At 62.2% G+C, this 221,152-nt stretch carries 216 protein-coding genes, 5 tRNA genes, 8 pseudogenes and 1 riboswitch (2 of these 230 cut by a window edge); of the genes and pseudogenes, 108 read left to right on the forward strand and 121 right to left on the reverse strand.

The features are described from left to right. On the reverse strand, positions 1–38 hold the beginning of the coding sequence (locus ACS4RS_RS04545) for a patatin-like phospholipase family protein (protein WP_439008537.1). 1,006 nt of this gene lie to the left of the window's left edge; 38 of the gene's 1,044 nt are visible here — the first part of the coding sequence; its start codon is at positions 36–38; the stop codon falls past the left edge of the window. Positions 39–97: 59 nt separating this feature from the next. Further along, on the reverse strand, positions 98–928 hold the full coding sequence (locus ACS4RS_RS04550; protein WP_310806915.1) for a 3-hydroxybutyrate dehydrogenase: 831 nt from the start codon (positions 926–928) through the stop codon (positions 98–100). A gap of 182 nt (positions 929–1,110) precedes the next feature. Here ACS4RS_RS04550 and ACS4RS_RS04555 point away from each other — a divergent pair, with 182 nt between their 5' ends. The 4 genes from ACS4RS_RS04555 to ACS4RS_RS04570 all read left to right on the forward strand — a co-directional run bounded on the left by ACS4RS_RS04555 (position 1,111) and on the right by ACS4RS_RS04570 (position 4,563). Beyond that, complete coding sequence (locus ACS4RS_RS04555; protein ID WP_183852692.1) at positions 1,111–2,007, forward strand: LysR family transcriptional regulator; 897 nt, start codon at positions 1,111–1,113, stop codon at positions 2,005–2,007. Between the two features lie 231 nt (positions 2,008–2,238). After that, entirely contained in the window at positions 2,239–2,700 is a 462-nt protein-coding gene (locus ACS4RS_RS04560) for a cupin domain-containing protein (RefSeq protein WP_439011754.1), read from the forward strand. Positions 2,701–2,790: 90 nt separating this feature from the next. Continuing rightward, complete coding sequence (locus ACS4RS_RS04565; RefSeq protein ID WP_439008536.1) at positions 2,791–3,993, forward strand: MFS transporter; 1,203 nt, start codon at positions 2,791–2,793, stop codon at positions 3,991–3,993. A gap of 24 nt (positions 3,994–4,017) precedes the next feature. Continuing rightward, positions 4,018–4,563, forward strand: coding sequence for a DUF302 domain-containing protein (locus ACS4RS_RS04570; protein WP_439008535.1), 546 nt, complete (start codon positions 4,018–4,020; stop codon positions 4,561–4,563). Between the two features lie 454 nt (positions 4,564–5,017). On the opposite strand, the gene ACS4RS_RS04575 is transcribed toward ACS4RS_RS04570, so the two are convergent. The 10 genes from ACS4RS_RS04575 to ACS4RS_RS04620 all read right to left on the reverse strand — a co-directional run bounded on the left by ACS4RS_RS04575 (position 5,018) and on the right by ACS4RS_RS04620 (position 10,985). Further along, positions 5,018–5,093, reverse strand: a tRNA-Phe gene (locus ACS4RS_RS04575). 181 nt (positions 5,094–5,274) lie between these two features. Then, positions 5,275–5,487, reverse strand: a complete 213-nt coding sequence (gene yacG, locus ACS4RS_RS04580; RefSeq protein WP_439008534.1) for a DNA gyrase inhibitor YacG — start codon at positions 5,485–5,487, stop codon at positions 5,275–5,277. 38 nt (positions 5,488–5,525) lie between these two features. Beyond that, positions 5,526–6,146 (reverse strand): Maf-like protein, encoded by a 621-nt coding sequence (locus ACS4RS_RS04585; protein WP_003570453.1) that lies wholly within the window; start codon positions 6,144–6,146, stop codon positions 5,526–5,528. A 56-nt stretch (positions 6,147–6,202) separates the two neighbouring features. After that, complete coding sequence (gene infA / locus ACS4RS_RS04590; protein ID WP_003545338.1) at positions 6,203–6,421, reverse strand: translation initiation factor IF-1; 219 nt, start codon at positions 6,419–6,421, stop codon at positions 6,203–6,205. Between the two features lie 123 nt (positions 6,422–6,544). Further along, positions 6,545–7,030: an arsenate reductase/protein-tyrosine-phosphatase family protein gene (locus ACS4RS_RS04595; RefSeq protein WP_439008533.1), complete on the reverse strand. Its 486-nt coding sequence runs from the start codon at positions 7,028–7,030 to the stop codon at positions 6,545–6,547. Next, a complete protein-coding gene (locus ACS4RS_RS04600) occupies positions 7,027–7,500 on the reverse strand; it encodes a UPF0262 family protein (protein WP_439008532.1) in 474 nt (157 codons plus the stop codon). The genes ACS4RS_RS04595 and ACS4RS_RS04600 overlap by 4 nt, the downstream gene beginning before the upstream one ends. A 4-nt stretch (positions 7,501–7,504) precedes the next feature. Further along, on the reverse strand, positions 7,505–8,803 hold the full coding sequence (hisD, locus tag ACS4RS_RS04605; protein ID WP_439008531.1) for a histidinol dehydrogenase: 1,299 nt from the start codon (positions 8,801–8,803) through the stop codon (positions 7,505–7,507). Positions 8,804–8,866: 63 nt separating this feature from the next. After that, positions 8,867–9,298: a DUF2948 family protein gene (locus tag ACS4RS_RS04610; protein ID WP_439008530.1), complete on the reverse strand. Its 432-nt coding sequence runs from the start codon at positions 9,296–9,298 to the stop codon at positions 8,867–8,869. A 93-nt stretch (positions 9,299–9,391) separates the two neighbouring features. Next, the gene (gene murA, locus ACS4RS_RS04615) at positions 9,392–10,684 is read right to left on the reverse strand and encodes a UDP-N-acetylglucosamine 1-carboxyvinyltransferase (RefSeq protein WP_439008529.1); all 1,293 of its coding nucleotides are present in this window, start codon (positions 10,682–10,684) and stop codon (positions 9,392–9,394) included. A gap of 106 nt (positions 10,685–10,790) precedes the next feature. Then, the gene (locus ACS4RS_RS04620; protein ID WP_449313900.1) at positions 10,791–10,985 is read right to left on the reverse strand and encodes a hypothetical protein; all 195 of its coding nucleotides are present in this window, start codon (positions 10,983–10,985) and stop codon (positions 10,791–10,793) included. A gap of 156 nt (positions 10,986–11,141) precedes the next feature. Here ACS4RS_RS04620 and ACS4RS_RS04625 point away from each other — a divergent pair. Next, positions 11,142–11,216: transfer RNA gene (locus ACS4RS_RS04625), tRNA-Thr, on the forward strand. Positions 11,217–11,265: 49 nt separating this feature from the next. Here ACS4RS_RS04625 and ACS4RS_RS04630 read toward each other — a convergent pair. Next, entirely contained in the window at positions 11,266–11,658 is a 393-nt protein-coding gene (locus tag ACS4RS_RS04630; RefSeq protein ID WP_439008528.1) for a hypothetical protein, read from the reverse strand. Positions 11,659–11,916: 258 nt separating this feature from the next. Between ACS4RS_RS04630 and ACS4RS_RS04635 the strand changes: the two genes are divergently transcribed. Further along, positions 11,917–12,159: a DUF982 domain-containing protein gene (locus ACS4RS_RS04635; RefSeq protein ID WP_003588688.1), complete on the forward strand. Its 243-nt coding sequence runs from the start codon at positions 11,917–11,919 to the stop codon at positions 12,157–12,159. A gap of 268 nt (positions 12,160–12,427) precedes the next feature. Here ACS4RS_RS04635 and ACS4RS_RS04640 read toward each other — a convergent pair whose 3' ends face one another. Both ACS4RS_RS04640 and ACS4RS_RS04645 read right to left on the reverse strand, forming a co-directional pair. Next, entirely contained in the window at positions 12,428–12,688 is a 261-nt protein-coding gene (locus tag ACS4RS_RS04640; protein ID WP_439008527.1) for a hypothetical protein, read from the reverse strand. A gap of 58 nt (positions 12,689–12,746) precedes the next feature. Next, positions 12,747–13,007, reverse strand: a complete 261-nt coding sequence (locus ACS4RS_RS04645; RefSeq protein WP_439008526.1) for a BON domain-containing protein — start codon at positions 13,005–13,007, stop codon at positions 12,747–12,749. 174 nt (positions 13,008–13,181) lie between these two features. Between ACS4RS_RS04645 and ACS4RS_RS04650 the strand changes: the two genes are divergently transcribed. Further along, entirely contained in the window at positions 13,182–13,463 is a 282-nt protein-coding gene (locus tag ACS4RS_RS04650) for a hypothetical protein (RefSeq protein WP_439011753.1), read from the forward strand. A 104-nt stretch (positions 13,464–13,567) separates the two neighbouring features. Next, on the forward strand, positions 13,568–15,628 hold the full coding sequence (locus ACS4RS_RS04655; protein WP_439008525.1) for a UvrD-helicase domain-containing protein: 2,061 nt from the start codon (positions 13,568–13,570) through the stop codon (positions 15,626–15,628). Positions 15,629–15,638: 10 nt separating this feature from the next. Here ACS4RS_RS04655 and ACS4RS_RS04660 read toward each other — a convergent pair whose 3' ends face one another. The 5 genes and pseudogenes from ACS4RS_RS04660 to mscL form a co-directional block, all read right to left on the reverse strand. Beyond that, positions 15,639–16,682 (reverse strand): enoyl-CoA hydratase/isomerase family protein, encoded by a 1,044-nt coding sequence (locus ACS4RS_RS04660; RefSeq protein ID WP_439008524.1) that lies wholly within the window; start codon positions 16,680–16,682, stop codon positions 15,639–15,641. A 128-nt stretch (positions 16,683–16,810) separates the two neighbouring features. Beyond that, positions 16,811–18,772 (reverse strand): EAL domain-containing protein, encoded by a 1,962-nt coding sequence (locus tag ACS4RS_RS04665; RefSeq protein WP_439008523.1) that lies wholly within the window; start codon positions 18,770–18,772, stop codon positions 16,811–16,813. Positions 18,773–18,873: 101 nt separating this feature from the next. Then, a pseudogene (gene galE / locus ACS4RS_RS04670) lies at positions 18,874–19,908 on the reverse strand (UDP-glucose 4-epimerase GalE). 192 nt (positions 19,909–20,100) lie between these two features. Continuing rightward, entirely contained in the window at positions 20,101–21,267 is a 1,167-nt protein-coding gene (locus ACS4RS_RS04675) for a pyridoxal phosphate-dependent aminotransferase (protein ID WP_439008522.1), read from the reverse strand. Positions 21,268–21,387: 120 nt separating this feature from the next. Further along, complete coding sequence (gene mscL, locus ACS4RS_RS04680) at positions 21,388–21,825, reverse strand: large conductance mechanosensitive channel protein MscL (RefSeq protein ID WP_439008521.1); 438 nt, start codon at positions 21,823–21,825, stop codon at positions 21,388–21,390. A gap of 221 nt (positions 21,826–22,046) precedes the next feature. On the opposite strand from mscL, the gene ACS4RS_RS04685 reads away from it, so the two are divergent. Beyond that, a complete protein-coding gene (locus tag ACS4RS_RS04685; protein ID WP_439008520.1) occupies positions 22,047–25,550 on the forward strand; it encodes a PAS-domain containing protein in 3,504 nt (1,167 codons plus the stop codon). A gap of 9 nt (positions 25,551–25,559) precedes the next feature. On the opposite strand, the gene ACS4RS_RS04690 is transcribed toward ACS4RS_RS04685, so the two are convergent. Beyond that, positions 25,560–26,159, reverse strand: a complete 600-nt coding sequence (locus tag ACS4RS_RS04690) for a TetR/AcrR family transcriptional regulator C-terminal ligand-binding domain-containing protein (RefSeq protein WP_439008519.1) — start codon at positions 26,157–26,159, stop codon at positions 25,560–25,562. A 119-nt stretch (positions 26,160–26,278) separates the two neighbouring features. Here ACS4RS_RS04690 and ACS4RS_RS04695 point away from each other — a divergent pair, with 119 nt between their 5' ends. Continuing rightward, positions 26,279–27,481, forward strand: coding sequence for an MFS transporter (locus ACS4RS_RS04695; protein WP_439008518.1), 1,203 nt, complete (start codon positions 26,279–26,281; stop codon positions 27,479–27,481). 14 nt (positions 27,482–27,495) lie between these two features. On the opposite strand, the gene ACS4RS_RS04700 is transcribed toward ACS4RS_RS04695, so the two are convergent. Next, positions 27,496–27,939: a YybH family protein gene (locus ACS4RS_RS04700; RefSeq protein ID WP_439008517.1), complete on the reverse strand. Its 444-nt coding sequence runs from the start codon at positions 27,937–27,939 to the stop codon at positions 27,496–27,498. A gap of 120 nt (positions 27,940–28,059) precedes the next feature. Beyond that, the gene (locus ACS4RS_RS04705) at positions 28,060–28,464 is read right to left on the reverse strand and encodes a GFA family protein (RefSeq protein ID WP_439008516.1); all 405 of its coding nucleotides are present in this window, start codon (positions 28,462–28,464) and stop codon (positions 28,060–28,062) included. Positions 28,465–28,518: 54 nt separating this feature from the next. On the opposite strand from ACS4RS_RS04705, the gene ACS4RS_RS04710 reads away from it, so the two are divergent. Continuing rightward, on the forward strand, positions 28,519–29,019 hold the full coding sequence (locus tag ACS4RS_RS04710; protein ID WP_439008515.1) for a MarR family transcriptional regulator: 501 nt from the start codon (positions 28,519–28,521) through the stop codon (positions 29,017–29,019). A 225-nt stretch (positions 29,020–29,244) separates the two neighbouring features. Here ACS4RS_RS04710 and ACS4RS_RS04715 read toward each other — a convergent pair whose 3' ends face one another. The 5 genes from ACS4RS_RS04715 to ACS4RS_RS04735 all read right to left on the reverse strand — a co-directional run bounded on the left by ACS4RS_RS04715 (position 29,245) and on the right by ACS4RS_RS04735 (position 35,619). Further along, entirely contained in the window at positions 29,245–29,454 is a 210-nt protein-coding gene (locus tag ACS4RS_RS04715) for a cold-shock protein (protein ID WP_003545273.1), read from the reverse strand. A 285-nt stretch (positions 29,455–29,739) separates the two neighbouring features. Then, the gene (locus tag ACS4RS_RS04720; protein ID WP_439008514.1) at positions 29,740–31,953 is read right to left on the reverse strand and encodes a 3-hydroxyacyl-CoA dehydrogenase NAD-binding domain-containing protein; all 2,214 of its coding nucleotides are present in this window, start codon (positions 31,951–31,953) and stop codon (positions 29,740–29,742) included. A 16-nt stretch (positions 31,954–31,969) separates the two neighbouring features. After that, positions 31,970–32,353: a cupin domain-containing protein gene (locus ACS4RS_RS04725; protein ID WP_439008513.1), complete on the reverse strand. Its 384-nt coding sequence runs from the start codon at positions 32,351–32,353 to the stop codon at positions 31,970–31,972. A gap of 2 nt (positions 32,354–32,355) precedes the next feature. Continuing rightward, positions 32,356–33,564, reverse strand: coding sequence for an acetyl-CoA C-acetyltransferase (locus ACS4RS_RS04730; protein WP_439008512.1), 1,209 nt, complete (start codon positions 33,562–33,564; stop codon positions 32,356–32,358). A gap of 258 nt (positions 33,565–33,822) precedes the next feature. Continuing rightward, the gene (locus tag ACS4RS_RS04735; protein WP_439008511.1) at positions 33,823–35,619 is read right to left on the reverse strand and encodes an acyl-CoA dehydrogenase C-terminal domain-containing protein; all 1,797 of its coding nucleotides are present in this window, start codon (positions 35,617–35,619) and stop codon (positions 33,823–33,825) included. 238 nt (positions 35,620–35,857) lie between these two features. Here ACS4RS_RS04735 and ACS4RS_RS04740 point away from each other — a divergent pair, with 238 nt between their 5' ends. The 9 genes and pseudogenes from ACS4RS_RS04740 to ACS4RS_RS04780 all read left to right on the forward strand — a co-directional run bounded on the left by ACS4RS_RS04740 (position 35,858) and on the right by ACS4RS_RS04780 (position 46,247). Further along, positions 35,858–36,547 carry a DNA-3-methyladenine glycosylase I gene (locus tag ACS4RS_RS04740; protein ID WP_439008510.1) on the forward strand — a complete coding sequence of 230 codons (690 nt, stop codon included), beginning with the start codon at positions 35,858–35,860 and terminating at the stop codon, positions 36,545–36,547. A gap of 75 nt (positions 36,548–36,622) precedes the next feature. After that, positions 36,623–37,324, forward strand: a complete 702-nt coding sequence (locus tag ACS4RS_RS04745; RefSeq protein ID WP_439008509.1) for an SDR family NAD(P)-dependent oxidoreductase — start codon at positions 36,623–36,625, stop codon at positions 37,322–37,324. A gap of 84 nt (positions 37,325–37,408) precedes the next feature. Further along, complete coding sequence (locus ACS4RS_RS04750) at positions 37,409–37,774, forward strand: VOC family protein (RefSeq protein WP_439008508.1); 366 nt, start codon at positions 37,409–37,411, stop codon at positions 37,772–37,774. A gap of 328 nt (positions 37,775–38,102) precedes the next feature. Further along, positions 38,103–41,886, forward strand: a pseudogene (locus tag ACS4RS_RS04755) (peptidoglycan-binding protein). Between the two features lie 346 nt (positions 41,887–42,232). Beyond that, complete coding sequence (locus tag ACS4RS_RS04760) at positions 42,233–43,156, forward strand: TSUP family transporter (protein ID WP_439008506.1); 924 nt, start codon at positions 42,233–42,235, stop codon at positions 43,154–43,156. Beyond that, the gene (locus ACS4RS_RS04765) at positions 43,156–43,956 is read left to right on the forward strand and encodes a TIGR02186 family protein (RefSeq protein WP_439008505.1); all 801 of its coding nucleotides are present in this window, start codon (positions 43,156–43,158) and stop codon (positions 43,954–43,956) included. The genes ACS4RS_RS04760 and ACS4RS_RS04765 overlap by 1 nt, the downstream gene beginning before the upstream one ends. A 196-nt stretch (positions 43,957–44,152) precedes the next feature. Continuing rightward, positions 44,153–44,543, forward strand: a pseudogene (locus ACS4RS_RS04770) (dihydrofolate reductase family protein); the annotation flags it as partial. 107 nt (positions 44,544–44,650) lie between these two features. Beyond that, on the forward strand, positions 44,651–45,589 hold the full coding sequence (locus ACS4RS_RS04775) for an alpha/beta hydrolase family protein (protein ID WP_439008504.1): 939 nt from the start codon (positions 44,651–44,653) through the stop codon (positions 45,587–45,589). 76 nt (positions 45,590–45,665) lie between these two features. Beyond that, positions 45,666–46,247, forward strand: coding sequence for a transglycosylase SLT domain-containing protein (locus tag ACS4RS_RS04780; RefSeq protein WP_003588729.1), 582 nt, complete (start codon positions 45,666–45,668; stop codon positions 46,245–46,247). Between the two features lie 44 nt (positions 46,248–46,291). On the opposite strand, the gene pdeM is transcribed toward ACS4RS_RS04780, so the two are convergent. From pdeM to ACS4RS_RS04795, 3 genes are read right to left on the reverse strand one after another with little or no spacing between them, the layout of a single operon-like run. Further along, positions 46,292–47,017, reverse strand: a complete 726-nt coding sequence (gene pdeM, locus ACS4RS_RS04785; RefSeq protein ID WP_439008503.1) for a ligase-associated DNA damage response endonuclease PdeM — start codon at positions 47,015–47,017, stop codon at positions 46,292–46,294. A gap of 39 nt (positions 47,018–47,056) precedes the next feature. Next, positions 47,057–49,582 carry a ligase-associated DNA damage response DEXH box helicase gene (locus ACS4RS_RS04790; RefSeq protein ID WP_439008502.1) on the reverse strand — a complete coding sequence of 842 codons (2,526 nt, stop codon included), beginning with the start codon at positions 49,580–49,582 and terminating at the stop codon, positions 47,057–47,059. A 48-nt stretch (positions 49,583–49,630) separates the two neighbouring features. Further along, positions 49,631–50,263: a YitT family protein gene (locus tag ACS4RS_RS04795; RefSeq protein ID WP_439008501.1), complete on the reverse strand. Its 633-nt coding sequence runs from the start codon at positions 50,261–50,263 to the stop codon at positions 49,631–49,633. Positions 50,264–50,392: 129 nt separating this feature from the next. On the opposite strand from ACS4RS_RS04795, the gene ACS4RS_RS04800 reads away from it, so the two are divergent. From ACS4RS_RS04800 to ACS4RS_RS04810, 3 genes are all read left to right on the forward strand, one after another. Continuing rightward, positions 50,393–50,893 carry an RrF2 family transcriptional regulator gene (locus ACS4RS_RS04800; RefSeq protein WP_012556521.1) on the forward strand — a complete coding sequence of 167 codons (501 nt, stop codon included), beginning with the start codon at positions 50,393–50,395 and terminating at the stop codon, positions 50,891–50,893. 21 nt (positions 50,894–50,914) lie between these two features. Continuing rightward, positions 50,915–51,376 (forward strand): carboxymuconolactone decarboxylase family protein, encoded by a 462-nt coding sequence (locus tag ACS4RS_RS04805; RefSeq protein WP_439008500.1) that lies wholly within the window; start codon positions 50,915–50,917, stop codon positions 51,374–51,376. Positions 51,377–51,442: 66 nt separating this feature from the next. Beyond that, on the forward strand, positions 51,443–51,847 hold the full coding sequence (locus ACS4RS_RS04810) for a hypothetical protein (protein ID WP_439011884.1): 405 nt from the start codon (positions 51,443–51,445) through the stop codon (positions 51,845–51,847). Positions 51,848–51,964: 117 nt separating this feature from the next. Here the strand turns inward: ACS4RS_RS04810 and ACS4RS_RS04815 are convergent, their stop codons facing one another. Next, positions 51,965–52,600 (reverse strand): YitT family protein, encoded by a 636-nt coding sequence (locus ACS4RS_RS04815; protein ID WP_439008498.1) that lies wholly within the window; start codon positions 52,598–52,600, stop codon positions 51,965–51,967. A 208-nt stretch (positions 52,601–52,808) separates the two neighbouring features. Beyond that, positions 52,809–53,741 (reverse strand): methyltransferase, encoded by a 933-nt coding sequence (locus ACS4RS_RS04820; protein WP_449313991.1) that lies wholly within the window; start codon positions 53,739–53,741, stop codon positions 52,809–52,811. Between the two features lie 174 nt (positions 53,742–53,915). Between ACS4RS_RS04820 and ACS4RS_RS04825 the strand changes: the two genes are divergently transcribed. The 3 genes from ACS4RS_RS04825 to ACS4RS_RS04835 are packed head-to-tail and all read left to right on the forward strand — an operon-like array spanning position 53,916 to position 56,051. Further along, positions 53,916–54,182 (forward strand): DUF6460 domain-containing protein, encoded by a 267-nt coding sequence (locus tag ACS4RS_RS04825; RefSeq protein WP_449313901.1) that lies wholly within the window; start codon positions 53,916–53,918, stop codon positions 54,180–54,182. Between the two features lies 1 nt (position 54,183). Further along, positions 54,184–54,681 carry a CAP domain-containing protein gene (locus ACS4RS_RS04830; RefSeq protein ID WP_439008497.1) on the forward strand — a complete coding sequence of 166 codons (498 nt, stop codon included), beginning with the start codon at positions 54,184–54,186 and terminating at the stop codon, positions 54,679–54,681. 29 nt (positions 54,682–54,710) lie between these two features. Then, the gene (locus tag ACS4RS_RS04835) at positions 54,711–56,051 is read left to right on the forward strand and encodes an MATE family efflux transporter (RefSeq protein WP_439008496.1); all 1,341 of its coding nucleotides are present in this window, start codon (positions 54,711–54,713) and stop codon (positions 56,049–56,051) included. On the opposite strand, the gene ACS4RS_RS04840 is transcribed toward ACS4RS_RS04835, so the two are convergent. Beyond that, complete coding sequence (locus ACS4RS_RS04840; protein ID WP_439008495.1) at positions 56,027–57,115, reverse strand: quinone-dependent dihydroorotate dehydrogenase; 1,089 nt, start codon at positions 57,113–57,115, stop codon at positions 56,027–56,029. The genes ACS4RS_RS04835 and ACS4RS_RS04840 overlap by 25 nt on opposite strands. Beyond that, positions 57,112–57,465, reverse strand: a complete 354-nt coding sequence (locus ACS4RS_RS04845; RefSeq protein WP_439008494.1) for a DUF952 domain-containing protein — start codon at positions 57,463–57,465, stop codon at positions 57,112–57,114. Before ACS4RS_RS04845 ends, ACS4RS_RS04840 begins: the two co-directional genes overlap by 4 nt. 123 nt (positions 57,466–57,588) lie before the next feature. Here ACS4RS_RS04845 and ACS4RS_RS04850 point away from each other — a divergent pair, with 123 nt between their 5' ends. From ACS4RS_RS04850 to ACS4RS_RS04870, 5 genes are all read left to right on the forward strand, one after another. Then, entirely contained in the window at positions 57,589–57,987 is a 399-nt protein-coding gene (locus tag ACS4RS_RS04850; RefSeq protein ID WP_439008493.1) for a hypothetical protein, read from the forward strand. Positions 57,988–58,080: 93 nt separating this feature from the next. After that, positions 58,081–58,728, forward strand: a complete 648-nt coding sequence (locus ACS4RS_RS04855) for a response regulator (protein ID WP_184693219.1) — start codon at positions 58,081–58,083, stop codon at positions 58,726–58,728. A gap of 102 nt (positions 58,729–58,830) precedes the next feature. Beyond that, positions 58,831–59,520, forward strand: a complete 690-nt coding sequence (locus tag ACS4RS_RS04860; protein WP_439008491.1) for a S24 family peptidase — start codon at positions 58,831–58,833, stop codon at positions 59,518–59,520. 11 nt (positions 59,521–59,531) lie between these two features. Next, on the forward strand, positions 59,532–60,251 hold the full coding sequence (locus ACS4RS_RS04865) for a thermonuclease family protein (RefSeq protein WP_439008490.1): 720 nt from the start codon (positions 59,532–59,534) through the stop codon (positions 60,249–60,251). An 82-nt stretch (positions 60,252–60,333) separates the two neighbouring features. After that, entirely contained in the window at positions 60,334–60,747 is a 414-nt protein-coding gene (locus ACS4RS_RS04870) for a tellurite resistance TerB family protein (protein ID WP_003570543.1), read from the forward strand. 10 nt (positions 60,748–60,757) lie between these two features. On the opposite strand, the gene ACS4RS_RS04875 is transcribed toward ACS4RS_RS04870, so the two are convergent. Further along, entirely contained in the window at positions 60,758–61,633 is an 876-nt protein-coding gene (locus tag ACS4RS_RS04875; protein ID WP_439008488.1) for a transporter substrate-binding domain-containing protein, read from the reverse strand. Between the two features lie 355 nt (positions 61,634–61,988). On the opposite strand from ACS4RS_RS04875, the gene ACS4RS_RS04880 reads away from it, so the two are divergent. Further along, a complete protein-coding gene (locus tag ACS4RS_RS04880; RefSeq protein WP_439008487.1) occupies positions 61,989–63,998 on the forward strand; it encodes a methyl-accepting chemotaxis protein in 2,010 nt (669 codons plus the stop codon). A gap of 218 nt (positions 63,999–64,216) precedes the next feature. Here ACS4RS_RS04880 and ACS4RS_RS04885 read toward each other — a convergent pair whose 3' ends face one another. Next, positions 64,217–64,597 (reverse strand): VOC family protein, encoded by a 381-nt coding sequence (locus ACS4RS_RS04885; RefSeq protein ID WP_439008486.1) that lies wholly within the window; start codon positions 64,595–64,597, stop codon positions 64,217–64,219. 366 nt (positions 64,598–64,963) lie between these two features. On the opposite strand from ACS4RS_RS04885, the gene ACS4RS_RS04890 reads away from it, so the two are divergent. Further along, a complete protein-coding gene (locus ACS4RS_RS04890; RefSeq protein ID WP_439011751.1) occupies positions 64,964–65,242 on the forward strand; it encodes a hypothetical protein in 279 nt (92 codons plus the stop codon). 24 nt (positions 65,243–65,266) lie between these two features. On the opposite strand, the gene ACS4RS_RS04895 is transcribed toward ACS4RS_RS04890, so the two are convergent. Continuing rightward, positions 65,267–65,340, reverse strand: a tRNA-Gly gene (locus tag ACS4RS_RS04895). Between the two features lie 56 nt (positions 65,341–65,396). Next, positions 65,397–66,491: a 2'-deoxycytidine 5'-triphosphate deaminase gene (locus ACS4RS_RS04900; protein WP_439008484.1), complete on the reverse strand. Its 1,095-nt coding sequence runs from the start codon at positions 66,489–66,491 to the stop codon at positions 65,397–65,399. A gap of 73 nt (positions 66,492–66,564) precedes the next feature. Continuing rightward, a riboswitch (SAM riboswitch) is annotated at positions 66,565–66,643 on the forward strand. A 42-nt stretch (positions 66,644–66,685) separates the two neighbouring features. On the opposite strand from ACS4RS_RS04900, the gene ACS4RS_RS04905 reads away from it, so the two are divergent. Next, positions 66,686–67,870, forward strand: coding sequence for an O-succinylhomoserine sulfhydrylase (locus ACS4RS_RS04905; RefSeq protein WP_439008483.1), 1,185 nt, complete (start codon positions 66,686–66,688; stop codon positions 67,868–67,870). A 252-nt stretch (positions 67,871–68,122) separates the two neighbouring features. After that, entirely contained in the window at positions 68,123–68,515 is a 393-nt protein-coding gene (gene apaG, locus ACS4RS_RS04910) for a Co2+/Mg2+ efflux protein ApaG (RefSeq protein WP_003588769.1), read from the forward strand. 86 nt (positions 68,516–68,601) lie between these two features. On the opposite strand, the gene ACS4RS_RS04915 is transcribed toward apaG, so the two are convergent. The 4 genes from ACS4RS_RS04915 to ACS4RS_RS04930 all read right to left on the reverse strand — a co-directional run bounded on the left by ACS4RS_RS04915 (position 68,602) and on the right by ACS4RS_RS04930 (position 72,537). Continuing rightward, complete coding sequence (locus ACS4RS_RS04915; protein WP_439008482.1) at positions 68,602–69,189, reverse strand: hypothetical protein; 588 nt, start codon at positions 69,187–69,189, stop codon at positions 68,602–68,604. A gap of 116 nt (positions 69,190–69,305) precedes the next feature. After that, on the reverse strand, positions 69,306–70,298 hold the full coding sequence (locus ACS4RS_RS04920) for an Hsp33 family molecular chaperone (protein WP_439008481.1): 993 nt from the start codon (positions 70,296–70,298) through the stop codon (positions 69,306–69,308). 87 nt (positions 70,299–70,385) lie between these two features. Further along, complete coding sequence (gene argF / locus ACS4RS_RS04925; protein ID WP_439008480.1) at positions 70,386–71,300, reverse strand: ornithine carbamoyltransferase; 915 nt, start codon at positions 71,298–71,300, stop codon at positions 70,386–70,388. A 37-nt stretch (positions 71,301–71,337) separates the two neighbouring features. Beyond that, positions 71,338–72,537 carry an aspartate aminotransferase family protein gene (locus ACS4RS_RS04930; protein WP_439011750.1) on the reverse strand — a complete coding sequence of 400 codons (1,200 nt, stop codon included), beginning with the start codon at positions 72,535–72,537 and terminating at the stop codon, positions 71,338–71,340. A 425-nt stretch (positions 72,538–72,962) separates the two neighbouring features. Between ACS4RS_RS04930 and ACS4RS_RS04935 the strand changes: the two genes are divergently transcribed. Next, complete coding sequence (locus ACS4RS_RS04935; protein WP_439008479.1) at positions 72,963–73,496, forward strand: GcrA family cell cycle regulator; 534 nt, start codon at positions 72,963–72,965, stop codon at positions 73,494–73,496. A gap of 241 nt (positions 73,497–73,737) precedes the next feature. Here the strand turns inward: ACS4RS_RS04935 and phoB are convergent, their stop codons facing one another. The 8 genes from phoB to phoR all read right to left on the reverse strand — a co-directional run bounded on the left by phoB (position 73,738) and on the right by phoR (position 82,334). Beyond that, a complete protein-coding gene (phoB, locus tag ACS4RS_RS04940; protein ID WP_003570612.1) occupies positions 73,738–74,421 on the reverse strand; it encodes a phosphate regulon transcriptional regulator PhoB in 684 nt (227 codons plus the stop codon). A 142-nt stretch (positions 74,422–74,563) separates the two neighbouring features. Further along, positions 74,564–75,277 carry a phosphate signaling complex protein PhoU gene (gene phoU / locus ACS4RS_RS04945; RefSeq protein ID WP_003584042.1) on the reverse strand — a complete coding sequence of 238 codons (714 nt, stop codon included), beginning with the start codon at positions 75,275–75,277 and terminating at the stop codon, positions 74,564–74,566. A 44-nt stretch (positions 75,278–75,321) separates the two neighbouring features. After that, positions 75,322–76,137, reverse strand: coding sequence for a phosphate ABC transporter ATP-binding protein PstB (pstB, locus tag ACS4RS_RS04950; RefSeq protein WP_439008478.1), 816 nt, complete (start codon positions 76,135–76,137; stop codon positions 75,322–75,324). A gap of 15 nt (positions 76,138–76,152) precedes the next feature. Next, the gene (gene pstA, locus ACS4RS_RS04955) at positions 76,153–77,475 is read right to left on the reverse strand and encodes a phosphate ABC transporter permease PstA (RefSeq protein WP_439008477.1); all 1,323 of its coding nucleotides are present in this window, start codon (positions 77,473–77,475) and stop codon (positions 76,153–76,155) included. Beyond that, the gene (gene pstC, locus ACS4RS_RS04960; protein ID WP_439008476.1) at positions 77,472–78,953 is read right to left on the reverse strand and encodes a phosphate ABC transporter permease subunit PstC; all 1,482 of its coding nucleotides are present in this window, start codon (positions 78,951–78,953) and stop codon (positions 77,472–77,474) included. The genes pstA and pstC overlap by 4 nt, the downstream gene beginning before the upstream one ends. Positions 78,954–79,121: 168 nt before the next feature. Then, the gene (locus ACS4RS_RS04965) at positions 79,122–80,156 is read right to left on the reverse strand and encodes a substrate-binding domain-containing protein (RefSeq protein WP_439008475.1); all 1,035 of its coding nucleotides are present in this window, start codon (positions 80,154–80,156) and stop codon (positions 79,122–79,124) included. Positions 80,157–80,628: 472 nt separating this feature from the next. Continuing rightward, positions 80,629–81,030, reverse strand: a complete 402-nt coding sequence (locus ACS4RS_RS04970) for a DUF559 domain-containing protein (RefSeq protein WP_439008474.1) — start codon at positions 81,028–81,030, stop codon at positions 80,629–80,631. A gap of 80 nt (positions 81,031–81,110) precedes the next feature. After that, complete coding sequence (gene phoR, locus ACS4RS_RS04975; protein WP_439008473.1) at positions 81,111–82,334, reverse strand: phosphate regulon sensor histidine kinase PhoR; 1,224 nt, start codon at positions 82,332–82,334, stop codon at positions 81,111–81,113. A 242-nt stretch (positions 82,335–82,576) separates the two neighbouring features. Between phoR and ppk2 the strand changes: the two genes are divergently transcribed. Continuing rightward, a complete protein-coding gene (ppk2, locus tag ACS4RS_RS04980) occupies positions 82,577–83,458 on the forward strand; it encodes a polyphosphate kinase 2 (RefSeq protein WP_439008472.1) in 882 nt (293 codons plus the stop codon). Positions 83,459–83,564: 106 nt separating this feature from the next. Here the strand turns inward: ppk2 and ACS4RS_RS04985 are convergent, their stop codons facing one another. Then, positions 83,565–84,764 (reverse strand): regulator, encoded by a 1,200-nt coding sequence (locus tag ACS4RS_RS04985; protein WP_449313902.1) that lies wholly within the window; start codon positions 84,762–84,764, stop codon positions 83,565–83,567. Between the two features lie 286 nt (positions 84,765–85,050). On the opposite strand from ACS4RS_RS04985, the gene ACS4RS_RS04990 reads away from it, so the two are divergent. The 3 genes from ACS4RS_RS04990 (at position 85,051) to ACS4RS_RS05000 (ending at position 86,884) form a co-directional block, all read left to right on the forward strand. Beyond that, entirely contained in the window at positions 85,051–86,010 is a 960-nt protein-coding gene (locus ACS4RS_RS04990) for a nitronate monooxygenase (RefSeq protein ID WP_439008470.1), read from the forward strand. A gap of 121 nt (positions 86,011–86,131) precedes the next feature. Further along, a tRNA-Thr gene (locus tag ACS4RS_RS04995) sits at positions 86,132–86,207 on the forward strand. A gap of 203 nt (positions 86,208–86,410) precedes the next feature. Beyond that, entirely contained in the window at positions 86,411–86,884 is a 474-nt protein-coding gene (locus tag ACS4RS_RS05000) for a hypothetical protein (protein ID WP_439008469.1), read from the forward strand. A 22-nt stretch (positions 86,885–86,906) separates the two neighbouring features. Here the strand turns inward: ACS4RS_RS05000 and ACS4RS_RS05005 are convergent, their stop codons facing one another. Then, positions 86,907–87,059, reverse strand: a complete 153-nt coding sequence (locus tag ACS4RS_RS05005) for a hypothetical protein (protein ID WP_439008468.1) — start codon at positions 87,057–87,059, stop codon at positions 86,907–86,909. Between the two features lie 58 nt (positions 87,060–87,117). Here ACS4RS_RS05005 and ACS4RS_RS05010 point away from each other — a divergent pair, with 58 nt between their 5' ends. The 3 genes from ACS4RS_RS05010 (at position 87,118) to ACS4RS_RS05020 (ending at position 89,685) form a co-directional block, all read left to right on the forward strand. Then, positions 87,118–87,483 (forward strand): hypothetical protein, encoded by a 366-nt coding sequence (locus ACS4RS_RS05010; RefSeq protein ID WP_439008467.1) that lies wholly within the window; start codon positions 87,118–87,120, stop codon positions 87,481–87,483. 225 nt (positions 87,484–87,708) lie between these two features. Beyond that, entirely contained in the window at positions 87,709–89,196 is a 1,488-nt protein-coding gene (locus ACS4RS_RS05015) for an MFS transporter (RefSeq protein ID WP_449313903.1), read from the forward strand. A gap of 108 nt (positions 89,197–89,304) precedes the next feature. Then, positions 89,305–89,685, forward strand: a complete 381-nt coding sequence (locus ACS4RS_RS05020; RefSeq protein WP_439008465.1) for a GFA family protein — start codon at positions 89,305–89,307, stop codon at positions 89,683–89,685. A gap of 49 nt (positions 89,686–89,734) precedes the next feature. Here ACS4RS_RS05020 and ACS4RS_RS05025 read toward each other — a convergent pair whose 3' ends face one another. From ACS4RS_RS05025 to ACS4RS_RS05035, 3 genes are all read right to left on the reverse strand, one after another. Further along, the gene (locus ACS4RS_RS05025) at positions 89,735–91,744 is read right to left on the reverse strand and encodes an ATP-binding cassette domain-containing protein (protein WP_439011749.1); all 2,010 of its coding nucleotides are present in this window, start codon (positions 91,742–91,744) and stop codon (positions 89,735–89,737) included. 258 nt (positions 91,745–92,002) lie between these two features. After that, a complete protein-coding gene (locus ACS4RS_RS05030; RefSeq protein ID WP_439008464.1) occupies positions 92,003–93,277 on the reverse strand; it encodes an IS4 family transposase in 1,275 nt (424 codons plus the stop codon). 204 nt (positions 93,278–93,481) lie between these two features. Then, on the reverse strand, positions 93,482–94,381 hold the full coding sequence (locus tag ACS4RS_RS05035; RefSeq protein WP_449313904.1) for a GntR family transcriptional regulator: 900 nt from the start codon (positions 94,379–94,381) through the stop codon (positions 93,482–93,484). Between the two features lie 289 nt (positions 94,382–94,670). Here ACS4RS_RS05035 and ACS4RS_RS05040 point away from each other — a divergent pair, with 289 nt between their 5' ends. The 7 genes from ACS4RS_RS05040 to ACS4RS_RS05070 all read left to right on the forward strand — a co-directional run bounded on the left by ACS4RS_RS05040 (position 94,671) and on the right by ACS4RS_RS05070 (position 102,776). Further along, positions 94,671–96,173 (forward strand): UxaA family hydrolase, encoded by a 1,503-nt coding sequence (locus ACS4RS_RS05040; protein ID WP_439008463.1) that lies wholly within the window; start codon positions 94,671–94,673, stop codon positions 96,171–96,173. An 87-nt stretch (positions 96,174–96,260) separates the two neighbouring features. Then, complete coding sequence (locus tag ACS4RS_RS05045) at positions 96,261–97,280, forward strand: aldo/keto reductase (RefSeq protein WP_439008462.1); 1,020 nt, start codon at positions 96,261–96,263, stop codon at positions 97,278–97,280. A gap of 9 nt (positions 97,281–97,289) precedes the next feature. After that, entirely contained in the window at positions 97,290–97,736 is a 447-nt protein-coding gene (locus tag ACS4RS_RS05050) for an RbsD/FucU family protein (RefSeq protein ID WP_439008461.1), read from the forward strand. Positions 97,737–97,944: 208 nt separating this feature from the next. Further along, the gene (locus tag ACS4RS_RS05055; RefSeq protein WP_439008460.1) at positions 97,945–98,934 is read left to right on the forward strand and encodes an ABC transporter substrate-binding protein; all 990 of its coding nucleotides are present in this window, start codon (positions 97,945–97,947) and stop codon (positions 98,932–98,934) included. A gap of 108 nt (positions 98,935–99,042) precedes the next feature. After that, complete coding sequence (locus tag ACS4RS_RS05060) at positions 99,043–100,596, forward strand: ATP-binding cassette domain-containing protein (protein ID WP_439008459.1); 1,554 nt, start codon at positions 99,043–99,045, stop codon at positions 100,594–100,596. Positions 100,597–100,718: 122 nt separating this feature from the next. After that, a complete protein-coding gene (locus ACS4RS_RS05065; protein WP_439008458.1) occupies positions 100,719–101,693 on the forward strand; it encodes an ABC transporter permease subunit in 975 nt (324 codons plus the stop codon). Between the two features lie 63 nt (positions 101,694–101,756). Then, the gene (locus ACS4RS_RS05070) at positions 101,757–102,776 is read left to right on the forward strand and encodes a zinc-binding alcohol dehydrogenase family protein (RefSeq protein ID WP_439008457.1); all 1,020 of its coding nucleotides are present in this window, start codon (positions 101,757–101,759) and stop codon (positions 102,774–102,776) included. A gap of 332 nt (positions 102,777–103,108) precedes the next feature. Here ACS4RS_RS05070 and ACS4RS_RS05075 read toward each other — a convergent pair whose 3' ends face one another. Next, a complete protein-coding gene (locus ACS4RS_RS05075; protein ID WP_439008456.1) occupies positions 103,109–103,837 on the reverse strand; it encodes a copper homeostasis protein CutC in 729 nt (242 codons plus the stop codon). Then, positions 103,834–105,066, reverse strand: coding sequence for a LysR family transcriptional regulator (locus tag ACS4RS_RS05080; protein ID WP_439008455.1), 1,233 nt, complete (start codon positions 105,064–105,066; stop codon positions 103,834–103,836). The genes ACS4RS_RS05075 and ACS4RS_RS05080 overlap by 4 nt, the downstream gene beginning before the upstream one ends. Here ACS4RS_RS05080 and ACS4RS_RS05085 point away from each other — a divergent pair. The 7 genes from ACS4RS_RS05085 (at position 105,034) to ACS4RS_RS05115 (ending at position 112,386) form a co-directional block, all read left to right on the forward strand. Continuing rightward, the gene (locus tag ACS4RS_RS05085; protein ID WP_439008454.1) at positions 105,034–105,303 is read left to right on the forward strand and encodes a hypothetical protein; all 270 of its coding nucleotides are present in this window, start codon (positions 105,034–105,036) and stop codon (positions 105,301–105,303) included. The two genes, ACS4RS_RS05080 and ACS4RS_RS05085, sit on opposite strands and share 33 nt — an antisense overlap. A gap of 207 nt (positions 105,304–105,510) precedes the next feature. Next, on the forward strand, positions 105,511–106,419 hold the full coding sequence (gene osmF / locus ACS4RS_RS05090) for a glycine betaine ABC transporter substrate-binding protein OsmF (protein WP_003588811.1): 909 nt from the start codon (positions 105,511–105,513) through the stop codon (positions 106,417–106,419). An 87-nt stretch (positions 106,420–106,506) separates the two neighbouring features. Further along, the gene (locus tag ACS4RS_RS05095) at positions 106,507–107,673 is read left to right on the forward strand and encodes an ABC transporter permease subunit (protein WP_439008453.1); all 1,167 of its coding nucleotides are present in this window, start codon (positions 106,507–106,509) and stop codon (positions 107,671–107,673) included. After that, positions 107,670–108,614 (forward strand): ATP-binding cassette domain-containing protein, encoded by a 945-nt coding sequence (locus tag ACS4RS_RS05100; protein WP_439008452.1) that lies wholly within the window; start codon positions 107,670–107,672, stop codon positions 108,612–108,614. The genes ACS4RS_RS05095 and ACS4RS_RS05100 overlap by 4 nt, the downstream gene beginning before the upstream one ends. Further along, on the forward strand, positions 108,611–109,360 hold the full coding sequence (locus ACS4RS_RS05105; RefSeq protein ID WP_184376800.1) for an ABC transporter permease: 750 nt from the start codon (positions 108,611–108,613) through the stop codon (positions 109,358–109,360). The genes ACS4RS_RS05100 and ACS4RS_RS05105 overlap by 4 nt, the downstream gene beginning before the upstream one ends. An 86-nt stretch (positions 109,361–109,446) precedes the next feature. Further along, complete coding sequence (locus tag ACS4RS_RS05110; protein WP_439008451.1) at positions 109,447–109,842, forward strand: VOC family protein; 396 nt, start codon at positions 109,447–109,449, stop codon at positions 109,840–109,842. Positions 109,843–109,929: 87 nt separating this feature from the next. Continuing rightward, positions 109,930–112,386, forward strand: a complete 2,457-nt coding sequence (locus tag ACS4RS_RS05115) for a glycosyl hydrolase 2 galactose-binding domain-containing protein (RefSeq protein ID WP_439008450.1) — start codon at positions 109,930–109,932, stop codon at positions 112,384–112,386. A gap of 79 nt (positions 112,387–112,465) precedes the next feature. Here ACS4RS_RS05115 and ACS4RS_RS05120 read toward each other — a convergent pair whose 3' ends face one another. Beyond that, complete coding sequence (locus ACS4RS_RS05120; RefSeq protein ID WP_439008449.1) at positions 112,466–112,858, reverse strand: PRC-barrel domain-containing protein; 393 nt, start codon at positions 112,856–112,858, stop codon at positions 112,466–112,468. Positions 112,859–113,105: 247 nt separating this feature from the next. Here ACS4RS_RS05120 and ACS4RS_RS05125 point away from each other — a divergent pair, with 247 nt between their 5' ends. The 3 genes from ACS4RS_RS05125 to otsA all read left to right on the forward strand — a co-directional run bounded on the left by ACS4RS_RS05125 (position 113,106) and on the right by otsA (position 118,417). Further along, positions 113,106–114,806, forward strand: a complete 1,701-nt coding sequence (locus ACS4RS_RS05125) for a long-chain-fatty-acid--CoA ligase (protein ID WP_449313905.1) — start codon at positions 113,106–113,108, stop codon at positions 114,804–114,806. A gap of 137 nt (positions 114,807–114,943) precedes the next feature. After that, positions 114,944–116,569 (forward strand): glucose-6-phosphate isomerase, encoded by a 1,626-nt coding sequence (gene pgi, locus ACS4RS_RS05130; RefSeq protein WP_439008447.1) that lies wholly within the window; start codon positions 114,944–114,946, stop codon positions 116,567–116,569. Positions 116,570–117,007: 438 nt separating this feature from the next. Continuing rightward, positions 117,008–118,417: an alpha,alpha-trehalose-phosphate synthase (UDP-forming) gene (gene otsA, locus ACS4RS_RS05135; protein ID WP_439008446.1), complete on the forward strand. Its 1,410-nt coding sequence runs from the start codon at positions 117,008–117,010 to the stop codon at positions 118,415–118,417. Between the two features lie 288 nt (positions 118,418–118,705). Here otsA and ACS4RS_RS05140 read toward each other — a convergent pair whose 3' ends face one another. The 3 genes from ACS4RS_RS05140 to ACS4RS_RS05150 all read right to left on the reverse strand — a co-directional run bounded on the left by ACS4RS_RS05140 (position 118,706) and on the right by ACS4RS_RS05150 (position 121,111). Then, positions 118,706–119,632 carry a PfkB family carbohydrate kinase gene (locus tag ACS4RS_RS05140; protein WP_439008445.1) on the reverse strand — a complete coding sequence of 309 codons (927 nt, stop codon included), beginning with the start codon at positions 119,630–119,632 and terminating at the stop codon, positions 118,706–118,708. 62 nt (positions 119,633–119,694) lie between these two features. Continuing rightward, on the reverse strand, positions 119,695–120,384 hold the full coding sequence (locus tag ACS4RS_RS05145) for an orotate phosphoribosyltransferase (RefSeq protein WP_439008444.1): 690 nt from the start codon (positions 120,382–120,384) through the stop codon (positions 119,695–119,697). Between the two features lie 70 nt (positions 120,385–120,454). Beyond that, positions 120,455–121,111, reverse strand: coding sequence for a TetR family transcriptional regulator (locus ACS4RS_RS05150; protein WP_439008443.1), 657 nt, complete (start codon positions 121,109–121,111; stop codon positions 120,455–120,457). 100 nt (positions 121,112–121,211) lie between these two features. On the opposite strand from ACS4RS_RS05150, the gene ACS4RS_RS05155 reads away from it, so the two are divergent. Next, positions 121,212–121,694, forward strand: coding sequence for an anthrone oxygenase family protein (locus ACS4RS_RS05155; RefSeq protein ID WP_439008442.1), 483 nt, complete (start codon positions 121,212–121,214; stop codon positions 121,692–121,694). Positions 121,695–122,084: 390 nt separating this feature from the next. On the opposite strand, the gene ACS4RS_RS05160 is transcribed toward ACS4RS_RS05155, so the two are convergent. From ACS4RS_RS05160 to ACS4RS_RS05190, 7 genes are all read right to left on the reverse strand, one after another. After that, positions 122,085–122,621 (reverse strand): glyoxalase superfamily protein, encoded by a 537-nt coding sequence (locus ACS4RS_RS05160; protein WP_439008441.1) that lies wholly within the window; start codon positions 122,619–122,621, stop codon positions 122,085–122,087. Positions 122,622–122,808: 187 nt separating this feature from the next. Further along, entirely contained in the window at positions 122,809–123,987 is a 1,179-nt protein-coding gene (locus ACS4RS_RS05165; protein ID WP_439008440.1) for a diguanylate cyclase, read from the reverse strand. Between the two features lie 180 nt (positions 123,988–124,167). Further along, positions 124,168–125,208, reverse strand: coding sequence for a dihydroorotase (gene pyrC, locus ACS4RS_RS05170; RefSeq protein WP_439008439.1), 1,041 nt, complete (start codon positions 125,206–125,208; stop codon positions 124,168–124,170). 73 nt (positions 125,209–125,281) lie between these two features. Further along, positions 125,282–125,914: a nucleoside triphosphate hydrolase gene (locus tag ACS4RS_RS05175; RefSeq protein ID WP_439008438.1), complete on the reverse strand. Its 633-nt coding sequence runs from the start codon at positions 125,912–125,914 to the stop codon at positions 125,282–125,284. Then, on the reverse strand, positions 125,911–126,693 hold the full coding sequence (locus ACS4RS_RS05180) for an ATP-binding cassette domain-containing protein (RefSeq protein ID WP_064836252.1): 783 nt from the start codon (positions 126,691–126,693) through the stop codon (positions 125,911–125,913). The genes ACS4RS_RS05175 and ACS4RS_RS05180 overlap by 4 nt, the downstream gene beginning before the upstream one ends. A 2-nt stretch (positions 126,694–126,695) precedes the next feature. Beyond that, positions 126,696–127,760, reverse strand: a complete 1,065-nt coding sequence (locus ACS4RS_RS05185) for an ABC transporter permease (protein ID WP_116404690.1) — start codon at positions 127,758–127,760, stop codon at positions 126,696–126,698. A 156-nt stretch (positions 127,761–127,916) separates the two neighbouring features. After that, entirely contained in the window at positions 127,917–128,936 is a 1,020-nt protein-coding gene (locus ACS4RS_RS05190) for a sugar ABC transporter substrate-binding protein (RefSeq protein WP_439008437.1), read from the reverse strand. Positions 128,937–129,163: 227 nt separating this feature from the next. On the opposite strand from ACS4RS_RS05190, the gene ACS4RS_RS05195 reads away from it, so the two are divergent. Both ACS4RS_RS05195 and ACS4RS_RS05200 read left to right on the forward strand, forming a co-directional pair. After that, positions 129,164–130,411, forward strand: coding sequence for an ROK family protein (locus tag ACS4RS_RS05195; RefSeq protein ID WP_439008436.1), 1,248 nt, complete (start codon positions 129,164–129,166; stop codon positions 130,409–130,411). After that, positions 130,395–130,871 carry an RbsD/FucU family protein gene (locus ACS4RS_RS05200; RefSeq protein ID WP_439008435.1) on the forward strand — a complete coding sequence of 159 codons (477 nt, stop codon included), beginning with the start codon at positions 130,395–130,397 and terminating at the stop codon, positions 130,869–130,871. Before ACS4RS_RS05195 ends, ACS4RS_RS05200 begins: the two co-directional genes overlap by 17 nt. A 14-nt stretch (positions 130,872–130,885) precedes the next feature. On the opposite strand, the gene ACS4RS_RS05205 is transcribed toward ACS4RS_RS05200, so the two are convergent. From ACS4RS_RS05205 to ACS4RS_RS05230, 6 genes are all read right to left on the reverse strand, one after another. Continuing rightward, positions 130,886–132,109 carry an FAD-dependent oxidoreductase gene (locus ACS4RS_RS05205; protein WP_439008434.1) on the reverse strand — a complete coding sequence of 408 codons (1,224 nt, stop codon included), beginning with the start codon at positions 132,107–132,109 and terminating at the stop codon, positions 130,886–130,888. Between the two features lies 1 nt (position 132,110). Continuing rightward, a complete protein-coding gene (locus ACS4RS_RS05210) occupies positions 132,111–133,334 on the reverse strand; it encodes an Atu1372/SO_1960 family protein (RefSeq protein WP_439008433.1) in 1,224 nt (407 codons plus the stop codon). A gap of 20 nt (positions 133,335–133,354) precedes the next feature. After that, the gene (locus tag ACS4RS_RS05215) at positions 133,355–134,014 is read right to left on the reverse strand and encodes an ABC transporter permease subunit (protein WP_439008432.1); all 660 of its coding nucleotides are present in this window, start codon (positions 134,012–134,014) and stop codon (positions 133,355–133,357) included. Beyond that, positions 134,011–134,670 carry an ABC transporter permease subunit gene (locus tag ACS4RS_RS05220; protein ID WP_439008431.1) on the reverse strand — a complete coding sequence of 220 codons (660 nt, stop codon included), beginning with the start codon at positions 134,668–134,670 and terminating at the stop codon, positions 134,011–134,013. Before ACS4RS_RS05220 ends, ACS4RS_RS05215 begins: the two co-directional genes overlap by 4 nt. 5 nt (positions 134,671–134,675) lie before the next feature. Then, the gene (locus tag ACS4RS_RS05225) at positions 134,676–135,428 is read right to left on the reverse strand and encodes an ATP-binding cassette domain-containing protein (RefSeq protein ID WP_439008430.1); all 753 of its coding nucleotides are present in this window, start codon (positions 135,426–135,428) and stop codon (positions 134,676–134,678) included. Between the two features lie 80 nt (positions 135,429–135,508). After that, positions 135,509–136,387 (reverse strand): transporter substrate-binding domain-containing protein, encoded by an 879-nt coding sequence (locus tag ACS4RS_RS05230; RefSeq protein WP_439008429.1) that lies wholly within the window; start codon positions 136,385–136,387, stop codon positions 135,509–135,511. Between the two features lie 162 nt (positions 136,388–136,549). On the opposite strand from ACS4RS_RS05230, the gene ACS4RS_RS05235 reads away from it, so the two are divergent. Further along, complete coding sequence (locus ACS4RS_RS05235) at positions 136,550–137,605, forward strand: helix-turn-helix domain-containing protein (RefSeq protein ID WP_439008428.1); 1,056 nt, start codon at positions 136,550–136,552, stop codon at positions 137,603–137,605. Positions 137,606–137,647: 42 nt separating this feature from the next. After that, positions 137,648–137,851: pseudogene (locus tag ACS4RS_RS05240) on the forward strand (transporter); the annotation flags it as partial. A gap of 24 nt (positions 137,852–137,875) precedes the next feature. Here ACS4RS_RS05240 and ACS4RS_RS05245 read toward each other — a convergent pair. Next, a complete protein-coding gene (locus ACS4RS_RS05245) occupies positions 137,876–138,772 on the reverse strand; it encodes an alpha/beta fold hydrolase (protein WP_439008427.1) in 897 nt (298 codons plus the stop codon). 228 nt (positions 138,773–139,000) lie between these two features. On the opposite strand from ACS4RS_RS05245, the gene ACS4RS_RS05250 reads away from it, so the two are divergent. Next, positions 139,001–139,594: a TetR family transcriptional regulator gene (locus tag ACS4RS_RS05250; RefSeq protein ID WP_439008426.1), complete on the forward strand. Its 594-nt coding sequence runs from the start codon at positions 139,001–139,003 to the stop codon at positions 139,592–139,594. A 14-nt stretch (positions 139,595–139,608) separates the two neighbouring features. On the opposite strand, the gene ACS4RS_RS05255 is transcribed toward ACS4RS_RS05250, so the two are convergent. The 3 genes from ACS4RS_RS05255 to ACS4RS_RS05265 form a co-directional block, all read right to left on the reverse strand. Continuing rightward, positions 139,609–140,703, reverse strand: a complete 1,095-nt coding sequence (locus ACS4RS_RS05255) for an N-ethylmaleimide reductase (protein ID WP_439008425.1) — start codon at positions 140,701–140,703, stop codon at positions 139,609–139,611. 71 nt (positions 140,704–140,774) lie between these two features. Further along, on the reverse strand, positions 140,775–141,779 hold the full coding sequence (locus ACS4RS_RS05260) for a zinc-binding dehydrogenase (RefSeq protein WP_439008424.1): 1,005 nt from the start codon (positions 141,777–141,779) through the stop codon (positions 140,775–140,777). A 33-nt stretch (positions 141,780–141,812) separates the two neighbouring features. Beyond that, positions 141,813–142,676: an alpha/beta fold hydrolase gene (locus tag ACS4RS_RS05265; RefSeq protein WP_439008423.1), complete on the reverse strand. Its 864-nt coding sequence runs from the start codon at positions 142,674–142,676 to the stop codon at positions 141,813–141,815. A 674-nt stretch (positions 142,677–143,350) separates the two neighbouring features. Between ACS4RS_RS05265 and ACS4RS_RS05270 the strand changes: the two genes are divergently transcribed. The 4 genes from ACS4RS_RS05270 (at position 143,351) to ACS4RS_RS05285 (ending at position 146,506) form a co-directional block, all read left to right on the forward strand. Next, a complete protein-coding gene (locus ACS4RS_RS05270) occupies positions 143,351–144,898 on the forward strand; it encodes an EAL domain-containing protein (protein WP_439008422.1) in 1,548 nt (515 codons plus the stop codon). A 294-nt stretch (positions 144,899–145,192) separates the two neighbouring features. Then, a complete protein-coding gene (locus ACS4RS_RS05275; protein WP_439008421.1) occupies positions 145,193–145,774 on the forward strand; it encodes a TetR family transcriptional regulator in 582 nt (193 codons plus the stop codon). After that, positions 145,771–146,133 carry a nuclear transport factor 2 family protein gene (locus ACS4RS_RS05280; protein WP_439008420.1) on the forward strand — a complete coding sequence of 121 codons (363 nt, stop codon included), beginning with the start codon at positions 145,771–145,773 and terminating at the stop codon, positions 146,131–146,133. Before ACS4RS_RS05275 ends, ACS4RS_RS05280 begins: the two co-directional genes overlap by 4 nt. Beyond that, complete coding sequence (locus ACS4RS_RS05285; protein ID WP_439008419.1) at positions 146,126–146,506, forward strand: TfoX/Sxy family protein; 381 nt, start codon at positions 146,126–146,128, stop codon at positions 146,504–146,506. The genes ACS4RS_RS05280 and ACS4RS_RS05285 overlap by 8 nt, the downstream gene beginning before the upstream one ends. Positions 146,507–146,545: 39 nt before the next feature. Here ACS4RS_RS05285 and ACS4RS_RS05290 read toward each other — a convergent pair whose 3' ends face one another. The 9 genes from ACS4RS_RS05290 to ACS4RS_RS05330 form a co-directional block, all read right to left on the reverse strand. Further along, a complete protein-coding gene (locus tag ACS4RS_RS05290) occupies positions 146,546–147,583 on the reverse strand; it encodes a 4-hydroxyproline epimerase (RefSeq protein WP_439008418.1) in 1,038 nt (345 codons plus the stop codon). Positions 147,584–147,636: 53 nt separating this feature from the next. Further along, positions 147,637–148,887 (reverse strand): FAD-dependent oxidoreductase, encoded by a 1,251-nt coding sequence (locus ACS4RS_RS05295; RefSeq protein ID WP_439008417.1) that lies wholly within the window; start codon positions 148,885–148,887, stop codon positions 147,637–147,639. A 205-nt stretch (positions 148,888–149,092) separates the two neighbouring features. Next, positions 149,093–150,370, reverse strand: a complete 1,278-nt coding sequence (locus ACS4RS_RS05300) for an alpha/beta fold hydrolase (protein ID WP_439008416.1) — start codon at positions 150,368–150,370, stop codon at positions 149,093–149,095. Positions 150,371–151,001: 631 nt separating this feature from the next. Next, the gene (locus tag ACS4RS_RS05305) at positions 151,002–151,883 is read right to left on the reverse strand and encodes an aldo/keto reductase (RefSeq protein WP_439008415.1); all 882 of its coding nucleotides are present in this window, start codon (positions 151,881–151,883) and stop codon (positions 151,002–151,004) included. Between the two features lie 214 nt (positions 151,884–152,097). Beyond that, complete coding sequence (locus ACS4RS_RS05310; RefSeq protein WP_449313906.1) at positions 152,098–152,730, reverse strand: TetR family transcriptional regulator; 633 nt, start codon at positions 152,728–152,730, stop codon at positions 152,098–152,100. A 19-nt stretch (positions 152,731–152,749) separates the two neighbouring features. Then, complete coding sequence (locus ACS4RS_RS05315) at positions 152,750–153,421, reverse strand: class I SAM-dependent methyltransferase (RefSeq protein WP_449313907.1); 672 nt, start codon at positions 153,419–153,421, stop codon at positions 152,750–152,752. 277 nt (positions 153,422–153,698) lie between these two features. Further along, positions 153,699–153,995, reverse strand: a complete 297-nt coding sequence (locus tag ACS4RS_RS05320; protein WP_439008413.1) for a hypothetical protein — start codon at positions 153,993–153,995, stop codon at positions 153,699–153,701. Positions 153,996–154,149: 154 nt separating this feature from the next. Then, positions 154,150–154,530, reverse strand: coding sequence for a cell surface protein (locus ACS4RS_RS05325; RefSeq protein WP_439008412.1), 381 nt, complete (start codon positions 154,528–154,530; stop codon positions 154,150–154,152). Positions 154,531–154,711: 181 nt separating this feature from the next. Then, positions 154,712–155,032, reverse strand: a complete 321-nt coding sequence (locus tag ACS4RS_RS05330) for a hypothetical protein (protein ID WP_097624708.1) — start codon at positions 155,030–155,032, stop codon at positions 154,712–154,714. A gap of 295 nt (positions 155,033–155,327) precedes the next feature. On the opposite strand from ACS4RS_RS05330, the pseudogene ACS4RS_RS05335 reads away from it, so the two are divergent. After that, a pseudogene (locus ACS4RS_RS05335) lies at positions 155,328–156,027 on the forward strand (class I SAM-dependent methyltransferase). Between the two features lie 89 nt (positions 156,028–156,116). Here ACS4RS_RS05335 and ACS4RS_RS05340 read toward each other — a convergent pair. After that, on the reverse strand, positions 156,117–156,704 hold the full coding sequence (locus ACS4RS_RS05340; RefSeq protein ID WP_439011748.1) for a hypothetical protein: 588 nt from the start codon (positions 156,702–156,704) through the stop codon (positions 156,117–156,119). A gap of 339 nt (positions 156,705–157,043) precedes the next feature. Here ACS4RS_RS05340 and ACS4RS_RS05345 point away from each other — a divergent pair. Beyond that, positions 157,044–157,358 (forward strand): annotated as a pseudogene (locus tag ACS4RS_RS05345) (hypothetical protein); the annotation flags it as partial. A 63-nt stretch (positions 157,359–157,421) separates the two neighbouring features. Here ACS4RS_RS05345 and ACS4RS_RS05350 read toward each other — a convergent pair. Both ACS4RS_RS05350 and ACS4RS_RS05355 read right to left on the reverse strand, forming a co-directional pair. After that, on the reverse strand, positions 157,422–158,030 hold the full coding sequence (locus ACS4RS_RS05350; protein WP_439008410.1) for a pyridoxamine 5'-phosphate oxidase family protein: 609 nt from the start codon (positions 158,028–158,030) through the stop codon (positions 157,422–157,424). An 8-nt stretch (positions 158,031–158,038) separates the two neighbouring features. Continuing rightward, positions 158,039–158,743: an SDR family oxidoreductase gene (locus ACS4RS_RS05355; protein WP_439008409.1), complete on the reverse strand. Its 705-nt coding sequence runs from the start codon at positions 158,741–158,743 to the stop codon at positions 158,039–158,041. A 114-nt stretch (positions 158,744–158,857) separates the two neighbouring features. On the opposite strand from ACS4RS_RS05355, the gene ACS4RS_RS05360 reads away from it, so the two are divergent. Continuing rightward, positions 158,858–159,733 carry a LysR substrate-binding domain-containing protein gene (locus ACS4RS_RS05360; protein ID WP_439008408.1) on the forward strand — a complete coding sequence of 292 codons (876 nt, stop codon included), beginning with the start codon at positions 158,858–158,860 and terminating at the stop codon, positions 159,731–159,733. Between the two features lie 42 nt (positions 159,734–159,775). Here the strand turns inward: ACS4RS_RS05360 and ACS4RS_RS05365 are convergent, their stop codons facing one another. Further along, entirely contained in the window at positions 159,776–159,955 is a 180-nt protein-coding gene (locus ACS4RS_RS05365; protein ID WP_439008407.1) for a hypothetical protein, read from the reverse strand. 377 nt (positions 159,956–160,332) lie between these two features. On the opposite strand from ACS4RS_RS05365, the gene ACS4RS_RS05370 reads away from it, so the two are divergent. Together ACS4RS_RS05370 and ACS4RS_RS05375 are read left to right on the forward strand one after the other, a co-directional pair. Continuing rightward, positions 160,333–160,578 (forward strand): DUF982 domain-containing protein, encoded by a 246-nt coding sequence (locus ACS4RS_RS05370; RefSeq protein WP_012755837.1) that lies wholly within the window; start codon positions 160,333–160,335, stop codon positions 160,576–160,578. A 284-nt stretch (positions 160,579–160,862) separates the two neighbouring features. Further along, positions 160,863–161,288, forward strand: a complete 426-nt coding sequence (locus tag ACS4RS_RS05375) for a hypothetical protein (protein WP_439008406.1) — start codon at positions 160,863–160,865, stop codon at positions 161,286–161,288. Between the two features lie 56 nt (positions 161,289–161,344). On the opposite strand, the gene ACS4RS_RS05380 is transcribed toward ACS4RS_RS05375, so the two are convergent. From ACS4RS_RS05380 to ACS4RS_RS05395, 4 genes are all read right to left on the reverse strand, one after another. Further along, positions 161,345–162,001, reverse strand: a complete 657-nt coding sequence (locus ACS4RS_RS05380) for a DNA methyltransferase (RefSeq protein ID WP_439008405.1) — start codon at positions 161,999–162,001, stop codon at positions 161,345–161,347. Positions 162,002–162,156: 155 nt separating this feature from the next. Continuing rightward, a tRNA-Arg gene (locus ACS4RS_RS05385) sits at positions 162,157–162,233 on the reverse strand. 122 nt (positions 162,234–162,355) lie between these two features. Continuing rightward, positions 162,356–163,876: an ATP-binding protein gene (locus tag ACS4RS_RS05390; protein WP_439008404.1), complete on the reverse strand. Its 1,521-nt coding sequence runs from the start codon at positions 163,874–163,876 to the stop codon at positions 162,356–162,358. Positions 163,877–164,028: 152 nt separating this feature from the next. Further along, a complete protein-coding gene (locus tag ACS4RS_RS05395; RefSeq protein ID WP_439008403.1) occupies positions 164,029–166,026 on the reverse strand; it encodes a methyl-accepting chemotaxis protein in 1,998 nt (665 codons plus the stop codon). A 418-nt stretch (positions 166,027–166,444) separates the two neighbouring features. Here ACS4RS_RS05395 and rpmH point away from each other — a divergent pair, with 418 nt between their 5' ends. From rpmH to yidC, 3 genes are read left to right on the forward strand one after another with little or no spacing between them, the layout of a single operon-like run. After that, positions 166,445–166,579, forward strand: a complete 135-nt coding sequence (gene rpmH / locus ACS4RS_RS05400) for a 50S ribosomal protein L34 (RefSeq protein WP_003570740.1) — start codon at positions 166,445–166,447, stop codon at positions 166,577–166,579. Positions 166,580–166,600: 21 nt separating this feature from the next. Beyond that, complete coding sequence (gene rnpA / locus ACS4RS_RS05405; RefSeq protein WP_439008402.1) at positions 166,601–167,002, forward strand: ribonuclease P protein component; 402 nt, start codon at positions 166,601–166,603, stop codon at positions 167,000–167,002. Continuing rightward, positions 167,002–168,795 carry a membrane protein insertase YidC gene (gene yidC / locus ACS4RS_RS05410; protein WP_449313992.1) on the forward strand — a complete coding sequence of 598 codons (1,794 nt, stop codon included), beginning with the start codon at positions 167,002–167,004 and terminating at the stop codon, positions 168,793–168,795. Before rnpA ends, yidC begins: the two co-directional genes overlap by 1 nt. Positions 168,796–168,898: 103 nt before the next feature. Here yidC and ACS4RS_RS05415 read toward each other — a convergent pair whose 3' ends face one another. Further along, on the reverse strand, positions 168,899–169,555 hold the full coding sequence (locus ACS4RS_RS05415) for a class I SAM-dependent methyltransferase (RefSeq protein ID WP_439008400.1): 657 nt from the start codon (positions 169,553–169,555) through the stop codon (positions 168,899–168,901). Between the two features lie 89 nt (positions 169,556–169,644). Between ACS4RS_RS05415 and ACS4RS_RS05420 the strand changes: the two genes are divergently transcribed. The 6 genes from ACS4RS_RS05420 (at position 169,645) to ACS4RS_RS05445 (ending at position 173,535) form a co-directional block, all read left to right on the forward strand. Further along, positions 169,645–170,274 carry a TetR family transcriptional regulator gene (locus ACS4RS_RS05420; protein WP_439008399.1) on the forward strand — a complete coding sequence of 210 codons (630 nt, stop codon included), beginning with the start codon at positions 169,645–169,647 and terminating at the stop codon, positions 170,272–170,274. Positions 170,275–170,397: 123 nt separating this feature from the next. Next, complete coding sequence (gene yihA, locus ACS4RS_RS05425; RefSeq protein ID WP_439008398.1) at positions 170,398–171,051, forward strand: ribosome biogenesis GTP-binding protein YihA/YsxC; 654 nt, start codon at positions 170,398–170,400, stop codon at positions 171,049–171,051. Between the two features lie 358 nt (positions 171,052–171,409). Further along, on the forward strand, positions 171,410–171,619 hold the full coding sequence (locus tag ACS4RS_RS05430; RefSeq protein WP_003588915.1) for a cold-shock protein: 210 nt from the start codon (positions 171,410–171,412) through the stop codon (positions 171,617–171,619). Between the two features lie 131 nt (positions 171,620–171,750). Further along, a complete protein-coding gene (locus ACS4RS_RS05435) occupies positions 171,751–171,975 on the forward strand; it encodes a hypothetical protein (RefSeq protein WP_439008397.1) in 225 nt (74 codons plus the stop codon). A 44-nt stretch (positions 171,976–172,019) separates the two neighbouring features. Next, complete coding sequence (locus ACS4RS_RS05440; protein WP_439008396.1) at positions 172,020–172,295, forward strand: hypothetical protein; 276 nt, start codon at positions 172,020–172,022, stop codon at positions 172,293–172,295. A gap of 163 nt (positions 172,296–172,458) precedes the next feature. Then, on the forward strand, positions 172,459–173,535 hold the full coding sequence (locus tag ACS4RS_RS05445; protein ID WP_439008395.1) for a histidine kinase dimerization/phosphoacceptor domain -containing protein: 1,077 nt from the start codon (positions 172,459–172,461) through the stop codon (positions 173,533–173,535). 102 nt (positions 173,536–173,637) lie between these two features. Here the strand turns inward: ACS4RS_RS05445 and ACS4RS_RS05450 are convergent, their stop codons facing one another. The 3 genes from ACS4RS_RS05450 to ACS4RS_RS05460 all read right to left on the reverse strand — a co-directional run bounded on the left by ACS4RS_RS05450 (position 173,638) and on the right by ACS4RS_RS05460 (position 175,590). Continuing rightward, entirely contained in the window at positions 173,638–174,192 is a 555-nt protein-coding gene (locus ACS4RS_RS05450) for a fasciclin domain-containing protein (RefSeq protein ID WP_439008394.1), read from the reverse strand. A 142-nt stretch (positions 174,193–174,334) separates the two neighbouring features. Further along, on the reverse strand, positions 174,335–175,054 hold the full coding sequence (locus ACS4RS_RS05455) for an anti-sigma factor domain-containing protein (RefSeq protein ID WP_439008393.1): 720 nt from the start codon (positions 175,052–175,054) through the stop codon (positions 174,335–174,337). After that, positions 175,051–175,590, reverse strand: a complete 540-nt coding sequence (locus tag ACS4RS_RS05460; RefSeq protein WP_439008392.1) for a sigma-70 family RNA polymerase sigma factor — start codon at positions 175,588–175,590, stop codon at positions 175,051–175,053. The genes ACS4RS_RS05455 and ACS4RS_RS05460 overlap by 4 nt, the downstream gene beginning before the upstream one ends. Before the next feature lie 143 nt (positions 175,591–175,733). Between ACS4RS_RS05460 and argB the strand changes: the two genes are divergently transcribed. Next, entirely contained in the window at positions 175,734–176,621 is an 888-nt protein-coding gene (argB, locus tag ACS4RS_RS05465) for an acetylglutamate kinase (protein ID WP_003570750.1), read from the forward strand. A gap of 29 nt (positions 176,622–176,650) precedes the next feature. Here argB and ACS4RS_RS05470 read toward each other — a convergent pair whose 3' ends face one another. Then, positions 176,651–177,496, reverse strand: a complete 846-nt coding sequence (locus tag ACS4RS_RS05470) for an oxidoreductase (RefSeq protein WP_439008391.1) — start codon at positions 177,494–177,496, stop codon at positions 176,651–176,653. 120 nt (positions 177,497–177,616) lie between these two features. On the opposite strand from ACS4RS_RS05470, the gene ACS4RS_RS05475 reads away from it, so the two are divergent. Beyond that, entirely contained in the window at positions 177,617–178,534 is a 918-nt protein-coding gene (locus ACS4RS_RS05475; protein ID WP_439008390.1) for a LysR substrate-binding domain-containing protein, read from the forward strand. 50 nt (positions 178,535–178,584) lie between these two features. On the opposite strand, the gene ACS4RS_RS05480 is transcribed toward ACS4RS_RS05475, so the two are convergent. Then, positions 178,585–178,950 (reverse strand): metalloregulator ArsR/SmtB family transcription factor, encoded by a 366-nt coding sequence (locus ACS4RS_RS05480; protein WP_439008389.1) that lies wholly within the window; start codon positions 178,948–178,950, stop codon positions 178,585–178,587. Between the two features lie 171 nt (positions 178,951–179,121). Between ACS4RS_RS05480 and ACS4RS_RS05485 the strand changes: the two genes are divergently transcribed. Both ACS4RS_RS05485 and ACS4RS_RS05490 read left to right on the forward strand, forming a co-directional pair. After that, positions 179,122–180,081, forward strand: coding sequence for an acyl-CoA desaturase (locus tag ACS4RS_RS05485; protein ID WP_439008388.1), 960 nt, complete (start codon positions 179,122–179,124; stop codon positions 180,079–180,081). A gap of 107 nt (positions 180,082–180,188) precedes the next feature. Further along, the gene (locus tag ACS4RS_RS05490; RefSeq protein ID WP_439008387.1) at positions 180,189–181,337 is read left to right on the forward strand and encodes an alpha-hydroxy-acid oxidizing protein; all 1,149 of its coding nucleotides are present in this window, start codon (positions 180,189–180,191) and stop codon (positions 181,335–181,337) included. Positions 181,338–181,403: 66 nt separating this feature from the next. Here the strand turns inward: ACS4RS_RS05490 and ACS4RS_RS05495 are convergent, their stop codons facing one another. After that, positions 181,404–182,174 carry an isocitrate lyase/phosphoenolpyruvate mutase family protein gene (locus tag ACS4RS_RS05495; RefSeq protein WP_439008386.1) on the reverse strand — a complete coding sequence of 257 codons (771 nt, stop codon included), beginning with the start codon at positions 182,172–182,174 and terminating at the stop codon, positions 181,404–181,406. Continuing rightward, on the reverse strand, positions 182,171–183,244 hold the full coding sequence (locus tag ACS4RS_RS05500; protein WP_439008385.1) for a methylated-DNA--[protein]-cysteine S-methyltransferase: 1,074 nt from the start codon (positions 183,242–183,244) through the stop codon (positions 182,171–182,173). Before ACS4RS_RS05500 ends, ACS4RS_RS05495 begins: the two co-directional genes overlap by 4 nt. Before the next feature lie 103 nt (positions 183,245–183,347). On the opposite strand from ACS4RS_RS05500, the gene ACS4RS_RS05505 reads away from it, so the two are divergent. Next, positions 183,348–184,061, forward strand: coding sequence for a pyrimidine 5'-nucleotidase (locus ACS4RS_RS05505; RefSeq protein ID WP_439008384.1), 714 nt, complete (start codon positions 183,348–183,350; stop codon positions 184,059–184,061). A gap of 131 nt (positions 184,062–184,192) precedes the next feature. Continuing rightward, a complete protein-coding gene (locus tag ACS4RS_RS05510; RefSeq protein ID WP_439008383.1) occupies positions 184,193–184,828 on the forward strand; it encodes a calcium-binding protein in 636 nt (211 codons plus the stop codon). Between the two features lie 93 nt (positions 184,829–184,921). On the opposite strand, the gene ACS4RS_RS05515 is transcribed toward ACS4RS_RS05510, so the two are convergent. Beyond that, on the reverse strand, positions 184,922–185,788 hold the full coding sequence (locus tag ACS4RS_RS05515; RefSeq protein ID WP_439008382.1) for an LOG family protein: 867 nt from the start codon (positions 185,786–185,788) through the stop codon (positions 184,922–184,924). Between the two features lie 193 nt (positions 185,789–185,981). Between ACS4RS_RS05515 and dapD the strand changes: the two genes are divergently transcribed. The 3 genes from dapD to ACS4RS_RS05530 all read left to right on the forward strand — a co-directional run bounded on the left by dapD (position 185,982) and on the right by ACS4RS_RS05530 (position 188,718). Further along, the gene (dapD, locus tag ACS4RS_RS05520) at positions 185,982–186,842 is read left to right on the forward strand and encodes a 2,3,4,5-tetrahydropyridine-2,6-dicarboxylate N-succinyltransferase (RefSeq protein ID WP_439008381.1); all 861 of its coding nucleotides are present in this window, start codon (positions 185,982–185,984) and stop codon (positions 186,840–186,842) included. A gap of 99 nt (positions 186,843–186,941) precedes the next feature. Then, entirely contained in the window at positions 186,942–188,135 is a 1,194-nt protein-coding gene (dapE, locus tag ACS4RS_RS05525; protein ID WP_439008380.1) for a succinyl-diaminopimelate desuccinylase, read from the forward strand. Further along, a complete protein-coding gene (locus ACS4RS_RS05530) occupies positions 188,122–188,718 on the forward strand; it encodes a hypothetical protein (protein ID WP_439011747.1) in 597 nt (198 codons plus the stop codon). The genes dapE and ACS4RS_RS05530 overlap by 14 nt, the downstream gene beginning before the upstream one ends. Positions 188,719–188,724: 6 nt before the next feature. Here ACS4RS_RS05530 and truA read toward each other — a convergent pair whose 3' ends face one another. The 6 genes from truA to ACS4RS_RS05560 all read right to left on the reverse strand — a co-directional run bounded on the left by truA (position 188,725) and on the right by ACS4RS_RS05560 (position 193,332). Beyond that, on the reverse strand, positions 188,725–189,525 hold the full coding sequence (gene truA, locus ACS4RS_RS05535) for a tRNA pseudouridine(38-40) synthase TruA (RefSeq protein WP_439008379.1): 801 nt from the start codon (positions 189,523–189,525) through the stop codon (positions 188,725–188,727). Further along, positions 189,525–190,460 (reverse strand): methionyl-tRNA formyltransferase, encoded by a 936-nt coding sequence (gene fmt / locus ACS4RS_RS05540; RefSeq protein ID WP_439008378.1) that lies wholly within the window; start codon positions 190,458–190,460, stop codon positions 189,525–189,527. Before fmt ends, truA begins: the two co-directional genes overlap by 1 nt. 20 nt (positions 190,461–190,480) lie before the next feature. Further along, positions 190,481–190,900, reverse strand: coding sequence for a type II toxin-antitoxin system VapC family toxin (locus ACS4RS_RS05545; RefSeq protein WP_439008377.1), 420 nt, complete (start codon positions 190,898–190,900; stop codon positions 190,481–190,483). After that, positions 190,897–191,157: a FitA-like ribbon-helix-helix domain-containing protein gene (locus tag ACS4RS_RS05550; protein ID WP_439008376.1), complete on the reverse strand. Its 261-nt coding sequence runs from the start codon at positions 191,155–191,157 to the stop codon at positions 190,897–190,899. The genes ACS4RS_RS05545 and ACS4RS_RS05550 overlap by 4 nt, the downstream gene beginning before the upstream one ends. A 64-nt stretch (positions 191,158–191,221) precedes the next feature. After that, positions 191,222–191,737 (reverse strand): peptide deformylase, encoded by a 516-nt coding sequence (def, locus tag ACS4RS_RS05555; RefSeq protein ID WP_439008375.1) that lies wholly within the window; start codon positions 191,735–191,737, stop codon positions 191,222–191,224. A 98-nt stretch (positions 191,738–191,835) separates the two neighbouring features. Then, entirely contained in the window at positions 191,836–193,332 is a 1,497-nt protein-coding gene (locus tag ACS4RS_RS05560; RefSeq protein ID WP_439008374.1) for a methyl-accepting chemotaxis protein, read from the reverse strand. Between the two features lie 204 nt (positions 193,333–193,536). Here ACS4RS_RS05560 and ACS4RS_RS05565 point away from each other — a divergent pair, with 204 nt between their 5' ends. From ACS4RS_RS05565 to ACS4RS_RS05575, 3 genes are all read left to right on the forward strand, one after another. Next, on the forward strand, positions 193,537–194,760 hold the full coding sequence (locus ACS4RS_RS05565; RefSeq protein WP_439008373.1) for a DNA recombination protein RmuC: 1,224 nt from the start codon (positions 193,537–193,539) through the stop codon (positions 194,758–194,760). Positions 194,761–194,811: 51 nt separating this feature from the next. Continuing rightward, positions 194,812–195,711: a PfkB family carbohydrate kinase gene (locus tag ACS4RS_RS05570; protein ID WP_439008372.1), complete on the forward strand. Its 900-nt coding sequence runs from the start codon at positions 194,812–194,814 to the stop codon at positions 195,709–195,711. A gap of 302 nt (positions 195,712–196,013) precedes the next feature. Further along, the gene (locus ACS4RS_RS05575) at positions 196,014–198,353 is read left to right on the forward strand and encodes a methyl-accepting chemotaxis protein (protein ID WP_439008371.1); all 2,340 of its coding nucleotides are present in this window, start codon (positions 196,014–196,016) and stop codon (positions 198,351–198,353) included. Between the two features lie 72 nt (positions 198,354–198,425). Here the strand turns inward: ACS4RS_RS05575 and ptsN are convergent, their stop codons facing one another. The 7 genes from ptsN to lptC form a co-directional block, all read right to left on the reverse strand. Then, a complete protein-coding gene (gene ptsN / locus ACS4RS_RS05580; protein ID WP_003570770.1) occupies positions 198,426–198,890 on the reverse strand; it encodes a PTS IIA-like nitrogen regulatory protein PtsN in 465 nt (154 codons plus the stop codon). Positions 198,891–198,961: 71 nt separating this feature from the next. Beyond that, positions 198,962–199,537, reverse strand: coding sequence for a ribosome hibernation-promoting factor, HPF/YfiA family (gene hpf / locus ACS4RS_RS05585; RefSeq protein ID WP_439008370.1), 576 nt, complete (start codon positions 199,535–199,537; stop codon positions 198,962–198,964). Between the two features lie 293 nt (positions 199,538–199,830). Continuing rightward, positions 199,831–200,745, reverse strand: a complete 915-nt coding sequence (locus ACS4RS_RS05590) for an EamA family transporter (protein WP_439008369.1) — start codon at positions 200,743–200,745, stop codon at positions 199,831–199,833. Between the two features lie 88 nt (positions 200,746–200,833). Then, positions 200,834–202,396 carry an RNA polymerase factor sigma-54 gene (rpoN, locus tag ACS4RS_RS05595; RefSeq protein ID WP_439008368.1) on the reverse strand — a complete coding sequence of 521 codons (1,563 nt, stop codon included), beginning with the start codon at positions 202,394–202,396 and terminating at the stop codon, positions 200,834–200,836. A 152-nt stretch (positions 202,397–202,548) separates the two neighbouring features. After that, positions 202,549–203,325, reverse strand: coding sequence for an LPS export ABC transporter ATP-binding protein (gene lptB, locus ACS4RS_RS05600; protein ID WP_003583867.1), 777 nt, complete (start codon positions 203,323–203,325; stop codon positions 202,549–202,551). Between the two features lie 40 nt (positions 203,326–203,365). Continuing rightward, entirely contained in the window at positions 203,366–204,001 is a 636-nt protein-coding gene (locus tag ACS4RS_RS05605) for an LptA/OstA family protein (RefSeq protein WP_097624670.1), read from the reverse strand. Positions 204,002–204,016: 15 nt separating this feature from the next. Continuing rightward, positions 204,017–204,682, reverse strand: a complete 666-nt coding sequence (gene lptC / locus ACS4RS_RS05610; RefSeq protein WP_439008367.1) for an LPS export ABC transporter periplasmic protein LptC — start codon at positions 204,680–204,682, stop codon at positions 204,017–204,019. Between the two features lie 224 nt (positions 204,683–204,906). Between lptC and sppA the strand changes: the two genes are divergently transcribed. The 3 genes from sppA (at position 204,907) to ACS4RS_RS05625 (ending at position 206,683) form a co-directional block, all read left to right on the forward strand. After that, positions 204,907–205,857, forward strand: coding sequence for a signal peptide peptidase SppA (gene sppA / locus ACS4RS_RS05615; protein WP_449313993.1), 951 nt, complete (start codon positions 204,907–204,909; stop codon positions 205,855–205,857). A 29-nt stretch (positions 205,858–205,886) separates the two neighbouring features. Further along, positions 205,887–206,186, forward strand: a complete 300-nt coding sequence (locus ACS4RS_RS05620; protein WP_003544934.1) for an integration host factor subunit beta — start codon at positions 205,887–205,889, stop codon at positions 206,184–206,186. Between the two features lie 164 nt (positions 206,187–206,350). Then, a complete protein-coding gene (locus ACS4RS_RS05625) occupies positions 206,351–206,683 on the forward strand; it encodes a LapA family protein (protein WP_003570781.1) in 333 nt (110 codons plus the stop codon). Positions 206,684–206,716: 33 nt separating this feature from the next. Here ACS4RS_RS05625 and ACS4RS_RS05630 read toward each other — a convergent pair whose 3' ends face one another. Together ACS4RS_RS05630 and ACS4RS_RS05635 are read right to left on the reverse strand one after the other, a co-directional pair. Next, entirely contained in the window at positions 206,717–207,151 is a 435-nt protein-coding gene (locus ACS4RS_RS05630) for a GNAT family N-acetyltransferase (protein ID WP_439008366.1), read from the reverse strand. A 63-nt stretch (positions 207,152–207,214) separates the two neighbouring features. Further along, positions 207,215–207,670: an SRPBCC domain-containing protein gene (locus ACS4RS_RS05635; RefSeq protein ID WP_439008365.1), complete on the reverse strand. Its 456-nt coding sequence runs from the start codon at positions 207,668–207,670 to the stop codon at positions 207,215–207,217. 103 nt (positions 207,671–207,773) lie between these two features. Here ACS4RS_RS05635 and ACS4RS_RS05640 point away from each other — a divergent pair, with 103 nt between their 5' ends. The 6 genes from ACS4RS_RS05640 to ACS4RS_RS05665 all read left to right on the forward strand — a co-directional run bounded on the left by ACS4RS_RS05640 (position 207,774) and on the right by ACS4RS_RS05665 (position 214,256). Beyond that, a complete protein-coding gene (locus tag ACS4RS_RS05640; protein ID WP_439008364.1) occupies positions 207,774–208,358 on the forward strand; it encodes an NUDIX domain-containing protein in 585 nt (194 codons plus the stop codon). Positions 208,359–208,482: 124 nt separating this feature from the next. Beyond that, on the forward strand, positions 208,483–209,580 hold the full coding sequence (locus ACS4RS_RS05645) for a class I SAM-dependent methyltransferase (protein WP_439008363.1): 1,098 nt from the start codon (positions 208,483–208,485) through the stop codon (positions 209,578–209,580). After that, positions 209,577–210,437: a TrmH family RNA methyltransferase gene (locus tag ACS4RS_RS05650; protein ID WP_439008362.1), complete on the forward strand. Its 861-nt coding sequence runs from the start codon at positions 209,577–209,579 to the stop codon at positions 210,435–210,437. Before ACS4RS_RS05645 ends, ACS4RS_RS05650 begins: the two co-directional genes overlap by 4 nt. Then, the gene (gene lspA, locus ACS4RS_RS05655; RefSeq protein ID WP_439008361.1) at positions 210,434–210,937 is read left to right on the forward strand and encodes a signal peptidase II; all 504 of its coding nucleotides are present in this window, start codon (positions 210,434–210,436) and stop codon (positions 210,935–210,937) included. Before ACS4RS_RS05650 ends, lspA begins: the two co-directional genes overlap by 4 nt. Positions 210,938–210,992: 55 nt before the next feature. Then, positions 210,993–213,272, forward strand: coding sequence for an ATP-binding response regulator (locus ACS4RS_RS05660; RefSeq protein WP_449313908.1), 2,280 nt, complete (start codon positions 210,993–210,995; stop codon positions 213,270–213,272). Between the two features lie 108 nt (positions 213,273–213,380). Next, complete coding sequence (locus tag ACS4RS_RS05665) at positions 213,381–214,256, forward strand: GNAT family N-acyltransferase (RefSeq protein WP_439008360.1); 876 nt, start codon at positions 213,381–213,383, stop codon at positions 214,254–214,256. Positions 214,257–214,382: 126 nt separating this feature from the next. Here the strand turns inward: ACS4RS_RS05665 and ACS4RS_RS05670 are convergent, their stop codons facing one another. Then, the gene (locus tag ACS4RS_RS05670; protein WP_439008359.1) at positions 214,383–216,668 is read right to left on the reverse strand and encodes a phosphate acyltransferase; all 2,286 of its coding nucleotides are present in this window, start codon (positions 216,666–216,668) and stop codon (positions 214,383–214,385) included. A 113-nt stretch (positions 216,669–216,781) separates the two neighbouring features. On the opposite strand from ACS4RS_RS05670, the pseudogene mutS reads away from it, so the two are divergent. From mutS to ACS4RS_RS05685, 3 genes and pseudogenes are all read left to right on the forward strand, one after another. Continuing rightward, positions 216,782–219,507: pseudogene (gene mutS / locus ACS4RS_RS05675) on the forward strand (DNA mismatch repair protein MutS). A 14-nt stretch (positions 219,508–219,521) separates the two neighbouring features. Next, entirely contained in the window at positions 219,522–219,797 is a 276-nt protein-coding gene (locus ACS4RS_RS05680) for a hypothetical protein (protein WP_054182031.1), read from the forward strand. A 179-nt stretch (positions 219,798–219,976) separates the two neighbouring features. Further along, positions 219,977–221,152, forward strand: a pseudogene (locus ACS4RS_RS05685) ([protein-PII] uridylyltransferase) (it continues 1,658 nt past the right edge of the window).

The following is a 221,152-nucleotide window of genomic DNA, read 5'->3' on the forward strand; positions in this document are numbered from 1 at the left end:
CGTGGTTCACGCCCGGCAACGGAGAGTTCGGGCTGCATTCTGGGCTGTCTTCCTATATGTTTGTTCACGATTGCCTCCCCTTGGTCCGAATAATTGGTCAGTGCGCAGTCCAGCCGCCGTCGACCGGAATAGCGGTCCCGGTGATCGACCCAGCAAGTTCGCCGCAGAGAAACACGGCGAGCGCACCCATTTCTTCGATGGTTGCAAAACGCTTGGTCGGTTGGTCCTTCAGGAAAACATCGCGGATCACTGCATCTCGCGCGATCTTATGCGACTTCGCCTGATCTTCGATCTGGTGCTCGACGAGCGGCGTCCAGACATAGCCAGGGCAGATCGCATTGGATGTGACGCCGAATTCCGCGCCTTCGAGTGCGATCGTCTTTGTGAAGCCGACGATGCCATGCTTGGCCGCCACATAGGCGGACTTGAAGGGCGATGCGACCAATCCATGAGCCGAGGCGACATTGATGATCCGGCCGTAACCTCTGGCGCACATGCCGTCGAATGTCGACTGCACCAGATGAAAAGCGGCGGAGAGATTGATGGCGAGGATGGCGTCCCACTTTTCCGGCGGGAACTTTCCGATCGGCGAAACGTGCTGGATGCCGGCATTGTTGATGACGATGTCGACCTGGCCAAACCGCGCGGCCGCCCTCTCGACCATCATTCGAATGGCTTCCGGTTTTGCCATGTCAGCGGCGTCATAGGCGACGTCGACGTCGTTGTCGCCTGCGATGCCGGCACGCAGCGCCTCGATCTCGACAGGGTCGCCAAAACCGTTCAACATCACGGCCGCACCTGAGCGAGCAAGTGCATGCGCAATGCCAAGACCGATCCCGCTGGTGGAGCCGGTGACGATGGCGCTGCGCCCTTCCAGGGGCTTGCGGCCGACGAGAGTATCAATTTCGGGATCAAAGGCGTTCAGCATATGCGCTCTCCACTGCAATCGACGACACTTTCTGGCGTCATGGCAGTCACAGTGGAGTATCGGCGCTCACTTTAGAAATGCCGGTCTGGTATGGAATTGATAAATCCATGGCATTGGATGAGAATGCCGCCGCTGTAGAGAATAGCAGCATATTAAAAATCGCGTTCACCCTGGGGGCGGCGATGGATATTCATCATATACGTTATTTCTTGGCCGTCTGCGAAACACGCAATTTCACGCGTGCAGCCGAAAGGTGCAACGTTACTCAACCGGCCCTCAGCCGCGCCATACAGCAGCTTGAGGACGAGGTCGGTGGCTTACTGTTTCGCCGAGAGCGCAATCTCACTCATGTCACCGATCTTGGCAATCTGCTCCGGCCACGGTTCCAGCAGATTCAGGATGAGCTCATGGGCGTTCGGACGGAGGCCTCCCGGTTTCTCTGTCTGAGCGAAGCTAATCTCAAGGTCGGTATCATGTGTACGATCGGGCCGCGGCGGTTCACCGGCCTCCTGACCGACTTCAACATGCGTCACAAGGGCATCCAGCTGCAACTGATCGAAGGCGTGCCCACGAGACTGTCCGATCTGTTGGAGACCGGCGAAATCGATGTGGCGCTGATGTCAACGGCAACGGATTTTCCGGAGCGGTTCGACGTGACCTCGCTCTTCCGCGAAAGGTTCATGCTCGCCTTTCCTGCCGGCCACAGGCTCAGTCAATACGACGCCATTCCGATTGCTGCGATCGACGGCGAAGTCTACCTGCGTCGCGTCAACTGCGAATATTGGGACTACCTCTCGGATCTTTGCGATGCGCAAGGTGTCAAGACGCTCGTTTCCTATTCCAGCGAACGCGAAGACTGGATCCAGAATCTTGTCGCCGGCGGCTTGGGCATTTGCTTCATCCCGGAATATAGCGCCGTCATTCCCGGACTGCAGGTGCGACCGGTCGCGGAACCGGAGGTCAGCCGTGAAGTCTGTCTCGTGACTGTCGCAGGCCGTCGCTTTTCGCCGGCGGTTTCCGTCTTTGTCGGCGCTGTGAAATCCTATGGCTGGGCTTCCCCGCCAACCCGACCGCATTGATTGAATGTATCGTACTGCCCCTCTTGAGCATGGCCCGGCATTCGCCGGGCTTTTCGTGCTTATTTGGCAATCGGCAATAGCCCGCGGCTATCGAATTCAAAAGCATCTGGCATTTCTCTTTGGGTCGGCGCTCCGCCACTCTCCTCACATGCTCGACACCGATCTTGCCGAGCCCCAACAAGGAGAACCACGATGCTGCCTTCATTCAAAACCCGCCGAGTCTCTTTGGCGATGCTTGCCTTTAACGCACTGACGATCGCCGCCGGCCTGCACGCCTCATTTGCCTTTGCCGGTGACTGCCCAGCCGATCAAGTTGCCGAAGATGGCATGAAACCTGGTGCGATGATGCCGAAGGGCGTCACCGACAGCGTCCTCAAAACGATCGATCTTTCCTCCAAGGGGGATGCTTGGAAGGGCAGCATGCTGCGCATGCGAAAGCTCGTCGTGGAGCCGGGCGGCGTTGTTCCCTGGCATTCACATGATATGCGCCCGGCAAATATCCTGATCGCCTCCGGCTCGATCACCGAATATCGCAGCACCTGCAAGGTGCCGATCCTGCACAAGGCGGGCGAGGTCACCGCCGAGTTCGGCCACCTCTCCCATTGGTGGAAGAACAACGGCAAGGTTCGGGCCGTGCTTTATTCCTCCGACATTCTGAGCCCGGAGATGCACGAGGACAACGCAGCGATGTAATCGCCGGTTTGTCCGTTGACCCAGCCCTTTGAGCCACGCTCCGGCGTTTTCGGCCATTGCCGAAATCGCCGCATTTCGGGGGACCTCGCAATGACCGATATCGAACAGCCGCTCGCATCCATTCATGCGGATAAGACACTACGTGCGGACAGTTGGCGATTTGGACTGATCGCACTTATTGCGTTCCTGACTCTTGTCGACCTCTTCGCGGCACAGGCGGTGTTGCCTTCGCTGGTGGAGAGATTCGAGGTGAGCCGCGCCACGATGGGTTTAGCCGTCAATGCCAGCACATTGGGCATGGCAATCGCTGGTCTGCTCGTGGCTTTTTTTGGCGGTGATGTCGACCGGCGCAACGGCATCTGGATCAGCCTCGCCCTTCTGTCCATCCCGACGACGCTGCTGGCATTTACCGACAACATTATTGTCTTCGCAGCGTTACGGGTGCTTCAGGGACTATGCATGTCGACCGCCTTTACGCTCACGGCAGCCTACTTGTCTGAACATTTTTCCGCCGGGGAGACCTCCGGAGCGCTCGCAGCCTATGTCACAGGCAATGTCGCGAGCAATCTCTTTGGCCGTATGCTGTCTGCCGCTATCGCCGGCATCGGCGGCCTTTCGCTGAATTTTCTGATATTCGCAGCACTTAATCTCCTCGGCGCCGCGTTGGTTTGGTTCTCGCTCAAGAAAACCGCGAGCATGATGCGCACGAACGATCGAGGAAGCGTTGCCAGGCACATCTGGCGCGTTCACCTTGCCGATCCGGACCTGCGCCGCGTCTTCCTGATCGGTTTCCTGATCCTGTTCGTGTTCATCGGCACCTATACCTATGTGAACTTCCAGATCGTTGCGCTCGGCGTGGCACCGATGGCGCTTGGCCTTGTCTATCTTGTCTTTCTCCCTTCGATTGTGACCACGCCGTTTGCCGGGAAGATCGCAAGCCATGTCGGGTCGAAAGCGGCAATCGTATCGACCCTTGCAATGTCCGTCCTCGGCCTCGTGGCGCTTCTCAGCACAAATTTGCCAATCATCCTCGGCGGATTGACGCTGGTGGCAATCGGCACGTTCCTGGCGCAAGCTATCGCCACCGGCATCATCGGCCGGCGTGCCATGAGCGACAAGGCCGGTGCCAGCGGCATCTATCTGGCATCCTACTACACCGGCGGCATGATCGGCAGTCTGGCTCTCGGACAGGTCTATGACCATCTCGGCTGGAACGCCTGCGTGTTTATCCTGATCACCGCACTCGGCGCAGCAATGCTGCTCGGGAGTTCGCTAAGCGCGCCACCATCATAAGTCCAGCCTCTCGAAGCGGACGGAATGCTGTTCCACCCCGACCTGGCAACTACGCCGAAGATTTACCCAACCAAAGGAGAGAATGACATGCAAAGAGTGATCAATCTATTCCTCACCGCCATGTTTTCATTGGCAGCCGCCATCGCGGCTACGCCCATCTCAGTCGCCCAGGCAGGGACCCGCGACGGCGTCGTTGTTCTGAAAAGCCATTACTCGGTTGACGAGACTGTCAGTAAGATCAAAGCCAATGTCGCTGAGAAGGGCATCATGCTGTTCGATGATATTGATCAAGCGGCTCTCGGCACGGCTGCCGGCAACAAGGTCCTCCCCTCACGGCTGATTCTTTTCGGCAATCCGGCACTCGGAACGACATTCATCACCGCCAATCCCACAGCGGGCCTCGATTGGCCGGTCCGCGTTCTCGTCTACGAAACGAAGGATGGGTCGGTTCGCGTCGCGTACACGGATTTTGCCTGGATCGCGCGACGCCATGGCATCACCAGCCGCGACAAGGAATTCAAGATGGCGTCTGACGTCATTAAAGCGGTGACGGAACCGGTCCGCCAATGAAGCAGGCTGAGCTCGCGAGCTAACTGACCGTGCCCGCCCAGACACTGATCGAAACGGGCGAAAGCGGCGTGGCCTTCTATAGTATTAGACCACTCCCCTACAGCTTCGACAGAGCTTTTCGTGAGGATTGAAGCAGCGATGGGCAAGCGAAAATTTGACGACGACCAGATTACCGGCATCCAGGCCGACGTGACGGTGGCGGATGTTTGCCACAAGCAAGGTATCAGCGAGCAGACCTCTATCGGTGGCAATCGCTGCGGTCCGGAAACGCCGGCTCGATGCGAGAGGACTAAGAGCCCTGGAGGAAGAGAACCATGGCCGGATCCATGCTTTCGGCGGCAACTCTGAGCGAGACGCTGGCGAAGACAAAGAAAGGGGCGCTAGCTTCTAGACAAAGAGGTTTGTGGGACAGCTATCCGAGACTGTGCGTGGAGATTAGTTCTAGGGGATTGAGTGGTGCCCAGGACCGGAATCGAACCAGTGACACGCGGATTTTCAATCCGCTGCTCTACCAACTGAGCTACCTGGGCTAACCTGCTTCCGATGGTGCTTTTCGAAAAAAGAACCGCGGGACCTTGGTGCGCCCCGGAAGCGAGCGGGGTTATAGCATCTTGTTCGGCCATGGCAAGCGTCAAATGACTCTTTTTTGACGGTCTTGCCGATTTTGCCGATTCATGAGGAAAAATAAGAGCTTCGCGAAGTGTGAGCCCCCTAGTTTTCCTCATCCGGATATTCGGCCTTGGTCTCGTCGTCGGCAACCGGGATGGCATAGGCGCCGGTCAGCCAGCGGGAGAGATCGACCTCGCGGCAGCGGTTGGAGCAGAAGGGGTAATGTTCGCGGTGTGAGGGTTTGCCGCATTCGGGGCAAGGGCGCGACTTGCGCAGCGGTTCGACCTTGGCGGCGGCTTTATTGTCTTCGGGCATGATCGGTCCGTCCTAACTCAGGCATCGGCCTTCGGGCTTTAGCCCTCCGGCCACCGGCTATGCACGTCGAAGCCTTCGCCGGTCAAAAGCACAATGGTTTCATAAAGCGGCAGGCCGACGACATTGGTGTAGGAGCCGACCATCTTCTGCACGAAGGTGCCGGCAAGGCCCTGAATGCCATAGGCGCCTGCCTTGCCGCGCCACTGGCCGGAGGCCAGGTAGTTTTCGATCTCGAAGCCGGAGAGGCGCTTGAAGCGCACCTTGGTCTCGACGATCTTCTGGCGGATCTTGCGATCCGGCGTCACCAGGCAAACGCCGGTATAGACGAGATGGTTGCGTCCCGACAATAGATGCAGCGAGCTCAATGCCTCGTCGGCAAACTCGGCCTTGCCGAGAATGCGCCGGCCGACGGCGACCACCGTATCGGCGGAGAGGATATAGCTGCCCTTCCAGGTGATGTCACTCTTGATGGCGGCAAGTGCTGCTTCCGCCTTCTCGGCCGAAAGCCTGCGGGCCAGCGAACGCGGGTGCTCCGACTTCTTCGGCGTCTCGTCGATATCCATCGGCATCAGGCGCGAAGGCTCGATGCCTGCCTGGTTGAGCAGGTCGACGCGACGGGGCGAGCCCGAGGCGAGAATGAGCTTGTATTTCAGCGCCATGGAACCTCGACCATCGACAGACGGGAGAAAAACCCCTGCAGGACCTTCGGGCAAACTTACTTGAAACGGTAGGTGATGCGGCCCTTGGTCAGATCGTAGGGCGTCATTTCCACAAGCACCTTGTCGCCGGCGAGAACGCGGATGCGGTTCTTGCGCATGCGGCCCGCTGTATGGGCGATGATCTCGTGTTCGTTTTCGAGCTTCACGCGGAACGTCGCATTCGGCAGAAGTTCGGTGACGATACCCGGGAATTCGAGGACTTCTTCTTTCGGCATATAAGTGTTTTCTTCCTGTGGGTTGAATAGGCAGCGCTGCGCGCGCCTTTAAAATTTGGGCGGAAACTACACAATCAACGCAGGTTTGTGAACCTTGTTGAACGGCCTTTCCGTCATTTGTTTTCACGCCGATTGCGCGGCAATGCCATTTCGTTTGAGCAGCCGGCTTTCGATGAGGCCGGCCAGGTAATCGCGGACCTCTCGGTAGCTCTCCAGAATCTGTTCGCGCGTGCCGCTGACGACCGTCGGATCCATCGTCGGCCAGTAAACCACATCGATCGCATTCGACCGCGTCAGCTCAAGGGCGGCATGGTGGGCCGGCGGCGACAGGGTGATGATCAGATCGAAATAATCGTCCTCGAGCTCTTCCAGCGTCTGCGGCAGGCGGCGCCCCAGCGACAGCCCGATCTCGTCAAGCACGACATCGACGAAAGGATCGCGCTCGCCGGCGCGCACGCCGGCCGACCTGATATATGTATTGGCCGGCAGAATACTACGGGCGATCGCTTCGGCCATCGGCGAGCGGATGGCATTCATCCCGCACATGAAGAGGATGGCGCCCGGCCTTTTTCCTTCCTCGACGTCGGCGGCGCGCTCCATTGCCGTCATCCGCGCCAGTAGAGCACGCAGACCAGGGTGAACAGCCGCCGGGCGGTGTCGAAATCGACCTCTATCTTGCCGGTCAGCCTGTCCTTCAGCGTCTGCGAACCTTCATTGTGGATGCCGCGCCGGCCCATGTCGATCGCCTCGATGCGGCTCGGCGTCGCCGAACGGATCGCTTCGTAATAGCTCTCGCAGATCATGAAGTAATCCTTGACGATCCGCCGGAAGGGGGTCAGCGACAGGATATGGGTGGCGACGGCGATGCCTTCCTCCGTCTTGATGGCAAAGACCAGCTTGGAATCGACCAGCGAGATGTTCAGCCGGTAAGGCCCGCCGGCATGGCCGATCGGCGCGAAACTGTTCTCCTCGATCAGATCGAAGATGGCTACGGCGCGTTCATGCTCGACATCGGGCGTCGAACGGCCGATCGTATCGTCGAGGACGACGTCGCAAAGCCGGAAATCGCCCGCCGCCATCCCCTCACCTTTCGAGGTTGAGGCGGATCGCAACCGATCGCGCATGAGCATCGAGGCCTTCGGAGACGGCAAGGGCGATCGCCGCCGGGCCGAGGGTGCGCAATTGTTGCGGGCCGAGCCGCAGGATCGAGGTACGCTTGACGAAATCGAGCACCGAAAGGCCGGAGGAGAAGCGCGCCGAGCGCGCCGTCGGCAGCACATGGTTGGAACCGCCGACATAATCGCCGATCACCTCGGGCGTATGGGCGCCGATGAAGATCGCGCCGGCATTGCGGATGCCGTCGAGCAGCCGGTCCGGATCGGCAACGGCAAGCTCGAGATGCTCGGCGGCGATGCGGTTGGCGAGCGGAATGGCCTGTTTCAGATCGGAAACGAGAATGATGGCGCCGAAATCGCGCCAGCTTGCCGCGGCGGTCTCTGCGCGGTTCAGCGTCTTCAACTGGCGTTCGACCGCCTGCTCCACCGCCTTGCCGAATTCGGCATCGTCGGTGATCAGGATCGCCTGGGCGCTGGCATCGTGCTCGGCCTGCGCCAGCAGGTCGGCGGCGATCCAATCGGGATTGTTGTCTTTGTCGGCAATGACCAGCACTTCGGAAGGGCCGGCGATCATGTCGATGCCGACAGTGCCGAAGACGTGGCGCTTGGCGGCTGCGACATAGGCATTGCCGGGCCCGGTGATCTTGGCAACCGGGGCGATCGTCTCGGTGCCATAGGCAAGAGCCGCGATCGCCTGGGCGCCGCCGACACGATAAACCTCGGTCACACCGACAAGCTTGGCGGCGGCAAGCACGGCGGGGTTGACAGCACCGCCGGTGGCGGGAACGGCGATGACGATGCGATCGACGCCGGCGACCTTGGCCGGCACCGCATTCATCAGCACCGAGCTCGGATAACTCGCAGTGCCGCCCGGAACATAGAGGCCGACCGCCTCGATCGCCGTCCAGCGCGAGCCGAGACCGACGCCGAGATCGTCCTCGTAGATGTCGTCCTTCGGCAGCTGCCGGCGATGATGGGATTCAATGCGCAGTGCTGCGAGCTTCAGCGCCCCCAGCACTTCCGGAGGCACGGCCTCGATCGCCGCGTCGAACTCCTCAGGCGTGACGCGCATCGGCACGGTGGCGAAATCGATGCCGTCGAACTTCAGCGAATATTCGGCAAGCGCCACATCGCCGCGAGCCCTGATATCATCGATGATGGCGCGAACGACCGTGTTCACATCCTCGGAGACTTCACGCTTCGTCGTCAGAAAGGCGGCAAAACGCTGCTCGAAACCTTCCGATGCCTGATCCAGCCAGATTGCCAAGGCCGATATTCCTTCTCAACTCGAAACTGCGATGTTCAAACCTCAAGCGTCACGTCAGAGACGTCAGAGGTGGCGAGGCTTGGAGGAAGCCTCCCAGGCGCCGCCGATATCGGCTAGCTGCACCTCGATACATTCGACATCGAGCGCAATCGAGGCGGTGCCGGACAGCGACAGCTCGATCGTGCACTCCGGTCCCTCGCCCTTCTTCTCGAAACGCAGCGCCAGCAGCGACAGCACCTCGTCCCGTTTGCCGCGGTCGATGCCGAGAGACCGCACCGCGAGCACCCGCTTGAACACCAGGGCAGCCCGGCGGCGCTCGAAGCCTCTGCGCTTGCGCTCGGCACCTTCCCAGACGAAACGATTGGCGGCAAGGGCGAACTGCGCGTCGCGCGGCGACCAGTCGATATCGCCGACCTTGAAGACGCTGTCCTGCATATGCGCGGAGATGATCGCAAGATCCTCGTCATCGAGCGCTACAAGCTTCAGTTCGGTCATTCAGCCTCATCCCAGCAGGCACCGCCGAAATGGCGATGCGTCAGACAAGGGAAATAAGATGCTGCGGCCAAATACGCAACCGGGATGAACGGCTTACTCGCTGATGCGCTCGACGACGGCGCCGCAGCGGGTCAGCTTCTCCTCGAGCCGCTCGAAACCGCGGTCGAGGTGATAGACGCGGGAGACCGTGGTTTCGCCCTCGGCGGCCAGGCCGGCGATGACGAGCGAGACGGAAGCACGCAGATCGGTCGCCATCACGGGGGCGCCGCGCAGCCGCTGCACACCCTCGATCTTCGCCGTCTGGCCGGAGAGCGTGATCCTGGCGCCGAGGCGAGCCAGTTCCTGCACATGCATGAAGCGGTTTTCGAAGATGGTCTCGGTGACGTGCGAGATGCCGGAAGAGCGGGTCATCAGCGCCATGAACTGCGCCTGCAGATCGGTGGGGAAACCCGGGAAGGGATCGGTGACGATATCGACCGGCTTGATGCCGGCGCCGTTGCGCTTGACGCGCATGCCGTTATTGGTCGCGGAGATGTCCGCACCGGCGCGGCGCAGCGTTTCCAATGCGGTATCGAGCAGTGCCACATCGGTATTTTCGAGCACGACGTCGCCGCCGGCCATGGCAACGGCCATGGCATAGGTGCCGGTCTCGATGCGATCCGGCAGCACGCGGTGGCGGGCGCCGGAGAGCGAGGTGACGCCCTCGATGGTGATCGTCGCGGTGCCGGCGCCCGTGATCTTGGCGCCCATGGCGTTCAGGCAGTTGGCGAGGTCGACGACTTCAGGCTCGCGGGCGGCGTTGCCGATGACGGTGGTGCCGCGGGCAAGGGTTGCCGCCATCATCATTACATGGGTGGCGCCGACGGAAACCTTCGGGAAAGTGTAGCGCGCGCCGATCAGGCCGCCATTCGGCGCCTTGGCGTTGATATAACCGGCATCGATCTCCATGGTGGCGCCGAGCGCCGTCAGGCCCTCGATGAAGAGATCGACGGGGCGCGTGCCGATGGCGCAGCCGCCCGGCAGCGATACGCGGCAATGGCCTTCGCGCGCCAAGAGCGGGCCGATGACCCAGAAAGAGGCGCGCATCTTCGAGACCAGCTCATAGGAAGCGGTGGTATCGACGATGGTGCGGCAGGTGAAATGGATCGTGCGCGAATAGGAATCCTCCTGGCGCTCGCGGCGGCCGTTGACAGCAACGTCGACGCCATGATTGCCGAGGATGCGCATCAAGAGTTCGACATCGGCCAGATGCGGCACGTTTTCGAGCGTCAGCGTATCGCTGGTCAGAAGCGAGGCAATCATCAGCGGCAATGCGGCATTCTTGGCGCCGGAAATCGGAATGATGCCATTCAGCTCATTACCGCCGACGATTCTGATACGATCCATGTGCGCTTACGGGCCGCGCCCGCCTTTCCTGAAATACTGCCTTGGAATAGGGAGTGGGGTGTTTAAGGGATTTTTCGCGACGCTTCAATTGACCGCGGACGGAACATTACGATTTGTCCATTTTTGCGGCAGGCAGTCCATTTGTTTCGTCGGCTTGCCCGGAACGGCGGGCGCGCACCTGCTGTTTGCGTTTCGAAAGATTTTCTCTGAGTTTTTCGGCGGCGCGCTCGCGGCGCAGTTTCGCCTGGGCCTCGATCGCCTGTTTGCGGCTCTGCTGGCCGGTTTCGGTCTTGTCGTTCATGTGACAGGATTAGCCGAATTCGCGCCGATCCAAAAGGCCCTTGCGTCCCAATCCACGCGAAGTTGGAATTTGCTGCTTGCGCTTGCCGCCAAGCTGTGGCAATAGCCGCCCCGTTCCCGCGATTTGAGCCACCCGGCTCGCACGGGTCCTGGTCCTGCTGCCGTAGCTCAGTGGTAGAGCACACCCTTGGTAAGGGTGAGGTCGGTGGTTCAATCCCACTCGGCAGCACCAGTTTTCTCTCTCAGATATCGGATATCTCCTCGCACGTGCTCGACGAGGGCTAGCGACAATTGGGAAGCAGCACGCTGCCATGAGCGCAATCGGGAATGTCGATTGCTTCGAGATGATAGGGCATGGATGGCGACAACGCCCACCGTTCAAGCAGGTCAGCGGTTACCCTCGTAGGAACTCCATCATATATACCTTCCACATACCATTGCTGTAATCCCTCGTCTAATATCAGTCGTGCGCGAAAGGTGGCGATATCCATCGCGGCCGTAAACTGGCCGATGGCGGTCTGCACGTATTCCAGTTGGATTCTAGGGATAATCTCAGTAGAAATACGCCCGAGCAAAGCGTCTTCATCTGATATCTCTGCGCCGCCGGCAAAGGCCGGCATTGCCAGCCCCCCGCAGAGAAAAGCAGCCTGGATCAATCTTCGATCTAAACCCATGTCGGAGCCCCTCAGCTGGGTAGCGGTAGCAGCGCGCAAGCGCCATACAACTTATCTGCGACTATCTAAAAAAACATCCCGGCCTGCATGCCGCCGAACCCTCCGCACGCAAGCTGACATTTGGCCTCATCAGCAACAAACGATTCACCATTGTTGGCCGTGAAAATCACGCTAGAATGCTATCATGGCGGCGTCTCCATGGAGGAATGGGGAGGCGCGGCATCCTGTGTTTCTGTCGACAATCGTGGAGGAGCATTGATGGCAACTGAAAAATGGGACAGCCCGGTCAAGGTCGGTTTCGAAGATGCCGACGCGCGAACGGTCAGCGGGCCGTTCGATGCGCTGAAATGCCTGGCGGATTTCTGGCCGAACTCGCGCGGGTTGCGTTATATCAAGGCGCGCAGCACCTGCCGGGCAGCACTTGACGGGCGCAAGAGCGTGGAAGAGGCGCGAGCCGAATTCCTAGCGGCAGCCGAAGAGGCGAAGCTGAAGTTGCATTAGAGCGGCCAAGCGTCCGACAGGACGCGAAAGCACGCTCAGCCACGTTGAACTGGTCCTTCGGCCGGCATTTCCGTAAACGGAGCGTGCCGGAACGGTGCAATGCTTTAGTTTACTTAACCCTGCATCGAACTTGCGGCGGGTTTTGGTGCAATGGGCGTTGTGCCTGGGACAGGTCTATTCATAAAAGACACGCAGCCATCATGATGATGGTCAGAGGCTCGTCACCTCTGCGGGAACGCAGGCGAGCCTCGTTTGAGCAGGACTGATTTCAGCAGTCTACGCTGCCCTCACTCTCCACCTCGATATAACCGACGCCGATGATCGTGCCATCGCCCGCGCGGATGAAGGAGGGGAGATACTGCGGTTGTGCCGGTGTGCAGGCGACGGCGCCGGTATATTCGTTGAGGGCGATCTGGTCCTTCGGCAGCGCGGAATAATTCTTGCCGGTTTCCAGCGAAGCATAGGCGGTACCGGCAAAGACGCCGGCCGATATCAGGGTGAGTGCCGAGAGGCGAGGAAGCGACTGCATGAGGAGTCTCCAGCGTTTCGATCCGGCATTTCAACCCGCGGGAGGGCACTTGGTTCCCTCAGCGCCGCAACAGGCGACTGTGCACATAACCTTGGCCGACAATGCTTTCGGCGATTGCGACCGCCCGCTCGACATCGCCGCGCCGGCGCACGAAACCGTCGAGGATGACATAGGAGCCCAGCATGTCGACGATGATTTCCTCAGCGTCGAGATCGGCGGCGGCATGAAGGGCGCTCTCGACCGAAGCGCGCGTCGCCGCCTCGCCGTGGCCCTGCCGGCCGGATTCGTCATGGTCGGTGAAGCCGGGAAACCCGATCACGTCAGCGTCTCCTAAAGTTGGTTGATCTCAGTTAACGCCGCAGCAGGGCTTTCGTTGCGACGGGCTCAGCGCGATATTCGAGCGTGATTTCTGCAGACCCCGGTGTGGCCTGCCCTTGGCGGAAACTGCTGCGGTTTCCATATCCGGCTTGCAGTCGACAGAGGGATGACGACGATGAAAGTGCTGCTGCCCGCCTTATTCCCCGGGGCATTGTTTGCCGGGGTCTTGCTTGCCGGCTGTTCGTCAGCCGATAGCCCGGCGCTGGAACCCATTCCCGGCAGCATCACCTATGGCGGCCAGCCGCGGACGAAGCTCACCAAATCGCCGGTCGGCAGTGCCGTCTACAACCAGTTCTACAATGAGACCGGCCAGCGCGTCGAGGAAACCTATATCCTTCAGCCTGATCGCAGCCTGAAGCTGGTGCGACGCGTGGTGGGACCAGATTTCCCCGATTGAGCCCGGTCCGACACCTCAATGCTTGACAGCGGCTGAAATCGCGAACATTCAAGGAACATCTAATCTTCCCCAGTGATTCTGCGGGAGCCCGACCGGACGGCTGGATGTATCTCGAAAAGCTCAATCCCCAGCAGCGCATGGCCGTCGAGCATGGCACGCTCACCGACGGCAACCATATTGCCGGGCCGCTGCTGGTCATTGCCGGCGCCGGTTCTGGCAAGACCAATACGCTGGCGCATCGGGTCGCCCATCTGATCGTCAAGGGCGCCGATCCGCGCCGCATCCTGCTGATGACCTTCTCGCGGCGGGCCGCCGCCGAGATGGCGCGACGCGTCGAGCGCATCTGCCGCGATGTGCTGGGGGCCAATGCCGGCGTCATGGCCGATGCGCTGAACTGGTCCGGCACCTTCCACGGCATCGGCGCGCGGCTGTTGCGCGATTATGCGCAGCAGATCGGCCTCGATGCCGATTTCACCATCCACGACCGCGAAGACAGCGCCGACCTCATCAACCTCATCCGGCACGATCTCGGCTTCTCCAAAACGGAAAGCCGGTTTCCGGCCAAAGGTACCTGCCTCGCCATCTATTCCCGGGCGGTGAATTCGGAGACGGCGCTCGACCAGGTGCTGCGCGACGCCTTTCCCTGGTGCGCGGCCTGGGAGAAACAGCTGCGCGAGCTTTTCGCCTGTTATGTCGAGGCGAAGCAGAGCCAGAACGTGCTCGATTACGACGATCTGCTGCTCTACTGGGCGCAGATGGTCGGCGAGAGCGTGATTGCCGAGGATATCGGCAGCCGCTTCGACCATGTGCTGGTCGACGAATATCAGGACACCAACCGGCTGCAGGCCTCGATCCTGATGGCGCTGAAACCCGGCGGCCACGGACTGACCGTCGTCGGCGACGATGCCCAGTCGATCTATTCCTTCCGTGCGGCGACGGTGCGCAACATCCTCGATTTTCCCGCCGCCTTCAGCCCGGCCGCCAATATCGTCACGCTCGACCGCAATTACCGCTCGACGCAGCCGATCCTTGCGGCCGCCAACGCCGTCATCGATCTTGCCTCGGAGCGCTTCACCAAGAACCTCTGGACCGAGCGACAATCGGCCGAGCGGCCGCGCCTGGTCACCGTGCGCGACGAGGCCGACCAGGCGCGTTATGTCGCCGACATGGTGCTCGACAACCGCGAGGAAGGCCTGACGCTCAAGCAGCAGGCGGTGCTGTTCCGCGCCTCGCATCACAGCGGGCCGCTGGAGGTCGAGCTGACCCGGCGCAACATTCCCTTCGTCAAGTTCGGCGGGCTGAAGTTTCTCGACAGCGCCCATGTCAAGGACATGCTGGCGGCGCTGCGTTTCGCGCAGAACCCGCGAGACCGGGTGGCGGGCTTCCGGCTGATGCAGATCCTGCCGGGCGTCGGGCCGTCGACGGCGCAGAAGGCGCTCGACCTGATGGCCGAGGATGCGAGCCCGATAACTGCGCTGGCCGCCATGCCGGCGCCACCGCGCTCCGGCGAGGACTGGACGGCATTCGTTACCATGCTGCAGGAGATGAAATCGGGCAAGGCCGGCTGGCCGGCGGAAATCGAGCTGGCGCGGCAATGGTACGCGCCGCATCTGGAGCGGCTGCATGAGGATGCCGCGACGCGGCAGGCCGATCTGCTGCAGCTCGAGCAGATTGCCGGCGGTTATGCCTCGCGCGAGCGCTTCCTCACCGAACTCACCCTCGATCCCCCGGATGCGACCAGCGACCAGGCCGGCGTGCCGCTGCTCGACGAGGACTACCTCATCCTGTCGACTATCCATTCCGCCAAGGGCCAGGAATGGACGAGGGTCTTCATGCTGAACGTCGTCGACGGCTGCATTCCGAGCGACCTCGCCGTCGGCGCCACCGCCGAAATCGAGGAGGAACGCCGCCTGCTCTATGTGGCAATGACGCGCGCCCGAGATGGTCTCGACCTCGTGGTGCCGCAGCGCTTCTTCACCTACGGGCAGAATGCCCAGGGCGACCGGCACGTCTATGCCTCGCGCAGCCGCTTCATTCCGGCAACATTGCTGCAGTTCTTCGAGGCCTGCAGCTGGCCGCAGGTGAAATCCGAGGCGGCGGCGCAAGCGCAGGCGCGGCAGGTGCGCATCGATGTCGGCGCCCGCATGCGCGGCATGTGGCGATAATCAGACGAAGTCAGAGTAAAAGCGGCGGCTCGGCCGGTTTCAGGAAGCGCTCGACCGTCGCCGCCTCGACACTTGCCGGCGACCATTTCGGATTGCGGTCCTTATCGATGACGGCGGCGCGGATGCCTTCGAAGAAATCGGGGTTATCGAGCATCTGCAGGCAGGCGCCGAGTTCACGACCGAGGCATTCGGCAAGCGAGGTGCTGCGGCGGCCGGCTCTGAGCAGCGCCAGAGCCAGCTTCAGGCTGGTCGGCGAACGGGTCGACAGCACCCGGCGGGTCTCGGCGGCGAAGTCACCCTCCTCCCCGGCAAGCGCTGCCAGGATTTCCTCGACACTGTCGAAACGGAAGGCGCGATCGATCATGGCGGCATTCTGCCTGAGCCGGCTTTCTCCCGCAGGCTCCGAAAGCTCCTGCAGCGCCGCATCGACATCGCTGGACGAGCTGCCGCGCGGCAGGGCCGACAGCGCCTCGATCACCGCGCCGAGCCGCGCGGACGCGATCTGACGGTCGGCAAGCCCCGCATGGATCGCGTCGGCGGCGCCAATATCGAGCCCGGTCAGGCCGAGCCATGTTCCGGCTTCGCCCGGCGCGCGCGGCAGCAGCCAGGTGGCGCCGACATCGGGGACATAGCCGATGCCCGTTTCGGGCATGGCAAGCCGGGTGCGCTCGGTGACGATGCGGTGGCGGCCATGCGACGACAGACCGACGCCCCCACCCATGGTGATGCCGTCCATCAGCGCGACATAGGGTTTGGGGTAGACGGCGATCTGATGGTTGAGGCGGAATTCCTCGCGCCAGAAGGCGCCCGCAAGGCCGTCGCCGGTGCGGGCGCTTTCATGCAGGGCGCGGATGTCGCCGCCGGCGCAGAAGCCGCGTTCGCCCTCCCCCGCCACCACGACGCTCGCCACCGCTGCATCAGAGGCAAAGCCATGAAGGGCCTCGGTGATCGCCCGGATCATCGGCAGCGTCAGGCTGTTCAGCGCCCGCGGCCGGTTGAGCCGGATGATGCCGGCAGTGCCCTGCTGTTCAATGATGACTTCGCCGTCCTGCATGGTTCACCTCCGCTGCTGGAGCCTTTCCCGGCCGGCTTGAAGCATTCTGCCCGGAAAGGCTCGAGACCATGAATAGACGACGAAGCAGCGTGGCTCCAGTCGATTTACAACAGGCGAGATCGATCAGGTCAGGCCGATAGCGAATTGCGGGCGACGGCTTCGGCTTCGCAGCGGGCGGCATAGTCGATGGCAAGCTCCAGCGGCAGCGGCCGCGAGAAATGATAGCCCTGCGCCAGGCAAACGCCCATCGCCTTCAATCCCTCGGCAACCTCTTCGCTTTCGACGCCTTCGGCAACGGAGGCAATGCCGAGATTCTGGCAGAGATTGGCGACCGAGCGGGTGATGTTCATGCAACGGGCGTCGCGATCGAAATTCATCACGAAGGCCTTGTCGATCTTCAGCTTGTCGAAGCCGAGACGATGGATATGGCTCAGGCTCGAATAGCCGGTGCCGAAATCGTCAAGCGCGATGGAGATGCCGGCCGCGCGCAGCATGGCGATGACCTGGTCGGCGGCGACGAAATCGGAAAGCAGCGCGGTCTCGGTGATCTCGAATTCAATGCGCCGCGGATCGAGGCCGGAGCGGGTGATCATGCCAATCAGCGCCATCGATGTCTCATGATCGCAAATATCGCGGGCCGAGAGATTGAAGGAGAGCTTGAGATGGCGTGGAATGATCGCCAGCGCTTCGAGCGCCTTGGCAAAAAGGATGCGTGTCATCCGGCCGATGACGGCCGTGCGCTCGGCCGCGGGAATGAAAGCTTCGGGGCTGATGCGGCCGAAGCGGGCGCTGTCCCAGCGGGCAAGTGCCTCGTAACCGACGACGCGGCCGCTCTTCAACTCGACGATCGGCTGATATTCGAGTTTCAATTCGCTGACAAAATCACTCGCCTGCAGCTCGAGCTCGATCAGGTGGCGCTGGGTCAGGATCTTCTCGTGCTCGGCCGAGAAGAATTCGACGCCGCTGCTGCGCTTGCTCTTGACCTGGTAGAGGGCGAAATCGGCTTTCTCGTAGAGATCCTCGGCGGTGTATCTGCCGATCTCGGGATAGACGATGCCGCAGGAACCGAAAACGCGGACCGAGCCGTCGGGGATTTCGTAGGGGTCGCGGACGGCGGCGCAGAGCGCCTGGCCGAGATCGGCGATCGCCTGGCGTGTCATCGAACAGGGGAAAATGATGCCGAACTCGTCGCCGCCGAGGCGGGAGACGATGCCCTCTTCGCCGACCAGCGCGGCGAAACGGCGGGCCGTCTCCTTGAGCACCAGATCGCCGGCGGAATGGCCGAACACATCGTTGACGGGCTTGAAGCCGTCGAGATCGAGAATGCCGAGAACGGGCGGCGCCGACGGATCCTTCTCAAGCCGATTTTCCAGCGAGAGAAAGAAGCTGCGGCGGTTGGCCAGGCCCGTCAGCTGGTCCTGCAGCGCGTTGCGGCTGTTGACGAGGTTCAGTTCCTCGGCTTCCGCCCGTTTCTGCTTCAGCTCCTCGGTCAGTTGCACCAGGCCGGCGAAATTCTGGAAATAGCTGTTGATCACCCTGAGGAAGGGCAGGATCAGGAAGACGCCGCTGACGGCCGTCGCGACGAAAACAGGATTGCCCGAGAACATGAAGGTTGCGACCATGGCCGAGAAGGTGATGACCGTGGTCAGCGCTGCCGCCATCGGCAAATGCATCAGGCAAAAGATGCAGGAAATGCCGGTGACGACGAGGAAATAGGCAATCTGGCCCTGCTGGGACGCATCGCCATACTGGTAAAGCGCGATCGCCCAACTGCCGAGAGCCACAGATAGGATGCCGGCGCCCGATATGGTGATCTTCATCAGCCGGTAGGCGCGCTCGGCTGTGACGTTTTCCCTGCCCCTGATCTCCCACCAGCAAAGACGGAAGACACAGACGATGCTCAAGGCCACGGGAATGTGGAGCGAGAGCCAGAGCGGCGCGGATTTGAGGTGGGTGATCGCCACCGCAAGGGCGTTGATGACCAGCAGGATATAAAGAATGGGGATCTGCGATGACAGGGCCTGGAACTGCGCCGTCAGAAGCGTCGGATTGTCTTTTTGCAGGCGCAATGAGGCAAGAAAGTTGTTCATCTTCCCTTTTCCGTCGGCCAGAGCCGGCCAGAGAAAGCTTGATCATTCCTTGTTCACCTGACGGCATGCAGGCACGGCGCGGTGAACAGCTCTCACGCCGCTCAAAACGAAGCGGCTGCGAGTGCCCGGTGGATGCTGTGCAGGTCGTCGACGTTTCGGTTCGAGAGGAAGAGTTCCCAGTCGAGCGAACTCTGGACGATGGTTTCGAGCAGAATCGTGTCTGGGTTTCCAGTCGAGCACCTGCCGGGCGAGCGAAGCGTCGGCGACGACGCTGGCCGAATCGCCCGCGCGCCGTGGCGCCATGTGGATCTTGAAGGAATGTCCGTGCAGGCGAGTGACCATGTTCAGCACATCAAGCACGGAATAGCCGCTGCCATAACCGCAGTTCGCAACCAGCGAGCCCTTGCCCCGGCGCAGGTGCTGCAGCGCCTTCAGATGGGCATCGACAAGATCGGTGACATGGATGTAGTCGCGCACGCCGGTGCCGTCATGGGTGGGATAATCGATGCCATAGACGCTGACGCTGTCACGCCTGCCGAGCGCTGCTTCGCAGGCAACCTTGATGAGGTGGGTGGCGCCTGAGGTCGACTGGCCGGCGCGATGGTCGGGATCGGCGCCGGCGACGTTGAAGTAGCGAAGCGCGACATAATTGAAATCATAGGCGGCGGCGGCATCGCGCAGCATAAATTCGGTCATCAGCTTTGACTGGCCGTAAGGATTTTCCGGATTGAGGGGGCGGTCTCCTTCACCGGCAGGTCGGTCTTTTGCTGACCGTAGACCGCCGCGGTCGACGAGAAGACGAAGTTGCGGATCCCGGCTTCGACAGACGCGGAGAGCAGCGCCCGGGTCTTGCCTGAATTGTTGTCGTAATAAGAGAGCGGATCGGCCACCGACACGGGCACGACAGCGGAGCCGGCGAAATGAATGATCGCCTCGATGTCGTTTTCGATGAAGATCTTCTTCAGGATATCGGGGTCGGCGACGTCGCCGAGATAGAAACGCGCCGCCGGCGCCACGGCCCAGCGAAAACCGGTGGAGAGACGGTCGAGCACGACCACATCCTCACCCGCATCGAGGAGCGCCCAAACCATGTGACTGCCGATATATCCGGCGCCGCCCGTCACCAAAACCGCCATGTCCCGCATCCCTGCCTTGTTTTATAGCAGGGGCATCAGGCCCGGTTTTTCTTTCCATTTTTCTTATCGAATGGCCGTTCGAGGCCCTTTGAACCAGTATGTTTGCAGTCGTGGTTAGAGGCCGATTTCAGGCTTTGCTCAAGTTTTATCGATCGGCCGATTCCGGCACGAAATCGCCGACCGAACCGGTTCTCAGCGCTTGAGGATATAGTCGCAGAGGCGCTCGGCCGCGACCGCCATTTGGGCGGGATCGCGCAGGAAACAGGCGCGCAGGAAGAGTTCACCGCCGGCGCCGAAAGCGGTTCCGGGGGCAAGGCCGACGCCTGTCTTGTCGACGATATCGATGGCAGCATTGCGGCTGTCGGTGACACCGTCGATCTTCAGGAAGGCATAAAGCGCGCCGTCCGGCTTCAGCGTCTCGACGCGGTTGGTGGCGACAAGCGCATCGCAGAGAATATCGCGGGAACGGGCCGCCTTGGCGATATTGGCGGCAACGAAATCGTCGCCCTGATCGAGGGCTGCGACGGCACCCTTCTGCATGAACTGCGCCACGCCCGATGTCGAATACTGGATCAGGTTTTCGAGCACCTGGCCCATCTCGGGCGGGGCGACGATCCAGCCGACGCGCCAGCCGGTCATCGACCAGTTCTTCGAGAAGGAATTGACGAAGATGATCTTGTCGTCCGGCTCCATCACATCGAGGAAAGAGGGCGCCCGACCGCCGGCAAAGTAATAGAGCGCGTAGATTTCATCCGCCATGATCCAGAGATCGTGCCGGCGGGCCAGCGCCAGCATATCGGCAAGATCCTTCTTCGTCGCCGTCCATCCCGTCGGGTTCGACGGCGTATTGACGAAAATGCCCCTCGTCTTCGGGGTGATGGCGGCTTCGACGCGGTCGAGATCGACCGCCCATTTGCCGCCCTCGAACTGCAGCTCGACGCCGACGGAGCGCGCACCCGCGATCTCCAGGGCGGCGGCGATATTCGGCCAGGCGGGGGTGAGATAAACGAACTCGTCACCCGGTGAGGTCAGCGTCTGCACGGCGATCTGGATCGCCTGCATGCCGGAACCGGTGACATAGAAATGCTCGACCGGAAGTCGGAGTCCAAAATGTCTGAAATAATAATCCGAAAGCGCCTGGCGAAGCTCGGGAATGCCCCGCTGCCAGGTGTAGAAGGTCTCGCCCGAAGCAAGCGCATCCATCGCCGCCCTGCTGATGAAATCGGGCGTCGGCAGATCGCCTTCACCCACCCAGAGCGGCAGCAAGCCTTCGCGGCCGCGGGCATAATTGACAACTTCGACGATCCCGCTTTCTGGCGCCGCCATGGCGCGCGGGCTGAGGCTCTTCACGATCGACATGCATATCTCCGGTTTCCGCATTCATAGTGGAATTGCGCCGGCAAATCCCATGATATCCAGTGATGGAATATCGATTTTCGTGATGGATGGCGGCCCACCCGACAGCGGGCCGAAGCCCGGTCAGACGGCCGGGCGTGTGGCCAGCAGATCGCGGATCTCCGTCAGCAGCTGAACATCAGCCGGCGGCGCGGGCAGCTCTTCCGGTGCGGCCTTCTCCTGGCGCTCGACCTGCAGGCGCAGATAGTTCACGCCCTTGACCATCAGGAAGATGATCCAGGCAAGGATCAGGAAGTTGATCAGCACGGTGAGGAAGCTGCCATATGCAAAGACGGCCCCTTGCGCGCGGGCGGCGGCCAGTGTCTGCGCGTTGACGGCTGACGAGAGCGGCAGGAAGTAATTCGAAAAATCGAAGCCGCCGAAAATGGCGCCGACGATCGGCATGATCAGGTCGTCGACCAGAGATTTGACGATGCCGCCGAAGGCGCCGCCGATGATGACGCCGACTGCAAGATCCATGACATTGCCGCGGGCGATAAAGGCCTTGAATTCGTTGAGCATCGGATCCGTCTCCCTTCGATCCATTTCAGACAGTATGCGATGGATTTCATTAGCTACATCTTCATTGCGATTAATCAATCGGCAATCGCAATTATTTGGCGATACCCCCGGCGGTCTTTGACTTAAGGCCTAGACGGGCGGGAATTTTCAACGCGTCTGAAATGACTTAAGCTGAATGGGTTGCGGGAGGTCCCGACGGGTTTTCCGCCGGCGGAGGGTCAATGCTTCCAGGCTGGGTCATATTCGCGTCTGCCTTCGGCTATCTGCTCCTGCTTTTCGCCGTGGCAAGCTATGGCGACCGCAAGAAGCGCGGCCCGGGTGCGCTCGAAGGCGGATGGCCGGTGGTCTATGCGCTGAGCCTGGCTATCTATTGCACCTCCTGGACCTATTTCGGCAGCGTCGGGCTTGCCGCGCAGCGCGGCCTGGAATTTGCCGGCATCTATATCGGCCCCATTCTGGTCTTCACGCTCGGCATGCCGCTGCTTCGCCGCATCATCGAACTCGCCAAGGCCGAGAAACTCACCTCGGCTGCCGATTTCGTCGCCGCGCGCTACGGCAAAAACCCGACGGTCGCCACCATCGTCGCGCTGATCTCGCTGATCGGCACCATTCCCTATATCGCGCTGCAGCTGAAGGCGATCTCCAGCACCGTCAGCGCCATGGTCAATCCGTCCGATTACGGCATCGGCAGCGGCAATCTCTACTTCCTCGACCTGCCACTGCTGGCAACGCTAGTGCTTGCCTGCTTCGCCATCATGTTCGGCACGCGCCATACCGATGCGACGGAACACCAGGACGGCCTCATCCTTGCCGTTTCGATGGAATCGGTGGTGAAGCTCGTCGCTTTCCTGACGGCCGGCGTCTGCGTCATCTGGTTTCTCTTCGACGGCCCGAGCGATCTCTGGCAAAAGACTGTCGACAACAGGCTTGTCATGTCGGCGCTGAGTTACCACACGCCGATCAGCCGCTGGATCACTTTGATCCTGTTGTCGGCCTTCGCGATCATCCTGCTGCCGCGGCAATTCCACGTGACGGTCGTTGAAAACCGGACGCCGAAACAGCTGAAACTCGCAGGCTTCCTGTTTCCCACCTACCTCCTATCAATCAATATCTTCGTGCTGCCGGTGGCGATCGGCGGGCTGCTGACCTTCGGCGGCACGGGCAATGCCGATTTCTACATGCTGTCGCTGCCGCTTGCCGGTGAAATGCCCGTGGTGTCGTTGATCACCTTCATCGGCGGTTTTTCCGCCGCAACGGCGATGGTGATCGTCGATTCCGTGGCTCTATCGATCATGGTGTCGAACGACATCATCATGCCGATCTTCCTGAGGCGCAAACTTGCCGGCCGCGCCAGCCAACGCGACGATTTCGCCAAGACGCTGCTCAACATCCGCCGCAGTGCGATCTTCGCCGTGCTGCTGCTCGGCTACGCCTATTACCGCTCGACGGACAGCACCACCGGCCTTGCATCGATCGGCCTTCTTTCCTTCGCCGCAATCGCGCAAATCGCCCCTGCGCTATTCGGCGGGCTGATCTGGCGGCGGGCGAATGCGCGCGGCGCGATCCTCGGGCTTGCCTCCGGCTTCATCATCTGGATCTACCTGCTGTTCCTGCCCTCGCTCGGCGGCCCCGATTATTCTTATGTGGCGAGCGCCGTGCTCGGCTTCATCTTTCCGGGCACGACGCTGTTTGCCGCGCCTGACGCCGATCCGCTGGTCAATGCCACCGTGATGAGCCTGCTCGTCAACACCGCCTTCTTCATTGTCGGCTCGCTCACCCGCAATGCCAGGCCGCTGGAACGCATCCAGGCCGGCATCTTCGTCAAACGCCATTCGCGCTCACAATTCGCCACGCGCGGCTGGAAGACCCGCATCAGTGTCGGCGACCTCAAGGCGGCGATCTCGCGTTATCTCGGCGAAGAGCGCATGCAGCGCTCGTTGACGACCTATGAGCAAAGCTCCGGCCGCAAGCTGGAGGACGATCAGCCGGCCGACATGGCGCTGATCCATTTCAGCGAACAACTGCTCGGCAGCGCCATCGGGTCATCTTCGGCCCGGCTGGTGCTGTCCCTGATCCTGCAAAAGATCGAGGATGCCTCGTCCGACACCGCCTGGCTGCTCGACCAGGCGAGCGAGGCGCTGCAATATAACCAGGACATGCTGCAGACCGCACTTTCGCAGATGGATCAGGGCATTGCGGTTTTCGACAGTTCCAACCGGCTGACCATCTGGAACCGGCGCTTCCGGCAATTGCTGGATCTGCCGGAAAGTGCCGGTCAGGTCGGCTTTCCTCTCGCCGACATCGTCACCACGCTCAGCCAGCGTGGCGACATCGCACCCGGCGATCTCAATCAGACGGTGCGGCATTTCCTGACGCTCGACAAACCCTTCGCACTGGTGCTCAGCGGCGGCGAGCGGATTATCGAGGTACGCTCCAACGCCATGCCCGACAAGGGTACTGTCGCCACCTTCACCGATATCACCCAGCGCGTCAGCGCCGACCAGGCGCTGAAACAGGCAAATGAGACATTGGAGCAGCGCGTCGCCGAACGCACGGCGGAGCTTACCCGCGTCAACCACGAACTCGCCGAGGCGCGGGCCGCCGCCGACGAGGCGAATATCGGCAAGACCCGATTTTTCGCCGCCGCCGGCCACGATATCCTGCAGCCGCTGAACGCCGCCAGGCTCTATTCCTCGGCACTGGTCGAGCGCATGGCGCAATCCGAAAACAGCCCGATCGTGCGCAATATCGATTCGGCGCTGGAATCGGTCGAAACCATCCTCGGCGCGGTGCTCGATATCTCCAGGCTCGATACCGGCGCGATGCGGCCGCGGCTCGCTGCCGTCGCGCTTTCCGACCTGTTGGAGCGGATCGAGACCGATTTCGCACCGATCGCCCGCGAAAAACAGCTGAAGCTGGTGGTCATGCCGACGTCGCTCAGGGTGCGCTCCGACCCTAACCTTTTGCGCCGGCTGGTGCAGAACCTCGTTTCCAACGCGATCAAATACACGATCACCGGCAAGGTGCTGGTCGGTGCGCGGCGGCGTGGCAACCAGGTGATCATCCAGGTGATCGATTCCGGCATCGGCATTCCGCCGTCGAAATTCCGCACGGTGTTCAAGGAATTCGCCCGGCTGGACGAAGGGGCAAAAACCGCCTCCGGCCTCGGGCTCGGCCTGTCGATCGTCGACCGCATCGCCCGGGTGCTCAACCATCCTGTGGAGTTGCACTCGACGCATGGCAGGGGCACGGAATTCCGCATCGCCATGCCGCTCGACATCTCGCGCCCGGCCGAGGCGGCGGCGGCCGTCACGCCCGCCGACCGGCCGGGGCAGCCGCTCAAGGGGCTGAAGATCCTCTGCATCGACAACGAGCCGAAGATCCTCGAAGGCATGCGGCTGCTGCTCAGCGGCTGGGGCTGCGAGGTCAAGGCGCTTGATGGCCTCGCCGACGTGATATCAGGCGACGGCCGTGACGGGCCGCCGGATCTCGCCATCGCCGATTATCATCTCGACGACGGCACCGGCATCGCCGCGATCCTGCACCTGCGCCGGCAGTTCGGCGCCGATATCCCCGCTTTGCTTGTTACCGCCGACCGCACGCCTGAAGTGCGCAGCGAGGCCGAGCGATACGGCATCGCCGTCCAGCACAAGCCGGTGCGGCCAGCCGCCCTGCGCGCCTATATCACCCAGATTTCCGGCCTCAAGCGCACGGCCGCGGAGTAAGAGCCAGGCTCAATCCGTCGTGGTCATGACGCGCGAGACGAGATCGCGCACCCGCGCGGCATCCGGTACGTCGCCGAACAGGATGCGGTACATGATCGGTGCCACGACCTCATCCATAATGCGATCGACATCCGGAAGGGCCTCGCCGCGGGCCTTTGCCCTCTCGGCGATGACAACGATCTGCTGGCGGGTATATTCGCAGCATTTGCAGGCATTGGCGCCCGCCTGCGCCGCCAGCACGTCCCGGATCATTTCGCGGCCCGGCCCGGAGGACATTTCCTCGGCATATTGCTCGGCCCAGGCTTGAAGATCGGCCTTGCCGCTGCCGGCATCAACCGGCTGCATATCCGGCCGCAGCCGCTCGACGGCGACATCGGCAAGAAGCTCCTGCAGGTCACCCCAGCGGCGATAGATGGTCGACGGCGTCACACCCGCACTGGCGGCGATCAGCGGGATGGTCACCTCGGCGCGGTTCATCTCGGCCAGCAACTCGCGGACCGCTTTGTGCACCGATGCCTGAACCCGGGCGCTTCTGCCGCCCGGACGGAGATCTCTTTCATTGCCATGCCTGCATCCCGACCTTCTATCCCGGAACCTTCCGGGCGACATGCATTACACGCTCATGGTTCAAAATCTTTGACAGAACCATAAACGCAAAGAATTTGCCTTTACGATGCACTCGCCTTACATGGAGCTAACGCAACGGCTTAGCTTTAAGGGGCTTATATATGGTCGCCGCAGCCAAATCCACAGAGAATGCGCCGCACCCCTCGATCGGTTTCCATGCGCTGACGCTCGCCACCTTTTTCGGGGCCTCCGCGGCGCCGACGCCGCTCTATCGGATCTATCAGGAAAACTTCTCGCTATCGCCGGTGCTGATCACGGTGGTCTTCGCCGTCTACGCCTTCGCGCTGCTGGCAGCGCTCCTGACGGCCGGTTCGCTCTCGGATCATCTCGGCCGCAAGCCGGTGATCTTTTTCGCCCTGATGCTTGAAATCATCGCCATGGGCCTCTTCGTCGTCGCCAGCGGCCCCGGCTGGCTGATTGCGGCGCGGATCGTCCAGGGTATTGCGACCGGGATCGCCGGCGCGTCGCTCGGCGCCGCGCTCGTCGATGTCGACCGGGCAAAGGGGCAGATTGTCAATTCGATCGCGCCGCTTTGCGGCATGGCGGTGGGCGCGGTCGGCACCAGCGCCCTGATCCAATACGGCCCCTTCCCGATGCATCTGATCTATGCGCTGCTGCTTCTCGCCTTCACGCTGCTGGCAGCCGCGATCTGGCTGACGCATGAGACCGGCGGCACGCGGCCGGGCGCCCTCGGCTCGCTGATTCCGAGAGTCGCCATTCCCGCGCAGGCGAAACGGTCGCTGTCACTGGTGACGCCGATCAACATCGCCAACTGGACGCTCGCCGGCTTCTATCTTTCGCTGGTCCCGTCGCTGGTCGCCAGCACCACCGGCAGTAGCGCACCGTTGACCGGCGGGGCCGTCGTGACTGCGCTAATGGCAAGCGGAGCGATCAGCGTCTATCTCAGGCGCGGCAAGTCGGCCTCGGCCAATCTCGGTTTCGGCGTATCGGCCAAGACGCTCGGCATTCTGACGATCGTTGCCGGCGTGCATCTCGCCAATGTGCCGCTGCTGCTCATCGGCACCGTCTTCACCGGCGCCGGTTTCGGAACCAATTTCCTCGGCTCGATCGGCACCATCATGCCGCTCGCCAAGGCGGATGAGCGGGCCGGGCTGCTGTCGGCCTTCTACGTTCAGAGCTATCTCGCCTTCAGCCTGCCGGCGATCCTTGCCGGGTTCCTGGCGAAATCGGCCGGTTATGCGCTGACGACAGACATCTACGCGATTGTGATTCTGCTGTTGATGGGCGTCGGGATCATGGGAGTACGCGCCGGCCGGCGGAAGACGGCGGAGAATGCGGCCTGACATCCGAGGAGACGTCACGGCTCGAGATCGAGCAATGCGCGGCCGCTGCCATCCATGGCGAAGGGGACGGAAGCGTGCTGATGAGCGACAAGCCAGCGGCCATCCCGCTTGACGAGGCCGAGGGTCTGGCGGAACCAGAGATCGACCTGCGTGCCATCGGTCTTGGTGCCGGTCATGCGGGTGAGACCACTCCAGAAGGCGACTTCGCCGCCGACCGTCAATCTGGCATCGCGCACTTCGCCGCCGATCGGTCCTTCCCAGGTATCGAACCAGGACTGCACGCCGGCCTTGTCCTTGCCATTGATGACGAGTGGCGGCGCCAGCGAAAACTCGACGGAATCCTCGGCCTCATAGGAAAGCGCCTCTTCGGCGTTCTTTTCACCGAGCGCCTTGGCCCGCATCATCAGCATGGCGATGATTGCCTCTTCTTCATGCCTGGCATTGGCTTCGTCTTTCACAACCGTTCTCCTTTTCCACGATAGACAGAGGACGAACGGCGGGAGGACGATCCGACAAGATGCATTTCTCTTTGCGTCATTCCGAACGCAAAACCGCCACGCGGTTTTGCCGGAATTGCTTCAGAGATAACTCGTCACTTCAGGCTCGTTCCACCAGGCATCGTGCCTGCCGTCGTAATAACGGACTGATAAGGTTGCCAGTTCCTCAGGAGTGATATCGTCGAGGCAGGCGATGTTGATCGAGACATAGGCGCCGCCGATCGCCTCGACATAACCGTCGCCGAAGGCGGGCACGCCGCAGGTGCGGCAGAAGCGGTGATGGCCGCTCATCGTGTTGAACTGGTAATCTGATGTCTCAGCCGCGTCGCACATCAGCCGAAAATCCTCCGGCTTGACGTTGGCGCCCCAATAGCGCCGCTTGGCGCAGATCGAACAATTGCAGCGGCCGGTGCCCTCTTCGAGATCCATATCGGCCTCGTAGCGCACTTTGCCGCAATGGCAGCTTCCCTTGTAGGTCTTCTTCATGGCGCTCGCCTCGCTGTTGCCTTCAACACTCCGATATGACAATATGTTGTCACTATGAATGAGATACAGAATCGACAACATGTTGTCAAACAAAATCGGCCGGAGCGAACGATGGAGGGGAATGCCTTTTCCGCTTTCTCCATCACCGCCCTTCGCCTCGCCGGCCACCTGACGGCGGCGGGCGATCAGCTGGCAAAGCCTGCGGGACAGACAAGCGCGCGATGGCAGGTGCTGGCCGCGGCAAGGCGCGGCGACATGTCGGTGGCGCAGATTGCCCGTGCACTCGGCCTCGCCCGCCAGGGCGTGCAGCGGCTTGCCGACGTGCTGGAGGGTGAAGGGCTGATCGCCTATGCCGACAACCCGCAGCACCAGCGGGCCAAGCTGGTGCGGCTGACGGCGGAAGGGGCCGCCCGGCTCGGCGTCATCGAGGTGGCGCAGGCCGGATGGGCCGATGGGTTGGGCTCCGCCTTCACAGCAACCGAGCTCGATGCCGCGAGGGCGGTGATGGCGCGGGTGATGGAGATGCTGGAGGCCGAAGAGGCGTCGCGCGGCTGAACGATCGGCCTTGCGATGATACGGCCGAGGCTGACCGCACAATAAAAAAGGCCGGGCTAACCCGACCTTCCCTGCCATCTCAACGAACCGTGCCAGTACTTCCGTGGTCACGCTCGGGAGATGATATTTCAAAGCTCCACGCGTCCAAAGGACGCGCTGCTTTTTATTCTACGCAATTCCGGACGGAAAACCGCTTCGCACTTTTCCTGGAAATTGCTCTGGGCTTTATGCCGCCTGGAGGCGGTCTGCCGACATCTTGCCAGACTTGTTGTCGCGGACGAGCTCGTAAGACAGCTTCTGGCCATCCTTGAGATCGCGCATGCCGGCGCGTTCAACGGCCGAAATGTGGACGAAAACGTCGGCAGCGCCGTCATCCGGCTGAATGAAGCCGAAGCCCTTGGTTGCGTTGAACCACTTTACGGTACCAGTGCTCATGACGATATCCTTTTCGAATCGTTCATAGAAGATTGCCGCGCGAGCCGAAGCACGAGCGGCGATGAAAACCGATTTTGGAGGAAGTTCGCCAGGAACGACGCAAGCGCCGTTTCAAAGTTCATCTAGCAAGATCGATGCGAGAACGTTTAATCGGAAATTGTGTCCGTGACAAGGCGTTCGCACGGGAAAGTCGAACTATCTCGGATGGTGTGGCCGCCCCCTCTGCCCTGCCGGGCAGAGGGGTCAAGCACGGCACCACGGTAAGAGTCGGCTGCACTAAACAGCTTACGCCGCCACCTTCGCTCCCGCATAAGGATCAAACCGCCGATAAAACGTCTCACCCTTGGTAGCCATATCCCTCAGCAGCGGCGTCGGCTTGAAATGATCTCCGTAAGTCCCAGCTAACTCCTCCGCCAGATCCACGAAGGCCTTCGCGCCCATTCCGTCGATATAGCTCAGCGCTCCGCCGGTATAGGGTGCGAAGCCGAAGCCGAGGATCGAGCCGACGTCGGCTTCGCGCGGATCGGTGACGATGCCTTCCTCGACGGTGCGGGCGGCTTCCAGCGCTATTGTGACGAGGAAGCGTTGCTTCAGCACATTGACGTCGACCTCAACCGCCTTCTTCTGCGGATATAGCGTCTTCAGCTCGGGCCAGAGGGACTTCTTTGCCGGTTTCGGCGGGTAATCGTAGAAGCCCTTGGAATTCTTGCGACCGAAGCGGCCCTCCTTTTCCACCATGCGGGAAATGAGCTCCATATGCCTGGGGTCGATGGCCTTCTCGCCGAGATCGGCGACGGTGGCTTTGAGGATCTTCAGCGAGAGGTCGATAGCGACCTCGTCGTTCAGCGCTAACGGACCTACCGGCATGCCGGCCATCTTGGCGGCATTCTCGATCATCGCGGGCGGCACGCCCTCGATCAGCATGTCGTAGCTTTCCGACATGTAGCGCAGCACGCAGCGATTGACGAAGAAACCGCGGGTGTCGTTGACGACGATCGGCGTCTTCTTGATGGCCGCGACATAATCGAGCGCGACGGCGAGCGCCTTGTCGCCGGTCTCCTTGCCGAGGATGACCTCGGTCAGCATCATCTTCTCCACAGGCGAGAAGAAGTGGATGCCGATGAAATCGACCGGGCGCTTGGAATTCTTCGCCAGCCCGGTGATCGGCAGGGTCGAGGTATTGGAGGCGAAGATCGCGCCTTCGGGCAGCACGGCTTCAACAGCCTCGATGACCGACTTCTTCACCTCACGATCCTCGAACACCGCCTCGATGACGAGACCCGCAGTGGCAAGGTCGGCATAGTCGGCCGAGGGCGTGATGCGGGCAAGAAGGGCTGTGGCCTCGTCCTGCGTAAACCGTCCCTTACCGACGGAATCCTTGACGAGGCCTTCGCAAACGGCCTTTCCCTTGACGGCCGCCTCCATGTCGCGGTCGATCAGCGTCACCGCCAGACCGGCAGCAGCCGTGACATAGGCGATCGAGGCGCCCATGAAGCCGGCGCCGACGACGCCCACATGTTTCAGCTCGGTCTTGGCGTGGCCTGCCGGGCGGCGGGCGCCCTTGCCGAGTTCCTGCATGGAGATGAACAGCGAACGGATCATCGAGAAGGCTTCGCGGGTCTGCAGCACCTCGGTGAAATAACGTTGCTCGATCTTCAGGCCGGTGTCGAAGGGCACCTGCAGGCCTTCGTAAACGCATTTCAGGATGGCGAGCGCGGCCGGATAATTGCCGGATGTTTCGCGGCGCAGAATTGCCGGTGCGGCCGGCCAGAGTTGGGCCGAGGCCGGCGTCCAGATGCCGCCGCCCGGCAGCTTGAAGCCCTTCTCGTCCCAGGGAGCCACCGGCTTCAGGCCGTCCTTGATCATCTGCTTTGCTGCGGGGATCAGTTGATCAGGCTCGACCACCTGATGCACGAGGTTCATCGCCTTGGCGCGCGAGCCGGTCAGCGACTGGCCCGTCGTCATCATCTGCAGCGCGTCTTGTGCATTGGCCAGCCGCGGCACGCGCTGGGTGCCGCCGGCACCGGGGAAGATGCCGACCTTGACCTCGGGCAGCGCAATCTTGACGCTCTTGGCATTGGAGGCGACACGGCCGTGGCAGGCGAGCGACAGTTCGAAAGCCCCGCCCATGCAGGTGCCGTTGATGGCGGAAACCCAAGGCTTGCCCGATGTTTCAAGTTTGCGGAACAGTCCGGACATTCGCCCGACTAGGCCGAAGAGCGTCTGAACCGCCGTCTCCGGGCTCTTTTCCTTCTCATCCTGATAGGCGCCGAACATCGACTTGATCATGGACAGATCAGCGCCGCCGGAGAAGGAGGATTTACCGGAGGTGACGACGACGCCCTTGACGGCGGCATCAGCGGTGGTGGCGTCGATGATGGCGTCGAGTTCGGCCATCACCTCGGCGGTGAAGACGTTCATCGATTTGCCGGGCATGTCCCAGGTGACGAGAGCGATGCCATCGGCGTCGGTTTCGAGCGTGAAATTGGTGTAGGTCATTAGGCTTCCTTCCCGATCAATCCGACAAATGGCTGCGCTGTGCGTCTACGGTCTTCGTCTTTTCGGTGACGACATCGCCGGTATGCTTCGTCTGCGACGGCTCGAAAAGCACGATCCAGCATTCCTCCTCGGCCACCGGATTATGCTCGACACCCTTCGGCACGACGTGAAAATCACCAGCCTTGAGATGTACACGCGGGCGGTCGCGATATTCGATTGTCAGCGCTCCCTTCCAGATGAGAAAAAGCTCATCCTCGTCACGGTGGGAATGCCAGGTGAGTTGGCCCTGGACCTTGGCGAGCTTGACGCTCTGGCCGTTGAGATCAGCGATTACGCGGGGCGACCAGTGTTCGGTGACCTCGTCGTATTCGGTTTCGATCGTGCCGGTGTTGAAGCTCATCATTAGACCCTTTCGATAACCGTCGCAGTGCCCATGCCGGCGCCGATGCAGAGCGTCACCAGCGCAGTGTTCAAGTCGCGGCGTTCGAGCTCGTCCAATACGGTGCCGAGGATCATCGCGCCGGTGGCGCCGAGCGGATGGCCCATGGCGATGGCACCGCCATTGACGTTGATCCTGGTGTGGTCGATGTCGAAGGCCTGCATGTAGCGCAACACCACGGCGGCGAAGGCCTCGTTCAGTTCGAAGAGATCGATATCGGCAAGGCGCATGCCGGTCCGCTTCAACAGCTTCTCGGTCACATCGACGGGTCCGGTCAGCATCAGGGCCGGATCGGAGCCGATATTGGCGAAAGCCTTGATGCGGGCGCGCGGCTTCAGCCCCATGCTTTCGCCGCCGGCCTTGGAGCCCAGGAGAACGGCAGCGGCGCCGTCGACGATGCCGGAGGAATTGCCCGCATGGTGGACATAGTTGATGCGCTCGATCTCAGGATGGGCCTGGATGCCGACGGCTTCGAAGCCGCCCATCTCGCCGGGCATCTGGAAGGAGGGATTGAGGGAGGCGAGCGCCTGCATGTCGGTGCCGGGGCGCATATGCTCGTCCTTATCCAAGATCGTCAGGCCGTTCTGGTCCTTGACCGGAACGACCGATCTATCAAACCAGCCCTGCTGCCAGGCATGGGCGGCGCGCTTCTGGCTCTCGACGGCGTAAGCGTCGACATCGGTTCGGCTGAAACCGTATTTGGTGGCAATCAGATCGGCCGACACACCCTGCGGCATGAAATAGGCCGGGAAATTCACCGAGGGGTCCATGAACCAGGCGCCGCCGGACATGCCGAGGCCGACGCGGGACATGCTTTCGACGCCGCCCGCGATGACGATGTCGTCGGCCCCTTGGGCGATCTTGCCGGCGGCGAAATTGACGGCATCGAGGCCGGAGGCGCAGAAACGGGAGATCTGCATGCCGGGCGCCCGGGTGGAATAACCGGCCTCGAAAGCGGCCGCCTTGGGAATGACGGCGCCGGCATCCATGACCGGATCGACGCAGCCCATAATGATGTCGTCGACAGTCGCAGTGTCCAGCCCGTTGCGATCGCGGATCGCTTCCAGCGTCTTGGCCGCCAGGCGGACGGACGGCACCTCATGCAGGGCGCCATCCTTCTTTCCGCGGCCGCGCGGCGTGCGGACGTGATCGTAAATGAAAACCTCGGTCATTGTCTCGTCTCCCTGGCGGCGCGGCGGCGCCGGTAAATTTCGTGTTTTCTCTTCTCCCCGGCGGGGGTCCGAAGGACGGGTCGAGACCAGTGGCTCGACCCTGGGCAAAGCGAGGCGATGAGGGGTCTCCGGCAAAGCCGGAGCCAGAAGAAAGCCGCGCCTGCGGCCCCTCATCCGACCCTTCGGGCCACCTCTGCCTGGGTCGAGCCACAGGTCTCGACCCGTCCTTCAGACCCCGCAGGGGAGAAGGGGACGCAATCAAAACGCTTCCGCGGCCAGTTCCATCATCGTGTCGGCGCCGGCTTCGATGCGGGCCTTGCGAAGGGCGGTTTCCGGCATGATCCGCTCCATGAAGAATTTCGCCGTAATCAGCTTATTCTTCAGGAAATCCTCGCGGGCTCCATCGCCGAATGCAAGGCCGTCCTCGGCTGCTTTCGCCATCTTTGCCCACATATAACCGAGAACGACGAGGCCGAAGAGATGCATATAGTCGGTCGAGCCGGCGCCGGCATTGTCGGGCTTGGCCATGGCGTTCTGCATGAACCACATGGTCGCGGCCTGGACGTCGTTCAAGCCCTTCTTCAGATGCTTGGTGAAGAAGGAGAGCTTTTCGTCGCTGCGGTTCTCCTCGCAGAAATCACCGATCTCTTTGAACAGCGCCATGGCGGCGCGGCCGCCGTTCAAGGCCAGCTTGCGGCCGACGAGATCGAGCGCCTGAATGCCGTTGGCGCCTTCATAGATCATGGCGATGCGGGCATCGCGCACATACTGGCTCATGCCGTGTTCTTCGATATAGCCGTGGCCGCCGAAGACCTGCTGGGCCATGACGGCATGGTCGAAGCCCTTGTCGGTCATCACGCCCTTGAGGATCGGGGTGACGAGGCCGAGAATATCGTCGGCTGTCTGGCGCTCCTTGTCGTCGGTGGCGCGGTGGGCGATATCGGATTTCAGCGCCGTCCACAGCAGGAAGGCGCGGCCGGCCTCGTTGAAGGCGCGAATGGTCATCAGCGTCCGGCGGATATCGGGATGGACAATGATCGGATCGGCCTTCTTATCCGGCGCCTTGGGGCCGGACAGCGAACGACCCTGGATGCGGTCGCGGGCGTAGTTGGCGGCATTCTGATAGGCGATCTCGGAAATGGCGATACCCTGCAGGCCGACCATCAGGCGGGCCTCGTTCATCATCACGAACATGGCGTTGAGGCCGCGATTTTCGGCGCCGATCAGGAAGCCGGTCGCCTCGTCGTAATTCATGACGCAGGTGGCGTTGGCATGGATGCCCATCTTGCGCTCGATCGCACCGCAGGAAACAGCGTTGCGGGCGCCAAGTGCGCCATCCTTGCCGACCAGAAATTTCGGCACGATGAAGAGCGATATGCCCTTGGTACCCTCCGGCGCGCCCTCGATGCGGGCAAGCACCAGATGGACGATATTGTCGGCCAGGTCATGCTCACCGGCGGAGATGAAGATCTTCTGGCCGGAGATCTTGTAGCTGCCGTCGCCTTGCGGCACTGCCTTAGTGCGCAGCATGCCGAGATCGGTGCCGCAATGCGGCTCGGTCAAGTTCATGGTGCCGGTCCAGGCGCCGTCCACCATCTTCGGCAGATAGGTGGTTTTCTGCTCGGTCGAACCGTGGGCGAGAATCGCGGCGATCGCGCCCTGCGTCAGGCCCGGATACATCATCAACGACATGTTGGCGGCGGAGGTATATTCGCCGACGGCGGTATGCAGCGTATAGGGAAGCCCCTGCCCGCCGAATTCCTCCGGCACCGCAAGGCCGATCCAGCCGCCATCGCGATAGGCTTTGTAAGCATCCTTGAAGCCCTTCGGCGTCGAGACGCTGGCATCGTCGTGGCGCGTGCAGCCTTCCTGATCGCCGGAATAATTCACGGGAAAGAGAACTTCTTCGGCCACCTTGGCCGCCTCGCCGAGGATCGCTTCAATCATATCGGGCGTGGCGTCGGCAAAACCCGGCAGATTATTGTAGCGTTCGAGGCCCAGCACATCGTTCAGGACGAAGAGCGTATCGTTCACCGGGGCCTTGTAGACTGGCATCTGTCAAATTCCTCCCATTCGACTGCCGGTCGCGCCGGCCTCGCGGACTGTCTTACAAAATATTGACGTTTGCGTAAACGTCAAAATCGGTACCTTGGCCGCCTTTCGCGAAAAAAATTGCGGGCGCGAATCCGCAACTGCTGCTGGCTGACGAGACGTCATCTCCCCTTCCTTGTCCATCGCGGAACGGCGTATAAGCGGGAAGGCTCTTTAAACGGCAGATCGGGAATGCTTCAGGATGATCAGTTTCGACGCGATAAGGCAGCGTGCGGAGCAGCGGAAAGGCGGCGCGGCCGCGCTGCAGGCAATGCTGGAAAAACATCGACCGGATCACGAGACGCTGCGCGCCATGCCCGACGACCGCATCCTCGCCGATATGACCCGGCGTATCTTCTACAGCGGCTTCGTCCAGAAGGTGATCGATGCGAAGTGGCCGGGTTTCGAAGCGGCGTTTTCCGGTTTCGATCCGGCAATGCTGAATATCGCGCCTGACGATTATTGGCATGAGCTGACCTCGGACGAACGGATCATCCGCAACGGCGCCAAGATCATGTCGGTGCGCGCCAATGCCGCCTTCATCCGGGAACTGGCGAAGGAACATGGCAGCGCCGGCGCCTTCTTCGCCGACTGGCCGCGGGAGGACCAGATCGGCCTTCTCGACCTGTTGAGCAAACGCGGCAGCCGGCTCGGCGGCATGACCGGGCAATATTTCCTGCGCGGCATCGGCCGCGACAGCTTCGTCGCAACGATCGATGTGCTAGCCTGCCTGCGATCGGCGGGCGTGCCGCTGTCTGCCTCCGGCACAGCGAAGAAAGATCAGCCGCTGATCCAGCGGGCCTTTAATGAATGGGCCGAGGAGACCGGCCTTTCCTTCATTCACCTCTCGCGCATCAGCGCCTATTCGATCGATGCGGGAGAGCCGCACTGAAATTCCCGTCAGGGCGCTGGCACGAGCCATTGGCACTTCCTACCTCTTTCGGACGATCCACGCAGGAAGATACACATGTCCGATTTTCCCTATGCCAGCGCACTCATCGTCGGGGCGGGTTCCGGCATCAGCGCGTCGCTCGCCCGGCAATTGTCGGCGCTCGGAGTCAAGGTAGGGCTTGCCGCCCGCAACATCGAAAAGCTCCAGGCGCTCTTGGAGGAAACAGGCGCCAGCGCGTTCAGCGCCGATGTTTCGCAGCCTGCCAGCGTCGCGGCGCTGTTCGAAGAGGCCGCCGCCACCATCGGCGGGCCAGAAGTAGTGATCTTCAATGCCGGCGCCCGGGTGCGCGGCCCGCTTGCCGAACTCGACCCCGCCGAGGTGGAAAAGGCGATCGCGACCACCGCTTTCGGCGGCTTTCTGGTGGCGCAACAGGCGGCGCAGCACATGATACCGCGCGGCCGCGGCGCGATCTTCATCACCGGTGCTTCGGCAAGCGTGAAAGGCTTTGCGCAATCGGTTCCCTTCGCTATGGGCAAGTTCGCGCTGCGCGGCCTTGCCCAGAGTGCCGCCCGCGAGCTCGGGCCGATGGGCATCCATGTCGCCCATTTCGTCATCGACGGCGGCGTGCGTTCCGAAATCCGGCCGGACCGGGCGGAGAAACCCGACGGCACGCTGCTGCCGGACGCGATCGCCCAGACCTATATCGACGTGCTTCGCCAGCACCGCAGTGCATGGTCGCTGGAAGTGGAAGTCCGGCCATGGACGGAGAACTTCTGAGCTGCCGGCGGCGCAGAAGAGGCCGCTTTCGCGGCGGTTGCGAACAGACTATGTTTCGGCGAAAGAGCTGGCAGGGAGGAACCGATGCCGCGACTGGACCATGTCACCATCGAAACACGCGATGCGCCTCGCATGATCGGCTTCTTCAAGACCGTGCTCGGCGTCGAGGAAGGCTATCGGCCGCCTTTCCCCTCGCCCGGCCACTGGCTCTATCTCGACGACCGCCCGGTCATCCATCTCAGCCTGACATCGCGCAGCAGCGATTTTCCGCCCGGCATCTTCAACCACGTCGCCTTCAGCCTTTACGAATTCGGCCCGGCGCTGGAGCGCATCAAGGCGAGCGGCTATCGCTACGAATATTACGATATCCCCGACACCGATCTCGGCCAGGTCTTCGTTTACGGCCCCGAGGGCGTGAAGATCGAGCTGCAGTATAAGCGGCCGACCTGAACGCGCCATCGCCGTCCGATCCGACCAATTGGCCGGCAATTGCCGCCAGAAACGGCGTTTTGAGCCCAAACGTTAAAAAATTCTCAGCGGCATTAACGGCTTGTTTACCACGTTTCGTGAAAGGTGCGGATTGAGCAATAGCAATCCGCATTCCTTTTCCCAGTCTCGCGTTTCCCAGGAATGCCGCTACATCGTTCAGCTTGAGGAAAGTCTAATTGACTAACTTCTGATGAAAGATGCTCCGGTCCGCGTGAAGACGCTGGCCATAGACGGAAAAGCCACGGATCGAGCTCTGACGAGGGGTCGAGCAGTCGAAGCGAGCAAGAAGATGAACGGATCGCGATCAAATCCTTCCCGACAGTCCGACAGGACCTCGCTCGATGCGCTGAACCGCACGATCGAGGGGCTGGAGGCACGCATTGAAGGGCTGATGGGCAGCGGGCGCGAACAGCGGCCGCGCACGGCAACCGCCGAGCGCGATCCCTATGCCGGCTCCAGCGCTCCGCGCCCGGCAAGGGCGCCGATCGAGCCGCGGCCGGATCCGCTCGCCGAAATCCGCCAGCGGCAGCGCGCGCTCGAAGCCGGCCGTGAGCGGCCCTACGGACGCGAGCCGGCCCCGCAATTGCGCGACCCTGCGCCGCGCCCCGCACCGCAGGCAGCACCCGCCTTCCGCGCCGGCGACGACACGATGACGGAGATCGCCCAGGCGCTTGTCAACCTGCGCCAGGACCTGAAGCGCGACATTTCCGAAGGCGTCACCCGCGAGATGAACGCGCTGCGCGCCGAACTTCGCGAGATCAAGACGAATGCCGGAGACGGCCGCTTCGCCGACGACATGCGCGCCGATATGGGCCGCCTTGCCCAGAGTATCACCCAGTTGACCGGCCGTTCGAGCGCCCCGGAGGCCGCCGGCCTTCGCGAGGATTTCGAGGAGCTGCGCTCGCTGATGGACGGGCTGGCGCGCGAGGATCTGCTGCGCCATATGGAAAATCGCTGGGACGGCTTCGAAAGCCGGCTCGCCGCCCTCGATACCGAGGGGCTGCAGGAAGAGCTGGTTTCGCTCGCCTACCGGCTCGACGACATCAAGCGCCATATCGGCGGCATGGGCGAAAGCCCGGCGGTCAGGGCGCTCGAGGACAAGCTCATCGCCATCGCCACGGCGATGGAACAGTTCGGCAGCATGATCCAGCCGCACGACCGGGTGATGTCCGAACAGTTCGCAGCCATGGACATGCGGCTCGACGAGATCAGCCGGGCGATCGCGGCCAGCGGACGCGCGGCCGCCGCCAACGATCCGGGGCTGATGCAGCGGCTGGAAGGCCGGCTTTCGGCGCTCGCCGACCAGATCGACCTGATGAGCCATGATGCGGCCAATCGTGCAACGCCTGATGACGAGCTGGCGCTGCGGCTGGAGGCGCTGACATCTCGCGTCGAGGAGCTGAGCAAGGCGGAAGCGACGTCGCGGCTCGACGAACGGCTGGAACATCTGTCCTATCTGCTGGAGCACACCCAGAAGGCCGCGCCGCAGCCCGACCTCACCGGACCGCTTTCCGACATTTCCCGCAAGATCGACGCGCTCGAGAACGGCGCCGTCAACGACGTGCTGGCGCAGCGGCTCGATTATCTCGCCCGACGCATCGACGAGATGGCCCATCAGCCGCCGGCGCCGGCCGCTGCGGTCGACGACGGTGCCTTCCGGCGCCTCGAAGGACGGCTGAGCGACATCGCCGCCCGGCTGGAAGAGAGCACGGCGGCAGCGCCGACCGATCCGCACGCGCTGAAGAACCTCGAAGACCAGATCGCCAATCTTTCGGCCCTGATGAGCGAGCCGCGCGAAAGCGCTGCGATCCCCGCCGATCTCGACCGGCGCATGGGCGCGATCGAAGATTATATGGCGACGAGCGACGAATATATTATCGAGGCAGCGCGCCAGGCGGCGGAAGCCGTCGTCGAGGCCTATTCGCGCAATGGCGCCGCGCAGGGCGGCGTGCCCGCCGCCGACATGTCGGCGCTGACGGCTCTCGCCGAAGATCTGCGCCATCTCGAGGATATCAGCCGCGATAGCGAGGAACGCACGCACAAGACCTTCAAGGCGCTGCACGAGACGCTGGTGCATATCGCCGACCGCCTCGACGGCATGGAAGAGCGCGGACGGCCGGCCGCCCAAATGCCGTTGGCCGAGGTCGATTTCGATGTCGATCCCTATGCGCTGATGGTGGCCGAGGCCGAGATGAACAAGGCGCCGGCCGCTGTCGTGACGGCGAAGGCCTCCCCGGTCATCCGCACCGCCGAGGTCGCCGCCGAACCTGCCGCCCCGGCGCAGGCAACCGCCATGAGCGGAACAAGCGCGATCGCCATTGAAGCCGCGACCAGAACATCGGAGGCTGCTACTCCAGCGCTGGCAGGCACCGGCAAAGGCCAGTCTGCTCGCCAGTCTCGGCAAACGGCTGCTGCCCGGCAAGAAGACCGAGAGCCGGGCAACCGAACGCCCGATGATCGACCCCGCGCCGTCGATCGATCCCGCCGACGTGGTGCCGACCGACGCGTCCAACGAACTGCTCGAGCCGGGCTCGGGCGCACCGGACGTCAAGAAGATCCTCGAGCGGGTCCGCGCCAGCCAGAGTGCGGCACGCGGCAAACCTGCCGCCGAAACCGATCGCGCCGATTATATCGCCGCTGCCCGCCGCGCCGCTCAGGCGGCCGCGATGGAGGTGGACGCCAATCCGAAACAGGCAGCCGTCAAAGGCGAGAAGAAGGCTGCCGACAAGGCCGGCAAGATTTCCGACAAGACGGATAAGACAGGCAAGACCAGCGCCTTTTCGCGCTACCGCCGGCCGATCCTGCTGGCAGTCGGTGCCGTGCTGCTCGCGATCATGGCCTTTCCGCTTGCGAGAACGCTGACGAGCGGCGAGAGCGCGCCGCAGGCGCCGGCCGAGGTCTCGGCGCTGACCGGCGCGACGGAAAGCCCGCAGCCGGCCTCGCCTGAGGTGACACCCGCCCAGCCGGAGAACAATGCGGCAGACATGGCCGCTCCCGCAGCGGAGGCGACGCCACCGGCCGGCGAGCAGGCACAGCCGCAAGCAGCCCCGCCGGTTGCCGGCGATCATCTGACCGACGCAACGCCGCTCGATGGCGAGGGGGCGGCGACGCTTGCCCCGGCCGCCCCATCGGGTGCTGCGGCGGAGACATCGGGCTTCGTCCCGAACACGCCGGCCGCATCCGGCCCGCAGGCCGCTATCACCAGTCCCGATACCATCCAGCCGAAATCGCTTGCCGATGCGGCGCAGAGCGGCGATGCGCTGGCGCTGTTTGAGATCGGCGCGCGTTATTCGGACGGCCGCAACGGCATCACGGTCGATCAGAAGCAGGCCGCAGGCTGGTACCAGCTTTCGGCCGACAAGGGTTTTGCGCCGGCGAAATACCGGCTCGGCAGCATGTACGAGAAGGGCAACGGCGTCGAACGCGACATCGCCAGGGCCAAGGGCTTCTACGAACAGGCTGCGAACCAGGGCAATGCCAGCGCCATGCACAATCTCGCCGTGCTCTACGCCTCCGGCGCGCTGGGCCAGCAGGATTATGCGACGGCGGCCTCGTGGTTCACCAAGGCCGCCAACCTCGGCATCACCGACAGCCAGTTCAACCTGGCGATCCTCTGTGCGAGGGGCAACGGCGTTCCGGCGGATCTCGAAGAATCCTACAAATGGTTTGCGATCGCCGCCAAGGCCGGCGACAAGGATGCGGCGCAGAAGCGCGACGAAGTGTCCAAAGCCATGAAGCCCGACCAGCTCGAACGCGCCCGCGCCAAGGCCGATCTCTGGAAGCCGGAGCCGCTCGACCACCGTAGCAATACCATCGACATTCCGGATGAATGGGCGGGAACGGGCCTGAAGACGGCGAGCGTCGACATGAAGAAGGCGGTCCGCAACATCCAGGCGATCCTCAACAATAACGGCTTCGACGCCGGGACGCCGGATGGCGAAATGGGCGCCAAGACGGTGACCGCGATCAAGAACTTCCAGAAGTCGATCGGCCAGGAGCCGGACGGCAAGGTGACCGACGCAACCGTCAAGGCACTGCTCGAACGCAACAAGCAGGGAGCCAAGGCGATCTAGCGCATTTCCTCGCCCTCGGGGGCGGGAATGACCTCTATCGTGTTTGCGCCAAACCGGGCGCAAACCGCACGGCCCTTATGCTGAAATTGCTTTACAAAAAGCCTGGCGGCACTATGCCGCAAGGCTTTTTCCAATTTTGCCGCCGACTGTCACAAAACCTGAAAAAAGCCGGATTATGCGGGACATATCCATCCGCGCATCCGGCGAATCTTCTGCCACCGATCTCCATTGCTCGATCCAAGGGCCGATCGAAAGCCTCTGGCAACGATTTCACAGTATGGTGCGCATTCGAACGGGGACGTGACAGAAACCGCCCGGCAGGAGCGGTCATCATTCGGGGTCGGCTGTGACAATCTATCTGCCCATCGCAGAATTGTCGGTGAACATCTTCATCATTCTCGGCATGGGGGCGGCCGTCGGATTCCTGTCTGGAATGTTCGGCGTCGGCGGCGGCTTTCTGATCACGCCGCTGCTGATCTTCTACAATATTCCCCCGGTCGTTGCCGTCGCCACCGGCGCCAACCAGGTCGTGGCCTCGTCGATCTCCGGCGCGATCACCCATTTCCGGCGCGGCACGCTCGACGTCAAGCTCGGCACGGTGCTTTTGATCGGCGGCCTCGCCGGCGCCACGGTCGGCATCTGGATCTTCTCGCTGCTGCGCGCCATCGGTCAGCTCGATCTGATCATCTCGCTGATGTATGTCATCTTCCTCGGCACGGTCGGCGGGCTGATGCTGCTCGAAAGCATCAATGCCATCCGGCGGGCGGCGCGCAACGAGCCGCCGGCGCCACGCAAACCCGGCCACCAGCACTGGGTGCACAGACTGCCGCTGAAGGTGCGCTTCAAGAAATCGAAGATCTTTCTCAGCGTCATTCCGATTGTCGCGCTCGGTTTCGCGATCGGCATCCTCACCTCGATCATGGGCGTCGGCGGCGGCTTCATCATGGTGCCGGCGATGATCTATCTGTTGCGCATCCCGACCAATGTCGTCGTCGGCACGTCGTTGTTCCAGATCATTTTCGTGACCGCCTATACGACGGTCGTCCAGGCGGCAACGAACTTTTCCGTCGATATCGTGCTCGCCTTCATCCTGATGGTGGCAGGCGTCATCGGCGCGCAATACGGCGTGCGCGTCGGCCAGAAGCTGCGCGGCGAACAGCTGCGCGCCCTGCTCGGCCTGCTGGTGCTCGCCGTCGGCCTGCGTCTGGCGATCGCCCTGGTGGTGACGCCTGCCGACGTCTATTCGGTGGTGATCGGAGCCGGTAACTGATGCGCCTGCTTGCCGCCGTCATCACATTGCTTTGCCTGCTGCCGGCGGCCGCCGGAGCGCAATGGCTGCCGGGGCAGTCAACCGAAACGGTGCGCGAAGGGCTTGAGATCGGCACGTCAACCAGCGAAATCGCCATCACCTCGGATTTCCACGGCGCCGATCTGACCATCTTCGGGGCGCTGTCGAATACCGACCAGCTGCTGCTCGCCATCGGCCAATATGACGTCGTCGTGGTGCTGGAGGGCCCGCGCCAGGATGCGACGGTACGCAAGAAGGAGCGGGTCTTCGGCATCTGGGTGAATACGCGCTCGATGACCTTCGAATCCGTGCCGCACTCCTATTCGATGTCGAGTTCGCGGATGATCGACGACCTGACGACGCCGCTCGAACTGACCGATCAGGGGATCGGCATCGACCATATTCCGCTGACTCCGGTCGGCTTCGTCGGCGACGGCAGCAATCTCGCCGAATTCCGCGATGCCTTCCGGCGACTGCAGCAGGGCGGCGGGTTCTACGACCGCAACCCGAGCGGCGTGCGCTTCGTTTCCTCCAACCTTTTCAAGGCGAGCTTGCGCCTGCCGGCAAACATTCCGAATGGCGTCCACACCGTGCGCGCCTATCTCTTCAAGAGCGGTACTCTGATTACCGATGAATCGCTGCCGCTGCGTGTCATCAAGACCGGCATCGAGCAGACGATCACCGACGCCGCGCATGGTCAGCCGATCCTCTACGGCTGCGCAGCCGTGTTGCTCGCCGTCATCACCGGCTGGGGCGCCAGCCTGATCTTCCGCAAGGACTGATCCACGGCCGGCGCGGCACTCACACAAACTTCCTCTCCGGAATGGCGCGCGTTCAAACGGCGGCGCGGGTGTGACTCGTCCTGCCTTCCCGCGAAAAACCGATTGCATATTGCTATCAGTCTATATAGGGTGAACCAGTTGCCAATCGCAATCGGTTTGTTACACTAAACGCAATCCAAAAGGAGGATGGACATGAGAAGGCTTGGCCTCCTACTGGCCGACCGCCGAAAGCGAAGACACATTCAAGGCCTATATGAACGACATCGCCAAGATCGCCGTGTCGAGGACGATGACCGAACCCGGCTGGAACAATGCCCGAGTTATCAGCGATCCGATCCCGGAACTGACGCGGCTGAAGCAGGAAGATGGCAAGACGATCTTCATCTTCGGCAGTGCCGAGCTTGCCGACAGCCTGCTGAAAGCGGGGTCTCATCGATGAAATCAGGGTCTGCATGGTGCCCGTCATCCTCGGCGGCGGCAACCCGCTTTTCAAGCCTGCGGAGGGCAGGGCGCCGCTGAAGCTCATCGAATCCTCGACGACGCAAGGCGGCGCGGTGATCCTGCGCTACGAGCCCGTGAAAGCGTAGCGTGTTAGACTATCTGATGACGCCGGCGGCCCAATCTGTGGCCGCATTCGGCTTTTCCTGCGGAAATGGCGCCTCTATCATTGTCCCCGAATATGGGGAGACGGAGCATGGCAGAAGGCGCTGACCTGCCGCTTGCGGAAGAACAAGATGAACGTCCGGCGGTGGATACACCGGTGGAGATCCGATGCAGCGACGGCGTGATGCTCGGCGGCCATCTCTGGACCTCGGGCGGGGCAAAGGCTCACGCCAGCGTCATCATCAATCCGGCGACCGGCGTGCTTGCACGTTATTATCACCGTTACGCCCAGTTTCTCGCCGCTCACGGTTTCGACGTCCTGACCTTTGACTACCGCGGCATTGGGCTTTCACGGCCGGCGAGGCTCCGAGGCTGCGGTTATCGGTGGCGGGAGTGGGGCGAAAAGGACTTCGACGCGGCGCTGCGGTTCATGGACGGACGGGCGGACCAGCCGCTCTACATCGTCGGCCACAGCATCGGCGGTTTTCTGCCGGGCCTCTCGCAACATGCCGGCCGGATCGACCGCATGCTGACGATGGGCGCCCAATACGCCTATTGGCGTGATTATGCGCCGGCGCGCCGGATGCGGCTGCTGATGAAATGGCACGTCGCCATGCCGGCGCTGACGGCGCTTTTCGGCTATTTTCCCGGCAAACGGCTCGGCTGGCTCGAGGATCTGCCGGCCGGCGTCGCCCATGAATGGAGCTTTCGCCGGGCGCGCATGGAAATGAGCTACCCCGCCGCGGAGCGGGACGAGGTGCTGAAGCGTTTCGCAACGGTGACCGCACCTATCCTGGCCGTCGCCATGTCGGACGACGAACTCGGAACCGTGCCGGCGATCCGTCGCACGCTTGCCTATTACCGCAACGCCGAGATCGACGAAGCGCTGTTGCAGCCCGCCGATCTCGGCTTCGAGTCGATCGGCCATTTCGGCCTGTTCCATTCACGTCATTGCGAGGGCTTCTGGCGCGATAGCGTCCTCTGGCTGCGCGACGGCATCCATCCCTGGGCGGCGCAGGCAGCTGTCTAGAGAAGTTCACATTCGACTAAAAACCGGTTTTTAACATTTACGAGTTAGTAATCTCTGGGAAACGAGAGATTTTGTCATGCGTACTCGTATCGTTCTGACCGCCGTGGGTCTCGCGCTGCTTGCCGGCTGCGCGACAGCGCCGAAGCAGACGCGGAACATCTGCGCCGTCTTCGACGAGCGCGACGGGCTTTTCTCCAGCTGGCAAAGTGCGGCCGAGCGGACGGAGAAGAAATACGGCGTGCCTGTGCCGATCCTGATGGCGACGATGTACACCGAATCCGGCTTTCAGCCCTATGCGCGGCCGCCGCGCACCAAACTGTTCGGCTTCATTCCCTGGACCCGGCCCTCGACCGCCTATGGCTATTCGCAGGCGCTCGACGGAACGTGGGACCACTATCAATCGCAGACCGGGAACTGGACCGCACGGCGGGCGAACTTCGCCGACGCGATCGATTTCATCGGCTGGTACCACGCCCAGAACAGCGCCGAGACCGGCATTCCGCTGAACGATGCCTATAATCTATACCTCGCCTATTATTCCGGCCCGACGGGATACAAGCGCGGCGACTGGCGCTCGAATGGTCAGTTGCAGCAGACCGCGCAGAAATTTGCGCGGATGGCTGGGACGTATCAGCAGCAGTTGCAGGGGTGCGATTGATTTAAGGGTGTGCTGTGAAAGCCCCCATCCGGATCACAGGGGGCCTACCCCCGCAAATTCCCGTACCTGACCGAATAAATCCGATCCCGCCCCAGCAGATGCGCGATCAGCGACCCCTTGTCGAACAGGCCTTTCATCGCTTGATGGCCGAGATCGAGGCCGCCGCTCATGACGCCGAAAGCGGGCATCAGCAGGCGGGCGCCGTCGGTGGCGAAGCAGGGACGGCGGATGGATCTTTCGCGGCGGCGCACCGTCGCCGACGGGTGCAGGTGGCCGGCGATTTCGCCGCTCTGCAAGCCGTTCCTCGGCTCATGGCGGAACGTCAGGCCGGCATAGTGCATTTCGTCGACAGAGGCACCGGGCAGATCGACAACGCCGTCAGGATCGTGGTTGCCGTTGACCCAGATCCATTCGCGGCCGCGGGCCATGGCGACGATCAGCGCCCGAAAATTCTCCGGCAGATGCTTGGAGCCGATGCGATCGTGAAAATTGTCGCCGAGCGAGACGACGAGCTTCGGATCATAGCGGGAAATGACGGCGGCCAGCACGGTCAACGTCGCCAGCGTATCATAGGGCGGCAGCATCATGCCACGGCGGGCGAAGGCTGCACCTTTTTCCAGATGCAGATCGGAGACGACGAGCAGGCCGGCGTCCGGCAGATAGAGGGCGCCAAGCGGATCGCAGACGGCGGCAATGCCATGGACCGATGTCTCGATCCCGGGGACCGCAGCCAATCCGGATATGTCGCGCGCCAGCGCCAGGCGGTTCATCACTATCGTCGTTTCCAATTCTCGTCAGGCCCAGTCTCTTCAGGCGAGCGCCTCGGCGATCAGATCGTCGGCCGCTTCGGCCAAGAGCGCGTCATGGGCCTCGCCCGGCACCGCCTCGCGTCCGATCTCCAGCATCACCGGCACGGCGAGCGGAGAAATATGGTCGAGCGGGCGGTGGGTGATGTGGCCCCTGATTCGCCTCAGCATATCGCCAAGGCGGCCAATATCCAAAAGTCCCGTCGCCGCATCCTGCCGCGTCGCCTGCAAGAGGATGTGATCCGGCTCGTGGCTGCGCAGCACGTCATAGATCAGATCGGCCGAGACGGTGATCTGCCGGCCGCTCTTTTCCTTGCCCGGATGACGGCGCTCGATCAAGCCTGCAATCACGGCGCAATTGCGGAAGGTGCGCTTCAGCAGGAAGGATTCGTCGAGCCAGGCTTCGAGATCGTCGCCGAGCATGTCCTCGTCGAAGAGGTCGGAGAGGCTGAGCCGGCCATTGGCGATCATCAGCCCCATATCCTCGAGGCCCCAGACGGCCAGCGAATAATCGGTGGCGACGAAGCCGAGCGGTTTGGCGCCCGCCCGCTCCAGCCGGCGGGTCAGCAGCATGCCGAGGGTCTGATGGGCGAGACGGCCTTCGAAGGGATAGGCGACGATATAACCGCGGCTGCCGCGCGGGAAGGTTTCGATCAGGAACTCGTCGCGCTTCGGCAGCATCGACTTGTCGTTCTGCAGCGACAGCCAGTCGCGCACCTGATCCGGCAGGTGGCGCCAGCGGTCGGGATCGGCGATCATCGCCCTCACCTGCTCGGCGAGATAGGTCGACAGCGGAAACTTGCCGCCATTGTAGGAGGGGATTTTCGGATCGAGCGAAAAGGCCTGCGAGGCCAGGCATTCGTTTTCGCGGATGCCCTCGAAGCGCAGCACCTTGCCGGAGAAGACGAAAGTATCGCCCGGCGACAATTGCTCGAGGAAATATTCCTCGACCTTTCCAAGCGTGGCGCCGCCGCGGCCGATCCGGCCGCCCTCGCCGCGTTTGACCATGCGGATATTCAGCATCGGGCTCTCGACGATGGTGCCGAGATTGAGGCGGTATTGCTGGGCGACGGCCGGATTGGAAACGCGCCAGCGGCCCTCCTTGGTCTTGCGGATGCGGGCGTAACGCTCATAGGTGCGGAGCGCATAACCGCCGGTCGCGACGAAATCGACGATGCGCTCGAAGGTCTCCCAGCTGAGATCGGCATAGGGCGAGGCGCTGATGATTTCATCGTAGAGTTCCAGCATGTCGAAAGGTTCGGCGCAGGCCATGCCGAGCACGTGCTGGGCGAGCACGTCGAGCGCGCCGCGGCCGACCGGCGGCGTGTCCTGCGCGCCGATATAATTGGCGTCGAGGGCCGCTTGGCACTCCATGACCTCGAAGCGATTGGCCGGCACGAGGATCGCCTTCGAGGGCTCGTCCATCCGGTGATTGGCGCGGCCGATGCGTTGGGCAAGACGCGAGGCGCCCTTCGGCGCGCCGACATGGATGACGAGATCGACATCGCCCCAGTCGATGCCGAGATCGAGCGTCGAGGTGGCGACCACGGCGCGCAGCCGGTTGTCAGCCATCGCCGCCTCGACCTTGCGGCGCTGGGCGACATCGAGCGAGCCGTGGTGGAGGGCGATCGGCAGATTGTCGTCATTGATCGTCCAGAGTTCCTGGAACAGCATTTCGGCCTGGCTGCGGGTATTGACGAAGAGCAGCGTCGTCTGGTGGTCGACGAGCTGGTTGTAGACGTCGGGAATGGCATATTTGGCGGAATGGCCGGCCCAGGGAATACGCTCCTCGGTCGACAGGATCGAGATATCAGGCTTGGCGCCGCCTTCGACGACGACGAGACCGGCATGGTGTTCCCTGCCCTCCTGTCCGCTACCCTCCTGTTGGGCAACCAGCCATTTCTGCAGATCCATCGGTTCGGCGACGGTCGCCGACAGGCCGATGGTCTGGAGGCCGGGGGCAAGCCCGCGCAGACGGGCAAGGCCGAGCGACAGCATATGGCCGCGCTTCGAGGTGACGAGCGAATGCAGCTCGTCGAGGACGACATATTTCAGATCCTTGAAGAAGCGCTCCGCCTCGCGGTTGGCCAGAAGCAGGGCGACCTGTTCGGGCGTCGTCAGCAGAATATCCGGCGGGTTGAGCTTCTGGCGCTGGCGCTTGGCGTTCGGCGTATCACCGGTGCGGTTTTCGACGGTGACGGGCAGGCCCATTTCCTCGACCGGCTTCATCAGATTGCGCTCGATGTCGATCGCCAGCGCCTTCAGCGGCGAGACATAGAGCGTATGAATGCCGGTGAAGGCAGAGCCGGGCGGAATTTTGCCACGGCGGGTGAGATCGGTCAGCGACGGCAGAAAGCCGGCAAGCGTCTTGCCGGCGCCGGTGGGCGCGATCAGCAGCGTACTTTCGCCGGCCTCGGCGCGGGACAGCAGCTCCAGCTGATGGGCGCGCGGCCGCCAGCCCTTTTCCGCAAACCAGCGGGTAAAGGCGGCAGGCAGCAAAGCGCGGGCTTCGGAATCGATCTGGTCCACGCCCTGAAGGTAGTGAAAGCCTGAGGAAAAAGAAGAGCGTCCATCGCCTCACACGGCGATATAGCGGTCCTTGCGGTGGTTGATGGCAAGCGTGAGGTTGAAGACGACGGCGCCGAGCACGGAGCAGGCGATGATCGAAGGGCTGGCGACCAGGAAGGAGAGCGCCAGGATGAGGCAGTCGAAGCCGAGCTGGACGAGACCGGCGCGCCAACCGAGACGATCCTGAATATAGAGGGCGAGAATGCCGATACCGCCGAGGCTGGCGCGATGGCGGAACAGCGCCAGCATGCCGGCGCCGATGACGAGGCCGCCGAAGAGCGCGCCTGCGATCGGATTGACATGCGCAATGCCGATAAAGCCCGGGACGAATTCCGAGAGGATTGAAGTCAGCGCGATGGCGGCAAAGGTCTTGATGGTGAAGGCCGCGCCCATGCGGCGGAAGGCGAGATAGTAGAAGGGCAAGTTCACGGCGAAGAAGCAGAGGCCGAAGCTGTAGCCGGTCGCATAATGGGCGAGGAAGGCGAGACCCGCCGTGCCGCCGGCAAGCAGTCCCGCGCCTGAGAGCAGCGAGACGCCGAGCACGGCGAGCATGCTGCCGGCGACGATGCCCTGGGCGTCGTCGAATAGCGAGTGGCGGTCGGCGCTGGAATTCAGAAGGCCTGCGAAGGCGTTGGCTGCCATGATGTTCCCCTGTCGGCTTTTGCCGTTTCTATCCGCCGTCACAATAAAGGCAAGCGGCAAGTAACAAGGCAGCTCTTGACAACCGGCATAATCATGGATATTTTTTATCCATGATAGGAGATCGCTTCGATGAAGATGAGCGATGGCGTCGAGCAGGCCATACACAGCGTTGCGATGCTTGCCGGTCTCTCCGAAGGCGGCGTGCTTTCGGCCGCGGCACTGGCGGAATTCCACGGTGTGTCGACGAGCTATCTGCTGAAACATCTGCAGGCGCTCTCGGGCGCCGGTATCCTCGACACCGTGCCGGGGCCGCGGGGTGGATATAGACTGGCGAAGGCGCCGGAAGAGATTTCGCTGCTCGATATCCTGCTCGCGGTCGAAGGGCCGGCGCCGGCTTTCCGCTGCGCCGAAATCCGCCAGCGCGGGCCGAACCCGGTCTCCGACCGGCTCTTCGCCAAGCCCTGCAACATCAGCGCGGCGATGCTGAGAGCTGAACGGGTCTATCGGGCCGAACTGGCCAAGACCAGCATTGCCGATCTCGGCATCGAATTGACCGCTATCGACGACGGATCGATCGCAGCCCGCGGCTGCGCCTTCCTGGAAATCCATGAACGCAAGACGGCTCGCTGAGCCACAACAAAGGAGAAGACCATGCAACCGCGTTTCAACTTCGCCAAAGCCGCCCCCGATGCCTACAAGGCGGTCGCCGCACTCGAGCAATACGTCCAGTCTTCCGGGCTGGAGCGTCGCTTCATCCACCTGATCAAGCTGCGCGCCTCGCAGATCAATGGCTGCGCCTATTGCGTCGACATGCATGTGAAGGAAGCTCGCCATGATGGGCTCAGCGAGCAGTGGATCAACCTGCTGTGCGTCTGGCGGGAATCGCCGATCTATGACGCCCGCGAACGGGCGCTGCTCGGCTGGGTCGATGCGGTGACGAACCTTGCCAAAACCGGCGCACCGGATGCCGATTACGAGGCGCTGAAGGCGCATTTCTCCGAGGAGGAGATGACCAAGATCACCGTGGCGATCGGCGCGATCAATATCTGGAACCGACTCGCCGTCGGCTTCCGCTCGCAGCATCCGATCGATGCTGCCGTCAAGGCCGCTTGAGGCCAATGACACGGGGGTGAGACCGGTGGCTTAACCCAGGCAAACGTGGAGCCAAACGCCACCGCGTTGAACCAGGAAGTGCGACGTGTCATCCGCTGCGTCAACCGCAAGTTTGGCAAAACAGCTCCCCAACCTCCGTCATCCCAGGCCTTGAGCCTGGGATTCACGCCCCGCCCGATGGAGGCCAGCGTGGATCCTCGGGTCAAGCCCGAGGATGACGGAGTGTGGGGTGGTTTGTGGAGCAAGGACAGCGAGGATGGCATCCCAGCAACCGACCCGAAAATCTCGGGTCGGTTGAATATCCCGTTACTGGCGATCGGTCGTGGCACCCACCGCGACGGCGTCAAACCCATCGCCCGAAAGGTCGATGCTATTGAAGAGGTCGCGGACGACTTTCGCGATTTCCTCTGCGGAAGCGCCTTTGGCGTATTCTTCCTGCATGCGGCGTCTCACAAGCTTTTCCAAATCTGACATAACTCACCTCATCAAATCCGGCGCGGGAAGAAGTGTCGCGCCGGGACGGAAGAGAGGCAAGTTACGTTTTGTTTAGAATTGGTTACGGATTTGTAAGGTTGGGCACCCGCTACCTTACAGCGCGATGTACCTGTCGGCGCGGTGGTTGATGGCGACGAAGAGGTTGAGGACGACGGCGCCGAGGACGGAATAGAACACCACCGGCGGCGTGGTGACGAAGAAGGCGGCGGCGAGCACGCAGAGATCGATGGCGAGCTGGACAAGGCCGGCGCGGATGCCGAAACGCTCCTGCAGGTAGACGCCGAGAATGCCGACGCCACCGAGGCTGGCGCGGTGGCGATAGAGCGCCAGCACGCCGAAGCCGAGCAGCAGGCCACCGAGAAGGGCGGCCCAGGCCGGATGGATGCTCGAAATGGAAAAGAAGCGCGACTGCACGTCTGATAGCACCGAAGTCAGGCCGATGGCGATGAAGGTCTTGACGGTGAAAGCCATGCCGAGACGCTTCCAGGAGAGCCAGAAGAACGGCAGGTTGAGCAGGAAGAAGGCGAGGCCGAAATTGACGCCGAAGGCATAATGCAGCAGGAAGGCCACACCGGCGGTGCTGCCTGTGAGAAGCCCGGCGCTGGCGAGCACGTAGAGGCCGAGTGCGGCGACGAGACTGCCGGAGAATATGCCCTGCACGTCTTCAATCGGGGCATGGCGCGTGGCGCTGGTATTCCAGAAGCCAAGGGCATTGGTAAGCTGTGTCATGTCGCCAGTCTCCACGGCAGACGAGTTCAGGGACACGCCGGGTAAACCGGGCGCGGCGAAAGTTTGGGTCATGAAATGAGCCCGAGCGCCTTGGCGTTTATTGCCGGGCTCGCTGCCGATGCGGTGCAGTATCGGGCCTTTCGGCAAGCGGATCAAGCAAAATAGGTAAGCAATGCTGACCTATAAAAACATCGCAAGAAATGTTCGCTCACGCGGGTTTGCGCGTAAGGAACAGAATGCCGGCAACCGGTTTGCCGCCATCTTTGCGAATGACCGTCTTGACGATCTTCAGGATTTCGAGGCCGTGGCGGGCAAGCAGCAGTCTCACATAGGCTTCCGAATGGGCATAACGCAGCGACGGCGCGAGGTGGAAGCCGCCGCTGTCCCCAGCATCTTCGACGGAAAAGGCGATATCGGCGCCTGATGCGGCGAGGTCTTCGATGACGGCAAAGACGCTCTCGAGATTGCCGAGATACATCAGCACGTCAGCGGCCGTCACCAGATCGGCGCGCCGACGCCCCGCCTCGGCAAACAAGCCGGAGAGATCGGGCGCCAGCGACAGATCGGCCTGAGCGAGGTGATCATAGATCCCCTTCTCGGCGGCTTTGGCCAGCATGTTCTGTGAGAGGTCGAAGCCTTCGAGGCGGCTGACGCCGGCGCGGATCTGCGGGCCGAGCAGGCCGGTGCCGCAGCCGAGATCGACGGCGCATTCGTAATGCCTGCCGGTGGACGCGACGAGGGCTGCGAGCTTCTGCGGAACGGTGTAATCGAGTTTTTCGACGAGCGCTGATTCGAAACGGTCGGCATAGTCATCGAACAGGCGCTCGACATAGCGGCTCGGCGGCCGATCCGGTGTGGCGGCGTCGCCGAGAAGGGCGAGCTTGAGGGCGGCGCCGAAAATGTCGTCGGGATCAAGGGCAAGCGTGTTGCGATAGGCCTCGATCGCGGCCTCGCCGCTGCCCGCCTTTTCGCGATAGGTGGCGAGGCGATACCAGCCGGCGGCCCAGCCCGGCACCAGTTCGAGGGCCTGTTCCATCAGCTCGGCCGCCGCCTCCGGCTCGCCGCCCTCGTCGAGCATTCGGGCATAATCGGCGCGGCGGTCGGCGATGACGTCGCCTGAGGAAAGCTGGTGGGGCTGCATCATCGGCTCTCTATTTGACGCATGTCGTTGCGCTGCACAGTTTTGCGTGGCCCGCATCTGGCGGCGGCCACAAAAAAACTCAAGTCCTATTTCAGAGGCGAAGCGGCCAATCCCCGAAAGGGCTTGCGGGCAACACGCCGCAACCTTATTCCAAGGGTAAACAGGAGATGGCGCATGTCCGATCAGGTGAACAGGTTCCTCGGCGATCCGCTCGCCCGCACATTGATAAAGCTTGTCGTCGTGTCGCTGATCGTCGGTTTCGTCATGACGGTGTTCGGCCTGACGCCGTGGAACATCATCTATGGGTTCCGGGACTTCATCCTGGAAATCTGGCATCGCGGTTTTTCAGCGCTCGGGCGCGTCGGCGACTATCTCCTCCTCGGGGCGACGATCGTCATCCCGCTCTTCGTCATCCTTCGCCTTTTCAGCTATCGCCGGTAACATGACATCGATCGATCTTTCCAGGCGCAGCCTGCTCATCCTTTCCGGGCTTTCACTTGCCACCGGCATCGCCGGCTGCACCACCAGCCCGCGCCTTGCCGGCACGCCTTCGAACGGCGAGGACGAAACGGCGAGCGTATTGCCGCTGGTCAACCAGCTGAGAGCGAAGAACGGTCTGCCGCCGCTTGCTGTCGATCCGGCGGCGAGCACGGCCGCGCTGTTCCAGGCCAAACGCATGGCAAGTGCGGGCAAGATGGCGCATCTGATGGGGATGACCGACGGTTTCGGCGCCCGCGTCAAGGCGAGCGGCGTCCGGCTGCCGGCGGCGGAGAATATCGCCTCCGGCCAGCAGAGCGTCGATGCGGTGGTGACGGCCTGGATCAACTCGCCGCATCATCTGGAAAACATGCTCGGGCGTTATGACGGCCTCGGCGTCGCCGTCGCCCACAATTCATCTTCCAGGAACCTGCCCTATTGGGCCATGGTGCTGTCAAGCTGAGGCGATTCGGCCTCGAGATCAGGCCAGGCATGGATACGCACAATAACAGGTTCGCCTTCGCGGTGACGCACCGGCTGGTGCTGTCGATCGCCATTCCGATGACGCTCGGCTTCATGACAACGCCGATGCTCGGGCTGACCAACACCGCCGTCGTCGGCCGCATGGGCGATCCGGAAGCGCTGGCGGGGCTGGCGATCGGCGCGATGCTGTTCGATCTGATCATGGGCAGCTTCAATTTCCTGCGCGCCTCGACGACCGGGCTGACGGCGCAGGCCTATGGCCAGCGCGACCAGCACGAGCAGCAGGCGGTCTTCTTCCGGGCGCTGATTTCGGCGCTCGTCTGCGGGCTGGCACTGCTCTGTCTTTCGCCGCTGCTGAGTGCGGCGGGGTTGCGGCTGATGGGCGCGGAAGGCGCGATCGGAGAGGCGACCAGCACCTATTTCTCGATCCGGATCCTCGCTGCACCGGCTGCGCTCGCCAATTACGCCATTCTCGGCTTCGTGCTCGGGCGCGGCCAGGGCAAGATCGGGCTGCTGCTGCAGGCAATCATCAACGGGATCAATATCCTGCTGTCGATCCATCTCGGCCTGACGCTCGGCTGGGGCGTGGCGGGGGTCGCCTGGGGAACGATGGCCGGTGAGACGGCCGGGGCATTTGCCGGGCTTTTCATCGTGCTCGGCGGCTTTGCCAAGGCCGAGCGGCCGGCATGGGCGGAGATCTTTTCCCGGCATCGGCTGGCCGAGCTTTTCGCCCTCAACCGCGACATCCTGATCCGCACCTTCGTGCTGATCGGCGCCTTCACCATCATGACCCGGATCGGCACCAGCTTCGGCGCGGTGACCCTTGCCGCCAATGCCGTGCTGATGAATTTCGTCCTGCTCTCCAGCTACTATCTCGACGGGCTTGCCAATGCCGCCGAGCAGATCACCGGCCGGGCGATCGGCGCACGCTACCGGCCGGCCTTCGACCGCGGGCTGAAGCTGACGATCCTGTGGTCCTTCGGCCTGGCGGCGATCGTTTCCGCTTTCTTCTTCCTCGCCGGTCCCTGGCTGATCTCGGTGCTGACGACCTCACCCGAGGTGCGGCAAGCGGCGGCGGCCTATCTGCCCTGGGCGGCGGTGACCGGGCTGACCGGCGCGCTCGCCTTCCTGATGGACGGGGTCTTCATCGGCGCGACATGGTCGGCCGATATGCGCAACCGGATGCTGTTGTCCTTTGCCGGTTATCTGCTGATGCTCGCCGTCTTCGTGCCGCTCTTCGGCAATCACGGCCTGTGGCTTGGTATGAACGCCTTCCTGCTCTTCCGCGGCTTTTTCCTGGCGCTGCTGGTCAAGCCGCGGGCCGATCAGAGCTTTCGCGCCGCCCAGTAATCCAGCCTGCTGTCACGGAACTCGCCGATCGTGGCTGCCTTTTCGCGGTCCATGAGTTTGGAGAGGCCGCGGACGATATCGCCGGGCAAGCCGGGACCTTCATAGACCATGCAGGAATAGAGCTGGACGAGATCGGCGCCCGCCCTGATCTTCTCCAGCGCGGTTTCGGCCGAGGAGACGCCGCCGACGCCGATGATCGGCAGCGCGGCGCCGACACGCTTGCGCATTCTCGCAAGCACCGACGTCGATTTTTCGAACAGCGGCACGCCGGAGAGGCCACCCGTCTCCTTGGCCTGGCGCTGATCCTTGAGGCCGTCGCGAGACAGCGTGGTATTGGAGACGATCAAGCCATCCAGCGCATGCGAAAGCGCTTCCGCTGCGATATCGTCCATGCCTTCCTCGGTGAGGTCGGGGGCGATCTTCAGGAAGACCGGGACCTTGCGGCCGGAGGCCGCCGCCACTTCGTCGCGCGCTGCAAGCACTGATGATAGCAGCGCTGCCAGGCTTTCTCGCGCCTGCAGGTCACGCAGGCCGGGCGTGTTCGGCGAGGAGATGTTGGCGGTGAAATAGCGCGCCACCGAATGGAAACGGCGGATGCCGGCGACGTAATCGGCGATGCGATCCTCGCTATCCTTGTTGGCGCCGATATTGACGCCGACGATGCCCTTGGCGCTCAGCGCCGCGAGGCGCGCGAAAGCGGCCTCATGGCCTTCATTATTGAAGCCGAGACGGTTGATGACGGCCTCATCCTCGACCAGGCGGAAGATGCGCGGCCGCGGATTGCCGGATTGCGGCTTCGGCGTCACCGTGCCGATCTCGGTAAAGCCGAAGCCGAGCTTCAGCAGAGCCTCCGGCACCTCGGCATTCTTGTCGTAGCCTGCCGCCATGCCGAGCGGGTTTTCGAAGGTGAGGCCGGCGACGGTCTGGCGCAGGCGCGGATCGGGCGTGATCTGGCAGGCGGGCACCAGGCCGGATTTCAACGCGGCGATCGACATGCCGTGCGCCGTTTCCGGATCGAACAGGAAGAGACCCTTGCGGGCGAGGCGTTTGAAAGGATCGATCATGGCTGCAGCTCCGGGACAATATGGGCGCCGGCCTGGTCGAGCGGCAGCGGCGCTTCCCAGAGCACGGCCTCAAGCGGCAGATCGGCATAGAGATGCGGGAAGAGATCGCCGCCGCGCGAGGGCTCGAACACCAGCTTGTCACCGAAGCGGCCGCCATTGACGGCAATCAGCAGCAGGCCGGACTGGCCGGTAAAATGCAGCGCGGCAGTCTGCTTCACCTGGTCTGCCGTCGAGAAATGGATGAAACCATCCTTGAGATCGATGCCGGCGCCATGAAAAATGCCGGTTTGTCTGGCTTGCTGCCAGAGCGTTTCCGTCACGATCTTGTAAAGGGTCGGTGTCACGCTCATCATGGCCTCGCGATTGCTGATCCTCGGTCACCAGCGCTTTGCCGGAAAGAGGCGGCGATGTCCACGCCCCGGCCGTTAAAAACGGGGACTAAATAGCGAGAGCAAATTCCGGAGGATGAGACGATGAAGATTTTGGTTCTGACACTTGGCGTTGTTCTCCTGCCGTTTGGCGCCGCCGCAGCCGAGGCCGATGCAAACCGGTTCCAGCTGGAGAAGAGCGGCGACCATTTCGTCCGGCTCGACCGGCAGACCGGGGCGATGTCGATCTGCCAGGACAAGGACGGCGCCCTCGTCTGCCGGATGGCGGCCGACGAACGGGCGGCCTATGAGGACGAACTCGACCGGCTTTCCGAACGGGTGACGAAGCTGGAACAGGGCGGCCCCATCCAGCGCGCATTGCCGAGCGATGCCGAGGTCGACCGCTCGATCAGCATCATGGAGAAGATTATGAAGAGTTTCATGGGGATGGTGAAGGAGTTTCAGGCTGAGGAAAAGGCCAATCCCCTTCCGCAGAAGACCTGATCTGATATAGTCATATCACTAGGCATGCATGCAGACGTCGGAGGGGACGGCGGCGCATGCGGGCACGATCGGGCTCTTGGGAGGGAGTTTTCGATGCAGGAACAGACCATCATCATTGCGGACGATCATCCGCTGTTTCGCGATGCGCTGCGCCAGGCGGTCATCGGCATGGAAGGCCGGCAGGCGATCGTCGAGGCCGGCGATTTCGCAGCGGCGCGCCGGGCGGCAGGCGACCATGCGGAGGCCGACCTGATGCTGCTCGACCTCGCCATGCCCGGGGTCAGCGGCTTTTCCGGCTTGATGGCGCTGCGCTCCGAATTCGCCAGCCTGCCGATCATCATCGTCTCGGCAACCGACGATGCGACGACGATCCGCCGGGCACTGGAACTCGGCGCCTCCGGTTTCATTTCAAAATCCGCCGGCATCGACGACATTCGCCGCAGCATCCAGACGGTGCTTGCCGGCGATATCGCCACGCCGGAAAACTACCGCGGCGGCCAGGAGCAGGATCCCGATGTCGCCGACCTGATCCACCGTCTGCATACGCTGACGCCGCAGCAGAGCCGGGTGCTGACGATGCTCGGTGAAGGGCTTTTGAACAAGCAGATCGCCTATGAACTCGGCGTCTCCGAGGCGACGATCAAGGCGCATGTCTCGGCGATCCTCTTGAAGCTGGACGTCGACAGCCGGACGCAGGCAGTCATCCAGCTCGGCAAGATCAACATGGCGATGGTTGCCTGATACGCTAGCGACAACAGGATTTTATTCCTCCCTTGCCTTTACTCAGGCGGCGCGGTCGGTTAATATTACGCGCAGATGAGCCGCGCACTGAATCGGGCGCCTATGCTGTCACACGATCAGATCTGGGGAGCGATCGACAGGCTTGCCGAGCGGCACGAGCTGACGCCATCCGGTCTTGCCCGGCGCGCCGGGCTCGACCCTACCTCCTTCAACAAGTCGAAACGGCTTTCCGCCGACGGGCGGCTGCGCTGGCCCTCGACGGAATCGATCGCCAAGGTGCTCGACGCCACCGGGGCGAGCGTCGAGCAGTTTCTTGCCTTCCTGCAGCCGGATGCCGGTTTTTCGATACAGTTGGCCGGGCAGCGGGCCGCACAGCCTGACGGCGCCTTTCTGCCGCAGGGCAGTTCAATTCCGCTGCTTGGCTTTGCCCAGGCCGGTGCCGGCGGCTTCTTCGACGATGGCGGTTTTCCGGCCGGCCAGGGCTGGGACGTCGTGGAATTTCCGGCGGCTCCAGCGCAGAAATCAGCCGTCTACGCGCTGGAGGTGCAGGGCGAGAGCATGATGCCGCTCTACCGCGACGGCGACGTGCTGATCGTCGAGCCCGGCGCGCAGGTGCGCCGCAACGACCGCGTCGTCGTGCGCACATGCGAGGGCGAAGTGATGGCCAAGGTGCTGCTGCGCCAAAGCCCGCGCACGATCGAGCTGATGTCGCTCAATCCCGAACATCCCAACCGCACCCTTGAGCTTTCCGATGTCGATTGGATCGCCCGCATCATCTGGGCCAGCCAATAGGAAGATATTCCATGCGCCCTGCCGCCGTCTTCACAGGTCTCATAGGCATGGTGGTGGTGGCCGGCCTGCTGATGACGGGTGAAGCAAGGCTGCGGGGCGGCACGGCCGAGGGCGAGCTCGTGTCTGCCGAGGAGACGGCGACCGCGGCGGATCCGCCCGCGCAAGCCGGCGAACCGGCTGGGATTTCGGACGACCGGGCCGAAGTGATCGTCCGCTCGACGGAACCGGCGGCGCGAGCACCGACGCCGCCCTCCCCCGGGCCTGCCGACGGCACGGCGCCCAAACCCGCCGAGAGCGAGCCGCGGGCCGAGACGGCCGCCGGGCAGACGGCAAGTCCAGCCGCGACAAAGCCGATGGAACTGGCGCGGCCGGCAGTCGAAAATGCCGGCCTTCTCTCCTTCGGCGAGCACAAGCTTCAGCTTGCCGGCATCGTGCCGACGCCGGCCGACAAGATATGCGGGCCGGCTGGCCGGCAATGGCCCTGCGGCATGATGGCCAAGACCGCGCTGCGCCAACTGTTGCGCAACCGCAGCATCGCCTGCGATCTCGACGCTGCCGAATGGAAGGAAACGGCGAGCGCCGCCTGCCGGCTCGGCACGCAGGATCTCGGCGCATGGCTTGCCGAAAACGGCTGGGCCGAGGCAGCGGCGGGTTCGCCGCTTGTAGCGGCCGCCGAAAAGGCCAGGCAAGCCGGAAAAGGCCTTTACGGCGACGATCCGCGCCGGAGATGACCGGCGGTCTTGACAGGGAGCAGATCCCTTGCAATGCCGGCTGCCAATTCCCACTCTGGGCTGATCGAAAAAGGAATCAGAGATGAACAAGCCGCTTTCCGCCCATGATGCGCTGATCTACGTGATGGTGATGGCCTCAGCCGTCGACAGCACGATGAACGACCGCGAGATGGAAAGGATCGGACAGCTGATCGGATTCCTGCCGGTTTTCCGGGATTTCGACGACGACAAGCTGATTTCGGTGGCGCGCGATTGCGCCTCGCTGCTGGCCGGGCCCGAGGGCCTTGACGTCGTTCTCGAAACCGTGCGCGACACCCTGCCGGCAAAACTCTACGACACCGCCTATGCGCTCGCCGTCGAAGTCGCTTCCGCCGATCTCTCTGTGAAAGCCGAGGAACTGCGGCTGCTCAGCCTGCTGCGCGACCGGCTCGGTCTCGACAAGCTCACCTGCGCGGCGATCGAGCGCAGCGCCATTGCCCGTTTCCGCAAGGGATAAGCTTTAAGGGTCAATAAAGCCCGTAGGGAAAATAGCGCAGATAGATTTCCTGGAGACGGCCGTTGCGCGACAGCGTGGCGAGCGCGTGGTCGATGGCCGCCGTCAGTAGGCTGTCTTTCTGCCGCAGCATGATCGTCATGCCCTCGCCGAGGAAATGCTCGGAGAGATAGGGCCCGTCGAACAGGGCGCAGCATTTGGCCGAGGCCGGCGAGGAAACCCAGAAGGAAAGCTGAAGCGCATCGGCGAAGGCGGCATCGACCTTGCCCTCCTTGAGTGCCGCAAGCAGAGCCTCCTTGGTGTCGAAGGCCTGAGCCTTGATCGCCGGAAAGAAGGCGGCCAGCATCGCCTCGTGCACCGTGCCCCTGACCACACCGACCGGGTGCGCCGAAAGCGCGGCCGCCGTCTTGCCGTCGAGCGGCACGGCGACATTGCGCACGAAGCGGGCCGGCAGCATCAGATACGGCCGGGAGAAGACGAATTGCCGGCGCAGCTCCGGCGTCACGGCGAGACCGGCGATCACGGCATCGCCCTGCGAGGCGGCGAGCGCATCCTTCAGATCGGCAAAGGGGATCGCCTGGATCTGGCATTTGTCCGAAATCTCCAGCTCGCTGCAGATTTCGCGGGCGAGATCGACGTTGAAACCGGAAAGCTTGCCGTTCTGATCGGTGAAATTGAACGGCGGAAAATCGACCGAGGTCAGGAAGCGCAGGCGGACAAGCGACGAGAGATCGGGCCTCGCCAGACGTTCACGCGCATCGAAAAGCAGCGGCAGCGACGGTGTTGCCTGTTGGGCGGATGCGGCAAAGCCGCAAAACAGAGCGCCCAGAAACAGGTCGAACGCGAGAAGAGCCCTCAGAATCGGAAATGCCTGTTTGGTTTCGATCATCGTGGTCTCGGAGCTAAGCGCGAAGCGTTGCGGCGAGATGTAACAGAGTCATGCGTGGCGGGGAATATCAATGGGCGGGGAGCGAACGACAGTCGCGAACTCATCGGCCTCGCAGCCGCGCGGCAGCTGCCCTCCTTATCCCAAAAATCACCGCGGCGCGGCCCCGCCGTTAGCGCGGAATTAAAGAATATCGCCTCTATTTGTGACGACGACACGGACCCGCCGGCCGATTGCATGATGCATGCGTCAATCCCGCAATAATCCCTGAGTCGCGACGCCGACGCAGCGCTCTGTTTGCAACAATTGATTTCAAAGAACCGGGCGTGCGACGCCCGGTCAACCGGGTGACATTTCCATGTTGAAGCATCTGAAAATCCGCACGAAAATCATATCAGTCGTGGCGCTCCTCGGGCTGATCACGATGGCCGGGCTGGTCTATGTCATCGCCGAGTTCCGCCGTGCGGACGCCGCTTACAGCGCCTTCATCGATCATGAAGCGCTGGCCTCGATGCAGAGTGCGCGCGCCAGCGCCTCGGTGGTGGCCTCGGTGCTGCAGGTGAGCCTCCTTGCCGACATGAAGCCCGATACGCCGGCATTCCAGACGACGCTCGCCACGCCGAGCAAGCTGCCGCAGGCCCGTGAGCGGATGAAAGATGCGCTGGCGCTGGTGCCGAGCCGCAAGCCGGCGATCGACGAAATTCAGGCCGGCATCGATGAGATCGAAACGCTGGCGAACAAGATCATCGAGCAGAGCAAAGCCAAGGACAGCGCCGCAGCGCAGGCGAGCGTTGCCCTGATCAATGCCAAGCTCAATGCGCTGACGCCGAAGATGATCGCCAACAACGATGCGATGATGGCGATGCTCAACGACGGCGGCGACGCGCTTTCGGCTTCGGTCAACGGGCGGATCGTCTTCTGCCTCGTTCTGATCGGCATCGCCGTGCTGCTCGCCGTCGGCTTCAGCGTGGTCGTCGCCCAGATGGGCATTGCCGGCCCGATGACGCAGCTGCGCCTGCGCATGACGCGGCTTGCCGAGGGCGATACCGCAAGCGAGGTCGGCGGGCTCGACCGCGGCGACGAAGTCGGCCAGATGGCCAAGGCCGTCTCGATCTTCCGCGACAATGCGATCGAGCGTGCGCGGATCGAGGCGCGTGCCGAAGCCGACCGCAACCTCAGCGACGGCGAGCGCCGCGAACGCGAGGCGCAGCGGACCCGCGAAGCAGCCGAGCTTGAAGGCGCCGTGACCGCACTCGGCGACGGTCTGCGCCGGCTTGCCGCCGGCGATCTCGGCTCGCATATCGACCAGCCCTTCGTCGCCCATCTCGATGCGCTGCGCGAGGATTTCAACAACTCGGTCGAGAAGCTCAACGAGGCGCTGCATACGGTCGGCGCCAATGCCCGGGCGATCGGCGCCGGCGCCGACGAGATCCGCTCTTCCGCAGACGAGCTTTCCAGGCGGACGGAACAGCAGTCGGCCTCCGTCGAAGAGACGGCGGCAGCACTGGAGGAGATCACCACGACGGTGCGCGACGCCGCCAAGCGTGCTGAGGAGGCAAGCCAGCTCGTCGCCCGCACCCGCCTCGGCGCCGAAAAATCCGGCGAGATCGTCCGCAAGGCCGTTTCCGCAATGCAGCAGATCGAAAAATCCTCGGGCGAAATCTCCAACATCATCGGCGTCATCGACGACATCGCCTTCCAGACCAACCTGTTGGCGTTGAACGCCGGCGTCGAAGCTGCGCGTGCCGGCGATGCCGGCAAGGGTTTTGCCGTCGTTGCCCAGGAGGTGCGTGAGCTGGCCCAGCGCTCGGCCAAGGCGGCCAAGGAAATCAAGGACCTGATCACCAATTCCGGCACGCATGTGCAGACCGGTGTTTCGCTGGTCGGCGAAACCGGCAAGGCGCTCGATTCGATCGTCCAGGAGGTGCAGGAAATCAACCAGCACGTTCACGCCATCGCCGAAGCCTCGCGCGAACAGTCGATCGGGCTGCAGGAGATTAACACCGCCGTCAACACCATGGATCAGGGCACCCAGCAGAACGCGGCCATGGTCGAGCAGTCGACAGCCGCCAGCCACAGCCTGGCGACGGAAGCGACAGCGCTGAACAACCTGCTCGGCCAGTTCAGGCTGACAGGCACCGGCGGCTTCGCCGCTGCCGCACCGATCGCCTCGACCCGACCGCCGGCAGCCGCACCACGCGCCGCCGCGCGCCCAGTGGCCAAGGCACCCGCGGTCCGCGTCGCCCGGGAAGGTGCTGCCCGCCCGACAGCCTCGCCCGCCCGCGCCCTCGGCCAGACGCTTGCCAACGCTTTCGGTGCAACCAACAGCGCGCCGAAAGGCCAGGATGGTGACTGGACGGAGTTCTGAGGCAAATAATACTCCCCGGCGATCGCCGCCTGCCCCTCATCCGGCTGCCGCCACCTTCTCCCCGTAAACGGGGCGAAGGGGGTGTGCCGCGACCTCTCCGTTCCTCGCCAACGTCTCGCAGGGCACGTCCCCTCTCCCCGTTTTACGGGGAGAGGGCTAGGGTGAGGGGCAGTCCACGGGGGCAAATCGAAGTCCATCCTTTTCTCTCAAGCTTCCCCCTAACCCGGCCGCCACCCCACCTCGACGAGAATATTCCCCGGCGCCGTGCAATAGAACAGCCAGCCGCCGCGCATGGCGGCCGGCGGACCTGACAGAACCGCGCCAGCGGCAACAAGCCCGGCATGAACCCTATCGACATCCGCCCTTTCGGGCAGGATGAAGCCGATATGATAGGTCTGTCGCCCTATCTCCACCTGGTCGGCGGTGCCGAACTTGGCGATGGCGTGGCTGAGGACGATTTCGAGGCCGGCATCGTCCTCCATGATCGCAAGGCCATTATGGCCGCGCATACCCTTCAGCCGCAGGCCGAAATGGCGGATGAAGAAATCCGCCGTTTCAGCGATATCGGGTACGTGAAAATCGAGATGGTTCAGGCGCATGACAGTCTCCGTTCAAAAAAATCCCGGGACTGCAATTTGCCGTCTCCGCACGCCGCCGGGATCCCGCATTTGCATGCGGATCACGTCGCGGGTTCTCGTGCCATAGGCTACGGAGCAGAGCTTCTTGAGAGCGCTGATGACGCTCTAGCGGAAGGGATCGGGCTTACCTCAACCGATCCTGCCTTTTTCGACACCGCCGATCTAGCAGACGGCGCCCACTTCGGCAATGGAATAGCCCCGATAGCCGATCACGACGTCCCAAGCAGCGTTTCTCGAAGGATTGAAGGCGGATATGCCGTTTCATCTGGCGAGCGTCATCCGATCGGGAGTAAGGTCGCATCGTTCGGCGCACCGGAAGGGATTGATATGAAACCCGCACTCATCGGCCTGATTGCCACCCTCATCCTCACCGGGTGCAGCACCGCAACCTATAGCGGCCCCGGCCTGGAGCCGATCCCGGGAAGCATCACCTACAACGGCCAGCCACGCACCAAGCTCACCAAATCACCTGTTGGTTCCGCCTTCCCGCATGATTTCATCGACCAGTATGGCCAGCAGGTTGAAGAAACCTACATCATCCAGCCCGACCGGAGCCTGATCATCGCGCACCGCCGGTACAAGCCAATCCGCTTTTTTGGGGATTAGAAGAAGGTCGCTGGAAGAGGTAGCTGGAGCGGGTGAAGGGAATCGAACCCTCGTATTCAGCTTGGGAAGCTGCTGCTCTACCATTGAGCTACACCCGCGATGATGCGAGATTTCCAACAGATGGGGGCCGCTGTCAAGTCGCGGCGCAGCCGTCTCAGATGCGAAAATGCTTCGAGAGTTTGAGGCCCTGCGCCTGGTAGTTGGAGCCGAGGCCGGAGCCGTAGAGGCTGGTCGGTTTTTCCTGCATGTGCTCGTAGACGAGGCGGCCGACGATCTGGCCGTCTTCGAGGATGAAGGGCACTTCGTGGCTGCGCACTTCGAGCACGGCGCGGCTGCCGCGGCCGCCGGCCGGTGCGTGGCCGAAGCCGGGGTCGAAGAAGCCGGCGTAATGGACGCGGAATTCGCCGACCAATGGGTCGAAGGGGGTCATCTCGGCGGCATAATCCGGCGGCACATGCACGGCCTCGCGCGAGACGAGGATATAGAATTCGTCCGGATCGAGAATCAGTTCGTTGCGGCCGCGGCTATAGAGCGGTTCCCAGAAATCGAAGATGTCGTGCTGAGCTTTCTTGTCGACATCGACGACGGCGGTGTGGTGTTTGCCACGGTAGCCGATCAGGCCGTCTTCATCCCCGGCGAGGTCGATCGACAGCGCGATGCCGCCGCCCGATACGTTCGGCTGCTTGCTGGCGACCAGCGTTTCGCTTTCATGCAGCTTCAACAGTTCCGGCTCACCGAGCAGGGCCTGGCCGACGCGGAAGCGGATCTGCGACAGGCGCGAGCCGCGGCGCACGACGATCGGGAAGGTGCGCGGGCTGATTTCGAGATAGAGCGGGCCGGAATAGCCTGCTGGGATCTTGTCGAATTCCTGAGCGTAATCGGTGATGACGCGGGTGAAGATATCGAGCCTGCCGGTCGAGCTCTTCGGATTGGCCGAGGCCGACATGCCGGCCGGCAGCGCCAAGCTCTCCATCAGCGGCACGATATAGACGCAGCCGGTTTCGAGCACGGCGCCTTCGGAAAGATCGATCACATGCAGGCTCAGCCGGTCGAGCTTGTCCGACACCAGATGCGAAGGGCCGGGCATGAAAGAGGCGCGCACCCGAAAAGCCTTGGCGCCCAAGCGCAGATCAAGGCTTGCCGGCTGGATCTGGTCGCGGTCCAACTCGCGCTCGGAGATCAGCCGCCCCGTTTCGAACAGCGCCGAGATCGCGCGGTCCGCCAGAATTCCCGTTTCACGAGCCATCATGCCCCATCCATCATTTGCCGCCGACAAAACCAAATACGGGGAATTGACGCAAGCAGCTAACAGCAGTATTGCAGAATTATCCCGTGGTGATTTGGCCGGTCGGCTTGCAGCCACGTTAAACAAGTGGCTAAAAAGACCGGGTTGAAACCGGTCTGCTTTTGCGGCCGGTTTTTTTGTTATGTGAAGGTGATGGCATGAGCAAGACCTGGCGCCCGGCAACGCAACTCGTCCACGGCGGAACCTTGCGTTCGCAATATGGCGAAACATCCGAGGCAATCTATCTCACGCAGGGCTTCGTCTACGAGACGTCGGAAGCGGCCGAAGCCCGCTTCAAGGGCGAGACGGACGGCTACATCTATGCCCGCTACGGCAGCCCGACCAACGACATGTTCGAAAAGCGCATGTGCATGCTGGAAGGCGCGGAAGACGCCCGCGCCACCGCATCCGGCATGGCGGCGGTCAGCGCAGCCATCCTCTGCCAGGTCAAGGCGGGCGACCATATCGTCGCCGCGCGCGCTCTCTTCGGCTCCTGCCGCTGGGTGGTGGAAACATTGGCGCCGAGATACGGCGTCGAGTGCACGCTGGTCGACGGCCGGGATCTTGCCAACTGGGAAAAGGCAATCCGGCCGAACACCAAGGTGTTCTTCCTGGAAAGCCCGACCAACCCGACGCTCGAGGTGGTTGATATCGCCGGGGTCGCCAAGCTCGCCAACCAGATCGGCGCCAAGGTCGTCGTCGACAACGTCTTTGCGACGCCACTCTTCCAGAAGCCGCTGGAGCTCGGCGCCCATATCGTCGTCTATTCCGCCACCAAGCACATTGACGGCCAGGGCCGATGCCTCGGCGGCGTCGTGCTTGCCGACAAGGACTGGATCGACGAGAACCTGCACGACTATTTCCGCCATACCGGCCCAGCCATGTCGCCGTTCAATGCCTGGACGCTGCTGAAGGGCATCGAGACGCTGCCGCTGCGCGTCAAGCAGCAGACTGAGAATGCGGCGAAGATCGCCGATTTCCTCGCCGGGCAGAACAAGGTCGCCAAGGTGATCTATCCCGGCCGCAAGGACCATCCGCAGGCCGACATCATCGCCAAGCAGATGACCGGCGGCTCGACCCTCGTCGCCTTCGAATTGAAGGGCGGCAAGGAGGCGGCCTTCGCGCTGCAGAACGCGCTCGATATCGTCAAGATTTCCAACAATCTCGGCGACAGCAAGAGCCTGATCACCCATCCGGCGACGACGACGCACAAGAACCTGACGGAAGAGGCGCGCGCCGAACTCGGCATCTCCCCGGGCACGGTCCGCCTTTCGGCCGGCATCGAGGATACCGACGACCTGATCGAGGATTTCGCCAAGGCGCTTGCCAAGGTCTCCGCCTGATCGCACCCATGGCGGCCGGACCCCTCTCGGGTTCGGCACGCCACGTTGGGATAGGCCAGACCTCACTGCGGTCCGGCCGGGGAACAAGTTCGGCGGTGCCGGCGTTCGGAAGTGAAATTAACACTGTCAATTAGGCTTAACGATCGAAACAGCTTGGATCAGGACCGTTTTAGTCACGATCAACGTTCCGTTTCTTGACGGACAGCGCCTCTTATAAGATACGGGTAACATATCTTGACTAAGGTGCAAGGCATGTATCGCGCCCTCACAAAAGATATCGAAGTCGTCGTCGAACCATTCTATCTGGAGGAGCAATCCGATCCGGAAGACGATCGCTATGTCTGGGGTTACCGGATTGTCATCAGCAACAATTCCGCCATCGCCGTTCGCCTGGTCAACCGCTACTGGAATATCACCGACCAGAACGGGCAGGTGGACGAGGTGACCGGCCCGGGCGTCGTCGGCGAACAGCCGCGGCTCAGCCCCGGCGACACCTACGAATATTCCTCCGGCTGCCCGCTCGACACCCCCTCCGGCCTGATGTTCGGCCATTACCAGATGGAAACGGATGAAGGCGAGATGTTCGATGTCGACATCCCCGCCTTCTCGCTGGATTCACCGGGGCTGTTGCGCGTGCTCAACTGACGTATAGGTTCGCGGTCGCTTCGTCGTGCGAACACGAACGCCGTGCCTGCCGCATGAGTCCTCGGGCTTGCCCAGTCATCAATCGACTAAAGGTCAAAAGGATCCGAGGCTTGGGTGCCTGGCTTTGCTTCGAACGGATCTTTTGATTGTGGCGGCCCCGCCTGTTTTATGACCGCATCGTTTACCGCCTTTTGGCAGGCGAGCAACTCATCCGCTGCCCTCTCGGAATCTTTCAAACCGAGGGCAACAATCTCTTTTCCGTTAAAGCGGGCGCGGAAACTCAGTTTGCCAGCGAACTCCTCAATCAAGTCGGTATCGTCGGTATCGATCCACAATGATTTGAGGCCGTCGAGATCCAGACCTCTCGCATCAGCCGTCCATTGAGTCTGGTCTAACGAGAGTTCGATGGGATAATGCTTACCTTTCTCCAAGGATTTCCAGTTCGGATTTCCGAGCAGAATGTACAGAGGTTTGTCCTTTTGTCGGAAATTGAAGCCAAGACGAAAAATGGTGTCGTCATCAAAGGACGTCAGAACAAAACAGCCATTGTCTAAAGTCGGGTCGACAGCCACGGTCCAGCCCCCGACCTCTTTCCATTGGATTGCCTTATCATCAGCCAAGCCAATTCGTGGCATCGCAGCCATGAGAGCGACTACGAAATAAAAAATGCGCATGAAGTCCCATCCCCGAACCAATTGGATAATTGGTGCACAGTGACTACCAAAAGTCGAGCCACCGTGCTGCATCATCGCTAATCTTTTGTATTCGTTCTGTACATGCTCAACTGAGCCTATTCGGCCGGCTGAAGTTCCACCGGCTCGAAGCGGTAGGTGGTCGAGCAGAATTCGCAGGTGACTGCGATCTCGCCATTTTCCTGGCTGGCCTCGATCTCCTCGGCGGTAAAGCCTTTCAGCACGCCCTTGATCTTGTCGCGCGAACAACTGCAACGGTCGAAGACCGCCCGCGGTTCGTAGACGCGCACGCCGCGTTCGTGGAACAGACGAAACAGCAGCCGCTCGGTGCCAACCAGCGGGTCGGTCAATTCATCGGCGTCGATGGTCTCGACCAGCGAACGGGCTTCGGTCCAGGCGTCATCCTCGCCATGCAGGCGGCCGCCGGTGTCGCCGTCGCCGCCGTGGAGATCCGGCTGGCGCATGCGCTCCGGCGCTTCCGGCAGGAACTGAGCGACAAGGCCGCCTGCCCGCCAGCGATGGCGGGGCTTGCCGGCATCGTCGCGGTCGAAAAGTTCGGCGGCGGCCAGGCGCACACGCGTCGGGATCTGCTCCGACTGGCGGAAATAGACGCCGGCGATGTCCTCAAGCGAGGTGCCGTCGAGCTCAACGATGCCCTGGTAAGGCTGGCCGAACTTGCCCTGATCGATGGTGAAGGCGAGCACGCCCCGACCGAGCAACTGCTCGGGCTCGGTCTCGCCTGCGGCGATAGCCTTGTTGAGAAGCGCATGATCGAAACGGGCATAGGCACGGACATTTTCCGGCGTCGAGAAATCGGCGACGAGAAGATCGACCGGGCCATCGCCCTTGGTCTGCACGGTGAACTTGCCGTCGAATTTCAGCGAGGTGCCGAGCAGCACCGTCAGCACTACAACTTCGGCAAGCAGCCGGGCGACGGGTGCGGGGTAATGATGGCGCTCGAGGATCGCGTCGAGCATCGGGCCGAGCTGAACGGCGCGGCCGCGCACATCCAGACCCTCCACCTGGAAGGGGACGACATGGTCATCGCCGGCGAAATCGAACTGGCCGAGGGCGGCTGCAGCTTCTGCCATGGATTCACTCCTAGTTTTCAAGCGAAAGGACAGAGTGCCCTTCGCTCGCGCGGCCGCGCGTTTTCACACGCGGCGTCCGATTATGGTTCAGATCGCGCCCAGGCACCAAGCAAGAATCGACTTCTGCGCATGAAGACGGTTTTCCGCCTCATCGAAGACCACGGATTGCGGGCCGTCGATCACCTCGTCCGTCACTTCCTCGCCGCGATGCGCGGGCAGGCAATGCATGAACAATGCATCGCTGCCGGCCTTGGCCATCAAGGCCGCGTTGACCTGATAAGGCTGGAAGACGTTGTGACCCCGGGCCCGATGTTCCTGATTCATGGAGACCCAGGTATCGGTCACCACGCAATCGACGCCGTCGACCGCACGGTCGGCATCATGGCAGAGCATGATTTCGGCGCCCTCATTGCGGGCCCAGTTCAGATAGGTATCCTTGGGCTCCGAGCCAAGGGGCACGGCCATGTTCATGCGGTAGCCGAAACGCGCGGCCCCTTCGACCAGCGAATGCAGCACATTATTGCCGTCGCCGGTCCAGGCGATGGTCTTGCCCTTGATCGGGCCGCGATGCTCTTCGAAGGTCATGATATCGGCCATGATCTGGCAGGGATGGGTGTCATCCGTCAGCGCATTGATCACAGGCACGGTCGCATGCTCGGCAAGCTCCTTGAGCCTGGAATGCTCGGTGGTGCGGATCATGATCGCATCGACATAACGCGACAGCACCTTGGCGGTGTCGCCGATCGTCTCGGCGCGGCCGAGCTGCATCTCGGTGCCGGACAGGAACAGCGTTTCGCCGCCGAGCTGGCGCATGCCGACGTCGAAGGAGACGCGGGTGCGGGTCGACGGCTTCTCGAAGATCATCGCCAGCATCTTGCCGGCCAGCGGCTTGTCGCCCTTGCCGGCCTTGAAGGCCTGCTTGCGGGCGAGCGCATCGTTCATGATGGTTCTGAGGTCGGCTGAGGTGACCGCCGAAAGGTCGAGGAAATGTTTAGGAGCCATGTTCTTACCTGTCGTGCGCCCGCAGGCGACAATCCTTTCAAGCCGTCTTCTTGACCTTGGAGGCGCGGATGCTCTCGGCAGCGCGCTCGATGCGGGCAAGGCCCTCGCGGGCTTCCTCGGCGGTGACGACGAGGGGCGGAAGAAGGCGGATGACGTTGTCGCCGGCGGGAACGCCGAGCAGATGCGCGGCGCGGATCGCCTGCAGCAGTTCGGCTGAAGGAACCGCCGCCTTGACGCCGAGCAGCAGCCCCTCGCCTCTGATATCCTCGATCACATCGGGATAGCGGTCCTTCAGCGAGGCCAGTCCCTGGCGAAAGACGAGCGCGACGTCGCGGACCTGCTGGAGGAAGCCATCGGCGAGGATGATGTCGAGCACGGCGTCGCCGACGGCCATGGCGAGCGGATTGCCGCCATAGGTCGAGCCGTGCGTGCCGGCCTTCATGCCGGAGGCGGCCTCAGCGGTCGCAAGGCAGGCGCCGAGCGGGAAACCGCCGCCGATGCCCTTGGCGACAGCCATGATATCGGGCGTGATGCCCGACCATTCATGGGCAAAAAGCTTGCCGGTGCGGCCGACACCGGTCTGGACCTCGTCGAGGATCAGCAGCAGGCCGTTTTCGTCGCAGAGCTGGCGCAGCGCCTTCATGAACTCTGGCGTGGCTGGGCGCACGCCGCCCTCGCCCTGCACCGGCTCGATAAGGATTGCCGCCGTGGCATCGGTTATGGCGGCCCGGACGGCGTCGATGTCACCGAAAGCCACCTGATCGAAGCCCGGCGCCTTGGGGCCGAAGCCTGCGAGATATTTCTCCTGGCCGCCGGCGGCGATGGTCGCCAGCGTGCGGCCGTGGAAGGCGCCTTCGAAGGTGATGATATGGAAGCGCTCGGGATGGCCCTTGGAAAACTGGTAGCGTCGCGCCGTCTTGATCGCGCATTCGAGTGCCTCGGCGCCCGAATTGGTAAAGAACACCTTGTCGGCGAAAGTCGCCTCCGTCAGCCGCTTGGCCAGGCGCTCCTGGCCGGGGATCTCATAGATGTTGGAGAGGTGCCAGACCTTATCGGCCTGTTCCTTCAGCGCGCCAACCACATGCGGGTTGCTGTGGCCAACGGAGGTAACGGCGACGCCGGCGCCGAAATCGAGATAACGCTCGCCGCCTTCGGTGATCAGCCATACGCCCTCGCCTCGCTCGAACCGCAGCGGGGCACGAGAATAGGTGTCATAAAGCGGCGCGGCTTCGGCCATGGCGCGGGTCTCCCGATCAGCGTTATTCAACAACAGACTCCGGCTAAGAAAACCAGGTCCGGAAAATTAAAAATGCCGCCTCGCGGCGGCCAGCGGTACTATTTCCTTTTCGCGCTGCAATGTCAACAAAACTGCGCCCTTAGCGCATGCAGCAAGCTTGTACAGCGGTGTTTTCGACCTTCAACAGGCATTATTGCAGAAATGACACGCAGCGGAAGCAAGTTGGGGAAAACTCGGAATTCGATTCATCCGGATTCATGCGACTCTTGTCACGGAGTCAGGCTCACACTAGGTTAAAGTTCAATTACTAGACTGCATGCGGCGGAACTAGTCACCAAAATTGATCAAGCGTTTCTTGTTTCGGAGGCTTCCGGGACAACGGTGAGGGATTCTGCCATCACCAACGCAAAAGGTGGAGACAGGGCATGAACTGGACAGACGAGCGGGTCGAGAAACTCAAGAAGCTCTGGGCCGAAGGACTGAGCGCCAGCCAGATCGCGGCGCAACTTGGCGGTGTCAGCAGAAACGCCGTGATCGGCAAGGTGCACCGGCTGAGCCTTCCCGGCCGCGCCAAGGCCGGCGGCACGGCCGCCACGGCGCGGACGCCGAAACGCAATACATCGGCGCCGCGCGCACCGAACTATGCCTCGCGGATCGCCACCCGCACCGTTACCCGCCAGCAGGGCGCAACGATGCTGAAGGAAGAGATCGAAATCGAAACGGTCGAGGAAATGGAATACGTGCCGAAGGGCAACGTGGTCGTGCCGATCTCGCGCCGCCTCGGCCTGACCGAACTGACCGAACGCACCTGCAAGTGGCCGGTCGGCGATCCGCTGAAGGACGACTTCCATTTCTGCGGCTGCGAGTCCCCCGACAATTCGCCCTATTGCAGCTACCACCAGCGGCTTGCCTACCAGCCGGTCAACGAACGACGCCGGGCGGCAGCGCGGGCGAGCTGAGCGGGTAAGACATTGTCGACATGCGAAAACGGGCTGCAAAGCCCGTTTTTTTGTGGGGAATGGGTTGGGGGTGGCTGCCCCTCATCCGGCTGCCGCCACCTTCTCCCCGTAGACGGGGCGAAGGGGATATGCCGCAACGTCTCCGTCCCTCGCCTACGCCTCGCATGGCACGTCCCCTCTCCCCGTAAAACGGGGAGAGGGCTAGGGTGAGGGGCACTTGTTCGACTTTATCGGAAACCCCTCAGGCTTCCATCGAATAACCGGCACCGCGGACGGTGCGGATGACGTCCTGCATGTTGGAGAAGTTCAGCGCCTTGCGCAGGCGGCCGACATGGACGTCGACGGTGCGTTCGTCGACATAGATGTCGTGGCCCCAGACGCCGTCGAGCAGCTGCGAGCGGGAGAAGACCCGGCCGGGCGACGACATCAGAAATTCCAGCAGGCGGAATTCGGTCGGGCCGAGGCGGACTTCGCGGCTCTTGCGGTGGACGCGGTGGGTTTCGCGGTCGAGTTCGATATCGCCGCATTTCAGCACGGTCGACAGCACCTCGGGGCGGGCGCGGCGTAGCATCGCCTTGACGCGGGCGACGAGTTCCGGGGTCGAGAAAGGCTTGACGACGTAATCGTCGGCCCCTGTCGAAAGCCCGCGGACGCGCTCGCTCTCTTCGCCGCGCGCCGTCAGCATGATGATCGGCAGGCGCTCGGTTTCCGGCCGCATGCGCAGGCGCCGGCAGAGTTCGATGCCGGAGACGCCGGGCAGCATCCAGTCGAGGATGAGGAGGTCGGGCGTGCGCTCCTGAAGCCTGATTTCGGCCTCGTCGCCACGAAGGATGGTATCGACCTCGAAGCCCTCAGCTTCGAGATTGTAGCGAAGAAGCACGCTCAGGGCTTCCTCGTCTTCAACAACTGCAACTCTCGGGATCATGCGTGTCGGTCTCCTCGCGCATGATCCTTAAACCGGGGATGATTTAAGCAATGCATCCTGCGCAAAATCAGAAAATTGGCTGCGACCTCTTTGCGCGCCCCACATGGGCGCGCATACAATCTGCTGGTGGGCTGGTGCGCGGCTATTCCGTGACCGCGCCGACGGTGTTGGCGCTGTCGTCCTTCGGACGGTCGCCTTCCGGCTGTGCCCCGGTTGCCATGTAATAGATCGTCTCGGCGATGTTGGTGGCGTGGTCGCCGATGCGCTCGATGTTCTTGGCGCAGAAGAGCAGATGCGTGCAGCTGGTGATGTTGCGCGGATCTTCCATCATGTAGGTCAAGAGCTCGCGGAACAGCGAGGTGTACATCGCGTCGATCTCGTTGTCGCGTTCGCGGATCGCATTGGCCTTGTCGGCAGCGCGCGTCGTGTAGACGTCGAGCACTTCCTTGAGCTGGACGAGCGCCAGCTCCGACAGGTGCTCGAGGCCGCGGGCGAGCTTGCGCGGGACGCCGGTGCTCTGCACGGCGATGACGCGCTTGGCGGTGTTCTTGCCAAGGTCGCCGACGCGTTCGAGATCGGCGGCGATGCGGATCGAACCCATGATTTCGCGCAGGTCCGAGGCCATCGGCTGGCGGCGGGCAATGGTGACGATCGCCTTGTCGCCGATTTCGCGCTCGGCGTGATCGAGGATCACGTCGTCGGAAATGACCTTCTGGGCCAGCGCGGTATCGCCGTTGACCAGGGCGCGTACGGCCTCGCTGACCATCTGCTCGGCCAGGCCGCCCATTTCGGAAATCCGCCGGGACAGGAACTTCAGATCATCATCATAGGCAGAAAAAATATGTGTCGATGCCATGGGGCTTTATCCTCGAATAACGGGAAGGCTCGGTGTCGCCAAAATCAGCCGAAGCGACCCATGATGTAGTCCTGGGTGCGCGGATCGTCGGGATTGGTGAACATCTTGTCGGTGTCGTTCTCCTCGACGAGATTGCCGAGATGGAACATGGCAGTGCGCTGCGAGACGCGCGCGGCCTGCTGCATGGAGTGAGTGACGATGACGATCGTGTAATTCTCGCGCAGCTCGTGGATCAGTTCCTCGACCTTGGCGGTGGCGATCGGGTCGAGCGCCGAGCAGGGCTCGTCCATCAGGATGACCTCAGGGCTGACGGCAACGGCACGCGCAATGCAGAGGCGCTGCTGCTGGCCGCCCGACAGGCCGGTGCCGGATTCGTGGACGCGGTCCTTGACCTCGTTCCAGAGACCGGCCCGCTGCAGGCTGGTCTCGACGATCTGGTCGAGATCGGCCTTCGACTTGGCCAGGCCGTGGATGCGCGGACCATAGGAGACGTTTTCGTAGATCGTCTTCGGGAACGGGTTCGGCTTCTGGAAGACCATGCCGACGCGGGCGCGAAGTTCGACGACGTCGATATCCGGATCATAGATATCGTCGCCGTCGAGGGTGATCTTGCCGGCGACGCGGCAGCCGTCGATCGTGTCGTTCATGCGGTTGAGGCTTCGCAGGAAGGTCGACTTGCCGCAGCCCGACGGGCCGATCAGCGCGGTTACGGTGTTTTCGCGGATGTTCAGATTCACATCGAAAAGCGCGCGCTTTTCGCCGTAGTAAACCGAGACATCCTGGCCGATCATCTTATACGGGACGTTGCTCATCTTGTGATCCAGCGCCTTTTCAACTGCAGCTTCCGTCAACATGTTCATGATGTGTAACTCCGTTTACCAGCGGCGCTCGAAGCGACGACGCAAGAGGATGGCGCCCATGTTCATGACGATCAGGAACAGGAGCAGGACGATGATGGCACCCGAAGTACGCTCGACGAAGGCACGTTCGGCCTCGTTAGCCCACATATAGACCTGCACCGGCAGGGCCGTCGAGGGATCGAGCGGCGTCGTCGGCGCGTTGGCGACGAAGGCGACCATGCCGATCAGAAGCAGCGGCGCGGTTTCGCCGAGCGCGTGGGCCAGGCCGATGATCGTGCCGGTGAGGATGCCGGGCATGGCGAGCGGCAGAACATGGTGGAACACCATCTGCATCTTCGAAGCGCCGAGGCCAAGAGCAGCGGCGCGGATCGACGGCGGCACGGCGCGCAGCGCGGCGCGCGTCGCGATGATGATCGTCGGCAGGGTCATCAGCGCCAGCACCAGGCCGCCGACCAGCGAAGCGGAACGCGGCAGGCCGACGAAGTTGATGAAGACGGAAAGGCCGAGCAGACCGTAGACGATGGAGGGAACGGCGGCGAGGTTGTTGATGTTGACCTCGATCAGATCCGTCAGCCGGTTCTTCGGCGCAAACTCCTCGAGATAGATCGAGGCAGCAACGCCGATCGGCAGAGCCAGCACCAGCACGATCAGCATCAGATAAAGCGAGCCGATCAAGGCGACGCCAAGGCCTGCGGCCTCCGGACGGCTGGAATTGCCGTTGACGAAGAGGCCGGTGTTGAACTGCTTGTGGAGAGCGCCGCTCGCCTTCAGCTCGCTCATCCAGCCAACCTGCTTGTCGTTGACCTTACGGTTCTTCTCATCGACCCTCAGATCGATCTGGCCCTTGTTGGCGCTGTCGACATTGGCATCGGCGAGTACGGTGACATTGACTGTCTTGCCGATGATCGACGGATCGGCGACGACCATGTCGCGCAGCTGGATCGGCGCACCTTTGGAGAGCATGCCGGCTGCATCGCGCACGTCGGGCTTGCTCGAGGCGTTGATATTCAGCTGCTTGACGATCGCATCGCGCAGGAGAACCGGATAGTTGGCGGTGATCAGCACCGAAGGGTCGGTCGCACGCTTATTGCTCGGGTCGATCGTCTTCTCGGTGAATTCGATCGGCAGGGTGATCGCCGTCTGCTGGAAGGCGGTGTAGCCTTTGCCGATCACCGTCCACAGCAGGATGAAAAGGAAGACGAGACCGAAGGCGATGGCGGCGATGCCATAGGCTTGGAACCGGCGCTCGGCGGCATAGCGGCGCTTGATGCCGATATCGCGGCGCGCTGGCGCCTTGGAGACGGTGACGCCTGTTGTGGGAGAAACAATATCCGTCATTCGTACTGCTCCCGGTATTTGCGCACGATGTAGAGCGCATAGATATTGAGGCAAAGCGTGATGCAGAACAGCGTGATACCAAGGGCAAAGGCAACCAGCGTCTGCGGCGAGGTGAATTCGAGGTCGCCAGTCAGCTGATTGACGATCTTGACGGTCACCGTCGTCATCGGCTCGAAGGGATTGATCTGGATGCGGGCGGCGACGCCGGCGGCCAGCACGACGATCATGGTTTCGCCGATCGCGCGCGAGGCGGTCATCAGCAATGCGCCGACGATGCCGGGAAGAGCGGCCGGCAAGACCACTTTCTTGATGGTTTCGGAGCGTGTGGCGCCGAGACCGAGCGAACCGTCACGCAGTGCCCGCGGCACGGCGGTGATGATGTCGTCCGACAGCGAGGAGACATATGGGATCAGCATGATGCCCATGACGATGCCGGCGGTCAGGACGCTCTGCGCCTCAATGAAGTTGGTGTAGTTGCCGGAGAGCAGGCCGCTGATCTGAGCGGAGAAATCGCGAAGGAAAGGACCGACGGTGACGAGGGCGAAGAAGCCGTAGACGATCGTCGGAATGCCGGCGAGCACTTCGAGCAGCGGCTTGGCGACCCCGCGCAGCTTCGGCGAGGCGTATTCGGCCATGTAGATGGCGGCAAAGAGGCCAACGGGAACGGCGACCAGCATCGCGACCAGGCCGATATAAAGCGTGCCGAGCAGCAGTGGGATCAGGCCGAACTGGCCGAAGGAAGAGCTGCCGGCGCCGGCAAAACGCGGGTCCCAGACGGTGCCGAAGAAGAAGTCCGCCGCGGGAACGACGGCAAAGAAGCGCGCGGCTTCCGACAGCATGGAGAGCACGATGCCGATCGTCGTCAGGATGGCTATCGACGAGGCAAGTAGCAGGCCCCAGAGCATGACGCGCTCGACACGGTTGCGGGCGCGGAAGCGGGGCGCGATGGCGCGCAGCGCATAGAAGGGGCCGGCAACGGCGAGAATGAAGACGACCGCCGTCATGGCGTGCCGGCTCGTCATGCTCATGGCGTTGAGCGTTTTCGCGGCGTCGAGCATGTAAGGCAGCGGCTGGCCGGCAAGCGGCACGCCCTTTTCGCTGAGCTTGGCCTGCAGCGCGGCCGGATCGCCGGCGACCGCTGCAGTTTCATCCGCGCTCAGCATCGTCAGGCCGCGGGCGACCGTCGCCACCATGGAATAGCCGAGATCCTGCTCGACACCAGCTTGCGCCTTGACGTCGTCAGGGAAGTGGCTGCGAACCGAGGACTGGATGATGCCGGGGCTGACCGACAGCCAGACGCAAAGGACGATGAGAGCCGGAAGAACCGCCCAGATCGCCGCATAGGCGCCGTAATAGGCCGGCCGTGAGTGCAATGCGGAGGATCTGCCTCCGGCAAGTGCTGAGGCCCGGCTGCGCGCGACCAGATAGGCGGCGGCACCGATCACCACAAGGCACAAAAGTATGATGGATGTGCTCATTCGTTACGTCCCCAGGCCCGTAGCCCCCAAAGCCCGGCAGCCTCATCAGCCTGCCTTCGGCTTCCAATCATGCGGAATGAATTCAACCCTGCAGCACCGGAAACGCCGGCGCGCAAGGGAATAAGGCAATGCCGGCGCGGGCTTGGAAGCGCCGCGCCGGCAAAGTCATTACATAGATTTGCCGGCTTCGACGTCCTTGCGGATCGCGTCGCGCTCGGCATCCGGAGCGGCAACGAGGCCGTATTCAGCGAGCGGGCCGTCAGGGCCGATCATCTGGTCGGATACGAAGAAGTTGACGTATTCCTTCAGGCCCGGGACAGCGCCGAGATGTGCCTTCTTGACGTAGAAGAACAGCGGGCGGGAAACCGGGTAGGTGCCGTTGGCGATCGTTTCCGTGGACGGAGCAATGCCGCTCATGGTCGCAACCTTGAGCTTGTCGGCGTTGTTTTCGTAGAAGGAGAGGCCGAAGACGCCAACGCCGGTCTTGTTAGCAGCGATGCGTGCCAGGGTTTCCGGATAGTCGCCGTCGATGTCGACAGCAGCGCCGTCCTTGCGAACAGCGATGCAAGCCTTGCCCTGAGCAGCCTTGTCGGCGATTTCCTTGGCGATGACTTCCAGAGCGCCGGAAGCCTTGCAGCCGGCAGCAAGAACGTTCAGTTCGAAGACTTCACGGGTGCCGTGCTTTTCACCCGGGATATAGGCAGCGATATCAACAGCGGGAAGCTTCGGGTTGACGTCCGACCACTTCTTGTAAGGGTTGGCGACCAGCTTGCCGTCGACGACGACCTGAGCTGCGAGGGCCTTGTAGATATCTTCGGGAACGTAGGCGACATCCGGGTTGGAAGCGTCGGTTGCGAAGACGATGCCGTCATAACCGATCTTGACTTCCTGAATGTCCGTCACGCCGGCAGCCTTGCAGGCTTCGGCTTCGTTCTTGTTGATCGCACGCGAAGCGTTGGCAATGTCGATGGTGTCTTCGCCGACGCCCTTGCAGAATTCCTTAAGACCAGCGCCCGTTCCGCCGGATTCAACGACCGGCGTCTTGAAGTTGGTGAAGGTTTCGCCGAAGGACTCGGCAACGATCTTTGCATAAGGCAGGACGGTGGACGAACCAGCGACCTGAATCTGGTCGCGGGCGACGGCAGCGCCAGCGAAAGCGGCAGTTGCGGCGAGCGCGGCAACGGTGAGCTTGAAGGTGTTCATTCGAAATCTCCCGGCATTTGGGCTTGTGTGAGTGCGGCCTTTCGAGAGGCCCTCGCAGTGCCTTTTTTCATCGGCGGGACTCTCTTAGCGCTGTAAGCACCGTCCTTTTATGTCAAATCGGTGAAACATTTGTGACAGGTTAAGTATTTGTTATTTAATATGATTTTCAACATGCCTCGAGCGGATGCGGCAGCGAGGATCTAAATGTCGGTCGACAATCCACCTCGCGTTGCAAAACAAGCTAACACACCAAAAAATGAAAGCTCCCTGGAATACTCCTGCATCCTTTCGTTGAGATCGCACCGTGTGTTGCCCCTCATCCGCCTGCCGGCACCTTCTCCCCGTAAACGGGGCGAAGGAGGATAGCCGCGACCTCTCGGCTCCTCGCTAAGCTCTCGCATGGCACGTCCCCTCTCCCCGTTTTTACGGGGAGAGGGTTAGGGTGAGGGGCAAATCACACGGCACGCCACCGCTAGTCGCCCGCAGCCGGAAAGAACCGCAAATCCGTCGCTTCGACATGTTCATTCAGCCGTCCCTCGCAGATCGCAACAATCGTCTCCAGCACGGACGACAGCTCTCTCAGTACGTCCACATTCCAGAAGCGAACCACCGACCAGCCGTTGCCGGTCATGAAGACATCCCGAATTGCGTCGCGTCGATTGCCTGCGTGTTGGCTGCCGTCGATCTCGACCACGAGCCGCATTTCACGGCAGGCGAAATCCGCAAAATAGGGACCGATCGGCAATTGCCGGACGAATTTATGTCCGTTGAGCCGCCGATCGCGCAGCTCGTTCCATAGTTTGCCTTCCGCGTCGTTGTCCGACTGACGCAACGATCGCGCTCGTGCGGTAGTTTTAGGCTTGGGGCCTCTCATTAACGTCGTTCCGTGTGATTTGCCCCTCACCCTAACCCTCTCCCCGTTTTACGGGGAGAGGGGACAGGCAGCGTATCTCCTCAGAAGCGCACGGTGAAATCGGTGCCCTTGCCGACTTCGGACTTGACGATCAGCCGCGCCCTATGGCGGGTGAGGATGTGCTTGACGATGGCAAGGCCGAGGCCGGTGCCCTTTTTCGATCGGCTGTCCTCGATGCTGACGCGATAGAAGCGCTCGGTCAGGCGCGGCACATGCTCGGCCGGGATGCCCGGCCCCTGGTCGACGATGCTGACCTCGACCGGCTGGCCGGCGCCGTTCTTCAGCCAGACGTCGACGGTCTTGCCCTCCTGGCCGTATTTGCAGGCGTTTTCCATAAGATTCTCGAAGACCTGGACGAGCTCGTCGCGGTCTCCCAGCACCTCGACCTTGCCGTCGGGCAGATGCAGGTTGATGTCGACGCCGACATCGCTTGCCATCGGGACCAGTGAATCCCTGACATGACCGAGCAGCGGCACCAGGTCGACCTTCTCGTCCGGGGCGATATGCGATTTCAGCTCCAGCCGCGAGAGCGACAGCAGGTCGTCGACCAGCCGGCTCATGCGCGTCGCCTGGTCGAGCATAATCTTGAGGAAACGCGCCTGCGCCTTCATGTCGTTCTTCGCCGGTCCCTGGATGGTCTCGATGAAGCCGCGTAGCGAGGCAAGCGGCGTGCGCAGCTCATGGCTGGCATTGGCGACGAAATCCGACCGCATCCGGTCGATGCGGCGGACCTCTGAAATATCGCGGAAGGAAAGGATGAAGTAGCGCTCACGCGCGCCCTCTTCGGCCGAAAATTCGACGGGCGCGCTGCGGACGATATAGACGCGTTCGGAGGGCAGCCGCTCGGCATGCTCGATCTGGTTCGGCGCATTGGTGGCGATGGTTTCGCGCACCATGTCGAGCACACCGGGCGAGCGCAGGCGGGCCGATATATGGGCGCCGAGCGCCACCTCGCCGAAGGCCTTTTCAGCCGCCCGGTTCTGGAAGAGCACCGAGGCGTCGTCCGACAGCACCATGACCGGAATATCGAGGCCGGCGAGCGTGGCGGACACTTCAGGCAGGCGGCTTGACGGCACCTCCGGCGCAATCTCCAGCGGCTCGGCGGGTTCGTCCTTGATGACCGGCGCCTCGTTGAAAAGCGCGGTGACGATCATGATAAGCAGGAGGCCCAGCACCACCCACTTGTTCATGCCGGCGCCAAGCGCGGCGAGCGCGCTGAGGATCGCCGCCAGCAGCACCGGCCGCTCGCGCCTAATGCGCGCCAACAGGCTCTTTCTCCACGGAGTTTCGTCTTGCAAGTGCCCCTCGCGGCGTCGATTCGTTTTGTTTATATTGAACTCTGCCTGATAGCGGCAATTCATGACAGAAGTTTTCGGCTACACCCTCCGATGCGCAAGGCCACAGCCGAAACCCACGAAAATTTATCGACGGTGCGCGAAAGATTTTGATTTCCAACGGTAATTATGTTCGCCTGCAGGAAGAAACCGATCTTGCTGAGGAGAAGCGCATGGCCGAGGATGTCAAAACCAGGGCGGTGGAACTGGAGATCCATGGCAAGCAACACTTCTTCGATGTCGACGATCCGATCCTGCCGGCCTGGGTCGACGAACACGCACTTGCTTCCGGCGACTTTCCCCACAAGAAGAAGCTCAAGGAAGAGGACTATGTGGCGCAATTGGAGAAGCTGCAGATAGAACTCGTCAAGGTACAGTTCTGGCTGCAGGCCACCGGCAAGCGGGTGATGGCGCTGTTCGAGGGCCGCGACGCTGCCGGCAAGGGCGGCGCCATCTCGGCCTCCTCGGAGAATATGAACCCCCGCCTTGCGCGCGTCGTGGCGCTGACCAAGCCCACCGACCGCGAACAGGGGCAATGGTATTTCCAGCGCTATGTCGCGCAGTTCCCGACCGCAGGCGAATTCGTGCTGTTCGACCGCTCCTGGTACAACCGTGCCGGCGTCGAGCCGGTCATGGGTTTCTGCACGCCGCGGCAATATGAGGATTTTCTCAAACAGGCGCCGCAACTCGAAAAGATCATCGCCCATGAGGGCATCTTCTTCTTCAAATTCTATCTCGATATCGGCCGCGAAATGCAGCTGAAGCGCTTCCACGACCGCAGGCACGATCCGCTGAAAGTCTGGAAACTGTCATCGATGGACATCGCCGCGCTGACGAAATGGGGCGATTACAGCGACAAGCGCAACCGGATGCTGAAGGAAACCCATACGGATTTCGCGCCCTGGACGGTGATCCGCGCCAACGACAAACGCCGGACGCGCCTCGAACTCATCCGCCACATGCTGAACAGGATGGATTATGACGGCAAGGACAAGACGGCGCTCGGCACGGCCGACGAGGCGATCATCGGCTCAGGGCCCGGGTTCCTGAAATAAGGTTCCCGAAACAGGCGGCGAGCGGAAAGCCGGGCCACCAGCTTTGCTGGGACCGAGGCCATCGGCTTCGCCGAGGCTGGTGCCATCGGCTTCGCCGAGGCTGGGATCATTGCCCCGGCAGGATGCGGATGGCGAAGAGGTTGATGCCGCGCGCCTTGCCGTCGAGATCGCTGTTGATCGTGAGCGTGCCCGGCGCATTCGGCGCCAGCGAGCGGTCGAACTTCACCTGCAGCAGCGCATCCGACTTTTCGCGGGTGACGTTGAAGCGATGGCGGGCGCAATTGCCGAGCGACTGGAAATTGCATTCGACGGTGACCTGCGTCGGCTCGTCGGTGGTTGATTGCAGCGTCAGCGCGATGGTCGAGGATTTGCCGGCAAGCTGCTGAAGGACCGAGGCGGGAACGCTGATCGAGATATTGCCGTCGGCCGCACCGCTTTCTGAAATCAGGCGGACGGCGGGGCCGTCATTCTCGGCGATCTTTTCGGTGCGCGCCTGCGGGCCGCTCTGGACCTTGTCGGCGTCGTCGGGCTTGAAGACGGGGATCCAATCGGCCGAAAAGCTGTTCTGCGGATCGATGGTCACCGGCTCATCGGTGTGAGGGGTTGCATTGCCGGCGCTGTCGTCATTGCCGGTGAAATCCTCGGGCTGGGTGCTGGCCGGCGGATTGGCGACGCTGGTGTCGCGCTCGGCGGCCGTCAAAAGCAGGCCCGATGTATGCGCCCACCAGGCGCCGATGCCGATGAAGGCGAGCAGGACGCACCAGACGAGAAGCCTGGAAAAGAACTTGCGCGGCTTGCGGCGGCCTGCCGCCCGCTCCGGGCGGAAATCCATCTCGGTGGCGCGCTGGCCGCGGCCAAGCCGCTCCTCGCCGACGGGGGCGGCCGCGAGATGGTCGGCACTGCCGGCACGCACGTCGTCGAGGCTGAAATCGTCGCCGCGGCTATGGGCCACCTCGGGCGCGCGGGTCTCGCCTGCGGCCACGGGGCTGTCGATGCGATTGTCGATATCACCCGCATCAGCTTGATGAACCGGCGGCGCCGGCATTTCGACGACGGGCGGCACCGGCACCTCAGGCGGCCTCTGGCGCGGGTGAAGGCGATCGCGCTCCTCGCTTTCGATGGCGTGGATGGTGCTTTCCAGGCGATGGCGATGATGGGCAACGACCTCGGTATCGGTGATATCCTGCTTGCGCAGGCCGGCTTCAAGCGCCTGGCGGGCCGACTGATAGATCCTCGCTCGAACCTCCGGATTGTCGCGATCGGAATTATCGAGCGCTGTTCTGATGGCCGTTTCTAATCCGCTCACGTCAAGTCCTTCACCTTGAACCCGGCATCGGACTGCAATCCACGCCGTTCTCCATCAAAATTCGGTAGCGGCAAGTGCGGCAAACCGCAAGCCTTGCCGGCCCGGCTGCAGCGGATCGGCGGGGATAATCGCCAGGTTTCACCGCTTGCGGACCTTATTCCAGTGGCTCTGTCGGCCGCATATATTCCGGCAGAAATCGACGAAGGCGTGGCAGCCGCTCTTTTATCGTCTTTTCTTCTCTGTTAAGAGATTGACGTTTTCGTAAACGTCAATGGATGCATGAACCATGGCCCTGCCCCCGATCCTCACCGACAAATTGAGACTGCCGGTCATCGGCTCGCCGCTGTTCATCATCTCGCATCCCAGGCTGACGCTGGCGCAATGCAAGGCGGGCGTCATCGGGGCGTTTCCGGCGCTGAACGCCCGGCCCGAGAGCCAGCTCGACGAATGGCTGGCCGAGATCACCGAAGAGCTCGCCCGCCACGACGCCGCCCATCCCGACAGGCCGGCCGCCCCCTTTGCCGTCAATCAGATCGTCCATATGTCGAACAAGCGGCTGGAGCACGATCTGTCGCTCTGCGTCAAATACAAGGTGCCTGTTGTCATCTCCTCGCTCGGCGCCGTGCCCGAGGTGAATGCCGCCGTGCATTCCTATGGCGGCATCGTGCTGCACGACATTATCAACAATCGCCACGCCCATTCGGCAATCCGCAAGGGCGCCGACGGGCTGATCGCGGTGGCGGCCGGCGCCGGCGGCCATGCCGGAACATTGTCGCCCTTTGCGCTGATCCAGGAAATCCGCGAATGGTTCGACGGGCCGCTGCTGCTTGCCGGCGCGATTTCCACCGGCGGCGCCATTCTCGCCGCAGAGGCGATGGGCGCCGACATGGCCTATATCGGCTCGCCCTTCATCGCCACTGAAGAGGCCCGCGCCACCGAGGCCTACAAGCAGGCGATCGTCGAAGGCGCTGCCGGCGATATCGTCTATTCCAACTATTTCACCGGTGTGCACGGGAATTATCTCAAGCCGTCGATCGTGGCTGCCGGCATGGACCCGGACAACCTGCCCGCAGCCGACGTCTCGAAGATGGATTTCGAGCAGGCGGTCGGCGGCGCCAAGGCCTGGAAGGACATCTGGGGCAGCGGCCAGGGCATCAGCGCCATCAAGGCCGTCGAACCGGTGGCCACACTCGTCGACCGGCTGGAGGCCGAATACCGCGCCGCCCGCGCCCGGCTGGCGCTCTGAGGGCAGTCTTCCACACCCTGCCCTCTTTTTTGCCAAAGCCATGACAGGGCGCTTGAAATCTTCGGACAATGGCTGTATCAGCGCCATGCAAATCGCGGGCCGCATGCTTCGGCCGTGAGATGCCGCTTTAGCTCAGGTGGTAGAGCACATCATTCGTAATGATGGGGTCGCAGGTTCGAGTCCTGCAAGCGGCACCATTTTTCTTCAATTGCATGCTAACATCCTCCATTATAAGCCTCTTTTAATATCCTGCGTCCACCCTTAGCTACGTTTGGCCGCTCGGCGGGCAAACTTCAACAGATCGTGGGCTTCTTCACTCAACGCGGTCGGGCTGCCCTTCAGTTCGCATGAGCGGCTGGATGTCGATCGAGCGCGAGCAGGCCAGCAATTAGGCGGATTTATGCGGATATCGCTTTTGAGTATGGTAGTTTTCACCTTTGCTATGTCCTCGGCACAGGCCGAGGATTTCCCTCTCGCCTCATGTGCTGGGTGGGATGGAACGTTGGTCAGCAGGACCGGCACCGATTCACGCGCTGCGGTTATGGAAGGGAACGTCAATCAGGCCAACTTCCAGGAGTACTGCGAGCGAGATCCGGGATACGAGACGGTCGCGCATGGCGGAAAACTGACAGTTGAGCAGTGCGTGGCGATGTATCTGAAAGAAAGTGGTAAAGACACCTATCGTTCCACCGCCGATTGCCGCAAGGGCACCCTGTCCTTCTTTCCTGCTAGCGGAGAACCGCTGCGGGCCACTTTCCCATTACCGGAGGATGCAGACGTGTCATGCTCCTCAGGCATGCCGCCGCTGATCAAGCAGTTCACGATGCTTTGCCCCAAGGCGGCGCGAAAGTTTAAAATGCTGGAGGGCGAATGACTGTCCTTCGTAGGCTATAAATTCATTGAGCTGCCGGGTAGGCATAGACGGTCGGGATGGTCACGATCAGCGTCGCCAGCCAACGGCCGGGATTGCTAAGGGCGCTATTGTTGATCAGCCAAGCGATGACGGGCTGCATGATGAGCAGGTGAAGGGCCGCGCAACCAATTCCCATGGGAACATGCCGCCGCCGAGCCGGTTCTCTCCTTGAGGCAACAAGCACGGAGAAGATCATGTCCTGCAAACTCATCGCAATATCCCTCTTTTCCATCGGCCTTGCCGGCTCGGCCATGGCGCAGACGGCTGGTGGCGCGAATTCCAGCGGGCGGCTTTCGGCGGCGCCTGTTATCGGCGGCTCGGGAAGTTCCGGCTCAGGCTCGGCGGGCACCGGATCCGCCGGCACTGGCTCGGCGGGCAGCGGTTCCGTCGGCACCGATCCCGGCACCACCGGCAGCACGAGCGGCAATGGCGGCGTCGAGCTTAACAGCGGCCGCAGCACGATCAATCCCGGCGCGGTCAATCCTGATCTCAAGCCGACGCCGGGTTGCACCGCCGGTTCCGGGGATACCGGCTCGGGTGGCGAAGCGTGCCCGCAATAAGGATGGAGCGGATGACCGCCTGACCAATTGAATGAGGGCCGGGGGCAGAGCGTCCCGGGCCTTCGTTTCGGCTACCGTGAAACCGCATACCACAACGGTTGCCGTGAGAACCGCTTTACCGGCCGGTTTCCAGGACGTAATAGTACCGCATCCCTCCGCAAGCGGCGATCGCCCTACCCAGCCTGCCATTTTCCGGCGTCCGCGGAGCACCCGAAGAGGATTGTCATGTCGAATGCAGCGCATCGCTCGAACCGCGTGCTTGTCGTCGCGACCATCATGTTCGCAACCTTCATGGTGGCGATCGAGGCGACGATCGTGGCGACCGCGATGCCGCGCATCGTCGGGCAGCTCGGCGGTTTTTCCTATTACAGCTGGGTATTTTCGGCCTTCCTGCTGGCGCAGTCGACGACGACAGTAATCTACGGCAAGCTTTCCGATATTTTCGGGCGCAAGCCGGTGCTGATCGGCGGCATCCTGATCTTCCTTCTCGGCTCTTTGCTCTGCGGATTTGCCTGGTCGATGATGTCGCTGGTGCTGTTCCGGCTGCTGCAGGGGCTGGGCGCCGGCGCCATCCAGCCGGTGACGATGACGATCATCGGCGATCTCTTCAAGCTCGAGGAGCGCGGCCGCGTGCAGGGCGCGATGGCGACCGTCTGGGCGACATCGGCCGTCGTCGGGCCGCTCGCCGGCGGCATCATCGTCGACAATATTTCCTGGGCCTGGATCTTCTGGATCAACCTGCCGATCGGCATTCTCTCGATCATCGCCTTCATGATCTTCCTGAAGGAGGAGGTGGCGCACAAGCAGGCAAAGATCGATTACCTCGGATCGGTGCTGTTTTCGATCTCGATCGTCGCGCTGCTCGTCATGCTGACGGAAACCGATGCCAGCGCCTGGATCCTGCTGACGCTGTTTGCCGTCTTCGTCATTGCGGGCCTTCTCTTCCTTGCCCAGGAGAAGCGGGCGCCGGAGCCGATCATTTCGATCCCGCTCTGGAGCCGCCGGCTGATCGCCACCAGCAATGCGGCGACGCTCTTGGCCGGCATGGCGCTGATCGGGCTTTCCACCATCCTGCCGATCTATGTGCAGGGCGTGCTCGGCCGCTCGCCGATCGTTGCCGGCTTCACGCTGACCATGCTCGTCGTCGGCTGGCCGCTGGCGGTGATGCTTTCCAGCCGCTTCTATAAGGCCTTCGGTATCCGCCGGACGCTCCGCGTCGGCAGCCTGCTGTTTCCGTTCGGCGCCTGTTTCCTATTATTCCTGACACCGGAGAGTTCGCCGGCGCTTGCCGGGGCCGGCTCCTTCTTCATGGGCTTCGGCATGGGCCTGATCAGCCTCACCAGCATCGTGCTGGTGCAGGACAGCGTCGAATGGTCGATGCGCGGCAGCGCCACCGCCTCGATCATCTTTGCCCGCAGCCTCGGCAATACGCTCGGCGCCACCGTGCTCGGCGCCATCCTCAATGCCGGCATCAATCATTATGCCGGCGGCGAGGCGGCGGCCGGCCTGCACGAGGCGCTGAACCAGCCGACCGGGCTGTCGGCGCTTGCCGCCGATCCGGCGATCCGTTCAGTCTTCAATGCGGCCTTGCATTGGAGCTTCTGGGGCGTGGTGGTCGTGGCGGTTCTGACCTTCTTCACCACCTGGCTGATCCCGGTCGGGCATGGCCGGAGCGAAGGCGCGGCCGTCCCAAGCGAGGCGGCCTCGCATTAAGCGGTTCGGCTCTCGACGCTCAAGCCTGGGCTGACACGCCATCCCGGACGCGCGACCCGGCTGACGGGCGCAGCAGCCGGATCCCACAAATTTAAGAGAGGAACACTCATGCACGAAGGATCCTGTCTGTGTGGCGTCGTAACTTTTGAGATCGAAGGCGATCTGCAAGCGCCGGACGCCTGCCACTGCTCCAAATGCCGAAAACAATCCGGGCATTTTTTCGCGTCAACCGACGTGCCTCGACGTCAGATCACGATTCACGGAGGCGAACGTGTCACCTGGTATCAATCCTCGGAAAAGGTGAGGCGTGGATTTTGCGCGGTATGTGGATCATCGTTGTTTTGGGATCCACCGCAACGAGACTGGATTGCTGTCGCGATGGGTGCATTTGATAGCCCGACCGAAACCAAACTGAAAATGCATATCTTTGTCGCTGATAAGGGCGACTACTACGATATCACCGGCAACCTGCCCCAGAATGAGCAATAGAAAACGAAAGCCCACCGGGCACCGCGACGATGCGAAGGTCAGTTTCTATTCAGGGGCTGCGCGCCTTGTTCGAGGCCGTGCCGGCCTTTCGCGGAGAGCGGCGGTTTTCCAGAACGCGTGACAGCAAGTTCCGTTTTCTCTTGCGCTTGATGAGATCGATATCGCTGACGAGTTTTGCGCCGCCCTCGCGCCGCTCCAGGGTAATCTTGCGGCTATGGAAGACTTCGAGTTCGGCGCGATGCGCGACGCTGATGATGGTCACCTCGGGCAATTCCTGGATCACCATCTGCATCATCCGGTCCTGGCTCTTTTCATCGAGGGCCGAAGTCGCTTCATCCAGCACGATGATATCGGGCGTATGCAGCAGCAGGCGCGCGAAGGCGAGCCGCTGCTTTTCGCCGCCCGACAGGGTCTGGTCCCATGGCGCGTCTTCCTCGATCTTGTCGTTCAGATAAGCCAGTCCGACTTTGTCGAGAGCCGCCTTGATCTCATCCGACGTCCAGCTATCGGCAGCGCCGGGATAGGCGACGGCGCGGCGCAGCGTGCCCGACGGGATGTAGGGCCGTTGCGGCAACATGAACAAGCGCCGGTCGGCGTGGAAGTTGACGCTGCCATCACCCCAGGGCCAAAGACCGGCGATCGCCCGCACCAGCGTGCTCTTGCCCGACCCGGACTCTCCGGAGACGAGCACCCGCTCGCCGGGTTCGATCGCCACCTGGGTTTCCGTGACCACGGCGGTGCCGTCGTCAAGCGAGACGGAGAGGTCGTTCAGGCTCAGCATCGCCTCGCCTTCCGTTTCGCCGCGCTTGATGCGGCCGAGCGCGTCGCTCTGTTCGGCCCGCTCCAGCCCGTCGAGCGACATCATCAGCGATGCGATGCGTCGGGCACAGGCGTTCCAATCGGCAAGCCGGGGATAGTTGTCGACCAGCCATCCGAACGCGCCCTGGACGATGGCGAAGGCGGAGGCCGCTTGCATGACCTGTCCGAGCGTCATGCTGCCTTCGAGAAATTTTGGAGCGCACAGCAGGACCGGCACGACCGGGGCAATCAGCATGGATCCGTGCGACACCAGCGTCGTGCGCATGTGCTGGCGGGCCAGCAGCGCCCATTGCCCGAGCACATTGGTGAAGGTCTTGTGGAGGTCGTTGCGCTCCTCCTCTTCGCCGCCGAGCAAGGCGATGCTCTCGCCGTTTTCCCGCACATGCGTCAGCGTGTAGCGAAATTCGGCTTCGGTTTGATTTTTGGCTTCGGAGACCTGGACGAAACGGCGGCCGATGAACGCCATCGAACTGGAGGTGATCGCGGCATAGAGAACCGCGGTGACGACGAGGAAGCCGGGAATGGTGACGGTGAAACCGGCGATCGGCAGCGTCAACGCCCCGCCGATCGTCCAGAGCACGACGATGAAGGTCGAGGCGGCCAGGAATGCGGAAATGACCCCGGCGATGAAATCGACAGGGGCTTCGGTCGCAATCCGCAAATCCTCCGAAATACGCGCTTCGGGGTTCTTGTGGTCGCCGCCGATCAGGTTCAGCTGATAATAACGGCCGTTCGCCAGCCAACGTCCGATGACCGCGGTCGTCAGCCAGGAACGCCAGCGGCGCTGGATCATCATGCGAAGCGCGACCTGGGTGGTGACAACCGCGACGGTGCCGAGCACCAGCGGCACGAAGACGGCGCTCAGGAAATAGACGGTGCCGGCATCATGTCGCTCGATGGCATCGAAAATGCCCCGATTCCACAGATTGATTCCATACTGGAAGCCGACATTGATGCCGATCAGGGCCAGCAGCCCGAGTGTGCACGGCCAGGCGAGCTTGTCGCCGCCGCGGCCCCAGTAATGGCGCGCGCTGATCCAGAAACGCTTGAGCAGATACTTCTTGCGCGCCTGCTCGGCCTCCTCGGGCGTCAGTTCCGGACCGGGTTCAATGATATCTGGCGGTGGGACATCTGGCGGCGGCACGGCCTCGGCAGTCGATGACTGCTCCTCGGCCGCCGTCTCGGAACCCTGCGGTTCGGTGTCGTCGACCGATTTCGGTTTAAGTTTTGCGCCGCTCATAAGCACGATAACGGCTTATGGATCAGAAGGTTTCATGATGCCGGCGTGGAGGTTGGTATCGGAGGGGCCGACGTTTGGCGTTGTGCCGTGTTGCCCCCTCATCCGACCCTTCGGGCCACCTTCTCCCCGCTGGGGAGAAGAGGGGGAGCAAGATGCGTCGACACTGCCCAAACGAACCCGCTTCTTCCGAGCACTCCATTCAATGGAGTCACAGGTGAAGCGGCAATCTCCCTCTTCTCCCCAGCGGGGCTAATAGATTCACACATTGTCGAAAGCGGATAAGAGGAGGTCTACGCCGCGTTTGGCCGCCTGGAACTGTTGCCATCCGTCGAGCATGACGATGGGGCCTGGCTTGCCGTAGTAGCCGGGCCACCCGCCGAGGCGGGCGCAGACCCAGGCGGCGTAGGCCAGCGACCCTTTGGGATGCGGGTTCTTCTGTCTGGCGGTGCTGCCCTCCAGCTTGGCGCAGAAGGCTTCCAGCAGCGGCCGGTCGCTCGGCTCGAAGGCGTCTTCGATGGGACGCAAGGTGTCGCCGGGCGGAGCGCCGTCGCGGGCATGCACCAGTTGCTGCACGATCACGGCCGCGACGAAGGCGGCCATCACCAGATTGCTCAGCGCGCCCTCGTCCTCGATGCGCAGGCCTTCGATATCGAAGCCCTGGGTCTTCAGGGTGCGGAACAATTGCTCGATCGTCCAGCGGCGGCGATAAAGGGCGATGACCGCCGCCGCCTGGTCGGCATCCGACACCGCGTAGGTCGTCAGCAGCCGCCAATGGATCGGCGTCGCGCCCGGTGGTGCGGCGGTCTCACGCACATCCACCAGATAAAGGCGCACCCCATCCGGGGTTTTCTTGTAGATGCCGTTCTTCGGGTGCGGCAATGTCACCGCGCTGAAGCGGATCGCCAACTGCGTGTCGCGCTCCTTGCGGCCCGGCTTGGCCGGCAGGGTGAAGGCAAGGTTTGCTGCAACCGGCAAGGCATCGGCCATGGCAAATAGCGACGGCTGGGCTTTGCCGAAACTACGGTCTTTGGCGGCGCGCACGACAAGGTCGACATTGGCAGGCTTTCGGGTGAAGGCCTCGTAGATATCGCTTTCGCGGTCGGCAATGACGGTGATGTGGCGCGCGCCTGCGCAAACCTTTGCCGCCCGATCGGCGCCCTCCAGCCAGCGATAACTCTCCTTCTCCTCAATCGGACGCGCGCGCTGGGTGCCGCGCTTGCCCTGGTCGCGGCTTAGAAACTGTCCGTGGATCGCCCCGACGATCGCGCCATCGTCGGCGTCGACCCCGATCATCGCGTGCAGATAAAGGCCGCCACCGCCGCTGGAGCGGACCACCGTCGTATCCTGAATGGCCAGGATATGCCGATCCGCGCAGCGGCCAGCCGTGCGCAAGGCCGCGCCATCGATCATCGCCTGCGGATCGACCGCTCCATTGCGCAAAAACCGGGTCAAACGGATCTCTCCGGTCCGATTGCCGCCGAGCTTGCGCACCCGCATTCCCTGGCCGGCCGTCGCAACAAGGCGCTCCAGCAAGAACGCCCCCCTTTTTCCAGGCGACGGTCGCCAAACCGCCCCAGGCTCAAATCATCCATCGCTCAATTCTCCTGCTTGCAGCAAGAGAATCAGAACGCCATCCCATAGGCAATTCTAAATGTGTGAATGCCATAGCCCAGCGGGGAGAAGGTGGCCCGAAGGGTCGGATGAGGGGGCTGCACGGCAGGCCCTTTCGTCACCCGCTCAACCGCTCTCGGTCGCCATCTGCGGCAGGGATTGCAGCAGGGTCTGGCGGGCGGAGCGCAGGTGGATGCGGCAGGCGGCTTCGATGGCGGCCTGGTCGCCGGATTCAAGCGCTGCGATGTAATCCAAATGCTCGTGGATGGCGCGCTCGTTGCGTTCGCGGGCTGCGGTCTTGTTCCACTGGTAGTGATAGTGGAAGACGATGGCGATGGCGTCGTAGAAATCGGCGATGAAGCGGTTCTTCGAGGCGCGGTGGATCAGCAGGTGGAAGCGTTCGTCGAGGACGGAGAAATCCTTGAAGCGCTGGTTGATGTCGGCAAGCATGGCGTGATGTTCATCGCGGATGCCGGCAAGATCGGTCCAGGCCTGGCTATCCCTCGCAAGCCTGCCGAATTCGGCGGCGGAATGCAGCTCGAACATCTCGCGCACATCGGCCAGTTCGAGGGCGAATTCGCGGGTAAAGCCCTTCAGCGTCCAGTGGCTGTTCGGCCGTTTCTCGATGAGGCCGAAGCGGAAGAAGCGGATCAGGAACTCGCGCACGCTTGTTGTGCCGGTGCCGATCTCGCGGGCAAGCTCCAGCTCGTTGATCTGCATGCCGGGGGCGGCATCATCGGCAAGAATGCGCTGCATGAAGCTGCGCTCGATGATGTCATGCAGGGAGTCGGTTTCTTCGGAGGGAAAGAGGTCGCGGTCTGTGGGTTCGCGCAGCACGATCTTCTGGCGCTTGTTCCAGCGGATGATGCCTTCCTCGCTGAGGCGGGTCAGGATGGCGCGCGCGGTGGAGCGGCTGACGCCGAGCTGGGCGGCGATCTCCGGTTCAGAGGGCAGCGCAGTATCCGTGCGCAGGGCGACGGCATACCTGTTGTAGGCTTCCTTGAAGACCGTATTCTGCCTTGCCACCAGACCCCCGCTTTCCGCCCTCGTGCGCAATCGCCTCTGCAAAGCAGGGCAAAAAGACCGGGGCTTGTTCAAACGACCTTTAGCTTATTTCCAGTCGCCTGCGGCTCATTGCCTCCCTCGTCCACAGGATCAATATTCCCGTTGACTCGAAAATGTTTATTGTAGATAAAAAACAAAATCAATGTGCATTCGCCGATGCAGCGAGTGTTTCCTGAATTCAAGAGTTGGCGCATGATGTCGTCCGAAAACCGCTCACATTTTTCGGTGTCATGCTCTGGGGAGAAGAGACTTGGACAAACTGCCTTGGATCATCCTGTCGGCCGGTGACAATGTCGCGGTCGCAACGGCGGCCATCGCGCCGGGTTCGACGGTTGCCGGCATTGAAACCCGTGAAAAAATCGACCCCGGCCACAAGGTGGCGATAGCCGATATTCCGCTCGGCGCCGCGGTGGTGAAATACGGACAGGCGATCGGCCGGACGACGGCAGAGGTCAAGGCCGGCGACCATGTGCACAGCCACAACCTGCATTTCGAAAACGACCGGCTGGCGGCGACCGCCAATTCGGCGCCGGAGATGGCGACTGGTGAAGACAGGGCGCGCACCTTCATGGGCTATCGCCGCGCCGACGGGCGGGCGGCGACCCGCAACTATATCGGCATCATCGCCAGCGTGAACTGTTCCACCACGGTCTGCCGGGCAATTGCCGACGAGGCGAACCGGACGATCCTGCCGCATTATGACGGTATCGACGGATTCGTGCCGATCGTGCACGACCAGGGCTGCGGCATGAGCTCGACCGGCGACGGGATGAACGTGCTGCACCGCACACTTGCCGGCTATACCAGGCATGTCAATTTCGGCGGCGTGCTGATGATCGGCCTCGGCTGCGAGGTCAACCAGCTGACGCTTTACGGCCAGAGCGGTGCGGGCGCGTCGAAGCGGCATTTCAACATCCAGGATGCCGGCGGTTCGCGCCGCGCTGTCGAGCGCGCCATGGGCATGCTGCGCGAAATCGCCGCCGATGTCGGCAAGGAAAAACGCGTGCCGATGTCGATCGGCGAGATCATCATCGGTCTGCAATGCGGCGGCTCGGACGGCTTTTCAGGCATCACCGCCAATCCGGCGCTGGGTGTGGCGGCCGATCTGCTGGCGGCGGCCGGCGGCACGGCGATCCTCTCGGAAACCTCTGAAATCTATGGCGCCGAACACCTGCTGCGCAGCCGCGCCGTCAGCGACGATGTGGCCAAGAAACTCGACGAGAAAATCGCCTGGTGGGAGGATTATGTCGCCCTGCACGGCGCCTCGCTCGACAACAATCCCTCGCCCGGCAACAAGCGCGGCGGGCTCACCACCATCCTGGAAAAATCGCTCGGCGCGGTTGCCAAGGGCGGCCGCTCGCCGCTGACGGCGGTCTATGGTTATGCCGAGCGGGTCACCGCCTCCGGCCTCGTCTTCATGGACACTCCCGGCTACGACCCGGTCTCGGCAACCGGCCAGGTGGCGGGTGGGGCGAATATGATCGCCTTTACCACGGGCCGCGGCAGCTGCTTCGGCTGCCGGCCGGCGCCGTCGCTGAAGCTTTCCAGCAATTCGGCGCTCTATGCCTCGATGGAAGAGGACATGGACATCGATTGCGGCACGATCGCCTCGGGTGACGCGACGATCAGCGGCAAGGGCCGCGAGATCTTCGAACTGATCGTCGACACGGCGTCGGGCAAGAAGACGAAGAGCGAACTCTTTGGCTATGGCGACAATGAATTCGTACCCTGGCATCTGGGGGCTACGCTCTAATCCTTTGTTTTACGCAATTCCCGGGAAGCCCGCTTGGCGGTTTCCGGGGATGGCCAGAGAATTTCACGTTCTTCGCCGGGAGGCATGATGAAAACGAGACGGATCGGCAAGACCAAGCTTGAGGTGACCGAAATCAGCTTCGGCGCCGCAGCGCTCGGCGGCCTCTACCGCGCCTGCCCGCGCGAGCAGGCGATGGACACGCTGCAGGCGGCGTGGGACAGCGGCATTCGCTATTTCGACGTGGCGCCCTGGTACGGGCTGGGCCTCGCCGAACGCCGCGTCGGCGATTTCCTGCGCGACCAGCCGGATGGTTCCTACGTGCTGTCGACCAAGGTCGGCCGACTGCTCAGGCCGGTGCCGACCGGAACCGTGCCCGATTACAGCTATGTCGATCCGCTCTCCTTCGATGCCGATTACGACTATTCCTATGACGGCATCATGCGCTCGGTCGAGTTCAGCCATGCCCGCCTCGGCCTCAACCGCATCGACATTCTCTATGTGCACGATATCGGCGTCTATACGCATGGCGCGGCGAAGAATGCGGTCTACCAGAAGCAGCTTTTCGATTCCGGCATCAAGGCGCTGGAGGAACTGAAAACCTCGGGCGCGATCTCCGCCTTCGGCCTTGGCGTCAACGAAGTGCCCGTCTGCCTCGACGTCATGCGCAACGCCGATCTCGACTGCATTCTGATGGCCGGCCGCTACACGCTGCTCGACCGTTCGGCAGTCGCCGAACTTTTACCGCTCTGCCGGCAGAATGGCACGTCGCTCGTCGTCGGCGGCGTCTTCAACTCAGGCATTCTCGCCACCGGCCCGGTGCCGGGTTCACATTTCGACTATATGCCGGCCGATGATGAGGTGCTTGCCAAGGTCGGCGCCATGGAGGCGATCGCCAAGCGCCACGGCCTACCGCTGGCTGCACCCGCCCTGCAGTTTCCGCTGCTCGAACCGATCGTCGCATCGGTGTTGATCGGCACGGCCAAACCGTCGAGCCTGACGCGCAACATGGAAATCGTCGAACCACGGATTGCTGACGAGATCTATGCCGAATTCGAACCCTATACGCTGGTCGCGCCGCCGCTCGGCGCCGAAGCTGTCCGAGTCTGAGGAGACAATATGCTCAAGGGTATTCATCCGCTGCTGGGCCCCGACCTACTCCATGCACTGAAGACGATGGGGCATGGCGACGACATCGTCATATCGGACGCCAATTTTCCCTCAGGCTCGATGGGCCCGCCGGTCATTCGCGCCGACGGCGTCAGCGCCACCGCGATGGCCGAAGCGATCCTCGCCCATATGCCGCTCGACACCTTCGTACCCGAAGCGGCCTGGCGGATGGAGGTGGTCGGCGACCCGCAAGCCATGCCGGAGGTCTGCGCCGAGTTCCAACAGATCGTTGCCAGGCGCGCCGGCGATTTTGCGATCGTGCCGGTCGAACGCTTCGCCTTCTACGCGATGGCCCGCAAGGCGGCCTATATCGTCGCGACGACGGAGTTCCGGCTCTATGGCAACCTGATTTTGAAAAAGGGTGTCGTGCATCCCAATGAGGTCGATCTCGGCTGAGACCTATTTTAGGTTATCGTAGTATTGAAATGAAATCAGTTGCTTGGGAGGAGCTTACCAAATAAAAAAAGCCGGATCGGCGCTCTTGCAATTTGATTGCGCCTCAGCTAGCTTCTGCCTGCAAATGTTTTTTATCGATAAAAATCGCCCGCCTGCGTTCAGCGGCCGATTTATTCGGAGGAGAACGCATCTTGAGAGGAGAACACTAATGACCATCGTAAAATCCCTTCTGTCGCGCCGCGCCTTTACGGCGCTTGCCGGCGCTGCCGTCATCGCCACGGCGATGCCGGTCACGTCCTTTGCCGCCGATGTGACGATCCCGATCATCGTCAAGGACACGACGTCCTTCTACTGGCAGATCGTTCTGGCCGGCGCCCGCAAGGCAGGCCAGGATCTCGGCGTCAAGGTGCCGGAACTCGGCGCCCAGGCGGAATCCGACATCAACGGTCAGATCAGCATTCTGGAGAACGCCGTTGCCGGCAAGCCGGCCGCCATCGTCATCTCGCCGACCGAATTCAAGGCGCTCGGCAAGCCGATCGACGAAGCCGCCAAGTCGGTCCCGATCATCGGCATCGACTCAGGTGCCGATTCCAAGGCATTCAAGTCGTTCCTGACGACGGACAACGTCCAGGGCGGCCGCATCGCAGCCGACGGTCTTGCCGCCGCCATCAAGGAGATGACGGGTAAGGAAGAAGGCGAAATCGTCATCCTCACCAATCTTCCCGGCGTCGGCTCGCTGGAACAGCGCCGCGAAGGCTTCCTGGATCAGATCAAGACCAAGCATCCCGGTCTCAAGGTCATCGCCGACAAATACGGCGACGGCCAGGCAACCACCGGTCTCAACATGATGACCGACCTGATCACGGCCAATCCGAAGCTGGTCGGCGTCTTCGCCTCGAACCTCATCCTGGCGCAGGGCGTTGGCCAGGCGATCGCCGAAAACAAGCTCGGCGACAAGATCAAGGTCATCGGCTTCGACAGCGACGACAAGACGGTCGGCTTCCTCAAGGACGGCGCGATCGCCGGCCTCGTCGTCCAGGACCCCTACCGCATGGGCTATGACGGCATCAAGACCGCGCTTGCCGTCTCCAAGGGCGAAAAGGTTCCGGAAAATGTCGATACCGGCGCCAACCTCGTCACCAAGGCGAATATGGCCGATCCGAAGATCGATGCGCTCTTGAACCCGAAGATCAAGTAATCCGACAAGAACGGGCCGCGCCGGCTTTTTAAAAACCGGCGCGGCCTTTTCCATCCATGCTATGGTTTGCCAGGGTGGAAATGAGACGACCAAGAGGAGGAGAGGTCCATGATCGGACTGGAAGAGGTCAGTCATCGCCATGATGACAGCGCCACGCTGAAAGAAGCCAATCGCATCCCCACCGGATCGCCTATCCTCGAACTCAAGGGCCTGCAAAAGAATTACGGTCATGTCCAGGCGCTGAAACCGGCGACGCTGACCTTTCTGGCCGGTGAAATCCACGCCATCGTCGGCGAAAACGGCGCCGGCAAATCCACCCTGATCAAATTGCTCACCGGTGTCATTACCCGGACGGCCGGCGAGGTGCTGTGGTGCGGCCATCCGGTAGGACTGTCGACGCCGAACGAGGCGATCGCTCGCGGCATCAATGCCGTGCACCAGGAAGTCGTACTCTGCCCGCATCTTACGGTCGCCGCCAACCTCTTCCTCGGCGACGAGGTCAACCGCTACGGCCTGATGCGCAAGAAGCAGATGGTGAAGATGGCGCAGGCCGTGCTGGACGATCTCGGCTTCGGCCTGCCGGCGGCCGCGCTTCTGAGCTCACTGACCATCGGCCAGCAGCAGCTGGTGGCAACCGCGCGGGCGGCGATGCGCGGCACCCAATTCCTGATCTTCGACGAACCCACAGCCTATCTCACCCGCCAGGAATCCGCACAGCTCTTCAAGCTGATCCGCCGCCTGCAAAGCGAAGGCGTCACCATCGTCTATATCAGCCATCGCATGGAGGAAGTCTTCGAACTGGCCGACCGTGTCTCGGTGCTGCGCGACGGCACGCATGTCGGCACGCGGCTGATCGGCGAGACCAACGATGCCGAGCTGATTGCCTTGATGATCAACCGCTCGATCGAGCAGATCTACCACAAGGAAGAGATTGCCATCGGCGAGACGATCGTCGAGGTCAAGGGTCTTTCGGGTCCGGGCTTCGAGGACGTGTCGCTCAGCGTCAAAGCCGGGCAGATCGTCGGACTCTACGGGCTGATCGGCGCCGGACGCAGCGAATTTGCGCTCGGCCTCTACGGACGCCAGCCGATCAGATCAGGTGACATCGAATGGATGGGCAAGCGTGTCGACATCCGCAACGAACGCACGGCAATGGAACTCGGCATTGCGCTGGCGCCGGAAAGCCGACGCGACCAAGGGCTTTGCCTCAACCTGCCGATCGGCCTCAACATCAACCTGCCGGTCTTCGGGCGCCTCAGCCAAGGGCCGGTGATCAGTCATACCCGCGAAGCGGCCAATGCCGACAAGCAGATCCGCGATCTCAGCATCAAGACGCCGAGCCGGCGCGTGCCGGCCTCCAGCATGTCGGGCGGCAACCAGCAGAAGATCGTCATCGGCAAGTGGCTGAGCCACGGCGCCAGGCTGTTCATCTTCGACGAGCCGACCGTCGGCGTCGACGTCGGCACCAAGGCGGAAATCTACAGGCTGTTTGCCAAGCTTCTGAAGGAGGGGGCGGGCATCATTCTGATTTCCTCCTACCTGCCGGAAGTTTACGAACTGGCCGACCGGCTGCACGTCTTCCGCGGCGGCAAGCTCGTCGCGAGCCATGATTTCCACGCGGCGACGCATGAACAAGTGCTCAGCGAAGCGATCGGTGTCTGAGCAACAAGCAATTCCAGCAAAGGCGCGCCGCGGTTTGGCGTCCGGAAATTGCGTGAAAACAAAGAGATAGAGCATTACCGCGGTTCGCAGAGAACGGAAATGCTCTAAGAGGGAGAAATTTCATGACTGCCACCCCCACCGAAATCGTCGCGCCGCCGCCGCGCCGGAAAATGAACATCCTGTTCGGCCTGACCCTGATCGGGTTGCTGATCTTCCTCTGGATCGTCCTCGGCTTGGTCACTCCCAGCTTCTGGACGCCGCTCAACATCTCGAACCTGCTGCGCCAGGGCGCAATGACGGCAATCCTGGCGCTCGGCCAGACCTTCGTCATCATCACCGCCGGCATCGATCTGTCGGTCGGCGCGATCGTCGGCTTTTGCACCGTCATCATCGCCTGGCTCCTGCAGGCGGGCGTGCCGCTCTGGGGAGCGATCTTGCTGACGATCGCCATCGGTGTGGCGATCGGCGCCTTCCACGGTTTCGGCATTGTGCATATGGGCCTGCCGCCGTTCATCATCACGCTGGCGACGCTGACATCGCTGCGCGGCATCGGTCTGCTGATCACCAACGGTTCGACGATCAGCATCACCGATGAGGGTTTCAGCAATTTCGCCCGCGCCGATTTCCTCGGCATTCCGAGCCTGTTCTGGATGGTCATCCTGGTGGCGGTGCCCTCCTTCGTCTTCCTGCATCTCAGCCGCTGGGGCCGTTATCTCTTCGCCGTCGGTTCGAATGCGGAAGCTGCCCGTCTTTCCGGTGTCAACGTCAAGGGCATGATCTACCTTGCCTATATCCTTTCGGCCGGCTTTGCCGCCTTCGTCGGCGTGCTGCTTGCCTCGCGCATCGCCATCGGCAATGCGACGCAGGCCGACGGCTGGGAATTGCAGGCGATCGCCTCCTCCGTCATCGGCGGCACCAGCCTGTTCGGCGCGGTCGGCTCGGTGCACGGCCCGCTGATCGGCGCCTTCATTCTCGCCACCATCAACAACGGCGCCAACCTTCTGAACGTCAACTCCTTCTGGCAGCGCATCATCACCGGACTGCTGATCATCGTGATCGTCTTCTTCGACCAACTGCGCCGCCGCAAGAGCAATTGAGCGACAACAGAGAGCCGGCCGGAAAGGCCGGCTTCTTCAATTTCCAGGAATGCGAGACCCGTCATGAAAGCAGTTGTTTGCCGGGAGCCCGGCGTGCTCGAGATCGTGGAGCGGCCATCGCCTGAGGCACCGGCGCCAGGCTGGGTGCGCCTTGCCGTCAGCCATGTCGGCATCTGCGGCACGGATTATCATATCTTCGAGGGCAAGCATCCCTTCCTCGAATATCCCCGGGTGATGGGGCACGAGATTTCGGCGACGGTGCTAGAAGCCGGCGACGGTGTGGGTTTGACGGCCGGGACGCCCGTCATCGTCAATCCGTATCTTTCCTGCGGCCAATGCGTCGCCTGCCGCCAGGGCAAGCCGAACTGCTGCACCAATATCAAGGTGCTCGGCGTGCATACCGACGGCGCCTTCTGCGAAGAGATCTCGGTTCCCGCAAGCAATCTCTATGCCGCCGAGGGGCTGAGCCTGGAGGCTGCGGCCACCGCCGAGTTTCTGGCGATCGGCGCCCACGCGGTGCGCCGTTCGATGGCGGGGGCCGGCGCGCGTTCGCTCGTCATCGGTGCCGGACCGATCGGGCTTGGGGCGGCGATCTTTTCGCGCATTGCAGGGCATGAGGTGACGCTGCTCGATACCAGCGGTGAGCGGCTACAGATGGCGGCCGAGCGCTTCGGCTTCTCCTCCGGCATCGTCGCCGATGAAGGCACCATGGATGCCGTGCGGGAAAAGACCAATGGCGACGGTTTCGACGTGGTCTTCGACGCGACCGGTTACGGCCCCTCGATGGAGAAGGCCTTTTCCTTCGTCGCCCACGGCGGCGCATTGGTGCTGGTCAGCGTCGTCAAGGACGACATCCGCTTCTCCGACCCGGAATTCCACAAACGCGAGATGATGGTGATCGGCAGCCGCAACGCCACCCGTGTCGATTTCGAGCATGTGGTCGATTCGATCGCCAAAGGGCTGGTGCCGGTGGACAAGCTGATTACCCACCGCACGGCGCTGGCCGATACGCCGCGTGATCTCTCGCGCTGGGCGCATGAGAAGAGCGGGCTGATCAAGGCGGTGATCAGGGTTGGGGGTTAGGGTAAGACGGTAGCATGCACGTGGAATGCTCGGCGTGGATACTCGGGTCAAGCCTGAGTATGACGGAGAGTGGGGAAACCACGCGGCAAGGGCCAGGAGGCTTGGAGCAATTCCATCAAAGGTGGGCGCGGGTCTGTAAGTCAGGGATCGCGCAATAATAGGGAGAACCCGCGGTCCCAATTTGCTTGTCGTTTGGTGTCTACGACGCTTACTTGCCGCAGTGCCCACACCACACTCCGTCGTCTTCGGGCTTGACCCGAGGACCCATGCGGCAACCATTGCATTCGCGTTTCAAAAGCGCAAAACGCTTTCCGTCCGGGATGGCGGAACCGCTAACGCTCCGTTGCCGAAATCGCCCTGCACATCTCCCTGACCACCGCACTATCCGTCCGGTTTGCGCTTTTCGCCTCGAAACCAAAGGCGACCGCGCGGGGGTCGGCGCTTTCCACAGGCGAGCTGCAGGAGCCATGGACCTCGCGGGCACCGGTCGCCTGTAAGATTTGGCCGGCATTGGCCGGGCGGATGCCGCTGCCGGGCATGATCGATATGCGGCCGGCGGCCTTTGCCGAGAGGCGTTTCAGCGTTTCGATCCCGTCCGCCGCCTTCAGCGCGCAGCCGGAGGTCAGGATGCGCTCAACGCCGAGTTCGACGGCCTGCTCCAGCGCCCGATCGGCATCCGGCACCAGATCGAAGGCGCGATGCAGCGTTGACCCCAGGCCTGTCGCATGCGTCTTCAGGCGTTGGATCAGCGGCATGTCGAGCGTACCATTGGGCCGGTTGGCGCCGATGACGACGCCGGCGAGACCTGCGGCGCGCACGGCATCGATATCGAGCATCATCGCTTCCTCGTCGACACTATCGAAGATGAAGGGACCGGCGTGCGGGCGGATCATAGCGTAAACCGGTATGGGCGCCCTGGCGGCGATCCGCATTAGGCTCGGCAAGGGCGTCAGGCCGCCGAGCTCCAGCGCCGAGCAGAGTTCGATGCGGCCGGCGCCGCCTTTGATTGCGGCTGCAAGGCCCTCGGCGCTGTCGACGCAAACTTCCAGCAAGATCGTCATGCCGCACTCTCCCTCACTCTGTCGGTCTGCGCCACAGGTTCCGACGTCAGTCTCGCCGCCGCGGCGATGATCATCGCGCAGGCATCGGCGGCGGCTTTGCGATGGTTGAAGGCGACGTGATAGGACATCGGCAGGTGTTCGTCGAGATCGACGATGCGCACCTTATCGGCGATCGGCACGGCGCTGACGCGGCCGAGAAAGGAGACGTAGCCGTGATTGGCGACGAGGTCGACGATAACCGGCAGCGAATCCGCCGCGGTGATATCCTGGCTGCGGAACCGCCGGTTCGGGGCACGCTCATAGCTGAAGGCCATGGCCGCGTGGCCGAGGCCGGTGCGCGGGCTCGGCATGCAGATCGCATGGCCGGCGACGAGATCGGCGACATTCGTCTCGGTACTCTCCGGCGGCGCGATCACCACCATGTCCGTCTGCAGCAGCTCGCGGTGGCGGAAGCTTTCCAGCCCGAAGACCGAATCCAGGATGGCGACATCGATGCGGCCGCTCTTCAGCGCCTCGCGCAGATCGTCGGCGGTCATCGAGACCAGCGAGATCGCATTGTTGCTGCGGCGCGCATTCCATTCCGAAACCAGCGAGCCCAGGCAGCGCGCCACCCAGCTTTCCGAGCCCGTGGGGATGATCGAGCCGATGCGCAGTGACCGGGCGGTGCGCCGATATCGCTCGTCGGCCGAAGACTTCAGATCGTTCCAGGCTTGGCTAATCGCCGTGAATATCTGGTAGGCGCGCCTGCCCTCCTCCGTCAGCACCGAGCCCTGCGCCTGCCGCTCGAACAGGCGGCCACCCAGAAATTTCTCCATGTTGGCAAGCTGAAGCGAAAGCTGCGGCTGACCCAAGCGAAGACGGCGGGCGGCGCGATTGATGCTGCCCTGATCGGCAACCTCGAGAAAGCGCTCAATCGTGACGATCTTGAGGGGAATGCGGGATGCCCAGGCCTCGTGGGCATCGGCGGCCGCAGCATCATGACCCGTGAATTGACCGAGCTCGCCGATTGCCGCCGTGATCGGCTCGAGCCCCTCCCGCACCCTGCCGCTGGCGAGCAGCGTCACCAGCTCGCCGGAGGCGCGTTCCGTCAGCTTCATCGCCAGCTCGGTTTCGAGATGGCGGATGGCCGTCGAGACGGTGGAGGGCGACAGCTGGAAGCGGCGCGCGGTCTCGCGCACCGAGCCGGAGGTCAGGACATGGTGGCTTATGAACAGGGCGCCGAGATGCAAAGGGGCGGGCTCCGGAAAGCGCTGGAAAAACCGGACGATATGATGTGTTCACAAAAAAAGATATCCCTGCATCTGAGGAGGCGGGCTATCGTTTCCGTCATAGAAAAATCCGGGCGGCGGCAATCCGCAACAGAGCACCGGACCATCGCGGAAACACGCAAGGGAACAAAAACAAATCGCGCCGGCCCTGGAAAAGGGAATGCGTTTCCGCGCGTGGAGATGCTTTCGCCGCCATAATCGTGCCGCGACTGCAAATACTGGAGGGGGCTTGCATCGATTTTTCAGGCATGCACGCTATTTCCATGACGCACGCAATTCCGGCATGGTGGCGACGTCGTCGCGCTGGCTGGCGGACTTCTGTGCGCAAAGCTCCCGCTCGGGGCTTGCGCACTTGCATAATGCAGCAATTCAAAGTGCTAACGGTGTCAACCAAGGGGATATTCCATGCTGAAGAAACTCGCACTCGCCGTCTCGCTCTCCGCCTTCGCGGCGGGTGCGGCTCATGCCGCCGATGTCGTCGTCTCGTCGAAGATCGATACGGAAGGCACGCTGCTCGGCAACGTCATTGCGCTTGCGCTCGAAGCCAACGGCATCAAGACGCAGGACCGCATCGCGCTCGGCGCCACGCCGGTCGTGCGCAAGGCGATCACCGCAGGCGAAATCGACATCTATCCGGAATATACCGGCAACGCCGGCTTCTTCTTCAACAAGGCAGATGACGCCGCCTGGAAGAACATCGACCAGGGTTACGAGCTGGCGAAGAAGCTCGACTATGATGCCAACAAGATCGTCTGGCTCACGCCGTCGCCTGCCAATAACACCTGGGCGCTTGCCGTGCGCAGCGATGTTGCCGAGCCGAACAAGCTGAAGAGCCTCACGGACTTCGGCAAATGGGTCGCGGGCGGCGGTGCCGCCAAGCTTGCTGCCTCCGCCGAATTCGTCAATTCGGCCGGCGCGCTTCCCGCCTTCCAGACGACCTACGGCTTCCAGCTGAAGCCCGACCAGATGGTCGTTCTCTCCGGCGGCGACACGGCGGCGACGATCAAGGCGGCCGCCGACCAGACGAACGGCGTCAACACCGCCATGGTCTATGGCACGGACGGCGCGATCGAAGCGGCCGAACTCACCGTTCTCGAAGACGACAAGAACGTGCAGCAGGTCTATGCGCCGACGCCGATCATCCGCGAGGAGGTGCTGAAAGCCAATCCGAAGATCGAGGAAGTGCTTTCGCCGATCTTCAAGAGCCTGACCGCCGACGAGCTGCGCAAGCTCAATGCCAAGATCCAGGTCGACGGCGAGCCGGCGAAATCCGTCGCCGAAGCCTATCTCAAGGAAAAAGGCTTCCTGAAATAATCATCGCTCGCTCCGCCCGATCGCGGGCGGGGCCTCCCTTTGCTGATAGGGTTGGCCGGACGGGATTGGTCAGACAGGGTTGATTTGATGGAAGAAACCTCAGCGGTCCGCAGGCTGGACCGGCTCGGCTTGGTTCTGGTGGCGGGCGGCATTGCGGCGACGGCACTGATGCCCTTCATCTATGTCAAGGCGAACCGCATCGCCGCCGGCAAGCCAATGCTGCTGACGCATCTTCTTCCCCAGGCTTCCGTCATTTTCCTGACCGCGCTGCTCATTCTCACAGCCTTGGCGACGCTGTTTCTCCGCAATGCTCTTGCCCGGCTCGTCATCGCCACACTCTGCCTTGCGACGCTGGTCGTTGCGATCGGCCTTGTCTCGACGGCGGCAACGCCGCCGGGCAGCACGGTGGCGCGGATGACGCCCGGCGGCGGCTTCTGGGCTCTCTTCGCGGTGATCGGGCTCGTCATCTCGGATGCGCTGGTGAAGATCCGCCTGGCGCCCTGGATGCGGGTCGCAGCCCTTGCAGGCTACACCGCGCTGCTCTTCATCTCGCTTGCCTCCGGCCTACTCGACAGTCTGTCGATCATGAAGGAGTTCTCGACGCGGGCGCCGCAGTTCGAGACGGAAGCGATTTCGCACCTGCTGCTGGCCTTCGGCTCGCTCGCCATCGCCATTGTCCTCGGCCTGCCGCTCGGCATCCTCTGCTTCTGGGTGCCGAAGCTTCGGGCAATCGTGCTGCAGGGTCTCAGCCTGATCCAGACGATCCCGAGTCTGGCGCTTTTCGGCCTGCTGATGCTGCCGCTCGGTTATCTCGCCACCCATGTGCCGCTGGCATCCGCCATCGGCATTCGCGGCATCGGCACGGCGCCTGCCTTGATCGCACTCGTGCTCTATTCGCTGCTGCCGATCGTCGCCAACACCGTCGTCGGCCTGCAGGGCGTCGACCCCTCGGTGCGCGATGCTGCGGCCGGCATGGGGCTGACGCGCCGACAGATCCTCACCGGCATCGACATGCCACTTGCCTTTCCCGTCATCCTCACCGGCATCCGCATCGTGCTGGTGCAGGCGATCGGCATGGTGACCATCGCCGCGCTGATCGGCGGCGGCGGCTTCGGCATCTTCATCTTCCAGGGGCTCGGCCAGACAGCCATGGACCTCGTCCTGCTCGGCGCCGTGCCGACCGTGTTCTTCGCCTTCTCATCGGCCGTCATCCTCGATGCGGTCATCGACAGCATCCGGGGAACCGCCGCATGAGCATGATCGAGATCAGGAACGTCACCAAGCGCTACGGCGCCGCCACCGTCGTCGACAATGTCTCGATGCGTGTCGAGAAGGGCGAGATCACCGTCATCGTCGGCACCTCCGGCTCCGGCAAATCGACACTGATGCGGATGATCAACCGTCTGGTGCCGATCACCGAAGGCGAGATTTTCGTCGGCGGGCAGAACGTGATCGACGTCGAGGTGACGGAGCTACGCCGCAAGATCGGTTATGCCATCCAGGGGCACGGCCTTTTCCCGCATCGGACCGTGGCGCAGAATATCGCCACCGTGCCGCAGCTTCTCGGCTGGGATGCCGCCCGCATAGCCAGACGGGTCGAGGAGCTGCTCGGGCTTTTCAATCTCGATCCGGCTGATTTCGCCGACAAATATCCGCACCAGCTTTCCGGCGGCCAGCAGCAACGCGTCGGCGTTGCCCGGGCGCTTGCAGCCGAACCGGAACTGCTGTTGATGGACGAACCCTTCGGCGCGCTCGACCCGGTCATCCGCGGCAAGGCGCAGGACGATCTGCTGGCGATCCAGAAGCAGTTCGGCACCACCGTCATCCTCGTCACCCACGATATGGACGAGGCCTTCCATCTCGGCAACCAGATCGCGGTGATGAGCCAGGGCCGGCTGCTGCAATGCTCGACGCCGGAAAAGATCCTCACCGAACCCGCCGATCCCTTCGTCCAGCAATTGACCGGCACCTCCGACCGGGCGCTGAAGCTGATGTCGCTGCTGCCGCTGAAAGAAAGCATGGAGCCGGCAAAGAGCGGGCTCGCCTACGCCCTGCCGCAGTCCCTCAGCCTGCGCGATGCGCTGGCCGAAATGATCTGGCAGGGGGTCGACGAGGCGGCGGTGCAGGATGGCGAAAAGGCGCCGGTGGGATCGATCTCGATGAGCCGGCTGCTCGAACTGGGCCGCAAGGCATGAAACTCCTCGTCGCCAATCTCTTCCGCCTGGCGGCGCTCGCCTTGCTGCTCATCCTGCTGTTCAGGACCGAGTGGCTTTCCTTCCTGCTGGTGCCGCTGACCAACAACAACGCGCCCGCCGTCTATACGCAGAACAGCCTTGCCTCGCTCGCGGTCGGCCATCTGCAACTGGTGATCGGATCGATTGCCTGCAGCGCCGTGCTCGCCGTTGCCGGCGGCATCTTTGTCACCCGCGAGAGCGGCGCCGACTTTCTGCCGCTGTCACGCGCCATCGCCAATGCCGGGCAGACCTTTCCGCCGGTCGCCGTGCTGGCGCTTGCCGTTCCCGCCACCGGCTTCGGCGCCATGCCGACGCTGATCGCGCTCTTTCTCTACGGCCTGCTGCCGATCTTCGAAAACACCGTCGCCGGGCTGAAGCAGGTGTCGCCGCAGGTGCTCGATGCCGCCGACGGCATGGGCATGAACGGCAGGCAGCGGCTGTTGCGCGTCGAGCTGCCGCTTGCCCTGCCGCTGATCCTCGAAGGGCTGAAGGTCGCCACCGTGATCAATATCGGCACGGCGACGATCGGCTCGACGGTTGCGGCAAAGGGCCTCGGCGAGGTGATCATCGCCGGGCTGATTTCCGACAATACCGCCTTCATCCTGCAGGGCGGGCTGATCGTCGGCCTGATGGCGGTGCTGATCTATGACGCCATGGGCCTTGTCGAAGCGGCGATCACCCGAAGAATCGGCTTGCGCCCGGCGTGAAAGGACCGCTACCACAGGCGTGACTACTGCAAAGTGCTGCAGCGTCCTTTGCGCGTCTAGGCGCCGTGATGCAATGGGAGGCAGAATTGGCGAAGATGATCCACTCGATGATCCGCGTTCTCGACGAGGCGCGTTCGGTCGAATTCTACAGCAAGGCCTTCGGCCTTTCGGTTGCCGACCGCGTCGATTTCGAAACCTTCACGCTGATCTATCTGAGCAATTCCGAGACTGGCTTCGAGCTGGAGCTGACGGTCAACAAGGGCCGGATCGAGCCCTATGATCTCGGCAATGCCTATGGCCACCTCGCCGTCTCCGTCGAGGAGGTGACCGTCGAGCGCGAGCGCATGGCGAAACTGGGGCTGAAGCCGGGTCAGCTGGTGGAGCTCAACCGCGACGGCAGGCTCTTCGGCCTGTTCTTCTTCATCAGCGATCCCGACGGCTACAAGTTCGAAGTGCTGCAGCGCCACGGCCGGTTTCTCTGACGCACGAAGCGCCGCGACCGATCGCGGCGCCACCCTTCCAACGACACCTCATCCCACAGTTTCGAGCGGCATAAGTCAGGAGCCCGCATGATCGAGAAGACCACGCTCAATTCCGGCTGGACATTCCACTGCAACGATACAGGAAGGCCCGGCCTGCCAGAATCGATCCCCGCGACCGTGCCGGGATGCGTGCATCTCGACCTTCTCGCCAACCGGCTGATCCCCGATCCCTATATCGACGTCAACGAGATCACCAACGACTGGATCGGCAAGACCGACTGGACCTATCGCTGCACCTTCGAGGCCGCGCCTGACGCCGGCAGGGTGCAGGAGCTGGTCTTCGACGGGCTCGATACGATCGCGGTGATCGCGCTGAACGGCGAAGAGATCGGCCGCAGCTTCAACATGCACCGCACCTATCGTTTCGATGTTTCCGGGCTGCTGAAAACGGGCACCAACGAACTCACGGTCACCTTCCGCTCCGCCTATGCCTATGGCGCCGAGATGGAGAAACATTACGGCTATCGGCCGAACAACTATCCGGGACCGGGCAATCTGATGCGCAAGATGGCCTGCAATTTCGGCTGGGACTGGGGGCCGACGCTGGTGACGGCGGGCCTCTGGAAGCCGGTCAGGCTGGAAAGCTGGGACCGGGCGCGGCTTGCCGAGACACGGGTTTCGGCAACGCTTGCCGGTGGCGACGGGCTGGTGAAGGTGCAGGCCCGGCTAGCGCGGCATGGCGACGGGGCGGCCTGCCGGCTCGCCGCGACAATCGGCGGCGTGACCAAAACGGTGGCGATCGGCGCCGGCGAAGAGGAGGCTTCTTTCGAGCTTACCCTCCCCTCGCCGCAGCTTTGGTGGCCGCATCATCTCGGCGCGCAGCCTCTCTATCCCCTGACGCTTGAGCTCGTCGACGAGGCCAGCGGCAATCTGCTCGATAGCTATCAGCGGGAACTCGGTTTCCGATCTTTGCGGCTCGACACCGCAGCCGACGCACACGGCTCCGCCTTCACCTTCATCATCAACGACGTGCCGCTGTTCATCGCCGGCGCGAACTGGATTCCCGATGATTGTTTCCCCTCGCGGGTGACGGCCGAGCGTTATGCCGCGCGGATCGAGGAGGCTAAGGCCGCCAATATCCACATGCTGCGCGTCTGGGGCGGCGGCATCTTCGAGCGTGACGAATTCTACGAGGCCTGCGACCGCATGGGCATGCTGGTCTGGCAGGATTTCCTCTTCGCCTGCGCCGCTTATCCGGAGGAGGAGCCGCTGAAGAGCGAGGTCGAGGCTGAGGTGCGTGACAATGTCGTGCGGCTGATGCCGCATGCCAGCCTGATCCTCTGGAACGGCAACAATGAAAACATCTGGGGCTTCGATGAATGGGGCTGGCGGCCGATCATCAAGCCGGGCCAAAGCTGGGGGCTCGGTTATTATCTCGACCTGCTGCCGAGGCTCTGCGCCGAACTCGATCCCGACCGGCCCTATTATCCCGGCAGCCCCTATTCCGGCTCGACGGAGATCGAGCCCAATGCCGACGCACATGGCTGCAAACATATCTGGGACGTGTGGAACGATGTCGGCTACGAGGTCTACCGCAATTATATCCCGCGCTTCTGCTCCGAATTCGGCTGGCAGGCGCCGGCTGCCTGGGCGACGATCGAAGAGAGCGTGCATGATCAGCCGCTGACGCCGCAATCGAACGGCGTCTTCCATCACCAGAAGGCGACCCAAGGCAATGACAAGCTGATCCGCGGCCTCGCCGGCCACCTGCCGGAACCGCAAACGATGGACGACTGGCACTTCGCCACCCAGCTCAACCAGGCCCGCGCCATCCGCTTCGGCATCGAGCATATGCGCTCGCACCGCGATATCTGCAAGGGCGCGGTGGTCTGGCAATTCAACGACTGCTGGCCGGTGACCTCGTGGGCGGCACTCGACTCGGCCGGGCGGCGCAAGCCGCTCTGGTATGCGCTGAAGGCCGCCTATGATCCGCGCCTGCTGACGATCCAGCCACGCGGCGACGGACTTTCGGCAGTTGCGGTCAATGAGAGAACGCTGTTCTGGCGGGCGAAGATCAGCGGCAGGCGTTTGCGGCTCGACGGCAGCGTGCTGGCAGAGTTCGAATTCTGGCGGCTGCTCTGCGACCGCTTCGAGGCGAAGGAATTTCCGTTGCCCGAAGATATCGTCAGTTCCAGCTTACCGAAAGAGGAAGTCATCGTCGTCGAGATGCTTGACAGGCGGGCTTTTCATTATTTCGTCGAGGATATCGAACTCGCCCTGCCGGCGCCACAGCTGAGCGTCGATGTCACAACGATCGATGGTGGGTTTGCGGTTACGGTGACGGCTGAGAATTTCCTCAAGGATCTCTGCTTGATGGCGGACCGATTGGATCCGGATGCCGTGGTCGATACGATGCTGGTGACGCTGCTGCCGGGAGAGCGTCATGTGTTTGCGGTGAGGACCGGCAAGACGATCGTCGCTGAAGATATCACCGTCGGCACAGTGCTGCGATCGGCCAATGATCTTGTGGCGAGCTTGCGGTAGTGGCTGCCCGCGGTAAATCTCCACACGAAAAAGGCCCCGCATCCCACGGGGCCCTTCCAGCTCAGCCTAGCGGACGACGTTACATCCAGTAAGGCGGCACACCGTAGTAATCATAAACTCGGCGGCCATTGTCGTTGTACCAGCTGTCGTCATCGTCCGCATAGCTCGGGGCGCCTTCGATCTGTTCCTTGGTCAGGTCGATGCGATAGCCATCCAGCTGCGTGTCGTAGTTCAGCTTTTCCCAGGGCAGCGGATAGTGATCGTGGCCGATGCCGAGGAAGCCGCCGAAGCTCAGTACGGCATAGGCGACGCGGCCGTCGAGCTTGCCGATGATCAGACGTTCGATCGAGCCGATATGCCTGCCGTCGGCGCCATAGACACGGGTGCCTTCGACGCGGTCGCTGGCGATCAGCGAATGCGTGCCCTTGGCGTCCGGGTCACGGCGGTTGGCGTCAGTTTCCTGATTGAGCATGATGCATCTCCTTTGGGTTTCCTCGGATTGGGTATGCAAGATCAACGTCATGGCGGGTTCAAAGTTCCCCCTCTCCGGCACGATTGCACGATCGGCGATTGTTGACGTTTACGTCAAGGTTAGTATAGCTTCATTCGGCTTGAACCATTCGAGCATTGGCATAAGCTGCGGGACTGGAAGATGGAGGATCTTTCGGTCGATCTGCCGACCGATCGTCGGCGCGGCGGCCGCAAGGGAGAGAGACACGATGAACAGCATTTCCGTCCATCCGAACGGCGCCAAGCCTGAAAAACCCTGGCTTGCCGCCTATCCGGATGTGGTTCCGGCCGAGCTTCCGCCGCTGGAACATGCCTCGCTGGCGGAACTGCTCGAAAAATCCTGCGCCCGCTACGCCGACCGCACCGCCTTTTCGAGCATGGGCAAGGCGATGAGCTACCGCGAGCTGGAGAGCCAGACGCGCAAGGTCGCCGCCTGGCTGCAGAGCACCGGTCTTCAGAAGGGCGACCGCGTCGCGGTGATGATGCCGAACGTGCTGCAGAACCCGGTTGCAGCCTACGCCATCCTCAGAGCCGGTCTCGTCGTCGTCAACGTCAACCCGCTCTATACGCCGCGCGAACTCGAACATCAGCTGCGCGATTCCGGCGCCAAGGCGATCTTCGTCCTGGAAAATTTCGCCCGCACGGTGGAGCAGGTTCTGAACAAGACTGACCTTCGCCATGTCGTCGTCACCTCGCTCGGCGAAATGCTGGGGCTGAAGGGGCTGATCGTCAATTTCGCCGTGCGCAAGGTGAAGAAGCTCGTTCCCTCCTGGTCGATCCCTCAGCACAAGAGCTTCGGCCAGGTACTGCGCGAAGGGGCGAATAAAACCCTGCAGCCGGTCACGCTTGCCGGCAGCGACATCGCTTTCCTGCAATATACCGGCGGCACGACAGGCGTTGCCAAGGGCGCGGTGCTGACGCACGCAAACCTGCTTGCCAACAAGCTGCAGCTGTCGCTCTGGCTCAGATCGGCCTTCGAGCGCAAGAAGCAGCCCGAGGTGCTGAATTTCCTCTGCGCCCTGCCGCTCTACCACATCTTCGCGCTGACGGTGAATTCGCTGATGGGCATGTCACTCGGCGCCCGCAATATCCTGATCGCCAATCCGCGCGACATTCCCGGTCTTGTCAAGGAATTCGGCAAGTCCGATGTGCATATCTTTCCCGGCCTGAACACGCTGTTCAATGCGCTGATGAACAATGCCGATTTCGCCAAGCTCGACTTCTCCCCGCTGATCATGTCGCTCGGCGGCGGCATGGCCGTGCAGCGCCCGGTCGCCGAACGCTGGCTGAAAATAACCGGCACGGCGGTGACGGAGGGCTACGGCCTTTCCGAAACCTCGCCTGTCGCCACCGCCAACCGCTTCGATTCGCCCGAATTCACCGGCTCGATCGGCCTGCCGATGCCCTCCACCGATCTCGATATCCGCGACGAGGACGGAAAATCGCTGCCGCTCGGCGAGGTCGGCGAGATCTGCATCCGCGGGCCGCAGGTGATGGCCGGCTATTGGCAGAAGCCGGAGGAGACGGCGCGGGTGATGACCGAGGACGGTTATTTCCGCTCGGGCGACATGGGTTTCATGGACGCGCGCGGCTATACCAAGATCGTCGACCGCAAGAAGGACATGATCCTGGTTTCGGGCTTCAACGTCTATCCGAACGAGATCGAGGAGGTCGCCGCCATGCATGCCGGCATTCTCGAGGCAGCCGCCATCGGCGTGCCGGACGGGCATTCGGGCGAAGCGGTAAAACTCTTCGTGGTCAGGAAGGATCCGAACCTGACGGAGGCGGAGGTGAAGGCCCATTGCATCGCCAATCTCACCAATTACAAACGCCCGCGCTTCATCGAATTCCGCACCGAGCTGCCGAAGTCGCCCGTTGGTAAGATCCTGCGCAAGGACCTGCGCGGCTGAAATTAACAGTCTGATGAGATTAAGGCCATCCGCTTGCTGCGGGTGGCTTTTTTCATATTGGAGCGGCGGCTGAACTTGATTTAGGCCGGATAAAGCGAATAGTTTCCGCAACCTTTCCGCCTCCAAAGGAGCCTCCCATGAACGCCATCGTCGAACAGCTGAAAAGCACCGCCGCCGCCACCAAGGCGACTGATCTCCGTGCGGCCTTCGCGGCCGATGCGCAGCGCTTTTCGCGCTTCTCCGTCTCGCTTGACGACCTCTTGATGGATTTTTCCAAGACGGCGGTGAACGACGACATCCTCAAGCTGCTGGTAAGGCTCGCCGAACAAGGCGACGTCGAGAAGAAACGCGAGGAGATGTTCTCCGGCAAGGCGATCAATTTCACCGAGGATCGCGCCGTTCTGCACACCGCGCTGCGCAACCGCTCCAACACGCCGGTTCTGGTCGACGGCAAGGACGTCATGCCGGATGTCAACGCGGTGCTGGCCGCCATGGGCAAGTTCGCCGACGGCGTCCGCTCCGGCGCGCTGAAGGGCGCGACCGGCAAGGCGATCACCGATGTCATCAATATCGGCATCGGCGGCTCGGATCTCGGCCCTGTTATGGCGACGCTGGCGCTTGCTCCCTTCCATGACGGTCCGCGCGCCCATTTCGTCTCCAACATCGACGGCGCCCATATCGCCGATATCCTGAAGCTGGTTCAGCCGGAGACGACGCTCTTCATCGTCGCGTCGAAGACCTTCACGACGGTGGAGACGATGACCAATGCGCAGACGGCGCGCAAATTCATCGCCAAGGCGCTCGGCGAAGCGGCGGTGCAGCATCACTTCGCCGCCGTCTCGACGGCACTCGAGAAGGTCGCCGCCTTCGGCATCGACAGCGCCCGCGTCTTCGGCTTCTGGGACTGGGTCGGCGGCCGTTACTCGATTTGGTCGGCGATCGGCCTGCCGCTGATGATCGCGATCGGCCCGGAAAATTTCGGCAAGTTCCTCGATGGCGCCCATGCCGTCGACAATCACTTCCGTCAGACGCCGATTACCGAGAACCTGCCGATGCTGCTCGGCCTGATCGGCTTCTACCACCGCAATGTGCTTGAATACCCGACCCGCGCCATCCTGCCCTACGACCAGCGCCTGTCGCGCTTCCCCGCCTATCTGCAGCAGCTCGACATGGAATCGAACGGCAAGGGTGTGACCATCGACGGCACGCCGGTCGAAGGCAATTCCGGCCCCGTCGTCTGGGGCGAGCCCGGCACCAACGGCCAGCACGCCTTCTACCAGCTCATCCATCAGGGCACGAGCATCATCCCTGCCGAATTCATGATCGCCGCCAATGCTTTCGAGCCGGAGCTGCGTCACCAGCACCAGCTGTTGATCTCCAACGTTCTCGCCCAGTCGGAAGCGCTGATGAAGGGCCGCAGCTTCGCGGAAGCCAAGAAGCAGCTGACCGATAAGGGCATGGACGACAAGAAGGCCGATTTCATCGCCCCGCATCGCGTCTTCACCGGCAACCGTCCGTCGATCACCTTCGTCTACGACAAGCTCACCCCTTACGCGCTCGGCCGCCTGATCGCGCTTTACGAACACCGCGTCTTCGTCGAAGGCGTGCTCTTCCGCATCAATTCCTTCGACCAGTGGGGCGTCGAACTCGGCAAGGAACTGGCGACAGGCCTGCTGCCTGTCGTCGAGGGCAAGGAGAGTGCTGCGGGGCATGACTCTTCGACGCAGGGCCTGGTTGCAGCGCTCTCGAAGCTCGCGAAGTAAGTCCTCGAGGCAGCCGCCTCATCTTAAAGCAAGAGGCCGGGCAGACGTTTATGCCCGCCCTCCGACGCCTTACCCCCCAAGGAGAGGCGTCCTGCGGCGGGCTGTGACCCGCGCAGGCCATCCATGGGCCGACATCGCGACGGGCGCCAACATCATCATTGCGGCGGCAAATGCTGCGCCGACGTTGGCGGGGTCTGGTGCGTCCCCCGCAGAGGCTCCTCATGCGGAATCGGATGAAACGTTCTTCTAATGGAAAATTGTAGAAAGAATTCTTTCAATCCGCGGCAATCGCCCTAGATTCAAGCAAATTCTGTGCAGGGGCTGCTTCCCAAGACATGGCCTATCAAGCCTGGGACGACGCTCCGTTCCATTACTCGCATCGGCCGACGAGCGTGCGCTTCCATGAAAAGCTGAACCGCTCTCAGGCAAAGGAACCCCATGAGCCGTCTTGTCGTCGTTTCCAATCGTGTTCCCGTGCCGAGCAAAGATGGGGGTGCTGCTGCCGGCGGCCTGGCCGTTGCGCTGCAGGCAGCCCTGCAGGAGCGCGGCGGCATCTGGATGGGGTGGTCGGGAGAGTCGAGCGGCGATCGGGAACCCGGCGCGCTGTCGCAACTGCAGAAGGGCAATATCACCTATGCCCTCACCGATCTCACCGACACCGACGTCGAAGAATATTATCGCGGCTTTGCAAATCGCGTTCTCTGGCCCATCTGCCATTATCGCCTGGACCTTGCCGAATATGGCCGGAAGGAAATGGCCGGCTATTTCCGCGTCAACCGCTTCTTCGCGCACCGGCTGGCGCCGCTGATCGAACCTGATGATATTATCTGGGTTCACGATTACCACCTCATTCCGCTGGCGGCCGAACTGCGGCAAATGGGGCTGAAGAACCGGATCGGCTTCTTTCTGCATATTCCCTGGCCGCCGGCCGACATTCTCGTCACCATGCCGGTCCACGAAGAAATCATGCGCGGGCTCTCGCATTATGATCTCGTCGGCTTCCAGACCGACTACGACCTGCAGAACTTCGGCGGCTATCTGAGAAGGGAGGGCATTGGCGACGACCTCGGCAACGGTTTGTTCGATTCGCACGGGCGAGTATTCAAGGCCGGCGCCTATCCGATCGGCATCGAAACCGCGGGATTCGCCGCATTCGCCGAAAAAGCCGCAAACAACGTCATGGTACAGAAGACCCGGCGCAGCATCGAAGGCCGCGACATGATCATCGGGGTCGACCGGCTCGATTATTCGAAGGGCATCATTCAGCGGCTGGAAGCGTTCGAGCGCTTCATTACCAGCAATCCGGCCTACCAGAACAAGGTGACTTTTCTGCAGGTCACGCCGAAATCGCGATCGGAAGTTCCCGAATACGAGCAAATGCAGAAGATGGTCGCCGAACAGGCCGGCCGCGTGAACGGCGCCATCGGAACGGTCGACTGGGTGCCGATCCGCTATGTCAACCGATCGATCAGCCGCAACGTGCTCGCCGGCCTTTTCCGCCTGGCGACGATCGGGCTGGTCACGCCATTGCGCGACGGCATGAACCTCGTCGCCAAGGAGTATGTCGCCGCCCAGGATCCGGATCGCCCCGGCGTGTTGGTGCTATCCCGCTTCGCCGGCGCCGCCCGTGAGTTGAAGGGCGCGCTGCTGGTCAATCCTTATGACGTCGAAGGCACGGCCAATGCCGTTGCCAAGGGCCTTGCCATGTCGCTTGCGGAGCGCCGCGACCGCTGGAGCATGATGATGGAACATCTGCTCTCGCACGACGTCTCGCTATGGTGCGAAAATTTCTTGCGGGATCTGGTGACTGTTCCGAGTTCCGACCGGAGCGGGGCTGGCGCGGCCTGACCCGGCGCGCCCGCGCTTGGCGCGAGAACAGGGTGCCGAGACGTTGCGGCATATCCTCTTCTCCCCGGCGGGGAGAAGGTGCCGGCAGGCGGATGAGGGGGCCGCACGGAACAATATAAAACTTATGCGAAACGCCGCGCTGCAGCGCCCTGAACAAGGTCGAAACGATTCCCGCGCGGCCGAATCCCGCAGCAGCGTTGTGAAGACCGGCTGCGCCGCCCCCTCATCCGCCCTACGGGCACCTTCTCCCCGCTGGGGAGAAGAGGGAATCGAGAGGCTGGCCTATTCCTAAAGCCCAATCTCATGCGCCCAAGGCGGATTGGCGCCGGCACGCGACACGGTGACGGCCGCTGCCTTCGCGCCGAGCGTCAGGGCGTTGCGGACCGCCTGTTCGTCGAGCGCGGCGACTTGCGGCTTGGTCAGCAGGCCGTCCATCTTTAGCGAGGCCAGGACGCCGGCATCGAAGGTGTCGCCGGCGCCGACCGTGTCGACGACCGTGACGCGTTCGCTCGGCACCGTCACCTTGCGCTCCCTGGTATAACCGGTGGCGCCTTCGGCGCCCTTGGTGATGACGACGAGCTTGGCGCCGTGGGCGAGCCAATGGGCGGCGAGCGCGTCGTGGTCGCCTGACAGACCGAACCAGTCGAGATCCTCGTCGGAGAATTTCACGATGTCGGATTTGGCCGCCATGCGCCTGATGCGGGCCATATGCGCCTGTTTGTCCTTGATGAAGCCGGGGCGGATATTCGGGTCGAGCGAGATGACGCGCTTCCCTGCCTCGCGGTCGAGCAGTGCTTCGTAGGTTTCGCCGCAGGGGCTGGGGATCAGGCTGATGGCGCCGAAATGCAGCGCTTCGCAATCGTCGCCAAGGTCAGGCAGGTCGGCCTCGGTGATCATCCGGCCGGCGGTGCCTTCGTCGTAGAAGGCATAGGTCGCCTGGCCGTTGACGAGCTTGACGAAGGCGATCGTCGAGGGACGCGGGGTGATGGCGCATGGGCTGTAATCGACATTGCTCGCCTTCAGCGTCGCGAGCAGGATTTCGCCCATCATGTCGTCGGCAATGCCGGTGAAGAAGGCGGTGGGAATGCCGAGGCGGCCAAGCGCGATGGCGGTGTTGAAAATCGCGCCGCCGGCGTAAGGGGCAAAGCCCTTTTCGCCGAGGGTCGTGTCCCTCGGCAGCATGTCGATCAAGGCTTCGCCGCAGCACAAAATCATCGAATTCCTCCCAACAGCACTGATATGTTCATCAACCGATTAAGCGAGCTTTTGTCAACTGATTAGAGCGAAAGCTCACTTACGCCACCATTGCGTCCCGACCAAGCGAGCGGCGCATCGAGGAAGGCCTCGACCTCTTCAAGCGTCTTGTCGGCGAACAGTCGCTGCTCCTTGGCAACGGCCAGAACATTGCGCCACGTGGCGATATGATGCAGCCGGACCTTGCCGTCGTCAAAGCGCTGCTGGCCGAAGATGCCGTAGAAGAACAGCGCGATGCCGTGATCGACGATGCCGCCGGCGGCCCGAACCGCATCGATGAATTTGAACATGCTGCCGCCCGCCGTCGTCAGATCCTCGATGACGAGCACGCGCGAGCCTTCCGGCAGATTGCCTTCGATCTGGGCATTGCGGCCATGGCCCTTCGGCTGCTTGCGGACGTAGATCATCGGCAGGCCGAGGCGGTCGGCAAGCAGGGCGGCGAAGGGGATGCCGGCGGTCTCGCCGCCGGCAATGCAATCGAACTGCTCGAAGCCGGCATCGCGCAACAGGGTGCTGGCGGCGAAATCCATCACCGTCGAGCGGATGCGCGGGAAGGAAAGCAGCTTGCGGCAATCGATATAAACCGGGCTCGCCATGCCGGAGGCAAGTTTATAAGGCTGGGCGGCATTGAAATGTACGGCCTTGATCTCCCAGAGCATCTTGGCCACCAATTCGGCCATCACGGCGCGGTCGGGAAATGTCGTCTGGATCATGCGGCTCTCCTTCAGCTTTGTGTCTCCGGCAATAGCAGCAAGAGCCCATCGTTTCCAGACGCAGGCGAGGCTATTCCAGCAACAGACGGCCGATATCGGGTCCCTGCATCTTCTTGAACAGGGCAATCGCCGCATCACCCTCCTTGGCACCAAGCGAAACGGCATAACGCACGGCGGCGGCAAGCAGCTGCATGGTCAGCCGGGCGATCGCCAGAAGCTCGCCGCTGTCGCGATCCGGCCACAGGCGGACGAGCACGGCGAGCAATGCCTGGGCATGGAATTCCATGTCCTCGGCATCGACCTGCTGCAGCAGCTTGTCGGTATGGGTCGCATGCCAGATGTCGCGCATTACCGGCTCGCGGCGGAAAAAGGCGTAATATTCGTCGGCGATATTGGCAAGCGCGCCGGCGAGCGCCGCAGCGTCGGTCACCTCAGCCAGTTCCGCCTCCACGCAGCGCCTGCCCTCCTCGTTGAAGCGCTCGGCCAATGTGCGGATGATCGCGCTCTTGTCGGGAAAATATTGGTAGAGCGCGCCGAAGGAGAGGCCGGCCTTTTCGACGATCTCGCTCATCTTCAACCCATCGCTGCCATGGCTTTCGATCAGCTCGGACGCGACGGCAAGGATCTTTTCGAAGCGGTCGCGGCCGCGCTGCTGGCTCGGGATCCGGCGCGGCTGGCCGGAATGCTGCCGATTGCGGCTGCGCGTTGTGACCGGCTGTTCCGACATCCTCAGCTCCTTCGACGGTTGACAGAGAGAATAAGAGAGTTTATCGCATTTTGCAAATCAGAGAGTTTCTCTTGTTCTGTCCCTTAAAAGGAGCTTCGACATGCAGTTCGTCCTCATCCTCTCGCTCGTCGCCGCAGCCATCGGCAGTGGCCTCGTCGCCGGCATCTTCTTCGCCTTCTCGACCTTCATCATGACCGCCTTCTCGCGCATCCCGGCGGAACAGGGTATTGCGGCGATGAACTCGATCAACGTGACAATCGTCCGCTCGCCCTTCATGGCGCTCTTCGTGCCGACGGCAATCCTCTGCCTCGTCATCGCGGTGCTGGCGCTGATGAACTGGCGCGGCGGTGCATCCATGCTGATGCTGGCGGGCGCCGCCCTCTATGCCTTCGCCTCGTTCCTCTCGACCATCATCTTCAACGTGCCGATGAACGATGCGCTGGAAAGGGTCAGCGGCGGCGGGCCGGAAGCGGCGGCGCTCTGGGCGACCTATCTGAAGGACTGGACATGGTGGAACCATGTGCGGACGGTGGCCTCGCTGCTCGCCTCGGTGGCCTTCGTCAGGGCGCTGATGATGATTTGAGAAAGCGGCGCGGTAGCCACGCGGGCTCACCACCCTTACCAAGTCAGTTTAGGCCGTGACTGGCATTGTCTTGTTTCACTAGCGGATGGCGTCTCTGACCGGGCGTCTGCGCTGTGAATGGTTTCCCGTGCCTACCCCACTCTCCGTCATGCTCGGCCTTGAGCCGAGCATCCACGCCGGGTCCACCGGCAGTCGTGGCATGGATCCCAGGCTCAAGGCCTAGCATGACGGAGAGTGGGGTTGGCGTTTTCGCCAAACGTGCCGTCAGCGTACTGAGGCACGTCACAGCGGGTGTTTCATTCGGCCGGCACTTACCACGCCCTCCCTCCTGTCTTCGGGCTTCGACCCGGGGGATGTCACAGGGGGGTCAGCGGACTTTGTCAGTCCCGCCTATCTCTGCTCACAAAATACGATGCGGTTGCTGAAGGGGTCGATGACGGTCATCTCCAGGCCCCAGGGGGCTTCCTCCACGCCGGGATTCATGTAGCGGTAGTCCTTGCCGGCGAGTTCGGCGTGGTAGGCGCGCACATTGGCGACGCGGACGAAGGCCTTGGCGCCAGGGCTGGCGTCGCCGGAATGTTCGCTGAGGTGCAGCGCCATGCCGTCGCGCGAGACCTGGCAATAGAGCGGGGAATTCTCGCCGAAGCGATACTCCCAGTTGAGATGGAAGCCGAGGAAGTCGCAATAGAATTCCATGGCTTTCTCCACGGAGAAGATGCGGAAGATCGGCATCGGCGGCTCAATGCCGATCACCGATTGGGAAGCACCCGGCGCATCGATTTTTGCCGAGAGGATATTCCATTGCTCGAGCCCGAACTGGCGGGCGACGATTTCGAGCGTCTCGCTGTGGGTGAGGGAAATGTCGCGGTCGGCAAGAGCCTGCCGCAACGTCTTTGCCATGAGTTTGGCATCGCGAAAATCGCGCATATGTCATCCTTCCGTCGGCGGCAAACAGGACGATCAGTGCCCGCGTCTGCTGACCCGTTCGCCATCGATCGCCAAACGGCAAGGGATATGAAGGATGGTTTGGATGCATTCACCATAACGCCGAGGCGTCGCGGGGCGGCTGGCCGCATCCGGCCAGGGGCGATATTATGAGGGCTGCCGTTGGGAATCAAGACGCCGTGCGCGACGCCTCGACCGGAACCGCCTCGAGGTGGCCGGCAAGCTCGACCCGGTTGCGGCCGCCCCGCTTGGCGGCGTAGAGCGCCTTGTCGGCAGCACTCAGCATGGCGTCGAAATCCAGGCTCTTGGCGCGCCCGGGCGCAACGCCGACGCTGACGGTGCATTTCAGCACCTCGTCATCGATATCGATCTCGCGCGCCTCGAAAGCCCTGCGGATGCGCTCGGCCGCCAGCTCCGCGCGGCCGGGCATGGTTTCCTTCAGCACCAGCGCGAACTCCTCACCGCCCAATCGTGCGGCGATGTCACCAGCGCGGCAATGGCTGGCGAGTTCGCCGGCGAAGGCCTTGATCACCCGGTCGCCGCTCGCATGGCCGAAGCGGTCGTTGACCGATTTGAAGTGGTCGATATCGAAGACGATGACGGCGGTGGTCGAGCCCATCGGGCGCGTGCCGTATTGATCGAACAGGGCGCGGCGGTTTAGCAGCCCGGTCAGCGAATCGGTGATCGCCTCGAGACGATGGCGGGCGGCAAGCCGCCACTGATGCAGCGCCAGCGACAGGGCGCCGATCCCGGTCATGCCGGCGATGCAGACGGCAAGGCTCAGATCTTCGGCCCAGTTGCTGGGCGCCTTGCCGAGCACCAGCTTGCCGTCGGAGATCAGCACGGCGGCGCAAAGCACGAAGGAGATCCCCGTCAGCGTATAGAGCGCCGTGATGCCGAGGATCGGCGCCGGCGCCTCGGCGCGGGCGAGCCAATATTGCCGGGCGGTGGCAAAAAGCAGCAGGGCAATGGCAAGATTGTCCGATATGAAGGCCAGGCCGTCATAACCCGATAACAGCGGCACGATCGAGAAAGTCATCGCCGCCAAGGCGCGGATCGCAATACCCGGCAAGGGCAGGCGGCCGGTGAGAAACTGTCGGCCGGCACCCCAGATGGTGGCGAAACCGGCATGGAACAGCACGAAATTGGCAATGCCCAACCCTATCTCCGGCCTGTCCACGTAGGCGCTGTAGACAAAAATCCCGCTGACGACGAAGACCAGGCCGACGGTGGCGGTGAGCAGCACGGTTTCGGCCCGGCGGACGAGCCAGCCGCCCATCAAGGTCACGGCAAGGCATGCCGTCGACACGCCGAGCGCCAGCAAGAGGGAGTTATAGTCAAGCATCATGCTTTTCAGTCTCCGCAGGTGTTTTCCCGCCGGATGATCGGCAGCCTATGTCCGCGTGAGAAATGTCTTATGCATCCGTTAACAAATGATGCATTGCACAATGAAAATGTTAGGCGCCTAACGTCGGCGCACAACTTTAATGAATATTCTATTTAAAATTGATAACGCGGGCCGCAACACCTACGCCACGACGTGCCAATGCAGCGGATACATTGGATCGAACACCGTCACCGGACCGGCGCCGGTTTCTATCTTGGCGGGAAAAACGACCGGCTCGGCCTGCTTGGCCAGGGTGATGCGTTCCTCGTTCGGCTGAAGCCCGTACCAGGCCGGTCCGTTGAGCGAGGCGAAGGCTTCAAGCCTGTCCAGCGCGCCCTCCTGCTCGAAGACATGAGCGAGGCAGCTCATCGTGTTGATCGAGGTGTAGATGCCGGCGCAGCCGCAGGCGCATTCCTTCAGCGGGTCGACATGCGGGGCGGAATCGGTGCCGAGGAAGAAGCGGGCGTCACCGCTCACGGCGGCGGCGCGCAGGGCAAGGCGGTGGTTCTCGCGCTTGGCGACCGGCAGGCAATAATAATGCGGGCGAATGCCGCCGACGAGGATGGCGTTGCGGTTGATGATCAGATGATGGGTGGTGATCGAGCCGGCGAGATTGGCCTTGGCCGCCTTGATGTAGTCGATACCATCCGAGGTCGTCACATGCTCCATCGTCACCTTCAGCTCCGGCAGGCGCCGGCGCAGCGGATCGAGCACGGTGTCGATGAAGACGGCTTCGCGATCGAAGATATCGACCTCAGGCGTCGTCACCTCGCCATGGACGCAGAGCGGCAGGCCAATCGCAGCCATGCGCTCCAGCACCGGCATCGCCTTTTCCATGTCGCGCACGCCGCCATGCGAATTGGTGGTGGCGCCGGCCGGATAAAGCTTGACGGCGGTGATGAGGCCGCTCCTGGCGCCGGCCTCGACATCGTCAGGGCTGGTATGCTCGGTGAGATACAGCGTCATCAGCGGCTGGAAACGATGGCCGGCCGGCAGCGCTTTCAGGATACGCTCGCGATAGGCTGTCGCATCCGATGTGGTGACGACGGGCGGCACCAGATTGGGCATGATGATGGCGCGGGCGAAGGTGCGGCTCGTATCGGCGATCACGCCTTCCAGCATCGCGCCGTCGCGCAGATGCAGGTGCCAGTCGTCAGGGCGGCGGATGGTGATCGATTGCATGGCAGGCCTCCGAAGCGATGCGTCTGCGGGCCTCGATAGCACTATACCTCAGGTGAAAACAATCGTCGTGGCCTTACGCCAGCGCGATCTCCAGCGTCACATCGGCCAGACGGCGGTTTTCGAGGATCAGCCGGCCGTTCGGCAGGTCGTTGCCGTAGACCTTGGCGCTGGCGGCCTCCTCGCTCAGATTATAACCGCGCCAGCGCGCCCAGAGCCGTTCCTCTAGCACCTCCATCGGCGGCGCCAGCATGATGGTGTAATCGAAGATCCCGTCGAGTTCAGCCCATTTCCCCTCTGTGAAGAGCAGATAATTGCCCTCGACGATGATGAAACGGTCCTTCGGATCGATCGGCCGGGCCGATGCGATCGCCAGTTCCCGCGCGCGGTCGAAGACCGGCACAAGAACTTCCTGATCGGCCGGCCTGACGGCGCGGACGATATCGAGGAAGCCTCTGACATCGAAGGTTTCGGGAATGCCCTTGCGGGCCAAGAGGCCGCGTTCGATCAGGATGGCGTTGTCCATGTGGAAGCCGTCCATCGGCAGAACTGCGGCGCTTTCGCCTCTGGCTTTCAACGCCGCCGCCAGGGTGTCGGCCATCGTCGACTTGCCGGAACCCGGCGGACCGGCAATGCCGATGAGGAAGCGTCTGGAATCACCGGCGCGGTTGATGACCTCGCCGGCGATTTCCTCGGTGCTGACCCTCATGCCGCAACGGGCTCCGTCGGCACTGCCTTGGCGCCGGTCATGAAGGCGACGGCGTCGGACATGGTGTATTCCTTCGGATCGATCACCGTCAGGCGCCGGCCGAGGCGGTGAATATGGATCCGGTCGGCCACCTCGAAGACATGCGGCATGTTGTGGGAGATCAGCACGATCGGCAGGCCGCGGGCTCTGACGTCGAGGATCAGTTCCAGCACGCGGCGGCTTTCCTTGACGCCGAGGGCGGCCGTCGGCTCATCCATGATGATGACCTTGGAGCCGAAGGCGGCGGCGCGGGCGACCGCGACACCCTGGCGCTGACCGCCGGAAAGGGTCTCCACCGCCTGGTTGATGTTCTGAATGGTCATCAGGCCGAGTTCGGAGAGCTTGTTGCGCGCCAGCTTTTCCATGGCCGGCCGGTCGAGCATGCGGAACATCGAGCCGAGCATGCCCGGTTTGCGGATCTCGCGGCCGAGGAACATGTTGTCGGCGATCGACAGCGCCGGCGACAAAGCCAGGTTCTGATAGACGGTTTCGATGCCGGCCTCGCGCGCTTCCATCGGCGAGCGGAACTGCACCTGCTTGCCTTCGAGGGTGATCACCCCCTCGTCGGGGGTGACCGCGCCTGAAATCGCCTTGATCAGCGAGGACTTGCCAGCGCCGTTATCGCCGATGACGGCGAGGATTTCGCCGGGGTAGAGGTCGAAATCGGCATTGTCGAGCGCGGTCACGCGGCCGTAGCGCTTGACGAGACCGCGGGCGGTGAGAAGGGGTTCGCGAGCCATGATTACACCGAAACCTTTCTGATCCACTGGTCGATGGCGACGGCGGCAATGATCAGCACGCCGGTCAAAAGGACTTTCCATTGCGGGTCGGCGCCGAGCATATTGAGGCCCATCGACACGACGCCGACGATCATGGCGCCGAACAGCGTGCCGAGAATGGAGCCGCGGCCGCCGAAGAGCGAGATGCCGCCGATCACCGTCGCGGTGATCGCCTGCAGGTTATAATCGGTGACCGCCGAGGACGGCGAGATCGAGCCGTTGCGGCCGATCGAGACCCAGGCGGCGAAGGCGGCGATGACGCCCGAGATGGTGTAGACGGTGAGCAGCACCTTCTTGGTCTGGATGCCGGAGAGCTTGGCCGCTTCAGGATCGTCGCCGACCGCATAGACATGCCGGCCCCAGGCGGTGTGATTGAGCACATACCAGAGCAAGAGGACGAGCAGCACCATGGCGATGACGCCGAGGGTCAGCACGGCGGTGCCGGCCTTGAAACTCATGGCGAAAAGATGCAGCAGCGGCGCCTGTTCGTCGACATCGGTGTCGCGGATCGTCTCATTGGCGGAATAGATGAAGTTCGTCGCCATGACAATATTCCAGGTGCCGAGCGTGACAATGAAGGGCGGCAGCTTCATGTAGGCGACGAGAAAGCCGTTCAGCAAGCCGCAGAGGCCGCCGACGAGGAGGCCGCCGATAACGGCGATCGGCGTCGGTATGCCGTAGGTGATGGCGACATTGCCCATGATGACAGCCGAGATCACCATGATGACGCCGATCGAAAGATCGATGCCGGCGGTCAGGATGACCAGCGTCTGGGCGGCGCCGAGAATGCCGACGATGGCGATCTGCTGCAGAATCAGCGTCAGCGTATAGGACGAGAAGAACCGTCCGCCGATCGTTGCCCCGAAGATGATGATCGCCAGCACCAGCACGATCAGCGGCACGGCGGCCGGCGTCGAGTGCAGAAAATGCTGGGCGCGCTTGATCAGCGAGACATCCTGGTGCTCGAAGGAGGCGACGCTCTTGTCGCTGCCGTCGAGGACGCGTTCGAATTCCTGAGTTCCGGTCATGGTTCCTCCTCCGCATCCGTGCGCCGAACTCGCACGGGGGCCGTCACCGATATCCTTCCGGTCTATTCTGAGCCGGTTCGTGGGGGCGACGGTACATCGTCCGTCGAAAACGGCCGGGGATCAAGCCCCGGCCGCTCTAGTTTCAAGAGATTGGGCTCAGCCCCAGCACTTATCCGTGCCTTCCTTGGTGTCGATCGACTTGACGCCGGAAACCGGCTTGTCGGTGACGAGCGAGACGCCGGTGTCGAAGAAGGACTTGCCTTCGGTCGGCTTCGGCTTTTCGCCGCTATCGGCGAACTTCTTGATCGCCTCGATACCGAGCGAGGCCATCAGCAGCGGATATTGCTGCGAGGTGGCGCCGATGACGCCTTCCTTGACCGACTTCACACCCGGGCAACCGCCATCGACCGAAACGATCAGCACGTTCTTTTCCATGCCGACGGCCTTCAGCGCCTGATAGGCGCCGACAGCGGCCGGCTCGTTGATCGTGTGGATGACGTTGATGCCCGGATCCTTCTGCAGAAGGTTTTCCATGGCCTTGCGGCCGCCTTCTTCATTGCCGTTGGTCACGTCGTGACCGACGACGCGCTTGTCGTCTTCGTCGCCGATCTTGTCCGGATTCTTCGGGTCGATGCCGAAGCCCATCATGAAGCCCTGGTCACGGAGAACGTCGACCGTCGGCTGCGACGGCGTCAGGTCGAGGAAGCCGACCTTGGCGTCCTTGGCCTTGTCGCCCATGGTTTCCTTGGCCCACTGGCCGATCAGCTTGCCGGCGAGCAGGTTGTCGGTGGCGAAGGTCGCGTCGGCAGCATCGGCCGGCTCGAGCGGCGTGTCGAGAGCGATGACCAGCAGGCCGGCGTCGCGAGCCTTCTTGACCGCAGGCACGATGCCCTTGGTGTCCGAAGCCGTGAGCAGAATGCCCTTGGCGCCGTCGGCGATGCAGCTTTCGATCGCGGCAACCTGGCTTTCGCTGTCACCGTCGATCTTGCCGGCATAGGACTTCAGCGAGACGCCGAGTTCCTTGGCCTTGGCCGTCGCACCTTCCTTCATCTTGACGAAGAAGGGGTTGGTGTCGGTCTTGGTGATCAGGCAGGCGGAAACGTCAGCCGCCATGACCGGGGCGGAAAAGGTGACACCAAGCGCGAGCGCGCCGAAAGCGAGAACTGATTTCTTCATGGAACTCCTCCCAGAGTTTGCCGGCACCGCCCGTGCGGGCCGGAATTTTAAGATATGACACTTCGCCGTGGATTGTTAAGCTTCCAAAGCCGTCCCGTGCCCTTGACGAGGGCAATTAAGAGCGAAAAGAAATCGGCTTGTCAATAAATAAATCCAATTGAATTATTAATTCGATGTGGCATGCTCGATCGAATTAGGGCATAGGCCAACGATCGGGAGGAGCGGCCATGTCGTCTTTGGATGGACCGGAACACACGCCGGTCCCGCCGCCAATTCTAAATCCGGCCGGAGGTGCGAACCAGGTCAGGGTCCGGGCCTATAACGAACGGCTCGTGCTGTCGCTGGTGCGTCTCTACGGTGCGCTGTCGAAGGCCGATATTGCACGCCGCAGCGGACTGTCGGCGCAGACCGTCTCGGTGATCATGCGCGTGCTTGAGAAGGAAGGGCTGCTGTCGCGCGGGGCGCCGGTGCGCGGCCGTGTGGGACAGCCGTCGATCCCGATGCATCTCAATGCCGACGCCGTCTATTCCTTCGGCCTGAAGATGGGCCGGCGCAGCGCCGATCTGGTGCTGATGGATTTCGTCGGCCGCATCCGCATGCAGCTGCATCGCACCTATGCCTACCCGCTGCCGGAAGAAATCCTCGCCTTCGTCACGTCAGGCATCCAGGAACTCGAAGACCGGCTCGACGACAAGCAGCGCGGCCGCATTGCCGGCCTCGGCATCGCCGCCCCTTTCGAGCTCTGGAACTGGGCCGAAGAGGTGGGCGCGCCGCCGGGCGCCATGGAGGTCTGGCGCGATGTCGACCTGCAGGCCGACATTGCCGCGCGCGTCTCCCTTCCGGTCTTCATGCAGAACGATGCGACCAGCGCCTGCGGGGCCGAACTGGTCTTCGGCGTCGGGCCGTCCTACCCGGATTTCGTCTATTTCTTCATCGGCTCCTTCATCGGTGGCGGCATCGTGCTCAACTCGGCGATCTTTTCCGGCCGCACCGGCACGGCCGGCGCAATCGGGCCGCTGCCGGTGCGCGGAAAGAACGGCGAAACGATGCAGCTGCTCGAAATCGCCTCGATCTTCGTGCTCGAAAACATGCTGCGCGAGCGCGGCATCGATCCCGAGCCGCTGTGGTATTCCGCCGACGACTGGGTGGATTTCGGCGAGCCGATGGAGACCTGGATCCAGGACAGCGCCAAGGCGCTGGCGCAGGCGATCGTCGCGGCCGCCTCGATCGTCGACTTCAGCGCCGCCGTCATCGACGGCGGTTTTCCCCATTGGGTGCGCAGCCGCGTGGTGCAGGCGACCATCGACGAAGCCGCCAAGCTCGACCTGCAGGGCGTCGTCATGCCCGAAATCATCGAGGGCGCAGTCGGCGCCCAGGCGCGCGCCATCGGCGGCGCCAGCCTGCCGATCTTTGCGCGTTACCTCACCGACCAGAACGTACTCTTCAAGGAGGTAGACCATGCTGAAAGGACTTGATCCGCTGTTGAGCCCGGAGCTGCTTTTTACGCTTCGGGCCATGGGCCACGGCGACGAGATCGCCATCGTCGACGGCAATTATCCAGGTGTCGAACACGCGCGCCGGCTGATCCGGCTCGACGGCCACCACCTCGTGCCGGTGCTCAACGCCGTGCTCAGCGTGATGCCGATCGACGATTTCGTGCCCGAGGCGATCTTCCGCTCGACCGTCAAGGCCGAGCGCGACAAGCTCGACCCGGTGCATGAGGAGATGATCGACTGCTGCGCCCGCCACGAGCCGCACCGGCAGGTGGTGCCGCTGATCGGCCCGGATTTCTACAGCCGGGTGAAGGCCGCCCATGCGGTGATCCAGACCGCGGAGCCGAGGCTCTATGCCAATATCATCCTGCGCAAGGGCGTGATCTATCCGAAGGAACCGGGCGCGCAGTCGGCGGCCGGGGTGGATCCGTTCGTTTACTAGCGATCGCCTAGCCGTCATCTCGTCTGCGTGGCAATCAGGTCCACCATTTTTCGGGCCGAGCCCAATGCCAGGGTCCAGCCGAGCATTCCGTGGCCGGTGTTGATATAAACCCCTTTCAGATGCTCGGAAGGCCCGATGATCGGGCGGGATGACGGGGTCATCGGCCGCTCGCCCGACCAGCGCATCAGAACGACGCTGCTCTTGAAGAGATCCGGCAGGACGCCGGCGGCTGCGCTGCGCAGTGCTTCGAAACGCGCCGGGTCGAAGCCCGCGCCCGGGCGGTCGATATCGGCAAGCCCGGCGACGCGGAAACGATCCCCGATCGATGCAAAAGCCAGCTTGCGTTTGACGTCGGTGAGGCTGATGGCGGGTGCGGCAGCGGTCCGCGGCACGGTCAGCGAATAGCCTCTCACCGGACGCACCGGGCGGACCTCCGGCAGCTCCGCGGCAAGCAGACGGACCTGAGCGCCCGCAGCGACGACGGCGGCATCGACCGTTAGTTCCTCCCGGTCGTCGAACCTGACGGCTGCAAGCCTGCCTGCCTCTCGCGAGAAGCCCGCCACTTTCCGGCCGAAGAGCAGCGACACCCGGTGGTCCTGTGCAATATGGTGTGTCAACTGACGGCAAAAGCCGGCTGCATCGCCGAGCGCATCACCCGGCGTGTAAACCGCACCGGCGATTTCGCCTTGGTAGCCGGCAAGGGCAGGCTCGATTTCCTGGGCTTCTGGGCGCGACAGCATGTGCTGCTCGAATCCGAGCGCATTTTTCCGCGAGACGGCCGACTGGGCCGCGGCAAAGCTGCGCTGATCCGGATAGAGATGCAGCTTTCCCGCAAGCCGGTAGTCGAAGGAAAGACCGGTTTCCGCCAGCAGCAATGCGAGCTCGCGGCGCGACTCTCCGGCGAGTTCCAGAATGGCCTGGGTATTGCTCCACCATCGCGAAAATGGCGCGTTGGCGAGGAAGCGCAGCCCCCAGAGAAAAAAATCCGGGTCGAGCTGCCAGCGAATCCGGAACGCCGGATCGCGGCCGAGGGCAATGGCCGGCAGATGCCTGAGCAGTCCGGGAGATGCCATCGCATCGCCATAGGCCCAGGAGAGTTGCGCGGCGTTGCCGGCGCTGGCGCCGCTGCCGGGTTCGGCTGCTGCATCGATAAGCGTCACATCGTGCCCTGCCTTGGCCAAAAGGTAGGCCGAGGAAACGCCGATCACGCCTGCGCCGATGACCGCGATGCGCGCCATGTCACACCTCGTTTCCCACAAGTGCGGTCAGCTCGATTTCGACCGGAGCGCCCCGCGGAAGAGATGACACGCCGATCGCAATGCGGGCATGCTCCCACCGATCCGGAAACAGATCGCGCAGCAGCTCGGACGCGCCGTCGACGACCGCCCCGTGGCGGATAAAATCGTCCGTTGCGGCAACATAGCCCGCAAGCCGCACGAAGCCGCGCACCTTGTCCAACCCACCGCTGGCACGCTCAAGCTGAGCAAGCACGTTGAGAAGGCAGATTCGCGCGCATTCGCGGCCCTCCTCGATCGAGACATCCGCCCCGAGCCGACCGGTCCGCCAAACGGCTCCATCGATCACCGGCACCTGACCGGAAACGATGACGATATTGCCGGCTCGCACAGCGCCGGCGAAAGCCCCGGGCGGCATTGCGGCTTCCGGCAAGGTGAGGCCGAGGGCGGCAAGGCGCCTGTGCACGGCATCGCTGCCGCTCATGCCGTGCTCCACCCTTCTGCTTTCCCCGGCTTCGGCGCTGCGCGCCACGAAAGCCTTGAGGATTTCGAGATCAAGGGCCGTCAGACAGTATTCCGGATGCCACTGGACGCCCAGGCAAAATGCCTCGGTCTCGCCCTCGAATGCCTCGATGATCCCATCGGGTGCCCGCGCGATGACGCGAAAGCGCCCGCGACCGGACAGCGCATGGCGATGCAGGCTGTTGACCCGGGTCGGCCCTGTCCCGACCCAGCCAGCAAGCAGGCTGTCCGGCTCGACGATGATCTCGTGCGCCAGTTCATCGGGCAAGTCCTGCGGGAGGTGCGAAATGCCGGCGGCCGGAAGCTCGCTGAGGAATTCTCCGCCAAGGCACTCGCCGATCAGCTGCATGCCATGGCAGATACCGAGGAGCGGTTTGCCTGTCGTCAGCGCCTTGGCCACCAGCTGACGCTCGAAATCGCGGCGCCGATCGGCCACTTCGGCACCCGGCCGGGAGCCGGTCAGAACGATACCATCGGCAAGCGCTAGCGCCGCCTCGATGTTTTCGGCCTCATAAGGCAGGATCAGCGGGACCCCGCCGGCGCTGGTGATTGCTTCGGCATAGTTCGAGCGCACCACATATTCGCACTCGGTCGGCTGTTGCGGCGTCTCGCCGAGATCGGGCGTTATGAGAATGAGGGGGCGGGCCTTGCGTGCCGGCGCGGCGGGAAACGCGGTGACCGCGGCAACGGCCATATCGGTGGTCATGGTCTGAACCTTGTGATGAATTAGCGGGCGGGCACGGCAAGCCGGCGGGAGACGACCGAAAACGGCCAGGCGATCGCGAAATAGCAGAGGCCGACCGCCACATAGATCTGCAGCGGCAGGAAATATTCGGTCGCCATCGCCCGGCCGGTCAGAACCAGTTCGTTGACGGTGATGAGCGATGCGAGCGAGGAATCCTTGAGAAGCGCGACGAATGTGACGATCATCGGGGCCAGGATGACGCGGACCACCTGCGGGAAGATGATCAGCCGGAAGCTCTGAACCGGGGTGAGACCGACGGCCAGTGCCGCCTCGCCCTGCCCCGCCGGGATCGCCTTCAGTCCGGCCCGGAAGAGTTCGGCGATCTGAGCCGCAAAACACAGCGCCAAACCTGCGATCGCCGCGCCGAAAGCATCGAAGACGATCCCAATGCCCGGCAGGCCGAAGTAAAGCAGAAACAGCACCGCGAGCAGCGGCACGCCGCGCACGACCGTCACATAAAGCGCCGCGAAATGCCGTAGCGCTGTGAAACCTGATCTCTGGCACAGCGAAAGCAGCAGACCGAGCACGAGCGCCAGAGCAAAGGCGCACACGGAAAGCGCTGCCGTATTCATCATTGCCCGCAACAACAAGGGCAGCCATTCGCCACCATAGTCGCGGTAGGGTGCGAAAAACCCGCTCATCCTTTCAGTCTCCCGTAACGTCTTTCAAGGAATCGCGTCGCCTGCATCAATGGCAGGCTCAGCAGCAGATAAAGTGCCGCCGCGGTCGCGTAGATCATCGTTGTCTGGAAGGACGAGGTGACCATGGAGCGGGCGAAGAACATGATTTCAGGCGCTGCGATGGCCGAGACGACGGAGGTGTCCTTGAGGAGTTGCACCGCGTAATTCCCGAGCGCCGGCAGGGCGATCCGCATGGCCTGCGGCGTCAAGATTTCGAAAATCGTCTGGAGCGGCGTCAGACCTGCAGCCAGCGACGCCTCCGCCTGGCCTTTTGGCAAAGAGGCGAAACCGGCGCGGAAGATCGACGAGGTAATGGCTGCGCCGATCAGCCCGAGGCCCAGAATGGCGGCGGTAATCGACGTCAGCCTGACGCCAATGCTGGCAAGCCCGAAATAGAGGATGAACAGATGCGTCAGGGCCGGCACGTTGCAGAGGATTTCGCAATAGGCATCGATCACCACATTGACGACCCTGATCGCTGCGAATTGCCTGATGAGGGCGAGAAAGAAGCCGATGCCGATTGCAAAAGCCAGCGAGGCCAGCGTCACCAGGACGGTTACCCCAAGTCCGGCGGCGAGCCCCTGGGCGACGGAGAAGAATAGCGAGAATCCGCTCATGGCGCCTAGTGCCGGATCTTGTTGAGAAAGGCTTGCGTGCGTTCTTCGCGCGGCGCGGTAATAACCTGGCGCGCCGGTCCGGCCTCGACGATCTTTCCGCCGTCGAGGAACAGCACCCGGTCGGCGATGTCGCGGGCAAAGGCAATCTCGTGCGTGACGATCAGCATGGTGCGTCCTTCGGCGGCGAGTTCTTCCATCACTTTGAGAACTTCATGGACCAGTTCGGGATCCAGGGCTGAGGTCGGTTCGTCGAAAAGCATGAGTTTCGGCTTCTGGGCGAGTGCCCGGGCGATGGCCACACGCTGCTGCTGGCCGCCGGACAGCTCCAGCGGTGAGGCATCGGCGCGGTGCGTCATGTGCACTTTCGCCAACATCTCCAGGGCCAATTCGCGCGCCTCGGGGGCAGACAGGCCGCGGACCTTGCGTGCGGCGATCGCAACGTTTTCCGTCACCGAGAGATGCGGCCAGAGATTGAAGAGCTGGAAAACCATGCCCATCTCGGCGCGCTGTGGCGCAAGCTGCCGGTCTCTCATCACCTGGCCGTTGCGAACGCCGATCCGCTCGCCATCGAGGCAGATCTCACCGGCACTCGGTTTCTCCAAAAAATTCATGCAGCGCAGACAGGTCGATTTCCCGGAGCCCGAGGGGCCGATCAGGGCAATCTTCTCACCGGGTGCGACGGTAAAATCGATCCCCTTCAGGACCTCGACAGGGCCATAACTCTTGCGCAGGCCCGCCACGCTTAAAAGCGCATTCATCGCCGTTTCCTTATGCTGTTGTGTCTTGGCGAAGAGGTCGGATGAAAGCCGCTTGCCGCAGCCTTCATCCGTCAGCCGGGTCAGCCGCCGGCTGCGCAGGAGGGAAGCTTGTAATCGCCGGGGCGGTCGACGCCGGCACGGAAGTTTGCGCCTACCGGCTTGAACCAGACATCGGCGGACAATCCGTAGCGGGCGCCGATCTCTTTCATCTCACAGCTCTTCCACATATCGGCGATGATCGCGTCCATCTTCTGGCGCAGATCGTCGTTCTTCTGGTTGAGACCGTAGACGACCTGACCGAGCCCGGTGAGCAGCGGGAAATCCAGACTGTTATCCGTGAAGGCGAGGAAGTGCATGTTCCAATCCGGATTCTGCTTGATGGCGTAGGAAACCACCGGCGGGTCGCCGATGACGGCATCGATACGCCCGGCGATGAGATCGCGCACGGCAGCGTCGGAGGTGTCGTAGAGCGAGAGTTCAATGCCCTTGATCGTCTTCAGTTCCGGGACAAAGGAGAAGCCAGTGATCGTGCCGACCTTCTTGCCTTCCAGGTCGGAAAGCTTAACCCAGTTGGTCTTGTTCGATTGCATGATGCCGTTCTTGAAATAATGGATCGGCTCGGACAACGTCATGATCTTCGTGCGTTTCTCGGTCCAACCCATCGTGCCGAGCATCACGTCGACGCGACCGGATTGCACGGAGGCGATCGTGCCCGACCATTCCATCAGGGCCGGTTGTATCTTGAGGCCGAGCTTGTCGGCGATGCGCTGCATGATCTCGCCATCGTAACCGATCAGCTTGCCGTCCTGCCAGCCGGAGCCCGGCATGTCTCCCGTAAAGGCGACCGTCAGCTTGCCCTGCTCGGCAAGTTCGAATGCGTTTGCGAGCGGTGCCGATGCCATGAAGCTGCCTGCCAGCAGCGCGCACATCACCACCCTTCTCGAAAGAGAAAGTGCCATTGTTCTGATCCTTGATCTGTTTTTGGTTCCCCGGTCCGGCGGGTCTTGTCGCCGGATGTCGAGTTCGACGAGAGAGAGCTTGCCACCGAAAAGCGGCGCTGAATTTTAGAAATCGGACATTTTCTTTGAAATAGCGACATGGCTGCCGTAAGGTCGGCCGCCATGAACACAGACGCCAGCCTTTCAGATGCAGCTGCCATCGAGCCGGACTATGTCCGCTGGCTCGATGGTTTGTGGGGCGAACGGCTTTTGGCCGCCCGAGACCGCAAGGCCGATCTCTCCATCGGCATTCTGCTCTGGCCGAGCTTCCCGATGATGTCGCTGACCGGGATCGTCGAGCCCTTGCGGCATGCGGCCGATTTCGCCGACAACTCCCGGCCCCTGCATTGCCGCTGGTCGATCATGGGAGCGCCGGGCCACGCTGCGGTGGCGAGCTGCGGCATCCGCGTGCAGGCCGATGCGCCCTATATCAACCCGACGGACTTCGACTATATCGCCGTCATCGGCGGCCTCCTGCCGCATTTGCGCGCGGCACCCAGCAAGCATCGCGACTACCTGCGGGTCGCCGCATCCGCCGGAGTCCCGGTGATCGGCGTCTGCACCGGCGTCTTCGTACTCGCCCAAGAAGGCCTGCTGACCGGGCGCAAAGCCTCCGTTCATCCCTTCCATGCCGAGGATTTCAAGATCGCCTTTCCGCGCCAGGCATTCTCGACGCGCGACGACTTCCTGATCGAGAACGGCCGCATCACCGTTCCCGGCGGCGTCTCGATCCTGTCGCTGATGACGGAACTCATTGGCACCCATTGCGGTCCCGACCGAGCCGCCAAGGCAGTTCACCAGCTGTCGCTGACCGAGCACAAGGGCTTGAGCGCTTTCGACCAAGGCCGGGTTTCCAGCTTTCGACATGTCGAGGATTCGCGAATTCAGCGCTCAGTCGTTTTGATCGAGAGCCGCAAGGGGCGCGACGTATCACCCGAGCAGGCAGCCAGCATGATCGGGCTGTCGCCGCGTCAGTTCGGGCGCTTGTTCCAGCAAGGCATCGGCATGACTCCGAAGCGGTTCATCATCGAGACCCGCCTGCGTTACGCCCGCTTTCTGGTGGAGAACAGCACGCTCTCGATGACGCAGATCGCCTTCGAGACCGGCTTTTCGGATGCCGCACATTTCGCAACCGCTTTCCGCCAGAAATTCAACCAGTCGCCGCGGCAATTGAGGTAAGGGATTTCGGCTTCGCCTCAAAGAACACGGCGCGCCCTCCCCGAAGCAATCTTCCGCTCGACCGTCAAGGCCGAGCGCGACAAGCTCGACCCGGTGCATGGGGAAATGATCGACTGCTGCGCCCCACCGGCAGGTGGTGCCGCTGCTCGGCCCGGATTTCTACGGCCGGGTGAAGGCCGCCCATGCGGTGATCAGACCGCAGAGCCCAGGCTCTACGCCAACATCATCCAGCTGCTGCGGCCCTGAGCGCCCGACTGCGCGTCGGGGGAGTCATCCATGAGCAAAAAGATGACGACTGAAAAACGCAGCCAGGTGTTTTGAAACCTCGACCGGCGCGGAGTCTGGGAAAAAATGCCCGCCTGGCACAGCTCGGGCATCGATGGTCGTGCAGCGATCCGCCCAAGTGGCTGGGAGATCATAGAGTTTGGCCATTGCGCCAGAGGCGCCGTACAGGATCAAAGCGGGCGTGGATATGCGTCTCCCCTGCTCCGCCAGATCGTCGGCGAGATCGACGGCCAGCGCCGCTCGGTAATCGTTGCAGCCACCGGCAATCGCTTCGGCATCATGCCATGAGGCCCGATAAGCAGCGAGCTGTTCAGCATCGAAATCCTGCGGACCCGCCGCGCCCCATCCGAAGAGGCAGGCTTCATAAAAGAGATCGGGATTCGCTTCGATCATTCGCTCCGGGAATGGTGCAGGTTGCGCGAGGAAGAACCAATGCCAGTAGCTTTGAGCGACGTCTCTGCGCAGGTCGGTTAACATGACGGCAGTCGGCACGATATCCATCAGAGTGACGCTGGCCACAGCCGCAGGATGATCAAGGGCCAGCCTATACGCGACCCGAGCTCCACGGTCGTGACCGACGAGATGAAACCGCGCGTGTCCAAGCGCTTTCATCAAACCAAGCTGATCGGCTGCCATTGCGCGGAAACTGTAGTTGGCCAGACCAGCTCGAGCCAGTGGCTTGCCGGAGGCGCCATAGCCGCGCAGATCAGCACAGATCACCCGATATCCGAGCGCGACCAGCTCCGGTGCGATCCGTGCCCAAAGTGCCTTGGTCTGCGGAAAGCCATGCAGCATCAGCACCGGCTCTCCCTCACCCGCAGCGACATAAGCGATCTCGGTCTCGCCGACGGTGACGCGTCCGCTTTCAAAGCCGTCAAACATCCATCCCTCCCTTTTACCCCGAATACAATACCTCAAAAGCCAGGGCGCCTGCCTGCGAGAGGGCTACCCTCAATCTCGACGAGAGGCTCGGCGCGATGAGATCGAGCGCCTGCGACAAGACGCGAGCCTATGACGGTCGCAATTATTAATGATATACATCATCAATAAGTCAAGCTATAATGATAGCTGACATCATAGTTCGGGCATTGCGGTCGAAAGGGCTGTAAAGTGCGGATCACCAAGGAAAAGAAACAGGAAAACTACCAACGGATTATCTCCACGGCGTCGGAGCTGTTTCGCGAGCGCGGGTTCGATGGCGTCGGGGTGGCGGAGTTGATGGAGCGCGCGGGGCTCACCCATGGCGGCTTCTACAATCACTTCCGCTCCAAGGAGGATTTGATCGCGGAGTCGACCGAGAATGGCTTGAACGAGACCTTGCAGCGCTATGCCGGTTATGACGTGCTCGCCGTCATGGAACTTTATCTCGCGCGCGAACACCGGGATGGACGCGGCCAGGGGTGCACCGCTGCAGCGCTGAGCTGCGACGCAGCTCGGCAGCCTGAGGAAACCAAGGCCGTTTTTGCTGCGGGAATAGATAGACTGGTGCGCGCAATCGAGGACGGCATTGCACGACACCACGTTTCCGACACCGGAGACCGCGCGCAGGCCATCACCATCCTTGCTCAGGCTGTCGGAGCGATCGTGTTGTCGAGGGCCTGCCCGGATGATTCCCCGCTGGCGGACGAACTGCTCGATGCCTGCCGGGCGGATTGCCGCGACGCCATCGAAAATCGGACCCGGGATAATAGGGCCGCCGTATAGGCGGCCCTATGCCGTCAAGCGCTAACCGGTTCGGTTATTTCGGGATAGTCCGTATAGCCCGCCGCGCCGCCGCCATAGAGCGTCGCCATATCGAGATTGGCCAGCGATGCACCGATTTTCAGGCGTTTGACAAAATCCGGGTTGGCGATGAACGGCCTGCCGAAGGCAAACAGGTCCGCCAGCCCCTGCTCCAGCCTGGCCGTCGCGAGTTCCCGATCGTAACCGTTATTGGCGATGTAAGTGTTCCTGAACCTGCGGCGAAGCGCCTCGTAATCGAAGGGCGCAACATCGCGCGGCCCGCCCGTCGCACCTTCGACAACATGGAGGTAGGCAATGCCCATCTCGTCGAGCTTCTCGACGATGTAGTTGAACTGCGCCTGCGGATCGGTTGCTGATATTCCGTTGGCCGGCGACACCGGTGAAATCCGAACTCCGGTACGCTTCGCTCCCACTTCCTTAATGACCGCCGCCGTCACCTCGAGCATCAGCCGTGCCCGGTTTTCGATCGAGCCGCCATAGGCGTCAGTGCGGGTGTTGGCTCCGTCCCTGGCGAACTGGTCGAGCAGATAGCCGTTGGCGCCGTGAATTTCGACACCATCGAACCCGGCGGCAATGGCATTGGCGGCGGCCCGGCGGAAATCCTCGACGATGCCGGAGATCTCATGCAATTCGAGCGCCCGAGGTGCCGACACGTCGACAAAGGTGTTGTTCACAAAGGTCTTGGTTTCGGCCTTGATCGCGGAAGGCGCCACCGGGGGCTGCCCATTCGGCTGTAGGTCGACATGCGATACCCGACCGACATGCCAGAGCTGCAGGAAGATGTGGCCGCCCTTGGCATGCACCGCATCGGTCACCTTGCGCCAGCCGTCGATCTGCGCCTGCGTGTATATGCCGGGCGTGTCCTGGTAGCCTTGACCCTGCTGCGAAATCTGGGTCGCCTCCGAGATGATCAGGCCTGCCGAGGCCCGTTGAGCATAATATTCGGCAATCAGATCGCCCGGCACAAACCCGGCACCCGCTCTGTTGCGCGTCAATGGCGCCATGACGATGCGGTTGGATAGTGTGAGAGAGCCGAGTACGAAGGGTTCAAAGAGTGTCTTGCTAGTCATTTTTGGCTTTCAGAGTTGGAATTATTTCTCGCGTTCGTCTCGCAACGCACGCCGCGTCGGTCAGGTCGACCTCAGTCTGCGACCGTGATGACCACCTTGCCCTTTGCACGCCCGGTCTCGACATAAGCCAGCGCATCGCCGGTTTTTTCAAACGGGAAGACCTTGTCGACGACCGGCCGGATCACGCCTTGTTCGATCAGGCGCGTGATCTCATTCAACTGCCGCCCCTCGGCGCGCATGAACAGGAATGAATAGCCTATGCCGAGACGCTTGGCCTTTTTCCGAACCCCTCGGCTCAGCAAGCGCAGCACCAGTTTCAGAAACAGGTTCAGGCCGAGTTCCCTGGCGAAAGCAGGATCGGGCGGACCGGAAATGGAGATGAGCCGGCCACCCGGCTTCAGCACAGCCAGTGATTTTTCAAGCGTCTTCGGATCCTGACTGTTCAGCACCAGATCATAGCCCGACAAGACCTTCTCAAAATCCTGGCTCTTGTAGTCGACAATCACATCCGCCCCGAGACTTTTGGCGAGCTCGGCATTTCCAGCGCTGGTCGTCGTCGCCACCATCGCGCCAAGATGCTTGGCGAGCTGAATGGCGAAAGTCCCGACACCGCCGGAACCGGCCTGAATGAAGACCTTCTGGCCGGGCTTCACCTTGCCCACCTCGACCAGCGCCTGCCACGCGGTCAGCCCCACCAGCGGGATGGACGCCGCTTCGGCCATGCTGAGGTTGTTTGGTTTCAGCGCCACATCGGCTTCATCGATGGCGATGAATTCGGCGAATGTGCCGACCCGATGATCGCGCGGCCGTGCATAGACCTCGTCACCCACCTTGAACCGCCTGACCCTCGGTCCCGCCCTGACAACCGTTCCGGCAACGTCGTGGCCCAGGACGAAGGGCGGACGATAGGGAAGAATAATCTTGAACTCTCCGTCCCGCAGCTTGGAGTCCAGAAGGTTTACGGCCGTGGCCTGAATCCGGACAAGGACATCATTGTCCTGCAATTCAGGTTCCGGCAGGCTGGCCAGGCGCAAAGCGCCCTTCTTTTTGTACTTATCAACGACGAATGCCTTCATGAGGCTTTCTCCAATTCGAAGTCTGTTGGGATGTCAGGCTGCAAGGAAGGACAAAGCCTTCGGCACGAAATCGGCGTGGTTCTGGAAGATCCCACCATGTCCGGCGTCGTCGTAGATAACCAGTTGCGCGCCCGGAATGCGTCTGGCCATATCGGTGCTGTTGACCGTCGGGACCATGATATCACTGTCGCCATTGGCGATCAGGACCGGGATAGTGATACGGCCGAGATCCTGAGGCGCCTGCCGCCCCCAGGCCCTGATCGCCTTGAGTTGCCGCAGGAAGGCCTTCGGAGTCGGGCCCTTGTCCCTGCCCGACTTGCGCTCTTTCAGGCGATCGAGAAAGGCTTTCGCGGCTCGGCGACCATTGGCGGTGGAGGTGAAAAACAAATAGGTTTTCGGGTCGCTCAGCGTCAGCAGACCCTTGATCATCAGCGGCCAGGACACGGCTCCGACCTTCTCTATCCCTTTTCCGCCGGCCGGGCCCGTTCCAGTCAAAATGAGTTTCCGCACAAGGTCCGGCGCCTTCAGCACGATGTCCTGCGCGACAAATCCCCCAAGGGAAAAACCGAGCAGATCGACTTGTTTGAACCCAAGCGCTCGGATCAACGCGATCGCGTCGCGCGCCATCTCGTCGATGGTCACAGGGGCCGTGCCGCCTGAGGCGCCGATACCTCGGTAATCGATCGCGATTACGTGATGCTTGCTGGCCAGACCATCGACAATCCGGGGATCGAAATTGTCCAACACCGCGCCCCAATGGTTGAGAAGAATGACCGGCACGCCGCCTTGGGGACCGAGGTCGCGATAGACGAAAGGCGTCTCCCCAACATTGACCCAGAGATTTGGCGCCTCGGCGTAGCAGGTGGCAGACCGAAGGTATCTTATCGTCGCGTTCATGGTTTACTCCATTATCCGGCCTGAACCGGCATGCTTCAGAGCCTTGCCGATGCAGCTCGATGCCGGGCGCACCTTCACCCCAATCATCGCCATTGCCTTACGCTTTATTGCGAACGCCGACCTTTGCGGCAAAGCCGCCAGCTTCGGTCACTCAGTTTAATGACAATCATCATCATAGATGATTAATGATATTCGTCATCAAATTTGTCAAGCGGAATTTTCTGGACTGAATCGATAGCCCTACCTGTGAACCACGGGCTGGAGGCCAAACGCTTAGCCGTTTTCCCGGCGACTCAGGCACCTCAAGCGTCTCGCTATCTTTCAAACGCTCCTTGCGTTTCAGATCTTTGTTCCTGCACGTCCTTGCTGAAAACCGCTGCGCCGTTTTGCGCGACATGCTTGAGATCCGCCTAGTCGAGCGTGGCGAAGTCCGATTTGCGGGAAGTCTATCCACTAAGCGCAGCGAAATGCCCGCACCTTCCTCCAGACAATCCGCCGTTAACCTTGGACGTTCAGAGATATCTTTGGACGTGCGGGTGCGCGCTTGATCAATGACGGCAAGCCGGCTCTCATAGTTCCGCCCGAATGAGTTGTGGCGGTCTTCGACCACCGCCAGGAACGATGCGGTTATGAACCGGCCATGATGGCTCTTCACACAACAGGAGCCTGTTCCTATGCCTCGCATCCAAGCGACCAGACCCCAGATGGAGATACTGGCCTGGCTCGTGATCTTCCTGCTTCTCTTCTGCCTATCCTGGCGCTTCCATTGGCATGAGGGGCTGGATGAGTTCATCGAGCAGCACCACGACTATCCGCTTGATCACGCGCTTCTTGCCCTGAACATCTCCGGCTTTCTGGGGCTCGTTTATTCCGCACTGCGGATCCGGGATCTTTCCAGCGAAGTCAATCGCAGGCTGCAGGCCGAAAAGAACGTCGACTGGATTGCCTGCCACGACACGCTGACCGAGTTGCCCAACCGCAGATTTCTGGATTCGATATGCGCGCAGGCGATGGTCGATGAAAGGGCGCACGAAATCTATGCCGTGTTCAGCATCGATCTCGACGGCTTCAAGAAGGTCAATGACTTGCTGGGGCACGATCACGGCGATGCGGTGCTGAAGACGGTTGCGCAGCGGCTCTCCGCCCTCTTTCCCCGTGAGCATGTTTTCCGCCTTGGCGGAGACGAATTCGTCGTTCTGTCGCGGCGAACTGGACATCCCGATCTTGCGGCTTTGGCGAAACGCATCGTCAGCGTGATCGGCAAACCGTTCACCTTCAATGGCGTCGCCGTTGACCTCGGTGCCAGTGTCGGCTTCGCACTTTATCCGGAAGACGGCGACGACCTCGGTCAAGTCATCCGGCATTCGGACTGCGCGATGCATGTGGCGAAAAAGCAGGGGCGCAATCTGGTGAACCCCTTCGTGCCTTCGATGCAGGACGAGCTGGCGAAACGGGTTCGAATAGAGGGGGATCTGCGCGCGGCGATCAGGAACACTGAGATCGTTCCCTATTACCAACCGCTGGTGGACCTGAAGGCGAACAAGATTATCGGCTTTGAGGCGCTGGCGCGCTGGAAAACGGCTTCCGGCGTATTCATCCCGCCGAGCGAGTTTATTCCGGTGGCAGAGGAAGCCGGTCTGATTGTCGAGCTGACGGATCAGTTGCTTCGCAGCGCCTGCACCGATGCGCTTTCCTGGCCAAGCGAGCTTGTCCTGTCGTTCAACCTTTCTCCGATCCAACTGAGCGACCGGTTGCTGGGCCTCAGAATTCTGAAAATATTGGGCGAGGTCGGCCTGCCCGCGCACAGGGTCGAGCTTGAGGTGACGGAAAGCGCCATCATCCAAGACGCCGTCACCGCACGGATCGTCCTCGACGATCTGGTGAATGCGGGGGTCAGGATTGCGCTCGACGATTTCGGAACGGGCTATTCCAGCCTTTCCCAGCTCTCCAACTACCGCTTCGACAAGATCAAGATCGACAGGAGTTTCGTCGCCTCGTTCGAGACCAACGACAAGCAGGACAAGGTGATCAAGGCCATTATCGCTCTCGGTGCCGGACTTGGCGTCACGATCACGGCCGAAGGCATCGAAGAGGAGAGCCAGCTTCAGCGGCTTCAGGATCTCGGTTGCGACATCGGCCAGGGATATCTGCTCGGCAGACCGGCGCCCTTCGAGGAAATCACAGCAGATCAGGTCGGCACCAGGATTTTGCAACGCGGTTGATGGGATGATCCGTTCGCCTTTCGGGCCGAAGGAGAGGTTGGCGCTCCACAAAGCTTCGTTCAGACGCCAATATTTCGCGCCCCGAACGCCCGCAGAGAGCCCAGGCTCTATGCAAATACAGCCAGGATTTCTGCTCTGCTAACGTCATCCTGTCCCATCCGAAAGCGCGATGCAGCGCACCCGGCATGAGCAAAGGCGACCGGACGTGGAATTTTCGAAGAACCCACGAAAGACGGTTGCAATCGCATTCTTGATCAGTCATTCTAGAACGATCAATAAAGAATCGAGGGAAGTGTGGGCAGAGCGCGGGAATTCGATGAGGAGGCGGTGCTGAAGGGGGCGATGCACGTCTTTCGCAAGCGCGGCTATCAAGGCGCATCGATCCGAGACCTCGAAGAGGCGACGGGCCTCAAAGGCGGGAGCATCTATCACGCCTTCGGCGACAAGGCCGGCCTCTTCGACGCGGCGTTCAGGCATTATAACCGGACGGTCCTGGAGGGGCGGATCGAGCGATTTGCGCCGCCGGGGAGCGGCCTTAAAGGCTTGCGCGAACTGTTCCTCTCGCTGCTGCATGAGCCCGGCGATGCCGCCCTGGGTTGCCTGATCACCAACATGGCTGTGGAATTCGGCGGTGACGTCAAAACGCATCCCCGCGTCGAGGCAGCGCTCGGTCTCCTTCGCAGCACGTTCCGCTCGAGGCTCGGCGAGCCGTCGACCTTGGCCAGAGATACGGACGAAGCCAAGGCGGACAGGACAGCCGTCCGTCTCCTTGCCCTTTATCAAGGCCTCCTCGTGCTCATTCGCGGCGGCGAAGACAAAGCCAGCCTGCGGCAGGCGATCGAAGACGAATTCAATCAACTGGAGACACTGTTATGACGCCTGAGGCGCTATGGAATCGATATGCGGCCATCTGGTCGCTGGACGCTGACGCGCACGAGCCGGAAATGTCGGCTTGCCTCGCCGACGATGTAACCTATTGCGATCCGAATGGAGCGATCGCCGGGCGAGCCGGCCTTTCGGCTTACATGGCCGGCTTCAAGGAGAGCGTACCGGCAGGCCGGTTCATTATATTGAGTGTCCTCCATCATAATGAACGTTCGCTGGCACGCTGGGAACTGCGCCACCAAGACGAGACCGTGCTGCAAACGGGGACAAGTTTCGCGGCGATGTCCGATGGCCGGCTCAGCGCGATCACCGGCTTCTTCGATCCTCTGGCAGGGCAGCACCATGGGTAGCGAGGCGACGCGGAGCCTGGCGCTCGATTTTGCGAGCCAGATCGCCCCACCGGGCGCCATCGATATAAGGCGGTTCTTCGGTGGATCCGCCCTCGTCCGAAACGGCGCGCAGTTCGGATTCGTCATGAAGGGGACGTTGTATCTGCGCGTCGACGCCGCAATGCGCGCGGAGTTCGAGGCAGATGGCTCGGAACCGTTCAGCTACCGCGCTGCCGGCAGGGAGGTGACGGTTCGCCGCTATTATGCGGTGCCGGCGCATGTGATTGACGATCCCTCGCTGCTGCGCAGGTGCTCTGAGCGCGCATTTGACGCGACCCCGCGGCCCGCCCGCAAAAGCTCAAAAGCCACCCTCGCCGTCAGCCTGCCTGGCTGATGCCGATGTCCACCCCGGCCCATCGTGGCCTTTGGACGTTCAGATCTCCCCCGCCGACGGTCCCCAGACATCCGTCAGCGCAAAACCGCCGGGATGCGGGTCGAAGGGGTCGAGGGCCACCTGGGTCAGGCCGAAGGTGAAGCCGCGGCCGGTGATGGTCGGGATGACCGCCGGGCGGCCGGCGACCTCGGTCACCGCCTGCAGCCCGACCTCGAACTCGGAGCCGATGATCGATTTCGAGGTGAAGATATCGCCGATTTTCGCCTTGCCGCGGGCATGCAGCGCGGCGAGGTTGGCGGAATTGCCGGTGCCGCAGGGCGAGCGGTCGGCCCGGCCCGGCCACATGGTGGTGCAGGTGCGCACCGTGCCGTCGGCTTCGCTATCGCGGAACATCACATAGGCGACGCCTGATATCGCCGGGATCTCGGGATGGACGACCTTGATATCGCGGTTGATCAGTTCTTTCAGGATCATGCCGGCCTGGACGAGACCGGCGGCATTGGCCTTTTCGATCGTCAAACCGATCTGGCCGACATCGACCAGCGCATAGAAGATGCCGCCATAGCAGAGATCGGCCTTGATCCTTCCCCAATGCGGCGTGTCGATCTCGACGTCAAGTTCGTGCACGAAGGAGGGCACCATGGTGAGCTTAACCTTCTCGCAGCGCCCGTCGCGGCAGGTCGCCACCGCCTTGACGAGGCCGGCCGCGGTTTCCAGCGTCACGATCGTCTCCGGCTCCTGCATCTCGACGATGCCGGATTCGAGCAAAGCCGTCGTCACGCAGATCGAGTTCGAGCCGGAGCTCGCATGCGCCTGATCGGGTTGCAGGATGATGAAGGCGGCGTCCGCCTCCGGATGCCTTGCCGGCAGCAGCAGGTTGACCGAGCCGATCGGCGCGCCGCGCGGCTCCAGGCAGAGGAAGCGGCGCAGCTCGTCACCCTTCGGATCGGTGTTCAACCAATGCAGTTGGGCGGCGATGGTCTCGCCGGGGATCTTCGGCACGCCGCCGATCGCGACGCGGCCGATCTCGCCTTCGGCATGAACGTCCAGCAGCTGGATCGTGCGCTTCCATCTCATGTCGTAAACTCCAGTTCGGATGTGACGGCCGAGCCGGCCATCGACACTAAATCCTAATATCGGTCTATGCGGAACGGCGTGATGTCGAGGGATGGTTTGAGCCCGGTCACCATATCGCCGATCAGCCGCGCGGTCGTTGCCGCATAGGTGAGGCCGAGATGGCCGTGGCCGGTCGCATAGAAAACCCCCGGCATTTTCGAGGATGGCGAAATGATCGGGATCGTATCGGGCAGCGCCGGGCGATGGCCCATCCAGTCCGTCGCCTCCTCGACTTTGAGGCCCGGCAGCGCCCGCTGGGCGTGGCGCACCAGCACCCGCGGGCGGCGGAAATCCGGAGCGGCATCGAGGCCGGCGAGTTCGACATTGCCGCCGACCCGGATGCCGCCCGCCGTCGGCGTCACCATGAAGGCGCGCGCCGGCCAGATCATCGAATAGCGCATGGCGATGCCCGGCTTCATGATCTGCGTGTGATAGCCGCGCTCGGTCTCGAGCGGGACCGGTTCGCCGAGCTTTTCGGCGAGGAACCGGGTGTGGACGCCGGCGGCAAGCACGACGGAATCCGCCTCGATGCGGCTGCCGTCTTCAAGCAAAACGACGGCGGTACCATCGCCCTTGCGCTCGATACTCCGCACCGCACCGAAGACGAAGGCCGCGCCGGCGGCTTTGGCCGCCTCGGCGAGTTTGACCACCAGCTGATAGGGATCGCGGATCGACTTGTTGTCGGGGAGCAGCACGGCCTTGGCGATCGAAGGCGAAAGGGCTGGTTCGTAATATTGGATGGCGCCGTTGCTCAACACTTCGAATTCGAGGCCGTAGCGCTGCATCATGGCGAGATGGCCGCGGTCGGCGGCAAATTCCGCCTCGGTCTCATAGATCGCCAGACACCCCTCCTCGGTCATCAGCTCGGGCGCGCCGATCGCCTCGAGCATCTGTCTGAAATCGCTCAGCGCCCGCTGCGACAGGCTCATGCCGGCATCTTCGATCGCGCGGAGGCGCGACGGGCGGCCGGCCGCGAGAAAACGCAGGAACCAGGGCAGCATCTTTGCCGCATAGGAAGGCCGCAGCCAGACTGGGCCTTCGGGATCGAGCAGCCAGCCGGGCATTTTCTTCCAGGTCGAGGGGCCGGAACCGGCGACGAAATCGAGCGCGATGCTCGCCATATTGCCGTAAGACGTGCCGCGTCCCGGATCGCTTTTGTCGATCAGCGTCACCGCAAGGCCACGCCGCTGCAATTCGAAGGCGATCGAGGCGCCGATCACGCCTGCGCCGACGACAACAACCCTCTTCTTCGTCTCATCCGCCATGCCGTCAACCCACCCATACGGCAGACAGAATTGCCGTTCGTCACCCTGATATATCAGATCGGCAATGATGCCTAGAGAATTTCCGTTTTCTCCGAAGCACGGAAATTCTCTATCTCTTTGTTTTCGCAATTCGCTGGGAAAGTCGCTTTGCGCTTTTCCCGGCAAAACCGCCATGCGCTTTTGCTGGAATTGCTTTGTGGAATTTTTACTGGCTTTCCGGCAGGCCGGCGCCGACGCTGTCGCCGACCGAGCCGACGGTATTGTCAACCGACCGGCCGAGCCGCTTCAGCTGGGCGTCGTAGTTGCGGCGGGTGCGCGGATCGAAGATGGCGATGGGCGTGCTGACGGCGACGCTGACGGCACTTCCGGCCGTCTGGGCAGCGCCCATCGCCACCGCGCCGACGGCCTCGCCGAGGCCGACATTGGAATCGGTGATCGTCTGGCCGGCAATCAGCCGGTCGCCGATCAGCTTCACCACCTCGGGGCTTTCGGCGAATTTGCCGTGGTTCAGCCGGTCGCCGCCCTTGAGCTTGGTCAGATCGAGCACGGTGATGCCGGCCGCCTCCAGTTTGCTGCGGTAGGGCTCGACCGAAGGATCGATCTGGCCGAGGCGATCGACATTGCCGGAAATGCGCCGTGACAGCGCCAGAGCCCGGTCATCCCTGGAGACGAAGATGGTGAAATGCGGCCTGTCCTTGCCAAGGCTTGCAAACTGGCGGCCGAAGACGTCGACATCGAGATCCGGCGAGGCGAGGATGACATTGTTGATCTTGCCCGCGACATGACCATTGCGGATCGCCATCTGGCGGAGCGCTTCGACCGTCAGCCATGTGCCCATCGAATGGGCCATGATGGTGACGTCACTGACGGCGGGATTGGCGGCGGTGCGGGTCAGCAGCTCTTCCAGCGCGTCGCGGGAATAGTTGGTGCTTTCCTTGTCGTAATTATAATCGAAGATGCTGGCGCGCGAGGGCCAGGTGAAGACGACGGGGGCGACGTCGGCATGCGAATCATGGACGATCTGGGCGAAGCGGTAGACGGCATCCTCATAGCGATTGTTGAAGCCGTGCACGAAGACCAGCACCCGGCGGCTCCTGGGCATATGGCCCTTCAGCCAGGTCTCGCCCGCCCGCTCGCCTTCGAGCGGATCAACCGACACCGTGACGAAATCGCGCAGCGGATCGGCCGGCAGCCGCTTTGGCCATTGCACCTGGCCGACCTTGCGATTGGCTTCCGGCGGGATCGAAACATCGACGGCGTTGACGGTAAGCCCGGTGCCGCGTTCGCCGGAGAAAAGCACGGCAGGATTATCATCGGCAGCGCGCGTCGTCGCGACAAGAAGATCGACCTTCGACGTGCCGGGCGGCACGCTGCCGGCCGCCTGCATGACGCCGACCGGCCTGCCGCCGCAGCCGGCAAGCGCGAACGCCGCCAGCAGAAGACCTGTCAGAGCCGCCCGCGGGCCGCGCCATCTGCCGATCATGATCAAACTCCAACCGGTTCCCGCACCGGACAGGCGGCGCCCGTTCAAATAGGCTGACGGTACTTGCCGAGTCAAATTTGCGCGCGGTGGAATGCCTGGGGGGACAAAAGAAAAGAGCCTGGCGCGGGAGGAGGTGCGCCAGGCTCTTGATCCTGACTGACAACTGGGAGGAGGAGTGTTGTCAGTCCGATGTAAGAGCGCTGGGAGGAGGAGTGCGCTGCTTACGGAGATATATGTACCGCGTTCACTTCATCGGGAATAGCGAAAATACCGCAATGCAGCAATGCACTCAGCGCAATGCTTGCCTAGGAAACGGCAGAGAGCCGCCTCATTTTGCGGCACGTTTGACCAAATGGTCAAAATTGTGCCGAAAAATGTGGCCTGGACCTGGCGGTCGCCGCTCGCCCGCCATCCGCCCAACCCAAGACCCCTCCCCAACCCCTCCCCACAAGGGGGAGGGGCTAAGCTGCGGCTTCCGGCGGTGATCAAAAGAGAAGGTCTTTGTCAGCTGTTACCGTTCGACGCATTGGTGCGATCGACCGCTACTTGAAGCGGTGCGGCATGTTGGCCCCTCCTCCTTGTGGGGAGGGGTTGGGGAGGGGGCTTGGATCGGCTCCGCCGGTCAGCTTCCTCAAGCCGCCTTAAAGACCTTCCGGCCCTCAGCGTCGAGCGCCGAGAATTCCTCCTCCGACAGCGTGATATCGACGGCCGCTACGTTTTCTTCGAGATGCTTGACCTTGGAGGTGCCCGGGATCGGCAGCACCACCGGGCTGCGCTTCAGCACCCAGGCGAGCGCGATCTGGCTCGGCACGGCTTTGTGCTTCTTGGCGATCGTATCGAGCAGCGAGCCGGGCTTGGCGAGATCGCCGGCGGCCAGCGGGAACCAGGGGATGAAGCCGATATTGTGCTTGGTGCAGTAATCGAGCACATCTTCGCTGGTACGATCGACGAGATTGTAGCGGTTCTGGACGGTGGCGACCTTGAAGTGCTTCGATGCCGCCTCGATGTCGGCGACGGAGACTTCGCTTAAGCCCGCATGACGGATGAGCCCGGCATCGAGGAGCGATTTAATCGCATCGAATTGCTCCTTGGCCGGCACCTTCGGATCGATGCGGTGCAACTGCCAGAGGTCGATCTGCTCGAGCCCCAGATTGCGCAGGCTCTTATGCGCCTGCTGAATCAGATATTCCGGACGGCCGACCGGCAGCCAGATATCGGGGCCGTGGCGGGTGAGGCCGCCCTTGGTGGCGACGACGGATTTGCCGCCGTAGGGATACAGCGCCTCCTTGATCAGCCATTCGGAAATATCGGGACCGTAAGAATCGGCAGTATCGATGAAGTTGACGCCGAGTTCCGGCAGGCGCTTCAGCGTGCGGATGGATTCGGCATGATCGTCGGGCTCGCCCCAGATGCCCTTGCCGGTGATGCGCATAGCGCCGAATCCGAGACGGTTGACCTCGATCTCGCCGCCGATCTTGAAGGTGCCTGACTTGGCTGCGTTGTGACTCGACATGATCTTTCCTCTCCTGGTCAATGAAATCGTCAAAGTCGGTGAAGCGGCGCGGTGCCGCCGGGTTCACCGGCCATCGGCGCGTGGTGATGATCCGCCGATCGCGGTGATGTCGAGACTGTGGCCGTTACGACGCTTGCACATATAGGAGGGCGCCGCGGGCACGGACAGGGACGGAACCGAAAATGCCGCAGGCGCGCGGTATCAGCGACCGACATCAAAGCCTGGCCGTCGCCTCGTCGCCGAATTCCGCCAGGATCCTCCAGAGCTCGGCGAAGATTTCCCTGGCAAAATCCTGCGGCGCGGCACCCGGCGGGCGCTGCTGCCAGAGTTCGGCCCCGACGCGCAGCGCGCCGATGACGACCGCCGCAAGAATTCGCATGCGCGACCGCTCCTCCGGATCATTCCCCTTGCGCAGAAGCAGCGCCTCGGCGAGCTGCTGTTCAAGCCTGGCATATTTCAGCTGGTCGCGGGCCTTCAGCGCCGGCGTGCGATGGATGAGTTCACCGAGCGCCAGGCCGCGCTCGTCGATAGAGGCGATGACGGTGGCGGTGATCGCCACCTCGACCACAGCCACCAAGGGCTCTTCTGCCGGCCTTGCGGCGATCGCCGCCATCAGCCGGTCGGCGAAACTATCCTGCCAGGCAAAAACCACCTCTTCCTTGGAGGGGAAATAATCGAAGAAACTGCGCTTGGAAACGTCGGCGGCTTCGGTGATGTCCTCGACGGTCGTGGCCTCGAAACCGCGCTGCAGAAAGAGGTTCATCGCCGCCTGCTCGATGCGCTCGCGCGTCTGCCGCCGCTTGCGGTCCCGCCTGCCTTCCGTCGCCGCCCGTTTGCTGTCAGCCATGTCAGCCCGGCATCATCGTTCAGCCGCCGGTTTCGTTGGAGAAAGCGGCGATATCATCGAGTTCGGCTCCGCTCTCACCATAGCTGAAGCGCTCGCGCGACAGTTCCAGCGGTTTACGGCGGGAAATCCGGTAGACGGAGGCCGGCGGCAGATTGCGCACCGTGCCGCCGATCCGCACTGCCTTCAAGCCCAGACGGTCGAGGATCGGCCGCGGCACCGGGCAGCGCGGACCATAGGTAAACTGATAGACCGCCCCGCCCGGCCGCATATAGGCGAAGGCGCCGGCCAGAATCGAGGCGATCTTGCGCGGCGACATCGACAAAAGCGGCAGGCCGCTGACAACGGCGCCGACCGGTTCGCCCTCGAAAATATCGGCATGGGCGAGATGGGCCGCATCCATCTGCAACACGCGCGCCGTCGGGAAACGCGCCTGCAGCGCGGTGATGAACTCCGGACCGTACTCGATCAGGGTCAGATCCGCCTCGCTGACGCCGCGCGCCAGCAGCGCCCGGGTGAAGACGCCGGTTCCGGGGCCAAGCTCGATGATCGGACCGTCGAGCGCGGCAATTTCACTGGTCATGATCCTGGCAAGCGAATCGCCCGACGGCGCGATGGCGGCGACGCGAAGCGGGTTGCTGATCCAGGAGCGGAAAAAATGCAGGAAATCGGCGCATGCAGCCTTTGCGGTCATGACTATCCTACCTGTCTGAAATTCGATTGATTATGAAACGCGACCAGCGCGGCGAGCATGGCAATTCCAAGGCGGACGCATCAAACACCTGTGTGAACAGACGATTTGCGCAGCTTTTCCTGCCGAACTCTCCGTTAATTTTTACTTATTGCATTTTTGCAGTTGATGCAAGATTTGATGGAGGACGGTTGCACCGGCACCCTACCGCGAAAAGGCGGCCCAAAAAGGCCGCCTCCAGATTGCCGACAAAGTCGGCCGCGAACGGCCGAGCACCTCATCAATAGTTGCAGCTGGAGCTGCTCGTCGGGTTGAAGCCGAGTTTGCAATCCATGTTGAGAGGCTTCTTCGGGTTCATCATATAGTGTGTCGAACCCATGTTTTCCGCACGCTCACCGATCGAACCGGTCGTGCGCCTGTCATGTTCAACCTTGGTTTCCTGAGCAACAGGGCGCGCTGTCGCACCTTGCTCCGTCGCGCTCGACTGGAGGGGAGCTGCCGTGGCTGAAAAGGCAGAGAGGCCGAGGATTGCACTGAGGGCGGCGGCGGCCAGGCCGGTCTTGAAGGTGGTGGTCATAATCGTCTCCTTGGGAGGATTCAGCGAATTTACGCCCCGGAGTTAGGAAGGCGATCTGTCACATACTACGGCGCCAAAATGGAGGTCACGGATATGTGAGCGGCCCCATGATCGAGAAAGAGGCGGCTCATCGCCGCCTCTTTCATGTGCCGGCTCAATAGCCGTTATCGCAGGGCATGCTGCCGGGGCCGATCGATCCAGAAAACGTAGGGTTGCACATTTCCGGGGTCGCCGGTCTGTTCACCGGCTGGCGGACAATGGAGCCCGTGGTACCGGGCTCGGCGCCGAAGGCGGCAAGCGGATACCAGTAGCCATCGGAATGGCGGCGGGTGCCGGGGCGCTCGGTGCGAAACCCTTGATAGCCATGCCAGGATCCGGCATGTGGTTTATATTGCACCATTTTTACGGCTTGGATATCGGGCGGCCGAACCACCTGAACGGGCGCTGCCTGCGCCGGCGCGATCGACGCGATCGACGCGAGGGCGAGAAAGGCACTGAGCGCTGCGGTGGAAGGGATCAGTCTGAACATCTTCATGATAAACCCTCCTTCGTGGATTTACCTGATGAAAATGCCTTTTCCAGCCGCCGAGTTCCCCGCTCGCATCCAACTTCCAAAACTCGTGATTGCAGGCGATCCGGCGTGACCAAATCGGCGAAAAGGTGCGATCGGCTAAAGGCTCAAACGGTGCTGGAGCAGACTTCTAAATTCTCTGTTCTCAATTCGCGTATAATGTCCGGTAGCCCTGGCCGGAGAGGCAGGCGACATATTGCCGGTGGGCCGCGGCGCGCGCTATCGTTTCCGCCTCCAGCTCGTCGGCCTGAGCATAGCCGGTCAGCTGGGCCCGCAGCTGATACTGCTTTCTCGCCTCGTCATACATCGCGTTGCCGTCGGTCATGCAAATGCCGTGCGCAACAGCAGGCGGATTGACCGGCACGCCGACCGCCAGGAGCACCGGATCATTGGCATGGTCGATGCAGCCGGCAAGCGCCGTCATCATCGCAAGGACTGCCAGAGCCCGAAAAATTCCCACCATCATGCATTCCTCCGGCCGAAGCGCCTCTGAGACTCATCAGACCTGCGGGTACAGCAGCAAGGTTGCGCGAAACTAAAGCATGTCGCGCAAAAGTGTGCCGCGGTTTTCCCAGGCAAAGCGCGAAGCGCTTTTGCGGCAACGAAATGCGTAAAAACAAAGAGCTAAAGCGCGTCGCATGAATCAAGTTTGACGCGACGCGCTTTAGGCAAGCCGGCTTCGAAAGTTTAAATATTGCTAAAATATTATATAAATGCTTACTTATAGTCGCAGACGCTAATCTCTCCGGGGGAGGAAGATTATGGCTTCGCCGTGGGTAAACGACGCGCTGTCTCACGCGCGATCAGCCTTTTCCAGCAAGATCAACACTGATATTCTTGAGGTTGGCGGCGGCTCTCGCACCCATATTCCCTTGGAAGGCGCCAGATATACGGTGCTGGACATCTCCAAGGAGCAGCTCGAGAAAAACCGCGACGCTTCCGAGCGGATCCTCGGTGATGCGCAAACCATCGACTACGGAGACCGCCGCTTCGACGCCTGTGTCTTCTGGGACGTTCTCGAGCATTTGGAAAGCCCGCGCTCCGCCTTGCTCAGAGCCCATGACACCCTGTCTCCCGGGTGGGCTCGTGTTCGTGAAGGGTCCGATCCTGAACTCGGCCAAAGGGATCTTCACCGACCTCACGCCGTGGTGGACCCACGTCCTGTTCTATCGCTACGTCCTGCGGCAGAAAAACGCGGGAAAGCCGGGTTATGCCCCGTTCCGCGTCGAGCACGCCGCAGAGGCATCGCATTCCGAGATCGCCGGGACGCTGAAGGAACTCGGCATGGATATCGTCTTCGTCGGCGAATATGTGTCGACCCAGGTGCATGCGCTCAAGGACCGAATTCCCCCGCTTTATTGGCTTTATGAGGCTTTCGGGCTGCTGCTTCGCACAGCTTCGGCCGGAAAGATCGGCGGGCGGGAGACGGAGTTCCTGATCGTGGCAAAGTGCCTTCGTTAAATAACTCCCACCAAACTCTATATAGCACTTCGGAATCCCGAAATTGGTTGCGGCATTGAAATCCTTCACTATTTCCTAAGGGTCAGAACTCACGAAGCACGGCGAATTTCAGGATCCCGAAGCGGTGGAATTTCGGGATTCCGAAGTGGCGTTTTTTTCTTCCGGCCGACGCGCCCACGTTTATCGGCGGCAAGCTTGCGATCGATCTCCGACCATTTCCGGCAGTTTTCGGCCGTGCAGCGCTTCCACTCGTCGGTGGCTGGCGCGCCTTCATGGTCGCCGACAAATGTCAGGGTGAAGCGGTTGGGATGCGCGACCCCGCTGCCTGCCCGACCGCGGCGAATTTTGATCAGCCCCTTATATTCCAGCTCGTCGAGCGCATCGGCAACATATTCGCCGGTGACGCCGTAGGACACGAACTGGGGATGGGTCACGACAAGCTTGCCGTTTTCCAAGGCGGCATGGGCGGTGTGCTCGATGACGATGCGGAAGAAGGCGCGGCAGGCATTGGCGCTCAATGTCGTGAATGCCGGAGATTCCAGCAGTTGGATCGTCAGCCACTGCCAGCGGAGGCTGCCATCATCGCTCCCGCCGGGCGGAGCGGTATGCTTGCGCACCATAGCCCGCGTCTTTCCGGCACTGGTTCGGCTCTTGTCGCGCGGGTTGAACTCCACCATCAGCCCCTCGCCCTCGTTTCCGGATAATCCTTCGGCATGACGCCAACCTTGCGAGGCCGGGAATTCTGCAGGCGACGGCCGAAGCTCGTCCAGACGATCACCTCGCCAACGGGGGAAAATTTGCGCGACATCCGGCACTCCGCGGTTGCAATTGCGGGGCAACCTAGCGCAAGCACGATCCGACGAATAGGAAAATATTCTTAGTTTCCATCTTAAGTTACCGAGGTCTTCCTGGTAAGGTGTTGGCAGGAATGTCAGAGGCCAGCCAGCATGAAATCACCGCACTGGAAAAGAGTTGTCCGGTTTTGCGTCTGCGTCACGCTCTCCACTCCGGCATGGGCTGAAGCGATCGCGCCCGTCTCGCTCGAGCTGAAGAGCGCGGAGGTCGGCCGGACCCCCATCTCCCACGACCGGGGGCTGAATAGTGTCCTCACGCCGGAAAGCGCCGCCAAATTCCGCGATTTCACGCAAGCCGCATTGGAACGGCAAACGCAGTTGCTGATCAACGACAAGGTCGTCGTGGAACCCTGGATGAGGGAGCCGATCATGGATGGCCGCATTGTTCTGACGGGCACGGATGGAAAAGATCCCGAGGCGATGGCGGAGCAGTTGGGCGTTCCGGGAGCTTCGATCGTCGTCTGGCTGCGTCCATGAGGGTGCGCCCATCCTATATCATGGCCCACCCCACATCTTGGCCCCTCATGTCAGGCCCCCGTGTTATGGATTGACCCATCGGCAGGCCGCAAGAACGCCCGCCTCGTCATAGGTCGACAGCGCCCTTCGATTGCCCTGCCTTCGCAACTGGAACCAGTCCAGCGTCCGGGCACGAAAGATCAACAGGCCGAAGTGCAGCTTTCCCTCCGCCTCATGCGCAGGCTTTGGAAGAGCCGCCTCATTGATGACGTCAAAGGCGCACTCGTCCCCGGGCGGACCGCCGGTGTAGGTCGTCCGCGTCCAGCGGGAGAGCTTGTTCCAGGCGGCGTTTGCCTGATCGCTGCCGGGGGCATGCAGTTCGACTGTCCCCTGAAGACGAAACTGCAGCCGCGTCTGCGCGCAGAAGCCGAGGACCGTGACGTGGGGATTTGCCGAAAGCTCCCGCCATTTCAGGCTGCGCGTATCGGTATGAAACTCCAGAACCCGCAGTGACCCGTCGGCGCGCCGCAGGACCACCATGCGCGCCTGCGGCCTCTGCTCTGCATCCACGGAGCAGAGGTTCAAGTATCGGAAACCCGACTGCGGGCTTGCCGCAGCCGTTTCCAGCTCTCGCCATGCGGAAGCGTCTGTATCAGCGAGGCTCAACGGGATGGCGTCATGATCTGCCTGCATGGCCTGCCTCAGACGGAACGGGTGATGCCACCATCGACGCGGATGTTCTGTCCGGTGATGTAGCCGGCGCCATCAGACAGCAGGAAGGCAACCGTTGCGGCGATTTCCTCGGCCGTGCCATAGCGAGCCATCGGCACGCTGTCGCGCCGCTCATCGGTGGCGGGCAGGCTGTCGATCCAGCCGGGCAGGACGTTGTTCATGCGGATATTCTTTGCCGCATAGGTGTCGGCGAAAATCTTGGTGAAGCTCGCCAGCCCAGCCCTGGCGAACGCCGAGGTGGGGAACATCGCCGATGGCTCGAAAGCCCATGCCGTCGAAATGTTGACGATGGCGCCGCCGCCCTGGGCCTCCATGATCGGCGCGACCAGCCGGATCGGCCGCACGGCACTGAGGAAATAGACCTCCATGCCCTTGTGCCAGTCCTCGTCGGTGATTTCGAGGATCGGGGCGCGCGGTCCATGGCCGGCGGAGTTGACCAGCGCGTCGATCCGCCCCCATCTCCCCATTGCCAGATCGACGAGCCGCTTCACATCATCATTTACCAGGTTCGAGCCGGTGACGCCGACACCGCCCAATTCTTTGGCGAGCGCTTCGCCCTTGCCCGACGAGGAGAGCACCGCAATGCGATAGCCATCCGCAGCCAGTTTCCGTGCAGCGGCAGCACCCATGCCGGAACCGCCTGCGGTGATGAGAGCGACTTTTTCGGTAGACATCGGAGCCTCCAACAATTGATTTGCGAAGCAGTATGCCAGAGACAGTGCCGGCTTTCGCGTCAGAAAGAAACGTGTCAGACTGTAGAAATTCTACTGGAATAGCCGGAAATCTCATTGGTCCAACCGCGCCGCAAGCTGCCGCCGCTGAATGCACTCCGCGCCTTCGAAGTCTCGGGCCGCAGGTTGAATTTCCGCGCCGCCGCCGAGGAGCTGGGAGTGTCGCAGGGTGCGGTCGCCCAGCAGGTCCGCGCGCTGGAAGATCAGCTCGGCCTGATGTTGTTCCAGCGCCTGCCGCGCGGCCTGGCTCTGACCCCGCAGGGCGCTGCCTATCTGGCGGATGTGACCCGCGCCTTCGATACGCTCGGTGAGGCGACCGGGCGGCTTCTCGCCCGGCCGGACGCCGTGACGATCAGCGTCACCCCGACGGTCGCCGCCAAGCTGCTGATCCCACGCCTCGCCGAGTTCAAGACCGCCCTCCCCGACGTGGAACTGCGGACGGTCGCTACCGAGGCGCTGTCGGACTTCGACCGCGATCAGGTGGACATTGCGGTGCGGCTGACCCGCGGGCCTTTTCCGGCCTCACTGGAAGCAAGGCTGCTGTTCCGCCAGGAACTGGTCGCGGTCGCCAGCCCACACCTTGTCAAGGACATGCCCCTTCCGCTGACGGCCGTTGAACTTCGCAAGCTGCCGCTTCTTCATGACGCTGTCAGCCCCTGGCCGCTGGTGCTGCGATCGCACGACAAGCTGCCGGGTGCCGTGTTCAACCACACCACGCTGGCGCTCGACGCCGCCCTCGCCGGCCAGGGCGTCGCCTTGGCGTGCCGGGCGTTCGTGGCGGCCGATCTCGAGGCGGGGCGGCTGGTGCAGGTGATCGATGCGGCGACGACCATCGAACCCGACTACTTCCTTATCCGCAAACGCGCGTCATCACCGCGAAAGGCGGTCGATGCGGTATGGCATTGGTGCGCGGCGCGGCTGTCGCTCGACTAAACCGCGGCGTTCGCCAAACTTACCCTTTGGAAAATAGCGAGCCTATGAGGCGGAGGCCAATACGATGGCGATGACGAGCTTCATTGGACCCATCCACTTGAAGTGACGAACCAGAGGCGGGTTGGCGGAGTAGCCGGGCAGTGGCAGATAACCAAAGCCCACCGAGGTCATCCACAGGCCGGCGCAAAACATGATGATTTCATCGATATAGGCTGCGATCATGGCTCTCCTGCCGCCGTCAGGACTGTGATGCTCTGTCTCGACAAGGGGAGCCGCTCTATCCGAGCCGGACAGCGACCTCCAATTAGTCATCTGGCGGCACTTTCGAAAAGATCGAAAGCTGAACTTAAGGTGGCAATGCCGTTCCGAACCTAAGCATCCGGACTGAAAATCTGGGTTGTCGCCCGCCAAGGGACGCCTTGCCGGGCAAAACATTGCCGGCGTGCGAATTCGCCCAAGATTTTTGAGAGGCGCCTTATAAGCCTACAATCGGCTTTGCTGGAAAAAGCGTCTCGTTGAAGCCGTCGCCTCGCCACGCGGGATAAACCGCCTTATGTGAGGGCGCGGCAGAGAGAGCACGCAATGGAGATCCTCAGACAATGCAAACCATTTGGAAGAAGCCGGTGACACTCGCCCTTGAAGGCCCGGATCAATGGGTGGTGATCCAGACGACCCAGGCCGCAACCTGGGCACTGGTCGAAGACTGGCCGACCGAGGAGGGCCCGGCTCTGGATCGGGCTTGCGCGGTTTGCGCCGATGTCATGTCGGGCAAACGAAACCGGGAAGAGGCGCGGCAGGCCTTTATCGACGCTGCAATCGAAGCCGGCATCCCGATCAAGGAGTAGCGCCAGGGCATTTGGACGCTGTTGGGCTTGATGCCTCCACCGAGGGGCACGAGCCGGCGGTTTCCGGCACTGGGGCGGCTTTTGTCGTTCTTCCACGCGTGCGGTGGGAAAGACCGGCCCAAGCGTCCGAATCGCCAATCGCCACATATTCTTCGACATGCAACATTCCATGGTTGCAACTGCGAGCAATCCAGCGTAGGAACGTTTCATGAACTAGGAAAATAATCTTAGGACGTCTTTTGAGCCTGATCCCGTCAGGGACAGGAAACGCGGTGGAGGGCAGGATGCGGAAGGTCGGCATAAGGAAGAAGGGCGCGATGGTCTATGGCCAGGGGCTGCTGGCATTGATTTCGATCCTGCTGGGAAGCGCCGTCCAGGCTTTTCCCTGCGATCAGCCGGTCGTGATATCGAATTGGTCGTTCTGTGCGACCGGCAATGTGAGCGCTGAGGGCGGCGCCGCTGATTGGAAAGTCGTTCCCGCATGGACTCGCGAGGACGCCATAAGCGCGTATTTCGGAAACGATCCGCGACTCTTGGCAAACCACGGACTTTGCAACGCCAAATTCCGTCGCGTCGTTCTCTGCCAGCCGGGATGGCAAACGGGCAACCCGGATGAGTGCTCATATCTGGTTTGCAGCGGCTATTACTCATCCTTGATCGGAAAGGAAGAAAGGGAAGCCTATGAAAGAGACTTCCCGGCCGAGCAATAGTTTTTCGCTTCGCTGCCTTGGGGGCACAGACTGTAGCGGCTATCGCGGCGAACTTTTCATCCGCTTGCATTCTTGAACACGAGGCACTGTGTGAACCGGTTGCCGTTTTCCACGGCTTCGGACCAATTCACCATAATTTCCCCCTCAAGCGTCATGACCTCCGACAAAGCTCTTCCCAGATCCCAGACGAGGGGAGAGAATTGTTCGTTGGTCAGATTGTCGGCCTGAACGACAAGATAGGCGTTCGTCTTCATGCGTTTGCAGATCCGGCCGTATATTTCCTGCATTCTTTTCAGATAAACCTCATAGCCGACATAATCCGGATCGCCGTTGTAAAGCGGGTTCCATTTATGCCAATGGGGCATGTATGGCGGCGATGTGATGCAAAAATCCATCTCCGGAATATCGAAGGCTGCCAGCTCTGCGCTATCACCGCAGATCAGATGATGCTTTGCCGTGATGTGCTGCTTGACCCATTCATATCTCTGCCGGTCGGCTTCCATCCCATAGGGGATTCGGCCCCTTTGCTCGCAGACAAAGAAAGTCGTTCCCAAGCCGACAAAGGGATCGAAGACGGCGTCTCCTGATTTTGTAAACCGATCAAGCAATGCCGACACCAAAGCGCCGGGAAACCTGATTTCATCCCCGTTCTGAAAGTCCGGCAAGGGAAATTGATGTCGGTTGGAGACGGTCAATATTTCTGAAATTGTCACGGCAAACTACTCCGCAGACAACTGCCACCAGACACAGTTCCTCCGCTGGGACCGTGGAAAAAAATGCTGGTCAGTTTACGTATAGTATCAGAGTAACACGTCAGATGACGTTACCCTTCAGGCGCCGAACGGAATTAAAGCTGATAAAAAGGAAGTGGCGCACCCGAAGAGATTCGAACTCCTGACCCCCAGATTCGTAGTCTGGTGCTCTATCCAGCTGAGCTACGGGTGCGTGCAATTGCGGCGGTGCCGCTTGCGTGGGCGATCCTCTAAAGCGTCCTTCGGGACAATGCAAGAGCATTTCGGAAAAAATCGCGCGTTTCATAATTTGCGGCCGCGGCTTTCGGAAGCCCGTCACTTTTCGCTGTGCGTCCGGCTGCGGTAATCCTCCAGCGAAACCGGGCGATCGGGGATCTCGATGCGGAACTGGGTTCCCACAGTCGGCTTTTCCACCAGCGCGATCGTGCCACCATGGGCGAGCACCAGCTCGCGCGCGATCGTCAGGCCGAGGCCGGTGCCGCCGGAGCGGGCAGAGCCCCGGAAGGCGGCAAAGAGGTTCTGGCGCGCCTTCAGAGGCATGCCGGGGCCGGTATCATCCACGGTGATGCTGACGACGCTGCCGACGCGCTGGGCGGCGACGGTGATGCGCCGGAGAGCGCCTGGGGCAGCCTCGCCCGGCGCCGTCAGCGCCTGCAGCGCGTTGCGGCAGAGATTGTGTATGACCCGGAACAGCTGCTCGCCATCGGCATCGACCTTGAGATCGGCGCCGATCTGCTCGGTGAACTCGATGCCGCTTTGCGGATCGATCGCCAGCATGTCCTTGACGTCCTGGGTGAGCTCCGAAAGCAGGATATGGCGGCGGCGCGGGGCAGATCTGCTCGCCTTGCCGTAGGACAGGACCTCGGTGGTATATCCGACGGCGCGGTCGATGGTGCGCAAGAGTTTCGGTGCGAAGCTCTTGACCATCGGATCGTCGACATCGACCAGCCGGTCCGACATCAGCTGCGCCGAGGCCAGGATATTGCGCATGTCGTGATTGATCTTGGAGACGGCGAGGCCGAGAGCGGCGAGGTTCTTCTGCTGCTTCAGCGTCTTCTGCAGCTCCATCTGCATCGAGGTGAGGTTACGGCCGGCAACCGCCAGTTCGTCGCGGCCGCCATCGCCGATATAAATATGGGCAGGGTTTTCCGGATCGGAGGAGAATTGCTGCATGCTGCCGGTCAGCCGGCGGATCGGGCCGATCAGGATGCGGTTGATCGTAAAGAAGATCAGCGTCGCGGTGAACAGCGAAATCAGCACCGACAGCAGGAGAACGTTGCGGGAATAGACAAACATCGCGGTACGCAGTTGCCTGTCCTTCATCACCACCTCGACGCCGGTATTGGTGTCGCCAACCGGGCCGTAGACGCGGATCATCCGGCTGCCGCCGAAGATCAAGGTGTCGAGCGCATCGCGCATCGCCGTTGCCGGCGGCACGTCGGTGAGATCATAGGCTTCATCGACAGAGGTCGGCATATCGGTCGTCGCCAAGAGCCGCGAAGTGCCGTCCTTGCGCAGCACGATCGCCTTGGTGCCGGTCGCCTCGAGCGTCTCCTTCTGCAGCGCGCGCGGCAGCTCGACCGGCTGCAGCCCATCGATGACGATGGCAGCGGCGGCGGCCGTGTTCAGTCTGTCCTCCAGCCAGCGTATGCGCATGCTGGCGACCGAGGGGAAGAAGATCAGGATTTCGGCGAGCATGATAAAGAAGACGGTAAGCCACAGCAGCTTGCCCGACAGTCCGCCGAACATGCCGGCAGACGGGCATGACGCCCTTGCGGTCTCGCCGGCTGCGGTATTATCCGCCGAAGGATTGTCGCCCTGATCTTGTACCGGCATTTTCGTCTCGCCCGATCGGCAGCACTTCGGCCGCCCTCGAATTCTATATTAGACCAAAAGGCTCCGCTTTCAAATCTTTGCGCGCAGCGTCATGTCGTCACAAAGAAACGCCGCCCGGAGGCGGCGTTTCAAGGCGCATGATCGATAACAGATCAGAACTCTTCCCAGCTCTGTTCGGCGGCGGCCGCGTTGCCGCCGAAGGCGCGGGCGACCTTGGCGATCGCCCGGCGGGCGGGCGAGGCGACCGGCCTTTGCGGCTCGTTGCGGACCAGTGCCACCGGTGCCGGCGCATCATCCGACAGCTTGAAGCGGGAGATGAGGCGGACCAGCCCGCCGGCTTCGGCCGAAAGCCTGTGCGTGGCGGCGGAGGTCTCTTCGACCATCGCGGCATTCTGTTGGGTCACCTGGTCCATCTGGTTGACGGCGGTATTGACCTCCTTGAGGCCGGTCGACTGCTCGGTCGCAGCCGTGGCGATCGAATGGATATGGTCGTTGATGGCGATGACGCGGGTGCCGATTTCCGCCAGCGCCTCGCCGGTCGCCTGGACGAGCTTGACGCCGACCTGGACCTCGTCACCCGACTTGGTGATCAGCGCCTTGATGTCCTTGGCGGCTGTTGCCGAACGCTGGGCGAGTTCGCGCACTTCCTGGGCGACCACCGCGAAGCCCTTTCCGGCCTCGCCGGCGCGGGCCGCCTCGACGCCGGCGTTCAACGCCAGCAGGTTGGTCTGGAAGGCGATCTCGTCGATGACGTTGATGATCTGGCTGATTTCGCGCGAGGCTTGCTCGATGCGGCCCATGGCCTCGACGGCGTTGCGCACGACGACGCCGGACGCGCCAGACTTGTCCTTGGCTTCGGAGACCATGACAGTTGCTTCATGCGCCCGCTCGGTGGAGTTCTGGACGACGGCAGTGATTTGATCGAGCGCTGCCGAGGTCTGTTCGAGGGCGGCCGCCTGCTGCTCGGTGCGCTTCGACAGGTCGTCGCTGGCATTGCGCAGCTCGGCGGTGTTACCGTTCATCGCTTCCGTCGTCTCGCGCACTTCGCGCATCGTCGCCTGCAAAGTGACGAAGGTATTGTTGACGTTCTGCTGCAGCTCGGCGAAGGCGCCCTGGAAGCTGCCGCGCATCGTCTGGGTCAGATCGCCGTCGGCCAGGCTTGCGATGACCCGGCGGGTTTCGCCGATGCCGGCATCGACGCTCGACAGCAGCGTGTTGATGTTACCGGCGAACTGGTTGAGGTTCTCGTCCTCATAGTCCTTGTTGATGCGGTGGCCGAAGTCGCCGGCCGCAGCCGCAGCGACGACGACGGACATGCTCGACTGCAGGTCGTCGCTCTTGGCGCGCATCGCCGCCTCCTGGGCGTTCAGGCGCTTGACGGCAAGGCCGTTCGCCTTGAAGACCGCAACGGCGGCGGCCATCTCGCCAATTTCGTCCTGGCGTCCGGCAAAGGGAACCTCGGCGTCGAAATTGCCGCTGGCGACCTCGTTGATCGCCCGGGTGACGCGCTTGATCGGGCGGCTCAGATGGCTGGTACCGATATAGAAGCCCATGCCGATGCCGACCGCGATGCCGATGCCGGTGATGCTGAGGACGAGCATCAGCACCCAGGTGCGGAAGCTTTCGATCTCGGTGTTGACGGTTTCGAGCGCTGCCTTGTCGGTGGCGACGACCGCATCGATTTCGGCCTGGAACGCTTTGCGGTTGGCGCGGTTGGCTTCATTGTTGCCTTGGGCGCTGGCGGCCTCCGGGCCGACTTCGGTGCCGAGGCGGGCGGTCTCCATACGGAAGGTACGGAATTCCGCAGCGCGGGCGACGAGCTTGGCGAAATCGCCCTTCTCGTCATCCGGAACCAGCGGCGCCCAGCCCGCGATGACCTTGTCGATCTCATCGAGGCCGGCCAGCAGGCCCTTGGCGAAGTTCGGCGTGTCCTTGATTGATTTGGCCGCATAAATGCCGCGCGCTTCCATGACCACGGCCGTAACGAAGCGGTTGAGGCGTTCGCCGGCATAGGCGCGGGCGGCCGCCTGCTCATAGGCGGTCAGGTTGCGATTGTATTCGTGCATGGCCGAGAGCGCCGTTGCGCCGATCAAAAGCGCTACCGCTCCCATCACGCATACCAGCAGATTAATTTTGCCGCGGATCTTCAATGCACTGTCTCCTGACCTACGCCACTGCCTGGAAAGCAAATCCCAGCCGATGATCCGAATATCGGCGAAATTTATTAAAGTTAGATTTCCAATATTTACGATTATGGCCGGGGAAATTATCCATGTGGACCCTGGCCGGGACGCGCAAAGCCCGGAAAACCGGGCGATTGATCTGCTGCGCCGGCATTTCACAACCAATCGGCGCAGACCGAATTTATTAATACCGGAGTGCGAAAATACTTGCCAAGCCGACAGCTGCAGGTGAAATGATCCGGTATAATTGACTTTCGCAGGCTTCGTCCGTATAAGCCGCCGCACGTTCGGTCAGTCAGGCCTTTCATGGCCCGCCCGTTCGAAAAACAACGCTCCTTGCATTATGCAAATTCAAGAAGGGCCGCACTCCGCGGTGTTTAAATAAATGAAGCGTACCTACCAACCATCCAAGCTTGTTCGCAAGCGTCGCCACGGCTTCCGTGCGCGCATGTCTACCAAGGGTGGCCGCAAGGTCATCGCCGGCCGCCGCGCGCAGGGCCGCAAGCGTCTTTCGGCTTAAGGCCGGGTTGCCCGAAAAGAGATGGCGGGCGAATTGACGACCAGAAAAGAAAAATACGCTGTCGGGCGGCTGAAAAGCCGCCCGCAGTTTCTTGCCGTGCGCGAGGGCGAAAAGCGCCGCGGCGGCCTCTTCCTTCTCGAAGTCCTCGACCGGAAGGAACCCGACAGCCAAGCCCGCGTCGGATTTACAGTCACCAAAAAACATGGCAACGCGGTCGAACGCAACCGCATGCGCCGCCGTCTGAAAGAGGCGGTGCGGCTTCATGCGGGGTTTGCAATGCAGCCCGGACACGACTATGTGGTTGTCGCGCGCAGGGACGTGCTTGTGGCGTCCTTCAAAGAATTGGCCGCGGAACTGAAATTTCGCGTGGAAACCAGGCCGAAACCCCGGCGCTCCGGAGACGGACGCCCCAGGAACGTATGATGGAAAAAAACCGCAATTACTTCATTGCGATCGCTCTCTCGGTGCTGATCGTCCTCGGCTGGCAGTTTCTCTATATGAATCCGCGCATCGAGGCCCAGCGCAAGGCGCAGGAAGCCCAGAAGGCGCAGCAGAAGACCGAACAGGTCCAGCAGCCCGCAGCGGGCGGCGCGGCGCCGGCCCCGACGAGTGGTAGCGCACCTTCCGGTCAGGCCGTCGCCACGGCGACGCTCGAACAGGCGCTCGCAAAGAACCCGCGCGTCGTCATCGACACTCCTGCGCTTTCCGGCTCGATCAACCTCGCCGGCGCCCGGCTCGACGACCTGAAGCTCAAGGGCTATCACGAGACCGTCGACGACTCGAGCCCAACCATCACCCTGTTCAGCCCGGCGGAAACCAAGGACGGTTACTTCACCGAGCTCGGCTATATCGGCAGCGACGCCACGGGCAACGTTCCCGGCGCCTCGACGCTCTGGACGGCGCCCGAGGGCGCCAAGCTCACCGACAAGACGCCGGTGACGCTTTCCTACACCAACGACAAGGGCCTGACGTTTACCCGGACGATTTCCGTCGACGAACGCTACATGTTCACCGTCGCCGACAAAGTCGAAAATACCGGACAGAGTCCCGTATCACTGTCTTCCTACGGCCGTGTGACGCGTTACAACAAGCCGACGACGCCCTCCGTCTACGTGCTGCATGAAGGCTTCATCGGCGTCATCGGCGATGACGGGCTCGTCGAGACCAAATATACTGCCGCCGAGAAGGAAGCCGTCATGCCGCCGAAATCCACGGGCGGCTGGCTTGGCATTACCGACAAATACTGGGCCGCGACGATCGTTCCGCCTCAGACGTCGGCCTATGAAGCCCGCTTCTCGCATTTTGCCGATGGCCAGCCGCGCTATCAGGCCGACTACAAGGAAGATGCCTTCACCGTTGCGCCGGGCCAATCGATCGAGCTCAAGAACCTCGTCTTCGCCGGCGCCAAGGAAGTGCCCGTTATCGATGGGTACGAGGCCAGCTATTCGATCCCGAAGTTCGACCGGCTGATCGACTGGGGCTGGTTCTATTTCATCACCAAGCCGATGTTCAAGCTGATGGACTTCTTCTATCGCTTCTTCGGCAATTTCGGCGTGGCGATCCTGTGCACCACCATCGTCGTCAAGGCGCTGTTTTTCCCGCTCGCCAGCAAGCAATATGCTTCGATGGCGAACATGAAGCGCATGCAGCCGAAGATGGAGGAACTCAAGGCCAAATTCGCCGACGACCGCATGGGGCTGCAGCAGGCGACGATGCAGCTCTACAAGGAAGAGAAGATCAACCCGATCGCCGGCTGCTGGCCGGTAGCACTGCAGATCCCGATCTTCTTCTCGCTCTACAAGGTGATCTACATCACCATCGAGATGCGGCACGCGCCGTTCTTCGGCTGGATCAAGGATCTTTCGGCCCCCGATCCGACGACGATCGTCAATCTGTTCGGCCTGCTGCCCTTTCAAGCGCCGACAATCCTGCATCTCGGCGTCTGGCCACTGATCATGGGTGTCACCATGTTCCTGCAGATGCGCATGAATCCGACGCCGCCCGATCCGACGCAGGCGATGATCTTCAACTGGATGCCGCTGGTGTTCATGTTCATGCTGGCAAGCTTCCCGGCCGGCCTCGTCATCTACTGGGCCTGGAACAACACGCTCTCGGTGATCCAGCAGTCGGTGATCATGAAGCGCCAGGGCGTCAAGGTGGAGCTCTTCGACAATCTGAAGGGCCTGTTCCGGCGAAAAACGGCGCCGTCGAAATGACGCAGCTGCATATTGCAGCAGGCTAAAGTGCTGCAGAAAAGCCCCGCTCCGGCGGGGCTTTTCTGTTCGTATCTGTGAACAATCGCCCTGCGCCGACGCGGCTTCAGGCATCGCGCATGGAAAGTTCGATGTCTTCGGAAAACGGCGTCGACATGTAGCCGCGGCCGGGCGTACGCACGTAGCCGAGGTATTGCGGGCAGGCGTCCGCATCGTCGGCGATGACAATCGCGCCCTGGCGGAGGCGGCCCTCCAGGATCTGCAAAATCTCCAGATAGAGCGACTTTGCGCCGTCCATCAGGACCAGATCGATGCTGCCGGGAAGATCGGCGCCGAGGGTTTCAAGCGCATCGCCCTGCCGAAACTCGACGAGATCGGCAAGCCCTGCCGCTACAAGGTTTTGCCGTGCTCTGGCAACCTTATCAGGCTCGAACTCGGTGGTGATCAGCCGGCCGCCGCCGTTATCGCGCAATGCGGCGGCGAGATAGAGCGTGGAAATGCCGAACGACGTGCCGAACTCGACGATGTCACGTGCTCCGCTGGCGCGTGCCAGCATATAGAGTAGCTCGCCGGTCTGGCGCGACACAGGAAGCCACAGGTCCTTTATCAGGCCGTAGAAATTGCGGTATTCCGTCTTGCTGTGGAAGAGACGAGCCCGCTCCTCTTGCGACAGTGCGGCCAGGCCGGGGCTCGTCGCCTTGTCGGCCTCTTCGAACAAAAGCTCGAGCAGCGGCGCAAGCGGTGCGGTCGTTAACGTGGTCATGGCAAATCCTTTGTCGAGAGCGTTGTTGTGCCGATCGAAAAAATACGATTAATTCGTCGCATTCGCTAATCGCATCCGGGAACCTAGAAATGGCCGATCGCCCAAGCTCCGGAATATCCTCACGAAAGCACCCCAAACAGACACGGTCGAACGAGCTCGTTTCGGCTATTCTGCAGGCCGCTGTTCAGGTTTTGGCGCAGAAAGGCGCACACCGCTTCACCACTGCACGCGTGGCTGAGAAAGCAGGCGTCAGCGTTGGGTCGCTCTACCAATATTTTCCGAACAAGGCAGCGATCCTGTTCCGGCTGCAGGCCGACGAGTGGCGCGAGACCACCGGTCTTCTGAGTGAGATCCTCAACGACCGATCGGAGCCGCCGCTTCGCCGCGTGCGCAGATTGGTCCAGGCTTTCGTTCGATCGGAGTGCGAAGAAGCCGCCGTCCGGGTGGCGCTCGGCGACGCCGCTCCGCTCTACAGGGATGCACCGGAGGCCCGGGAGGCGCGACAGGCGGGCGATCCCGTGATCGAGGCGTTCCTGAAGGAGGTGCTTCCCGCCCTCCCCGAGGCAGCCCGCGCCCTCGCCGGCGACGTGATGATGACAACCCTGACCACCGTCGGAAAGGATTTCTCCGAAAGGCCGCGGAAGAGTGAAGACGTGGAAGCCTATTCGGAGGCAATCGCCGATATGCTCTGCGCCTACCTTGTCAGCCTGGGTGCGTGATAAGGTCCAAGGCTGTCGGCCGCAGGGACAGCAATGGGCTGCAAACCGCCTCAAAGCTTGACATCTCCGTTCAAAACCACGAAGCCCGGTGAAGAGACAGAACCCGGAGATTGCAGAGCCCGCATGCCCGAAACCGAAAAGCCGCTCTTCGGCCACCCATGGATCTTCATCCGCGGCGTACCCTCGCTCAACTTCCTGCCGCCGGAAGGGCCGCTGGAAGTGGCCTTTGCCGGCCGTTCCAATGTCGGCAAGTCGTCGCTAATCAATGCGCTGGTCGGCCAGAAGGGGCTGGCGCGCACGTCGAACACGCCGGGGCGCACCCAGGAGCTCAATTATTTCGTTCCGGACGGCTATTCCGGCGAAAGCGGCGACATGCCGCCGATGGCGATCGTCGACATGCCGGGTTATGGTTATGCGCAGGCGCCGAAGGAGCAGGTCGACAAGTGGACCAAGCTGGTTTTCGACTATCTGCGCGGCCGCGCGACGCTGAAGCGCGTCTATGTGCTGATCGACAGCCGCCACGGCATCAAGAAGAACGACGATGACGTGCTCGATCTGCTCGACAAGGCGGCCGTCTCCTATCAGATCGTGCTGACCAAGACCGACAAGATCAAGGCGCCCGCCGTGCCGAAGCTGCTTGCCGAGACCGCGGAAAAGATCCGCAAGCGCCCGGCCGCCTATCCCGGCGTGCTGTCCACTTCGTCGGAAAAGGGCGACGGGCTGGACGATCTTCGCCAGGCGATCGGCGAAACCGTCGGCATCGCCCGGTTGAAATAAAGGGCCACGGCCGACTCAGCGCTCGCCGACGACTGCGGGAATGTCCGGTGACGCGCGAGTCGGGCCCGTTCCGAAGCGCGCCCCGGCAGTTTCGAATCCGCGGCTTTTCGGTCGGCCAAGTTCGATTTGGTGCAAAGGCTGCCGAAGCATCCAAAGGTTGAATCTACTGGCGATCAAAAACTAACGGTTGACGACGCGCGTTCGTTGCGCTACATGACGACTATCGAATTTTGCTTGCTGGCTTGGTTATCGCGCGATTAGCACCGCGGCCTGAACGAACTTCCTTTCAAAAATCGCTATCACCATCCGTATCGCCTTGGCGCTGCGGTTCTTCAATATTGCTATGAAAGGGTTCATCATGACCACTGGCACCGTTAAATGGTTCAACTCCACCAAGGGCTTCGGCTTCATTCAGCCTGACAATGGCGGCGCTGACGCCTTCGTTCACATCTCCGCCGTCGAGCGCGCCGGAATGCGCGAACTCGTCGAGGGCCAGAAGATCGGCTTCGATCTCGAGCGTGACAACAAGTCGGGCAAGATGTCCGCTTGCAATCTCCAGAACGCTTAAATCGATATCTGCTTTCCTTTGACCACGGATGTACTGGCACTGCCGGAAGCACGTTATCCATTCAAGGCCAGGCGATTTGCCTGGCCTTTTTGTTTTCGCTCGCCCATCGAGCCCTCAGTATCGGATCCAACATGACAGAGACATTCAGCAAATCCCGCCAGCGGGCCGAGATTGCCTTCGGCAACGTCCAGAGCCAGTTCTTCGCAAAAAACAAGGCGATCGAGGAACTCGAATCCGACGTCCAATCGCAACAGGCAAAGACCTTGCGGCTTCGCGAGGCGCGGCTTTCACGGGAACGCAACGATCGGGCCTCAGCAACGGCCGCCCTCGTTGCAAAACGCGCCCGGGCCGGCTGACCCCACACCGTGCCGACCATGAACTCATCACGAAGGAAGCTTGAATGGCAGACGACATCAAGGAACTCCAGTCGATCAACACTGCCTGGCAGATCGCCATTCAGGAGATTCTCCGGATGGTTATCAGGGACATGTATCACGGTGGCGGCGAGGCTTCGTTCAAGACGCACATCAAGCGTATCGAAGAGGCAGCCGTGGACAGCATTTACACGGACTTGCGGCTGCGCGGCACGGATGAATGGACGGAGGTCCTGGTCAAGGAACGGGCGAGCAATTTCGTGACGGCGCTGCTGACCTCGTTTACCTATGACCGGGCATAGCCCTGGCGGGTTTGGCCCGAAGGGTTCGGATCTTCATCATCGTCGCATGAAGAAACTGCTTGCGTAAGCTGATCGGTGGCGATTGCACTTGCGTCCCCGCCGTATTTGAAGCAACCCTTCATCCCATGCGGTGCAAGAGCAGTCCGCGTGGGCGAGCAATTAGATGACCGATAGCAAAGACCAACCGCTGTCGCCGGAAGGCGTCGGCAACCTGCCCCACCTGGCCGAAGCCCTTGATGACGATCGGTTTCGACACTTTCTCGATCACGTCCCTTTTGCGGTCGCTGTCTCCGAACTCGGCGACAGCGAGACGCTGATCTACGTCAATCTCGAATTCGAACGGCTGACGGCGCTGAGCGCAACGCAGGTCGAGGGAAAAGCCTGGTCCGAGATCGAATTGAATTCCACCGCCATTTCGGGAGGAGCGACGCTCACGGCCGCTGTCACCTCTGCTGAGGAGTATATTGGCGCGTTCTCGCTGGTGGCCGAACCCGCGAGCACTGCCATTATCGATGTCTGGTCGAATACCATCGTCAACGATGATGACACCCCGCTGTTCCGATTGGTGGCTTTTGCGGCGCGCAGTGAGGCGGCGGCCGATCAGAGCTTCGGCGAACTGCTGACGGAGAAGGATGTCCTTCTGCGCGAACTTCAGCATCGCGTGAAGAACAATCTTCAGATGATCACAGCGCTAATCCGGATGGAGGCGCGCAATGCGCAACAGAGCGAGGAAAGCGAAAGGTTTGCACGGCTTGCCGGACGAATTGAGGCCCTGGCCCTGTTGTATCGCTCGCTGTCGGACGAAGAGAAAGGCGCCACAGTCGATCTTGGAACCTATGTGAGCCAGATTGCCGCCTCGGTGATGGCGGCTCACGCCGTGGAAGGGATCCGGCTGGACATGAAGGTCGACACCTGGCCGGTTTCGGTCGATGTCGCCATGCCCGCCGGCTTGGTCATCAACGAACTCCTCACCAATACGCTCAAACATGCCTTCGTAGGGCGTGATGGCGGAGAAATCACGCTCCGCTGTGTCGTCAGCGATACCGGGTGCAGGATCACCGTTGCCGATAACGGGGTCGGCCTTCCTCAAGATGTGAATTGGCCGCACCCGGGTAAACTAAGCGCGATGATCGTACAGTCGCTGAAACAGAACGCCCGCGCCAAGGTCGAGGTCACCTCGTCACCGGACGCCGGCGTGAGTGTCTCTCTCGTTTTCCCGATAGCCGAAGCGGCCCGATAGCCTCATCGCGGGAATACTGATCGGAAGTCGCAAGGCAAGTCATTCTCGTCTGTATGCGGGGCGCCCCGAAGAGCGCCCCAGGCCCTGCCGAGATGGGCGGGCTTACATCTTCGGCAGCAGCACCTTGTCGACGACGTGAATGACGCCGTTCGACTGTTTGACGTCGGCGATCGTCACATGCGAGACGCCGCCGTTTTCGTCGGTCAGCGTGATCTTGCTCATGCTTTCCCTGGCCTTCAGCACGCAGCCGCCGACGGTCTTGATGTCGTGCTCACCGCCGTCATCCTTGATCATCTTGGCAACCGTCTTGGCCATCGCATCGGCGGCAACGACATGGCAGGTCAGAACCTTGGTCAGCGTCGCCTTGTTTTCCGGCTTCAGCAGCGTGTCGACGGTGCCCTTCGGCAGGGCGGCAAAGGCTTCGTTGGTCGGCGCAAAGACGGTGAAGGGGCCCTTGCCCTCGAGCGTGCCGACCAGACCGGCTGCCTTGACGGCGGCGACCAGCGTCGTGTGATCCTTGGAATTCACGGCGTTTTCGATGATGTTCTTGCTGTCGAACATCGCCGCACCGCCGACTTCAGGGTTCTTGGCGGCGGCAAAGGCGACGGCGGACAGGGCGGTGGCGAGCGCAAAACCGCGCAATACGGACTTGATCATGATTTTCTCCTCACCGGACACCATCCGCGGGCTTTATGCCTGAGCGTCGTCCGGACATTTCGAACTACGGCGGTTTGCGCCAAAGAGTTTCAGGCGGGAGAAAATGATTTTGTGGCCGGCGCGATCGACGGCCGGCGCCCGATCATGGCCGGCGCAAGGCGCCGCTTGCGATCACCGGGCCGGTCGCCTGGCCGGTCGGCGAACCGCCGAAGGGTTCGAGGCTGACGGCAAGCGTCGCGCCATCGGCGAGATTGTCGCGCAGATCGGCTGGAATGACGAGTTCGCCGCTCTCGCCCGGCTGGAAGACGCCGAGCGATTTCGGCAGGCCGCTACCCGGCACCAGCCAGAGTTCCAGCGACTTCTCCTCCGGCTTGCCGGCGGCGACCGGCACGATCTTCAGCCGGCCGCTCCGCAGCTCGTAGGAGGCGAGAAGATTGATGGCGCTGTTCTGGCCGGAAAGCGAGGCGACGAGCGGTGTCGGTCCCTGCGGCTCAGGCACCACGCCCGAGGCAAAGATCACGGCGCTGACGGCGACGACGACGCAGGCAAAGCTCAGTGAGCGCCAGAAAACCGCCGAATTCCAGAGGCCTTGCGAAAAGGATGCAGGTTTTTCAGCATCGCCGAAAAGCCGCGCCTCGATCTGCTTGAAAGTTTCCCGGTTCGGCGAGGCGGTTTCATATTCGTCATTGAAGGCGGAAAGGTTGGTTTCCCAGCGGCTGACGATCGCGGCAAAGGGCCGATCGTGGCGCATGCGCTCTTCCACCACCCGCCGATCCTGCAGCGACAGGACGCCAAGCACATATTCGCCGGCGAGAACCTCGTCGCGGGAGCGGTCTCCCTTGCTTTTGTCGGGCGATGTCATCGTTCCATGCACTCTCTCAGTTTCAACAGGCTGCGCCTGAGCCAGGTCCGCATCGTGTTCAGCGGGACACCAAACTGATCGGCCAGTTCCTGATAGCTCAGCCCTTCGACATAAGCCCGTTTCACCGCGACCGCACGATCAGCTTCCAACTCTTCCATGCAGGTGTCAATCCGCCTTCCTTCATCCTTCGTCACCGTCTGCATTTCCGGGTCGGGCGCGGCGTCGGCAAGATCATAGGCACTGTCGATTTCGTCGGCGACAGGCTTGCGCGACCGCAGCGCGTCGATCGACCGGTTACGGGCAATCGCCGAAAGCCAGGCCGAGGAAGAACCCGTGGCTGCCTGATAGCTTCCGGCCCTTTGCCAGATGCTGATATAGACTTCCTGCAGGGCTTCTTCAGCCTCCGTGCGATCCTTCAAGATACGCAGGCAGATGGCAAAAAGTTTCGGCCCGGTCTGATTGTAAAGGGCAACAAAGGCCCTGCGGTCGCCGAGCGCGACACGGCCGATCAGGTCTGCAATCTCATCGCCTTGCATGCCGTTCCTCATTTCATGCTTGGGTGCGCCGGACGCTAAACACCACCGGCTCCGCGGCAGATACGAAAAACTATTGCCCTCTGGATTATTCCCTCTGTCGGAAACTTACGATAAAAGGCCGCGAACAATTCCGCGGGGTCCCCATGAACGAGTCCGAAAGCGAACTGCAGGCACGGCTTCTGGCCAAGGCGCTGCCCTTCATGCAGCGTTACGAGAACAAGACGATCGTCGTGAAATATGGCGGCCACGCCATGGGCAATCCCGAACTCGGCAAGGCCTTTGCCAGCGACATCGCACTCCTGAAGCAATCGGGCGTCAACCCGATCGTCGTTCACGGCGGCGGTCCGCAGATCGGCGCCATGCTGAACAAGATGGGCATCGAATCGAAATTCGAGGGCGGGCTGCGCGTCACCGACCAGAAAACGGTCGAGATCGTCGAGATGGTTCTCGCCGGCTCGATCAACAAGGAAATCGTCGCGCTGATCAACCAGACCGGCGAATGGGCGATCGGCCTTTGCGGCAAGGACGGCAACATGGTCTTCGCCGAAAAGGCGCGCAAGACCGTCAAGGATCCGGATTCCAACATCGAGCGCGTGCTCGATCTCGGCTTCGTCGGCGAAGTGGTCGAGGTCGACCGCACGCTGCTCGATCTGCTCGCCCGCTCCGAGATGATCCCGGTGATCGCACCCGTCGCACCCGGCCGTGACGGCGCCACCTACAATATCAACGCCGACACGTTCGCCGGCGCCATTGCCGGCGCGCTGAACGCCACCCGGCTGCTGTTCCTGACCGATGTGGCCGGCGTGCTCGACAAGAACGGCCAGCTGATCAAGGAGCTCTCCGTGGCCGAAGCGCATGCGCTGATCGCCGACGGCACGATCTCGGGCGGCATGATCCCGAAGGTCGAGACCTGCATCGATGCGATCAAGGCGGGCGTCCAGGGCGTCGTCATCCTGAACGGCAAGACTGCCCACTCCGTCCTGCTCGAAATCTTCACCGAGCACGGCATCGGAACGCTGATCGTTCCCTGATCGATAAGGGCGCTTGCGGGCGCCCTTCTTCACGCCTCAGTAAAAGCCGTCGAAAGCGTGAGATTTTCCCAGGCGTCGATTTCCGCGCTCAGGCTTTTCAGCTTCTCGCGGACGAGCAAAAGCGCGTCGGCTCCAAGCAACAAATGGACCGGTGGTTTCTCTGCCGCGACCAGCGCCATCACGGCTGAGGCTGCCTTGCGAGGATCGCCCGCCTGTTTGCCGTTCTTTTCCTCACGTGCCCTGCGGATCGGATCAAAAAGCGCATCGTAATCGGCAATGTTCCTGCCGCCGCGAACCATGGAGCGACCCGCCCAATCGGTTCGGAACGAGCCAGGAGCCACCGCCGTGACCGAGATGCCGAAGTCTTTCACTTCCTTTGCAAGAACCTCGCTCATGCCTTCCAGCGCGAATTTGCTCCCGCAATAATATGCAATGCCCGGCATGGTGATGAAACCGCCCATGGAGGTGATGTTGATGATATGGCCTGCCCGCCGCCGGCGCATGAACGGCAGGACAGCCTTCATCATTCCGACGGCCCCGAAGACATTGACGTCGAATTGCCGGCGCATTTCCTCGATCGGCGATTCCTCCAATGTTCCCTCATGTCCGTAACCGGCATTGTTGATGAGAACATCCACGGGACCGACTGATTTCTCGATGTTCGCAACAACCGGTTCAATCGCCTCGGCATCGGCGATGTCGAGTTGCACGGCAATGGCGCGGCCTGGCGCCAGCTTTTCGAACCGGATCGCGGCTTCGCCGTTGCGCACCGTGCCAACGACTCTGTGCCCTTCTGCGAGTGCCGCTTCGGCGAAGGCCCTGCCAAAGCCCGAGCTCACACCGGTAATCAGGAACTGCTTTTCAATCTTACGCATGTTGAACTCCTGTCTGATGATGATCCCGCATCGCATAGCGGGCGTTCCGGTCATGTGGCGGGTCAAAATCAGTATTTCCAATATATTGCGCAGGCGATGTTGATATCCTAAAGGTATCGGATGGAGCTGCGCCATCTTCGTTATTTCCTCGCTGTTGCTGAAGAATTGAACTTTACGCGCGCGGCGCGCAGGGTTGGCATCGGACAGCCACCGCTGAGCAACCAGATTCGCGATCTTGAAAATGAGATTGGCGCGTCGCTCTTCCGGCGCCTTCCGAGCGGTGCCGAACTGACCGAGGCGGGCAAGGCTTTTCTGCCTGAAGTTCGCGCCGTCCTGCTGCAGGCGGAACATGCGAAGCACAGCGCTCTGCGGGCAGCGCAAGGACATCATGGCCGACTGCGAGTGGGGTTTACAAGCTCGGCTGTTTTCAATCCGATCGTACCTGCCGCGATCAACGTCTTTCGCGAGAAATATGCGGCGGTCGAGTTCAGCCTGGAGGAAGCGCCCACTGCGCGATTGCTCGAACGGCTGGATGCGGCCGAACTCGACGCAGTATTCATCCGCCCGGGCCGTGATGATCCGACGCAAGCCCGGTCTCAGCTTCTGGCTGAAGAGCCTATGGTCATCGCCGTGCCGTCTGGACATCCCAAGGCGCAAGCGCAGGCATTGCGGCTCGACGAACTCGCGGAAGAGAGCTTCGTCCTCTTTCCGCGCGAGGCAGGCGCCGGTTTCTTCGACGGCATTATCGCCGCCTGCCGACGAGCGGGATTTGACCCTATTCTCGGCCAGCCGGCGCCGCAAATCACGTCGATTGCCAGCTTGATCGCCGTCGGCCTCGGCATCTCCATCGTGCCGGCAGAAATGACCAAGATCAATGTCCCCGGCGTTCGCTACATCGCTATCGCCGGCGACTCCCCAAAGGCACGGCTGGCCCTCTCGACCCGGCGCGACGAGCGCTCGCCCGTCGTCCGCAACTTCGTCGCACAAGCTATCAGCGTGCAGCGGAGCCTCGCCCGTAAGGGCCAGTTGCGCGAATAGATCACCGCCGCTTCCGTCAGCTTTCTACCGCGGCGTACTCGAATTCAGACTCAAGGCAATTCTTTGGCGCGGACGCGCGCCTGGCTTTCCTTCTTGATCGGCCGGCCGACAGGGCAGACCTCCTGCACGAAGCCGTTGAGCGTATTGACGAGATTGTTCTCGATCAGGGAATAGTGAACGAACTGGCCCTGTTTCTCCCGTCTGATCAGCCCCGCCGTTTCGAGGATGGAAAGATGCTGCGAAACCGCCGGCTTGGACATGCTGAAGCGGTCGGCGATCTCGCCGGCGGTCAGGCCGGATGCCGAGAGATAGGCAAGAATCTTCCGCCGCGGCGCACTGGAAAGCGCGTGGAACACCCGCTGGGCAGCGCCGACAGAGCTGCCTTCTGAAATATCGTCGAAAGTCTCGTCTTCCAAAGCCGGTCTCCGTGCCTGCGGCAATCATCGCGTCGATCGGTCAACCAATTAAGCAATTAATGTATTGCTTAATTGATTTCGTTGGCGCAAAGTAATTAGGTAATTGCTTAATTAATGAATTGGCGGGCGATGTTCAAGTGGAGAATGCGCCCGATCGAGAAGGAGTTTGCCATGAGCAGCATTTCCACCGGACGCATGATCGACGATAGCAGCGATCCCGTGAAGGGCAGAGTGGTCTGGATGCCGGCAAAGTCGGTCTGGATCTCCGCCATGACCCTGACCGCCATTATCGGCGGGCCATTGACCTTCACCTGGAGCGCCTTTGCCGCTTTTATCGTCCTGACCGCCATCACCATCTGCCTTGGTCATTCGGTCGGCATGCACCGGTTGCTGATCCACCGTTCCTTCAGCACCCCTCTCTGGATCGAGCATCTACTCGTCTATCTCGGTACACTGGTCGGCATGGCCGGCCCCTTCGGCATGATCTACGCCCACGACATTCGCGACTGGGCGCAGCGGCAGCGGAATTGCCATGACCTCTATGCCCACCGGCGGCCTTTCTTCACTGACGCCTTCTGGCAGATGCATTGCGCAGTGGCGCTCGACCATCCGCCGCGCTTCGTCCTCGATACGCGCGAGCGGGGCGACCGCTTCTATCGTTTCCTGGAGGCGACATGGATGGCGCACCAGATTCCCTTGGCACTCCTGCTCTTCACGCTCGGCGGACTGCCGTGGGTGGTCTGGGGTATCGCCGTGCGGATATCGGTGTCGCTGACCGGCCACTGGCTGGTCGGTCATTTTGCCCATCGGACCGGCCATCAGGGCTGGAGCGTCGATGATGTCGCAGTGCAGGGTTATAACCTGCCGCAATTCGGGCTGGTCACCTTCGGCGAGAGCTTCCACGGCAACCATCACGCCTTTCCGGAATCGGCGCGGCTCGGCAAACCGGGGCAGTTGGACCTCGGTTGGCATTTCATCCGGCTGCTATCGGGGCTCGGCCTGGCATGGGCGATCAAGCTCCCGCATATGATCGTGCCGCGGCCAGGGTTGAAGCGCGTCAACGCCGCTGAAGCTTCTGGTGGCAGTCGCCCGCCATATCATGCGGCCGGACAGGCGGAATCGCGCCCGTGACTGCGATATCTCCTCACAGAGGCCGGAAATCGCCCGATGAAGCCTTGGCAAGATTTCGAATCGTGCTTTAGGTTGCGGCTCGAAAAATAACCGGGTCGAGCAAAGAGATGCGCCTTACAGACTGCTATAATTTTCATGATTTCCGGCGCATGGCCAAACAGCGGCTTCCCGGGCCGATCTTCGATTATATTGACGGCGCTGCCGATGACGAGGTGACGTATCGGCGCAATACAGCGGCCTTCGAGGCTTGCGATCTGGTGCCCGACGTTCTGAGGGGCGTGGCCGAGGTCGACATGTCGGTGACGGTCATGGGGCAGAAGCTGGCTATGCCGGTTTATTGCTCGCCGACGGCACTGCAGCGGCTTTTTCATCATCAGGGGGAGCGGGCGGTCGCGGCGGCGGCGGCCAAACACGGCACGATGTTCGGCGTCTCGTCGCTTGGCACAATCAGCCTGGAGGAAGCCCGCCAGATCAGCGCCGGGCCGCAGGTCTACCAGTTCTATTTCCACAAGGATCGCGGCCTCAATCACGAGATGATGGCGCGGGCGAAAAATGCCGGCGTGCAGGCGATGATGCTGACGGTCGACAGTATCACCGGCGGCAACCGCGAGCGCGACAAGCGCACCGGTTTTGCCATTCCCTTCAAGCTCAACCTCGCCGGCATGGCCCAGTTCGCCATCAAACCCTCCTGGGCGATCGACTGGCTGACGCATGAGCGGTTCCGGCTGCCGCAGCTGGAAAACCACGTCAAGATGGATGGCGGCGCGCTGTCGATCAGCCGATATTTCACCGAGATGCTCGACCCCTCCATGTCGTGGGACGACGTGGCGGAGATGGTGCACGCCTGGGGCGGGCAGTTCTGCCTGAAGGGCATCATGTCGGTTGAAGACGCCAAGCGCGCGGTCGAGATCGGCTGCACCGGCATCGTGCTCTCCAACCACGGCGGGCGCCAGCTCGACGGTTCGCGCAGCGCTTTCGACCAGCTTGCCGAAATCGTCGATGCGGTCGGCGACCGGATCGACGTGATGATGGATGGCGGCGTGCAGCGGGGAACCCATGTTCTCAAGGCCTTGTCGCTGGGGGCAAAGGCGGTCGGGCTCGGCCGCTACTATCTCTTCCCGCTTGCCGCCGCCGGACGGCCGGGCGTCGAACGGGCGCTGGAGACGATGCGCACCGAGATCGAGCGCGGCATGAAGCTGATGGGCTGCACCTCGGTCGACCAGCTGACGCGGCGCAATCTGCGCTTCCGTTCCTGAGCGGAGCGGGATGTCATTTTCGGGCCGCAGCCTTGCGTGCGGATGCGGCCCGCGAACATCTCAGCGTCAGAGCGTGCTGTAAATCGCCGCCGCCTCCTGTTTCAGCTTTTCCATCATTGACCGGTAAGGTCCCGGACCATAACTGATGCGGCCGACGCCGAGCTTTGCCAGGGTTTTCACATCGGGGGCGCCCGCCCGCATCATGACGTTGACCGGCAGCGACGAGGCCGCGCAGATCTTTTCGATCAAGGCGGGATCGACCAGGCCGGGAACGAAGAAGCCGTTGCCACCGGCTGCCGCATAGGCCCTGCCCCGCTCGATCGCCTCGTCCACCAGGCCGGCATGTTTGGCAAGATCGCCTTCGGCGAGGAAAAGATCGGTGCGGGCGTTGATGAAGAAGGGCATGTCTTTGCCGTCGGCCATGGCGCGAATGGCGCGGATGCGGGCCGCCTGGCTCTCGACGGGATAGAGCCCCTCGCCGGCGACCACCCGATCTTCGAAATTGATGCCGATGGCGCCGACCTCCACCAGCCTGGCGACATTGGCGGCCGCCCCCTCGGGCGCCGCCGAATAGGCGCCTTCGAAATCGACCGACAGCGGCAGATCGATGACGGCGGTGATGGATTTCGCCGTCTCCACAAGCACCGACATCGGCAGTTTCTCGCCATCGGCAAACCCGTGGGCTGCGGCAACCGACCAGCTTCCGGTCGCCAGCGCCTTGGCGCCGGCATCGGCAACCGCCTTCGCCGTGCCGGCATCCCAGATATTGTAGAGGACAATCGGCTCGCCCTTCTTGTGCAGCGCGCCGAATGCCTTGGCCTTTTCAGTCTGGTTCATGCTGTCTCCTCCATCTTTGCCTGCATGCTGATCTTCTCCTCATGCCGCAGCAGCCACTGTTTGCGCCAGAGCCCGCCGCCATAACCTGTGAGAGAACCATCCGCCCCGAGAATGCGGTGGCAGGGCACGATGATGGCCAACTGGTTGGCGCCGTTGGCGCGGCCGACGGCACGCACCACCTCGGGCCTTTCCATCTCACGTGCCAGATCGCCATAGGCGCGCGTCTTGCCGACAGGGATTTCCATCAGCTTTGCCCAGACATGTTTTTCGAAGGGCGTGCCGCCAAGCGCCAGGGGCGTCGTGAAAACGGTGAGCCGCCCCTCGAAATAATCCCGGATCTCCGCCTCGATCTGGTCGATGACAGGGGTGCGGCCGATTGCGACCGAGGAGCGGACGCGCTTCTGCAGCCCGTCGAGCTCGGTCGGCAGCGCCTTACGATCATGAAATTCGAGAAGATGCAGATGCGTCTTGTCGGCAACCGCGATTATCGGTCCGAGCGGGGTGTCGAACCAATCGGCAAAGAGCAGTTCGCGGTTTTGCGAAAGCGCCGGCGCCTTGCCGACCAGCCGCTGAAATGCCGAGCGAAAGCCGCTCGGAGACTCGTATCCGGCGTCGATCTGCGCATCGATGACACGCGCGCCGTCGGCCAGCTGCCGGGCCGCTTCGCCGAGCCGGCGGTAACGGACGATGTCATGGAAGGTCATGCCGAGCGCCCGCTTGAAAGCGCGGCGCACCGTCGAGGGATCATGGCCGCGGCGCACAATCTCCTCCTCGGTCCAGCGAACCTCCGGCTGACCATCGAGTGCCGCAAGCAGTTCGTCGACGATCGGCTCCCTGCCCGGCTGTTCCAGCGGCCTGCAGCGCCGGCAGGGGCGAAAGCCGGAATGCATGCAGGCGGCGATCGTCTCGAAGAACAGGGTATTTTCCCGCTTCGGCTTCCGCGCCGGGCAGGTCAGCCGGCAGAAGATGCCTGTCGTCTTGACGCAGACATAGGCTTGGCCCTCGTAATCGGCGCTGCGCGCGATCAAGGCATCATAGAGCGTATCGTCGTCAGGGCGTTCGAAAAGCATGCTCGCCTTCTAGCATCCCGCGCATGCGACGTCCGCCGAAAATCGGGCGTCTATTTTATTCTTGTCGATTTCCTTGCAGCCGCACCCATGCCATAAGACCGCCATGACAAAGATCGACCGCACGCCTGATAAAGCCGATTTCGCGCACGTCACAGACTGGGTCTTCGACCTCGACAACACGCTCTATCCGCATCATGTCAATCTCTTCGCGCAGATCGACAAGAACATGACCGCCTATGTCGCGGCCCTGTTGCAGATGGAGCGGCAAGAGGCGCGCAGGCTGCAGAAGCAATATTACCTCGAGCACGGCACGACGCTGCAGGGCCTGATGATCCATCACGGCATCGACCCGAACGACTTCCTGGAAAGGGCGCATGCGATCGACTACACGGCGCTGACGCCGCAGCCGGAACTCGCCGCGGCGATCAAGGCGTTGCCCGGGCGTAAGTTCATCTTTACCAATGGCAGCGTCAAACATGCCGAAATGACGGCCGGTGCGCTCGGCATTCTCGAGCATTTCGACGACATCTTCGATATCGTCGCCGCCGATTACGTGCCGAAGCCGGCGCAGGCGACCTATGACAAGTTCACGGCGTTAAAACGCGTCGACACGAGCAAGGCGGCGATGTTCGAAGATCTGCCGCGCAATCTGACGGTGCCGAAGGCGCTCGGCATGCAAACCGTGCTCTTGGTGCCGCGCAATCTGGAAGAGACGCTCGTCGAATGGTGGGAGAAGACCAGTGGCGAAGAGGATCATATCGATTTCGTCACCGACGACCTCGCCGCCTTTCTCGGCAAGATTACTGGTCCGGGCTGATTTAGCCCCTGGGTTGGCAGCGACTGACGGATTACCAAAGTTTCATTCAGCTTACCGATGTTTAACTGGGTCTTTCCGCCCTGCTGCCGTAGCTTTGTTCGTGAGGAGACACCTCACGAAAGGCAAATACGATGTACCGCAACAAGCTGATACTGGCAGCGCTTTCCTCCACCCTCATCTTCGGCGCAGCCGCCGGGGCAGGCTATGCCGCACCCGGTGACGGGCCGCGCCAGCACGCTGGCATGCACGGTCCGGGACCTGCCGCCTTCCGCGAAATCACCTATGTCAGGATGCTCAAGCAGTTCGACGCCAACAAGGACGGCAAGGTCTCCAAAGAAGAAGCGACCGCCGGCCTGGACAAGGTTTTCGCTGCGATCGACACCAATAGTGACGGCTCGCTGACGCCCGGCGAAATCAGCGCATACCGGAAGACTCAGATGCAGGCGATGAGAGATCAGCGCAAGCAGGACGCCGGCGAAAACAAGAATACGGATACCGCAGCGGCGGCGCCGGACAATGACGACCAGGGGCGGCCGCCGCGCGATGGTCACGACGGGCATGATGGCCGTGACGGGCATCGCTGGATGCGCCATGGCGGCAATTTCATGCGCGCTTCGATGATGATGCACCGGGTCGATACCGACCAGAACGGCCAGATTTCCAAGCCGGAAGCCGTTGCCGCCTTCGACAAGCTGTTTGCGCGGATGGACCGCAACAAGGACGGCGTCATCTCGATCGACGACATGCCGGACCGGCCACTGCTGTAAGGTCGCAGCCGTAAGGTCGGGCGAACCATTGCCTCCGCTCTTTCCCCGCCCGGCGGGGAAAGATCCACGTCTCACGAACGGGACGCCGAGGCGCTATTCGCGATGCTCATAGAACTCCTGGATGATTTTCCAAGCGGCTCCGGCCGTATCGACGAAGCTGATCAGCTTGACGTCGTCCGGCGCGATCGTGCCGAATTCGGCCAAAGCGTCAAAATTGATGATGCTGCGCCAGAACGCTTCGCCGAAGAGGATCAGCGGCAGACGCTCCATGCGGCCGGTCTGGATCAGCGTCAGGCATTCGAAGAATTCGTCGAGTGTTCCAAAGCCGCCGGGAAAGACGGCGATCGCCTTGGCGCGCACCATGAAATGCATCTTGCGAATGGCAAAATAGTGGAAGTTGAAGCTGAGTTCCGGCGTCACATAGGCGTTCGGCGCCTGCTCGTGCGGCAGCACGATGTTGAGGCCGATCGACGGCGCGCCCTCATCGGCCGCGCCGCGATTGCCCGCCTCCATGACGCCGGGGCCGCCGCCGGTGACGATGACATATTCCTGGAAATTGAGTCCCGCCGAATATTTCGAGCAGAGACGGGCGAATTTGCGCGCCTCATCATAATAGACGGACGCCGCCTCCAGATTGACTCGCTGGATGTCGTTGCGGGCCGCCCAGGCGCTCTGGCCGGGGGCGGGAATGCGGGCGCCGCCGAACATGACGACGGTCGAGCGGATGCCGCGTTCGGTCAGCATCATCTCCGTCTTCAGGAGTTCCAACTGCAGGCGGATCGGCCGCAGCTCCTCGCGGCAGAGAAAATCCTCATCGACATAGGCAAGGCGGTAGGCGGGCGACATCGTCTGCGGCGTCTTCGGCACGGCTTCGGCGCGCTGCCTGTCGGTCGAACTGCTCTTCAGCGGGTCCCATACGCCATCCTTGCGCCGCGAACCGCCGTTTCGTCCCTTCGCCATGTCGAAATGCCTTTCAGTCTTGCCGGCTCCAAAGCCGGATATGTCGCTATAACGCCTTGAATCCAGGTATGATCTTGTTGGAAAAATCATTCCGTTCTGCGGCTGCATGCTGTAGAGCAGGATAAATCCCTGCCAACCGCATTCCGGAGACTCCGCCGTCTCCACGATAAAGATCGAAGTTTAAGGAATTCTCATGAGCGCCACCGACCTCGCATCCCTCGAAAAGACCATCGAAGCCGCCTTCGACAATCGCGACAATGTGAACACGTCGACCAAAGGCGAGGTTCGCGATGCGGTCGAAGCAGCGCTCGATCTGCTCGATGCCGGCAAGGTTCGTGTCGCTACGCGCGGCGCCGACGGCGACTGGACGGTCAATCAGTGGCTGAAGAAGGCAGTGCTCCTATCCTTCCGCCTCAACGACATGGACGTGGTCAAGGGCGGCTCGGGCAATTCCACCTGGTGGGACAAGGTGCCTTCGAAGTTCGAGAACTGGGGCGAGAACCATTTCCGCGCCGCCGGCTTCCGCGCCGTGCCGAACTGCGTCGTGCGCCGCTCGGCCTATATCGCCCCGAACGCCATCCTGATGCCCTCCTTCGTCAACCTTGGCGCCTATGTCGGCGAAGGCACGATGGTCGATACCTGGGCGACGGTCGGCTCCTGCGCGCAGATCGGCAAACATGTGCATCTCTCCGGCGGCGTCGGCATCGGCGGCGTGCTGGAGCCGATGCAGGCCGGCCCGACGATCATCGAAGACAATTGCTTTATCGGCGCCCGTTCGGAAGTGGTCGAGGGCTGCATCGTCCGCGAAGGTTCGGTGCTCGGCATGGGCGTCTTTATCGGCAAGTCGACCAAGATCGTCGACCGCGCCACCGGCGAAGTGAGCTACGGCGAAGTGCCGCCCTATTCGGTCGTCGTCGCCGGCTCGATGCCGTCCGGCAATGCGACCATGGGCAATGGCAAGCCGGCGCCGCATCTCTACTGCGCCGTCATCGTCAAGCGCGTCGATGAACAGACCCGATCCAAGACCGGCATCAACGAGTTGCTCAGAGATTGATGACACCAGGACATTGATCCGGTAAACAGGCGGCGTCTTTTACGCGAGGCGCCGCCGCCTTGCCATGTCTTTGCCATTCCCGCCGGATAGTTCGACGCCATGACCGCTACCGATCCCGTCGCCAATCTTCAGACGCTGATTCGCTGCCCCTCGGTGACTCCAGCCGAAGGTGGCGCCCTGTCGGCGCTCGACGCCATGCTTGCGCCGCTCGGCTTCACCGTCAACAAGGTGAAAGCGAGCGAAGCGGGAACCGCCGATATTGAAAACCTCTATGCCCGTCTCGGTAAGGACGGCCCGCATCTGATGTTTGCCGGCCATACCGATGTCGTGCCGGTCGGCGACGAAGCCGCCTGGACGCATCCGCCCTTCGCCGCCGAGATATCGAAGGGTGAGCTCTTCGGCCGCGGCGCCGTCGACATGAAGGGCGGCATCGCCTGCTTCGTCGCCGCCGTCGCCCGCAATATCGAGAAAAACGGGCCGCCCAAGGGCTCGATTTCCTTCCTGATCACCGGTGACGAAGAAGGCCCGGCGATCAACGGCACAACCAAGCTCCTGAAGTGGGCCGCCGAACGCGGCGAGCGCTGGGATGCCTGCCTGGTCGGCGAGCCCACCAATCCGGACAGGCTCGGCGACATGATCAAGATCGGCCGGCGCGGCTCGTTGTCGGGCAAGATCACCGTGCACGGCGTCCAGGGCCATGCCGCCTATCCGCATCTTGCCGACAATCCTGTGCGCGGCATGCTGCAGCTGACGCAGGCGCTGATGGATCCGCCCTTCGACGGCGGCACCGACGATTTCCAGCCATCGAACCTCGAGGTGACTACGGTCGATGTCGGCAATCCGGCGACCAACGTCATTCCGGCAAAAGCAGCGGCCAGCTTCAACATCCGCTTCAACGACAGCTGGACGGCAGAGACGCTGCGTGCCGAAATCCTGCGGCGCCTCGACGCTGCCGCCGGGAACGGACGGCTGCGGCCGGGCCGCGAACCGGTGAAATACGATATCGTCTGGGCCGACCGGCCGAGCCATGTTTTCCTGACGCGCAACAATGGTTTGATCGCCTCGCTGTCATCAGCCGTCGAAAGTGTCTCCGGCCGCTCGCCGGCGCTTTCGACCACCGGCGGCACGTCGGATGCGCGCTTCATCAAGGATTATTGCCCGGTCGTCGAGTTCGGCCTCGTCGGCCAGACGATGCACATGGTCGATGAGCGCGTCGCCGTTTCCGATCTGGAGACGCTGACGGCGATCTACGAGACCTTCATTGCCCACTGGTTCGCCAATGCCGGGGCTTAGGGAAGTCCAATACTATCTGGCCGGCCTCTGGCTGCTGATCCGGCTGGATCCGCGCGGCTTCCGCTACCTCGATTTGTCCGAGCGCGGCGTCAACCGCTCGTTCTGGGCGATCGCCTGGTGCCTGCCGCCGATGGGCATTTCCTGGCTCTGGTGGCGACAGGTCTTTCTGCGGTCGATGCCGCCGGAAGCCGATGTCGGCTTTGCCTTCTATGTCAGGCTCGGCTTCGTCGAGCTCGCCAACTGGTTCGTGCCGCTGGTTTTTGCCGGGCTGCTGCTGCTTGCCTTCCGCATGGGTGAGCGTTTCGCCCCCGTCGTCGTCAGCGTCAACTGGCTCGGCGTGCCGCTCTCCTATATCAACGGGCTGCTGCTGGCGACGGTGGTCTTCCTCCCCGGCTCCGTCGGCCTCGTCTCGCTGCTGCTGCTTGCCTTCATGCTGGCGCAGGTCTTCGTGCTGGCGCGCATTCTGCGGATGATCTGCCACGGTCATCCGCTGATGGTCGGGGCGATGACGTTGGCGATGCTGGTGCCATCGATGATCCTTTCGGAATATCTGCAGCACTTCCTCGGCATCTATCCGGTCTGATCAAGCTTACGATTGATCGTCATCGGTCTCGCCGACCGGCCTGCGTCGATCGATGATCACGTCGGGATAATCCACCTGCAGGAAATAGAGCCCGTCGGGCGGCGCCACCGGGCCGCAGGCCTTGCGGTCTCGCGCCTCCAGCGCGGCCTCGACATCGTCAGGCGTCCATTTGCCTTCGCCGGCGAGCTTCAGCGTGCCGGCAAAGGAACGGATCTGGTTGTGGAGAAAACTCTGCGCCGTGGCGCGGATCTCGATCAACTCGCCGCTGCGCGTCACATCCAGCCGGTCGAGCGTGCGCACCGGGCTGTTTGCCTGACAATGGGCGGAGCGGAAGGTGGAGAAATCGTGCCGGCCGACCAGCCTCTGGGCGGCGGCGTGCATGACCTCGTGGTCGAGCACCTTCGGCACCCACCAGGCCTTGCCGGCTTCAAGCGCCAGCGGCGCCCGGCGGCTGACGATGCGATAGAGATAATGGCGGCGCAGCGCCGAGAAACGGGCATCGAAGAATTCCGCAACCACCTCGACATCCAGAATGGAAACACGTTCGCCGGCAAGCCTCAGATGCGCGTTCAAGGCATTCTGCAGCTGGTACGGTGACCACGCCTTCAACAGATCGGCATGGATCACCTGCCCCATGGCGTGAACGCCGGAATCGGTGCGGCCGGCGCCGCGAATCGAGACCGTCTCGCCGGTCAGCGACAGCACCGCGGCTTCGATTGCGCCCTGCACCGAAGGACCATTCTCCTGCCGCTGCCAGCCGACATAGGGGCCGCCATCATATTCGACGGTCATGCGGAAACGCGGCATCAGGAAAGCCTTGTGCCGGCGGCAAGCGGCGTTCCCCTGAGGAACTCGGCCGCAGCCAGCGGCTTGCCGCCTGCCTTCTGAAGCCTGGTCAGCCGCACAGCACCGGAGGCGCAGGCGACCACGAGATCGTCGCTCAGCAATTGCCCGGCAGTCCCCTCGCCCTGAGCCAGCTCCGAGCCGAGCACCTTCACGCGCTCAGGCTTGCCGCCGATCTCGAGCTCGAACCAGGCGCCGGGAAATGGCGCCAGACCGCGGATATGGTTGTGCACATCTAGGGCATCCCTGAGAAAATCGATACGCGTCTCACCCTTGTCGATCTTGGCGGCATAGAGCACGCCATCTTCCGGCTGCGGCGTCAGCGGCAGGTCGTTCATCTCCAGCTTTACCATGGCTTCCGCCATCGCCTTGGCGCCGACCTGCATTAGCCGGTCGTGCAGTTCGCCTGCCGTCATGTTCGGGCCGATCTCGACTGTTCGGGTCAGCGCGACGGCGCCGGTATCGAGCCCCTTATCCATCTTCATCACCATCATGCCGGTTTCAGCATCACCCGCCATGATCGCCCGCTGGATCGGCGCCGCACCCCGCCAGCGCGGCAGCAGCGAGGCATGGCCGTTGTAGCAGCCGTCGCGGGTGCCGTCCAAAATTGCCTCCGGCAGCAGCAAACCATAGGCAACGACGACGGCGACATCGGCCTTGAGGGCGGCAAACCTCTCGCGCTCCTCGGGGTCTTTGAAATTGACCGGCGTGAAGACCGGCAGACCGAGCAGCTCGGCCGCCTGGTGCACCGGCGATTTCTGCAGATCGAGCCCGCGCCGCCCGCCCGGCCGCGGCGGCTGCGTATAGACGGCTACGATCCTGTGCCCGGCATCGACGAGCAGGCGCAGGGTCGGAACCGAGAACTCCGGGGTTCCCATGAAGATGATGCTAAGAGACATTCTATCTCGCCAATTGAGGATCAACCGTCTTCGAACGGGTTTACGAGCTTGAGATCAAGCCCCTCGAAATCTCTGGTGTTGCGGGTCGCGAGTGTAGCGCCGTTTGCAAGGCAGATGGCGGCAATCATCGCATTCTTGGTCTCCATCGGCCGCCCCGCCTTCCTCCGCTGCGCCGCCAAAAGGCCATAGCGATTGGCCGCGCTCAGGGAAAAACCGAGGATACGGCCTGAAAATTCCGACTCGATCCTGTTGAAGTCGGAGATCAACGCTGCCTTCCGCCTGCCATCATCAAGAAGCTCAAGACCATAGCGCATTTCGGCGACGGCAATCGTCGTCAGGAAAAGCGTCTCGACGTCGTAGCCATCAAGCCAGTTCAATATCCGCTCGCTGTAGGTTCTCCCCTGCATTTCGGAAATCACGTTCGTATCGAGGACGATCATGTGTCGAAGCGCGGCGGTTCGCGGTCGGGTTCGTGGCGAGATGCGGCGATGGCTTCCACTTCCTCATCGCTCAATCTTTCATCGCTCATCAGCGAGCGCAGGCGCTGTCCGGCGGAAGCTCCCGAACGCCCGACCGCAATCTGCCGGCGGATGATTTCGATCGCCTCTTCCGAAAGGCTGCGGCCATTACGCTGCGCGCTTTCCTGAAGCTGCCGCTTCATTGCATCCGGAACATCGCGAATAAGCAGGTCACCCATCGGCACCTCCATTATGATATCAGTGATATCATAATGGCTCGCCAGCGCATTTGCAACGCGAAGCTCAGAGCGCCTTGGTCTTCGCCGCCTTGGTGAACTTCTTGATCACCATCTCCCGCTTCAGCCGCGAGATATAATCGATAAACAGCACGCCGTTCAGATGGTCGATCTCGTGCTGCAGGCAGGTGGCGAGCAGCCCATCGGCTTCCACCGTCTGCTCCTTGCCGTTTCGGTCGAGATATTTGACCGAGACGACAGCGGGGCGTTCGACCTCGGCATAATAATCCGGGATAGACAGGCAGCCTTCCTCATAGACCGAGCGCTCGTCGGAGGATTTGACGATCTCCGGGTTGATGAAGACCTGCGGCTGCTTTTCCTCGCCTTCGCGCGATACGTCGATGACGAGCATGCGGCGCGGCACGCCGATCTGGATCGCCGCAAGGCCGATGCCCGGCGCGTCGTACATGGTTTCCAGCATATCGTCGGCAAGACGCTGCAGGTCGGCATCGACCCGCTCGATCGGCTTGGAGGCCTGGCGGAGAATAGGATCGGGAAGAATGATGAGTGGCTTGATGGTCATGGGCGTTCCCATAACCCATCTTTTCCGACTATGGAATTATCCGGCGGGCGGGGAAGACGCTTTTTTGCATCCCTGCCCGGAATTTCGCCATATTCGCGTCAAGCCGCCCGGCGGGTGGCGGCGACGGAACGGCCCTCCGGCCGGGCGCGGAAGCGCTGCAGCAGCTCGATCAGCTTCTCTACCTCATTATTGAGGCGGCGGGTTTCCACCGAGGTGTGTTCGACCATGCCGGAATTCTGCTGGGTGATTTCGCCCATGCTGCGGATCGCCACGCTGACCTCGTTGACGCCGGTCGCCTGGTCGCGGGCGGCAGCGGCGATATCGGCGACGAAGCGGTTGATGATATCGATGCGGCTGATCATGTCGTTCAGCGCCTCGCCGGTGCTGGAGACGATGCCCACACCCTCATTGACCTGGGTCGAGCTCTGCGAGATCAGGTTCTTGATCTCCTTGGCGGCTTCGGCCGTGCGCTGGGCGAGCTGGCGGACTTCCTGGGCGACGACGGCAAAGCCCTTGCCGGCATCGCCGGCACGCGCCGCTTCGACGCCGGCATTCAGCGCCAGCAGGTTGGTCTGGAAGGCGATCTCGTCGATGACGCCGATGATCTTGGAAATTTCGGTCGAGGATTTTTCGATGCCGGCCATCGCCGAGACGGCGCTGGTGACGAGTTCCCCTGAATTCTTCGCCTTCTGCTGCGTCTCGCGCACGGCGTCGGACGCCTTTTCTGCATTGGCGGCGGTCTGACCGACGCTGACGGAAAGCTGCTGCAGGGCGGCCGAGCTCTCCTCGACGCCTGCCGCCTGCTGGGCTGTGCGCAGCGCCAGGTCGTTGGTCGCATTGGAAATGACGTCGGCGCCGCTCATGATCTGACCCGATGCGTCGCGCACGGATGCGAAAGATTGGCGAAGGGCGCTGACGGCTCGGTTGTAATCTTCGGCCATCTGCCTGAAATCACCCGGCAGATCGGAAGGCAGAGTGGCATCGAGATCGCCGTTCGACAGTGCCTCCAGTCCGCGGCGCAGCTGCTCCAGCGCGACGGCCTGATCGGATTGCGCCTTGGCGCGCTCCGCTTCCAGCGCGCGGCGATTGGTTTCCAGCGTATCGAGATAGACCGAGATGGAATAATCCATGTCGAGCATGCCTGATTTGATGACGGCGGAGAGCTTCTCGGCCAGCTGCCTGCCCTGATGGCGCGCGAAGACCGAAGGCCACTGCTTCTCCATGATACCCTTGACGAGCTCGGACATGACGAGGGCATAGCCGCCGATATACCAGCGCGGCTCCAGCCCGATGCGGGCATGGGTGCGGCCGACCGCAGCCACGCCCTCGACATAGCTTTCGTCGAAGGTGCCGCCTGCAAGATTGGCCCAATGATCCTGCTGCCGCTTCTTGGCATGGGCGACATGGTTCTTGTCCGTGAAGAAGCTCGAGACTGCGGGGGTCTTGGCGATCTTGGCATAGAACTTATCGAGGGCGCCCCCGATCAGCTCTGATATAACAGGGCGCAGGTCTCGCATCGACTTGCGCGCCGCCTCGTCCAGTTCGATGAAATCGAGGCGCTGTTTGAGCGCACTGTCGGTCTGCTGGGATGTCATAGATATCTCTGTATTTGGCGCAACAGCGCGGAAGGAAATTCTGCGTTACAGATTTTGGCGAATATGGTTGAGCAATCGTTAAATCCGGCCGCGATTTTACGCTTTCACCAGCAAGGCGCGGCGGGCATTGGAGGATATTGAGGATTGCCGACTTCGTTCACGTTTTGATCTATATATTGCCGCATCTTCTGTTATGGTTGCGCCATGACCGTCGCTTCCGAATCGCTCGCAGCTTCCGTCGCCACGATCAGCCCGGCCATGCTGGCGCTGGCCGGCGGCGTTCTTGCAGCCCTTATCCTGCTGGGGATCGTGCTTTTCCTGCGCGCCGCCGGCCTTCGCCGCGAACAGGCGGAGGAGGCGGATCTGCGCGCCAGGGAAAGTGCAATGCGCATGGCCGAGCTTTTGAAGATCCAGGCGGAGATGCAGGGCCGCATCACGGCCATGGCCGAGGTCTTCGGAGCGCGGCAAAGCGAACTCAATCAGACGATCAGCCAACGCCTCGACGGCATGTCGCAGCGCGTCAACTCGACGATCACCGAACAGACCAAATCGACACATGAGAATCTGCAGCGGCTGCAGGAGCGGCTGGCGGTGATCGATGCGGCGCAGAACAATATCCAGACGCTTGCCAAGGATGTCGTCGGGCTGCAGGCCATTCTTTCCAACAAGCAGACGCGCGGCGCCTTCGGCCAGTCGCGGATGGAAACGATCGTCGCCGACGGCCTGCCGATGGGCGCCTATGCCTTTCAGCAGACGCTGTCGAACGGCTCGCGGCCGGACTGCACGATCCGCATGCCGAACGGTGCGCCGCCGCTGGTGATCGATGCGAAATTTCCGCTCGAAGCCTGGAACGCGATCCGCGACGCCGGCAGCCCGGAGGCCGGCAAGATCGCCGGCCAGCAATTCCGCCGCGACATGGAGATCCATATAAGGGACATTTCCGAGAAATATCTGATCCAGGGCGAAACCCAGGATACGGCCTTTCTCTTCGTGCCGTCGGAATCGATCTTCGCCGAGATCCACGAAAACTTCGAGCCGGTGGTGCAGAAGGCGCATCGCGCACGCATCGTCATCGTCTCGCCGTCGCTGCTGATGCTGTCGATCCAGGTGATCCAGGCCGTGCTCAAGGATCAGCGCATGCGGGCGCAGGCGCATCTGATCCAGGGCGAAGTGGCGATCCTGATGGACGATCTCGGCCGCCTCGACGAGAGGGTGCGCAAGCTGCAGGGCCATTTTGCCATGGCGCAGAAGGATATCGACATGGTCGTTACCTCGGCCGACAAACTGACCAGGCGCGGCGCCAAGATCGAAGCGCTGGAATTCGACGCGGGCGGCGACAGCAAACCGGGCCGCGACACCGAACCCGCAGCCAAATCGGTGGAAAGCCGCACCGGTCTTCTCAAGCTCAGGGTGGTTGACGAGGAGTGACCGCTTCGGGCAGTGTCTCGCCCGCATGCGCCAAAGGACGGGACACCCCTGATGATCACAGTTTTCGGGTCCATCAACATGGATCTCATCGCCACCACCGAACGTCTGCCGAAGCCCGGCGAGACGGTGGCCGGCAATGGTTTTGCCACGGCCGCCGGCGGCAAGGGCGCCAACCAGGCGCTGGCCGCGCGGCGCGCCGGCCGCTATGTGCATATGGCCGGCGCTGTCGGCAAGGATAGCTTCGCCGCTGATGCCCTTGCCCTGCTCAATGATGCGGGAACCGATCTTTCTCTGGTCAAGCATGTCGACGGTCCCACAGGCACGGCGCTGATCCTTGTCGGCGGCGACGGTGAAAACATGATTGCCGTCGTTCCCGGCGCCAATGGCCTGGTCACCCCTGACGATGCCGAGACGGCGATCGGCGGCATGAAGGAAGGCGATATCCTGATGCTGCAGTTCGAAGTGCCGGCTGATGCCGTCGAACGCGCCCTGTCGGCCGCCCGCGCCAAGGGTGTCACCAGCATCCTCAACCTTGCTCCCTTGATTCCCGATGCGCCACGTCTCGGCCGGCTTGCCGATATCGTCATTGCCAATGAGACCGAGTTCGAGCGGCTCGCCGGACAGGACGGCATGAACGCGCCAGCGCGCGAGGCAGCGCTGACGCGCCTACATGCCGAAACCGGCCAGACGCTGATCGTGACGCTTGGCGGCGATGGGGTCATCGCCATCCGCGACGGGGCGATCTCGAGGGCGCAGGGTCTGAAGATCGAACCCGTCGATACGGTTGGCGCCGGCGACACTTTCTGCGGCTATTTCGCAGCGAGCCTCGACGAGGGCCTGGATTTTGCCTCGGCGTTGCGCCGTGCGGCCGTTGCCGGTTCACTCGCCTGCCTCAAATCTGGGGCGCAGCCTTCGATCCCTTTGGGTGAGGACGTCGCAGCCAGGATATAAGCCGCGTCTCTTTGCGAAGCCGCCGGCATAGCCCTTAATTTTAAGGGGAATTCTTGTGATTTTGCCTCGGCGCGCGGCTGAAGTTTCATTCAAATTTAAGAGATCTCCGGCGATGTTGCTGCTGGTCGCCGGTGACACATGCCTTTGATCCGGCCGTCCACTGGATGATCCAAATGCTGCGGCGTCCTTAGCGCGTCTTTAAACGATGCGTGGCGCTGCAGGCGGCGGCTCCATGATGGGGCGATGCCTTCGCTCCTGCGCCGGAGAATGCCCGTTCGGCGCATCCTTGCCCGAGGAATCCCATGTCCATTTTCCGCATGAAATCGCTTGCTGCGAAACTCATCGTCATCACCGGCATCGCCATCGCGCTTGTCCTTGTCGTTTCGAATTTTTTCCTCATCGGCCAGACCCGGGACCGCGTCCAGACGCTGACGATGGATCAGGCCAACCTCGAGGCGAAAGCGATCGCCAATGAAATCGCCGCCAATGTCGGCGAACTCGCCAGCGCCGCACGCACCATGTCCGGCGTCATCGGCCGCGGCCACGAAGGCAAGTCGCTCGATCGCAAGGGCATGATCAACGTGCTGAAGGCCAATCTCGAACAGAACGCCTTCGCCTTCGGCAGCTGGTTCTGCGAGCAGCTCGGCGCGCTTGACGGCAAGACCACCGAGATCGCCGACAACAATGATGAAGGCACGAACAAAAACGGCGCCTTCACGCCCTACTGGTCTAAGACCAAGGACGGCGGCATTCAATATTCGACTTTCGACAATGATTATGCCGCCGAATGGTGGAAACTCGCCGCCGACAGCGGCAAGGGCGCGATCACCACGCCTTATATGGCCGAAGGTACCGACGTTCCGACGCTGTTGACCTCAATTGCCTATCCCGTGATGTCGGGTGGCAAGATGATCGGTGTCGGCGGCGTCGACATCTCGCTGAAATCGCTGACCGACAAGCTGCAGGCGCTGCATCCCTTCGGCTCGGGCCGGGTCACGCTGCTGTCGCAGACCGGCAACTGGATCGTTGCGCCGATCCCCGACCTGATGACCAAGCAGTATGACGGCGAAGGCGCCGACACCGTCAAATCGGCGCTGTCGAGCAAACAGCCGGGCCTCGTCAGGAACCTGACCTATGACGGCCTCGATCCTTTCGACCGCGTCGTCTACCCGTTCGCGGTTCCCGGCGTCAACGCCACCTGGGTCGTGCTCGTCGATGTCCCGCATACGGCGATCAACGCACCGGTGCAGGACCAGACTACCATGATGATCGTCAACGGTCTGATGGTGCTCGGCGCAGTGATGCTGGCGCTCTATTTCGCCGTCCGCTCGCTGGTGCAGCGGCCGCTCGGCGGTCTCGTTGCCAGCGTCGAAGCGCTCGGCGACGGCAAATACGACGAACCGGTCGCCGCCCAGGACCGTACCGACGAAATCGGTTCGGTCGCCAAGGCGCTCGAAGGCTTCCGCTTCACGCTCGCCGACGGCCGTCGTCTCGAAGACGAGGCCGCCAGGGAGCGGCAGGCGGCGGAGAGCGAGCGCGGCCGTTCGGAATCGGAACGGCAGCAATCGGTATCGCTGCAGCGCCATATCGTCTCGATCGTCGGCGATGGCCTTTCGGCGCTGTCGCAAGGCAATCTCAGTCACCGCATCACCGACGAATTCCCCGGCGAATACGGCAAGCTGAAACAGGACTTCAACGCCGCCCTTGCGAGCCTCGAAGAGACCATCAACACGATGAACCTCAGCGTCGCCAATATTGGCTTGGGCACCGGCGAAATCAGCAATAGCGCGTCCGACCTCGCCAAGCGCACCGAACAGCAGGCGGCAAGCCTTGAGGAGACGGCGGCGGCGCTCAACGAACTCACCGCACAGGTCGATTCCAGCGCCGAGAACGCGCGCACAGCCGCCGACAACGTCAACCTCGCCTGCCAGGATGCCGAAAAGTCCGGTGAGGTGGTGCAGAAGGCGATCGCCTCGATGCAGGGCATCGAACAGTCTTCAACGGAAGTTTCCAGGATCATCGGCGTCATCGACGAGATCGCCTTCCAGACCAACCTGCTGGCGCTGAACGCCGGTGTCGAGGCGGCGCGTGCCGGGGAAGCCGGCAAGGGCTTTGCCGTCGTCGCACAGGAGGTGCGCGAACTCGCGCAGCGTTCGGCCAATGCCGCCAAGGAAATCAAGACGCTGATCAACACCTCCGCCGTCCAGGTCAAGGAAGGCGTCGAACTCGTCGGGCGGGCCGGCGGCACACTGCACAAGATCGCCGAACAGGTGATGAGCATCAACGACCTCATCCGGCAGATCTCGGCATCGGCCAGCGAACAGGCCGTCGGCCTGAAGGAGATCAATCAGGCCATGAACCAGATGGACCAGGTGACGCAGCAGAATGCGGCAATGGTGGAGGAAGCAACCGCCGCCAGCGTCGCCCTCAACGACGAGGCACAGACGCTGAAGGCGCTTGCTACCCGCTTCAGGATCTCCGGTTCCGGCAACACATCGGCGCTCGTCTCGGTTGCCCGGCAGATGCGTGCGCCGGCGGCTGCAGCCCCCGTGCATCGTGCTCCCGCCCCCGCGGTTCGTCGTGCGGCAACTCCATCTCGCGGTTCGGCTGCTGTGGCACAGGATAGCTGGGAAGAGTTCTGACCAACAGCTCCTCATCATGCAAAAGGCGCCGGGATGACCCGGCGCCTTTTGCATTTCAGGCATAAATGACGTTCAGGCAGCGTTCGACGTCTGTTCCTCGTTGAGGAAGGCATAGATTGCCGAAGCGGAATCGGTGGCGCGCAGCTTGGCGACCAGATCGTGATCGCGCAGCACGCGAGCGATCCGCGACAGCGCCTTCAGATGATCGGCACCCGCACCTTCCGGCGCCAGCAGCAGGAAGACGAGGTCGACAGGCTGGTCGTCCAGGGCTTCGAAATCGACCGGCTGCTCCAGCCGGGCGAAGATGCCGACGATCGAATGGATGTTGACCAGCTTGCCGTGGGGAATGGCGATGCCGTTGCCGACGCCGGTCGAGCCAAGGCGTTCGCGCTGCAGGATGACGTCGAAGATCTCCCGTTCGGAGAGCCCAGTGATCCTGGCGGCTCTTGCGGCCAATTCCTGAAGCAACTGTTTCTTGGAATTTACTCTGAGGGCGGGAATGATCGCATCCTGATGGAGCAAATCTGCCAATGCCATTTCTTTTTCCTTCTGTCGCCGGGATCAGAATGCAAGGAGCGGCGGCGATACCGCCGCTCACCAGCCTGATCTCAGCCTTTGATATTGGCTGAATCGATCCAGCCAATATTTCCGTCGTGCCGACGGTAAACGATGTTCAAATGTTCCTTGCCGGGGCTGCGGAACAGCAGAAGCGGCTCGTCGGTCATGTCGAGCGCCATCACGGCGGTGGCGACCGACATGGTCTTCAACTGCTTCGTGCTTTCGGCGACGATGGCGGGCGCGAAATCGTCGGGGATTTCATCTTCGTGGTCAGGAACGGAATCCATGACCGTGTAGGAGACTTCTGCAAAACCGTTCAGATGGTTTCCGGCATGATGGTCCTTCAGCTTGCGCTTGTAGCGGCGCAGGCGCTTTTCGATGCGCTCCGAAGCGGCGTCGAAAGCCAGCAGCGGGTCCGTCGCCTCGCCGGCCGCATGCAGCACCACCCCACTGTCGAGATGAAGCTTGCAGTCTGCCGAGTAACGAGAATTCGCCTTTTCCACGGTCACCTGACCCGAATATCCCCCGTCGAAGTATTTCGTGATGGCCATACCAATTTGGTCCTCGATCTTTTGACGGAACGAGTCACCAATTTCCATATGTTTACCGGACACACGCACACTCATGGAGTTTCCCTTCTTATCGTCGTTTGCGGGTACCAGTTTACGCCAAGCCTCAGGTTCATCCAAGCACTTCGCGCAATCTCAAGCAAGATCGGCGTCAGCCTGCTGGTCCTTGGTGCCCTTCTGATGCTGGGGATAACTCCAGATGCCGTTTGCGGCATCGATTGCGGCGGGCTTCTAGCCAGCCGCTGTTGAAAAGTCAATAGGACGAAAACTCGACATCACTAATACACGCGAAGCACGCAGTCAAAACACGGTAATTACAGCATATTTCACCGGCCTCTTGCCAATTATTACTAGCTGATTCTAGCTGTGATTGCTCTAACCCGCGCCGGGATTGTCATCGCTGCGACACCGAAGATGACGCAAACGAGTCCAATCCAGGCCGTCGGACTCAACCTTTCGCCGAGGAAAACGATGCCGATCGAAACACCGATCGGCACCCTGAGATAGGCTTGCGACGTCGTTCCGACCGAGCCCAGCGTTTGGACGAGACGGAAATAGATCGCAAAGGCAAGCGCTGTCGAAAAGGCGGAAAGAGCCAGCAGCGCCAGAATCGATGAGGCCGAGGGATCGAGCGTCCACGGCCGGTCGACGACGAGGCTGACCGGCAAGAGAATGACCGCGCCCGAGATCAACGAGCCGGCCGCCGGCACCGCGGGATCGAGCCCCTTGAAGTTCTTGCTGAAAATCGCCGCACCTGCATAGCAGGCGGTCGCCAGGATGATGGCGAGCTGCGCCATCAGGCTTTCGCCGAGACCGCCGAGCACCTCGACGCCGATGACCAGGCAGATGCCGGCTAGTCCTGATATCACGCCGAAAAGTTTTCGCGCCGTCACCTGCTCGTGGCGGGCTATCAGCACGGTCAGCAGGAAGGTGAAGATCGGCGTTGCCGAATTGAGGATCACCGCTAGCCCGGCATCGACGGATTGTTCCGCCCAGGCAATCAGCGTGAAGGGAATGACACTGTTCAGACAGGCCTGAACGAAAAACCGCCGCCACGTCTTACCGTCAGCGGGCAGGCGGATTCGCCGGTATCGGAGGACGGCGAGCAGGATGCCGCCGGCAATCAACGTGCGGACGGCGATCAAAGTCACCGGCGGGATCGTCTCGACACCGATCTTGATAAAAGTGTAGGAGGACCCCCAAAGGGTCGCCAGCGCCAATAGCAGGAGAAGCTCCCTGGCAAGCTTCGGATTTTGCGGCGTCATGGTCGGCTTTCCCAATTCGTTCAAGACGTCAGAGAGATAACGGGGATTTGGAGCTGGATGCTTCGATCAAGACCGAAGCATTGCGGCGTCAGAAGCCGGCGACCTTGGCGAGCGCCCGTTTTTCGCGACGGCGCTGGACCGAGGAGGCAATGTTCATAGCCTCGCGGTATTTGGCAACCGTGCGGCGGGCGAGATCGACGCCGCCCTTCTTCAGCATGTCGACGATATCGTCGTCGGAAAGCACCGCGTCGGGGCTCTCCTGCATGATCAGCGCGCGGATCTTGTGACGCACCGCTTCGGCCGAATGGCTGTCGCCGCCGGCGACGGCGCTGATCGAGACGGTGAAGAAATATTTGAGCTCGAAGAGGCCGCGCGGCGTCAGCATGTATTTGTTCGAGGTGACGCGGCTAACGGTGGATTCGTGCATCTTGATCGCCTCGGCGACCGTCTTCAGGTTCAGCGGGCGCAGGTGGTCGACACCATTCAGCAGAAAAGCATCCTGCTGGCGCACGATCTCGCTTGCCACCTTCATGATGGTCTTCGCCCGCTGGTCGAGGCTGCGCGTCAGCCAATTGGCGCTCTGCAGGCATTCGGAAAGGAAGGCGTGATCGTCGCCATTCCTGGTCACCCGGGCAAAATAGGACTGGTTGACCAAGACGCGCGGCAATGTATCCGGATTGAGCTCGACCAGCCAGCCGCCCTCCAGCGAGGGCCTGACGACCACATCAGGCATGATCGCTTCGGAAACGCCGGTCTCGAAACCGCTGCCGGGCTTGGGATTGAGCTGCCGGATTTCGCCGAGCATGTCGAGAAGGTCTTCCTCGTCGACGCCGCAGAGCCGCTTCAGCGTGGCAAAATCGCGCCGTGCCAGCAGTTCGAGGTTTTCGACGAGCGCCTGCATGGCGGGGTCGTACCGGTCCTTCTGCCTGAGCTGTATCGCCAGGCATTCCGAGAGGCTGCGGGCGAAAACTCCCGGCGGATCGAGCGTCTGAAGGGCGGCAAGCACACGTTCGGCCGCAGTCAGGCTCGTGCCCAGCCGCTCGCCGGTCTCGACGAGATCGACTTGCAGGTAACCGGCATCGTCGAGCTGATCGACGAAATTCTGTGCAATCAGCCGATCGGCCATGTCGGGCAGGACGAAGGGGATTTGCTGGGCGAGATGATCGCGCAGCGACACCTGGCCGGCGACGAAATCGTCGAGATCGTAATCGGTGCCCTCGCCGCCGCTGCCCGGCATCGACTTCCACTGGCCGACGAGTTCCGGCGCATCGAGGCGCTGCGGCGCGCTGTCATCGGGATAGACATTGGTATAATTGGCGTCGAGTTCGTCGTTCAGCCGGCTGGTGCTGGCGCTGCCGCCATTGTCGTACCAGTCGCTGGAGAGCGCGTCGGTGCGGTTGTCGTAGCCGTCGTCCGAGCCCGCATCCTCCGGAGAATGACCATAAGGCTCGTCCTCGGATTCGCCGCGTTCTGCCCCTGCCTCGCCGTCATTCGACGGAAATTCGAGCAGCGGGTTCTTCTCCACTTCCTGGGCGATGAACTGGGTGAGTTCGACATGGGTCATCTGCAGCAGCTGGATGGATTGCATCAGCTGCGGTGTCATCACCAGCGATTGGTTCTGGCGCAGGAAAAGACTGGCGGACAGTGCCATGACGGACGCGAAACTCCCTCAATTCCTCCGGGAAACCGCGTCCGATCAAGGCTTCAGGCCACGGAAATCCAACTTGGCCCAAAAATTGCTCTTTTGTTGTATTTGGTCAAGCGGAACTATGCCGCAAGGTGAATTTCTGAAGGATCGGCCGTTCAGAGGCTGAAATTATCACCGAGGTAAAGCCGGCGCACTTCCGGATTGTTGACGATATCGTTCGCCCGGCCATGGGTCAGCACTTCACCGGCATGAATGATGTAGGCCCGGTCGATCAGACCCAGCGTCTCGCGCACATTGTGGTCGGTGATGAGAACGCCGATGCCGCGCGCAGTCAGGTGGTGGACGAGATTCTGGATGTCGGCGACCGAGATCGGGTCGACGCCGGCGAAGGGTTCGTCGAGCAGCATGAAGGTCGGGTCGGTCGCCAGGGCGCGGGCGATTTCGAGACGACGGCGCTCACCGCCCGACAGGGCCACGGCGGCACTCTTGCGCAGCTTCTGGATATGGAATTCCTCCAGCAGCTCGTTCAGCTTCTGCTCGCGCTCGGCCTTGTCCTTGACGTGCACTTCGAGGACGGCGCGGATATTTTCTTCCACCGTCAGGCCGCGGAAAATCGAGGCTTCCTGCGGCAGGTAACCGACGCCGAGGCGCGAGCGGCGGTACATCGGCATGGTCGTGACGTCGTTGCCGTCGATCTCGATCGTGCCTTCATCCACCGGCACGAGGCCGGTGATCATGTAAAAACAGGTGGTCTTGCCGGCGCCGTTCGGGCCGAGCAGGCCGACGGCTTCGCCGCGGCGCACCACCAGCGAGACGCCGTTGACGACGCGCCGCGTCGCATAGGTCTTTGTCAGACCGCGTGCGATCAGTGTTCCCTGATAGCGGCTTTTGTCGGCGGCACCCGCAGCTTGTGGCCCGGGCTGGCCGAACATGGTGGATAGCGATGATAATTTCACGTGGGAGGCCGGCTTCTCAGTTCTGCTTCTGCTGCGCATTCGGCTGCGACTTTGGATCGAGCTGAATCTGGACACGCCCGCCGCAGCTTTCAAGCTCCGCCTGACCGGTTTGCATGTGAACGGTCAGTTTGCAGCCGGTGAAGACGTTCGGCCCGTCCGACAGAATAACCTTGTTGCCCTGATCCGCCGTGAGGATGAATGTCTGCGAGGCCATATCGAATTTGCCGTCATCGGCGGTCGCCGTCTGCGTGCCCGATGTCAGCAGGACCTTGTCGGTCACCAGGATCTTGTCGATATCGGCACTGCCCGATGCCAGCGAGGCCGACTGCTGCGGCTGGGCGGCGGGCTGCGTCCCGTCAGCGGCCGGCTTTGCCGCCTTGTCCTTGTAATAGACGGTCATCTTGCCGGACTGCATCGTCGTCGTCCCCTGGACGACCTTGACCTTGCCGGTGAACAAAGCGGTGTGTTCCTGATCGTGGATTTCCAGCTTGTCGCTTTCGATCTGGATCGGCTGGTCGTTGGAAAGCTTCATGCCCGACATCGTGGCCGCCTGCTGCGCGCCCGCGCCCGCGGCCGTCAGAACAAGGGCAAATGCGCCGGCAATGAACGCCAAGCCAGTCTTGCAAGTGGAAATGCGACAATCTTTTGTCATGGATGACCCGGCTGGTTAAGTGCCCTGTTTATGGATGGTGGATGGATCGACATTCATGCGAACATTCCCCTCGAATGTGATCACCCGCCCCTTATCGGTTATCTGGAGCGTCTTCGCAACAATTGAGGCATTGTCCTTGGTGATGGTGACGGGGTCGTCGCTGCGCATGTTTCCGCCCTTGATGTCGAGGTGGGCGGACTGGAAATTCGCGTTCAGGCCGCTGCTTAGCACCAGGGTGAAAGGGGCCGTCATATGCAGGTTGTCGGTGGCGCGGTTATAATCGGCGGTCGAGGCGACGACGCGGGCGATCAGGCCGTCATTCATCGGCACGGCGGCCTTGATGGTCTCCAGCGTGATGAGATCGGGATTGCGGATATCCTGCAACGCCCGTTCGGCGAGCATCGAATAATTGATGCCGTCGGAATTGCGGCCCGCGATCGCCGGCTTTTCCATCACGACCTTGCCGTTTTCGATCTTGGCGCCTTCGAACTTGACGTTCTCAGGCAGATAGATGCTGACCAACGCCACCGCCAGGAGGGCAGCCGCGATGATGAGGGCTGCCACCGGCAGCAAAATCTTCAGCCGCCGCACGCGGGCGGAATGGAACAACGCATCGCCATAGGCGCTCCGGCCGGAGCCCGCATAGGCGGCATTTCCGTTGTTCTTCAGGGTATCGAGCATAGGTCTCGTTCCATGTGCGGTGATTGCCGCGCCTCGTAACAAAGCCGGCCGCCAATCACAGTTCGTTTCGCATTATTACATTGGCTTGCCAATATGGAATTTTTTCTGCAACAAGCAACAAAACGGAAAAACATCAAAAAGTGGCATTCGTACGCGCCGCTGCCACCTATCTCACCGGATCGATCGGCGGCATGCCGAAGCCGGGCCAGCGCTGGAGGTTTCTCATGGACAGTTCGATTATCGCCGATCGCCGGCGGCTGCGCCGCAAGCTCGGCTTCTGGCGTATCGTCGCGGTCGCCCTCATCGTGGCGCTTGGTCTGGCCTTCTACAGCTTCGCCTTCGGCACTGCCGGAACGGAGCGCCCGCATATCGCCCACGTGACGATCTCGGGGCTGATCGTCGACGACGACGAGCTTCTGGAGCGGCTGAAGAAGGTCGAGACCAGTGATCAGGTCAAGGCCGCGGTGATTTCGATCTCCTCGCCCGGCGGCACCACCTATGGCGGCGAAAAGATCTTCAAGGCGATCCGTGCGATCGCAGCCAAGAAACCCGTCGTCTCCGACGTGCGCACGCTTGCCGCTTCCGCCGGCTACATGATTGCCACCGCCGGCGATACGATCATTGCCGGCGACAGTTCTATCACCGGCTCGATCGGCGTCATCTTCCAGTATCCGCAGATCCAGCCGCTGCTCGACAAGATCGGCGTCTCGCTGCAGGAGATCAAATCTTCGCCGCTGAAGGCCGAGCCCTCGCCATTCCACGAGGCGAGCGAGGAGGCCAAGGCGATGATCCGCAACATGGTGGTCGACAGCTATAACTGGTTCGTCGATCTGGTCGCCGACCGGCGCAAGCTACCGCGCGACGAGGTGTTGAAACTCGCCGACGGCACGATCTATACCGGTCGCCAGGCGCTGCAGGTGAAACTCGTCGATACGATCGGCGGCGAGCCGGAAATCCGGGCCTATCTCAAATCGCGCGGCGTCGACGCCGACCTGCCGATGGTCGACTGGGACAAGAAGAGCAATACGCCCTTTCTGCTCGCTGGGGCTGTTTCGCGATTGATTACGATCTTCGGTTATGATGATCTCTTGAAAGGCCAGGATATCAATGGAATCCTGCCCCCAAAGTTGCTTCTTGACGGGCTGCTTTCAGTTTGGCAGGTTGGCCACGATTGATAAGAAATCAATAATTTAAGGGGGCGAACGTGATCAAGTCCGAATTGGTGCAGATTGTTGCAGCACGCAACCCGCATCTCTATCATCGCGACGTCGAGAATATCGTCAACGCGGTCCTCGACGAGATCACGGATGCACTGGCTGCGGGCAACCGCGTCGAATTGCGCGGCTTTGGCGCGTTTTCGGTCAAGAACCGCCCATCCCGCTCCGGCCGCAACCCGCGCACCGGCGATACCGTCTTCGTCGAGGAGAAGTGGGTTCCCTTCTTCAAGACCGGCAAGGAGCTGCGCGAGCGCCTCAATCCCGGCCAGGCCGACGAAGAGGATTGAGCGGCGCACGCCGCCTGCGGCGAATCCGCACTTGATCTCGAAGACCGTTTTCCTATTCTGCTAACGCATCGGCCGCGAAAATCGGAATCGATTTTCGGGGCCGATGCGTAGTTACAATGCGCCGCTCAGAGAGGGCGGCGCCATCCGACGCATGGAGAGCTCCAATGGCCAAGAAGATCGTCAACCTGTTGATTCTGCTGCCGCTCGGCGTCATCCTCATCGTCTTCTGCGTCGCCAACCGGCAAAGCGTCACGCTCGCCTTCAACCCGTTCCGGCCGGAAGATCAGGTGCTTGCGGTTTCTGCGCCCTTTTTCGTCTTCCTGGTCGTTGCCCTGATCGCAGGCATGCTGATCGGCTCGGCCGCCACCTGGTTCAGCCAGGGCAAACACCGCAAGCGCGCCCGCACCGAGGCCAAGGAAGCCATCCGCTGGCAGGGCGAGGCCGACCGCCACAAGAGCCGCGCCGAGGAAATCGCGGGGCAGCTTCCGGCACGATAAACCGGCTCGGTTTCGACGACGCTTCGGCAGCGGTCAGACCGGAGAAAAGCTCAGTTCCTCATAGTCGCCATCCGGCGAGGTGCCGTTGCCGGTCACGCGGAAACCGTGGGCGAGGTAGAAAGCTTTCGCCCGCCGGTTCCTCACCAGGCACTTCAGCCGATAGCGATGTTGCGGCCATTCCGGCAGCGCCTGCAGCAGCGCCGTACCGGCGCCAAAGCCCTGGAAGTCCCGACTGATATAGAGCATGTGGATGAAATCATCGGCCGGCCAGAGCGACAGGAAGCCGGCTACTCCGCCGTTTTCATGCTCGCAGACGAAGACCGTCTCGCCATTCGTATGGGCGGCGAAATCTTCGCGGTGGAACTTGCCGGGATCGACCCAGACGAATGTTTCGCGGCGCACGGAAAGATAAATCTCCGCGAGTATTTCCTGGTCTTCCGCCCGCGGCGGCCTGATTGTCCACGTCATGACGTCGATTTAGCCCATGGCCCATGCCGCGCCAAGCCCAAAGCGCGTGGCGTCTGGCCGGGATCAGCCGGCCGCCATCTTCGTGACGACGGCGGCATTGAAATCCGAAAAGAACCCTTCGGCGAGCCTCTGTGAGGTCGCATCGAGCAGGCGCGCGCCGAACTGGGCAAGCCTGCCGCCGAGTTCGGCTTTTGCCCGATAATGCAGGATGGTCTCGGCGCCGCTTTCTTCGAGCACAATATCGGCGGCTCCTTTGGCGAAGCCGGCAAGACCACCCTTGCCTTCGGCCGACAGCGTGTAGCTCTTCGGCGCATCGACATTCGAGAGTGTCAGCAGCCCATGAAAGGTGGCCGACAGCAGGCTGAACTTGACCTTGATCGTCGCCCCGAAGGTATCCGGCGACAGCCGCTCGATGCCTTGGCAGCCTGGAATGCAGATGCGCATGATCTCGGGATCGTTGAGCGCTGCCCAGACGACATCCCGCTGCGCGGCGATGCGTTCTTCGCCGGTGAAATCCATTCGATAGCCCCATCTCCGATCCGTTCACCTTATCCCAGCGGGAAAGGCTTTTGCCAGGCGAAGAGGAATGTTATCCCGCTCGTTCCGGAGCAAGGAATTGGCGATGAGTGACGAATTGAAGCCCTGGAGCGTGACGGCAAGCCGCATCACCTACGAGGACCGCTGGATCCGGCTGCGAAGCGACGACTGCGTCACCGCCGATGGGACCGTCGTCGCGCCCTTCCATGTGCTCGACTATCCCGACTGGATCAACGTCGTGCCTGTCATGCCCGACGGGCGCGTGCTGCTGACGCGGGAATACCGGCATGGCCGCGGCGAGATCATCCACGGGCTCGTCGCCGGCGGTGTCGAACCCGGCGACAGCAAGACCGGCGATGCGGCGATGGCGGCAGCCCGGCGCGAACTCCGGGAGGAGACCGGTTATGAAGCTTCGACCTTCGTCAAGCTGCTGACCTCCTACCCGAATGCATCAAGCCACAGCAACGCGGTGACGAGCTGGCTGGCACTCGGTCTCAGCCGGGCCGGCGAACCGCGTTTCGACCCCGGCGAGAAGGTCGAGCTGCTGTTTGCGGATCTTGCCGCGATCCTCAGCGACCTGCAGTCCGGCGTGGTCACTATGCAGTCGATGCATGTCGCAGCCCTTTATGCGGCGGAAAGCTGGCTTCGCAGGCGGTCATCCGAGGCGTGAAATGAATGCCTCGCCGGCCCGCAGTTGATCCGGCACGCTTTTCTGGGCTACTGCATAATTCAAAGGGCGCTGCTGGAGATGCAGACGCTCTCAACATATCCCGACACACACGCGGAAGAGCACGTTGAAACAAAGAGAACGCCGGCCGGGCCAGAAGAAGACATCAGGTCCTTCCGGTGAAAGCCGCAGGGACGACCGGGCCGGCCGGCCGCCGAAGCCGGTAGCGCGGCCTGCGGCTGCCCGCGAGATTGTGCGCGAGGCTGCCGTGCCTGCTGCCCCCGAACGGCCGCTGATGACACGCAGCGGCGAGCGTCCGGCTGAGCGCGTGCCCGTGATCCTCGAATCGCTCGGGGCCGGCGACTTCCACCTGATCGACAGCGGCAACGGCGAAAAGCTGGAGCAATACGGCCCCTACCGTATCATCCGCCCGGAAGGCCAGGCGCTGTGGCGGCCTTCGCTGCCCTCGCATGTCTGGGAAAAAGTCGATGCCGTCTTCACCGGCGATACCGACGAGGAAGGCAGCGGCCGCTGGCGCTTCCCGAAGGGGGCGCTGGGCGAGACCTGGCCGCTCAACCTGCTCGGCGTCGATTTCCTCGGCCGCTTCACCTCTTTCCGTCATGTCGGCGTCTTCCCCGAGCAGATCGTGCACTGGAGCTGGATGAAGGAGCAGGTCGAAAAGGCAGGCCGGCCGCTGAAGGTGCTGAACCTTTTCGGCTATACCGGCGTCGCCTCGCTGGTTGCCGCCGTAGCCGGCGCCGAAGTCACCCATGTCGACGCCTCGAAGAAGGCGATCGGCTGGGCGCGGGAAAACCAGGCGCTCGGGCGCATGGAGAAACTGCCGATCCGCTGGATCTGCGAGGATGCGATGAAATTCATCCTGCGCGAGGAACGCCGCGGCAGCCAGTACGACATCATCCTCACCGATCCGCCGAAATTCGGCCGCGGCCCGAACGGCGAAGTCTGGCATCTCTTCGAGCATCTACCGTTGATGCTCGATGTCTGCCGCGAGATCCTGTCGCCGAAGGCGGTGGGCCTGGTGCTGACCGCCTATTCGATCCGCGCCAGCTTCTATTCGATCCACGAGCTGATGCGCGAGACGATGCGGGGCGCCGGCGGGGTGGTCGAATCCGGCGAACTGGTCATCCGCGAAGCCGGCCTCGACGGCAAGATGCCGGGCCGCGCGCTTTCCACCTCCCTCTTTTCCCGCTGGGTGCCGAAATGAGCAAGGACTTCCACGATCAGGGACCGCGCAGGGTCGGACAGGTGAAGGAAGTCACCTCGCTTGCCAATCCCATCATCAAAGACATCAAGGCGCTGACGAACAAGAAGTCGCGGGAGGAAAGCGGGACTTTCCTGGCCGAAGGACTGAAGCTCGTCATCGATGCGATCGAACTCGGCTGGACGATCCGCACGCTGGTCTATGCCAAGGCGGCCAAGGGCAAGCCGCTGGTCGAGCAGATGGCGGCAAAGACCGTCGCCTCGGGTGGGCTGGTGCTCGAAGTCAGCGAAAAGGTGATCGCCTCGATCACCCGGCGCGACAATCCGCAGATGGTCGTCGGCATCTTCGAGCAGCGCTGGATGCCGCTGCGGGACATTCGGCCGAGGGATGGCGAGACCTGGGTGGCGCTCGACCGGGTGCGCGACCCCGGCAATCTCGGCACCATCATCCGCACAGCCGATGCGGCCGGCGCTTCCGGCATCATTCTGATCGGAGAGACGACCGATCCCTTTTCGCTCGAAACGGTGCGGGCCACCATGGGCTCGGTCTTTGCCGTTCCGGTGGCGCGGGCAACACCGGAGGAATTCATCGCCTGGCGGAAATCGGCCGGCGTTTCCGTGGTCGCGACGCATCTTGCCGGCGCGGTCGATTACCGCACCATCGACTACCGGAAAAAACCGGTCGTGCTGCTGATGGGCAACGAGCAATCCGGCCTGCCCGACCAGCTCGCCAAGGAAGCGAACGCTCTGGCCCGCATTCCGCAGCAGGGCCGGGCCGATTCCCTCAATCTTGCCGTCGCCACCGCCGTCATGCTTTTCGAGGCGCGCCGCCATCTCCTCTCACTTGCCGAGGGCAAATGACCGAACTGACGCCTGCCCGCCCCGCGCTGTTTTCGCGCCCCGCGCCGATCCTCTTCTTCATCATCGTCGCCGTTCTCCTCGACCAGATCGTCAAGATCGCTGTCGATCATTATCTGCCGCTGCAGGAGGCCGTGCCGGTTATTCCGATGCTGGCGCTCTACCGCACCTACAATCTCGGCGTCGCCTTTTCGATGCTGGAGGGCATGGATGGCTGGTTCATCGTCGGCATGCGGCTGATCATCGTCGCCTTCGTCATCTGGCTGTGGTACCGCACGGCGAAGGATCGCTGGCTCGCCCATCTCGGTTACGCGCTGATCATCGCCGGCGCGATCGGCAATCTCGTCGACCGCTTCGCCTATGGCCACGTGATCGATTATATCCTCTTTTACACCGACAGCTGGTCCTTCGCGGTGTTCAATCTCGCCGACAGTTTCATCACGATCGGGGCTGGCTGCGTCATTCTCGACGAGCTGCTGTTGCCGAAAAAGGCCGTCCGCTAAAATCTTATCGAATTCCTGAAGGCATTCGGAAGAGGCCTCATGTTAGCCAGATAGCATGCAGAATCTGGGACAGTTGCAGGAAAGATTGTCCGCCGCCTTCGGCGGACCCGCCGCCAAGCCGCGTGAAGAGCGGATGGCGGACGTCTTCTCGCGACCCGGCACATCGGCTCCTCAGGCGGCCAATGACGCCAAGGTGGGGCCTGCAGCGACACGGCGCCTGCTGGTCTGCTGGCTTGGCGGGGCTGGCCTGCTTGCTGCGATGATCCTGACGCTGCTTGCCCATGCTGGCGATCCACTGCTGCTTTCAGGCGGTCTTGTCGTTCTCGGCCTTGCCGTCATCGCCAGCTATGCCATCCTGATGGTTCGGCGGCGCAGGCCCCCCAGCGGCGGCAAATCCCTGCCGGATTGGAATGATGGCGCCAAGCTGTTCGCAGACGTCCACGACGTGCTCGGCGATATCACCGTCAGCCGCAGCATGGACCGGCGCATCATTTCCGCCAACGATACGTTTCGCCGCCTGACCGGGCGGCTGCGTCCGGAAGGACGGAGCTGCGAAGAGATCGGGCTTGCCTTCCGCCCCGGCCTGATACCGCACTGCTTCGACGTCGAGATCTCGACGCCGGACGGCCAGCGCATCTTTCTCTGGCGCGATGTCGTTACCCGCGACCCGGCGAACGGCCGGCTGCTGCTGCAGAGCGTGGCGCGTGATGTGACCGACGAGCGGTTGATCGCGCAGGGCCGCGAGGAGGCCCGCCAGAAGGCAGAATATAACAGCGCCGCCAAATCGAGACTGCTTGCCACCGTCAGCCACGAGGTGCGCACGCCGCTTTCCGGCCTCCTCGGCATGACGCATCTGCTCGCCGAGACGCGGCTGACGCAGGAGCAGCAGGACTATCTCGCCAATATACGCCAGTCCGGCCACGCGCTGACGCAGCTCGTCGAGGATCTGCTCGATTTTTCTACCATCGAGGTCGGCCGCTTCGCGCTGCACCCGCGCTCGGAATCGCTGCGCAAGCTCCTGGAAAGCGTTGTCGAGATGCTCGCCCACCGGGCGCATGAAAAGGGCATCGAGATCGGCGCCACGGTATCTTCAGACGTGCCGGAAAATATGAACTTCGACCCGGCGCGGCTGCGCCAGGTTCTGTTCAACGTCATCGGCAATGCGGTGAAGTTCACCCAGGTCGGCGGCGTCTTCATTCGCGTGTCGCTCGATGCGGACGACCTGTCGATCACTGTCACCGATAGCGGCCCCGGCATGACGGCGGAGGAACAGGCGCGCGTCTTCGGCGAATTCGAGCAGGGCGGGACCGTTACCGAGAGGAGCAGCGGCACCGGGCTCGGCCTTGCCATCTCCGCCCGCATCATGCGCGAATTCAACGGCGCACTTACGGTTGCCAGCGAAAAGGGCAGAGGCAGCGAATTCACCATCCGCTTCCCTGTCGATATCGGCAGCGAGCGCCCTGACCGGCGAAACACGCTGCTTGCCGGCAACAGCGTCGTGCTCCTGGCGCCGGCGGGTGCTGCGCGCACCGCCATCGCCGAGACGATCACCGCGCTCGGCGGCCTCTGCCATCTCGTCGCCGACGGCGAGAGCGCGCGGGCAACGCTGCTCGGCTTGGCAAATAGCGGAAAGCGGCCGACCGATATCATCATCGATCATCGCATGTCGGCGGAATTTGCCGCCCATCTTGCCGATCGCGCCGAAATCGCCGCCCTTGGCCTGCGCAAGGTCCTGCTCGTCAATCCGGAAGAGCGCAGCGCCCATCCGCTCGACCTCTTCGATGCCTGGCTCATCCGGCCGCTGCGCGAACAGTCGCTTATCGACGTGCTGCGCGGGCGCATGCGCGGCATGGAGAAGCGCGACGCGCTGAACGACAATCAGCCGGGTTTCGGCCTGTCGGTGGCGGAGACGATGGTTCCGGCAAGCGGGCTCAACATCCTGCTTGGCGAGGACGATCCGATCAACGCCATGCTAGTACGCGTCGTGTTGGAAAAGGGCGGGCATAAGGTGCGCCATGTCGAGGATTTCGAGGCGCTGCTTGATTGCGCCCTTTGCGAGGCGAATGCCCGGCCCGATATTATCATCAGCGACCTGTCGATGCCCGGCGGGAACGGCATCGACATGCTCGGACGCCTGCGCGGCCACGAAAGACGGCTCGATCTGGCTTCGGTGCCGGTGATTGTGCTGACCGCCGACAAGAGCGACGAATCCCGCCGCCAGGTGTTGCTGAACGGCGCCAACCGGGTGATGGAAAAGCCGGTCGATCCCGTGCGGCTGCTGACCGAAGTTCAGGCGGTCGTGGCACTTTCCGCCCGCCGCGCAGAGGCGCGATAACGTGTCACGGGGCCGGCATGCTTGTTGCGTTCAGAAATTCAATATGTCACTTTCTTGTCGCAGAGAAGTGTTTTATGGCGTCGATAAGCCGGCAACGGGAGAATCGCCATGTCCGCCATCGACATCCTGAATCGTGACACCACCGAGGCTGCACCGCCCTCGACGGCGGCTGCGCGGAAGGACGGCGACATCCTCGGTCGCATCGGCAATCTGGAAACCCGCCTTGCCCGCACGGCGCGCGAGATCGATGCCGCCCAGGCCGTGCGCTACCGCGTTTTCGTCGACGAGATGAAGGCGCAACTGCCGCTGGACGCCATGCGCCGTCAGCGCGATGTCGATGCTTACGACGCCTTCTGCGACCATCTTCTCGTTCTCGACCGCACGATCGAGGGTGACCCGGAAGACCAGATCGTCGGCACCTACCGGCTGCTGCGCCAAGATGTCGCCATGGCCAATGGCGGTTTTTACTCGGCTTCCGAATTCGGGATCGAGGGGCTCCTTGCCAAACATCCAGACAAGCGCTTCATGGAACTCGGCCGTTCATGCGTGCTGCCCGAATACCGCAGCAAACGCACCGTCGAGCTTCTTTGGCAGGGCAACTGGGCCTATGCGCTGAAGCATGGCGTCAGCGCCATGTTCGGCTGCGCCTCCTTCCCCGGCGTCTATCTGGAAAGCCATGCGCTGGCACTGTCTTTCCTCTACCACAATGTGCTGGCGAAGAACGAATGGGCCGTCAGCGCATTGCCGCATCTCGCTCGCAACATGGACCTGATGCCGATCGAGGCCGTCAACCCGAAGCGGGCGCTGATGGCGCTGCCGCCGTTGATCAAGGGTTATATGCGCCTCGGCGCGATGGTCGGCTCCAGCGCCGTCGTCGATCACGCCTTCAACACAACCGACGTGCTGATCGTGCTGCCGATTTCCAGCATTTCCGACCGCTACCTCAACTATTATGGCGCCGACGCCGGCCGCTTCGCGAGCTAACGCCCTTTGCGGTGAAACGTCTGAAGCGTCGTGCACCACCAAGAAAATGTGCACTCCCGCAGCTATTGCATAGCCGCATAAGTGCTTGGCCGACGTGCCGCCGGCCAGGCACTGAATTCCGGAAAGTTACGAACCCGCGCCATAGGCGGCGATCGCCGCCATATTGACGATGTCGCTGTCCTTGGCGCCCATCGAGGTGATCTGCACCGATTTGTCGACACCAACGAGGATCGGGCCGATTACCGTGGAGCCGCCGAGTTCCTGCAGCATCTTGGTCGAGATCGAGGCCGAGTGGAAAGCCGGCATAACAAGGACGTTGGCGGGACCCGAGAGGCGGCAGAAGGGATATTGCTCCATCACCTTGCGGTTCAGCGCCACATCGGCGGCCATCTCACCGTCATATTCGAAATCGACGCGGCGCTTGTCGAGGATCTTCACCGCCTCGCGCACCCGCTCCGAGCGTTCGCCGGAGGGGTGTCCGAAGGTGGAATAGGCAAGCATGGCGACACGCGGCGGATAGCCCATGCGCCGTGCCAGACCGGCGGCCTCTTCGGCAATATCGGCAAGCTGTTCGGCCGTCGGCATGTCGTGCACTGCGGTATCGGCAACGAAGACCGTGCGGCCGCGGCAGAGCGCAAGCGATACGCCGATGATGCGGTGGCCGGGCTTCTCGTCGATGCAGCGGCGCACGTCCTCGAGCGCTGTCGAATAATTGCGGGTGATGCCCGTCACCATGCCGTCGGCATCGCCGAGCGCCACCATGGTGGCGGCAAAGTGATTGCGGTCATTGTGGATCAGCCGCTGGACGTCGCGGTGGAGATAACCGTGCCGCTGCAGCCTGGCATAGAGATAGTCGATATAGGCCTCGACCCGAGTGGAAATACGGGCATTGACGATTTCCAGCCCCGGCCGGTTGAGATCGATGCCGGCGCGTTCGGCCGTCGATCGGATCAGGTCCTCGCGGCCGAGCAGGATGGCGGTGCCGAGCTGCTGGTTGGCGTAGGAGAGCGCCGCGCGCAGGACCTGTTCTTCCTCGGCCTCGGCAAAGACGATCCGCTTCGGGCGGCGGCGCACCCGCTCGTAGAGGCTGGCGAGCGTCGAGGCGATCGGATCGCGGCGCGCCGAAAGCTCGCGGGCATAACCCGCCATGTCGGTGATGACCTTGCGGGCGACGCCGGTTTCGATCGCCGCTTCCGCGACCGCGACCGGGATCGCCGAGATCAGCCGCGGATCGAAAGGAACCGGGATGATGTATTGCGAGCCGAAGCGCGGCCGGTTGCCCTGATAGGCGGCCACCACGTCATCCGGCACATCCTCGCGGGCAAGATTTGCCAGCGCCTTGACGGCGGCGATCTTCATCGCGTCGTTGATTGTGGAGGCGCGGACGTCGAGGGCGCCGCGGAAGATATAGGGAAAGCCGAGGACGTTGTTGACCTGGTTCGGGTAGTCCGAGCGGCCGGTCGCCATGATGGCGTCGTCGCGGATGCGGGCCACCTCTTCCGGGGTGATTTCGGGATCGGGATTGGCCATGGCGAAGATGATCGGCCGATCCGCCATCGAGCGGATCATCTCGGCCGAGAAGGCGCCCTTCTGCGACAGGCCGAAAACCACGTCAGCGCCGTCCATCGCCTCCTCAAGCGTGCGCGTATCGGTCTTTGCCGCATGCGCCGATTTCCACTGGTTCATGCCCTCGGTGCGACCCTGGTAGATGACGCCCTTGGTGTCGCAAAGGATGATATTCTCCGGCGCAAAGCCCATCGCCTTGATGAGCTCGATGCAGGCGATCGCCGCAGCACCGGCGCCGTTGCAGACGAGCTTGGTCGTCTTCAGGTCGCGGCCGGTCAGTTCCAGCGCGTTGATCAGGCCGGCGGCGGCGATGATCGCCGTTCCGTGCTGGTCGTCGTGGAAGACGGGAATGTCCATCAGCTCGCGCAGCCGGCTTTCGATGACGAAACAATCCGGCGCCTTGATATCCTCGAGATTGATGCCGCCGAAGGAGGGACCGAGGAAGCGCACGCAGTTAATGAACTCGTCGACATTTTCCGTATCGATTTCAAGGTCGATCGAATCGACGTCGGCGAAGCGCTTGAACAGCACCGCCTTGCCTTCCATGACGGGCTTGGACGCCAGAGCGCCGAGATTGCCGAGACCGAGGATCGCCGTGCCGTTGGAAATGACGGCGACCATGTTGCCGCGGGCGGTGTAATCATAGGCTGTCTGCGGATCGGCGGCGATCGCCTTGACGGGCACGGCCACACCCGGCGAATAGGCAAGCGACAGGTCGCGCTGCGTTGCCATCGGCTTGGTCGGGACGACTTCCAGTTTGCCGGGCCGGCCCGTGGCGTGAAAATCGAGCGCCTCCTGGTCGGTAACTGAAGTCGCCGGCCGGTCCTTCTTATCGATATCGGGCATAAATCCTCCAACGTCCTGTGGGCGACGCTTCGCTCTTCCTCAAATGCTGTTGTCATCTATAGCGGCGCGCGGATAGGGTTGGCACCTGTTTTTTTGGGAAAAACTGCACCTCCGTGAACGCACGAATAGACACAGAGAATGAAGCCTTTTCGGCTGCCGAGCTTGCCACGGCGGAAAGCCGTGCCTCGGCGACGCCGATGATGGAGCAATATATCGAGATCAAGGCGAACAATCCGGGTTCGCTGCTCTTCTATCGCATGGGCGATTTCTACGAGCTGTTTTTCGAGGATGCGCTGGAAGCCTCCCGGGCGCTCGGCATCACGCTGACGAAGCGCGGCCAGCACATGGGCCAGGATATCCCGATGTGCGGCGTTCCGGTGCATGCTGCCGACGATTACCTGCAGAAACTGATCTCGCTCGGTTTCCGCGTCGCCGTCTGCGAGCAGATCGAGGATCCGGCCGAAGCGAAAAAACGCGGCGGCAAATCCGTCGTCAAACGCGATGTCGTTCGCTTGGTCACGCCGGGTACGATCACCGAGGAAAAGCTGCTTTCGCCCTCGGAATCCAACTATCTGATGGCGTTGACCCGCATTCGCGGCGGCGCCGAACCTTGCTGGCGCTTGCCTGGATCGATATTTCCACCGGCGTCTTCCGGCTGGCCGAAACCGAAGCCTCGCGGCTGCTTGCCGATATCCTGCGCATTGATCCGCGCGAACTGATCCTGCCCGAGACGATGTTCCACGACCCGGAACTCAAGCCGGTCTTCGACGTGCTCGGCCGCACGGCGGTGCCGCAGCCTTCCGTTCTCTTCGACAGCGCCAGCGCCGAGGGCCGGATCGCGCGGTATTTCGGTGTCGCAACGCTCGACGGCTTCGGCACCTTCTCGCGCGCCGAGTTGGCGGCGGCGGCGGCCGCCGTCGCCTATGTCGAGAAGACCCAGATTGCCGAGCGACCGCCGCTTGGAAAGCCAGAGCGGGAAAGTGCGGCCTCGACGCTGTTCATCGATCCCGCCACCCGCGCCAATCTGGAACTGGCCCGCACGCTGTCGGGCGACCGCAACGGCTCATTGCTGAAAGCGATCGACCGCACCGTCACCGGCGGCGGCGCGCGGCTTCTGGCCGAGCGGCTGATGTCGCCGCTGACAGACCCCGCCCGCATCAATGCGCGGCTCGATTCGATCGGCTTTTTGATCGACGAGCCCTCGCTTTGCGGCAATCTGCGCGACACGCTGAAACATGTGCCCGACATGCCGCGGGCGCTATCGCGTCTGGCGCTCGACCGCGGCGGCCCGCGCGATCTCTCAGCCATCCGCCAGGGTCTGCAAGCGGCGAACGACGTGGCAGCCATGCTCGCAAGTGCAATGTTGCCGGAAGAGCTTGGCCAAGCGCTGTCCGGGCTGCAGGCGCTTCCCGCAGCGCTCGAGACTCTGCTGGCCGAGACGCTTGCCGACGAATTGCCGCTGCTGAAGCGTGATGGCGGCTTCCTGCGCGACGGCGCCAGCGCCGAGCTCGACGAGGTCCGGGCGCTACGCGACCAGTCGCGCCGGGTGATCGCCGGTCTGCAACTGCAATATGCCGAAGAGACCGGCATCCGGTCGCTGAAGATCAAGCACAACAACATCCTCGGCTATTTCATCGAGGTGACCGCCGGCAATGCCTCCCCGATGACGGACACGGCCGAAGCCAAAGCGCGTTTCATCCACCGCCAGACGATGGCGAGCGCGATGCGCTTCGCCACCACCGAACTTGCCGATCTCGAAAGCCGCATCGCCAATGCCGCCGATCGGGCGCTGACGATCGAGCTCGCCGCTTTCGAGAAGATGACGGCGGCCGTGGTTAAAGAAGCCGAGGCGATCAAATCCGGCGCAAGGGCGCTTGCCGTCATCGACGTTGCCGCGGGCTTGGCGCTTCTCGCCGAGGAGCAGGCCTATTGCCGTCCGCAGGTCGATGGCTCGAAGATGTTTGCCATCGAAGGCGGTCGCCATCCGGTCGTCGAGCAGGCGCTGCGGCGGCAGGCGGGCGGCCCCTTCGTCGCCAACAATTGCGATCTCTCGCCGAAAGCAGGCGACAAGGACGGCGCGATCTGGCTCTTGACCGGCCCGAACATGGGCGGCAAATCGACCTTCCTGCGGCAGAACGCGCTGATAGCAATCCTGGCGCAGATGGGCTCCTTCGTGCCGGCGACCTCGGCCCATATCGGCATCGTCGACCGGCTTTTCTCGCGCGTCGGCGCCTCCGACGACCTAGCGCGCGGGCGCTCCACCTTCATGGTCGAGATGGTCGAGACCGCTGCGATCCTCAACCAGGCGAGCGACCGTTCGCTCGTCATCCTCGACGAGATTGGCCGCGGCACAGCCACCTTCGACGGCCTGTCGATCGCCTGGGCCTCCGTCGAGCATCTACACGAGGCCAACCGCTGCCGCGGCCTCTTCGCCACGCATTTCCACGAGCTGACCGTGCTTTCGGAAAAGCTTGGCCGGCTATCGAACGCGACAATGCGCGTCAAGGAGTGGGACGGCGACGTCATCTTCCTGCATGAGGTCGGGCCGGGTGCAGCCGACCGCTCCTACGGCATTCAGGTCGCGCGCCTTGCCGGGCTTCCGGCCTCGGTCGTAACGCGGGCCCGCGATGTGCTCACCCGCCTGGAGGATGCCGACCGCAAGAACCCGGCGAGCCAGCTGATCGACGACCTGCCGCTCTTCCAGGTGGCGGTGCGCCGCGAGGACATGGCCCGCGGACCGTCCAAGGTCGAGGAGATGCTGAAGGCGATGAGCCTTGACGACATGACGCCGCGCGAGGCAATGGACGCGCTTTACGACCTCAAGAAAAAATTGAAATAGGGCAGCAGCACGCGATGTTCATGGAAAAGCTGATTCGCGAAACGGAGCGCCTCTCGCTCATCTGCTCCATGCTCGACACGATGCGGCGCGCCGACGCCGACCGCAATGCGCGCGGCTGGACGTCGCCGATCGGCATGCTGAAAATTACCCGCTGCTGCGCTATGATCTCGGAACTCGGGACGTCGATCGCCAAGGCCGGCTATCGCGAGTGTGACCGGCAGTCGCTTGAAGAGATCATGAGAGAGACGCGGCAGGTGCTGCATTTGCTCAATGCGCGGGCCACCACCTGAGTTTTCAGGAAAGCCGTCGCGCGGCTTACCAACACCATTTCGCCAAATTTAAAGGTTCTTGCAGTATGAGGGCCCGTGTCAATCGCCCGATAAAGGGGTTATAGCGCATGCGGACGAAACACGAGGCGAGCCCGGATCCGGCCGCCCGGCATGAAAAGGAAACCGCCCCGGCGACAGCGATGCGCGAGCTTGATTTTTCCCATATCCTCGACGTCGAGCTTTTGCAGAAGCAGTGCGACGCCGTTGCCGAGGCCAACCGCAACCGGCCCGACGTGCTGCGCGCCGACCTGCTGGCGGTCCTGAAAAAGCAAGCACGGAAGGCCGGCAGAAGGCGCAGGCCGCACTGATGGCCGACGGCGGCGGGCTGAATTGCGCCTACAGGATTTCCTGGCTGCAGGACCAGATCATCACCGTCCTCTACAATTTCGCCACCGCCCATATCTTTCCGCAGCAGAAGGACAAGTTCGCGGTCACCGCCGTCGGCGGCTACGGCCGCGACACGCTGGCGCCCGGCTCGGATATCGACCTGCTCTTCCTCTTCCCGCCGCGGCCGGCTGAGGAGACGCACAAGGCCGTCGAATTCATGCTCTACGTGCTCTGGGACATGGGCTTCAAGGTCGGCCACGCCACCCGCACGGTGGAGGAATGCATCGCGCTTTCCAAGTCCGACATGACGATCCGCACCGCCATACTGGAGATGCGCTACATCTGCGGCCTGCAGCGGCTGGAAACCGAGCTCGAGACCCGCTTCGACAAGGAAATCGTCACCGGCACCGGCCCTGAGTTCATCGCCGCCAAGCTTGCCGAGCGCGACGAGCGCCACCGCAAGGCAGGCGATACGCGCTATCTCGTCGAACCGAACGTCAAGGAAGGCAAGGGCGGGCTTCGCGACCTGCACACGCTGTTCTGGATCTCGAAATATTATTATCACGTGCGCGATCAGGCCGAGCTGGTCAAGCTCGGCGTCTTGTCAAAGCACGAATACCGTCTGCTCGAGAAAGCCGACGATTTTCTCTGGGCGGTGCGCTGCCATATGCATTTCCTGACCGGCAAGGCCGAGGAGCGCCTGTCCTTCGACATCCAGCGCGAGATCGCCGAAGCCTTCGGCTATCACACCCGCCCCGGCCTTTCGGCCGTCGAACGCTTCATGAAGCACTATTTCCTCGTCGCCAAGGATGTCGGCGATCTCACCCGTATCCTCTGCGCTGCGCTGGAAGACCAGCAGGCGAAGTCGATCCCCGGTCTTACCGGCGTCATCAGCCGCTTCACCCATCGCAACCGCAAGATCGCCGGCAGCGTCGAATTCGTCGAAGACCGCGGCCGCATCGCACTTGCCGATGCCGACGTGTTCAAGC

Source organism: Rhizobium sp. F40D2, assembly GCF_051810745.2.
Taxonomy (GTDB): domain Bacteria; phylum Pseudomonadota; class Alphaproteobacteria; order Rhizobiales; family Rhizobiaceae; genus Rhizobium.

What these genes read in the sequence shown, in the direction of transcription:
- ACS4RS_RS04550 (WP_310806915.1), bottom strand. Translation starts at nt 928, where the DNA reads ATGCTGAACGCCTTTGATCCCGAAATTGATACTCTCGTCGGCCGCAAG.
- ACS4RS_RS04555 (WP_183852692.1), top strand. Translation starts at nt 1,111, where the DNA reads ATGGATATTCATCATATACGTTATTTCTTGGCCGTCTGCGAAACACGC.
- ACS4RS_RS04560 (WP_439011754.1), top strand. Translation starts at nt 2,239, where the DNA reads ATGCTTGCCTTTAACGCACTGACGATCGCCGCCGGCCTGCACGCCTCA.
- ACS4RS_RS04565 (WP_439008536.1), top strand. Translation starts at nt 2,791, where the DNA reads ATGACCGATATCGAACAGCCGCTCGCATCCATTCATGCGGATAAGACA.
- ACS4RS_RS04570 (WP_439008535.1), top strand. Translation starts at nt 4,018, where the DNA reads ATGCTGTTCCACCCCGACCTGGCAACTACGCCGAAGATTTACCCAACC.
- yacG (WP_439008534.1), bottom strand. Translation starts at nt 5,487, where the DNA reads ATGCCCGAAGACAATAAAGCCGCCGCCAAGGTCGAACCGCTGCGCAAG.
- ACS4RS_RS04585 (WP_003570453.1), bottom strand. Translation starts at nt 6,146, where the DNA reads ATGGCGCTGAAATACAAGCTCATTCTCGCCTCGGGCTCGCCCCGTCGC.
- infA (WP_003545338.1), bottom strand. Translation starts at nt 6,421, where the DNA reads ATGCCGAAAGAAGAAGTCCTCGAATTCCCGGGTATCGTCACCGAACTT.
- ACS4RS_RS04595 (WP_439008533.1), bottom strand. Translation starts at nt 7,030, where the DNA reads ATGACGGCAATGGAGCGCGCCGCCGACGTCGAGGAAGGAAAAAGGCCG.
- ACS4RS_RS04600 (WP_439008532.1), bottom strand. Translation starts at nt 7,500, where the DNA reads ATGGCGGCGGGCGATTTCCGGCTTTGCGACGTCGTCCTCGACGATACG.
- ACS4RS_RS04610 (WP_439008530.1), bottom strand. Translation starts at nt 9,298, where the DNA reads ATGACCGAACTGAAGCTTGTAGCGCTCGATGACGAGGATCTTGCGATC.
- murA (WP_439008529.1), bottom strand. Translation starts at nt 10,684, where the DNA reads ATGGATCGTATCAGAATCGTCGGCGGTAATGAGCTGAATGGCATCATT.
- ACS4RS_RS04620 (WP_449313900.1), bottom strand. Translation starts at nt 10,985, where the DNA reads ATGAACGACAAGACCGAAACCGGCCAGCAGAGCCGCAAACAGGCGATC.
- ACS4RS_RS04630 (WP_439008528.1), bottom strand. Translation starts at nt 11,658, where the DNA reads ATGGGTTTAGATCGAAGATTGATCCAGGCTGCTTTTCTCTGCGGGGGG.
- ACS4RS_RS04635 (WP_003588688.1), top strand. Translation starts at nt 11,917, where the DNA reads ATGGCAACTGAAAAATGGGACAGCCCGGTCAAGGTCGGTTTCGAAGAT.
- ACS4RS_RS04640 (WP_439008527.1), bottom strand. Translation starts at nt 12,688, where the DNA reads ATGCAGTCGCTTCCTCGCCTCTCGGCACTCACCCTGATATCGGCCGGC.
- ACS4RS_RS04650 (WP_439011753.1), top strand. Translation starts at nt 13,182, where the DNA reads ATGAAAGTGCTGCTGCCCGCCTTATTCCCCGGGGCATTGTTTGCCGGG.
- ACS4RS_RS04655 (WP_439008525.1), top strand. Translation starts at nt 13,568, where the DNA reads ATGTATCTCGAAAAGCTCAATCCCCAGCAGCGCATGGCCGTCGAGCAT.
- ACS4RS_RS04660 (WP_439008524.1), bottom strand. Translation starts at nt 16,682, where the DNA reads ATGCAGGACGGCGAAGTCATCATTGAACAGCAGGGCACTGCCGGCATC.
- ACS4RS_RS04665 (WP_439008523.1), bottom strand. Translation starts at nt 18,772, where the DNA reads ATGAACAACTTTCTTGCCTCATTGCGCCTGCAAAAAGACAATCCGACG.
- ACS4RS_RS04675 (WP_439008522.1), bottom strand. Translation starts at nt 21,267, where the DNA reads ATGTCGATCGTGAAGAGCCTCAGCCCGCGCGCCATGGCGGCGCCAGAA.
- mscL (WP_439008521.1), bottom strand. Translation starts at nt 21,825, where the DNA reads ATGCTCAACGAATTCAAGGCCTTTATCGCCCGCGGCAATGTCATGGAT.
- ACS4RS_RS04685 (WP_439008520.1), top strand. Translation starts at nt 22,047, where the DNA reads ATGCTTCCAGGCTGGGTCATATTCGCGTCTGCCTTCGGCTATCTGCTC.
- ACS4RS_RS04690 (WP_439008519.1), bottom strand. Translation starts at nt 26,159, where the DNA reads ATGTCGCCCGGAAGGTTCCGGGATAGAAGGTCGGGATGCAGGCATGGC.
- ACS4RS_RS04695 (WP_439008518.1), top strand. Translation starts at nt 26,279, where the DNA reads ATGGTCGCCGCAGCCAAATCCACAGAGAATGCGCCGCACCCCTCGATC.
- ACS4RS_RS04705 (WP_439008516.1), bottom strand. Translation starts at nt 28,464, where the DNA reads ATGAAGAAGACCTACAAGGGAAGCTGCCATTGCGGCAAAGTGCGCTAC.
- ACS4RS_RS04710 (WP_439008515.1), top strand. Translation starts at nt 28,519, where the DNA reads ATGAATGAGATACAGAATCGACAACATGTTGTCAAACAAAATCGGCCG.
- ACS4RS_RS04715 (WP_003545273.1), bottom strand. Translation starts at nt 29,454, where the DNA reads ATGAGCACTGGTACCGTAAAGTGGTTCAACGCAACCAAGGGCTTCGGC.
- ACS4RS_RS04720 (WP_439008514.1), bottom strand. Translation starts at nt 31,953, where the DNA reads ATGACCTACACCAATTTCACGCTCGAAACCGACGCCGATGGCATCGCT.
- ACS4RS_RS04725 (WP_439008513.1), bottom strand. Translation starts at nt 32,353, where the DNA reads ATGAGCTTCAACACCGGCACGATCGAAACCGAATACGACGAGGTCACC.
- ACS4RS_RS04730 (WP_439008512.1), bottom strand. Translation starts at nt 33,564, where the DNA reads ATGACCGAGGTTTTCATTTACGATCACGTCCGCACGCCGCGCGGCCGC.
- ACS4RS_RS04735 (WP_439008511.1), bottom strand. Translation starts at nt 35,619, where the DNA reads ATGCCAGTCTACAAGGCCCCGGTGAACGATACGCTCTTCGTCCTGAAC.
- ACS4RS_RS04740 (WP_439008510.1), top strand. Translation starts at nt 35,858, where the DNA reads ATGATCAGTTTCGACGCGATAAGGCAGCGTGCGGAGCAGCGGAAAGGC.
- ACS4RS_RS04745 (WP_439008509.1), top strand. Translation starts at nt 36,623, where the DNA reads ATGTCCGATTTTCCCTATGCCAGCGCACTCATCGTCGGGGCGGGTTCC.
- ACS4RS_RS04750 (WP_439008508.1), top strand. Translation starts at nt 37,409, where the DNA reads ATGCCGCGACTGGACCATGTCACCATCGAAACACGCGATGCGCCTCGC.
- ACS4RS_RS04765 (WP_439008505.1), top strand. Translation starts at nt 43,156, where the DNA reads ATGCGCCTGCTTGCCGCCGTCATCACATTGCTTTGCCTGCTGCCGGCG.
- ACS4RS_RS04775 (WP_439008504.1), top strand. Translation starts at nt 44,651, where the DNA reads ATGGCAGAAGGCGCTGACCTGCCGCTTGCGGAAGAACAAGATGAACGT.
- ACS4RS_RS04780 (WP_003588729.1), top strand. Translation starts at nt 45,666, where the DNA reads ATGCGTACTCGTATCGTTCTGACCGCCGTGGGTCTCGCGCTGCTTGCC.
- pdeM (WP_439008503.1), bottom strand. Translation starts at nt 47,017, where the DNA reads ATGAACCGCCTGGCGCTGGCGCGCGACATATCCGGATTGGCTGCGGTC.
- ACS4RS_RS04795 (WP_439008501.1), bottom strand. Translation starts at nt 50,263, where the DNA reads ATGGCAGCCAACGCCTTCGCAGGCCTTCTGAATTCCAGCGCCGACCGC.
- ACS4RS_RS04800 (WP_012556521.1), top strand. Translation starts at nt 50,393, where the DNA reads ATGAAGATGAGCGATGGCGTCGAGCAGGCCATACACAGCGTTGCGATG.
- ACS4RS_RS04805 (WP_439008500.1), top strand. Translation starts at nt 50,915, where the DNA reads ATGCAACCGCGTTTCAACTTCGCCAAAGCCGCCCCCGATGCCTACAAG.
- ACS4RS_RS04815 (WP_439008498.1), bottom strand. Translation starts at nt 52,600, where the DNA reads ATGACACAGCTTACCAATGCCCTTGGCTTCTGGAATACCAGCGCCACG.
- ACS4RS_RS04820 (WP_449313991.1), bottom strand. Translation starts at nt 53,741, where the DNA reads ATGCAGCCCCACCAGCTTTCCTCAGGCGACGTCATCGCCGACCGCCGC.
- ACS4RS_RS04825 (WP_449313901.1), top strand. Translation starts at nt 53,916, where the DNA reads ATGTCCGATCAGGTGAACAGGTTCCTCGGCGATCCGCTCGCCCGCACA.
- ACS4RS_RS04830 (WP_439008497.1), top strand. Translation starts at nt 54,184, where the DNA reads ATGACATCGATCGATCTTTCCAGGCGCAGCCTGCTCATCCTTTCCGGG.
- ACS4RS_RS04835 (WP_439008496.1), top strand. Translation starts at nt 54,711, where the DNA reads ATGGATACGCACAATAACAGGTTCGCCTTCGCGGTGACGCACCGGCTG.
- ACS4RS_RS04840 (WP_439008495.1), bottom strand. Translation starts at nt 57,115, where the DNA reads ATGATCGATCCTTTCAAACGCCTCGCCCGCAAGGGTCTCTTCCTGTTC.
- ACS4RS_RS04845 (WP_439008494.1), bottom strand. Translation starts at nt 57,465, where the DNA reads ATGAGCGTGACACCGACCCTTTACAAGATCGTGACGGAAACGCTCTGG.
- ACS4RS_RS04850 (WP_439008493.1), top strand. Translation starts at nt 57,589, where the DNA reads ATGAAGATTTTGGTTCTGACACTTGGCGTTGTTCTCCTGCCGTTTGGC.
- ACS4RS_RS04855 (WP_184693219.1), top strand. Translation starts at nt 58,081, where the DNA reads ATGCAGGAACAGACCATCATCATTGCGGACGATCATCCGCTGTTTCGC.
- ACS4RS_RS04860 (WP_439008491.1), top strand. Translation starts at nt 58,831, where the DNA reads ATGCTGTCACACGATCAGATCTGGGGAGCGATCGACAGGCTTGCCGAG.
- ACS4RS_RS04865 (WP_439008490.1), top strand. Translation starts at nt 59,532, where the DNA reads ATGCGCCCTGCCGCCGTCTTCACAGGTCTCATAGGCATGGTGGTGGTG.
- ACS4RS_RS04870 (WP_003570543.1), top strand. Translation starts at nt 60,334, where the DNA reads ATGAACAAGCCGCTTTCCGCCCATGATGCGCTGATCTACGTGATGGTG.
- ACS4RS_RS04875 (WP_439008488.1), bottom strand. Translation starts at nt 61,633, where the DNA reads ATGATCGAAACCAAACAGGCATTTCCGATTCTGAGGGCTCTTCTCGCG.
- ACS4RS_RS04880 (WP_439008487.1), top strand. Translation starts at nt 61,989, where the DNA reads ATGTTGAAGCATCTGAAAATCCGCACGAAAATCATATCAGTCGTGGCG.
- ACS4RS_RS04885 (WP_439008486.1), bottom strand. Translation starts at nt 64,597, where the DNA reads ATGCGCCTGAACCATCTCGATTTTCACGTACCCGATATCGCTGAAACG.
- ACS4RS_RS04890 (WP_439011751.1), top strand. Translation starts at nt 64,964, where the DNA reads ATGAAACCCGCACTCATCGGCCTGATTGCCACCCTCATCCTCACCGGG.
- ACS4RS_RS04900 (WP_439008484.1), bottom strand. Translation starts at nt 66,491, where the DNA reads ATGATGGCTCGTGAAACGGGAATTCTGGCGGACCGCGCGATCTCGGCG.
- ACS4RS_RS04905 (WP_439008483.1), top strand. Translation starts at nt 66,686, where the DNA reads ATGAGCAAGACCTGGCGCCCGGCAACGCAACTCGTCCACGGCGGAACC.
- apaG (WP_003588769.1), top strand. Translation starts at nt 68,123, where the DNA reads ATGTATCGCGCCCTCACAAAAGATATCGAAGTCGTCGTCGAACCATTC.
- ACS4RS_RS04915 (WP_439008482.1), bottom strand. Translation starts at nt 69,189, where the DNA reads ATGCGCATTTTTTATTTCGTAGTCGCTCTCATGGCTGCGATGCCACGA.
- ACS4RS_RS04920 (WP_439008481.1), bottom strand. Translation starts at nt 70,298, where the DNA reads ATGGCAGAAGCTGCAGCCGCCCTCGGCCAGTTCGATTTCGCCGGCGAT.
- argF (WP_439008480.1), bottom strand. Translation starts at nt 71,300, where the DNA reads ATGGCTCCTAAACATTTCCTCGACCTTTCGGCGGTCACCTCAGCCGAC.
- ACS4RS_RS04930 (WP_439011750.1), bottom strand. Translation starts at nt 72,537, where the DNA reads ATGGCCGAAGCCGCGCCGCTTTATGACACCTATTCTCGTGCCCCGCTG.
- ACS4RS_RS04935 (WP_439008479.1), top strand. Translation starts at nt 72,963, where the DNA reads ATGAACTGGACAGACGAGCGGGTCGAGAAACTCAAGAAGCTCTGGGCC.
- phoB (WP_003570612.1), bottom strand. Translation starts at nt 74,421, where the DNA reads ATGATCCCGAGAGTTGCAGTTGTTGAAGACGAGGAAGCCCTGAGCGTG.
- phoU (WP_003584042.1), bottom strand. Translation starts at nt 75,277, where the DNA reads ATGGCATCGACACATATTTTTTCTGCCTATGATGATGATCTGAAGTTC.
- pstB (WP_439008478.1), bottom strand. Translation starts at nt 76,137, where the DNA reads ATGAACATGTTGACGGAAGCTGCAGTTGAAAAGGCGCTGGATCACAAG.
- pstA (WP_439008477.1), bottom strand. Translation starts at nt 77,475, where the DNA reads ATGACGGATATTGTTTCTCCCACAACAGGCGTCACCGTCTCCAAGGCG.
- pstC (WP_439008476.1), bottom strand. Translation starts at nt 78,953, where the DNA reads ATGAGCACATCCATCATACTTTTGTGCCTTGTGGTGATCGGTGCCGCC.
- ACS4RS_RS04965 (WP_439008475.1), bottom strand. Translation starts at nt 80,156, where the DNA reads ATGAACACCTTCAAGCTCACCGTTGCCGCGCTCGCCGCAACTGCCGCT.
- ACS4RS_RS04970 (WP_439008474.1), bottom strand. Translation starts at nt 81,030, where the DNA reads ATGAGAGGCCCCAAGCCTAAAACTACCGCACGAGCGCGATCGTTGCGT.
- ppk2 (WP_439008472.1), top strand. Translation starts at nt 82,577, where the DNA reads ATGGCCGAGGATGTCAAAACCAGGGCGGTGGAACTGGAGATCCATGGC.
- ACS4RS_RS04990 (WP_439008470.1), top strand. Translation starts at nt 85,051, where the DNA reads ATGGCCCTGCCCCCGATCCTCACCGACAAATTGAGACTGCCGGTCATC.
- ACS4RS_RS05000 (WP_439008469.1), top strand. Translation starts at nt 86,411, where the DNA reads ATGCGGATATCGCTTTTGAGTATGGTAGTTTTCACCTTTGCTATGTCC.
- ACS4RS_RS05005 (WP_439008468.1), bottom strand. Translation starts at nt 87,059, where the DNA reads ATGGGAATTGGTTGCGCGGCCCTTCACCTGCTCATCATGCAGCCCGTC.
- ACS4RS_RS05010 (WP_439008467.1), top strand. Translation starts at nt 87,118, where the DNA reads ATGTCCTGCAAACTCATCGCAATATCCCTCTTTTCCATCGGCCTTGCC.
- ACS4RS_RS05015 (WP_449313903.1), top strand. Translation starts at nt 87,709, where the DNA reads ATGTCGAATGCAGCGCATCGCTCGAACCGCGTGCTTGTCGTCGCGACC.
- ACS4RS_RS05020 (WP_439008465.1), top strand. Translation starts at nt 89,305, where the DNA reads ATGCACGAAGGATCCTGTCTGTGTGGCGTCGTAACTTTTGAGATCGAA.
- ACS4RS_RS05025 (WP_439011749.1), bottom strand. Translation starts at nt 91,744, where the DNA reads ATGAGCGGCGCAAAACTTAAACCGAAATCGGTCGACGACACCGAACCG.
- ACS4RS_RS05045 (WP_439008462.1), top strand. Translation starts at nt 96,261, where the DNA reads ATGAAAACGAGACGGATCGGCAAGACCAAGCTTGAGGTGACCGAAATC.
- ACS4RS_RS05050 (WP_439008461.1), top strand. Translation starts at nt 97,290, where the DNA reads ATGCTCAAGGGTATTCATCCGCTGCTGGGCCCCGACCTACTCCATGCA.
- ACS4RS_RS05055 (WP_439008460.1), top strand. Translation starts at nt 97,945, where the DNA reads ATGACCATCGTAAAATCCCTTCTGTCGCGCCGCGCCTTTACGGCGCTT.
- ACS4RS_RS05060 (WP_439008459.1), top strand. Translation starts at nt 99,043, where the DNA reads ATGATCGGACTGGAAGAGGTCAGTCATCGCCATGATGACAGCGCCACG.
- ACS4RS_RS05065 (WP_439008458.1), top strand. Translation starts at nt 100,719, where the DNA reads ATGACTGCCACCCCCACCGAAATCGTCGCGCCGCCGCCGCGCCGGAAA.
- ACS4RS_RS05070 (WP_439008457.1), top strand. Translation starts at nt 101,757, where the DNA reads ATGAAAGCAGTTGTTTGCCGGGAGCCCGGCGTGCTCGAGATCGTGGAG.
- ACS4RS_RS05075 (WP_439008456.1), bottom strand. Translation starts at nt 103,837, where the DNA reads ATGACGATCTTGCTGGAAGTTTGCGTCGACAGCGCCGAGGGCCTTGCA.
- ACS4RS_RS05085 (WP_439008454.1), top strand. Translation starts at nt 105,034, where the DNA reads ATGGTGGCTTATGAACAGGGCGCCGAGATGCAAAGGGGCGGGCTCCGG.
- osmF (WP_003588811.1), top strand. Translation starts at nt 105,511, where the DNA reads ATGCTGAAGAAACTCGCACTCGCCGTCTCGCTCTCCGCCTTCGCGGCG.
- ACS4RS_RS05095 (WP_439008453.1), top strand. Translation starts at nt 106,507, where the DNA reads ATGGAAGAAACCTCAGCGGTCCGCAGGCTGGACCGGCTCGGCTTGGTT.
- ACS4RS_RS05100 (WP_439008452.1), top strand. Translation starts at nt 107,670, where the DNA reads ATGAGCATGATCGAGATCAGGAACGTCACCAAGCGCTACGGCGCCGCC.
- ACS4RS_RS05105 (WP_184376800.1), top strand. Translation starts at nt 108,611, where the DNA reads ATGAAACTCCTCGTCGCCAATCTCTTCCGCCTGGCGGCGCTCGCCTTG.
- ACS4RS_RS05115 (WP_439008450.1), top strand. Translation starts at nt 109,930, where the DNA reads ATGATCGAGAAGACCACGCTCAATTCCGGCTGGACATTCCACTGCAAC.
- ACS4RS_RS05120 (WP_439008449.1), bottom strand. Translation starts at nt 112,858, where the DNA reads ATGCTCAATCAGGAAACTGACGCCAACCGCCGTGACCCGGACGCCAAG.
- ACS4RS_RS05125 (WP_449313905.1), top strand. Translation starts at nt 113,106, where the DNA reads ATGAACAGCATTTCCGTCCATCCGAACGGCGCCAAGCCTGAAAAACCC.
- pgi (WP_439008447.1), top strand. Translation starts at nt 114,944, where the DNA reads ATGAACGCCATCGTCGAACAGCTGAAAAGCACCGCCGCCGCCACCAAG.
- otsA (WP_439008446.1), top strand. Translation starts at nt 117,008, where the DNA reads ATGAGCCGTCTTGTCGTCGTTTCCAATCGTGTTCCCGTGCCGAGCAAA.
- ACS4RS_RS05140 (WP_439008445.1), bottom strand. Translation starts at nt 119,632, where the DNA reads ATGATTTTGTGCTGCGGCGAAGCCTTGATCGACATGCTGCCGAGGGAC.
- ACS4RS_RS05145 (WP_439008444.1), bottom strand. Translation starts at nt 120,384, where the DNA reads ATGATCCAGACGACATTTCCCGACCGCGCCGTGATGGCCGAATTGGTG.
- ACS4RS_RS05150 (WP_439008443.1), bottom strand. Translation starts at nt 121,111, where the DNA reads ATGTCGGAACAGCCGGTCACAACGCGCAGCCGCAATCGGCAGCATTCC.
- ACS4RS_RS05155 (WP_439008442.1), top strand. Translation starts at nt 121,212, where the DNA reads ATGCAGTTCGTCCTCATCCTCTCGCTCGTCGCCGCAGCCATCGGCAGT.
- ACS4RS_RS05160 (WP_439008441.1), bottom strand. Translation starts at nt 122,621, where the DNA reads ATGCGCGATTTTCGCGATGCCAAACTCATGGCAAAGACGTTGCGGCAG.
- ACS4RS_RS05165 (WP_439008440.1), bottom strand. Translation starts at nt 123,987, where the DNA reads ATGATGCTTGACTATAACTCCCTCTTGCTGGCGCTCGGCGTGTCGACG.
- pyrC (WP_439008439.1), bottom strand. Translation starts at nt 125,208, where the DNA reads ATGCAATCGATCACCATCCGCCGCCCTGACGACTGGCACCTGCATCTG.
- ACS4RS_RS05175 (WP_439008438.1), bottom strand. Translation starts at nt 125,914, where the DNA reads ATGAGGGTCAGCACCGAGGAAATCGCCGGCGAGGTCATCAACCGCGCC.
- ACS4RS_RS05180 (WP_064836252.1), bottom strand. Translation starts at nt 126,693, where the DNA reads ATGGCTCGCGAACCCCTTCTCACCGCCCGCGGTCTCGTCAAGCGCTAC.
- ACS4RS_RS05185 (WP_116404690.1), bottom strand. Translation starts at nt 127,760, where the DNA reads ATGACCGGAACTCAGGAATTCGAACGCGTCCTCGACGGCAGCGACAAG.
- ACS4RS_RS05190 (WP_439008437.1), bottom strand. Translation starts at nt 128,936, where the DNA reads ATGAAGAAATCAGTTCTCGCTTTCGGCGCGCTCGCGCTTGGTGTCACC.
- ACS4RS_RS05195 (WP_439008436.1), top strand. Translation starts at nt 129,164, where the DNA reads ATGTCGTCTTTGGATGGACCGGAACACACGCCGGTCCCGCCGCCAATT.
- ACS4RS_RS05200 (WP_439008435.1), top strand. Translation starts at nt 130,395, where the DNA reads ATGCTGAAAGGACTTGATCCGCTGTTGAGCCCGGAGCTGCTTTTTACG.
- ACS4RS_RS05205 (WP_439008434.1), bottom strand. Translation starts at nt 132,109, where the DNA reads ATGGCGCGCATCGCGGTCATCGGCGCAGGCGTGATCGGCGTTTCCTCG.
- ACS4RS_RS05210 (WP_439008433.1), bottom strand. Translation starts at nt 133,334, where the DNA reads ATGACCACCGATATGGCCGTTGCCGCGGTCACCGCGTTTCCCGCCGCG.
- ACS4RS_RS05215 (WP_439008432.1), bottom strand. Translation starts at nt 134,014, where the DNA reads ATGAGCGGGTTTTTCGCACCCTACCGCGACTATGGTGGCGAATGGCTG.
- ACS4RS_RS05220 (WP_439008431.1), bottom strand. Translation starts at nt 134,670, where the DNA reads ATGAGCGGATTCTCGCTATTCTTCTCCGTCGCCCAGGGGCTCGCCGCC.
- ACS4RS_RS05225 (WP_439008430.1), bottom strand. Translation starts at nt 135,428, where the DNA reads ATGAATGCGCTTTTAAGCGTGGCGGGCCTGCGCAAGAGTTATGGCCCT.
- ACS4RS_RS05230 (WP_439008429.1), bottom strand. Translation starts at nt 136,387, where the DNA reads ATGGCACTTTCTCTTTCGAGAAGGGTGGTGATGTGCGCGCTGCTGGCA.
- ACS4RS_RS05235 (WP_439008428.1), top strand. Translation starts at nt 136,550, where the DNA reads ATGAACACAGACGCCAGCCTTTCAGATGCAGCTGCCATCGAGCCGGAC.
- ACS4RS_RS05245 (WP_439008427.1), bottom strand. Translation starts at nt 138,772, where the DNA reads ATGTTTGACGGCTTTGAAAGCGGACGCGTCACCGTCGGCGAGACCGAG.
- ACS4RS_RS05255 (WP_439008425.1), bottom strand. Translation starts at nt 140,703, where the DNA reads ATGACTAGCAAGACACTCTTTGAACCCTTCGTACTCGGCTCTCTCACA.
- ACS4RS_RS05260 (WP_439008424.1), bottom strand. Translation starts at nt 141,779, where the DNA reads ATGAAGGCATTCGTCGTTGATAAGTACAAAAAGAAGGGCGCTTTGCGC.
- ACS4RS_RS05265 (WP_439008423.1), bottom strand. Translation starts at nt 142,676, where the DNA reads ATGAACGCGACGATAAGATACCTTCGGTCTGCCACCTGCTACGCCGAG.
- ACS4RS_RS05270 (WP_439008422.1), top strand. Translation starts at nt 143,351, where the DNA reads ATGCCTCGCATCCAAGCGACCAGACCCCAGATGGAGATACTGGCCTGG.
- ACS4RS_RS05280 (WP_439008420.1), top strand. Translation starts at nt 145,771, where the DNA reads ATGACGCCTGAGGCGCTATGGAATCGATATGCGGCCATCTGGTCGCTG.
- ACS4RS_RS05285 (WP_439008419.1), top strand. Translation starts at nt 146,126, where the DNA reads ATGGGTAGCGAGGCGACGCGGAGCCTGGCGCTCGATTTTGCGAGCCAG.
- ACS4RS_RS05290 (WP_439008418.1), bottom strand. Translation starts at nt 147,583, where the DNA reads ATGAGATGGAAGCGCACGATCCAGCTGCTGGACGTTCATGCCGAAGGC.
- ACS4RS_RS05295 (WP_439008417.1), bottom strand. Translation starts at nt 148,887, where the DNA reads ATGGCGGATGAGACGAAGAAGAGGGTTGTTGTCGTCGGCGCAGGCGTG.
- ACS4RS_RS05300 (WP_439008416.1), bottom strand. Translation starts at nt 150,370, where the DNA reads ATGATCGGCAGATGGCGCGGCCCGCGGGCGGCTCTGACAGGTCTTCTG.
- ACS4RS_RS05305 (WP_439008415.1), bottom strand. Translation starts at nt 151,883, where the DNA reads ATGTCGAGTCACAACGCAGCCAAGTCAGGCACCTTCAAGATCGGCGGC.
- ACS4RS_RS05310 (WP_449313906.1), bottom strand. Translation starts at nt 152,730, where the DNA reads ATGGCTGACAGCAAACGGGCGGCGACGGAAGGCAGGCGGGACCGCAAG.
- ACS4RS_RS05315 (WP_449313907.1), bottom strand. Translation starts at nt 153,421, where the DNA reads ATGACCGCAAAGGCTGCATGCGCCGATTTCCTGCATTTTTTCCGCTCC.
- ACS4RS_RS05320 (WP_439008413.1), bottom strand. Translation starts at nt 153,995, where the DNA reads ATGACCACCACCTTCAAGACCGGCCTGGCCGCCGCCGCCCTCAGTGCA.
- ACS4RS_RS05325 (WP_439008412.1), bottom strand. Translation starts at nt 154,530, where the DNA reads ATGAAGATGTTCAGACTGATCCCTTCCACCGCAGCGCTCAGTGCCTTT.
- ACS4RS_RS05330 (WP_097624708.1), bottom strand. Translation starts at nt 155,032, where the DNA reads ATGATGGTGGGAATTTTTCGGGCTCTGGCAGTCCTTGCGATGATGACG.
- ACS4RS_RS05340 (WP_439011748.1), bottom strand. Translation starts at nt 156,704, where the DNA reads ATGGTGGAGTTCAACCCGCGCGACAAGAGCCGAACCAGTGCCGGAAAG.
- ACS4RS_RS05350 (WP_439008410.1), bottom strand. Translation starts at nt 158,030, where the DNA reads ATGCAGGCAGATCATGACGCCATCCCGTTGAGCCTCGCTGATACAGAC.
- ACS4RS_RS05355 (WP_439008409.1), bottom strand. Translation starts at nt 158,743, where the DNA reads ATGTCTACCGAAAAAGTCGCTCTCATCACCGCAGGCGGTTCCGGCATG.
- ACS4RS_RS05365 (WP_439008407.1), bottom strand. Translation starts at nt 159,955, where the DNA reads ATGATCGCAGCCTATATCGATGAAATCATCATGTTTTGCGCCGGCCTG.
- ACS4RS_RS05370 (WP_012755837.1), top strand. Translation starts at nt 160,333, where the DNA reads ATGCAAACCATTTGGAAGAAGCCGGTGACACTCGCCCTTGAAGGCCCG.
- ACS4RS_RS05375 (WP_439008406.1), top strand. Translation starts at nt 160,863, where the DNA reads ATGCGGAAGGTCGGCATAAGGAAGAAGGGCGCGATGGTCTATGGCCAG.
- ACS4RS_RS05390 (WP_439008404.1), bottom strand. Translation starts at nt 163,876, where the DNA reads ATGCCGGTACAAGATCAGGGCGACAATCCTTCGGCGGATAATACCGCA.
- rpmH (WP_003570740.1), top strand. Translation starts at nt 166,445, where the DNA reads ATGAAGCGTACCTACCAACCATCCAAGCTTGTTCGCAAGCGTCGCCAC.
- rnpA (WP_439008402.1), top strand. Translation starts at nt 166,601, where the DNA reads ATGGCGGGCGAATTGACGACCAGAAAAGAAAAATACGCTGTCGGGCGG.
- yidC (WP_449313992.1), top strand. Translation starts at nt 167,002, where the DNA reads ATGGAAAAAAACCGCAATTACTTCATTGCGATCGCTCTCTCGGTGCTG.
- ACS4RS_RS05415 (WP_439008400.1), bottom strand. Translation starts at nt 169,555, where the DNA reads ATGACCACGTTAACGACCGCACCGCTTGCGCCGCTGCTCGAGCTTTTG.
- ACS4RS_RS05420 (WP_439008399.1), top strand. Translation starts at nt 169,645, where the DNA reads ATGGCCGATCGCCCAAGCTCCGGAATATCCTCACGAAAGCACCCCAAA.
- yihA (WP_439008398.1), top strand. Translation starts at nt 170,398, where the DNA reads ATGCCCGAAACCGAAAAGCCGCTCTTCGGCCACCCATGGATCTTCATC.
- ACS4RS_RS05430 (WP_003588915.1), top strand. Translation starts at nt 171,410, where the DNA reads ATGACCACTGGCACCGTTAAATGGTTCAACTCCACCAAGGGCTTCGGC.
- ACS4RS_RS05435 (WP_439008397.1), top strand. Translation starts at nt 171,751, where the DNA reads ATGACAGAGACATTCAGCAAATCCCGCCAGCGGGCCGAGATTGCCTTC.
- ACS4RS_RS05440 (WP_439008396.1), top strand. Translation starts at nt 172,020, where the DNA reads ATGGCAGACGACATCAAGGAACTCCAGTCGATCAACACTGCCTGGCAG.
- ACS4RS_RS05445 (WP_439008395.1), top strand. Translation starts at nt 172,459, where the DNA reads ATGACCGATAGCAAAGACCAACCGCTGTCGCCGGAAGGCGTCGGCAAC.
- ACS4RS_RS05450 (WP_439008394.1), bottom strand. Translation starts at nt 174,192, where the DNA reads ATGATCAAGTCCGTATTGCGCGGTTTTGCGCTCGCCACCGCCCTGTCC.
- ACS4RS_RS05455 (WP_439008393.1), bottom strand. Translation starts at nt 175,054, where the DNA reads ATGACATCGCCCGACAAAAGCAAGGGAGACCGCTCCCGCGACGAGGTT.
- ACS4RS_RS05460 (WP_439008392.1), bottom strand. Translation starts at nt 175,590, where the DNA reads ATGCAAGGCGATGAGATTGCAGACCTGATCGGCCGTGTCGCGCTCGGC.
- argB (WP_003570750.1), top strand. Translation starts at nt 175,734, where the DNA reads ATGAACGAGTCCGAAAGCGAACTGCAGGCACGGCTTCTGGCCAAGGCG.
- ACS4RS_RS05470 (WP_439008391.1), bottom strand. Translation starts at nt 177,496, where the DNA reads ATGCGTAAGATTGAAAAGCAGTTCCTGATTACCGGTGTGAGCTCGGGC.
- ACS4RS_RS05475 (WP_439008390.1), top strand. Translation starts at nt 177,617, where the DNA reads ATGGAGCTGCGCCATCTTCGTTATTTCCTCGCTGTTGCTGAAGAATTG.
- ACS4RS_RS05485 (WP_439008388.1), top strand. Translation starts at nt 179,122, where the DNA reads ATGAGCAGCATTTCCACCGGACGCATGATCGACGATAGCAGCGATCCC.
- ACS4RS_RS05490 (WP_439008387.1), top strand. Translation starts at nt 180,189, where the DNA reads ATGCGCCTTACAGACTGCTATAATTTTCATGATTTCCGGCGCATGGCC.
- ACS4RS_RS05495 (WP_439008386.1), bottom strand. Translation starts at nt 182,174, where the DNA reads ATGAACCAGACTGAAAAGGCCAAGGCATTCGGCGCGCTGCACAAGAAG.
- ACS4RS_RS05500 (WP_439008385.1), bottom strand. Translation starts at nt 183,244, where the DNA reads ATGCTTTTCGAACGCCCTGACGACGATACGCTCTATGATGCCTTGATC.
- ACS4RS_RS05505 (WP_439008384.1), top strand. Translation starts at nt 183,348, where the DNA reads ATGACAAAGATCGACCGCACGCCTGATAAAGCCGATTTCGCGCACGTC.
- ACS4RS_RS05510 (WP_439008383.1), top strand. Translation starts at nt 184,193, where the DNA reads ATGTACCGCAACAAGCTGATACTGGCAGCGCTTTCCTCCACCCTCATC.
- ACS4RS_RS05515 (WP_439008382.1), bottom strand. Translation starts at nt 185,788, where the DNA reads ATGGCGAAGGGACGAAACGGCGGTTCGCGGCGCAAGGATGGCGTATGG.
- dapD (WP_439008381.1), top strand. Translation starts at nt 185,982, where the DNA reads ATGAGCGCCACCGACCTCGCATCCCTCGAAAAGACCATCGAAGCCGCC.
- dapE (WP_439008380.1), top strand. Translation starts at nt 186,942, where the DNA reads ATGACCGCTACCGATCCCGTCGCCAATCTTCAGACGCTGATTCGCTGC.
- ACS4RS_RS05530 (WP_439011747.1), top strand. Translation starts at nt 188,122, where the DNA reads ATGCCGGGGCTTAGGGAAGTCCAATACTATCTGGCCGGCCTCTGGCTG.
- truA (WP_439008379.1), bottom strand. Translation starts at nt 189,525, where the DNA reads ATGCCGCGTTTCCGCATGACCGTCGAATATGATGGCGGCCCCTATGTC.
- fmt (WP_439008378.1), bottom strand. Translation starts at nt 190,460, where the DNA reads ATGTCTCTTAGCATCATCTTCATGGGAACCCCGGAGTTCTCGGTTCCG.
- ACS4RS_RS05545 (WP_439008377.1), bottom strand. Translation starts at nt 190,900, where the DNA reads ATGATCGTCCTCGATACGAACGTGATTTCCGAAATGCAGGGGAGAACC.
- ACS4RS_RS05550 (WP_439008376.1), bottom strand. Translation starts at nt 191,157, where the DNA reads ATGGGTGACCTGCTTATTCGCGATGTTCCGGATGCAATGAAGCGGCAG.
- def (WP_439008375.1), bottom strand. Translation starts at nt 191,737, where the DNA reads ATGACCATCAAGCCACTCATCATTCTTCCCGATCCTATTCTCCGCCAG.
- ACS4RS_RS05560 (WP_439008374.1), bottom strand. Translation starts at nt 193,332, where the DNA reads ATGACATCCCAGCAGACCGACAGTGCGCTCAAACAGCGCCTCGATTTC.
- ACS4RS_RS05565 (WP_439008373.1), top strand. Translation starts at nt 193,537, where the DNA reads ATGACCGTCGCTTCCGAATCGCTCGCAGCTTCCGTCGCCACGATCAGC.
- ACS4RS_RS05570 (WP_439008372.1), top strand. Translation starts at nt 194,812, where the DNA reads ATGATCACAGTTTTCGGGTCCATCAACATGGATCTCATCGCCACCACC.
- ACS4RS_RS05575 (WP_439008371.1), top strand. Translation starts at nt 196,014, where the DNA reads ATGTCCATTTTCCGCATGAAATCGCTTGCTGCGAAACTCATCGTCATC.
- ptsN (WP_003570770.1), bottom strand. Translation starts at nt 198,890, where the DNA reads ATGGCATTGGCAGATTTGCTCCATCAGGATGCGATCATTCCCGCCCTC.
- hpf (WP_439008370.1), bottom strand. Translation starts at nt 199,537, where the DNA reads ATGAGTGTGCGTGTGTCCGGTAAACATATGGAAATTGGTGACTCGTTC.
- ACS4RS_RS05590 (WP_439008369.1), bottom strand. Translation starts at nt 200,745, where the DNA reads ATGACGCCGCAAAATCCGAAGCTTGCCAGGGAGCTTCTCCTGCTATTG.
- rpoN (WP_439008368.1), bottom strand. Translation starts at nt 202,396, where the DNA reads ATGGCACTGTCCGCCAGTCTTTTCCTGCGCCAGAACCAATCGCTGGTG.
- lptB (WP_003583867.1), bottom strand. Translation starts at nt 203,325, where the DNA reads ATGTTCGGCCAGCCCGGGCCACAAGCTGCGGGTGCCGCCGACAAAAGC.
- ACS4RS_RS05605 (WP_097624670.1), bottom strand. Translation starts at nt 204,001, where the DNA reads ATGACAAAAGATTGTCGCATTTCCACTTGCAAGACTGGCTTGGCGTTC.
- lptC (WP_439008367.1), bottom strand. Translation starts at nt 204,682, where the DNA reads ATGCTCGATACCCTGAAGAACAACGGAAATGCCGCCTATGCGGGCTCC.
- sppA (WP_449313993.1), top strand. Translation starts at nt 204,907, where the DNA reads ATGGACAGTTCGATTATCGCCGATCGCCGGCGGCTGCGCCGCAAGCTC.
- ACS4RS_RS05625 (WP_003570781.1), top strand. Translation starts at nt 206,351, where the DNA reads ATGGCCAAGAAGATCGTCAACCTGTTGATTCTGCTGCCGCTCGGCGTC.
- ACS4RS_RS05630 (WP_439008366.1), bottom strand. Translation starts at nt 207,151, where the DNA reads ATGACGTGGACAATCAGGCCGCCGCGGGCGGAAGACCAGGAAATACTC.
- ACS4RS_RS05635 (WP_439008365.1), bottom strand. Translation starts at nt 207,670, where the DNA reads ATGGATTTCACCGGCGAAGAACGCATCGCCGCGCAGCGGGATGTCGTC.
- ACS4RS_RS05640 (WP_439008364.1), top strand. Translation starts at nt 207,774, where the DNA reads ATGAGTGACGAATTGAAGCCCTGGAGCGTGACGGCAAGCCGCATCACC.
- ACS4RS_RS05650 (WP_439008362.1), top strand. Translation starts at nt 209,577, where the DNA reads ATGAGCAAGGACTTCCACGATCAGGGACCGCGCAGGGTCGGACAGGTG.
- lspA (WP_439008361.1), top strand. Translation starts at nt 210,434, where the DNA reads ATGACCGAACTGACGCCTGCCCGCCCCGCGCTGTTTTCGCGCCCCGCG.
- ACS4RS_RS05660 (WP_449313908.1), top strand. Translation starts at nt 210,993, where the DNA reads ATGCAGAATCTGGGACAGTTGCAGGAAAGATTGTCCGCCGCCTTCGGC.
- ACS4RS_RS05665 (WP_439008360.1), top strand. Translation starts at nt 213,381, where the DNA reads ATGTCCGCCATCGACATCCTGAATCGTGACACCACCGAGGCTGCACCG.
- ACS4RS_RS05670 (WP_439008359.1), bottom strand. Translation starts at nt 216,668, where the DNA reads ATGCCCGATATCGATAAGAAGGACCGGCCGGCGACTTCAGTTACCGAC.
- ACS4RS_RS05680 (WP_054182031.1), top strand. Translation starts at nt 219,522, where the DNA reads ATGTTCATGGAAAAGCTGATTCGCGAAACGGAGCGCCTCTCGCTCATC.